Annotated in this window: 180 protein-coding genes, 4 tRNA genes and 4 pseudogenes (1 of these 188 running past the window's edge); 99 read left to right on the top strand and 89 right to left on the bottom strand. The window is 53.8% G+C overall.

Annotated elements, in window-relative coordinates; genetic code table 11:
- Nucleotides 1–568, bottom strand: partial view of an HD domain-containing protein gene (locus ACR0DT_RS12880; RefSeq protein WP_480711141.1) — the 5' portion only. 23 nt of this gene lie to the left of the window's left edge; only the first 568 of its 591 coding nucleotides appear in the window; the start codon lies at nucleotides 566–568; the stop codon falls past the left edge of the window.
- Between the two features lie 101 nt (nucleotides 569–669).
- Between ACR0DT_RS12880 and ACR0DT_RS12885 the strand changes: the two genes are divergently transcribed.
- Nucleotides 670–1,494: a LysR family transcriptional regulator gene (locus ACR0DT_RS12885; protein ID WP_480711142.1), complete on the top strand. Its 825-nt coding sequence runs from the start codon at nucleotides 670–672 to the stop codon at nucleotides 1,492–1,494.
- Here ACR0DT_RS12885 and lptF read toward each other — a convergent pair.
- A complete protein-coding gene (lptF, locus tag ACR0DT_RS12890; protein ID WP_480711143.1) occupies nucleotides 1,491–2,630 on the bottom strand; it encodes an LPS export ABC transporter permease LptF in 1,140 nt (379 codons plus the stop codon). The two genes, ACR0DT_RS12885 and lptF, sit on opposite strands and share 4 nt — an antisense overlap.
- Nucleotides 2,631–2,931: 301 nt before the next feature.
- Between lptF and ACR0DT_RS12895 the strand changes: the two genes are divergently transcribed.
- A complete protein-coding gene (locus tag ACR0DT_RS12895; protein ID WP_480711144.1) occupies nucleotides 2,932–3,366 on the top strand; it encodes a hypothetical protein in 435 nt (144 codons plus the stop codon).
- A gap of 955 nt (nucleotides 3,367–4,321) precedes the next feature.
- A complete protein-coding gene (locus ACR0DT_RS12900; RefSeq protein WP_480711145.1) occupies nucleotides 4,322–4,915 on the top strand; it encodes a hypothetical protein in 594 nt (197 codons plus the stop codon).
- 103 nt (nucleotides 4,916–5,018) lie between these two features.
- On the opposite strand, the gene ACR0DT_RS12905 is transcribed toward ACR0DT_RS12900, so the two are convergent.
- Nucleotides 5,019–5,162, bottom strand: coding sequence for a hypothetical protein (locus ACR0DT_RS12905; protein ID WP_480711146.1), 144 nt, complete (start codon nucleotides 5,160–5,162; stop codon nucleotides 5,019–5,021).
- A 595-nt stretch (nucleotides 5,163–5,757) separates the two neighbouring features.
- Here ACR0DT_RS12905 and ACR0DT_RS12910 point away from each other — a divergent pair.
- Nucleotides 5,758–6,174: a nuclear transport factor 2 family protein gene (locus ACR0DT_RS12910; RefSeq protein ID WP_480711147.1), complete on the top strand. Its 417-nt coding sequence runs from the start codon at nucleotides 5,758–5,760 to the stop codon at nucleotides 6,172–6,174.
- Nucleotides 6,175–7,448: 1,274 nt separating this feature from the next.
- Complete coding sequence (locus ACR0DT_RS12915) at nucleotides 7,449–7,871, top strand: hypothetical protein (protein ID WP_480711148.1); 423 nt, start codon at nucleotides 7,449–7,451, stop codon at nucleotides 7,869–7,871.
- A gap of 377 nt (nucleotides 7,872–8,248) precedes the next feature.
- Here ACR0DT_RS12915 and ACR0DT_RS12920 read toward each other — a convergent pair whose 3' ends face one another.
- Entirely contained in the window at nucleotides 8,249–8,467 is a 219-nt protein-coding gene (locus tag ACR0DT_RS12920) for a GDCCVxC domain-containing (seleno)protein (RefSeq protein WP_237217120.1), read from the bottom strand.
- A gap of 4 nt (nucleotides 8,468–8,471) precedes the next feature.
- Entirely contained in the window at nucleotides 8,472–8,795 is a 324-nt protein-coding gene (locus ACR0DT_RS12925) for a hypothetical protein (protein ID WP_170720304.1), read from the bottom strand.
- 98 nt (nucleotides 8,796–8,893) lie between these two features.
- Here ACR0DT_RS12925 and ACR0DT_RS12930 point away from each other — a divergent pair, with 98 nt between their 5' ends.
- The 3 genes from ACR0DT_RS12930 (at nucleotide 8,894) to ACR0DT_RS12940 (ending at nucleotide 11,079) form a co-directional block, all read left to right on the top strand.
- Nucleotides 8,894–9,283, top strand: coding sequence for a MerR family transcriptional regulator (locus ACR0DT_RS12930; RefSeq protein WP_170637988.1), 390 nt, complete (start codon nucleotides 8,894–8,896; stop codon nucleotides 9,281–9,283).
- A 503-nt stretch (nucleotides 9,284–9,786) separates the two neighbouring features.
- Entirely contained in the window at nucleotides 9,787–9,993 is a 207-nt protein-coding gene (locus tag ACR0DT_RS12935) for a cold-shock protein (RefSeq protein WP_170430361.1), read from the top strand.
- Between the two features lie 72 nt (nucleotides 9,994–10,065).
- Nucleotides 10,066–11,079 (top strand): fatty acid desaturase, encoded by a 1,014-nt coding sequence (locus ACR0DT_RS12940; RefSeq protein WP_170674489.1) that lies wholly within the window; start codon nucleotides 10,066–10,068, stop codon nucleotides 11,077–11,079.
- On the opposite strand, the gene ACR0DT_RS12945 is transcribed toward ACR0DT_RS12940, so the two are convergent.
- The 10 genes from ACR0DT_RS12945 to ACR0DT_RS12990 form a co-directional block, all read right to left on the bottom strand.
- A complete protein-coding gene (locus ACR0DT_RS12945) occupies nucleotides 11,071–11,319 on the bottom strand; it encodes a ParB N-terminal domain-containing protein (protein ID WP_480711149.1) in 249 nt (82 codons plus the stop codon). The two genes, ACR0DT_RS12940 and ACR0DT_RS12945, sit on opposite strands and share 9 nt — an antisense overlap.
- 74 nt (nucleotides 11,320–11,393) lie before the next feature.
- Nucleotides 11,394–12,083, bottom strand: a complete 690-nt coding sequence (locus tag ACR0DT_RS12950; protein ID WP_170485440.1) for a hypothetical protein — start codon at nucleotides 12,081–12,083, stop codon at nucleotides 11,394–11,396.
- A 1,639-nt stretch (nucleotides 12,084–13,722) separates the two neighbouring features.
- Nucleotides 13,723–14,355, bottom strand: a complete 633-nt coding sequence (locus tag ACR0DT_RS12955; RefSeq protein WP_480711150.1) for a tyrosine-type recombinase/integrase — start codon at nucleotides 14,353–14,355, stop codon at nucleotides 13,723–13,725.
- Nucleotides 14,356–14,912: 557 nt separating this feature from the next.
- Nucleotides 14,913–15,485 carry a hypothetical protein gene (locus ACR0DT_RS12960; protein WP_170720314.1) on the bottom strand — a complete coding sequence of 191 codons (573 nt, stop codon included), beginning with the start codon at nucleotides 15,483–15,485 and terminating at the stop codon, nucleotides 14,913–14,915.
- A 375-nt stretch (nucleotides 15,486–15,860) separates the two neighbouring features.
- Nucleotides 15,861–16,982, bottom strand: a complete 1,122-nt coding sequence (locus ACR0DT_RS12965; RefSeq protein ID WP_480711151.1) for an alanine/ornithine racemase family PLP-dependent enzyme — start codon at nucleotides 16,980–16,982, stop codon at nucleotides 15,861–15,863.
- Nucleotides 16,979–18,178, bottom strand: a complete 1,200-nt coding sequence (locus ACR0DT_RS12970; RefSeq protein WP_480468809.1) for an N-acetyltransferase DgcN family protein — start codon at nucleotides 18,176–18,178, stop codon at nucleotides 16,979–16,981. Before ACR0DT_RS12970 ends, ACR0DT_RS12965 begins: the two co-directional genes overlap by 4 nt.
- A 92-nt stretch (nucleotides 18,179–18,270) precedes the next feature.
- Complete coding sequence (locus tag ACR0DT_RS12975; RefSeq protein WP_480711152.1) at nucleotides 18,271–19,125, bottom strand: hypothetical protein; 855 nt, start codon at nucleotides 19,123–19,125, stop codon at nucleotides 18,271–18,273.
- A complete protein-coding gene (locus ACR0DT_RS12980) occupies nucleotides 19,115–19,468 on the bottom strand; it encodes a hypothetical protein (RefSeq protein ID WP_480711153.1) in 354 nt (117 codons plus the stop codon). Before ACR0DT_RS12980 ends, ACR0DT_RS12975 begins: the two co-directional genes overlap by 11 nt.
- Nucleotides 19,469–19,471: 3 nt before the next feature.
- Nucleotides 19,472–19,780 carry a hypothetical protein gene (locus ACR0DT_RS12985; protein ID WP_170720327.1) on the bottom strand — a complete coding sequence of 103 codons (309 nt, stop codon included), beginning with the start codon at nucleotides 19,778–19,780 and terminating at the stop codon, nucleotides 19,472–19,474.
- Between the two features lie 446 nt (nucleotides 19,781–20,226).
- The gene (locus tag ACR0DT_RS12990; RefSeq protein ID WP_170545368.1) at nucleotides 20,227–20,979 is read right to left on the bottom strand and encodes a Crp/Fnr family transcriptional regulator; all 753 of its coding nucleotides are present in this window, start codon (nucleotides 20,977–20,979) and stop codon (nucleotides 20,227–20,229) included.
- A gap of 135 nt (nucleotides 20,980–21,114) precedes the next feature.
- Here ACR0DT_RS12990 and ACR0DT_RS12995 point away from each other — a divergent pair, with 135 nt between their 5' ends.
- Nucleotides 21,115–21,348: a hypothetical protein gene (locus ACR0DT_RS12995; RefSeq protein ID WP_170619842.1), complete on the top strand. Its 234-nt coding sequence runs from the start codon at nucleotides 21,115–21,117 to the stop codon at nucleotides 21,346–21,348.
- A gap of 786 nt (nucleotides 21,349–22,134) precedes the next feature.
- Here the strand turns inward: ACR0DT_RS12995 and ACR0DT_RS13000 are convergent.
- The 3 genes from ACR0DT_RS13000 to ACR0DT_RS13010 all read right to left on the bottom strand — a co-directional run bounded on the left by ACR0DT_RS13000 (nucleotide 22,135) and on the right by ACR0DT_RS13010 (nucleotide 24,110).
- Nucleotides 22,135–23,223 (bottom strand): DUF2652 domain-containing protein, encoded by a 1,089-nt coding sequence (locus ACR0DT_RS13000; RefSeq protein ID WP_480711154.1) that lies wholly within the window; start codon nucleotides 23,221–23,223, stop codon nucleotides 22,135–22,137.
- A 340-nt stretch (nucleotides 23,224–23,563) separates the two neighbouring features.
- Nucleotides 23,564–23,782, bottom strand: coding sequence for a GDCCVxC domain-containing (seleno)protein (locus ACR0DT_RS13005; protein ID WP_237212724.1), 219 nt, complete (start codon nucleotides 23,780–23,782; stop codon nucleotides 23,564–23,566).
- 4 nt (nucleotides 23,783–23,786) lie between these two features.
- Nucleotides 23,787–24,110, bottom strand: coding sequence for a hypothetical protein (locus ACR0DT_RS13010; RefSeq protein WP_170765477.1), 324 nt, complete (start codon nucleotides 24,108–24,110; stop codon nucleotides 23,787–23,789).
- A gap of 99 nt (nucleotides 24,111–24,209) precedes the next feature.
- On the opposite strand from ACR0DT_RS13010, the gene ACR0DT_RS13015 reads away from it, so the two are divergent.
- Together ACR0DT_RS13015 and ACR0DT_RS13020 are read left to right on the top strand one after the other, a co-directional pair.
- The gene (locus tag ACR0DT_RS13015) at nucleotides 24,210–24,608 is read left to right on the top strand and encodes a MerR family transcriptional regulator (RefSeq protein ID WP_480711155.1); all 399 of its coding nucleotides are present in this window, start codon (nucleotides 24,210–24,212) and stop codon (nucleotides 24,606–24,608) included.
- 114 nt (nucleotides 24,609–24,722) lie between these two features.
- Nucleotides 24,723–25,085 carry a YybH family protein gene (locus ACR0DT_RS13020; protein ID WP_480711156.1) on the top strand — a complete coding sequence of 121 codons (363 nt, stop codon included), beginning with the start codon at nucleotides 24,723–24,725 and terminating at the stop codon, nucleotides 25,083–25,085.
- Nucleotides 25,086–25,183: 98 nt separating this feature from the next.
- Here ACR0DT_RS13020 and ACR0DT_RS13025 read toward each other — a convergent pair whose 3' ends face one another.
- Nucleotides 25,184–26,260: a DUF2652 domain-containing protein gene (locus ACR0DT_RS13025; protein ID WP_480711157.1), complete on the bottom strand. Its 1,077-nt coding sequence runs from the start codon at nucleotides 26,258–26,260 to the stop codon at nucleotides 25,184–25,186.
- Nucleotides 26,261–26,474: 214 nt separating this feature from the next.
- Between ACR0DT_RS13025 and ACR0DT_RS13030 the strand changes: the two genes are divergently transcribed.
- The 3 genes from ACR0DT_RS13030 to ACR0DT_RS13040 all read left to right on the top strand — a co-directional run bounded on the left by ACR0DT_RS13030 (nucleotide 26,475) and on the right by ACR0DT_RS13040 (nucleotide 32,678).
- Nucleotides 26,475–28,205, top strand: a complete 1,731-nt coding sequence (locus tag ACR0DT_RS13030; protein WP_480711158.1) for a tetratricopeptide repeat protein — start codon at nucleotides 26,475–26,477, stop codon at nucleotides 28,203–28,205.
- 267 nt (nucleotides 28,206–28,472) lie between these two features.
- Entirely contained in the window at nucleotides 28,473–31,073 is a 2,601-nt protein-coding gene (locus ACR0DT_RS13035) for a response regulator (protein ID WP_480711159.1), read from the top strand.
- Nucleotides 31,074–31,076: 3 nt separating this feature from the next.
- Nucleotides 31,077–32,678, top strand: a complete 1,602-nt coding sequence (locus tag ACR0DT_RS13040; RefSeq protein ID WP_480711160.1) for an adenylate/guanylate cyclase domain-containing protein — start codon at nucleotides 31,077–31,079, stop codon at nucleotides 32,676–32,678.
- 11 nt (nucleotides 32,679–32,689) lie between these two features.
- Here the strand turns inward: ACR0DT_RS13040 and ACR0DT_RS13045 are convergent, their stop codons facing one another.
- The gene (locus ACR0DT_RS13045; RefSeq protein ID WP_480711161.1) at nucleotides 32,690–33,058 is read right to left on the bottom strand and encodes a response regulator; all 369 of its coding nucleotides are present in this window, start codon (nucleotides 33,056–33,058) and stop codon (nucleotides 32,690–32,692) included.
- An 807-nt stretch (nucleotides 33,059–33,865) separates the two neighbouring features.
- On the opposite strand from ACR0DT_RS13045, the gene ACR0DT_RS13050 reads away from it, so the two are divergent.
- The 4 genes from ACR0DT_RS13050 to ACR0DT_RS13065 all read left to right on the top strand — a co-directional run bounded on the left by ACR0DT_RS13050 (nucleotide 33,866) and on the right by ACR0DT_RS13065 (nucleotide 37,951).
- On the top strand, nucleotides 33,866–34,486 hold the full coding sequence (locus ACR0DT_RS13050; RefSeq protein WP_480711162.1) for a hypothetical protein: 621 nt from the start codon (nucleotides 33,866–33,868) through the stop codon (nucleotides 34,484–34,486).
- A 169-nt stretch (nucleotides 34,487–34,655) separates the two neighbouring features.
- The gene (locus tag ACR0DT_RS13055) at nucleotides 34,656–34,850 is read left to right on the top strand and encodes a hypothetical protein (protein WP_237216012.1); all 195 of its coding nucleotides are present in this window, start codon (nucleotides 34,656–34,658) and stop codon (nucleotides 34,848–34,850) included.
- Nucleotides 34,850–35,941, top strand: coding sequence for a site-specific integrase (locus ACR0DT_RS13060; RefSeq protein WP_480711163.1), 1,092 nt, complete (start codon nucleotides 34,850–34,852; stop codon nucleotides 35,939–35,941). Before ACR0DT_RS13055 ends, ACR0DT_RS13060 begins: the two co-directional genes overlap by 1 nt.
- Before the next feature lie 297 nt (nucleotides 35,942–36,238).
- The gene (locus ACR0DT_RS13065) at nucleotides 36,239–37,951 is read left to right on the top strand and encodes an AIPR family protein (RefSeq protein WP_480711164.1); all 1,713 of its coding nucleotides are present in this window, start codon (nucleotides 36,239–36,241) and stop codon (nucleotides 37,949–37,951) included.
- A 711-nt stretch (nucleotides 37,952–38,662) separates the two neighbouring features.
- On the opposite strand, the gene ACR0DT_RS13070 is transcribed toward ACR0DT_RS13065, so the two are convergent.
- From ACR0DT_RS13070 to ACR0DT_RS13110, 9 genes are all read right to left on the bottom strand, one after another.
- Nucleotides 38,663–39,688, bottom strand: coding sequence for a hypothetical protein (locus ACR0DT_RS13070; protein WP_480711165.1), 1,026 nt, complete (start codon nucleotides 39,686–39,688; stop codon nucleotides 38,663–38,665).
- A 217-nt stretch (nucleotides 39,689–39,905) separates the two neighbouring features.
- Nucleotides 39,906–43,007, bottom strand: a complete 3,102-nt coding sequence (locus ACR0DT_RS13075) for an HsdR family type I site-specific deoxyribonuclease (RefSeq protein WP_480711166.1) — start codon at nucleotides 43,005–43,007, stop codon at nucleotides 39,906–39,908.
- Complete coding sequence (locus ACR0DT_RS13080) at nucleotides 43,000–44,121, bottom strand: AAA family ATPase (protein ID WP_480711167.1); 1,122 nt, start codon at nucleotides 44,119–44,121, stop codon at nucleotides 43,000–43,002. The genes ACR0DT_RS13075 and ACR0DT_RS13080 overlap by 8 nt, the downstream gene beginning before the upstream one ends.
- 54 nt (nucleotides 44,122–44,175) lie before the next feature.
- Nucleotides 44,176–45,387 carry a restriction endonuclease subunit S gene (locus ACR0DT_RS13085; RefSeq protein ID WP_480711168.1) on the bottom strand — a complete coding sequence of 404 codons (1,212 nt, stop codon included), beginning with the start codon at nucleotides 45,385–45,387 and terminating at the stop codon, nucleotides 44,176–44,178.
- Entirely contained in the window at nucleotides 45,384–46,928 is a 1,545-nt protein-coding gene (locus ACR0DT_RS13090) for a type I restriction-modification system subunit M (protein WP_480711169.1), read from the bottom strand. Before ACR0DT_RS13090 ends, ACR0DT_RS13085 begins: the two co-directional genes overlap by 4 nt.
- Nucleotides 46,925–47,119, bottom strand: a complete 195-nt coding sequence (gene mads1, locus ACR0DT_RS13095) for a methylation-associated defense system helix-turn-helix domain-containing protein MAD1 (RefSeq protein ID WP_480711170.1) — start codon at nucleotides 47,117–47,119, stop codon at nucleotides 46,925–46,927. Before mads1 ends, ACR0DT_RS13090 begins: the two co-directional genes overlap by 4 nt.
- A 225-nt stretch (nucleotides 47,120–47,344) precedes the next feature.
- Nucleotides 47,345–48,421: a tyrosine-type recombinase/integrase gene (locus tag ACR0DT_RS13100; RefSeq protein WP_480711171.1), complete on the bottom strand. Its 1,077-nt coding sequence runs from the start codon at nucleotides 48,419–48,421 to the stop codon at nucleotides 47,345–47,347.
- Entirely contained in the window at nucleotides 48,381–48,902 is a 522-nt protein-coding gene (locus tag ACR0DT_RS13105) for a helix-turn-helix domain-containing protein (RefSeq protein WP_480711172.1), read from the bottom strand. Before ACR0DT_RS13105 ends, ACR0DT_RS13100 begins: the two co-directional genes overlap by 41 nt.
- 10 nt (nucleotides 48,903–48,912) lie before the next feature.
- Nucleotides 48,913–49,161, bottom strand: coding sequence for a helix-turn-helix transcriptional regulator (locus ACR0DT_RS13110; RefSeq protein ID WP_480711173.1), 249 nt, complete (start codon nucleotides 49,159–49,161; stop codon nucleotides 48,913–48,915).
- Nucleotides 49,162–49,286: 125 nt separating this feature from the next.
- Between ACR0DT_RS13110 and ACR0DT_RS13115 the strand changes: the two genes are divergently transcribed.
- A complete protein-coding gene (locus tag ACR0DT_RS13115) occupies nucleotides 49,287–49,844 on the top strand; it encodes a hypothetical protein (protein WP_480711174.1) in 558 nt (185 codons plus the stop codon).
- Between the two features lie 12 nt (nucleotides 49,845–49,856).
- Entirely contained in the window at nucleotides 49,857–51,035 is a 1,179-nt protein-coding gene (locus ACR0DT_RS13120; RefSeq protein WP_480711175.1) for a tyrosine-type recombinase/integrase, read from the top strand.
- Between the two features lie 66 nt (nucleotides 51,036–51,101).
- Here the strand turns inward: ACR0DT_RS13120 and ACR0DT_RS13125 are convergent.
- From ACR0DT_RS13125 to ACR0DT_RS13150, 6 genes are all read right to left on the bottom strand, one after another.
- Nucleotides 51,102–51,176, bottom strand: a tRNA-Phe gene (locus ACR0DT_RS13125).
- Nucleotides 51,177–51,255: 79 nt separating this feature from the next.
- Nucleotides 51,256–51,438 carry a DNA gyrase inhibitor YacG gene (locus ACR0DT_RS13130; RefSeq protein ID WP_480711176.1) on the bottom strand — a complete coding sequence of 61 codons (183 nt, stop codon included), beginning with the start codon at nucleotides 51,436–51,438 and terminating at the stop codon, nucleotides 51,256–51,258.
- On the bottom strand, nucleotides 51,435–52,457 hold the full coding sequence (locus ACR0DT_RS13135) for a ribonuclease E/G (protein WP_480711177.1): 1,023 nt from the start codon (nucleotides 52,455–52,457) through the stop codon (nucleotides 51,435–51,437). The genes ACR0DT_RS13130 and ACR0DT_RS13135 overlap by 4 nt, the downstream gene beginning before the upstream one ends.
- A complete protein-coding gene (locus ACR0DT_RS13140) occupies nucleotides 52,454–53,032 on the bottom strand; it encodes a Maf family protein (RefSeq protein ID WP_480711178.1) in 579 nt (192 codons plus the stop codon). Before ACR0DT_RS13140 ends, ACR0DT_RS13135 begins: the two co-directional genes overlap by 4 nt.
- Before the next feature lie 11 nt (nucleotides 53,033–53,043).
- Nucleotides 53,044–53,262 (bottom strand): translation initiation factor IF-1, encoded by a 219-nt coding sequence (gene infA, locus ACR0DT_RS13145; RefSeq protein ID WP_005978431.1) that lies wholly within the window; start codon nucleotides 53,260–53,262, stop codon nucleotides 53,044–53,046.
- 91 nt (nucleotides 53,263–53,353) lie between these two features.
- A complete protein-coding gene (locus ACR0DT_RS13150) occupies nucleotides 53,354–54,229 on the bottom strand; it encodes a carbon-nitrogen hydrolase family protein (RefSeq protein ID WP_480711179.1) in 876 nt (291 codons plus the stop codon).
- Nucleotides 54,230–54,376: 147 nt separating this feature from the next.
- On the opposite strand from ACR0DT_RS13150, the gene ACR0DT_RS13155 reads away from it, so the two are divergent.
- Nucleotides 54,377–54,586, top strand: coding sequence for a hypothetical protein (locus ACR0DT_RS13155; RefSeq protein WP_480711180.1), 210 nt, complete (start codon nucleotides 54,377–54,379; stop codon nucleotides 54,584–54,586).
- A 20-nt stretch (nucleotides 54,587–54,606) separates the two neighbouring features.
- On the opposite strand, the gene ACR0DT_RS13160 is transcribed toward ACR0DT_RS13155, so the two are convergent.
- The 9 genes from ACR0DT_RS13160 to ACR0DT_RS13200 form a co-directional block, all read right to left on the bottom strand.
- Nucleotides 54,607–55,206, bottom strand: coding sequence for a GNAT family N-acetyltransferase (locus tag ACR0DT_RS13160; RefSeq protein ID WP_480711181.1), 600 nt, complete (start codon nucleotides 55,204–55,206; stop codon nucleotides 54,607–54,609).
- Entirely contained in the window at nucleotides 55,199–55,597 is a 399-nt protein-coding gene (locus tag ACR0DT_RS13165; protein WP_480711182.1) for a ketosteroid isomerase-related protein, read from the bottom strand. Before ACR0DT_RS13165 ends, ACR0DT_RS13160 begins: the two co-directional genes overlap by 8 nt.
- A gap of 2 nt (nucleotides 55,598–55,599) precedes the next feature.
- Nucleotides 55,600–56,052: an arsenate-mycothiol transferase ArsC gene (locus ACR0DT_RS13170; RefSeq protein ID WP_480711183.1), complete on the bottom strand. Its 453-nt coding sequence runs from the start codon at nucleotides 56,050–56,052 to the stop codon at nucleotides 55,600–55,602.
- Between the two features lie 3 nt (nucleotides 56,053–56,055).
- Nucleotides 56,056–56,535: a UPF0262 family protein gene (locus ACR0DT_RS13175; RefSeq protein ID WP_480711184.1), complete on the bottom strand. Its 480-nt coding sequence runs from the start codon at nucleotides 56,533–56,535 to the stop codon at nucleotides 56,056–56,058.
- Between the two features lie 97 nt (nucleotides 56,536–56,632).
- Nucleotides 56,633–57,934, bottom strand: a complete 1,302-nt coding sequence (hisD, locus tag ACR0DT_RS13180; protein ID WP_480711185.1) for a histidinol dehydrogenase — start codon at nucleotides 57,932–57,934, stop codon at nucleotides 56,633–56,635.
- Between the two features lie 60 nt (nucleotides 57,935–57,994).
- Nucleotides 57,995–58,513 carry a GNAT family N-acetyltransferase gene (locus tag ACR0DT_RS13185; protein ID WP_480711186.1) on the bottom strand — a complete coding sequence of 173 codons (519 nt, stop codon included), beginning with the start codon at nucleotides 58,511–58,513 and terminating at the stop codon, nucleotides 57,995–57,997.
- Nucleotides 58,514–58,990: a DUF2948 family protein gene (locus ACR0DT_RS13190; protein ID WP_480711187.1), complete on the bottom strand. Its 477-nt coding sequence runs from the start codon at nucleotides 58,988–58,990 to the stop codon at nucleotides 58,514–58,516.
- Complete coding sequence (gene murA, locus ACR0DT_RS13195; RefSeq protein ID WP_480711188.1) at nucleotides 58,987–60,255, bottom strand: UDP-N-acetylglucosamine 1-carboxyvinyltransferase; 1,269 nt, start codon at nucleotides 60,253–60,255, stop codon at nucleotides 58,987–58,989. Before murA ends, ACR0DT_RS13190 begins: the two co-directional genes overlap by 4 nt.
- Before the next feature lie 6 nt (nucleotides 60,256–60,261).
- On the bottom strand, nucleotides 60,262–60,417 hold the full coding sequence (locus ACR0DT_RS13200) for a hypothetical protein (RefSeq protein WP_480711189.1): 156 nt from the start codon (nucleotides 60,415–60,417) through the stop codon (nucleotides 60,262–60,264).
- Between the two features lie 83 nt (nucleotides 60,418–60,500).
- Here ACR0DT_RS13200 and ACR0DT_RS13205 point away from each other — a divergent pair.
- Nucleotides 60,501–60,575, top strand: a tRNA-Thr gene (locus ACR0DT_RS13205).
- 296 nt (nucleotides 60,576–60,871) lie between these two features.
- Complete coding sequence (locus tag ACR0DT_RS13210; RefSeq protein ID WP_480711190.1) at nucleotides 60,872–61,792, top strand: CPBP family intramembrane glutamic endopeptidase; 921 nt, start codon at nucleotides 60,872–60,874, stop codon at nucleotides 61,790–61,792.
- A 251-nt stretch (nucleotides 61,793–62,043) separates the two neighbouring features.
- Here ACR0DT_RS13210 and ACR0DT_RS13215 read toward each other — a convergent pair whose 3' ends face one another.
- On the bottom strand, nucleotides 62,044–62,736 hold the full coding sequence (locus tag ACR0DT_RS13215; RefSeq protein WP_480711191.1) for a Crp/Fnr family transcriptional regulator: 693 nt from the start codon (nucleotides 62,734–62,736) through the stop codon (nucleotides 62,044–62,046).
- 178 nt (nucleotides 62,737–62,914) lie between these two features.
- Here ACR0DT_RS13215 and hemA point away from each other — a divergent pair, with 178 nt between their 5' ends.
- Nucleotides 62,915–64,138, top strand: a complete 1,224-nt coding sequence (hemA, locus tag ACR0DT_RS13220) for a 5-aminolevulinate synthase (RefSeq protein ID WP_480711192.1) — start codon at nucleotides 62,915–62,917, stop codon at nucleotides 64,136–64,138.
- 56 nt (nucleotides 64,139–64,194) lie between these two features.
- Here hemA and ACR0DT_RS13225 read toward each other — a convergent pair whose 3' ends face one another.
- The 7 genes from ACR0DT_RS13225 to ACR0DT_RS13255 all read right to left on the bottom strand — a co-directional run bounded on the left by ACR0DT_RS13225 (nucleotide 64,195) and on the right by ACR0DT_RS13255 (nucleotide 70,852).
- Nucleotides 64,195–64,443: a cytochrome C oxidase subunit IV family protein gene (locus ACR0DT_RS13225; protein ID WP_480711193.1), complete on the bottom strand. Its 249-nt coding sequence runs from the start codon at nucleotides 64,441–64,443 to the stop codon at nucleotides 64,195–64,197.
- Nucleotides 64,444–64,448: 5 nt separating this feature from the next.
- Complete coding sequence (locus ACR0DT_RS13230) at nucleotides 64,449–64,997, bottom strand: cytochrome c oxidase subunit 3 (RefSeq protein WP_480711194.1); 549 nt, start codon at nucleotides 64,995–64,997, stop codon at nucleotides 64,449–64,451.
- Nucleotides 64,994–66,916, bottom strand: coding sequence for a nitric oxide reductase activation protein NorD (locus ACR0DT_RS13235; RefSeq protein WP_480711195.1), 1,923 nt, complete (start codon nucleotides 66,914–66,916; stop codon nucleotides 64,994–64,996). Before ACR0DT_RS13235 ends, ACR0DT_RS13230 begins: the two co-directional genes overlap by 4 nt.
- Nucleotides 66,917–66,925: 9 nt before the next feature.
- Entirely contained in the window at nucleotides 66,926–67,735 is an 810-nt protein-coding gene (locus ACR0DT_RS13240; RefSeq protein ID WP_480711196.1) for an AAA family ATPase, read from the bottom strand.
- Between the two features lie 5 nt (nucleotides 67,736–67,740).
- Entirely contained in the window at nucleotides 67,741–69,108 is a 1,368-nt protein-coding gene (locus ACR0DT_RS13245; protein WP_480711197.1) for a cbb3-type cytochrome c oxidase subunit I, read from the bottom strand.
- A 16-nt stretch (nucleotides 69,109–69,124) separates the two neighbouring features.
- Nucleotides 69,125–69,574, bottom strand: a complete 450-nt coding sequence (locus ACR0DT_RS13250) for a c-type cytochrome (RefSeq protein WP_170350172.1) — start codon at nucleotides 69,572–69,574, stop codon at nucleotides 69,125–69,127.
- A gap of 99 nt (nucleotides 69,575–69,673) precedes the next feature.
- Complete coding sequence (locus tag ACR0DT_RS13255; RefSeq protein ID WP_480711198.1) at nucleotides 69,674–70,852, bottom strand: NnrS family protein; 1,179 nt, start codon at nucleotides 70,850–70,852, stop codon at nucleotides 69,674–69,676.
- A gap of 234 nt (nucleotides 70,853–71,086) precedes the next feature.
- Here ACR0DT_RS13255 and ACR0DT_RS13260 point away from each other — a divergent pair, with 234 nt between their 5' ends.
- From ACR0DT_RS13260 to ACR0DT_RS13360, 21 genes are all read left to right on the top strand, one after another.
- Nucleotides 71,087–72,763, top strand: coding sequence for a cytochrome D1 domain-containing protein (locus ACR0DT_RS13260; RefSeq protein WP_480711199.1), 1,677 nt, complete (start codon nucleotides 71,087–71,089; stop codon nucleotides 72,761–72,763).
- A 124-nt stretch (nucleotides 72,764–72,887) separates the two neighbouring features.
- Nucleotides 72,888–74,675, top strand: a complete 1,788-nt coding sequence (locus ACR0DT_RS13265) for a NapC/NirT family cytochrome c (RefSeq protein WP_480711200.1) — start codon at nucleotides 72,888–72,890, stop codon at nucleotides 74,673–74,675.
- 54 nt (nucleotides 74,676–74,729) lie between these two features.
- Complete coding sequence (locus tag ACR0DT_RS13270) at nucleotides 74,730–75,131, top strand: cupredoxin domain-containing protein (protein ID WP_480711201.1); 402 nt, start codon at nucleotides 74,730–74,732, stop codon at nucleotides 75,129–75,131.
- Between the two features lie 190 nt (nucleotides 75,132–75,321).
- The gene (gene cobA, locus ACR0DT_RS13275; RefSeq protein WP_480711202.1) at nucleotides 75,322–76,083 is read left to right on the top strand and encodes a uroporphyrinogen-III C-methyltransferase; all 762 of its coding nucleotides are present in this window, start codon (nucleotides 75,322–75,324) and stop codon (nucleotides 76,081–76,083) included.
- Entirely contained in the window at nucleotides 76,076–76,447 is a 372-nt protein-coding gene (locus tag ACR0DT_RS13280; RefSeq protein ID WP_480711203.1) for a c-type cytochrome, read from the top strand. The genes cobA and ACR0DT_RS13280 overlap by 8 nt, the downstream gene beginning before the upstream one ends.
- Nucleotides 76,444–77,589, top strand: coding sequence for a cytochrome D1 domain-containing protein (locus tag ACR0DT_RS13285; protein ID WP_480711204.1), 1,146 nt, complete (start codon nucleotides 76,444–76,446; stop codon nucleotides 77,587–77,589). The genes ACR0DT_RS13280 and ACR0DT_RS13285 overlap by 4 nt, the downstream gene beginning before the upstream one ends.
- Before the next feature lie 4 nt (nucleotides 77,590–77,593).
- Nucleotides 77,594–78,583: a siroheme decarboxylase subunit beta gene (gene ahbB / locus ACR0DT_RS13290; protein ID WP_480711205.1), complete on the top strand. Its 990-nt coding sequence runs from the start codon at nucleotides 77,594–77,596 to the stop codon at nucleotides 78,581–78,583.
- On the top strand, nucleotides 78,580–79,029 hold the full coding sequence (locus ACR0DT_RS13295; protein ID WP_480711206.1) for an Lrp/AsnC family transcriptional regulator: 450 nt from the start codon (nucleotides 78,580–78,582) through the stop codon (nucleotides 79,027–79,029). Before ahbB (ACR0DT_RS13290) ends, ACR0DT_RS13295 begins: the two co-directional genes overlap by 4 nt.
- Nucleotides 79,026–79,508 (top strand): siroheme decarboxylase subunit beta, encoded by a 483-nt coding sequence (ahbB, locus tag ACR0DT_RS13300; protein WP_480711207.1) that lies wholly within the window; start codon nucleotides 79,026–79,028, stop codon nucleotides 79,506–79,508. The genes ACR0DT_RS13295 and ahbB (ACR0DT_RS13300) overlap by 4 nt, the downstream gene beginning before the upstream one ends.
- A 3-nt stretch (nucleotides 79,509–79,511) precedes the next feature.
- Nucleotides 79,512–80,726, top strand: coding sequence for a heme d1 biosynthesis radical SAM protein NirJ (gene nirJ / locus ACR0DT_RS13305; RefSeq protein WP_480711208.1), 1,215 nt, complete (start codon nucleotides 79,512–79,514; stop codon nucleotides 80,724–80,726).
- Nucleotides 80,701–82,254, top strand: a complete 1,554-nt coding sequence (locus tag ACR0DT_RS13310; protein WP_480711209.1) for a cytochrome D1 domain-containing protein — start codon at nucleotides 80,701–80,703, stop codon at nucleotides 82,252–82,254. The genes nirJ and ACR0DT_RS13310 overlap by 26 nt, the downstream gene beginning before the upstream one ends.
- Nucleotides 82,211–82,474 carry a hypothetical protein gene (locus ACR0DT_RS13315; RefSeq protein WP_480711210.1) on the top strand — a complete coding sequence of 88 codons (264 nt, stop codon included), beginning with the start codon at nucleotides 82,211–82,213 and terminating at the stop codon, nucleotides 82,472–82,474. The genes ACR0DT_RS13310 and ACR0DT_RS13315 overlap by 44 nt, the downstream gene beginning before the upstream one ends.
- Nucleotides 82,475–82,564: 90 nt before the next feature.
- Nucleotides 82,565–83,029 carry a DUF2946 family protein gene (locus tag ACR0DT_RS13320; protein ID WP_480711211.1) on the top strand — a complete coding sequence of 155 codons (465 nt, stop codon included), beginning with the start codon at nucleotides 82,565–82,567 and terminating at the stop codon, nucleotides 83,027–83,029.
- A 44-nt stretch (nucleotides 83,030–83,073) separates the two neighbouring features.
- Nucleotides 83,074–85,197 carry a 4Fe-4S binding protein gene (locus ACR0DT_RS13325; protein WP_480711300.1) on the top strand — a complete coding sequence of 708 codons (2,124 nt, stop codon included), beginning with the start codon at nucleotides 83,074–83,076 and terminating at the stop codon, nucleotides 85,195–85,197.
- 16 nt (nucleotides 85,198–85,213) lie between these two features.
- On the top strand, nucleotides 85,214–87,121 hold the full coding sequence (nosZ, locus tag ACR0DT_RS13330; protein ID WP_480711212.1) for a TAT-dependent nitrous-oxide reductase: 1,908 nt from the start codon (nucleotides 85,214–85,216) through the stop codon (nucleotides 87,119–87,121).
- A 3-nt stretch (nucleotides 87,122–87,124) separates the two neighbouring features.
- Complete coding sequence (locus ACR0DT_RS13335) at nucleotides 87,125–88,381, top strand: nitrous oxide reductase family maturation protein NosD (RefSeq protein ID WP_480711213.1); 1,257 nt, start codon at nucleotides 87,125–87,127, stop codon at nucleotides 88,379–88,381.
- On the top strand, nucleotides 88,371–89,264 hold the full coding sequence (locus ACR0DT_RS13340; RefSeq protein WP_480711214.1) for an ABC transporter ATP-binding protein: 894 nt from the start codon (nucleotides 88,371–88,373) through the stop codon (nucleotides 89,262–89,264). The genes ACR0DT_RS13335 and ACR0DT_RS13340 overlap by 11 nt, the downstream gene beginning before the upstream one ends.
- On the top strand, nucleotides 89,261–90,082 hold the full coding sequence (locus tag ACR0DT_RS13345; RefSeq protein ID WP_480711215.1) for an ABC transporter permease: 822 nt from the start codon (nucleotides 89,261–89,263) through the stop codon (nucleotides 90,080–90,082). Before ACR0DT_RS13340 ends, ACR0DT_RS13345 begins: the two co-directional genes overlap by 4 nt.
- Nucleotides 90,079–90,594: a nitrous oxide reductase accessory protein NosL gene (locus ACR0DT_RS13350; protein WP_480711216.1), complete on the top strand. Its 516-nt coding sequence runs from the start codon at nucleotides 90,079–90,081 to the stop codon at nucleotides 90,592–90,594. The genes ACR0DT_RS13345 and ACR0DT_RS13350 overlap by 4 nt, the downstream gene beginning before the upstream one ends.
- Complete coding sequence (locus ACR0DT_RS13355) at nucleotides 90,591–91,493, top strand: FAD:protein FMN transferase (RefSeq protein WP_480711217.1); 903 nt, start codon at nucleotides 90,591–90,593, stop codon at nucleotides 91,491–91,493. The genes ACR0DT_RS13350 and ACR0DT_RS13355 overlap by 4 nt, the downstream gene beginning before the upstream one ends.
- A 702-nt stretch (nucleotides 91,494–92,195) precedes the next feature.
- On the top strand, nucleotides 92,196–93,143 hold the full coding sequence (locus tag ACR0DT_RS13360) for a DMT family transporter (protein WP_480711301.1): 948 nt from the start codon (nucleotides 92,196–92,198) through the stop codon (nucleotides 93,141–93,143).
- Between the two features lie 153 nt (nucleotides 93,144–93,296).
- Here ACR0DT_RS13360 and ACR0DT_RS13365 read toward each other — a convergent pair whose 3' ends face one another.
- From ACR0DT_RS13365 to ACR0DT_RS13380, 4 genes are all read right to left on the bottom strand, one after another.
- Nucleotides 93,297–94,334: an adenylate/guanylate cyclase domain-containing protein gene (locus tag ACR0DT_RS13365; protein WP_480711218.1), complete on the bottom strand. Its 1,038-nt coding sequence runs from the start codon at nucleotides 94,332–94,334 to the stop codon at nucleotides 93,297–93,299.
- The gene (locus ACR0DT_RS13370; RefSeq protein ID WP_480711219.1) at nucleotides 94,331–94,708 is read right to left on the bottom strand and encodes a response regulator; all 378 of its coding nucleotides are present in this window, start codon (nucleotides 94,706–94,708) and stop codon (nucleotides 94,331–94,333) included. The genes ACR0DT_RS13365 and ACR0DT_RS13370 overlap by 4 nt, the downstream gene beginning before the upstream one ends.
- Entirely contained in the window at nucleotides 94,705–97,875 is a 3,171-nt protein-coding gene (locus tag ACR0DT_RS13375; RefSeq protein ID WP_480711220.1) for a response regulator, read from the bottom strand. Before ACR0DT_RS13375 ends, ACR0DT_RS13370 begins: the two co-directional genes overlap by 4 nt.
- A gap of 83 nt (nucleotides 97,876–97,958) precedes the next feature.
- Entirely contained in the window at nucleotides 97,959–99,062 is a 1,104-nt protein-coding gene (locus ACR0DT_RS13380) for a branched-chain amino acid ABC transporter substrate-binding protein (protein WP_480711221.1), read from the bottom strand.
- A 368-nt stretch (nucleotides 99,063–99,430) separates the two neighbouring features.
- On the opposite strand from ACR0DT_RS13380, the pseudogene ACR0DT_RS13385 reads away from it, so the two are divergent.
- Nucleotides 99,431–99,562: pseudogene (locus ACR0DT_RS13385) on the top strand (recombinase family protein); the annotation flags it as partial.
- Nucleotides 99,563–99,633: 71 nt separating this feature from the next.
- Here ACR0DT_RS13385 and ACR0DT_RS13390 read toward each other — a convergent pair.
- Nucleotides 99,634–100,338, bottom strand: a complete 705-nt coding sequence (locus ACR0DT_RS13390) for a helix-turn-helix transcriptional regulator (RefSeq protein ID WP_480711222.1) — start codon at nucleotides 100,336–100,338, stop codon at nucleotides 99,634–99,636.
- A gap of 105 nt (nucleotides 100,339–100,443) precedes the next feature.
- Between ACR0DT_RS13390 and ACR0DT_RS13395 the strand changes: the two genes are divergently transcribed.
- From ACR0DT_RS13395 to ACR0DT_RS13410, 4 genes are read left to right on the top strand one after another with little or no spacing between them, the layout of a single operon-like run.
- Nucleotides 100,444–100,881 (top strand): VOC family protein, encoded by a 438-nt coding sequence (locus ACR0DT_RS13395; RefSeq protein WP_480711223.1) that lies wholly within the window; start codon nucleotides 100,444–100,446, stop codon nucleotides 100,879–100,881.
- Nucleotides 100,882–100,921: 40 nt separating this feature from the next.
- Nucleotides 100,922–101,278 (top strand): VOC family protein, encoded by a 357-nt coding sequence (locus ACR0DT_RS13400; RefSeq protein ID WP_480711224.1) that lies wholly within the window; start codon nucleotides 100,922–100,924, stop codon nucleotides 101,276–101,278.
- A 56-nt stretch (nucleotides 101,279–101,334) separates the two neighbouring features.
- Entirely contained in the window at nucleotides 101,335–101,946 is a 612-nt protein-coding gene (locus ACR0DT_RS13405; RefSeq protein ID WP_480711302.1) for an NAD(P)-dependent oxidoreductase, read from the top strand.
- Complete coding sequence (locus ACR0DT_RS13410; protein ID WP_480711225.1) at nucleotides 101,943–102,419, top strand: GNAT family N-acetyltransferase; 477 nt, start codon at nucleotides 101,943–101,945, stop codon at nucleotides 102,417–102,419. The genes ACR0DT_RS13405 and ACR0DT_RS13410 overlap by 4 nt, the downstream gene beginning before the upstream one ends.
- Nucleotides 102,420–102,738: 319 nt before the next feature.
- On the opposite strand, the gene ACR0DT_RS13415 is transcribed toward ACR0DT_RS13410, so the two are convergent.
- Nucleotides 102,739–103,491 carry an SDR family oxidoreductase gene (locus tag ACR0DT_RS13415; protein WP_480711226.1) on the bottom strand — a complete coding sequence of 251 codons (753 nt, stop codon included), beginning with the start codon at nucleotides 103,489–103,491 and terminating at the stop codon, nucleotides 102,739–102,741.
- A gap of 275 nt (nucleotides 103,492–103,766) precedes the next feature.
- Here ACR0DT_RS13415 and ACR0DT_RS13420 point away from each other — a divergent pair, with 275 nt between their 5' ends.
- From ACR0DT_RS13420 to ACR0DT_RS13430, 3 genes are read left to right on the top strand one after another with little or no spacing between them, the layout of a single operon-like run.
- On the top strand, nucleotides 103,767–104,198 hold the full coding sequence (locus tag ACR0DT_RS13420) for a carboxymuconolactone decarboxylase family protein (RefSeq protein WP_480711227.1): 432 nt from the start codon (nucleotides 103,767–103,769) through the stop codon (nucleotides 104,196–104,198).
- Nucleotides 104,182–105,084 carry an RNA polymerase sigma factor SigJ gene (gene sigJ, locus ACR0DT_RS13425; protein WP_480711228.1) on the top strand — a complete coding sequence of 301 codons (903 nt, stop codon included), beginning with the start codon at nucleotides 104,182–104,184 and terminating at the stop codon, nucleotides 105,082–105,084. Before ACR0DT_RS13420 ends, sigJ begins: the two co-directional genes overlap by 17 nt.
- A 22-nt stretch (nucleotides 105,085–105,106) precedes the next feature.
- Nucleotides 105,107–105,583, top strand: coding sequence for a RidA family protein (locus ACR0DT_RS13430; RefSeq protein ID WP_480711229.1), 477 nt, complete (start codon nucleotides 105,107–105,109; stop codon nucleotides 105,581–105,583).
- 247 nt (nucleotides 105,584–105,830) lie between these two features.
- Here ACR0DT_RS13430 and ACR0DT_RS13435 read toward each other — a convergent pair whose 3' ends face one another.
- From ACR0DT_RS13435 to ACR0DT_RS13445, 3 genes are all read right to left on the bottom strand, one after another.
- Nucleotides 105,831–106,457: a LysE family translocator gene (locus tag ACR0DT_RS13435; protein ID WP_480711230.1), complete on the bottom strand. Its 627-nt coding sequence runs from the start codon at nucleotides 106,455–106,457 to the stop codon at nucleotides 105,831–105,833.
- 323 nt (nucleotides 106,458–106,780) lie between these two features.
- Entirely contained in the window at nucleotides 106,781–107,191 is a 411-nt protein-coding gene (locus ACR0DT_RS13440; RefSeq protein ID WP_480711231.1) for a DUF4345 domain-containing protein, read from the bottom strand.
- Nucleotides 107,192–107,327: 136 nt separating this feature from the next.
- Nucleotides 107,328–108,185 carry a LysR family transcriptional regulator gene (locus ACR0DT_RS13445; RefSeq protein ID WP_480711232.1) on the bottom strand — a complete coding sequence of 286 codons (858 nt, stop codon included), beginning with the start codon at nucleotides 108,183–108,185 and terminating at the stop codon, nucleotides 107,328–107,330.
- Nucleotides 108,186–108,692: 507 nt separating this feature from the next.
- On the opposite strand from ACR0DT_RS13445, the gene ACR0DT_RS13450 reads away from it, so the two are divergent.
- Together ACR0DT_RS13450 and ACR0DT_RS13455 are read left to right on the top strand one after the other, a co-directional pair.
- The gene (locus ACR0DT_RS13450; RefSeq protein ID WP_480711233.1) at nucleotides 108,693–109,682 is read left to right on the top strand and encodes a cyclase family protein; all 990 of its coding nucleotides are present in this window, start codon (nucleotides 108,693–108,695) and stop codon (nucleotides 109,680–109,682) included.
- A gap of 135 nt (nucleotides 109,683–109,817) precedes the next feature.
- Nucleotides 109,818–110,144, top strand: a complete 327-nt coding sequence (locus ACR0DT_RS13455) for an antibiotic biosynthesis monooxygenase family protein (RefSeq protein ID WP_480711234.1) — start codon at nucleotides 109,818–109,820, stop codon at nucleotides 110,142–110,144.
- Nucleotides 110,145–110,371: 227 nt separating this feature from the next.
- On the opposite strand, the gene ACR0DT_RS13460 is transcribed toward ACR0DT_RS13455, so the two are convergent.
- Nucleotides 110,372–111,247, bottom strand: coding sequence for a LysR family transcriptional regulator (locus tag ACR0DT_RS13460; RefSeq protein ID WP_480711303.1), 876 nt, complete (start codon nucleotides 111,245–111,247; stop codon nucleotides 110,372–110,374).
- 117 nt (nucleotides 111,248–111,364) lie between these two features.
- On the opposite strand from ACR0DT_RS13460, the gene ACR0DT_RS13465 reads away from it, so the two are divergent.
- Together ACR0DT_RS13465 and ACR0DT_RS13470 are read left to right on the top strand one after the other, a co-directional pair.
- Nucleotides 111,365–111,790, top strand: coding sequence for a DoxX family protein (locus ACR0DT_RS13465; protein ID WP_480711235.1), 426 nt, complete (start codon nucleotides 111,365–111,367; stop codon nucleotides 111,788–111,790).
- 49 nt (nucleotides 111,791–111,839) lie between these two features.
- Nucleotides 111,840–112,751 carry a LysR family transcriptional regulator gene (locus ACR0DT_RS13470; protein ID WP_480711236.1) on the top strand — a complete coding sequence of 304 codons (912 nt, stop codon included), beginning with the start codon at nucleotides 111,840–111,842 and terminating at the stop codon, nucleotides 112,749–112,751.
- Here ACR0DT_RS13470 and ACR0DT_RS13475 read toward each other — a convergent pair.
- Nucleotides 112,735–113,488 (bottom strand): annotated as a pseudogene (locus ACR0DT_RS13475) (IS5 family transposase). The gene ACR0DT_RS13470 and the pseudogene ACR0DT_RS13475 overlap by 17 nt on opposite strands.
- Nucleotides 113,489–113,723: 235 nt before the next feature.
- Between ACR0DT_RS13475 and ACR0DT_RS13480 the strand changes: the two are divergent.
- Nucleotides 113,724–114,578, top strand: coding sequence for an arylamine N-acetyltransferase family protein (locus ACR0DT_RS13480; RefSeq protein ID WP_480711237.1), 855 nt, complete (start codon nucleotides 113,724–113,726; stop codon nucleotides 114,576–114,578).
- A 61-nt stretch (nucleotides 114,579–114,639) separates the two neighbouring features.
- Nucleotides 114,640–115,818 carry an ABC transporter substrate-binding protein gene (locus tag ACR0DT_RS13485; protein ID WP_480711238.1) on the top strand — a complete coding sequence of 393 codons (1,179 nt, stop codon included), beginning with the start codon at nucleotides 114,640–114,642 and terminating at the stop codon, nucleotides 115,816–115,818.
- Nucleotides 115,819–115,871: 53 nt separating this feature from the next.
- Here ACR0DT_RS13485 and ACR0DT_RS13490 read toward each other — a convergent pair whose 3' ends face one another.
- The 3 genes from ACR0DT_RS13490 to ACR0DT_RS13500 form a co-directional block, all read right to left on the bottom strand.
- Nucleotides 115,872–116,468, bottom strand: coding sequence for an MSMEG_1061 family FMN-dependent PPOX-type flavoprotein (locus ACR0DT_RS13490; RefSeq protein WP_480711239.1), 597 nt, complete (start codon nucleotides 116,466–116,468; stop codon nucleotides 115,872–115,874).
- Nucleotides 116,469–116,571: 103 nt separating this feature from the next.
- Nucleotides 116,572–116,982, bottom strand: coding sequence for a hypothetical protein (locus ACR0DT_RS13495; protein ID WP_480711240.1), 411 nt, complete (start codon nucleotides 116,980–116,982; stop codon nucleotides 116,572–116,574).
- 171 nt (nucleotides 116,983–117,153) lie between these two features.
- A complete protein-coding gene (locus ACR0DT_RS13500) occupies nucleotides 117,154–117,777 on the bottom strand; it encodes a glutathione S-transferase family protein (protein ID WP_480711241.1) in 624 nt (207 codons plus the stop codon).
- Nucleotides 117,778–118,523: 746 nt separating this feature from the next.
- Between ACR0DT_RS13500 and ACR0DT_RS13505 the strand changes: the two genes are divergently transcribed.
- On the top strand, nucleotides 118,524–119,570 hold the full coding sequence (locus ACR0DT_RS13505; RefSeq protein ID WP_480711242.1) for a hypothetical protein: 1,047 nt from the start codon (nucleotides 118,524–118,526) through the stop codon (nucleotides 119,568–119,570).
- 77 nt (nucleotides 119,571–119,647) lie between these two features.
- On the opposite strand, the pseudogene ACR0DT_RS13510 reads toward ACR0DT_RS13505, so the two are convergent.
- Nucleotides 119,648–120,401 (bottom strand): annotated as a pseudogene (locus ACR0DT_RS13510) (IS5 family transposase).
- Between the two features lie 124 nt (nucleotides 120,402–120,525).
- Nucleotides 120,526–121,071: a hypothetical protein gene (locus tag ACR0DT_RS13515; protein ID WP_480711243.1), complete on the bottom strand. Its 546-nt coding sequence runs from the start codon at nucleotides 121,069–121,071 to the stop codon at nucleotides 120,526–120,528.
- 737 nt (nucleotides 121,072–121,808) lie between these two features.
- Here ACR0DT_RS13515 and ACR0DT_RS13520 point away from each other — a divergent pair.
- Nucleotides 121,809–123,194, top strand: coding sequence for an MATE family efflux transporter (locus tag ACR0DT_RS13520; protein ID WP_480711244.1), 1,386 nt, complete (start codon nucleotides 121,809–121,811; stop codon nucleotides 123,192–123,194).
- 563 nt (nucleotides 123,195–123,757) lie between these two features.
- On the opposite strand, the gene ACR0DT_RS13525 is transcribed toward ACR0DT_RS13520, so the two are convergent.
- From ACR0DT_RS13525 to ACR0DT_RS13535, 3 genes are all read right to left on the bottom strand, one after another.
- Nucleotides 123,758–125,299 carry a YfjI family protein gene (locus tag ACR0DT_RS13525; RefSeq protein ID WP_480711245.1) on the bottom strand — a complete coding sequence of 514 codons (1,542 nt, stop codon included), beginning with the start codon at nucleotides 125,297–125,299 and terminating at the stop codon, nucleotides 123,758–123,760.
- A 322-nt stretch (nucleotides 125,300–125,621) separates the two neighbouring features.
- Nucleotides 125,622–126,938: a DUF6538 domain-containing protein gene (locus ACR0DT_RS13530; protein ID WP_480711246.1), complete on the bottom strand. Its 1,317-nt coding sequence runs from the start codon at nucleotides 126,936–126,938 to the stop codon at nucleotides 125,622–125,624.
- Nucleotides 126,939–127,088: 150 nt separating this feature from the next.
- A tRNA-Ser gene (locus tag ACR0DT_RS13535) sits at nucleotides 127,089–127,178 on the bottom strand.
- 474 nt (nucleotides 127,179–127,652) lie between these two features.
- On the opposite strand from ACR0DT_RS13535, the gene ACR0DT_RS13540 reads away from it, so the two are divergent.
- Entirely contained in the window at nucleotides 127,653–128,546 is an 894-nt protein-coding gene (locus ACR0DT_RS13540; protein WP_480711247.1) for a FecR family protein, read from the top strand.
- Between the two features lie 106 nt (nucleotides 128,547–128,652).
- On the top strand, nucleotides 128,653–130,887 hold the full coding sequence (locus ACR0DT_RS13545) for a CHASE2 domain-containing protein (RefSeq protein ID WP_480711248.1): 2,235 nt from the start codon (nucleotides 128,653–128,655) through the stop codon (nucleotides 130,885–130,887).
- Nucleotides 130,888–130,895: 8 nt separating this feature from the next.
- Here the strand turns inward: ACR0DT_RS13545 and ACR0DT_RS13550 are convergent, their stop codons facing one another.
- From ACR0DT_RS13550 to ACR0DT_RS13560, 3 genes are all read right to left on the bottom strand, one after another.
- Entirely contained in the window at nucleotides 130,896–134,036 is a 3,141-nt protein-coding gene (locus ACR0DT_RS13550) for an ATP-binding protein (RefSeq protein WP_480711249.1), read from the bottom strand.
- Nucleotides 134,037–134,198: 162 nt separating this feature from the next.
- A complete protein-coding gene (locus ACR0DT_RS13555; protein WP_480711250.1) occupies nucleotides 134,199–134,969 on the bottom strand; it encodes a pyridoxine 5'-phosphate synthase in 771 nt (256 codons plus the stop codon).
- 9 nt (nucleotides 134,970–134,978) lie between these two features.
- Nucleotides 134,979–135,629: a pyridoxamine 5'-phosphate oxidase family protein gene (locus ACR0DT_RS13560; RefSeq protein ID WP_480711251.1), complete on the bottom strand. Its 651-nt coding sequence runs from the start codon at nucleotides 135,627–135,629 to the stop codon at nucleotides 134,979–134,981.
- 60 nt (nucleotides 135,630–135,689) lie between these two features.
- Between ACR0DT_RS13560 and pdxR the strand changes: the two genes are divergently transcribed.
- From pdxR to ACR0DT_RS13580, 4 genes are all read left to right on the top strand, one after another.
- Nucleotides 135,690–137,123 carry a MocR-like pyridoxine biosynthesis transcription factor PdxR gene (pdxR, locus tag ACR0DT_RS13565; protein WP_480711252.1) on the top strand — a complete coding sequence of 478 codons (1,434 nt, stop codon included), beginning with the start codon at nucleotides 135,690–135,692 and terminating at the stop codon, nucleotides 137,121–137,123.
- A 134-nt stretch (nucleotides 137,124–137,257) separates the two neighbouring features.
- Entirely contained in the window at nucleotides 137,258–139,180 is a 1,923-nt protein-coding gene (locus tag ACR0DT_RS13570; protein ID WP_480711253.1) for a DUF3604 domain-containing protein, read from the top strand.
- 158 nt (nucleotides 139,181–139,338) lie between these two features.
- Nucleotides 139,339–140,160: a peptidyl-prolyl cis-trans isomerase gene (locus ACR0DT_RS13575; RefSeq protein ID WP_480711254.1), complete on the top strand. Its 822-nt coding sequence runs from the start codon at nucleotides 139,339–139,341 to the stop codon at nucleotides 140,158–140,160.
- A complete protein-coding gene (locus ACR0DT_RS13580; protein ID WP_480711255.1) occupies nucleotides 140,157–141,158 on the top strand; it encodes a HupE/UreJ family protein in 1,002 nt (333 codons plus the stop codon). Before ACR0DT_RS13575 ends, ACR0DT_RS13580 begins: the two co-directional genes overlap by 4 nt.
- Before the next feature lie 230 nt (nucleotides 141,159–141,388).
- Here ACR0DT_RS13580 and ACR0DT_RS13585 read toward each other — a convergent pair whose 3' ends face one another.
- The 4 genes from ACR0DT_RS13585 to ACR0DT_RS13600 all read right to left on the bottom strand — a co-directional run bounded on the left by ACR0DT_RS13585 (nucleotide 141,389) and on the right by ACR0DT_RS13600 (nucleotide 145,522).
- Nucleotides 141,389–142,366: a 2-dehydropantoate 2-reductase gene (locus ACR0DT_RS13585; protein WP_480711256.1), complete on the bottom strand. Its 978-nt coding sequence runs from the start codon at nucleotides 142,364–142,366 to the stop codon at nucleotides 141,389–141,391.
- Between the two features lie 4 nt (nucleotides 142,367–142,370).
- The gene (locus tag ACR0DT_RS13590; protein WP_480711257.1) at nucleotides 142,371–143,906 is read right to left on the bottom strand and encodes an acyl--CoA ligase; all 1,536 of its coding nucleotides are present in this window, start codon (nucleotides 143,904–143,906) and stop codon (nucleotides 142,371–142,373) included.
- A gap of 57 nt (nucleotides 143,907–143,963) precedes the next feature.
- A complete protein-coding gene (locus ACR0DT_RS13595; protein WP_480711258.1) occupies nucleotides 143,964–144,647 on the bottom strand; it encodes a fumarylacetoacetate hydrolase family protein in 684 nt (227 codons plus the stop codon).
- 194 nt (nucleotides 144,648–144,841) lie between these two features.
- Entirely contained in the window at nucleotides 144,842–145,522 is a 681-nt protein-coding gene (locus ACR0DT_RS13600) for a FadR/GntR family transcriptional regulator (protein ID WP_480711259.1), read from the bottom strand.
- Nucleotides 145,523–145,663: 141 nt separating this feature from the next.
- Between ACR0DT_RS13600 and ACR0DT_RS13605 the strand changes: the two genes are divergently transcribed.
- The 5 genes from ACR0DT_RS13605 to ACR0DT_RS13625 are packed head-to-tail and all read left to right on the top strand — an operon-like array spanning nucleotide 145,664 to nucleotide 150,406.
- A complete protein-coding gene (locus tag ACR0DT_RS13605) occupies nucleotides 145,664–146,578 on the top strand; it encodes a fumarylacetoacetate hydrolase family protein (RefSeq protein WP_480711260.1) in 915 nt (304 codons plus the stop codon).
- Between the two features lie 58 nt (nucleotides 146,579–146,636).
- Nucleotides 146,637–147,665, top strand: coding sequence for an ABC transporter substrate-binding protein (locus ACR0DT_RS13610; RefSeq protein ID WP_480711261.1), 1,029 nt, complete (start codon nucleotides 146,637–146,639; stop codon nucleotides 147,663–147,665).
- Nucleotides 147,662–148,471, top strand: a complete 810-nt coding sequence (locus tag ACR0DT_RS13615) for an ABC transporter ATP-binding protein (protein WP_480711262.1) — start codon at nucleotides 147,662–147,664, stop codon at nucleotides 148,469–148,471. Before ACR0DT_RS13610 ends, ACR0DT_RS13615 begins: the two co-directional genes overlap by 4 nt.
- Nucleotides 148,468–149,340 carry an ABC transporter permease gene (locus ACR0DT_RS13620; protein WP_170383463.1) on the top strand — a complete coding sequence of 291 codons (873 nt, stop codon included), beginning with the start codon at nucleotides 148,468–148,470 and terminating at the stop codon, nucleotides 149,338–149,340. Before ACR0DT_RS13615 ends, ACR0DT_RS13620 begins: the two co-directional genes overlap by 4 nt.
- Nucleotides 149,330–150,406 (top strand): Ldh family oxidoreductase, encoded by a 1,077-nt coding sequence (locus ACR0DT_RS13625; protein ID WP_480711263.1) that lies wholly within the window; start codon nucleotides 149,330–149,332, stop codon nucleotides 150,404–150,406. Before ACR0DT_RS13620 ends, ACR0DT_RS13625 begins: the two co-directional genes overlap by 11 nt.
- A 42-nt stretch (nucleotides 150,407–150,448) precedes the next feature.
- Here the strand turns inward: ACR0DT_RS13625 and ACR0DT_RS13630 are convergent, their stop codons facing one another.
- Nucleotides 150,449–151,126 (bottom strand): GntR family transcriptional regulator, encoded by a 678-nt coding sequence (locus ACR0DT_RS13630; protein ID WP_480711264.1) that lies wholly within the window; start codon nucleotides 151,124–151,126, stop codon nucleotides 150,449–150,451.
- A 9-nt stretch (nucleotides 151,127–151,135) separates the two neighbouring features.
- Nucleotides 151,136–153,955, bottom strand: a complete 2,820-nt coding sequence (locus ACR0DT_RS13635; protein ID WP_480711265.1) for an FAD-binding and (Fe-S)-binding domain-containing protein — start codon at nucleotides 153,953–153,955, stop codon at nucleotides 151,136–151,138.
- Between the two features lie 187 nt (nucleotides 153,956–154,142).
- Between ACR0DT_RS13635 and ACR0DT_RS13640 the strand changes: the two genes are divergently transcribed.
- The 4 genes from ACR0DT_RS13640 to ACR0DT_RS13655 all read left to right on the top strand — a co-directional run bounded on the left by ACR0DT_RS13640 (nucleotide 154,143) and on the right by ACR0DT_RS13655 (nucleotide 159,098).
- Entirely contained in the window at nucleotides 154,143–155,306 is a 1,164-nt protein-coding gene (locus ACR0DT_RS13640; protein ID WP_480711266.1) for a pyridoxal-phosphate-dependent aminotransferase family protein, read from the top strand.
- A 487-nt stretch (nucleotides 155,307–155,793) separates the two neighbouring features.
- A complete protein-coding gene (locus tag ACR0DT_RS13645; RefSeq protein ID WP_480711267.1) occupies nucleotides 155,794–157,056 on the top strand; it encodes a cytochrome c in 1,263 nt (420 codons plus the stop codon).
- Between the two features lie 16 nt (nucleotides 157,057–157,072).
- Entirely contained in the window at nucleotides 157,073–158,425 is a 1,353-nt protein-coding gene (gene soxC, locus ACR0DT_RS13650) for a sulfite dehydrogenase (protein WP_480711268.1), read from the top strand.
- Nucleotides 158,412–159,098 (top strand): c-type cytochrome, encoded by a 687-nt coding sequence (locus ACR0DT_RS13655; RefSeq protein WP_480711269.1) that lies wholly within the window; start codon nucleotides 158,412–158,414, stop codon nucleotides 159,096–159,098. Before soxC ends, ACR0DT_RS13655 begins: the two co-directional genes overlap by 14 nt.
- 28 nt (nucleotides 159,099–159,126) lie before the next feature.
- On the opposite strand, the pseudogene ACR0DT_RS13660 reads toward ACR0DT_RS13655, so the two are convergent.
- Both ACR0DT_RS13660 and ACR0DT_RS13665 read right to left on the bottom strand, forming a co-directional pair.
- Nucleotides 159,127–159,255: pseudogene (locus tag ACR0DT_RS13660) on the bottom strand (integrase); the annotation flags it as partial.
- Between the two features lie 906 nt (nucleotides 159,256–160,161).
- Nucleotides 160,162–160,305: a hypothetical protein gene (locus ACR0DT_RS13665; RefSeq protein ID WP_480711270.1), complete on the bottom strand. Its 144-nt coding sequence runs from the start codon at nucleotides 160,303–160,305 to the stop codon at nucleotides 160,162–160,164.
- A 143-nt stretch (nucleotides 160,306–160,448) separates the two neighbouring features.
- Between ACR0DT_RS13665 and ACR0DT_RS13670 the strand changes: the two genes are divergently transcribed.
- The 5 genes from ACR0DT_RS13670 to ACR0DT_RS13690 all read left to right on the top strand — a co-directional run bounded on the left by ACR0DT_RS13670 (nucleotide 160,449) and on the right by ACR0DT_RS13690 (nucleotide 166,509).
- Nucleotides 160,449–161,996 carry a hypothetical protein gene (locus tag ACR0DT_RS13670; protein ID WP_480711271.1) on the top strand — a complete coding sequence of 516 codons (1,548 nt, stop codon included), beginning with the start codon at nucleotides 160,449–160,451 and terminating at the stop codon, nucleotides 161,994–161,996.
- A 525-nt stretch (nucleotides 161,997–162,521) separates the two neighbouring features.
- Entirely contained in the window at nucleotides 162,522–163,400 is an 879-nt protein-coding gene (locus ACR0DT_RS13675; RefSeq protein ID WP_480711272.1) for a hypothetical protein, read from the top strand.
- A complete protein-coding gene (locus ACR0DT_RS13680; RefSeq protein WP_480711273.1) occupies nucleotides 163,397–164,173 on the top strand; it encodes a hypothetical protein in 777 nt (258 codons plus the stop codon). The genes ACR0DT_RS13675 and ACR0DT_RS13680 overlap by 4 nt, the downstream gene beginning before the upstream one ends.
- A 272-nt stretch (nucleotides 164,174–164,445) precedes the next feature.
- Complete coding sequence (locus ACR0DT_RS13685) at nucleotides 164,446–165,792, top strand: mechanosensitive ion channel family protein (protein WP_480711274.1); 1,347 nt, start codon at nucleotides 164,446–164,448, stop codon at nucleotides 165,790–165,792.
- A gap of 138 nt (nucleotides 165,793–165,930) precedes the next feature.
- A complete protein-coding gene (locus ACR0DT_RS13690) occupies nucleotides 165,931–166,509 on the top strand; it encodes a hypothetical protein (protein ID WP_480711275.1) in 579 nt (192 codons plus the stop codon).
- A 162-nt stretch (nucleotides 166,510–166,671) separates the two neighbouring features.
- On the opposite strand, the gene ACR0DT_RS13695 is transcribed toward ACR0DT_RS13690, so the two are convergent.
- Nucleotides 166,672–167,106, bottom strand: coding sequence for a hypothetical protein (locus tag ACR0DT_RS13695; protein WP_480711276.1), 435 nt, complete (start codon nucleotides 167,104–167,106; stop codon nucleotides 166,672–166,674).
- A 390-nt stretch (nucleotides 167,107–167,496) separates the two neighbouring features.
- On the opposite strand from ACR0DT_RS13695, the gene ACR0DT_RS13700 reads away from it, so the two are divergent.
- From ACR0DT_RS13700 to ACR0DT_RS13735, 8 genes are all read left to right on the top strand, one after another.
- Nucleotides 167,497–168,438, top strand: a complete 942-nt coding sequence (locus ACR0DT_RS13700) for an AraC family transcriptional regulator (protein WP_480711277.1) — start codon at nucleotides 167,497–167,499, stop codon at nucleotides 168,436–168,438.
- A gap of 270 nt (nucleotides 168,439–168,708) precedes the next feature.
- Nucleotides 168,709–169,542 carry a hypothetical protein gene (locus ACR0DT_RS13705; protein ID WP_480711278.1) on the top strand — a complete coding sequence of 278 codons (834 nt, stop codon included), beginning with the start codon at nucleotides 168,709–168,711 and terminating at the stop codon, nucleotides 169,540–169,542.
- A 31-nt stretch (nucleotides 169,543–169,573) separates the two neighbouring features.
- Entirely contained in the window at nucleotides 169,574–169,792 is a 219-nt protein-coding gene (locus ACR0DT_RS13710; RefSeq protein WP_480711279.1) for a hypothetical protein, read from the top strand.
- Between the two features lie 11 nt (nucleotides 169,793–169,803).
- Nucleotides 169,804–171,297, top strand: a complete 1,494-nt coding sequence (locus tag ACR0DT_RS13715) for an amidohydrolase (RefSeq protein WP_480711304.1) — start codon at nucleotides 169,804–169,806, stop codon at nucleotides 171,295–171,297.
- Nucleotides 171,298–171,340: 43 nt separating this feature from the next.
- Nucleotides 171,341–171,898: a hypothetical protein gene (locus ACR0DT_RS13720; RefSeq protein WP_480711280.1), complete on the top strand. Its 558-nt coding sequence runs from the start codon at nucleotides 171,341–171,343 to the stop codon at nucleotides 171,896–171,898.
- Nucleotides 171,899–172,112: 214 nt separating this feature from the next.
- Nucleotides 172,113–172,811, top strand: a complete 699-nt coding sequence (locus tag ACR0DT_RS13725; protein ID WP_480711281.1) for a GAP family protein — start codon at nucleotides 172,113–172,115, stop codon at nucleotides 172,809–172,811.
- 165 nt (nucleotides 172,812–172,976) lie between these two features.
- Nucleotides 172,977–173,933, top strand: a complete 957-nt coding sequence (locus tag ACR0DT_RS13730) for an autotransporter domain-containing protein (protein ID WP_480711282.1) — start codon at nucleotides 172,977–172,979, stop codon at nucleotides 173,931–173,933.
- A gap of 229 nt (nucleotides 173,934–174,162) precedes the next feature.
- The gene (locus ACR0DT_RS13735) at nucleotides 174,163–174,678 is read left to right on the top strand and encodes a hypothetical protein (protein WP_480711283.1); all 516 of its coding nucleotides are present in this window, start codon (nucleotides 174,163–174,165) and stop codon (nucleotides 174,676–174,678) included.
- 65 nt (nucleotides 174,679–174,743) lie between these two features.
- Here the strand turns inward: ACR0DT_RS13735 and ACR0DT_RS13740 are convergent, their stop codons facing one another.
- From ACR0DT_RS13740 to ACR0DT_RS13750, 3 genes are all read right to left on the bottom strand, one after another.
- Nucleotides 174,744–175,745, bottom strand: a complete 1,002-nt coding sequence (locus tag ACR0DT_RS13740; protein WP_480711284.1) for an AraC family transcriptional regulator — start codon at nucleotides 175,743–175,745, stop codon at nucleotides 174,744–174,746.
- A 393-nt stretch (nucleotides 175,746–176,138) separates the two neighbouring features.
- Nucleotides 176,139–176,930, bottom strand: coding sequence for a DUF3299 domain-containing protein (locus tag ACR0DT_RS13745; RefSeq protein WP_480711285.1), 792 nt, complete (start codon nucleotides 176,928–176,930; stop codon nucleotides 176,139–176,141).
- A gap of 89 nt (nucleotides 176,931–177,019) precedes the next feature.
- Nucleotides 177,020–178,768 (bottom strand): amidohydrolase, encoded by a 1,749-nt coding sequence (locus ACR0DT_RS13750; RefSeq protein WP_480711286.1) that lies wholly within the window; start codon nucleotides 178,766–178,768, stop codon nucleotides 177,020–177,022.
- Nucleotides 178,769–179,797: 1,029 nt separating this feature from the next.
- On the opposite strand from ACR0DT_RS13750, the gene ACR0DT_RS13755 reads away from it, so the two are divergent.
- The 6 genes from ACR0DT_RS13755 to ACR0DT_RS13780 all read left to right on the top strand — a co-directional run bounded on the left by ACR0DT_RS13755 (nucleotide 179,798) and on the right by ACR0DT_RS13780 (nucleotide 186,898).
- Complete coding sequence (locus ACR0DT_RS13755) at nucleotides 179,798–180,631, top strand: hypothetical protein (RefSeq protein WP_480711287.1); 834 nt, start codon at nucleotides 179,798–179,800, stop codon at nucleotides 180,629–180,631.
- Between the two features lie 180 nt (nucleotides 180,632–180,811).
- Nucleotides 180,812–181,018, top strand: coding sequence for a helix-turn-helix domain-containing protein (locus ACR0DT_RS13760; RefSeq protein ID WP_170782160.1), 207 nt, complete (start codon nucleotides 180,812–180,814; stop codon nucleotides 181,016–181,018).
- A gap of 166 nt (nucleotides 181,019–181,184) precedes the next feature.
- Nucleotides 181,185–182,882, top strand: a complete 1,698-nt coding sequence (locus ACR0DT_RS13765; protein ID WP_480711288.1) for a tyrosine-type recombinase/integrase — start codon at nucleotides 181,185–181,187, stop codon at nucleotides 182,880–182,882.
- Nucleotides 182,882–183,925, top strand: coding sequence for a tyrosine-type recombinase/integrase (locus ACR0DT_RS13770; protein ID WP_480711289.1), 1,044 nt, complete (start codon nucleotides 182,882–182,884; stop codon nucleotides 183,923–183,925). The genes ACR0DT_RS13765 and ACR0DT_RS13770 overlap by 1 nt, the downstream gene beginning before the upstream one ends.
- Complete coding sequence (locus ACR0DT_RS13775; protein ID WP_480711290.1) at nucleotides 183,922–185,562, top strand: recombinase family protein; 1,641 nt, start codon at nucleotides 183,922–183,924, stop codon at nucleotides 185,560–185,562. Before ACR0DT_RS13770 ends, ACR0DT_RS13775 begins: the two co-directional genes overlap by 4 nt.
- A 181-nt stretch (nucleotides 185,563–185,743) precedes the next feature.
- Nucleotides 185,744–186,898, top strand: a complete 1,155-nt coding sequence (locus ACR0DT_RS13780; RefSeq protein ID WP_480711291.1) for a tyrosine-type recombinase/integrase — start codon at nucleotides 185,744–185,746, stop codon at nucleotides 186,896–186,898.
- A gap of 127 nt (nucleotides 186,899–187,025) precedes the next feature.
- On the opposite strand, the gene ACR0DT_RS13785 is transcribed toward ACR0DT_RS13780, so the two are convergent.
- Nucleotides 187,026–188,270: a pentapeptide repeat-containing protein gene (locus ACR0DT_RS13785; RefSeq protein ID WP_480711292.1), complete on the bottom strand. Its 1,245-nt coding sequence runs from the start codon at nucleotides 188,268–188,270 to the stop codon at nucleotides 187,026–187,028.
- 129 nt (nucleotides 188,271–188,399) lie between these two features.
- Between ACR0DT_RS13785 and ACR0DT_RS13790 the strand changes: the two genes are divergently transcribed.
- From ACR0DT_RS13790 to ACR0DT_RS13805, 4 genes are all read left to right on the top strand, one after another.
- A complete protein-coding gene (locus ACR0DT_RS13790; RefSeq protein ID WP_480711293.1) occupies nucleotides 188,400–189,233 on the top strand; it encodes a hypothetical protein in 834 nt (277 codons plus the stop codon).
- A 120-nt stretch (nucleotides 189,234–189,353) separates the two neighbouring features.
- Complete coding sequence (locus ACR0DT_RS13795) at nucleotides 189,354–189,563, top strand: helix-turn-helix transcriptional regulator (protein WP_480711294.1); 210 nt, start codon at nucleotides 189,354–189,356, stop codon at nucleotides 189,561–189,563.
- Nucleotides 189,553–189,861 (top strand): hypothetical protein, encoded by a 309-nt coding sequence (locus ACR0DT_RS13800; RefSeq protein WP_480711295.1) that lies wholly within the window; start codon nucleotides 189,553–189,555, stop codon nucleotides 189,859–189,861. The genes ACR0DT_RS13795 and ACR0DT_RS13800 overlap by 11 nt, the downstream gene beginning before the upstream one ends.
- Complete coding sequence (locus ACR0DT_RS13805) at nucleotides 189,858–191,999, top strand: hypothetical protein (RefSeq protein WP_480711296.1); 2,142 nt, start codon at nucleotides 189,858–189,860, stop codon at nucleotides 191,997–191,999. Before ACR0DT_RS13800 ends, ACR0DT_RS13805 begins: the two co-directional genes overlap by 4 nt.
- Nucleotides 192,000–192,189: 190 nt before the next feature.
- Here the strand turns inward: ACR0DT_RS13805 and ACR0DT_RS13810 are convergent, their stop codons facing one another.
- Both ACR0DT_RS13810 and ACR0DT_RS13815 read right to left on the bottom strand, forming a co-directional pair.
- Nucleotides 192,190–193,239, bottom strand: coding sequence for an AlbA family DNA-binding domain-containing protein (locus ACR0DT_RS13810; protein WP_480711297.1), 1,050 nt, complete (start codon nucleotides 193,237–193,239; stop codon nucleotides 192,190–192,192).
- A 314-nt stretch (nucleotides 193,240–193,553) separates the two neighbouring features.
- Nucleotides 193,554–193,630 (bottom strand) — tRNA-Met (locus ACR0DT_RS13815).
- Between the last annotated feature and the right edge of the window lie 13 nt (nucleotides 193,631–193,643).

Here is a 193,643-nt window from a genome sequence, read left to right on the forward strand (position 1 = left end):
GTTCCATATGCCCCTCGCCCTTGTTCAAAACACGGCGCAACATGGGCTCGAAGAACTCCAGCGGTTTGGTCGGGTAACCCGGGTCGAACGCTTTTTGATCGTATTCATGGCAGAAATAGCGGCAGTCCTCCCAATAGGGGCTGTCGCGATACTTGTCGCGGGCGTTGCGGTCCCCGCCAAGGTGGTGGTTGTAGTAATAGCCCTGAAACACGCAATGATGTTTCAAAATCCAATAGGTCTTTTCACTGACATAGGGCTTCATCATCGCCGCTGACAGCTCACCATGGTTATAGGGCGAAAGGATATCGCCAGTGTCGTGGATCAGCGCGGCGACCACGATTTCCTCGTCCGCGCCGTCCTCGTAAGCGCGCGTCGCAGCTTGCAGGCTATGCTGGTAGCGGTTTACCGGGTAAGGCGTCCAGTCCTCGTCCAGCGACCGGATTGCGTCGAGAATACGGTCGGGCAAGGCGGCGTTATATGCTTCTTCATATTCCATAACGGCGTCCCAATCGGCCTTGGTGGCCTCTTCGAAACTGGTCCAGGTGGGTTTGTGGCTTTTGTCCAGCATGGCGCGGTCCTTTGGCTGATCTGCAGGGGGCAGATTAGCGCAACTCAGGCGCTCAAAAAAATGAATTGATTTTATCAATCCGATGAAAAAATACTTTCATCATGCAACTCAAAGCAATCGAGACCTTTCTATGCGTGGCCGAGACCGGAGGCTTTCATGCCGCCGCCCGCAAGCTGAACGTGACCCAGACCGCCGTCAGCGCCCGCGTTCGGTTGATCGAAGAGGAAACCGGAAAAGCGCTGTTCACCCGTGGCGCGGGGGGAACCAGCTTGACCGAGTTTGGGCGACAATTCCGGCCTTATGCCGAGCAGATGCTTTCGCTTTGGTCCTTTGCCGCGCGCGATCTGCCCGCGCAAACTCAGAACCGAGTAGCCCTGCGCCTTGGCGCACAGCTGAGCATCTGGGACCCGCTGCTGGTCGATCTGGCAGTTCAGTTTGAACAACGCCTTGGGCAACTTCTGCTTACGTTGAACTATGATCACGATCTGAACATGGTCGATGCAGTTGCCACCCATGTTCTAGACGCCGCGCTGACCCACGAAGCGCCCAACGACCCCCGCGTACAGTCACACGAGTTGAACCCCGAGCGATTATTGCTGGTCGAAACCCCGAACACGGGCGATGCGGTTTTCGTCAATCTGGAATTGGGCGAGGTCTATCAGGACCACGTACGCTCGGCTGCGCGGCAAGCAGCGGGACAAACAGTATTTCTGGGCAATTGCCTGATGGCTCTGCGCTATGTCCTTCGGCGCGGCGGGACAGGGTATTTCCCGGAATACGTCATCAGAGATCACCTGTTCCGCGGTCAGTTGACCCCTGTAGCCGGGGCCATGGATCTGCTGCTGCCGTTGTATTTGGTAACGCGCAGCGACGGCACAATCAGTGACGACATCCTAACCTGCCTGACCGACTTGCGCGCGCCCTAGGCCGATGACATCGCGCCCGTCGCACCTTTGTCGCGCTTGCGCATTAGCGGCCGCCCGGCGAACAACAAGAACAGTCCTGCAACTGCGATGCCGATAGCCGCTGGTAGATACAACAAAAACCACAGCTTCGGCTCAGCGATTACGACAGGCGACACAAAGCCCCGCACCCCTTCAAGCACAACCAGAATTGAAAACGCTCCCAGGATCTGCGGCCACAGACCAAATCGCGAAAAACTGCCCAGCATAAGCGTGGCATACCCGGCCAGAGCCACCGCGACGCAAATAGCAACCCAAGAAAAGCGCTGATGCAACTCGTCGACCAACTCTCCTGCGGTAAAGCCTTCTGTGGCGCTAATGGCGTCACGATCCCGCAAAAGCTCGATTGTCGGAATAGCTTCGAGGCTCCGTTCAGCAGTGACATCCGAATTCGTCAACGCAGAAATGTCGTATGAGGCGTCTTCGAACAGCGTCGAAGATAAGGTTCTATCTTGCTTGTTCAGTCGCAATGCAATTCCGTCCAACATCACCAGGTGAATGCCGGTTTCATTACTGACCAGATAAGCCGTTTTCGATGAATAGCTGACCGGATTCTGCTGATCCCTCCCGTCCGACACGAATACCTCGGACAGCGTACCGTCCAGATCAATCTCGCCGATATAAACCGTAACACCTCGGGCCGGGTGCAGAAATTCGCCCTCATTCAGCAATTGGGCCGTGACGTCCCCCGCCACTTCGGCTTGGCGTTGCTCCAGTTGTTCAACGGAGGCAGGGCGCAAAAAGACACTTATCACAGCCATCATCAACCCGGATATCAACCCGAACAGGAATACAGCGCGTGCCAGCCGCCACGGACTGGACCCGGTGGCCAACATCACTGTCATCTCGCTTTCGCGGCTCAGGCGGTTGGTGGCATAGACAGCGGCGGCGAACACCGCCATCGGCATTACCGTGCGGATCAGCGTCGGCAGGGTCAATGCCGAGAATTCCAGAAACACCATGGCGGACTGTCCGCCACTGATGACCCGGTCAAACAGGCTAACGGATCGGGTGATCCAGAACACACCGACCAGAACCAGGGTGAAAAAGCCGAACAGAATCAGCAATTGCCGCAGGAAATATCCATCAAAACGCGACATGGGTCCTCTTATGCGTGTCCTTGGTAGGCCGGACATTATGTTATTCCGCCGCCATAGGAAACCGGGATCGGCCATTTGTCACCATGTCCCGATCAGCGAAAACCCCGGCGATACTGTACTTGCCTAGTTCCAATGTCGCAAAGAGGTCGCTTAGCCTACGCTATACCCCCCCTTTAACTCGGCTACGAGTGTGTCCTCGTTGCCGCCCCGCGCGCCTGTGCATCAACGCTGTCTACCGACCTTCCGATTTTCCTGCTACAGGTGAAAAAAATCAAAAGACTACCTTTGAGCAGACGAGCAGATGAGAGGCTTAATCGCAGCGTTGGCAGCGCTCATTTCGATGAGCGCGCCATTGGCGTCGAAAGAAATACAGGTTGTCAATGATCCGGGCGGGCGGATTCTGGATCGTAAGGTCCAAATTGAAATCGCCAACAGGACCAATGCGCGTATTCAGATCGTCGGGGACTACTGTAACTCCAGCTGCACCATGCTTTTGGGCGCAGATGATGTATGCGTGTCATCTCAAACGCTATTCGGGTTCCATGGCCCTTACCGGGTGAACCGGACCAAGATGACCGCCGAGGAATTCGACAAACAAAGTGCCTCTCTTTCCAATTATTACCCGCACCAGATCAGAAACTGGTTCATGTCCGAGGCACGATATGCCGGTCCGGATGAATATCTGTACATATCCGGCGCATATCTAATCAGCCTTGGTGTTCAAGAGTGCGTGTAGGACCTCTGCCGATTGCTTCCCCGTCCGCCACATAAGGCACAAGGTGTCCAACGTCCTTTCGAAGATCACGTTAGACAAACAACCGCTCAGCGTTTAGCCGGGCCTGTCTCATGCCTTGATTAGCAGACAATGGCGCTGGGTTGGTTAACGGATGGTAAGCGGCAGTTGCAGGGGAGTTGCTCAAAGGCTTGGCTCGGGTGGAAGCGCCTAACCCTGACGGAGTAGGTGGCAAATCAGCAAAGTCTGCTACGTCAACGCCTTTGATACAGCAGAGAATCTAAGGATAATTCTGGATTGCGGGTGGTGCGGGAGGAGCGGGTACCACTGCGGCAGCAATAACGGGCCGAGAGAATGCGAAAATCTGAATTGAAGAACTCAACCCGCCTTACGTGCGGGTGAACTTCACGTCCTACCCTTGGCAAAATGCCCACCGGATCGCGCAGCGGGCAGGCAAACTGGCACAAAACTATTCGAAGGGCTGGCACTGTGAATACTGTGGGAACCTCATGCCTGAGTGGAAGCGGATCGACGCCAAGTTTTGCAAAGAAGGCTGCCGCAAGGTGGCTGCGCGTAAACGATGATAAAACGAACACTTTCTGCGGTTCTCGATTGTGTCGGCATTGTGAGTTTCTTAGATTAGTTGAGTAAACTAAGAATATAGAAGATGCCCTGCCGCGTTTAACGGGCATACGGAGCAATTTGACACGTGTCATCAGACAATAGTTCATTTGGCCCCGACCGCACTGGAATCGGAGTGCAGTCCACGCTTATTCCACGGAGACCGCCACCTAAAAGGAAATTCCCCGTTGGGTTACTTTTGATCTGGGGAGCACTAGTTCTGTTAGTGATATTTGGCAAACCTTACTTAATGGCCAACCAGACACATGGGAAAGCAGGACCAAAGTACACCAGCGGCGACCTAACATGGCAGAGCATAGATCCGACGTGGTCAATCATGTTCGACGAGTATGCGCTGGACATGAAAGTTAACCCCGAACGGATCAGAGGGTCAGATAAAGTTGCCTTCACTGTTACTGGAGAGTTGCTTCGTTCACTTTGTGGCTCTGTTCTGACAAAGTTGCCAGACCCGCCTATTGGGGTCACTCGCGGCGACATTTACCGCCTGGGATTTAGGTTCTTTGACGTAGAAGACGGTGCATCAACCGATATATTTCCAGTGCAAGTCCAAAATGGTTCATGTCGCGCCTTTGATAAACAAAAGATTTTCGACTGGAGTTACCCAGGACCGCTGACTGGCTGGTCGCCCATTCAGTATGGGAAATCTGGAGACGAGGTAACTTTTACCTTTGGTCGACGAGGTGAAACCAAAGTTCCCTTTGAACAGTTTGATTTCAAACTTGCTTGCGATGCGCTTTTCAAGGAGTCTTTTGATAAAGTGCGAAAAATGCTTAATGAAACAAGAACGATTAACGTTCGCGTCGTTAAAGGTCTTGTCTCAGGTATAGCTTGGGTCGGGCGCTACAAAGTGCAACGTTTTCAGGTCATCGACAATTCCTGCTTTCCCGAAGGTGAGGTCATCGAAGGATAAGTATCGTTGACGACGACTAAAGTAGGGCGAAAGAGACAATCCTTTCCTCAATGCGGGATAGCCGGACCTTTCACGCACCTTGGTAGAAGTGAGCTAAAAGCGCTTACTCTGTTGCAGCGGGCTCGGTTTCCGTATCAGCAACCGGTGCGGTTTCTTCGCTAGCCCCATCCTCGCCGCCTGACCTCATCATGAAGATAGCCAAGACAACAACAATCGCGGCAGCAATTATCATGTAGTTCCGGTTCATATCTTTTCTCCCAAAGCGGCGGGCAGAACGAACAGCGACTGTCGTCTATGATTTCAAGCAGTACTCTGCATTTCAGGTGCCGCGTTAGAAAGCTGTTCGTATTGATCGACTGCCGACAGATATTCGTCAAGTATCTTGCCCTCATTCGTATCCGGTTGAGATTCTCACAAGTATTCAATCTCCCGGAGTGCGAAATGGTACTCGGACTGGGTGCGAACAATGGTCATGGCAATACCTCAAAGAAGAAATCAATACGGGACTCCATACCGGAGTTTGCGCGATTCTGGCAGGTGCACGGTTAGGAGGTGCTTGAAGTACAGGCAGCTTCTGTCAGCTCGGTCTAAGACCTTTCTTGTACCACCATTTTCTAGCGGGAAATAATGGCCCCCACCCAAGCTAAACTCGTCACTTTTGTACAATTGGATACCAAAACCACAAAGTGCATTCTGGTGCGGTCGGATCAAAGCCAGTTGACGCCCGTGTATAATGGGTGCGTTCCACTGCAAGAATTACTGCAAAGAGTTTGGGAAATACAGGTGCGCACCGTGGCTTTACGCCCAGCCAAGTCAACTGGATTTGAATAGGAGAGATTAATATGGCAACCGAACAAAACAACAAAGCAATTCTTAGCGAAGCATATCAGCTATGGCATGAAACCAAAGGTGGCAGCGTTCAACACTGGTTGGACATCTCTTCAGAAAACATATCTTTCGGATCGCTCGCCCAAGGCGTTGCTCCGGTTCGTTTCACCGCTCCGCGCAACAACAAAAAGGAGATGCTTGGTTATCTCAGGGATCTAACCAATGAGTGGGAAATGATACACTATACGGTCGATCACTATATTGCGGAGGGGGACTTTGTCATTGCTGTGGGCAGTACTGCTTGGACCAACAAAGCTACTGGCAAGATTGCAGACACTCGCAAAGTTGACGTCACCAGATTTCGCGACGGAAAAATGGTTGAGTTCTTCGAGTATTACGACACAGCCGCCTTAATAGATGCGGCAAGTTAAAGTCAGGTCTCAAAATTGGGCGCGCCAACTTCAAGCGCGCCCAGACCACGGGGAGAATAATGAAAAAACTGCGCTCTGAAATACGCTTGAGCGCGAACTCATCTATGTCTTCAGTATTGCCGGATCAGGTGAAGTCGTCAGTGAAGTGCGTCACAATCATGGATTGCACTTGGCTTTAAACTGGCTTGCGTGATATCCGGGCCTCTTTTTTTGAGGAGACCCGATATGAGCGACTTTTCCGCACACGAAGCACTGCACACCGCAAGCGTTCTTATGGGCTGCTATGGATTGTGAATTGGTGGCTAATTGACCTACGGGCGTTCAGAGCAGCGCTGATCCGGCACCGAACAACTGGGTCACAGCTACACATGGGAGTCGCGCGCAACGCTGACGGGACGTGCTTCAAGTGGTTTGATATTCGGTCATTTCCGAAGGAGCCACCTTTGGTGGTAGAGCATGGGTAATCAGGCTTTAAGCAATAACAGAAAGAATACGTCCCAATTCGCAGATGACTCTTTGTTTCATAAGGTTACATAGCCCGCGCTACTGAATTGTGTTCCCTGCTAGCAGCGCAGGATTCATCTCAGCGTTTATTCGCCTGACCTGGCGGTTTCGGTTGTGGTCACAACCACGTTTTGGCGGCTCGATACCGTATTTGTTTAGCCACTGAATCCTAGTTTTGACCTAATGCATTATAATATATGAAAAACAATTTGTTTCTAAAGTGGAAACAATGTACTTTGCTTCTTGTTCCCTTGATTTCACGCCGTGTGAGCTTCTTGCGTTAAAAGAATGCCACTCACCCCCTAGAGAGAGGGGCTGGCCAAGACCCCCCTAGTCCAGCCCCTCGCCCGCCCTCACTCTCTGTCATTTGTGAAACGGCGGGATACGCCCATGAGGCCTCTGTGGGCGTGGTTTCATTGTACCACACTTCCCAAATTAGTTCTTGGCACCCTATATCTCTGTGCGGCAGGACTGCGTTATCGGCGATTAGTTCGACAGGCCGATCCGAGAGGACGCAGTAAGACTACTGGGCTACGTGAACGTCTTAAACGACACTAGGTACAGACACCCGAGAGGCCGCCCCTTGAATGGGCAGGTTTCTGCGTTGGAGGAATGGCTGCTATGAGCCCTTAGTTGAAATTGCTGCGAGTTGTCGGAACGACCGCTTAAACCATTAGCAATACTGATGAACAATTAGGTTGTCCAATCGAAGGCAGAGAGCCTCTTGTTTTCCCATTGCGCGTTTTTTGATGTTTTGTTTAGGTATGCGAATGAAACAACTCTTCGCTGCGTGCCTCACTGTTGGAACATCACTGACGCTTTCTGTAGCAGTTGCAGAACCCGTTGATTTGACAGGACTTACCTGCTTACAGCAGCGAGCACTTGGACCCGTCACGTGGGATTTCTACGGCGATGTAGCCATTCGCGAGTACGTAGCAGGTGAAGGTAAGCCGGTACGTTTCGAGCGTATCGGGGAAGGGTCATACCAACGCATCCGAAACCTTGATGGAGAAATCTCTTCATATTGGTACTTCTTTGACGATGGTGACGGTGTTCACATCAGGCTTTTTGCAAGCCCAGGAATGGCTGCAGAAGCCGAAAATCGTAATGCGCCTTGGCAACGAGCAACCATCCCTTTTCACGCGGAATGCGTGCCTCTATGGGAACGAAATGAACCGCCTGTTGAACAGTAGGCCGCTTGCGGATGAAAAAGCCGCTGAATATTGCCCATAATCCGGTCCGAAACCGTCCAATTCGCCATTTCCTCCGAAAATCGACCCTTTTGGCAGCTTTACATTCAAGGCAATGATCGCCAAAGCGGACACTCGTCGGCACAGAGGGAATGTCAGCACAGTCCGCGTAGCAGTCGTTCATTGAATTTGGCCGAATGACCGCACTGAGCCCAACCTGTACCCTGGATTTTATTGCTGCATGCGCTTGCAGCAGTAACGACACTGCAACTGCCGAATACCTTGTGCGGCCAAGCAGCGGAAAAAACTGTCATTCATGCAAATAGCAGCGATGCTCGCGGGGGCGGCTCACAGTTCGCTCAACAAAACCGTCCTTCACTTCATCCGCAACAGCTATCGCCTAGCTGAATTGGTGGACACGGGACCGTGGCATATGAACAGTAAACACAACAGTCGCCTTCCAACGGCTTCAAAACTGTTTTGCACGACTTGCATTCATAGAACCACTGGCAAGCATCCGTTGGCATTTGCTCGGTTTCACTGTGGCCGCACTTCGGGCAAATCAGGGTGCTTTCTAGGACTACAGTTTGTTTTGTCATAGTCTCACATCTGCATGATCAGGTAATCGTTAATCCATGCCTCGTTAAACACAACGACCCAACCCACGCCGGTGATTAGAGTCGTTCCTGCAAGCCACCATTTCAACGTCGGCAAGGAACCGCGCCGATAAGATACCATCCATGATATCACGACGAGCGCCGTTGACATCGTCAGCACATAGTAACTCGCTGCGGCAACCTTCCCAAAGATTGCCAACCAACCGCCACCCAGCCCCAGTAACATCATCGTCATGGGCAAAACGCAGCAAGTCGCGACGCCAAGCGCTGATAGCGATCCCAAATAGCTGAGGCTAAGGTACTTCTGCATTCTGTTTCCCTGATGGACTACGTCGCGCGGAGTTGTAGAGACAACAACCTCTCGTTTAACTTCTGTAGCCACTACAGGATCAAGACAGGAAATCGCACATGTTTGCGATTGGGGAGGCATCCCGGCAAAGCGGTGTCGGAATTGATACTATCCGCTACTACGAACGCGAAGGGATCGTGCCGAAACCAGAAAGGGCATCGAATAATCGACGCATGTACTCCGCGCACGATGTTGGACGGCTTCGTTTTCTAAGGAAGTGCCGAGACATGGGTTTTTCGCTTGCCGATGCAAAGGTGCTTCTCAACCTATCCGAAGGTGATAGCGAGGATTGCCAATCCGTTAAGGAACTGGCCGAGCTTCATATCTCCAATGTGCGTATGAAGATAATCGAACTTAAGCGATTGGAGGCCGCCCTGAATGAACTTACGGCCAACTGTAACATCGGGAACGTTTCTTGCCCGATGCTTGCGCAGATACGGACCTACTAATGGCACTTTGAGGCTCGCAGTCGCCCTATGCCAACGCAGCATGACCCAAGATTCGGGCCGCGCAGAATCTACCGTTCGTTAGAGAGGTCAACTCGTTGATTTAGCAATGTTTCAATCACTCAATGAACATTTGTGCCTTGCCGCGGTGTTCTTGAAGCACGCGGCGATTTCGGACAGTGAGCCCTACCTGCCGTGCCTGAGCAATCAATTTGCTGCATACGCATTCGGCAGGTTTTATCGGAAGCCGACCTCTGATTTCCGAACCACAGAGCAATGGTTCTGCTTATCTTTGTCCCAAATTGGGCTGGGCAGACTTAGATCTTCTGTTGCTTTCCGTTGTATCAAGGCTTGTATCGTGTGTACTCGAAGTCCATATACACAGGGCTTACGTTTTTCTTTTTCGACCTGCTGTCTCCCAAACTCGGCGTTCAGTCTTTCGATTCAGACCGACCACGCCGAGTCGCCGCAATAATGCGGGCGGCAAGTATTAGGAGACTTCCACCATGGCAAATGGCACAGTAAAATGGTTCAACTCGACCAAAGGTTTTGGCTTTATCGAACCTGAAGATGGCAAGCGCGATGTGTTCGTGCATATCTCAGCACTTGAGCGTTCCGGCATCAGCGAATTGAAGGACGGCCAGAAGGTCACTTTTGACGTCGAAGCTGGCCGTGACGGGCGCGACAGCGCCGCCAATCTGGCACTGGCCTGACCTTTTACGGGCACCCTTATGGGGTGCACGTTTGCACAATGGGCTGCTAAAAGCCCTTGGAGAACAAGTCAGTTGCAACAGCAGGAATTGACCCGGGCGCTCGCGCAATACCGTGTGCCCGATACGAAGCGTAGCGTTATTGAACTGACAATCACTGTCATCCCCTTTTTCGCGCTATGGGGCGCAGCGTGGTTTGCGCTATCCCTTAGTATCTGGGTCACTGTTCTATTGGCCATCCTGAACGCCGCATTTCTGGTGCGTATCTTCATCATCATGCATGATTGTGGTCACGGATCTTTCTTTAGAAGCCGCACCGTTTGCAATTGGACCGGCCGGGTTCTGGGTGTTCTCGCCCTGACACCCTATGACGTCTGGCGGCAAAGCCATGCGATTCACCATGCCTCAACCGGTAACCTTGATCGGCGTGGTATGGGTGACATTCCTACATTGACCATTGAGGAATACCTGAAACGGAATTGGTTCGGGCGTGCCGCTTACAGGTTAATCCGGAACCCCTTCTTCCTGTTCTGTATAGTACCGGTCTACACGTTCTTTTTTCAAAATCGCTTGCCCTTTGGTTTCATGCGGTCAGGCTGGCTGAATTGGGCAAGTGCAATGGGAACAAACGCCGCGATTGCGGTGGTCCTGGCTCTGATTTTTTGGACCGGAGGCCTGGATGTACTGGTTTTTGTATTCCTTCCAACCATGATCGTCGCCGCATCGATTGGTATTTGGCTATTCTATATTCAACACCAGTTTGAACACACGACTTGGGAGCGGGAAGAAGTGTGGAATCTTCAGAACGCCGCATTCTATGGAAGTTCTCACTACGCCCTGCCAGGCATCCTGCGGTGGTTCTCTGCCAATATCGGTGTGCACCATGTTCACCACCTTGCCAGCCGCATACCGTTTTATCGGCTAAACGAGGTTTTGCGTGACCATTCCGAGTTGGAAAATTGCCAGCGTATTACTCTATATGAGAGCCTTCATTGCGCACGATTGCATCTTTGGGATGAAGAAAGTCAGCGCCTGCTGACGTTTTCTCAGGCTTTGTCGAACGCCAATCCCAACAAGAGTTTAGTGTAATCTGGCGCGCACCAAAAAGGCGTCGACAGTATCACCGCCGAGGGCGCGAATGGCCTCTAGTCGGTGAAGGCCTTCAATCAGCACGAACCGCTTGTTGTCCGCGCGTATCTGGATCGGGGTCTTCTGGCCGTTTTCCAGGATATCTTCGGCCAGTGTCAGGACTTTTTGTTGATCAAGCGTTTTCGCCCGTTTTACAGGGACATAGATCAGGTCGAGCGGATATGGTCTTTTCTCCAACATAAGCTACGTAGGTAACCTTTCGTGCATTTGTTCCGGTTCAGAGTTCGCTACAAAAGCGGGGGCTGGAACGTACGTCATAGAACCGAACGAACAGCATCGCGCAGTTCCTGATGCATAATCCAAGTTGCTGGCTCATCGACACTTTCGATGTGAGAAAATGCCAGGACCTGAGCGGCGCCATCATTCTGTACCGATCCGGCTTCGGGTAGGTCTAGTTCCAGGTATTCTGCGATCAATAGTCCGATTTTCTTGAAAACTTTGATGGAGGCCTCGCGCGATTTGTAACCGGCTGCCTGAGACAAGTGACCAATGGTCAGACCGTCCTTGCCTGCGATTGTAAGTGCTTTGAGCATTGTGACCTGCGCAGGGGTCAGCCTGATTTGTCGCAGTGCCTCGGCATATTCTCTTTCGCTGGGAACGAGGGTGCCGGAATTTCCCTCCAAACGGCGTTGACCGCTACGTTTCCTGTCTCGTTCACCGAGAATTTCTTTTAATGCTTCGATGGCCAATGCTGGTGTTTCACCGACTGCATCAGCAATCATTGTCTGCGTTTTAGCCGGTGGCTTAGGGAATGCGCGCGCAACGCTGTTACCGCTCAGGATGCCAGCCTTAATCAAGTACTTTCCAAATTCTTCTTCAATCACTCCTGCTACGTCAGCGTTCCGCGGCTCACGAACACTGCGGTCCTGAAATGCTCTTTGTTCCAGACCACGAGCTGACATCTTTGAACCGGGAAGGGTTACTTGAGGGGCATTTTTGCGCATCAGAGAAACACCACCACAATTATGGCCGCAACAAACACCAATAACGCGATAAACATCTTCGCTCTGTAGGACCAGCGATGCGCCCTTTCGGCCTTGAGCATTTTGCCCAGGTTTTCGTCAATCGAGTTATGGTTCACGGCTTGGTCCTTCCGGATTTGTCAGGCGATATTGATTTCCAGCAACCTATTTTCACGGCAAATTTTCGGCGCACTTATCGTTCTGTCGTGTGAACGGCCGATTGCATTCCCAACCATCACCTCTTCGATTCAAATGAGCGTTGGAAGGGATAAGGATCGCAACGCACCTGTCCTGGTTTGAGCGAAAGCCACGTTCACATTTCCATCCAGAGTAGGTTTCAGGTGCAAGGTATGCATGCTGTGGAATTGCCACCGGTTCGCAACCGCTCTCCGTTTCTCTGAAACCTCTGAGGCACACCCAACCATCCGCGCTGTTTTTGTCAGTCAGGCGGCCGTTGCTCGGGACACTAATCGCAACACAATCCTGGTCTTCCTTACGAAATCCCCAGTCACAGTGTACTTCCTGTGCGCCAAACCGGGTTTCGACGTACCCATTTTGAGGCGCAATCAATTCTTCGCATTTTTCTCCGACTCGTCGGAAGAGCCGATTGCACTCCCATCGATCTCCAGTCGATGCAAGATATGCGTTTTTAGGAACTGCTATTTCCTCACAAAGATCTCCAACACGCTGGAATCCATGGTTGCATTCCCAAACTGGACCATAGGAACTGCCGGTCAAATGCGCATTTTGAGGTGCGTTTGCTCTTTGACACGATCCGTTCTTGTTTTCGAAACCTTCGTCACAAACCGATCCGTCGGCATTGCCTGCGACTTGGGCAGGAAGCTGCGTTCCTGAGAGCAACACCAAGAGTGTCGGGATCAGGCAAAGAACGCGGCGCAAAAACACGATGAATGACTGAATGAAGCGGAGCCTGAGACCTGATCTATCGGGCATCAAGCACGCAATTTATGAGCCATGTGCTGTTCATACGGCGCCTTCTTTAATTGGTCACCCGATGACTGGGGCTTGTCAGGTGACAGTTGCGAATGCTTGCGAGGAACGAGCTCATAGCGAAGACCCCAGCGAAACCCGTTCCTATGCTGGGGCACATGCTACAGTTATTCTGAAGGCCATTGGATCATCGAAGCCGGCAGCATCGCGGCGACGAGTAACTTTCACCAATGCACTTTTGTGGTCCTTAGCCAGAATAGAGTCAAGGAAGTTTCCCTTGTCGCAATGCAAGTACCGCCAGGGCAGGTAGTTTTTGAAACTGCCGGTGACCAAGATCCTTGGTGAACTACCGAAAGAAATTGTCTGGCCTGAGTGCGGCGAAAGAGGAGTATGTGATCAAGGCTTCCCCGTGACTATGAATGACTGGCCTGATAACATTGGCTGCAACGCAGCGATTTTCGCGCCGCTTCTGCACAAGTACTCGCAGCGTGATCAAATGGCCGCTCGGTCCCGCACCCTGTAAATTGCGCCTGAGCCGAGAAAACTGTGCTGCGAGCGTACGCAACAAGATTTTGACACTTCCGCTCAGGGCACGCTACGTCCCACTCCTGCGTAAAAGAACTAGAACCACTATGGATTGGCGACCGACAGCGCCGCTCGCCAAACTGTCTCAGATGTCTATGCGCTCTGCAATGCTTAGCGCGTCTTCCAATTCAACGCCCAGGTATCGCACGGTGCTATCGACCTTTGTGTGCCCAAGCAGAAGTTGGACCGCGCGGAGATTTCCTGTCTTGCGGTAGATCTCAGCTACTTTGGTTCGGCGAAGCGAATGCGTGCCATATCCGCTCGGTTCCAATCCGATTGCGGTCACCCAGTCTCGAACCAGCCTGCCATACTGGCGCGTCGAGATGTGTGGTCGATCATGGAATCGGCTTGGAAACATGAACCGGCTAGCAAACATTTCCGGTGATTTTACCCATACCAATACAGTTTCTCGCGTGTTTTCCGTCAGTTCGAATTGAACAGATTGCTTGGTTTTGCTCTGGATCACCGAAACACGCTCACGGACGCGATCGTCTTTGACAAGATCGGTCACAGCGAGTTTGACCAGATCGCAGCCGCGTAGCTTGCTATCAATCGCGACGTTGAACATTGTGAGATCACGCAGATTTCCAGAAAGTTCGAGCCGGGCACGGATCGCCCAGACCTGTTTTGGGAGTAGCGGTCGTTTCTGACCGATGATCCGCCCCTTGTTCCAAGCTCTGGGTTTTGGGGTGACTGCAGGTAGTTGGACTCTTGGCATATTTTGCACTCCGATCCACCCTCCGCACCCAAGCAACAGCACCGCGCTGACCACCGAATAGTACAAGCGGCGTGAATGCCTGCTGTCCGATTATGAATACTGGCATGGTTTAAGTGTGTGCATTAGGCGGCTTGAGCCCATATCACTACGCATAAGAACGGTTCGAGTCCAAACCGCGCGTACGCTTCGTCTTCAGCACCGATTACCGATCGGGTTCCACGTTAAAAGGCCCGGGTCAGCACCAATAAGATAAAATGAGATATGATCAGAAAAGCTGGTAAGACCGGCGTCAGGTTATCAGCGACGCCGAGCTAACCCAGGGCTTACTGATACGCCATTTCGCCACGCGCTCAACCCCTTGCAGCGTCGACAAATCCGCTCTCCGAACCCTTCGCTCCAGAATGGCGTTCTGCAACGAAGACACGGGCGTTCTTGCGGCACGTCATTGTGGGCGCGAGCCATGATCGTATCTGCTTCGTTGTCGGAGTCTTCCATCAGTTCTTAGCCTCGATTTCTGTTTTGGTTTATACAGCGACTGGAAAAGAAAGTTCCGAGCCCTAAGCCTTGAGATTGAAGGAGCTGCCTGGTTCAGACTGTCCGATGGGACGGCCTGTAATCCGAGGGGTTTTAATAGGACGAACTGGCATTCCTTCGTTCTCAGCAGCTTGGACAGCGAAAGCATACCGAGAACCGCTTGCGCATCCTCGTGGTATGGCTCGTTGATCTGATGATCCGTCGTCTGCCTCAGAAATGAGCGACTCCGAGTAGAGGTGCCGAAGTTGAGTCTCAGACACACCATCCGCTTCCATGATCAGTTGCACCATCGGATCGGCCAAAAGTTGGTCGAGCAAGAATTGTGACAACTCTTTCGCAGACAATTTATCTATTGCGCGTGCTCTGTCCAAATCAGCAAGAGAAACGGTCAAGGTTCGCGCCAGACCGGGGTGAGATTTCCGTGGATGCAGAGAGATTAGCACTGATGCTTTCCAGGCTTCTGGATCCAAATAATCTGGTGGTGCGGAAAGCTCAGTTTCTATGTCGTATTCGCCCGCCGGGAGTAATTCGTCAAAGCCAGGGAAAGTAAACGGCCTGGAAAAGACTGCGATTGTCTTGCTGGTTATCTGGTTCAATTGGGTAGTTCTCCTTTGCTGATAGCGCTCGGAGATGCAGACAAAAACAAGCCACCCTCTCCCGGCAGGGTATTATGAACTTTGAGGTTTCGGCTTTGGTTTTTCGGGGACGGTGTCAGGCGCTTCAGACGTAACTTCTTTTTTCGGCGCGTCCGCATCGTTTTCCTTCAGTGCGGCAGCCGCTCTGGTCGTCAAGTCCTTGAAAGACATCATTTTGATCCTTTGATTGTCCGCACCACCCACGAGCCCAGATGGGGTGTGAAAAGTGAATGCGGATACCACCAATATAGGTATTGGTGGCCCAATTTACTACGTAAAGCCGTAGAATAAGACGGGTGGCTGAAGCAGAACCGAGGCGGCGGCAACCCTGGCGCGCTACTTTCGCTTCGAATATGGGCGATCAGTGTTCGCTGCGGTGCAGTCAACCAATGCGCCATCACCATGGAAGACTTTTGCTACATCGGGTGCAGCCATGCCGCGCGAGAGCGCGCTATAGTTCAATTTCAGCTTCACCTCGCCACCAGGGCGAAGCAGACAACTGGTGTTTTCAACAACGATATGATCACTGGTGGCTCCGACGAACGTGACGCCAGCAGGGAATATTAGACCCGCCGCATCGGTGTCCTGGAGTCCAATCGCAAGGATCGACCGAGTATTCGAAGGACTGTCTAAAGTCACACACTGCATTGAAGGTATAGGATAATTCATTTGCAAGGGATTTGGATTTGATTTGGCTTTCGTTTCGACCACTTCCGCCCAAAGCGTAAAAGCATCTGTGTAAAGCCCGCCGATCGCGTGCCCCGATACGGGATCGGTACCCAACAGGATAGCCTCACCCAGACGCAGGTTGTTGATCTTTCCGGTCGCACCCTTGCCAAGCGCCCATGGCAAACTGGCGGAGCCGCCGCCTGACACTGTTTCAAGAGCGGGTCCAAACGCGCGCTCGGTGTCGATGGCAAGCGACGAAAGCAATGCCATTGCTTCTGCAGAGGGTGCCACATGACCCAGACAGGCAAAATTTGCGCCAATCCCCTTCAGAGAAATACCTTCCATTCTAAGAATTTGAAACACAGTGCTTTCAAGGTGTTCAGGCGGGATTCCTTCCCGCATATCCCCCATTTCCACCATCAGGATAATGTTGTGAGTAATGTTCTTTCCCAGCGCACTCATGGCCAGGCTTGCGATAATGTCCATCTCTGTGTTGAAGCTTACATCGCAGTAATCAACAACTTGCGCGACCTGGCTCAGCATGGGTGTTCGGATCAAGGATATGGAGCACGAGATTCCAGCATCGCGCATACGCATGATATTGCTGATCCGCGCGTCCGCCAGCCCTGTCGCGCCGCCTTCAAGCATAGCATTCGCAATCTTAGGGTGACCGCACACGGCTTTTGTCACGCCTGTAACCGTAATTCCACGGGGTCTAAGGCGATCGACAAGGAACCGTGTGTTGTAAAGAATTTTGCTCAGATCAATGTCGATACGCAGCTTGCTCATTCAATCGTCGTTACAGGTACGTGCTGCAAACGCGGAAAGGCAGAAAGAACCATGTTCACCAAGTTTGATGAAGGACGGTTCAGAGCGTCAGTGACCGGGAGGTACAATTTGCAGTTATAATCTGTGATGGCCTTTGAAATCTCAACATCATTCATTCCTTCATGGTTGATCGTCATGCCAATTACCTCTGTGTTCGCAAAAGCCTCGATCAGGGTGATTTCATCGCAAGGGTCGGGCATAGTCATGTTGGGGAAATCACATCGACGTTTTCGTTTAGGCGCGTGTTGAAGAATAACTGCATGTGGCTGACTGCCTCGCAGAATGAATGCTGATGTGCAAAAGGCCGGATGGCTTAGCGCGCCCTGGCCCTCGATCACTATGACATCCGGGTGTTCATCTTCAGATGCTGCAACAACAGCGCGCTCAAGCTCGCCACAGCAAAATTGCGGCGGCACCGAATCCATCGCGACACCATACTTGGCGCCCTGCATCAATCCTGTCTGGCCGGTACCGACCAAAACTGTTTTGATCCCATGCGCGTTAAGGGCACATGTCAGGATTGTCGCGGTTGTACGCTTTCCAATTGCACAATCGGTGCCGAACACCGCGATGCGGATCGCCTGGACGTCTCCAATACTGCCATCTAACAGGCGCAGGTCGGGATTGGGCCGCGGCTTGCGAATGTCGCGTATCGTGACATCGTGAATTTTGGCAAATCCGGCGAGCTCTTTATCATCACTAAGAAATTCATGCAGTCCACTCACGATGTTCATTCCGAGCGTTATCGCATCCACAACAACTTCGCGATCCTCAAGGGACATTCTGCCGCTGGCCGGCGCCATTCCGTAAATAAAAGTGTCGGGGATCGTAGCTTCATTAGCGACGGCGGCATCAAGATCATCGAAGATGGGAACCTGATTTGCGAAATTATCAAGCACTTTGCCACTGTCACAACCGCCATACGTGCTGTCGATCACCGAAAGAACGCGATAGGCCTGTGAATGTCGAACCAGACCATTAGCCGTCTTGCCATCGATCTTTGCGAAGTTTCCTTCGCAATACACAATTGCAGTCGGTGTATCTGTCACGAGTGTCTTGCGGTGAAGCTCTGGAAAAACTGCTTGTTCAGGCGCCAGCTTTTGCGCATCGCTGGCAATGAACTGCTTGGCATCCGACGCAATGGGTACGGGTTTCATATTTGTTCCTTTTTAGAGTGTGAAACGCGCGTCCTTGGTAAGGACGGGCAAAAATTGTGAAGTTTGGGAAAGTGGGCTTTCTGTCTGAATTCTCACTGGTTCAGAACACACAGCCCTTCTGATCGATGATAGTTTTTGTGGCATTGCCACCCATTGCCGGATCGGTCGATATGGGCATTTGCCGGTAGCTCGATTGCATTGCAGCGATCACCGGACGCCTCGTAGCCACGTTCGCATTTCCATCCAACTCCATGGATCGCGTCATCGTAGAAAGCATTTTCAGGCACAAACACGGCATCGCACCGTCCGTCGCGCTCAAAATACCCACGCTCGCACGTCCAGGGACGCCCGCTGGTTGATGCGTTCAGAAAACCGTTTTCCGGCACCGCTACTGCCACGCATGCTTCTCCGTCTTTTTCGTAGCCACGGTTGCAACGCCATGCAGATCCATAAGTGCTATTCGTCAGGTAAGCATTATCCGGCACCACGATTTTCTGGCAGCTATCGTCTACTCTTGTGTATCCACGCAGGCACCGCCACCTCTCACCTGATGGATCGAGATATCCACCTTCAGGCACAATCACTTCAGTGCATGAGGTGCCGCCAACTTCAACAAAGCCGTGCATACATGCCCACCCTGAGCCGTAGGTTCTGTTTGTGGGGTAGGCATTTCCCGGCACGACAATGGCAACGCATTCTTCGCCTTCCAACCGATAGGACAAATCGCATTCCCAACCGTCGCCATATTTTTTGGGATGCGCATTATCCGGGATCGAATTTGTTTCGGCCGATGCGGGATTTGATGAGATAAAGGAGCCCGCCAAGCAGCTGAAAACGCCAACAAACAGCGCCGTCATAAAGTGAGAGTAAAACCAGTGCTGATTTTTTCGATTTGTCCTGGTGCAAACGGCGTTGTCCGAATGTTGAGTGATTGAGTTACGATCCATCCAGGTTCAGCCCCTCAATGCAGGCCTGTGCCAGATCTTTGTTGGGGGTTTGGGATCCCGGTACCGTTGCCCAGCCGGCTGCCATAACGGCATCCTTTCGCTTGAAAGAAGAAGCTTCTTTGATCGTTGTTATTTTTTCGGCGCGTTGGGTGTCAGTTCTCGCCATGTCGACGCAGATCGGAACCAACGCAGCGATTACATTGTCGCGGGACACGGCGTTGGCCATCTTGTCCGCGTTACTGCCGGTCATCCATCCACCCCAAGAAAATCCAACTACGCCTACGAAAACCCCTCCGATCAGGGCGCCGTAGATTCCGGGTTTAAGCCATTCGGGCGTGTTCATAATCTATTCCTCCTGCGGGGAAAGCGCCGCATCGCTGTCATTGTTAGATGTAGCCAAGGTCTGGTCGTGCTTGAGCGCCAGTTCAAAATCTTCTGGGTCAATTGGGCGCATTTCTGTGCGGCCTGGCTTGCTGTCCTTGCCCTGAACGGTCAGGTAGGTTCCGGTTCTTCGATATGCTTCGAAACTCAGGCCCTGTAGTAGTTCTTCTTCAACAACTACTTCATACTTGCCTGCAGGAAGTTCATCCGGGTAGCCGGACAAAGAGAACGGATTTGAAAACGTCACCAAAGAACTGGACGATCTCGTGCTCACCTTGGTCCTCCATATAGTTTGTTGGATCTTCCCCGCGCAGTCTGCCGCGGTACACGCTCGTAAGCGCCGCGGTAGTACTGGCGTTGTAATTTAGAATAATGTGCAAATGGCAGACGCGCGCTGATCGATGTTAGTCTGCGGCCAATGACCTGAGATTTTATTGGAATCTCAAATGCATTTGGTGCCCGAGGATCAGGTACTGCCAAAAATTGACTAACCTGCGTCAGTGCAACGATGTTTGGATTCCGGCAACGTGATGTGTGTTGGCGGGATATTTGCTGGCGTGTTCTTAACGAGTATTTGAGAAGCGCAGGAAATCCAGTACCGCAATCGGACTGTATTTATCTTGCGCTTCTTTTTCAGTGAAATCCCAAATCTGCCGAAGCGACTTCCGTCTCTAACCAGGCAACTATCGTCAAAATCCCGGCATCGCCGAAGGGGTGAACCTATTGTTTCAACAGTGGCCCGACCTGATCCAGATAAGTGGGGTCAAAACCGGCCAACGTCACCAGTCCGTCATAATCATCAAATGCCACTTGCCCGGATTGAAAAGTAACCAGCCCCTTCTCCCGCAGTTGCCGTAGGACACGATTAACATGTACAGCACTCAGTCCCAGCGCATCGGCAAGATGGTATTGTGTCAGTGGGCAGGTATATCCCATCTTGGTTGCCATCCCGACCTGAGTCAGCCTCACACCAAGTTCCAAAAGAAAATGCGCCATGCGCTCACTCGCATCTCGCCGTCCTATGTTGACCAGGTGCTCAACCACCATCGCTTCATCTCTAGAGACCGCCCAAAGGATTGCTGTCGCCAGCCGGGGCGTTTGCGCAAATGCTTCCAGGAGATCATCCACTACTACCTCAATGGCTTGGATTTCCATGATTGGTTCTATGCTGTGATCCGAGGTGTGCAGCAGAACGCTCCGCAAGCCCAGAAAGTCACCCGGTACTTGGAAGTCGACGATCTGACGCGAACCGTCTGTCTGGGTTTTGTAGGAACAAACCCAGCCCGAGGACAGAACGTAGGCAGCCTGCTCTGATTGCCCTTGATGCACAAGGTCACGTCCCGCTTCAAAGGTCCTGCGACGCTTGTGCAGGCGCGCTAATACCGCAAGTTCAACCTCAGTCAGAGAGACGAAGTTTGAGAGCTTTCGGGTGAGGGGGCTGTTATTGATAGTGGGCAAATATTCTTCCTTCATCAATGAGCCGTCCGCAAAACTATACCACGCAAAGACTGCTTTCGATCAGTTAAGTATACTGCAATCCATGCCAGAATGGTGCAATTCATCGTGGCGCTTCCTTGCTTGGACGCCTGTCAAAAAAGGACGTCTACCATGGCCGACCGGCAAGACTACTCAGGAATAGCCGCACTCTCAATCTGTGAAGCGCTTTTGCTTGCAATTAAAGATCGTGAGCTCCTCCCCGAACATGAGATTGTGGGAGTTCTGCGTGACGCAGCCGCTGCCCACGAAGCAGCGGTTGGCAACAAGGAAGAAAAGGATATGCACCAGGCCGCCGCTGTTCTGATAAACCAGATCATTGCTTCCGGCTATCGCGTTCGGCAGTAACGTTAATTTCTGTGTCAGAAAAACAAGATTACACTCGTCAAAAAAGCATAACAACAAATAGAAGTACTATTGGTGCCTCGTTCCCGATCAATTCAAACACGAAGCAAGAACCGAAGTTCCAATCTCTGCAATATCTCGACTTAATGAAAAATTCCACGACCGCGACTTACTCCCTCTTCCCCGCCGACCTGCATGAGCCACAACGAGAATTTGCTTACTGGCTGAAGGCCCGCATGGCCTGTCCTGCTGCACTGCCTGCGACAACGCAAACGTTGGCTTTGTTCGGCGTCTAAGTTGCTGATCCTATGTGCAGCGAAACTACAGTTTGATAGTATCGCATCATCATAGCTTTGAATGACCGGTCTGGCGACAACAGCTGCAACGCAGCGATGAATGTGCTGCTACAGCAAATCAATGCTGCGTCAGCAATTGCCGCAATCGCACAAGTCCGGTTTGTCCCGCAGAGCCGTCATTCAGGCCTGGTGCAGCAAATGACTGTCTCGAGCTCATTTTGACTGATGCTGCGCGACGCACGTACGGGCGCGAACCACGTATTGCCGCCATTGGTTATGGTTAGCACGGCCCATTGCCGGCAGGTCGCAATGCTGCGACCGAAGCGCGCATTGCCGCGAGGTTCGCGTGAAAGCCATTGCGGCCATCTAAAAGGCTCCAAGCCCATTCTGGCTTGAGGCGAACAACCCCGAACGTAAAGGTCCCACCTTCTTCGATGCATCGTATGATGCCCTCAGCTCATTTAGCGGCGGAGTCGCCCTTAAATACCCATCTTTACTGTTCCTGACTCTTTTGACGAGCCTCCAATGCCATCTCGTCGAGAATACCGAAAGCCACTGGATAAAAATTCTCGAATAATTCGATCACCGCTGTTTCCTCCTCGGGATGATGTATTCCCTCGGCATCAGTAAGCCGCCCCATTCGAAACACGATCTCGGTGCCTTCATCTACAGGGACTAACTCATAGGTCTCCAAATTAGTAAGACCCTCAATAGACGAATTGTGCAGAATATCAGTCACATAATCGAATGGATGCCAGTCGACGATCAGCATCTGAAAGTGAGCGGCTTCATGAATGCAGTGCAAACGAACGCCGGCCGAAGTGCGCGATGCATCCCCTTCCCGATAGGCATCTTTCAACATCATCCAGCGCATCTTGAGCCGCGGATCTGTGAGCATTTCCCAAACCACTACCGGTGGCGCGTTTAGTGTGTGCCGGGTTGTGAACACGGCATCCTCGTCGGTAACGCGGACGGGTCCGGCGACTTCCCGGTATCGTTGCCAGGCCGCAGCAAGGTCGTAGACCCGCATCGGCACGTCGCCAAAGTGCTCGAACTGAGCGCTGTATTGCATGAGGTCAGACTCGATGCCCATTGCCCGGAACGCGTCTTCCGAGAACAGGGCGTAGCTGAGGATACCAGTATCCTCCTTCACATCGGTCTTCGCCATACGATGCACGAGTATGACGTCAGCACCGGAAATATCCTTCATCGGTCCGATCGACAGTTCTTCGAATTTTCCGTGATGCGAAAGGATCTTTAGATCGAGATCGGCTACGTTGCGACACGCGTTGCAGGGGCAAGTCGTGTTTTGCACAATGTTCCGACGGCGTTCGGCGAACGCCCGATAAAGGCTTTCACATATATTGAGGAAGGTTTCGCCAGAAGGGAATGGCCCACTCGAATAAGCGAGAACGGCGTCACCCTCGAGGCCCCGCAACTTCATTGGGTCCTTCAATTCCATCACAATTGCCTCCAGCAAAGAATGGATGATCGGGTTGGCGTGTTCCAACTCTGACCGGGTCAAGTATCCAGTGTAACCGGTGATATCGGCGATGAGCAGATAGCCTGACTGAATAGACATTGTCACAAAGACCCCAATTTCGTGTGTCAATAGATATGGTAGACAACGAATTTGTTCCGGGCAACGTAGTTCAGGAACAGAAACTGAATGCCCGGAAATGGCGCCAGATCGGCATTAGTTATTGGTATTTTATCATCTTCTTCGGGCTCGCATCTGCCGTCCGAGACGGCGCAGCATCTGGGTTATCGCTGAAGAATGGGTAATCAATGGTGGCCCATATTTGTCACTGAACGTGCCAATAGATTTTTGCAAGTGCAGCCCTCTATTCGGACATTCGCCGCCGGTGCGATATTTTGAAGCGGATGAACTCACTCATCGCGCAACAAACCTGCCATTTAACTCAACCGCAACAACTATCTCCCATTTGAATTGGCGGGCACGGAACGGTGGCATAGGAGCAGTATACGCAGCAGTCGCCCTCGAGTGGCTTCAATACTGTCTCGCACGCCTTGCACTTATAGAACCACTGGCAGGCGTTTGTCGGCATTTCCTCTGTCTCGGCATGTCCGCATTTGGGACACGTCAATGTGCTTTCAAGCACCACGTTTTGTTCCGTCATTGTCTCACATCTGCATAATCAGATAATCGTTGATCCGAGCCTCATTGAACACAATGACCCATGCCAGTCCGGTCATTGCTGTGCTTCCGGCAAGCCACCATTTCAACCGCCCAATTGATCCGCGTCGGTGCGATACCGACCAAGACAACGCGACCAGCGCAGTCGATATTGTCAGCACATAAAAACTTACTGTCGCAATTTTCCCGAATATTGCCAGCCAACTGCCGCCCAACCCGAGCAACATCATGGCCATGGGTAGAACACAGCAGGTCGCCACGCCAAGCGCTGAAACCGATCCTAAATAACTGAGGCCAAGGTATTTCTGCATCCTTCTTCTCCACTGGTCTTCACGGCACGGCTTTGCAGTGATGACCCAAACGGTGTATAAATCCTGTAGCTACTACAGGATCAAGCAGGACAATTTCATATGATTGCGATTGGAGAGGCTTCCCGGCAAAGTGGAGTCGGTATTGAAACCATCCGCTATTATGAACGCGAAAGAGTTGTGCCAAAACCCGAGCGTGCCTCCAACAATCGCCGTCTCTACTCACAACGCGATGTTGGAAGGTTGCGTTTTTTGAGAAAGTGCCGGGATTTAGGGTTCCCACTTGCAGACGCGAAGACGCTGCTTGACCTGTCAGAAGGCAGCAGTGCAGACTGCCTAACCGTGAAGGAGATGGCAGAGCGTCATGTCTCCAATGTACGCCGTAAGATCAAGGAGTTGACAGTTCTGGAAGCGGCGTTGAATGAACTTACTGCTAACTGCGATGTCGGAAACATATCCTGCCCAATGCTCTCCCAACTGAGGACAACAGATAGCCACTAAGGCCTCGGTCCGGACTTGCGGCGATGCGGCGCCCAAGGTTGAACCCCAAAGATGAACATCAACCCGAGCTCCTGTGATAACCTGAGGGCACCAGCCAAAACTCGGGAGTAAACAATGTCGGATATTGGTACTGTAAAAGCACTCGACGCGGCTATCATCCAGGGGATCAATGCAAAGGACGCAAGTCAGGCGACGGCACCCTATGCTGAAGACGGCGCGGCCATGCCGCCGGGAGCGCCGATCATGACGGGTCACGCAGCCATTCGGGATTATTGGCAGGCAGCCATTGACGGTGGCCTGAGCGATGTTGTAGCCAATCTGACCGACGCCCATATCGGCGGAGATTGTGCCATTACCACCGGAACCCTGACGGGCTCAATGGGAGGGCAAAAACTTACTGGGAAGTACGTTCTCTACTTCCGCAAAGGCGAAGACGGCTGGAAGGTTCAGCGCGACATCTGGAACTTCGACGCCTAAAGTTTGCGGAGTGGTCCAACGGTCAAATCCGCTGTTTCGTGCCGTAATCCACTTCGTGGGCCAGACAGACCTGTCGCCCGACTTCAGGCCGCACGGTGCTATTTGGATTGGCTGAGTTGGTCATTCATGTCTGCAAAAGACACCGCCCAGAATTCCGCCAAAAACGCGGAACATTCCTGTTCGGAAATCTCCGAACGCGTGCCATCGGCATCCGTTGCCATACCCATTGTGTAGCGCAGATCGGTGCCTGTATCTGTTTCTGTCAGATGATAAGTCTCGGGAAAGCTGATATCGGGGCGCGCAGGGTCCAGAATGCGGGTGGAGAAATACTCAAAGGGCTCCCAATCCGTGACCCGATAAAAGAACTGGGCCATTGCATGCGCGCAATGATAGCCTGACCCCGGGCCAAGACGTCCCAAAGGGTTCTCCATCTTGATGTCGCTGACGCTGTTCATCCATTTCAGCTTGTGTTCAGGAGCGACGAGGGCCTCCCACACCAGGCCCATTGGCGCATCGAAATGGTAGCGCAGGGTCCACACGCCATCTTCTTCTTCGAGAAAATCGCGCGGGCGATCAGCGCGCATCTTTTCCCATGATTTAGCCAGATCGTAGACCTTCATTCCGACTTCACCAAAATGTTCTATTTCCTGGGAAAACGGCTCCATTATATCGCTAATATCCATGGCTTTTGCGGCCGCTGCGCTAAACAGGGCATAGCTGCGAATGCCCGTGCGCTCGGCAACATCCGTCTTGGTCAATCTGTGAACAAGAATGACATCGGCGCCGGAGATGTCTTTGGCTGGCCCCAGTTGCATTTCATCGAACTGACCGTGATGGGCGATGATCTTGAGATCCAGACCGCCGACATTGGCGCATGCCCGACACGGACATGTCGTGTTGGCGATTATATCCTGCCGTCTGAGGGTGAACGCGTTGTAGAGATTTTCGCAAATGGTCAGAAATGTCTCTCCTGACGGGAAATCCTTTCGTGTCGAATAGGCCAGAACGGCATCGCCATCGGTTTTCCAGAAGTGCAGCGGGTCTCCGACCTGCTCAAGCAGAACGCTAAGAAGGGATTGCAGAATGGGATTGGCATGATCCATTTCCGAAGATGTCAGAAACTGAGTGTAGCCGGTAATGTCGGCAATCAGCAGGTAACCTGTGTGCGTTGTCATTTGGCAGCCCCCCCGGTCCAAAGATCGCATACGCTCACCATAGATGAAAACATACTTAAACAACAAACTTGGTCGGTTGGGCGAAGTGGTCCCGATCTTCAGCCGCTGTCATCGAACCCTTGGCGTTCGCAGCCGAAATTGGAGCGGAGGCATTAACGTTTTATCCAAAACTACTGAAGTTTCTTCTACGCTTGCCGTCAGCTATGCTTCATCTATGTCAAAGACCTCTGAACGACGGCTGGCCGCAATTCTGGCTGCGGATGTGGCAAACTATTCCAAACTTATGGGGGAGGATGAAGCTGCCACATTGACCACCTTGCGCCTTTTTCGAAACGACATTCTTACTCCAGCCGTTCGTAAGTATGAAGGCAGAGTGGTAAAAAGCATGGGGGACGGCTGGTTGGTTGAATTCCCCAGCGTGGTCAGTGGGATCAAGTGCGCGATCGCTATCCAAAACGATCTGACCGATAGTCCTCAGTTCAAGTTGAGGATGGGATTGCACAGCGGAGATGTCAGTTTTGCTGATGAAGATGTTTATGGCGACGGCGTCAACGTTGCCGCACGTCTTCAAGATCTTGCCGAACCCGGATCGCTGGTGATCTCCGAAACTGCGCGGCGCAGCATTGATGCCAGGCTTTCGGATCACTTCACTTGTCTGGGTTCCCAGAAACTCAAAAACATTGCAGAGCCTTTGGTCGTCTACGGTTGGGGAATATCTGCATCAGCCATCCAGAGGTACCTTTTTGCGGTGCCGGAACGACCTTCGATTGCGGTTCTGGCCTTTGACAATTTATCCGACGACGCGGATCAAACCTTTTTTGCCGAAGGTATCGCCGAAGATGTGATTTCCGCGCTGTCCCGGTTTCACTGGTTCTTCGTGATCTCTCGAAATACGAGCTTTTCCTACCAAGGCCGCGCCGTCGGGACAGAGCAAATCGCTCGCGATCTGGGCGTGCAATACGTTCTTGAGGGCAGCGTTCGAAGGGGCGGCAACAGAGTTCGCGTCTCGGTAAAACTGATCGACGCCATTGCAAACCATTACGTCTGGACCGATCGATTTGACGGCGTGATTGAAGACATCTTCGATCTGCAGGACGAGATAACGCAGAAAATTGTAGGCGCAGTCGCACCTGAATACCTGACTGCAGAAATGCAACGCGCAAGGCGCAAGGTGGGCCCGCGGATGGATGCCTGGGAATTGTCTGCGCGCGCCCATTGGCATATCTCGCAGTTCACAAAAGCAGACGTAGCCGAAGCCCAGAACCTGCTCATGAAAGCGGTCGAGTTGGACTCGCAAAGCTCGTTCGGGCTGGCAGATTTGTCATTTACGCATCTGATGCAATGCGTGAACGGCTGGAGTGATGATCCTGACGCTTCCAAGACCGAGGCGGTAAGTCTGGCGCAGCAGGCGGTTTCGATGAACGGCCGCGATGCGTATGCGATGGCCTTACTTGGTGCGGCGGATTTGTTTTCAGGCCATCATCAGGACGCCATAAAGAAGTTGCGGGACGCTATCGCCCTAAACCCCAACGACCCCCATGCCTATGCATTGCTTGCCAGATCTCAGGTTTACCTGGGCGACGGCAAGGAAGCCCTCGTTAACATCATGGCCGCGATCAGGCTCAGCCCGCGCGATCCTTTGATGGCTTTGTGGTATTCCATTCGCTCACTCTGCGGGTTTGTGGCAGGGCGGCATGAAGAAGCCATCGCGTGGGCCGAGGCGTCCATCCGGGTCCAGCCAAACCGCGGCAGCTCTTATCTTGATCTTGCCGTGAACAATGCCATTTGCGGCAAGCTGGATGAGGCGAGGCAAGCTGTTCTCGATCTAAAGCGTCTTGACCCCGGGGCCTCTCTTCAGTTGGCAGAGCGCACACATCCCTTCGCACGATTGGAAGATCGCGAACGCTATCAACAGGGTTTGCGCTCAGCCGGGTTGAACCGGTGAACGCGGGCCGATCCTGCCAATCTCATGGTTTTGGCTGCGCTGCCGGGCGCAAAAGATGGAACGACCCAGCCCGCCGTCCCGCGTTTTACATTGGCCTCACGGGACCCGGCAGAATGGCGGCTCTGTCAACATCAATCCAAAGGCACACACAGACGGGCCGAAACAGCCTTGTTTTGCTTCTGCATTTCTATTCAACTGCAAAGACGTCGGGAAACCTGAAAACAGAGTTTCACCGATGTGCTGGTCTCGCCAGATGGAGAGCGCGAAATGAACCAATCCGACGATCACCGTGTGTCAAAATCAGTTGAAACGAACCGGGCGCTGGACCGAATCGTCGATGCCATAAACACAATTCCGGAAGGTTTTGCCCTCTACGATTCCGATGATCGTTTGGTTCTGGCGAACGAGACATATCGCAAGATGCTATATCCGGGACATGAAGACTTGGTCAAACCGGGGATGACCTTCGAACAGGTCGTTCGCAAAGCACTGTCGCTCAACGTGATTGCAGATGCGGTGGGACGTGAAGATGAATGGTTGGCGCAACGGCTGAAACGCCACGACAACCCCCACGGCACCCAGATGCAAAGCCGGACGTCCGGGGGGTGGATCAAGATCAGCGAGCGCAAGACCTGTGATAACGGAACAGTCGCGATCTACAGCGATGTCACCGAGCTTAAGAAGGTCGAAGCACGTAATGCCGAGCTTGCCCAGATCCCCGAGGAAAACCCCAATCCGGTGATGTGTATCAGCAGTGACGGAAAGCTGCTTTTTGCGAACAAGGCCAGCAATCCCATGCTGGATGCGTTGGGCCTGAAAGTCGGGGCGGATGTCACCGAGGACTGGTTGGCCCTTGTCAGGAAAGGACTGAAGGAAGAAAAGCGGCAGGACTTTGAATGTCACGCCGATGGCATGGTCTACGCACTACTGCTCTGGCCGGTGCCGGACGCCCGGCACGTAAACCTCTACGGGCGGGACGTTACGCAGCTTAAGGAGGCGGAAAAGCGGATGCGCGAATTGGCGCGTATTCCCGAAGAGAACCCCAACCCGGTTTTGCGCATCACCGATCAGGGCAAGCTTGTCTATGCCAACAGGGCAAGCAAGCCTTTGATCAAAGCACTGCAGCTGAAAGTTGGCGACCGTGTGGGAACAGGTTGGCGCAAACGTGTCGCCAAGGGTTTGCACGAAGATCAACGGCAGGATTTCGAGTATGAGGCCGGTGGTCTGATCTATGCCCTGTTGCTCTGGCCGGTACCGGAAGGCGGCTATGCGAATATTTACGGCCGCGATATTACCACCCAGAAGCAAGTTGAAAGCGAACTGCGCGTAGCGAAGGATATCGCAGAAACGGCCAACAAAACCAAAAGCACGTTCCTCGCCAATATGAGTCACGAGCTGCGCACGCCGCTGAACGCGATCATTGGATACAGCGAACTGATGCTCGAGGATTCCATCGACCAGAATGACGAGGCAAACCTGAGCGATCTCCGGAAAATTCAATCTGCCGGGAAACACCTGCTTGCGTTGATCAATGACATTCTGGACCTGTCCAAGATCGAAGCCGGCAAGATGGAATTCAATCTGGAATCGTTCGACGTATTTCAGATGATCAACGACGTCGGAACAACCGTGCGACCGCTGGCCGAAAAGAACAACAACACTCTGGAGATTGTGTGCGCCGAGAACATCGGGAATATGGTCTGCGATCTAACCAAGGTGAGGCAGGCATTGCTCAACCTGTTATCCAACGCCTGCAAGTTCACCGAAAACGCGACAATCACACTGTCCGTTCTACGAACCAAGCAACAAGATCAGCTGGAAATTTCAGTCGCCGATCAGGGCATTGGCATGTCGCCCGAGCAAGTCGACAAGGTGTTCGACGCGTTCACTCAGGCGGATTCCTCTACCACCCGCAACTTTGGCGGCACCGGTCTGGGGCTGTCGATCACCAAGGTCTTCTGCGAACAGCTGGGCGGCAACATTCACTGCGCCAGCACTCTTGGCGAAGGGTCAACCTTCACCATTCACCTTCCGAGTATATGTAGAGATCCGTCTACAGACCTGCTGCGAGAAAAAGGGGATTCTGGGGACGATCCGGACAGCGATTCAGACGCCCCATTGGTTCTGCTGGTCGATGACGACCCGACGGTGCATGATCTTTTGGGACGGCGGCTGCGCAAGGAAGGATACCGTGTTCTTGCCTCAACCAAGGGTGACGAAGCATTGGAACTGGCGCGCAAATTCAGGCCTGACGCCATCACGCTGGACGTGTTCATGCCCGAGATCGACGGCTGGGCGGTGTTGTCCAAGTTGAAAGACGACCCTGATCTGGCAGATATCCCGGTGATCATGCTGACATTCGCACAAGACCGCACGCGCGGGTTGTCGCTGGGTGCCAGCGAATATCTGGGAAAACCCATCGACACGGTCACACTGCTGAACGCGCTGAAAGAGCATTGTCCGCCCCGACCGGCGCCCCGCGCCCTTGTTGTGGAAGACGAGGCTGCAACCCGCGAAATGATCTGTCGGGTTCTGGGCAAGGAAGGCTGGCAGATCGAGCAGACCGTCAACGGGCTAGACGCCCTTCAACATCTTTCTGCATCCGTTCCGGACGTCATTTTGCTGGATCTGATGATGCCCGAGATGGACGGGTTTGAATTTCTGGCGGGGATGAGGAAGAACCCGGACTGGAAGGACATACCCGTCATTGTTGTCACCGCGAAGACCCTGTCCAATGATGACCGCGCGCGGCTTAGTGGCTCGGTCGAGACGCTGATCAGCAAGGACGGTGACGAAATTGAAACCATCCTCGCCCAGTTGAACGACATTCTGGTCAAGCACCGGCCTGCCTCTTCAGGGGACACATAAGTTGTGAGTGACAGCCCCGAAAACGAAGCACAAAACGCACAGGCCGTGTGGCTGGCCAATTTGCGTCAAAACCTCATCTCTCCAGTTAGCGCCATTGTCGGGTTTTGCGAGATGCTTCAAAGCGAATCCGGGCGGCTGAATCTGGATGAAGTAACTTCGGATCTGGACCGGATTTTCCAGGCGACGACGGAACTGAGCGCCTTGGTGGATCAGCTTCTGCACCCTGAGATGGCGATGAAGCTGACGGTCAGCGGCGATGAGGGCGTGAAGCGGCTGCGTCACGACCTGCGCACTCCGATGAATGCGATCAAAGGCTACAGCGAGATGATGCTGGAGGATCTGGAGGACCTAAACGCAGAACATCTGGAGCCGGACCTGCTGGGGCTTTTGGACCACACCGACACCTTGCTACAACGTATCGACACGCTCGCGGGTTTGGCCGGTAATGGCCTCAAAATCTCTGACACACCGCGCGAAACGGTCGCGATGTTTGCCAATCTGGTCCAGAGCATGCAGCCCCTGCCTTCAATCGCCGATGCATCTGGATCAACCGGCGACATCCTTGTCGTCGATGATGCAGCGGCCAACCGGGACTTGCTGGCCCGCCGGTTAAAGCGGGACGGGCATCGCGTCTGGACTGCCGACGGCGGCTATTCCGCTCTGGAGAAAATGTCCCGACAGCCTTTCGATCTGGTTCTGCTCGATCTGATGATGCCGGATATCAACGGCTTCGACGTTCTGGCCCGGTTGAAACAGGATGACGCCCTTCATGATATCCCCGTCATTATGATTTCAGCCCTGGATGAGGTCGAAAGCGTTGCGCGTTGCATCGAGGCTGGTGCCGAGGATTACCTGCCCAAACCCTTCAACCCGATCCTGTTACAAGCCCGGATCAGCGCCGCGCTGGACAAAAACCGCTGGCGAAAGCGCGAACGCCAGTACCTTGAGATGATGGAAGCGGAAAAGCAAAAGTACAAAGACCTTCTGCTCAGTATTCTGCCGCAACAAATCGTGGCGCGCCTTAATGACGGCGAGGCTACAATCGCCGACCGCCACAACGACGTCACCGTGCTCTTTTCCGATATCGTCGGCTTCACCGAGATGTCGGCCAGGCTGGCCCCGGCACAGGTGGTTTCCTATCTGAACCGGATTTTCTCGGGGTTCGACAAAACGGCGACGGAACTTGGCGTTGAAAAGATAAAGACGATTGGCGATGCGTATATGGTTGCCGCCGGGGTGCCGGATGGTCGCGCAGATCATGCCGAAGTGATCGTCGAGATGGCGCTTCGGATGCTCGATCAGGTCGAGGCGCTGAACCTTGAAACGGACCACCCGATGCATATCAGGGTCGGTGTGCATACCGGGCCGGTGGTTGCTGGTATCATCGGATCGCACCGTTTCCTTTACGATGTCTGGGGGGACACCGTTAATTTCGCCAGCCGTCTTGAATCAACCGGTGCGTCGGGCCGGGTGCAGGTTTCCGAAGCCACCGCCAGACAGGTCGAACATCGCTTTGACATCTCTGAACCTGTCGAAACAAGGGTGAAAGGCAAGGGGCAGGTCAGAACCTACTATGTCACCCGACGCAAAACGGCCACGGATTGAGCGGTTCTTCCTCAGGTCGCACGCAGAAGTTTCCCCATCTTTTCCAGCAAACGGCTAAGGTCAACGGGTTTTGTATCGAAGTCGTCGCAACCTGCTTCCAGCGCCTTTTCCCGATCACTGGCCATCGCGTGCGCGGTCAGGGCCACCACCGGGATCGACGCCGTCCCGGGCGCTGCCTTGATACGCCGTGTCGCTTCCCACCCGTCAATTTCGGGCAGGCTCATATCCATCAAAATGATGTCGGGACTTTCATCGCCAGCCATGGACACGCCTTCCAGCCCGTCCTTCGCGACGACAACATGAAACCCTTTGCGTTCCAACCGGCGCGACAGCATATCGCTGTTCATTTCATTGTCTTCCACCAACAGAACTTTCGTCAAACCCCCCCCTTGCGCCTCCACGCATTATGAACACCAATTGGCTCAAGAAGCTTCGAAACTTATGCTCGAAGGCCGTGCTCTGCCACCGGATCGTGCAAACCTGCTGGTCGGTGCATTCTTTCATCAATTACATACCACGCAATGAGTAATTGGCCGACTTAGGTCGACCCACCCCCTTTTGCCAATGATGGGTATGATCCGTAGCAATTTGTTGAGCGGCGGTTCGCTTTGTGAACTGCTGGGAGGTTAAATGACTGCTCTGCGATAAAGAGACCCTCAAATATGCGCCTGCGGAGAACGTCAGCTTCCCGCCTTTGGTGCAGGAGATTGAGGTCGCGATGCGCAGATTGCAGAAGTTGGGGTCCACGACGTGAATTCACGCTATGTACCGCATAGCGGTCACTCAGACAGATCGCAGCGAACGACCGCACCGACCCCAAAGCAGTCGTATACAAGACCATGAAAACCCAGTGCTATTGGAAAACTATTACAAACCCGGCGGCCCCGAATGACAGATCGGCGCCTTCGTCGCTCACTCAACAACCATCGCTACCACGAGAGCCTCGTGATTCTGACACCAGTGGACGTCTATCATGGCCGCGGTGCGAAAATCCTGAAGGTAAGAGAGGAGATCAAGACGCAGACAATCCGATAACGGCAGTTGCAGAGCCAAGCCGCTGCCACCTAAACTTCAACAAAAACCGAACTAGAGCCTCCCTTACGATACAGCCTGTGTTCTCCAAAATACTCTGACGACGGGCAAAAGGTGTATTGACATAGCCTAAGTGCGCAACGCACATTTAGACTATGAAGTCTGGTCATCTGATAAAAGTCATATCGAATGCGCTTGGTATCGATCAAGCGACAGTTCACTTTGTTGCAAGGAAGCTCCGTGAAGCAGGCTTTCTGACGACAGGAGCTCGTGGCGTGAACGCACCGGATATGACAACGCGTGATGCAGCGAGGCTTACGCTTGCGCTAATGACAGGCGCTCCGCCAAACCGTATAGTCGATACTTTTGAGATTTACCGACAATTCCGGAATGATGAGTTCGAGCATATAGAATCTGCAAAGGTCATTCAGCGTCTCGATTTCAAGCGAGAAAACACTGCGGAAGACTTCCTTGTCTACTTATTTGATTTCGTGTCGTCGCATCGGTCAAATTCTGAATCTGACATATTACTCAATGGATTAGAATTTAACGTCCATGAGAAACCAGCTTATGTGATTTTCAAAAACGCCGGATTAGAAATATATTTTACAGCGGTTCATCTTTCCGAAATGAAAATAAACGAATTCGAAGACGACCCGACCGTGTGGTCAAATTCAGGGCCTGCCGGATTGTTTGAAATGGAAGGCATGCATGTCATGCGCCAGATCTCGCTTGGAGAGATAGAGGCTATTGCATCAGAGTTTGGGACTGAGTGATGCCTCACGCAATCAAAAAAAAACCAACCGGAAATAACAGCGTCAATTGATCCTCGGGGTAAATTGACCCCAAACGGACCTCCTGGTCAACGTCATGGACCAACGAGCGTCTTGGGAGGCACTAGCAGTGGCTAACGCTAGTCTCACTATCAACGTTAATGAAAAACGCATGCTGAAACAGTCTGAGGCGGCGGTTTATACTGGGCTACCTCCAAAGCTCTTCAAAACAACGTGCCCCGTCCAGCCAATTGAAATGCGGCCCGGCACAGTTCTTTGGGACAAGCGCGATCTGGACAATTGGATTGATGCAATGAAGGAAGGAGCCGAGATGGCAACGCAGGACGTCATTCTTGGCAAGTTGTAATGACACGTGTCAGGGTTAGAGGTTTCAAGATATTCGATGATCGGCACGGGAAACCGCGCTGCTATCATCGCGCCACGGGTCACAAGATCGACCTGGAAAAGACTCCATTAGGATCGGCTGAGTTTTTTGCGGAATGCGCCCGCATTGCTGCCATTGCCGAGGCGAGGAAGGCGCAAGCTCCTAAGCCAGGAACCCTTGGCGGGCTGGTCAATGCCTATTTCCAGACTGAACACTATGGCAATCTGTCGGACGCCACCAAGCGCGACTATCGCAAGTGCGCTGACTTTCTGTACCCAATCCGGGACACGCCTGTTTCCGCAATCACGACGCCCCTCGTTTCGGGCATCCATGACAAAGCGGCGGACAAGATTGGCTGGCGGCGAGCAAACATGGTCCGCACCTTCCTGAGTCAAGTTTTTCGCTACGCCATTCCGCGCGGTCTGATCGACCGGGATTATGCGGCAGGTGTCATTCCCAAGCCGCGCCCAAAAAATCGGCCCTATGCCAACCGGCCTTGGACGGTGGAGGAACGCGCAGTTGTGCTGGATCGAGCCGCCCCGCACGTTCGAGTGGCGGTGGCGCTGATTATGAATACCGGCCTTGATCCGTCCGATGCGCTCACGCTGACCCGTCGCCTGATAGACGGCGACACGATTTGGGGCGTCAGGGGCAAGACGGGCCAGGAAGTTGCCGTTCCAATCGGTCCGACGCTGCAGGCGGCTCTGGATGCTGCGCCCAAGCACGACGCCGTGACCATCCTTGCCTCATCAAACAGAAAACCTTGGACTTACAACGGCTTTTCGACGGTCTGGTACCGCTTCAAGAAAAAGCTGGAAGCTGAGGGCGTTGTGCAACCTGGCCTGACACTCAAGGGGCTGCGGCATACCGTGGCCACGACACTGCGCGAGGCAGGGCTTGAGGAACGCCAGATTGCGGACCTGCTGGGGCAAAAGACCCCATCTATGGCCCGTCACTATTCCCGGTCCGCCAACCTCGCGGACCGCAACCGGATCACGATGGAAGCACTAGAAAAGGAGAACGAACGCAGATCGAGAGTTGTCAAACCCTTCAAGAAAACTGTCAAACCATGAAAGGCTCAAAATTGAATATTGAGAAAAATCAATCGCTTGAATGGTGCCCGGGGGCGGATTCTAGCTCTCTAAATTTCAACCACTTACAGGGCGAGTTTTCAAGCTTTACGTCGATCTTACGTCTTTTTAGCCAAACAGTGATCCTCAACCTTTTGGGTGACGTAAAGCCAATAACAGTCACTATTCTACGTTTCCCTTTCCCACATTTTTGTCGCATGACTCTGCTCGCCTCACCACTTGCATCTCAAGGCGATCGCTATCAGTGTTTTTCTACACATAATTGCAGAGACACACACTATGAACCCAGTTGTTCAAGCTCAACTAAAAGCTTTCTCACAATCCAACACTAGCGTGAACCTTCCTGAATCAGAGTTATTTGAAGTCTTTTCGATCTATTCAGTTTCCAATGGGCTTTTAACCGACAACGTTGATCCGTTCAAAGCACACCTACAAGGCGACGAGTTTGGTCTAGATGGTGTCACAATCTTAGTTCAGGGTGAACTCTGCACTAACTCGGATGAGGCGGTTGAAGCACTATCTTCCGGCAAGAACCACTCGGTCGAGTTTGGTTTTTTTCAAGCAAAGACAAGCGAAAAAGCAGATTACGGAGATATGTCCAAGTTTTTCGATGGGGTGTTTTCATTTTTTGATGGAAGCTTTCTCGAACCTTCGGACCAATTGTCGGATCTCATTGCAGCAAAGGACGTCATCTATGAAGCCGCTTTGAAGAGAAACCCAACTTTGAATCTCTTTTACGTCACAACCGGGACGGGATTGGTCAGCGACCAAATACAAAAGTTAGTAGACGCAAATTTGGCTCGATTTAGAGACTTAAATATTTTTGATGCTGTCGAGTTCAAGTTGGTAGGCGCGAAAGATCTTCAAGCTGGTTATCGCTCTGCTACAAATTCAAACTCTGAACGAGTAGAAATAACCAAACCTATTACATTGCCAGCTCACCCAAGCGTTCAGCAGGCCTTTTTGGGATACGTCGCGGCGGATCAATTAGTAAAGTTAGCGACTGTGAAACATTCCGAGGATTCGCAGCCAAGAATAAATAGGGCGGTTTTCTTCGACAACGTTCGAGACTTCAATGACAAGTCAGAAATCAACCAGGGCATCCTAGAAGAATTGCAGAACGGAGAGAAGCACTCGTTCGTCTTCAAGAATAATGGTGTCACCGTCGTGGCAAAAAACGTGGGTCGACAAGGCGACAGCTTTGACCTTGAGGACTACCAAATTGTAAATGGCTGCCAGACCAGCAATATCTTGTTCCAAGCTGGAAACCATGCTGACGGAGTACACGTACCTTTTAGGCTGATAGTGAGTGACGACCCGGAATTCGTTTCAACTGTGATCGTCGGTACCAATCGCCAAAATGAAGTCAAAGAAGATCAGTTTTGGGCTTTGACTCCGTTCATGAAGGACTTGGAGGAGTTCTGCAGAGAACAACCGGATGATCAGCGAGTTTTTATTGAGCGCCGAGAAAACCAATACAGAACAGAGACTGTTGAGAGGACGCGAGTATTCAAGCCCAACGAACTGATCAAGTCAGTTGCGGCAATGTTCATGTTCCAGCCACATCGAGCGGCACGTGACTACCGTGGCATAAGAAAAGAATACTCAAGCATGTTGTTCCAACCAGATCACAGCGTCCGCCTATATCACGCAGCGGCCTTTGCGAGCTTTAAACTCGATTTTGCGATTCGTAACCGCCGCGTAGATCGATCGTGGGGAATTTATAAATACTACGTTCTGTTCATGCTTGGAAAAGAGAACGCAAAAACTGACAAAGTCTTCTCATCTGCGAGAAAAAGGCAAGACCAAGTGGCACAGAGTATCATCGATATCGCCGCTGATGAGGAATCCTTGGTCAGCAAATTTACCAATGCGGCGGTTGTCCTGGATAAGTTAGTGGCCGAGGCTAAGCTTGATACTCGGGAAAAAGTTCGGGACTACATTCGATCCGAAAGTGTTGCTAATGCTTTTTCTAAGGAACTAAACCTCTAGAACACGGTGTGCCTAAAGCATCCCACTTTCGTATAGCTGGTAGCGCCCAGGGATTGCCTGGGCGGTTACCGCACCTAACCTGGGGATCGAAGCTGTTCGCTTTCAGTTTTTCCGCTACGACAATCTGGCCTGCCAGCATTTACTTGGCGAAATTGCGTTTCATCAAAAACAGAAAGCAATTTCCGGTTTTTTTTAGTTTGAACTAGATCACTAGTTCAGCGTAAGGGGCCAAAAACTCAAATGCCCTTAAGGCATTGATTTAAATATACTAAATTCCCGTGTTACGTCTTTTTTCTTTCGAAGATTACAGGACGCCTTGTAACGCCCTGATTTTAATAATTAATTCCAGTTGTGCTTTACGTCATTCTTACGTCTTTTTTCGACTCTTACACACTCATAAGTCATTGATTTTTATTGGTAATTTTTGTTGTGGTGCCCGGGGGCGGAATCGAACCACCGACACGAGGATTTTCAATTATCGGCTCAGAAAGAGCCAATCAATCGATAGCAGCCACAAAGTGTTAATTTTGCTGATTTTAATTTGCGTGGAGGGTCTTCTGCGCTTCCGAACAAGGCCGGACAATTCCAGAACATTCCGAAAATGTTTACACACAATTTACACATAATGTTGGCAAATCTTCTCATAATGTCCCCAAGGCATTCCAGGGAGAACGTAAAACTGTGCTAGACAACCGCAAGCGGACCAATGCTTCAGTCTCTACAAGTTTTCACCGAGCGACCTGACAGGCAAGGACACAAATCCTTGCTGCGAAAAAGGTGCTTCTGCTTTTTCCTGACACGATGCATCGACTTGCGGTTCAATGTGCCAATATCTTTCGCATGCGTATCGAGTTCTGAGAATATGTCCGGCAAAAGCTCAACTACGGTTCGCGAAACATCCAGCGTCTTGTGCAGGCATTCAACCAAGTCTGGAGTACCATAAAAATCATGTCGACCGACAGAAAACTCCCTCTTTAGATGGCGTGTTCCCCAAGCGTCATAAGTCGAAGTAGCCTTTGTCGTGGTAGCAAAGAGGTCACCAACATTAGGATGAAGGAATTCACATAAGACGTCATATGCGACCCGACAACCGGGAGCTCGTTTATTCAACTTGTCGATATGATTCAGTATTTGTCCAGCAGAAACATCGAGATAGTTTTCCTTGGGCTTATATGCCAGCTCTCGATTTTTGGATTTCGAAAAATCAGATTGGGCGAGCTTATGCCAATCCACGCGAGTGCCAAAAAGGCTTTTTCCGATCATTTCTCCGATCTTGGTCTCGTAAAGAACTTCGTGAAAACCCTTGTCCTTTGCTGCCTCGCGCCATGGCTCTGCGAGTTTTGAGCGAACGCTTTCAGCTAGTGCCGCCCTTTCGATCAAACCACGGATAAGAGACAGCGGAACTAAGCCGTAGCCTTCATCAATCGATTGAAGCGCGATTTTGGCATGCTCGAAGCAAGCCAATCGAGTAACGCAGCAGAAGGCGATGATTTGTTGGGCATAAATTGATTGGTTATAAATGGAAGCTCGTACTGCGGCATTGGAGTGACCATCCGGTGTGCCGGGTTTGCCCGAACTAAACCAGGCAGCCATACTGTTGGCTACGGGAACTGCTTGGGCTTGGCTAACCATACGGAAGACGTGCTCACCGCTGAAATCCTCAGGCACCCGAGCAACGAGTAACTCTAAGGGTCGTATAATAGTATTCCAATCAATCCGGACTTCACGCTCGGGCATGCTGCACATTTAACGTTCCATATCAGCCACTTAAGCGAGCCGTTCGGAGCTCTCTTGGCAAACATTTTCTATCTACTTGCATTGGAGGCAGTCAAGGCAATGGTTGGATGCCATTTCGCAAAAACTTCAGCCGACATTCCCCAAGTAGAATGACGGCTTCTCTGAACGTTCCCTAGGCGTTCTTGAGTATTCCAAATACGTATTGATGAACGACGCACTAAACCTGCCCGCCAACACCTTTAAACTTGTCGACAAAGGCCACAATTTTTTCGAAGACGGTTGTCTTCTTGGTCCGAAACTGCGGATTTAGTGGGCTCATTTTGGGGAGTATGGCATTGAGGTCAGCACCGTTTTCACTTGCAAATTCGCGTTTTATAGAAAAAGAAATATAGCGCTTTGCCGCATCAGAATTTAGATCTTCCGACCTTATAAGCTCTTCTACCTCTTTGCGTTGCTCTTCCTGAGCGAAAGAAAAAAATGCATCGATCACGCCTGCCTTATCATCAATCTGATCAAGATCAGTCTGGTTTATAAAGTCCACAATCAGGCTCTCTTTGGCTCGATTTCCAAGGCTACCGCGAATGACGCGGCGAGCATCATCAATCAGATCCCCTTTGCTCTTCACTTTTTTGTTTTTCTCAAAGATGAGCTCGAGGATGTAGTCGAGGTTGATTTCCTGCGATTTCAGAAGGTCCACTTCGAAAACGACATCATCCCACTCAATTTTGGTTTGTTCCTGCTCAGCCGAAGACTGTTCCCGGCGCAGCCAATCGCGAATGTCGTTATATGTTGATCTATAGTCTTGAACTGCTCGGTCTGAAGGCAGTTCTACCGCCTCCAGGTCGCGAAGGTCCTCGTCGCTCAAGTAATGCTTTTGCTTGAACTCCTCAACGGCAGCGTGATCTGTTAAATCCAGCCCCTGATAGGCTTTCAATGCAGAAAACTCGTCGTAGTTCCTGAGCACATTCTCAACTCTCAGATACTCACCAAAGAGCTTCGCGAACTCTTTTTTGTCTGCTTCTTTGACAATCTCGTCCGGCTTAGGAAAGCGCTCGGTCAGCTCCTTCACAACATCAATGAACCCGCGTCGCGCCGCACCGGTTTCCTGATCAACAAAACCATTCATGTACTCGTCGTAGCTCTTCTCAAGCACGACGTTCTTTGTGTTCTTGTCACCGAACAGCGTAATCGCATCAACGGTCGCTTGCTCAAGGTCCCTGAACGCCACGATATTGCCGAACGTTTTGGTCGCATCGTAGATCCGATTGGTTCTGGAGAACGCTTGCATCAAGCCATGAAAGCGAAGATTTTTGTCGACAAACAAGGTGTTAAGCGTTGGCGCATCAAAGCCTGTAAGGAACATACCGACGACAATCAGTAAGTCGATTTCCTTCGAGCGAACCCGGCTGGCAAGATCGCGGTAGTAGTTTTGAAAACCACTGCTATCGACACTAAAATTCGTTTTAAAAAAAGAATTGTAGTCTTTGACTGCGGCACTCAGGAACTCCTTAGCGCTGCTATTCATCGCTGACACATCGAAGCTCTCGTCCTGAATGTCACCGATCGCATCTTGCTGTTCGTTGGCCGCAAACGAGAAGATCGTGGCGATCTTCAGCGGCTTTTCACTGCCCGCCTGCAGAGCGTTCAAGGTTTCATAGTAGAGCTTCGCGGCATCCACACTGCTGACAGCAAACATGGCATTGAACCCACTGCTGCCTGCTTGCATCCGGTGGGTTTTTTGGCGGAAGTTGTTCAGAATATACTGAGAGACTTCCCGAATACGTTCTAGATGAAGTAGCGCTTGCTTGTTTTCAGCCGCGCTGAGCTTCTTTTCGTCTTGCTCAGTCTCGATGGCTTTGAACCGGGGACGCACATCATTGTAGTCGACCTTGAACTTCAGAACCTTTTCGTCGCGAATGGCATCGGTGATCACATAAGAATGCAGCTCGCGCCCAAACACCCCCGCGGTCGTTTCAGCCCCTAGCGCATTCTCAGGAAAGATCGGCGTTCCGGTAAAGCCAAACTGGTAAAATCGTTTGAACTTTTTCTTCAGATTCTTCTGTGCCTCGCCAAACTGGCTGCGATGACATTCATCGAAAATGAAGACCACCTGCTGGTCATATACCGGCAGGTCACCCTCTGACTTCATCAGGTTGTTCAGCTTTTGGATCGTTGTGACGATGATTTTGTTATCGTCCTTGCCTAAGTTGCGCTTCAATCCAGCCGTGCTGTCGGAACCGTTGACACTGTCAGGGGAAAACCTCTGGTATTCCTTCATGGTCTGGTAATCGAGGTCCTTGCGGTCCACAACGAAGAAGACTTTATCGATGAAATCCAGCTCGGTTGCCAACCGTGCCGCCTTGAAACTCGTCAACGTTTTGCCGGAACCTGTGGTGTGCCAGATGAAACCACCGCCCTCAGGCTTCCTCCAGTTTTTGGCTTCATATGAGCTTTTGATCTTCCAAAGGATGCGTTCAGTCGCTGCAATCTGGTAAGGCCGCATGATCAGCAAAGTGTCGCTGACATCGAAAACGGAATACTGCAACAGAACGTTCAGCAGCGTACGCTTCTGAAGGAAAGTTGCGGTGAAATCCTTGAGATCTTTGATCAGCTCATTGTCGGACTTCGCCCAATTCATGGTGAAGTCGAAGCTGTTCTTGTTACGCTTGGTCGTGTTGGCGAAATACCGGGTGTCGGTGCCGTTTGAAATCACGAAGAGCTGCAGAAACTTGAACAGGGAATGCTCGCTATTGAAGCTTTCCTTGCTGTAGCGGTGAATCTGATTGAAGGCCTCCCGGATCGCCACGCCGCGCTTTTTCAGCTCGATCTGAACCAATGGCAAACCGTTGACCAGGATCGTCACGTCATAGCGATTGGCGTGCGTACCGACCTGCTCGAACTGCTTGATAACCTGCAGCTTATTGCGAGCCATGTTCTTCTTGTCGAAGAGGTAAATGTTCTGGATACGCCCGTCATCAAAGACGAAATCGTGGATGTAGTCGTCGTGGATTTTGCGGGTTTTGTCGACGATGTTGTCGCTTGGCTTGTCGAGGTAGGTCTCGACAAAACGCTTCCATTCATCATCTGAAAACGTGACGTTGTTCAGCTGTTCCAGCTGCACCCGGACATTGGCAAGCATGGAATCTGGAGTCGTTAGAGCAGGCAGGAACTCATAGCCTTGATTGACCAAATCCTGCACCAATTCGCGTTCCAGATCATCTTCGCTCTGGTAGCGATCAGCGGCGTCCCACTCCTTGGTGTACTTGTCGAGGACGATGAAATTCTTCGTTTCCGCGATGGTTTTCGTCTGATCAACCATTTTTCGCCTCTTCCTTGACGAGCATCCGATATCGCTCAGCGAACTCGTACTTTTTGTTGGCTGTCTCACTGAGGAGGTATCCTAGGACCCGCTTGTCGTCCTTTGAAAGCTGCGGCTGTTCGTCTCCAGCGTGCTTTGAATGGCTCGAAATATCTACAATGCGCTTCAAGTAGGCGTCGCTAGTCCCTTCTGCCGTTCGAGGCAGCAGGTCCGCCCAGTCCTCGTACCCCATGAAGGTCGAGGTCTTCTCCAGAATGTTTCGCAGAAGGTTGTAGTGGTATTTCTCAAAGCCATCACCGTCAGAAGCAGTCTTAAGCTTCTCGATCAAATGCAGATGGTACGAGAACGGGCTGTCGTTGTTCCAACGGTCCAAAGAAAACGTGCCATCCTCATGCTGCGACAACTGATACTTGAAGCCATTTTTCAGCGCATTGAAAAGGACGTTGAAAAATAGCGGATTGTGGGTCGTGATGATGAATTTGGGGCCGTCTTGCGGCGCATCCTTGATCAGCGTCGCCAGGGTCTGTGCCAATTCTATAAGATGGTTGTCGTCAAGCGAGCTGACAGGGTCGTCAATGAAAACATACTCGAGCTTGTCGAACTGATTGGTGCTTCGATCTCCAATCTCAGGAACACTTAGGACCGAAACCACCTCTTCGATAAGCGTGTAGAAGATGCTCCAGATGAAGTTGCTTTCCTCACCTTTTGAAATCTTGATGCCTGTCGTGGCTTCGTCATCTCCGGTCGTGATGGAGAATGAGACCAAAGGATAGGTCTTCTCACCGGCCTTCTGCCCGTCTTTTTCCAAGAAGACGGGCGTCAGGTTTTTGTTGGTATAGTGCTGGAAGTTCGCAATGACCTCATTGCCCTTGCCTTGCTCCCCCAGAATCCAGTCAGTGAAAGTGTTCGGCTGGATCATCAACTTGGGTTCACCATCACCCAACAGGTCATTATCCCAGAAGAACAAGTCTTCCGTAAAAGCGTTGTAATACAGCACTTTTTCGCGAGACGGTTCGACGTCCTCCCCTTCTTCGGGCTTGGGCGCAATCAGGTCTTTCATAGCACGGGAAAGACGAGTTTTGCCGGTGCCGTTAAAGGCATAGATCAGCTGCACCTTTTTGTTGGCATCCCGCAACTGCTTTGCAATGTCTTCGAGGGTCTGGCCCATTTATGCGGCCTCCTCAGTTTTAGGGAAGCTAAAGAGCAAGTCGCGATAGTATTCGTATTGCAACTGACGAAGCTCGATTTCACCCGGCAGTGCATCTCCCAGCGAAGCGATCACAGCATCGAATCTGTCTAGGGTCGCAATGATGCGGGCCTGCTTTCCTTCCTCTTTGGGGATGGGGACAGGATACTTCTGAAACATCGGCATCCGCAAAGAAGTCACAGAAGCATGAACTGACGTCTGCCTTAGATAGTGTCCGAAATTTTTTCGGATATAGTGGAACAGGTACTTTGAAAGTACGCGACTATCCGTAACGACTATTCGATACGCGCGTTGGTGCAGCGCGTACTTTCCCGACATATAGTGGAATACCTTTCCGACACCGACGCCGTCCCCTGCCGTAATGATTGCTGTTTCATCAAATTCGAATTCATCAATTGCCCGCGGTTCTTGCGATCTCACAAAAAATGGGTACCTCCCGTTGGGTACTGCCTCATTAGTGTTCTTACTACCGGTTCCAATGGATGCAATTTCGCCCAATGTCGTCCATTCGGCATCATCTCCACCGAAGCTCAGTAGCTCACGGCTGTAGAATTCGTATTGCTTTCTTCTATTTTCGAGCTCGACTGTCAGCTCAGCTGTCAACTCGGCTGTCAGCTCGGTGAAGCTATCCAAAATCCGAACAATCTCCGCTTGGATCGCAAGCGATCTATCTGGATCGTCGGGGCACGGGACTGGGATAGTCGCCTGGCCCAGTCCTCTTGCGTTTATGGAAGAAATCTTTCCGGAGGAAATGCTAGATCTAATTTGCTGCTTAAAAGCAGTGGTCCTGAAAAAATATGAAACGTACTTTGCATCAAGCCAGCTACGGTACGAAAAACATGCGTCGTGTATGACAACCTCTTCCTTTCCTAGCCAGGCTGTCCCATTGCCGATGTCTTCAATAGTTTCGCCAGCGGCGACGATTACGACGTCGCCAGGACGCGCTACTCTAAGTTTCAATGCTAACTCTGAATCAACGTATGACTTGGCGTCATCAGCCCAAACGCCATAGTGCGTATACATCTCGCCGTAGTGGATGCAGGGGGTCCCTTTATCCAACATGTCTTTCTTTACAAATCTCTTCCCTCGTTGAAATTCGCCTACCCCATCGAGGCGGTTCCATTCCACTACAGCCCCATTCAGTAGTTTTTTCAGAAAGTCCTGAGCGCTCATGCCTCGATCTCCGCGACAAGGGCGTCAATATCTGCTCGCAGCTGGACAATCTTGGCGACAGTGGTTTCTAGGTCGGCATTCAGCTTGGCAATTTCGACAACTTCGCGGGTGTCCTTGGGCTCTACATAGGTGCTAACCGATAGGTTGTAGTCTTTCTCGGCAATCGTATCGTAGGAGACGGTTTCAGCCACATGAGGCATGTTCTCTTTGCTGTCAAACATCCTCATGATCTCGGTAATATGCCGGTCTTCCATGATGTTGATGTTCACACCTTTGCGGAAGAATTCCTCACCCGTCGCGTCGATGAACTGAACGGCTGTGTCTGTCTTGTTCTTGGCCAGCACCAGGATGTTCACCGCGATCGTCGTGCCGAAAAACAGATTTGGCGCAAGGGCAATCACCGTTTCGACGAAGTTGTTGTCGACCAGATACTTACGGATCTTTTGCTCTGCGCCACCGCGATAGAAGATACCGGGGAAGCAAACGATCGCAGCCCGCCCCTTGGCCGACAAGTAGTGCAGTGAATGAAGAACAAAGGCAAAATCCGCCTTCGACTTCGGGGCCAAAACCCCAGCGGGCGCAAAACGATCATCGTTGATCAGAGTCGGGTCATCCGCGCCCTTCCATTTCACCGAATAGGGCGGGTTCGACACGATGGCGTCAAAGGGCTTGTCATCCTGGAAGTGCGGGTCCTCGAGCGTGTTGCCATACTGAATGTTGAACTTGTCATAGTTGATGTTGTGCAGGAACATGTTCATGCGGGCGAGGTTGTAAGTCGTGTAGTTGATTTCCTGCCCGAAGAAGCCGTCTTCGATGATGTGTTTCTCAAATTCCTCCTTGGCCTGCAAAAGCAGTGACCCAGACCCCGCCGCCGGATCGTAGATCTTGTTGACGCTGGTCTGCTTGTGCATGGCCAGTTTGGCGATGAGTTTGGACACGTGGGTCGGTGTGAAGAATTCACCGCCGGATTTGCCCGCGTTGGCGGCGTAGTTCGATATCAAGAACTCATAGGCATCGCCGAACAAGTCGCCTTCGTTGTCGTCGAACTTCAACGGCAGGCCAGCTACGCCTTTAAGGACCTCAGCCAGTCTTTCGTTCTTCTGTTTAACCGTGCTGCCCAGGCGGTTGCTGGTGGTGTCGAAATCGGCAAAGAGACCATTGATGTCCTGCTCGGACGGGTAGCCACTGGCCGAAGCCTCGATCGCTGAAAAGATCTCGGCAAGATCAGTGTTCAGGCTGTCGTTCTTGCTCGCGGTTTTCACCACGTTTTGAAAGAGTTGGCTGGGATATATGAAGTAGCCCTTGGTTTTGACTGCCTCGACTTTGGCTTCATCGGGGATGTCTGCGTCGGCCATGCCCGCATAGTTGATGCTATCATCGCCACCTTCGATGTAGTTGGTGAAGTTCTCGCTGATGAAGCGATAGAACAACGCACCCAGGACGAACTGCTTGAAGTCCCAGCCGTCCACTGCGCCTCGCACTTTGTTGGCGATTTGCCAAATTTGGCGGTGCAATGCTTCAACCTGCTGCTGACCTGTCATTTTTGCTTCCCTTCTTGTTTTTGTTCCTGCTCAGTAATCCAGCGATCGATCTCGCTTCTGCGAAACCGCCATGCGCTTCCCACCTTGAACCCGGGAACCTTGCCCTCAGATGCGAACCGATATGCTGTTTTTTCAGCGATTTTGAGGTACTCAGCGAGCTCTTTCACGGTCAAAATGTCTTCGTTGGGCATTTCGAAAATGTCCTATCTGGGGAGCATGAGTTGAAGCTAGTTGAAACCAAGGGAAACGACAATCTCTCGTTTGATCTCGAGAAAGCATGTATTCGCAATCGATGGCGCTTCATGGGCGGTCGCGCCGAGCGAGGAGGGCTGAATTACCCGGTATGGAAGCGGCCTCACCGGCCTCGTGTAGGCGGCGCCGCCTTGACTAATAGTCCTGAAAGCCACTTGCTTTGCTCAAGCTTTCGACTGATCAAACTTGTCCAACAAGAGTTCGAGTTTGGCTTCCAAGTCCTTACTTTTTCCCACATTGCGTATCAGTTCCCGTTGCCTCGCCAATGGTATCTGTCCATAGCTTGACAGAGTCGTGACGACGCTTTCATGACCGAGGTTCTGGCTGAACGCTTTGAACTCTTCCGGCGTCCGGCATGTGAGGTACGCGTACTCGACGACGGTGTTTCGTACACGGTGAGGGGTGAAGTAGGGCAAGCCAGCTTCGTCAAACGCACGCTTGAAAATTTGTCGAATAGGCTGGGAATTGGACCACACTTGGCGTTTGACGCCATCCACAATCGGTCCCTTTTGGGGATCGATCCGTTGCCGTGATTGGGGAAAAAGGGGATCGTCAGGCTGCCATCGGAGTTCATCACGCAGATATGCGACCCATGAGAACAGAACGCCTTCTATCTCGGGCCCAAGCGGTAAAAGCACAGACTCGATCAGCTTGCTGTTCTTGGTGCGGACCGTTCTTGGGTCTTGAACGATCATCTGCCGGTTGATGTCGACATGGCCAAGTCGCAATGAGGCAGCTGCATTGTCCCGAATGCCGGTCATCATGAGAAGGGCGAATACGGCACGATCACGCTTCTCCAAAATGGTTTTCGAAGGCATCGATGCTAAGACGCGTTTCAATTGATCCATAGTCGGTGAGGGCTTGGTAGGCGGAGATGTTGCCGCACGTATGTCCTTTTCGGAGAGGTTGAAGTAGGCGATGGCGTTGGTGTCGATCTTCGACTTGAATCCGGGCTGCACTGACAGCCATCGGAAGAAACGTTGCACCGCTTTCAACGTAGAAAGAACGGTCGAGTTTCCGAGGCGTTGACTTTCATCGGCAGGGGCGGAAAGCGCCGCCCTGAAACCTTTCGCCTGATCGCGATTGAAGCGTCCGAAGTCGCAATAGCCGGTATATTCCTCGAAGCGCAGGATCGCTTTTTCAACCCCGCGCACGGTCGCTTCGGACTTTTGATCCGCTTCGCGTAGGAATTCAGCATAATCACGCTTGATCCGTTCGTTGTCTGCGTTGAATTCGTCCATTTTCATCATGCTCCATTGTGTCACTATCCAAGAGGGGAATGCTGCTCCCCTTTAGGCTTGGGGTCCGCCTCTGGAGTGGTCCGAACGACACCGTGTATTCTCGCAGTCGCGAAGCGCTCCCGGCACGGTAGATTTTCCCGCCGCATGTGCAGCAAGCCCCGGCCAGCCGAACCGTTTTCGCGTTGAGATCGGCAATGTAGACGGAGCCCAGGATTGGAAGGCGGGGCGCTCGACACGCAAGGCAGTACATTTGATCAGGGTCGCAGTTTTGCTTCCCACGTTTGACGCGGGCATCGAGATATCTGCGAAGTTCAGCGCCGTGGACCAAGGTTGGCTTCTGGCCATCAATTGAAGCCAACCCATTTCTGAGCCATCGGCGAACCGTGTGCACATGAACTTCGAGAAGAGCCGCGACTTCAGGCACCGAGTAGGTACGCCTGATACGGACACGCCTGCGGTCCGGGTTCTTGGTTCCCGACATCTTGCTGGCCCTAGTCGCCCGTCCGGATTTCCCGACCGCCGGTTCCGGCGAGACGAGGCGCGGCGGAGACCCAAGACTGCAAGTCTTCAAGGAAGTAGAAAGCGCGCCCGCCCAGAAGAACGTACTGGGGGCCTTGGCCCTTCATTGCCCAATCGGCAAGCGTCTTGGGAGAGTAGCCAAGATAGCGGGCTGCATTCTTACGGTCCATCCGTCCGTCCGGATGGATGAATACACGCTGGGTGTCTGCATCGATTTTCATGGTTTGCTTCCTTGCTCAACAGCTTTCTTAGGTCAGTACGGAGAAAGAAGAGCAAGACATGTATTGAAACTCAATACATAACGTGCAAAATGGATCATAACAGAACGTTTCGACACGAGGACATCATGGCAATAAAGGTTTCCAAAGGCTCTGGATCAAAGTTGGGCAGGACTGAAACCGTCTCGATTCGGCTCGATCCGCGACTCAACTACTTGTGTGAATTGGCAGCCAGATCGCAGCGCCGAACCAAATCCTCGTTTATCGAGTCCATGCTTGCGGAGCAGATTCAAACGCTTGTAATTAACAAGTGGAGAGAAGTCCCCTATGGCGAGCCTGACACATTTGGCTCTATGGCAGACATCCTTTGGCACGTGAGGGACAGCCAGCGCCTGGTGTCATTGGCCCTCATAGCCCCTGAACTAATGACGTTTGAAGAGCAACATGTTTGGGCGTTGATCGAGGAGAATGGTTTTTTTTGGCGTGGGCGCTGGGAGAAGGAGAAGTGGAAGTACAGTACAAATCTCGACAAAATCATTCGCGAACGCGTTGATGAATGTTGGGAAGATATCCTCGCGGTGGCTGCTGGCGAAAAGAGTTCAGGTATTCTGCCCGCGCTATCACAAAACTCTGCGAAGCCGGAGCCAGAAGAGCCGAATGACGCTGATTCCGAAATTCCATTCTAAGAGGGCGGCATCATGGCTATCAGGTTCTCAAAACTGACACGTCCTGCAATACGCTCTTTGAAGACAGGCGAGGCTATTACCGAACATGGGATCACGTTTCGCCGGGATGCCAACGGCGACGGAGTTTATTCGGTCAACGTCATGGTCGACCGCCGGCGCATCCATCGCGTTATCGGTCGGGAGTCCGAAGGCGTGACTAGGCAGCAGGCAGAAGACTTCATTGCCCAAGTCCGCACCGATGCACGTCGTCAGCGTCTGGAGTTGCCCGAAGGGCGCAAGACGCCACTGAGTTTTGAAGAGGCGGCAGACCGTTATGTACAAAGGCTTCGGGACAGCGACGGAAAGAACATCCGTATCAAAGAGCGTCAACTAACACAGCACCTAGTCCCGTTTCTTGTAACCAAGCCCTTAAGTGCCATCGAGTCCTTTGATGTTGAACGCTACAAGAAGGCCCGCCGCTCTGCGGGCGCAGCAAAGGCGACCGTAAATCGGGAATTGGCTACGCTTTCCCACCTGCTGAACCAAGCAGTCGAATGGAAATGGATCAAGAGCAAATCAGTCAAGATTGTTCGCTTCAAAGAAGACAACCAAAGAATAGTGTATCTGACCGACGATCAGTGCGTAGCATTGCTGGAGGCAGCGGCATCGGATCACAATGAAAACGTCCACGCTTTCGTCATGGTCGGACTGCACACCGGGATGCGTCATGCAGAAATTCTCGCGATCCGTCGGGAAGACGTCGACGCTGAGAAACGAGTGATTTGGGTTCCGCAAGCAAAGGCAGGGTCTCGAGAGCAACCAATCACACGCGAACTTTCGGAGTATCTGGAAAGACGCATGGAGATGTTGCCTTCGGGCTGCGAATGGCTATTCCCCTCTCCGGGGAGCGCCACCGGCCACGTGCATACAATCCGCAAAGCCTTTCGCCGCTCCACTAAACGTGCTGGGCTTGATCCCGACCAGATCACTCCCCATACGCTTCGTCATACGGCAGTGACGCATTTGGTTCAGGCAGGCGTCGACCTGCCCACAGTCCAGCGCATTTCCGGTCACAAGACGTTGTCGATGGTTGCACGCTACGCGCACCAAAGTGGCTCGCACATCGAGGCTGCAATGGATCGGCTGGAAGGGCGGGTCAGCGGCACTCAGGAAGACAATGTCCGCCAGCTAAAGCCAAAAAGTTCGGCCTGATTACACACGAATTACACGTGCACTTGAGTGCATCGGGCACTTGATCACCTAAGTAATTGATTTTTATGGTGCCCGGGGGCGGAATCGAACCACCGACACGAGGATTTTCAATCCACTGCTCTACCCCTGAGCTACCCGGGCACGGAAACGATATCAATCGTTGGGTGGAGGCCTTCTATGACTTGCCAAAGGCAGTGTCCAGAGGCTTTTTAAGATTTTTTCAATGTGGACGTGATTGCTTTGTTTCACCTTCGGAAACTTCCGCATCCAGGTCCTCTTCCCGCTGCGACGGAACTGCATATGACCCGTTCAACCACTTTGCCAGATCGATGTCGGCGCAGCGTTTCGAGCAGAAAGGCCGGAACTTGGCCACCGTGTTTTCGCCACAGATTGGACAGCTCATTTCAGCACCTCTGTCAACGGAATGCGGCCTCGTTTACGTTGCAACTCGTAATGACCCAACGGGGTCCAGCCCGCCAGAGTGGTTTCGATTCCATCCGCTTTGAACGCTGCGCGCAGGACTGATTCAAAACCACGCCGGTCTTTTTTGGGCATCGGGGCCAGATCCAACGTGATTTGCCCACCAAGTCCCCGCACACGTAGCGCACGGGCCAGCGTTTTGGCGCAGGCGAAGTTCGCTTTGGTTCCAGCGGCCAAAGACGTATCAGATCCGGTATTCACGTCCACCGCGACCAATGCGCGTGTGGGCTGAATATACAGATGCCCGCCGCCCGGAAGCGGTTCGGAAATGCCCCGTACCACATCCAGCGCATCGAGCACACCTTGCGTCTCGAAGCTTCCGTCCTGTGTCACCACCTCGGCCGGATCGGTCCAGTCGCGCCAGGCCAGGACATGGGGGCCATCGCCTTCCAACAACAACTCGGGTTCGGTGCCGGGATCATTCAAAACCTGATCAGCATGGGCCAGCATGGCGCTGATATCCTCGGCAATCTCGCCCGCGTCCTCACCCAAACAGCAAGAGCGCAGAATCAGGCCGTAGGTGCTGCCGTCCATGCAACCATGCGCAATCTCAAGCAGGTGGTCGCGCTCGTCCTCGTCGCGGATGGATCTCGAGATATTCAGACCCGGCGCATTAGGCGTGACAATAGCATATCGGCTTTTGAACAGAACACGATCTGTGACCGGCAGCGCCTTGCCTGGCTCGGCATAACCTGTGACCTGCACCAGCATCATGGCACCCGGTGCCAAGCCCTTGACTTGTCGCAGGAACGCTGGACCATCGGGGGTTGTCAGGAACATGCCGCCCTGCCCTTTGACTGGGCGGTCGGCACGTGCGCGATAGATTGTACCGGGTGTGGGGGCATCCCCCGCGATCAGAAAATCGTCCAGCTTGCCATCCACCATCAAGGCGGCGGCTTCGCGATTTTCGATATGGTCCAGAACGATGGTGCGACCCTTCATGATGCCTCACGGTATAAGGGATAGCCGATGCCCTGCAAAAGGGCGGCGGTCTCAGATAGGGGCAGACCCACAATGCCGGTGAACGAGCCTGAAATCCATGGGATGAAGGCCCCAGCCGGGCCTTGAATGGCGTAAGCACCAGCCTTGCCCTGCCAATCTCCGGTGGCCAGATAGGCGTTGATTTCAACATCCGACAGGCGCTTGACCTTGACCTGAGACACCACATCGCGCTGCAACACGCGCTCCCCACGCCGCACAGCGACCGAGGTGATCACGCGGTGCCGCCGACCCGACAGGGCATGCAGGAATTCAGCCGCCTGCCCTGCGCCTTCGGGTTTGCCCAGAATGCGGCGACCTAGTGCAACGGTGGTGTCTGCGCACAGGGTGACATCATCGCTATCAGCTTGAACAGCCTGCACTTTTGACCGCGTGATACGGTTGCAGTAGGGCACCGGCAGCTCGCCTTTCAACGGCGTCTCGTCAATGTCAGGGGCGCGGATGGCATCGGGCTGCACGCCAAGCTGAGCCAGCAGGTCCAGCCGCCTTGGGCTGCCCGATCCTAAGATAAACGCCATTGCGGCAGGCGTTACTTGAAGCGATAGTTGATCCGACCCTTGGTCAGATCATAGGGGGTCATCTCGACCTGAACCTTGTCGCCGGCCAGAACACGGATGCGGTTCTTGCGCATCTTGCCTGCCGTATGTGCGATTATCTCATGGCCGTTTTCCAGCTCGACCCGAAACGTCGCATTAGGCAGGAGTTCCTTCACGACACCGGGAAATTCGAGCGTATCTTCCTTGGCCATGTTGTCTCCATCATTACGTTGCACCCGCAGAATCTACGGGGATGTGCGCTTAAATGAGCCCATTTTGGGCTTATTTCAAGGCCAGAATCACCTAAAGGCGCGATAATGTGACGGAATCGACTCGGGGGGACTGTTCCCCCCAATGGGTTCGGTTCAGCACATGGCCGTCGGCGCGGACCTCGGCAATCGCGGAAAGATCGATATCCGCATAGGTCCAGCCAGGCTGGTTCAAAGCGCCTTCGGCAAGCACCCCGGTCGGCGGAAAGCCTTTGTCAGGCGGGCCGAATATGCCGCCAGTGCCGGTATTCATGTCCACCGCCTCGGACCAATCATTGTCCCCGACCAGAGACGACATCACCGTAACACATTGATTTTCAAGCGCCCTTGACATTGCCCCGATACGAACGCGCCAATAGCCGGCCAGTGCCTCGGTACATGAGGGTACCAGGATCAAATCGGCTTCGCTTAGCGCGCGGCCCAGCAGGGGGAACTCGCTGTCATAGCAGATCAACACTCCGATCTTGCCCAATGCGGTATCGAGCAGTTTCAGAGGACCACCCGGTGCGATATCCCAGTCTTCGCGTTCGAACCGGGTCATAATCTGTTTGTCCTGATGATCCTGCCCGCCATCTGGCGCGTAAAGCGCAGCGCGGTTCACCGGTCGCCCCGGCCCGTCCACAACTGGCGCCGACGCGCCCAGAATATAGGTATTATATTCTTGTGCGAGGCGTTGATGAAGGCTCTGCGCGTCCCCCATCCGATCTGACACCGCCCGGATCGAACGCTCCAGATCGCCCGCCACTTCTGGACCGTCGAGCGTCGACAGCTCCATCGCACCGTACTCGGGGAAGACCAATAACTCCGCCCCCTGCCCCGCGGCCTGGGACACCCAGCGGTCCAGTTTGTCCTCATACTGGGCCCAGCTGTCGAGCCAGTCCAGATTGTAGGCGGCGGTGGCGACTTTCATTTCTGGTTCCTCAGATCTGATTTTGCGAGACACTAATTGAAGGTGACTCAATCTGTACAGACGCTATGTTCGTCTCCGCCTTCATCGACGGGAAAGTGAATTGGCAGGGGGCACCGGAAATGGTTCAATACGTGCGGGAGGACGGCCATGCAAACACCGGAAAGCTTCGAGAAGTTTTATTATGCTAAGGTGGGTATGGGCGAAGCCTGCGGCTGTGCAGAACGCGTGATCGACGTGTTCGAATTCAATCGGCAGGGTGGCGCGCAAGCAAAAAAGGCGATGAAATCGGATAAGCGCAACAACCGAAGCTTCAGAGGATGGGCCGTAAAATACGGTTTACTCAGCCGTAAACGTTAGGCTTGAAGCGCAGCGGTGGATTACGACGACAAATCCCGCATCCAAAACTGCAGCGGTTTCTGGGTCTCATCTTCCTCACCAATGTCCTTCCACGAGAATTGCGCGATCACACCGCGCAGCGGTTCGTATCCGCGGGCACGCCAAAACGCGTCCAGCGGGCGATAGTTTTCCGGCCGCATCGGGTGATCCGTCGGGCGCTGCACATCGCAGAAGGCACATTTGGCAAAACCCTGCGCACGCGCATGCGCCTCGCGCAGGTCAAAGAATTTGTGCCCTACGCCTTGACCTCGATAGTCAGAAAGCAACACAGATTCAGCGCAGTAGAAGATTTCAGATAGGTCCAGACCGGTTCCTTCAAAGGCGGCAGCGAAATCATCGGCGTGATCGGTCAGAGGGGCCCCGGTTGAGGCCCCGATCAGGCGATCGCCATCAAAGGCGCCGACGACAATCGCCTGGTCGCTGTCGCGATAGGACTGCAGGTACTTGCGCTCATAGTCCAAATCACCGTCATACAAGTACGGCCACGCCCGAAACACTTCGATCCGCAACCGCGCCACATCGTCCAGAGCGGCCTCTAGCGCCGCTCCGGTCAGGGGGCGGACTGCGGTGACCTCAGCCATTCGAGACCTGCTTGGTCCAGTCGGCAAGGTTATAGAAGGTGGTGACGCGGGTGATCTTGTCGTCCCTCAGATCAAAGAACGACCCGGCGGGCAGACGGTAGGTCTGACCATGCGCCTCAGGCAGGCCCTCATCGGTTTCCAGATAGGTGCCATTCACGATGAACTCTGCCGCCGCACGGGTGCCGCCTTCGGCTTCAAACACCACGATATCGGTGAGGTTCTCGCGGTAGCAGCGGTTCATGTGGTCGCAGAAGGCGGCGAATTTCTCTTTGCCAACGCGGATCTGCCCTTCGTTCACGTGATGAGCCACGTCATCGGACAGGCAGGCCAACATGCCATCGACATCGCCTGCGTTGAAAGCCTCAAAATATGTTTTGACGGTCTGGTTCATGGTCACTCCGTAGGTTCGCCCCAGCGTTCTTTCAGATGCCCAATGATCTGATCGCGGGTCTGTCGGTAGTGATGTAGCTTTTCTTCGCGATTCTCGCCCAGCCCGGTAGGGTCCATTATTGGCCAATAATCGACATCCAGGTGAAAAATCCGGGTCAGTTCCAGCGCCTTTCGCTGACTGGCGGGCGACAGGGCAACCACCAGGTCAAAGGAGCTGAGGTCATCGCCCCATTCCTGCATTTCATCAAACGAGCGCGTTCTGTGGCGGGAAAGCTCGACCCCGATCTCTTGGCAGACCGAAATGCAGAACCCGTCAATTTCGAAGTCGTTGCGCACGCCGGCAGATTGCACATATGTCCCGGTGCCATAGAACTTCTTCATGATGCCTTCGGCCATCGGTGACCGAACCGAATTGTGGTCGCAACAAAACAGAACCGACTGCGGCAGAGGCGTCACCCGTCAGCCCCCGAAGTGCAGCACGCAGATCAGCGTGAACAGGCGGCGGGCGGTGTCGGTGTCTATATCCGCTTTTCCTTCCAACCGCTCCTGCAGCACGCGGCTGCCTTCGTTGTGGATGCCGCGCCGGGCCATGTCGATGGTTTCGATCTGGCTGGGCGGCAGGGTCTTGACCGCGTTGAAATAGCTTTCGCAGATCTGGAAATAGTCTTTGACCACCTGTTTGAACGGACCCAGCGACAGATGGAACTCGGCCGCTTTTTCCTCGGCCTCGGTGGCGATATCAAAGACCAGTCGTTTTTCACGGATCGACAATTGCACATGATACGGCCCGTCCGGTACAGCGCGCCCGTCGCGATGCGGCAGGGTAAAGCTGTTATCTTCCAGCAGATCATAGATGGCGACCTTGCGCTCCTGCTCGATCTCGGGGGTCGGCGGGGGCAGGTTGCGATCATCCAGTTCGATTTGCGAAATGCGGGTCATGTCGTATGTGGTCCGTTCAACTCAGCACAGACCTATAACAATGGATTTCATTGAGCAACGCACAGAAACGCCATCTGCCGTAGGTCTTTGCGTCAATTCAGCCATTCAACTTGTTCAGACGGGCCGTGACCGACAAGCCGTGCGCCTCAAGGCTTTCGGACTGGGCCAATTGTTCCGCCGCAGGACCAATAGCGCGCAGCGCTTCAGGTGTCATCTGACTGAGCGTGGTGCGTTTGAGGAACTCCATTACACTTAAGCCGGATGAGAACCGGGCCGAACGTGCGGTGGGCAGCACGTGATTGGGTCCACCGACGTAGTCACCAATGGCCTCGGGCGTGTATTGGCCAAGGAAAATCGCCCCCGCATGGATGGTTTTATCACCCAGCGCAACCGGATCGGCGACGCAAAGCTCCAGGTGTTCTGGCGCTATGCGATTGGACAGGGCGGCGGCCTCATCCAGATCACGCACGGTGATCACCGCACCATAGTCGCGCCAGCTAGCCCCGGCGATAGCGCGCCGCTGCAGGGTTTCGAGGCGTTTTTCAACTGCCTGCGCCACAGCCTGCCCAAAGGCGGCATCATCGGTGATCAGGATCGATTGGGCACTTTCATCGTGCTCTGCCTGGCTGAGCAGGTCCAGCGCGATCCAATCGGGATCGTTGTCCTTGTCGGCAATAACCAGAATTTCGGATGGGCCCGCAATCATGTCGATGCCGACCTTGCCGAACACCCGGCGCTTGGCTGCCGCGACAAAGGCATTGCCAGGGCCGGTGATCTTGTCCACCGGAGCGATGGACGTGGTTCCATAGGCAAGTGCCGCAATCGCCTGTGCGCCGCCGATGCGATAGATTTCGTCTACACCGGAAAGCCGTGCGGCCAGCAGAACCAGTGGGTTCACCTGCCCGTCCGGCGTCGGCACCGCAATGGCCAACCGCTGGACCCCTGCCACTTTGGCTGGGATTGCGTTCATCAAAACTGAAGACGGATAGGAAGCCAGCCCACCCGGCACGTAAAGACCCGCTGCAGAAACCGCCGACCAACGCCACCCCAACGTGGCTCCAGCTGAATCGGTCCACTGATGGTCTTCGGGCATTTGCTTTTCGTGATAAGCGCGGATGCGTTCGGCGGCCAGTTCCAAAGCAGCACGGTCTGCGTCTGACACTTGCCCGACCGCCGCGTCGATTTCATCGGCCGAAAAGGCCAGTTGATCTGGCGTCAGCTCTAACCGGTCGAACTTGGCGGTCAGTTCGATCACAGCCACATCGCCCTGGCTGCGCACATCGTCGATGATCTGCGCCACGGTGGCATCCACATCCGGGCTGTCCTCGCGCTTGGCCGACAACAAGGCCTGGAAGGCGGATTCGAACTCAGGCGACGTGGTATCAAGGAAAACGGGCATGATCAGGCTCTCCGGGGCGTTTGATGGGGACATATCGCCCGGATGGGTTGGCCTCAACCCTTAGTCCGTGGGCTGCAGCGATTTGCGCATGCCGAAACACGAGACGTCGCCACGCGCACCACATTGGCCGGTGGCCTGCCAGCCGTGCCGACGGTAAAATTCCTGCGCGGTTTTCGTCGCCTCGAGCCGGGCATCATAGTGACCTGCGGCGATCAGCTCTTCCTCAAGCCGTTGTAGCAAGACCGCCCCGATGCCACGACCGGCATGATCCGGATCGACATAAAGCAGTGTGATTTCGTCATCACGCAATCCGCCCACGGCGGCAACATCCCCTGCACGCTCTGCCAGCCAGATTTGAGACCCACTCACGATCCAATTCCGGATTGATGCAGGGCCCTTGTTTTCGGTCCAATGCGCGATGGCCTGTGCCTCGCCTTGATGGTCAGCGACGCAAAGACGGGTGATTGAACGGATCAACACCCGGCTCAGGTCAAACACGTCAAAAACGGTTGCGCGGCGCAGAGACACGCCGGTCGACACCTGCGAGAACGCCTGAGAGATGCCGCGCTTGTTTTGCATCTATTCAGGGTGGTGCGGTGCCTGACCCGAGGGTGCCTTGTACGGCCGCGTCACATCCTTGAGCGTGACGTCCACTGCCTCGACCTTCAGACGAATAGCCCCATCACCGGCCAGCGTCAGCAAAACCTGACCAGCCCCGTCTTCACCTGCCTCAAAATCAACAGACATCAGGGACATCACCATTTCTTTGTCGCTGCGGTCAATGCCCTGGCTGGCCACCGACAGCACCGAATCGAACACCAGAACGGATTGAACCCGTTCAAACGGACGATCGCGGCGGGTCGCGGCATCTTTATCCTCCCACCGGAAGCGGTTCAGAAGCAGACCGAACCGACGTTGCGAGGGCTGCCACGTCATTTCAGTCACCGGAAACACCGCGTCCTGCGTAAGGGTCGAGATCACCTGCAGGTCATCTGTATCCTCGGCACCAAGATTAAGAGGGGCCTCGCGCCCGTCGTGGAAACTTGCGTCTGTCATTGGCCCTTAATCCGTTCTATTTTTGCACCCACGCCTTCCAGCTTGCGCACCACATGCTCATATCCGCGGTCCAGATGATAGACCCGACTGACCGTGGTTTCACCTTCCGCTGCCAATCCCGCCAGAATCAACGAAACCGAAGCCCGCAGATCCGTCGCCATTACCGGTGCACCCTTCAACTGATCCACGCCCGTAACCGTCGCCGTGCCGCCGTGCACTTCGATATTCGCGCCCATACGCACCAGTTCAGGCGCATGCATAAAGCGATTCTCGAAGATGCGCTCTTCCAGAACCGAGATCCCCTCGGCCGTACACATCAGCGCCATCATCTGCGCCTGCAGGTCGGTCGGGAAGCCCGGGAAAGGTTCCGTTATCACATCCACCGAGGCCACGCGCCCATTCTTGCGCGCCACTTTCAAACCCTTTTCGGTCTCGGTCACGCTAACGCCCGCAGCGTCCAGCTTGGCAGCAAAGGAATCGACCAGCGACATACGGCCGCCAAGCAATTCCACCTCGCCACCGCAGATGGCCGGGGCCAGCATATAGGTGCCCAGCTCGATGCGATCGGTCACAACCTGGTGGGTCGCGCCATGCAATCGGTCCACGCCCTGAATCTCGATTGTCGAGGTCCCCTCACCCGAAATCTGCGCGCCCATCTTGCGCAGGCATTCAACCAGATCGACGATCTCGGGTTCACGCGCGGCGTTCTTCAGAACCGTAGTGCCCTTGGCCAAAGTGGCCGCCATGACAATATTTTCAGTCGCACCGACAGAGGCAAAGCGCATCTCGTGCACCGAACCCTTCAATCCACCCGGCGCTTTAGCGTGCAAATAACCGTCTTTTAGCTCGATCTCAGCGCCCAGCGCTTCGAGCCCTTCGACGTGCAGGTCCATGGGGCGCGCGCCGATCGCACAGCCGCCGGGCAGCGATACAACCGCCTGCCCCAACCGCGCCAGCATCGGACCCAGCACCAGATTGGACGCACGCATCTTGCGCACGATTTCATAGTCCGCCGTGTGGCTGGTCAGATCATGGCTGGACATCGCGATCACCTGCCCGTCCTGCAACGACGACACCTCAGCTCCCAAAGATTGCAGCAACTGCGTCATGGTCTTGATGTCGCTCAGCCGTGGCGCATTGGTCAGCGTCAGCGGTTCTTCGCTCAGCAAGGTCGCGGGCATCAGCGTCAGACACGCGTTCTTGGCCCCCGCAATCGGTATCTGACCGTTCAGCGGCCCGTTGCCCGTTACCAGAATCGAATCCATCTGCTCTTATCCCTCGTCCTTTTCGGCTTTGTCATCCGAGCTTGCGCGCGCCTTGGCCTGTGCCTTACGCCTTGCCATATTCGCTTTCAACGCCGCCTTCAGCCGCTCTTCGCGCGCATCCCCGGATTTGCCGTGTTTTTTGGGTGTATTTCTGTCTGCCATGGTCTTTCTCTACAGGAGGTGAAAAAAACCGTCCAGAGACCCTTGCGCCCCGTTTCGTTTGCGTCTAATCACCCGCCCACAGCGCTGCTGTAGCTCAGAGGTAGAGCACTCCCTTGGTAAGGGAGAGGTCGAGAGTTCAATTCTCTCCAGCAGCACCATCTGTTTAAACGAATTGCTTGGCAGTGGGTTTCGCGATCTTGATCGCTTTCGATTTCCTGTCTGCGCAGACGAATGTTCCACCGCAACTCCACTTTCGGTAACCCCTTTCCGATTGGGGGATAACATCAATAGCCTACCGCATATTTTCGCATCTTATCCCGCCCTACTCTCAACGGATACCTCCCAAATTCTTGAGGCCTTTATAGAAAGTCGGCGGCCGAAGCCTGAATGTTGACGCAGGTAACGCACCCAACATACCGTGACACCGACTGTCAGGCTGATCTGGAGTGCCAAAATGAACCATCTTAGGCATTGGGTAGCCGAACGGCCGGTCCTCTTCACTCTCCTTCTCCTTGCGACCTACTTTACGATTTTCGCAATTCCGCCTTTGTTTTCAAGCAGCGCATTTGGCGGTAACGCATCTCATACTTTTCAGACGATCAATCTGAGACAGCTCCCTATAGAAATTTTACCCACCGTTAGCATCGTGGCCGTTCTCGTGTTGATCGGGTGGAGCAGTAGCGCGCGTCTTACATCCAGACCACATTGGAATGGTATCTGGGCACCTATTGTCTACGCTCTCTTTGCGGTGGTGCTGCTTAGTTTTGCCATAAAAATCAATTCGGCCAAAGGAGTCGACGTAAGTGGCGTCTTCCTGGCCATTCCCTGGGGTTCTTTCATTCTTTTGTTATTGCTTATTGGACTCTTCGAGGAGTGCCTGTTCAGAGGGGCGGTCTTCCATGGTTTTGAGGTGAACTACGGACCGCTCGGCGCAGCGCTGATCTCCTCAGTTCTATTCGGGTTAATGCACTTCATTAATTGGATAAGTGGCGAGGCCTTAGGATCAACCGTAGACCAAATGATTCAGGCTGGATTGTCAGGCCTACTCTACGTCGGGATCACTCTTCGGATGAATTCGATCTGGTTTGGCGTGGTGACCCACGCGCTTTGGGATGGTGTGATCAACCTGAGCGGTAAGTTAGACTCTGCAGCAGTTGTAGTGGCGTCGCAGGACACTGTGGCGGTTGAGGCGTCTTTAACCGGTGAAACCACGGCGGCCAGCGTCGGAATAATCAGTTTACTGGTAAAGTACTTTCAACCGCTTTTTGGTGTGGTCGTACTCTGGTCGTGGTGGCAGCAGTCAAAACGGTCTAGGCCCCGAGCGCAAACCCAAGAAGAAACCCGGACGGCTACTGGTCGACATCTCCGGGATTGACACATTTGCGCAAAGCCATGAGCTGTCTACCACTTCATTCTGTACACGTTTTCACCCCCGATTGCCCATCCAAAACCACTGTCTACAAAATACTATCAACGAACTGCGTTATTTGTAACTGATGAGTAAGCTGAAAAACGAGGGATGTGCTCGCAACCGACCCTCGGCATCATCAAAGGCTAAGGCTTCCACCAAATATTGAGTGTTAGTGGCAGACCTCTGGGTAAGATTCTGGCACACCGACTGACTGGTCATTTTTCCGACGGATCGGCCTCAGCGTACTCCCGCAGGCCCTCGATATCCGAGATTACGGCGTGGTTGCGGTTGATTTTCACACCGACTGTTTTCAACCGTGAAAACGCCCGGCTGAGGCTTTCAGGCTTCATCCCCAGACGCCCGGCGATGAGCATCTTGTCATAGGGTAGCTCCACATCACAGCCATCGTCTTTGGCGTCACACAGGTTCAGCAAAAATTCTGCCACCCGCTGCGCACCCGTCTGCGCTTTAAGCTGTTCCAGTTGCGCCACCAGCGAATGCAGATGCGTGAACGTAGACGCTAAAATGGAGACGCCAATCTCGGGATCTTCCTTCATCAACGACAACAGCAGCGGACTGGGGATATGCATCACCTCACAAGGTGAAACAGCCTCGGCAGAGACGGGGTATGGGACGTTTCGCAGTGCGACGGCCTCGCCAAAACTTTCGCCGCGGGTAAAGACGCTGACGACTGCCTCGGCCCCAGTCGGTGACATGCGGAACAGCTTGACCCAACCTGCCAGAACCACGTGGACGGCTTTGGCTTCTTCTTCCTGCAGGAAGATCGTTTCACCGCGATCATAGCTGCGCCAGATTGCGTGGCTCAGCAGTGTATCGACATGCTGGTTCGGTAAACTCTTGAGCAAAAGCGACTGTCGCGCGATCGCTTTTTGTGCTTCGTGCGCCACGAAGTATCCCCTTTTCCCTGGTCGATCGTCTGACCGGTACATTCTTGTTACTCAGGCTATGCCAAAGCAATACCCCGCGCGCCAGCCTTTTCCTGCGCCAACTTGACTATTGTCATGTTGCAGGCGTCGCCACGCGCTTAAATTCGGCCCAAAGCCAGTAATCCGGGGAGCCAGTATAATGGACTACGAGCGATTTTTCACCCAGAGCCTGGACGATCTGCGGGACGAAGGTAACTATCGTGTATTCATCGACCTGCAACGCCGCTGCGGATCATTCCCGAACGCGCGTCAGACCGACGGGGCGGTGCAGCGCGACGTGCGGATCTGGTGTTCGAACGACTATCTGGGCATGGGGCAACACCCGACAGTGACCGGGGCGATGCATGACGCGCTGGATCGGTGCGGTGCGGGGGCTGGTGGCACCCGCAACATCTCGGGCACCACGCATGATCACGTTCTGCTTGAGGCCGAGCTGGCCGATCTGCACGGTAAAGAGGCCGCACTTTTGTTCACCTCTGGCTATGTTTCGAACTGGGCTGCCCTTGGCACCCTAGCTGCAAAAATCCCTGGCCTAATCGTTTTCTCGGACGCGTTGAACCATGCCTCGATGATCGAAGGCATCCGCCATTCCCGTGCGCAAAAGGTGATCTGGAAGCACAACGATCTTGATGACCTTGAGGCGAAACTGGCCGCTGCCGATCCCAACGCCCCAAAGATGATCGCCTTTGAATCCGTCTATTCGATGGACGGGGATATCGCGCCGATCAAAGAGGTTTGCGATCTGGCCGACCAATACAGCGCGATGACCTATCTGGATGAGGTGCACGCCGTCGGCCTTTACGGTCCACGCGGTGGAGGTATTGCCGAACGCGAAGGGTTGATGGATCGGCTGACCGTAATTGAGGGCACGCTGGGCAAAGCCTTTGGTGTGGTCGGTGGCTATATCGCTGCCTCGGCCACACTGTGTGACTTTGTGCGCAGCTTTGCCAGCGGGTTTATCTTTACTACCGCCCTGCCCCCGTCAATTGCGGCAGGCGCTGCGGCCTCGATCCGGCATCTGAAACAGTCGAATACCGAACGCGATCAGCAAAAGGCCCGCGTGGCGCAGGTGCGTGCACTGCTGGACGCTGAGGGCATTCCGCATCTGCCCAACCCCAGCCACATCATCCCGGTGATGGTGGGTGATCCGGTGAAATGCAAATTCATCTCGGACACATTGCTTGAAGAATTCGGCATCTACATCCAGCCGATCAACTACCCCACCGTCCCCAAAGGGACCGAGCGTCTGCGGATCACCCCGTCACCGGTGCATACAGACGAAGATATCGACCATCTGGTCGGCGCTCTGTCGACTCTTTGGCAACGCTGCCAGATCGCGCGGATGCCGATGGCAGCCCAATAACAAAAGCGTTCCTTGCTTGACTAACTGCCGCCCAATTCGGGCGGCTTTTTCTGTTTTCACATTAGATAGAGGGAGAAGATCAGCACCGAAAACCCGGTTAGAACCATAGTGAACCCGCGCAGCCAGCCGGGGCTGTTAGCAAGGTCCAGATACTGCGCAAGGATCACCCGCGCCTTGAACAGCGCAAGCAACAGAATGCCCCCACCCATGATCGTGGCCGGCACAGGTACAAGGGTCAGAATCGCTGAGCCAGCGCTTAGACCCAGAAGGGCAAGCCAAGCTCGTGTCAGAGTATTGCCAACCATCGCACTCATCCCAACAGGTAGATCACCGGGAACAGCATGATCCAAACCAGATCAACCATGTGCCAGAACTGCGCGCCGGCTTCGATATAGCGGGCGTCGTCCCGCCAGGTAACCAGCAATAGGATACCAACCCCGGCCGGTACATGGGCCGCGTGAAAGCCTGTAAGCAAATAGTAGAACAGGAAAAAGGGGTGCGTTTCATAACTGATCCCCTGCGCCGCTTTATCCGCGTATTCCATACCTTTGATGATCAGGAATATCACGCCCAGCAGAGCCGCGCCGATCAAGGCCAGGCGCGCCCTCGCACGCCGGGCAGCCTGCCTCCAGCGCAACGCCTGTGCGGCCAGATACCCAGACGTGACCAGAACAGCGGTGTTGAACGCCGCCCCTGTGCGGTGCAGATGCGACTGCGCCTCGGCAAAACCTGCCGGGTCAGTCAGACGCACGCCCATGAAGGCGATCAGCCCGGCCCCGAATACCAGAAGCTCGGAAATGATCAGCACCCACATCAACAACTCGCCCGGAAGCTCGTCGATCAGAGAGGTATCGCTCATGCGCCGACCAGTTGGCGGTAGATCTGCGGCAGGGCCATCGTCAGGCGGTGCGGGTCGGGAATAACGGCAAAACCACCCTGCCCGAACATGCGCGGGAACCAGCTTTTGCCGGTTTTGTCGATGGTGACGCCAAAGACGGATTGCCCGGCCCGGCGTGCCTCGCGCACGGCCATGCAGGTGTCTTCGATGCCGTGGCGACCTTCGTAATGGTCCAGATCGTTGGGCTTGCCATCGGTGATCACCAGCAGCAGGCGCCGCTTGCGGGACTGGCCCGCCAGATCGGTCGAGCAATGCCGGATCGCCGCCCCCAGCCGCGTGTAATGCCCCGGGCGCAGTGACGCGATACGCTGTTCGACTATTCCTCCCATCGGCTCATCAAACCGCTTGCACCGCTGCACGTAGACACGCTGACGTTTCAATGAGCTGAAGGCATGGATAGAGAAATCATCACCGCATGCGTTCAAACCCCAGGCCAGCGCGGCCAGCGCCTCGCGCTCAATGTCAATCACGGCGCGACCAGTGACAGCGCTTTCGGTGGAGCGGCTGACATCCAACAGAATAGACACCGCCAGATCGCGGGCCTCGGGACGGGACTGCATCCAGACGCGTTCATTGCCTTCGCCGCTGGCATGACGGTCGGTCTCGGCGCGCACGGCGGCTTCGATATCCAACTGATCGCCGTCCAGATGGCCGCGCGTCATCACCCGACCGGGGCGCAGTGCCTCGAACTGGCGTTTGACGGCACGGATGCGGCGGGCGGTGGCCGGGTCTTTGCCGAACTCAGCCGCATCTTCGCGGATTTCCGCATCCGACAGCAGTACATTCACATGATCTGGCAGATACTGCCCGGTCCGCACGTCCCATTCGGGGTATAGGATACGGCCCGACAGTCGCTCGCGATTCACATCTTCAGGCGCCAGATCGAGATGCAGTTTCAGCTTTGTCGGCGGTGCCTTGGAAATCTGACCCAGCCCGATCTCTTCCTGATCGTCAGCGGCCTTCTTGGCATTGTCGGGGTCGTCATCATCGACCCGGCGGTTCAGGTTCAGGAACTCGGCCCAGCTGAGGATCGCTTCGAACTTGTGCAGGATCAGGCTGTCTTTACGTTCGGCCTGGTCAGATTTGCGGCGGCGGGCGCGGTGGGTTTTCTCACTCGTCTCCTCGGGCGGGCCTTCGGTATCGGGGTTTTCTACCTCGTTATGTTCGGAAAAGCCAACCGCGCGCAGCTCGGGCCACAAAGGGACTGGGCGAAAACGCTGATACCCGCGCGGGGCAGACACGCTGTCTTCCAAGGACTGCAACTGTTCTGCCCTATCAGACAGCGGCGCCGGATCGCCCAGCATGTGCCGGACCAACTCTTCCAGCGCGGCCTCGACCGGTGGCAGGTTCGGAATGTCACGTAGGTGCAACAGACCCTTGCAAAGTTCAGCGTAGAGCGGGCGTAGACCGGGCGCGTTTTCCAACGTGGCCTCGACCATCGACTGCGCTGCATTTAGCGCCTGCAGATCGGCCCGCAAGGGGTCTTCTTCGTCAATTCGGGTTCCGGCATGGGCCGATGCGGCGGCCAGCCAGACAAACAGTGCGCCATTGGCCTCGCGCGCCGGAAATACAGCCAGGCGATCTGGCAGACGCAATACCTCGCCATCGAACGAGGCGCGCGGCATCAGCTCAACCTCGGTCCCCAACCGGCGTCGCCAGCTTAGACGGTGGTGTGATACCTCGGGTGAGACCGGGCGCAATTCAACGCCCGGACTACCCCCAAGCCCCCGAAAGAGGACTGCCAGCCGCCCCGCGACCTCAGAGAGGTCGACCGCGGCTCCAACATGCACCTCAGGTGCATCGAGGCGGCTGGCAAGGGTGTGCCACAGTTTCCCGATCGTTTCTTCGGGTTCCCATGGCTCAAAATCGATCCTGACCATCGGCCGGCCTCACCCAAAGACAGCCGTGACAAGATCGAGGAGCCCGCGTTTGATATCCTCATCATCAGTCAGAGGTTCGATCATTGCGGCAAGGATGGCGCGATCCGTCGACATGCCTTGTGCGATCAGCGTCGCGGCATAGACGACCAGACGGGTGGAAACGCCTTCTTCAATGTCCTGACCCTTAAGCCCGCGCAGTTTTCCTGCGAGGCGCACCAGCGGCTTGCAGCGTTCCAGCGCCAGCCCGCTTTCCTGTGCGACGACCTCAGCCTCCATCTCGGGCGACGGAAAGTCGAATTCCAGCGAAATAAAACGCTGCCGAGTCGAGGGTTTCAGGGTTTTCAGGATATTCTGGTAGCCAGGGTTGTACGAGGCGACCAGCATGAATCCGGGCGCGGCCTCAAGCTCTTCACCGGTGCGGTCGATCGGCAAGATGCGCCGGTCGTCGGTCAGCGGGTGCAGCACGACAGTTACATCCTTGCGCGCCTCGACCACCTCATCCAGATAGCAGATCGCACCTTCACGTACCGCGCGAGTCAGTGGGCCATCGACCCAGACGGTCTCGCCACCTTTTAGCAGGTAGCGCCCGATCAGGTCGGCGGCGGCCAAATCGTCATGGCATGCAACCGTATAGAGCGGCCGGCCCAGTTTCGCGGCCATATGGGCCACAAAGCGGGTCTTGCCGCAGCCTGTCGGCCCTTTCAGCAGAACCGGCAGATCTTTGTTATAGGCGGCGGTGAACACATCGCATTCATCGCTCTGGGGCAGGTAGAAGGGGGCGTTTGCCGCCCCCGTTCCCATTTGTATGGAGCCGTCCATTTGCATCACTCCGCAGGGGTTTCAGCAGCGCCGGGTTCGATGACCTCTTTCCGGGGCACCCAGATCGAGTAGACGAACAGCAGCGCACCAAGGACCACAACCAGACCGGACCCAAAGCGCATCCAGTAGAAGATCGCGATCTGATCCTGCACGTCCATGAAGTAGTCACCGATCACGCGTTGCATGTGTGTCTGCACAGTGCCGCCAAAGGTCAGCACGAAGGTCATGAAGACCATACCGCTGGTCATCAGCCAGAACGAACCCATGTTCAGCACCTGATTGTACGGATCACGGTTTTTCAGGATCGGCATGGCGTAGCTAAAGATCGCCAGGTTGAGGCAGACATAGGCGCCGTAGAAGGCCAAGTGACCATGGGCTGCGGTGATCTGTGTACCGTGGGTGTAATAGTTCACCCCGTGCAGCGTGTGCAGGAAGCCCCAGACACCAGCGCCAAAGAAGGCGAGCGTGGCACAACCCAGCGACCATAGCAGCGCGGCCTTGTTGGGGTGGTCCCGGCGGCCTTTCCAGACCATGACGAAGGCAAAGGCCATCATCGCGAAGAACGGGATCACCTCAAGGCTCGAGAAGATCGAACCGATCCACTGCCAGTACGCAGGCGTACCGATCCAGTAGTAGTGGTGGCCTGTCCCAAGGATGCCCGAGAACAGCGCAGCGGCGACGATGACATAAAGCCATTTTTCGACGATCTCACGGTCCACACCAGTCAGCTTCAGCATCAGGTAGGCCAGGATCGAGGCCATGATCAGTTCCCACACACCTTCGACCCACAGGTGAACAACATACCACCAGTATTGCTTGTCCAAGGCCAGGTTGCCTGGGTTGTAGAAAGCAAACAGGAACAGCAGCGCCAGCCCCCACAGACCCAACAATAGGATGTTGGAAATGGCCGTCTTCTTACCCTTCAGTACGGTCATCGACACGTTGTAAAGGAAAATCAATGCCGCCACGACGATGCCCGCCTTGACCCATTTGGGTTGCTCAAGGAACTCGCGCCCCTCTTTACCCAGCAGCCAATTGCCTTCGAAGAGGTTGAAGGTATAGGTCAGCACCACGCCCAACGTTCCGACCACAAGAATGATCAGTTGCAGATAAGCTAGCTTGGGTGAGTGGATCTCACGCTCGGTCTCTTCCGGGATCAGGAAATAGGCCGCGCCAAAGAAGCCCAGGATCAGCCAGACGATCAGCGCATTGGTGTGCAGCATCCGCACAATATTGAACGGTAATAGCTCGCTCAGGAAGTTTGGCGATACATAGATCAAACCGGCCAGCAGGCCGCCAAGAACCTGTACCACGAACAGGGCCATTGCCACCGCAAAGTAGGCGTAGGCGATTTTTTGGGATTCGTATTTCATTGCTCCGTTCCCTTTCTCAGCCCGCCTCGTTGGGCGGCCAGTCCTGAGCGTCGATATTGTCCGTCCAGATCAGGAAGTTGGTCAGATCGCGGATTTCTTCGTCGCTGAGGTTGAAATTGGGCATCTGCCGACGACCGGGAATGCCGGTCGGTTGTGCCTCCATCCAGCCCTTGAGGGATTCAAAGGCCGATTCCGGGTCGTCCAGCACACCCCAACGGGTCATCACGTTACCGACCTCAGGGGCGAAATAGGCCCCTTCACCCAGAATCGTGTGACAGTTGATGCACGCGTGTTTTTCCCAGACATGTTTGCCCCGGACCACACTTTCATCGAGCTTCGCCGAGTTCTCGGAATTCACGATATACCAGTGGGAATGGGCCGACAGAGCCAGAAAGATGAGGATAAAGAACAGTGACCCGCCATAGAATATGTTGCGGGCCATGCTCTTGGTCATGACTTCTCGCATTGCGCTCTCCTTTGCGCAGTTTAGCTAGTCTGTTCAAAATGACGGGCGGGCCGCGGGGCTTCCTTAACGAAAGTCAAGACCGGGGGAAGTAAATAAAAATCAGCCCGCCCGGCCCGCGCGGGGACCTGTCAGCGCAGGCCACATGGCAATCAGATAAAGCGCGAAGGCACAGACCCACAGGCCGTCCGACAGCAGCATCGCAACCATGTAGCCCGCGTTCAGTTCAGCACCGATCCATCGCGACAGGGCAGCAACCGCCATGAGCCCATAGGCCACGACCATCGGCGTGGGCGCTATCAACGCCCGACCGCTGTGGCCCAAGGCAGCGCGGCTCATGACCGCCAGGGTCATTCCACCCACACACCCAATGCCCAATACATGCAGAGCGGCGATTTCATTGCCCAAACCCAGTACGGCCAACCCCCACAGGATCAACCCCACCGCCAACATGCCAAGCCCCAAATGCAACGCCAGAAGAATAGGATGCCGTGTCGCCCAGCGGCTGCGCCAACGGGCCATGCGCAGAATCTGCACCACCCCAAGGGCAAGCGCCACGATCCCGGCCACCGGCCCAGCGCCCAACGCCAGAACAATCAGCGGCAGGATCAAGGCGAGAACCATGCCCGCCTTGTCGAATACCGCGACCGAGACCGGCCACTCTGCCTCTGGCACACCGGCGCGCTTCATGGCGTTGCGGGTAAAGGCCGGAGTGATCCGCCCGCCTAGAATGGCGATCATCGCACATAGCGCCAGCAACCCCGCACGCAGCCCGGCTTGCAGCGTGGTTGTGAGTCCCATCCATTCCAGATGCGTCAGCAGATCCGCGACCCAGATCTGGGTCAGCAACAGCAGGAAGAACATGTTCTGCGGCTTCGGTCGGCGGATCAGCTGCGTTGCGATCTTAACCGCCAGCACTGGAACAAAGGCCAGATCGACAATTGCAACGAATACCGGCGGCAACATCCCTGAAAACCACATGGCCATCCGACCGGCCAGCCACAGCCCGGCGGCCAGAGTTATAAAGCGTGCCCGCGCCTCGGGCGCACCAGTCCAGTTCGGGACCGCGGTCAGAAAGAACCCGCCCAGCGCGGCGGTGGCATAGCCAAAGATCATCTCATGCGCGTGCCACATCGGCGGCGTCATGCCGTAATCCGGCGCCATGTATGGCACTGCCAGCCAAAGTCCCCAGATCACCCCAACGAACAGGCCATATAGTCCGGCAGACAGGAAGAAAACACGGAACCCCTCACCAAGAACGCGGGTGATAATTGTGGGCATGGCTGCTCTCCTTGACCGTTTTCCCAGACCTAGCAGCCCGCCCGCGCACGGGACTTAACAAAAATCAATCTTCGCGAAAAACATGTCTCTAAAACACAGATATTCCGGTGGATTTTTGGGTGCTTTTTTTGGACCGGACCTTGTTTTGCGCCCCCGCCGTTGACTTTCGTCAAGGAGATCCTACGAGCGATGTTTCACCCTTGGACGTGCCTCACCAGCAAATGGAGAGTGATCATGTCACTTGGAATCAGCTACAACAAAACTGGCCGCGCCTTTGGGGTCGGTTTGGCGATGCTGCTGGGCAGCGTCGCTGCGCCAACCTTCGCCGAAGAGCCAACCCTTAGCGAGGATGCGTTTGAATCCTCCAAACAACTTTATTTCGAGCAATGCGCAGGCTGTCACGGCGTTCTGCGTAAAGGTGCCACCGGGAAAAGTCTTGAACCGATTGTCGAAACCAAAAACGACGATGGCACCGTGACTGAATCCGGCACCCTGAAACTGGGTCAGGAACGCCTTGAAAAGATCATCGCCTGGGGTACCGAAGGCGGTATGAACAACTTCTCGGACATCATGACCGAGCAGGAAATCAAGGACATGGCGACTTACATCATGATGGAGCCGCCGAAACCGCCAGAAATGTCCCTGGAACAGATGCGGGCCACTCGCAAGGTCTATGTCGAAGAAGCCGACTACCCGACCGAGCCGCTGCACGGCCGCAATTGGGAAAACTTCTTTGTCGTCATCGAACGTGACGTCGGCAAGGTGGCTGTAATCGACGGTGACACCAAAGAAGTGCTGGCGCACATCCCGACGGGTTATGCGGTGCACGTATTGAAAGCCTCCGAGCACCACAAACTGGAAGAGCCGGAAAACCCGGGCCGCTTCTGGTACACCATGGGCCGCGACGGCAAGATGACCAAGATCGACTTGTGGCAGAACCCCGAGAACATGCTCGTGGCCGAGGTCAAGATCGCCTATGACGCCCGCGACGTGGCCGTATCGGGCGATGGTAAATACGTCATAGGTGGTGGTTACTGGCCGCCGCACTTTGCGATCGTTGACGCCCAGACCATGGAGCCGGTCAAAGTCGTATCAACACGTGGTGTGAACGTTGACGGGGATTATGTGGAAGAAGCCCGCGTGGCCGCTATCTACACCACCCCGAACGAGCCGACCTGGATCGTTGCGGTCAAAGAGCTAGGCCAGTTGTGGCAGGTTGACTATACCGACCTCGACAACCTGCGGATCGACAAGATCGACAGCGCCAAGTTCTTGCATGACGGGTTCTTTGACCCGACTGGCCGGTTCTTCCAGATCGCAGCAAACGCTTCGAACAAGATGGTCGTCGTCGACACCCAGACCCATAAGCTCGAAGCGATGATCGACACCGCTGCCCTACCGCACCCCGGTCCGGGTGCAAACTGGATCGACCCGAATTGTGGTCCTGTGGCCGGTACAACTCACCTTGGCGTGGGCACCGTGACAGTCTGGGGCAACGACCCGGAAGGTCACCCGGATCAGGCTTGGAAAGTCTGCTATGAGACCGAAACCGACGGCCCCGGCCTTTTTGTTCGGACCCACCCGAACTCGGACTATATCTGGGCAGACCAGACCAAGCACCCCGAGCCTGAAATTCAGCAATCGGTGCAGGTCATCTCGAAAGAGACCGGTGAGATCGTAAAAACCATCCAGATCACCGAAGATGAAGGCAGCGCTGCTGTACACTTCGAGTTCAACGCAGATGGCACCGAGGTCTGGGTTTCCAAGTGGAACCTGTCGGACTCGAAAGAGCCGAACGGTCAGATCGTGATCTTCGACGCCAAGACGCTGGAAGAGATTGGCCGCATCGAGGGACTGTTTGCTCCGACCGGCAAATTCAACGTCTACAACCGTTCGAACCACGTTACCTGACGGGTTCGCAACCAAAACCGGAAAGGGCGGGCCCCTCGCCCGCCCTTTCCTCGTTTGACCAAACAGCCAAATCAACCGGCCTGCCACGCAAGGCCAGACAAGACAGCCAAAACGGAGCCCGGATATGACTTCCGAACCGGAAAATAAGAAACCGATCTGGCGCCGGTATTTCCTGTGGGGAATGCCCGTGGCCGGTATCGCTGCGGCCTTTGTCGGCGGCATCATCTTCTGGGGCGGGTTCAACACCGCCATGGAAGCGACGAACACAAAAGAATTCTGTGTCTCGTGCCACGAGATGCGCGATTTCGTTTACGAGGAATACACCGGCACGATCCATGACGTGAACCGCTCTGGCGTAGGCGCGGTCTGTTCCGACTGCCACGTGCCCAAGGACTGGACCCACAAGATGATCCGCAAGATCAAAGCGTCCAAAGAACTGTACGGCAAGTTGGTCGGCACCATCAACACCCGCGAAAAATTCGAAGCCAAGCGCGTGCATCTGGCGATGAACGAATGGGAACGGATGAAGGCCACCGACTCGCGCGAATGCCGCAACTGCCACGATTTTGAATCGATGATGCCCGAATTCCAGAAACCCCGCGCGCGGCAGCAGCACCTGAATGCAATGGAGGTTGGTCAGACCTGTATCGACTGTCACAAGGGGATTGCGCACTCAGACGCCCGCGACCGCGCCGATGAGGACTATCTGGAAAAGCTTGAGGCGCCCAACCCTGCCTTCATTCGTGAAATTCCGCAGGAATACTTGACCAGCCTTGCGAAGATCGAAGCCAAGGAAGCAGCTGAGGCCGAGGCCGAAAAGGCCGCCAAAGCTGCCCAGCAAGAGGCTGTTCAAGCCCAGATCGCAGCGGCAGTCGACGCAGCCGTCGCTGAAGAACGCGCCAAGGCAAACGGTGAAGAAGCGGCAGCCCCAGTCGGTGGTGGTGGCAGCGATGTCGGCGGCGATGTCGACTGGAATGCCGTTGCAAGCGCAGATCTGAAACTGTTCTACCCCGGCCAGGCTTCGTTTGAGTGGGTACAGAACGGCAAGTTCCACGGCGGGGCCCGTCCGCTGACCAAGGGCGGCGATCAGTGCTCGACTTGTCACGCCAAGGAACTGGACGCGATCGGCAACAAGATCGTTGCAGGCGGTGATCTGGAACCGACCCCGATCCCTGGCAAGCGTGGTGTGATCGACGCAACCGTGCAGGCGGCACATGATGACGAGAACCTCTATATCCGTCTGCAATGGCCGGATGCGGGCCATAACCCGGCACCCTTTGTCGATGGCGGCAAAATGGACCCGGACAACCAGATCAAGGTCGCAATGATGATCACCGGCACCGGAATCGAACTGGGCGATCAGGCGGGCTGCTGGGCCTCATGCCACGCCGACAACAGCTATATGCCCTTTGATCCGGGTGCTGATGCGATTGCCGCCAATGGTGATGTCGCAGGCCGCCTGAACACTCAGGACACGGTCACCAAATACATCAGCGAAAGCCGGACCGAGGTCGAGGTCAAAGGCCGCCGCGGTAAGGCACTGGGTGGCTGGGACAAGCTTGAGGCCGAAGCGCAGATCGAGCAATACTTGGCCGACGGCACCTATCTTGACCTGATGCGCGTCTATGCTGATGGCAGTGCCACCAACGGCTATCTGCTGGAACAGCGCGTGGTCAATGACGGCGAGATCGCCGCCTCGGCCAACCTGTCTGGCGGTATGTGGACCGTGGTCTTTACCCGGCCGTTGAACTCTGACGCGCCCGGCGACGTGCCGTTGGAACCCGGTCAGACCTACACGGTGGGCTTTGCCATCCACGATGACTTTGCCGCTGCGCGGTTCCACCATGTGACGCTGAACACCAGCCTGGCGCTGGATGACGACAGCGCGGCGATCAACGTGGTGAAACAGTGACCGAAGGGGCCGGGCAATCCGGCCCTTTCCCTTTTTGGAAAGGAGATTTGGACAATGAAACCCCAACACCTTCTTCCTGCGCTGCTGCTTCTGGTTGCGCCCGCCTGGGCGGATGAGACCGCCGAGCTCTGCGCTGAGGCAGAAGAGCGCTATGAAGAGCTATTCGGTCAGCCTTCATCTGCCGTTGAAGATGCCGAAGTGGTGCTGATGTATAAATACACTTTTTGCCCGGTCGAGCTGACTGTCAAAGCGGGCACCACGGTGCGTTGGGTGAACGTAGACAAACGCACCAGTCACAGCGTTCTGTTGAAAGACGGCAGCGAACCTGAAAGCGATCGGCTGTTCCCCGAGGAAACGGTTGACCTGACCTTCCTTACCCCTGGGCCGCAGGACTATCTGTGCGGACCACATTGGGAAACTCAGAACATGATCGGAATGATTACCGTAGAACCCTGAGCCGAGACAGAAAAATACAGGCAAGTCTAAGGAGCGCGGACGCAAATTCCGCGCTCCTTAACTTTAGTCAAGGAACCTGGGCCGAGAATGCGCGACCCTTGCGACATGACACGCCCGGTTCGCCCAGCAACGTCCCTTTTTCGCAGGCAGACCCGGGCTCGGAAGACATTCAAACCAAGCGAGTTTGCACATGAGCGGTAAGGTTTTTCTGATTGGCGCTGGCCCCGGCGACCCCGAACTCATGACTCTGCGTGCCCTGCGCATGCTGCAAGAGGCCGACGTGGTGGTCTATGACCGGTTGGTCTCGGACGACATCCTTGCCCTGCATGATGAAAAGGCGCGGCTGATACCGGTCGGCAAAGCTCCCAAATGCCATACGGTGCCACAGGAACGCATCAACGAAATTCTGTTGGAAGAGGCCTGTGCCGGTCACACCGTGGCGCGGCTGAAAGGCGGCGATCCGATGATCTTTGGCCGTGGTTCGGAAGAGGCCGCGTATCTTATGGCCCATGGCATAGCGGTCGAATACGCGCCCGGCATCACTGCGGCGCAGGGGGCATCCTGTTCGACCGGTGTGCCGCTGACTCATCGCGGGCTTGCGACCTCGGTTCAATATGTCACCGGTCACCGGCAGGCAGACAAGGTGCTGGACCTCGACTGGAAACGGCTGGCCGATCCAGACTCGACGCTGGTTGTCTATATGGGCGTGGCCAATATCGGCCAGATCGCGGTGGGTTTGATGACCGAGAAACTGCCCGGATCGACACCCGTTCTTGCCGTGAGCAAAGCTACCACCTTGGATGAACGCCGCTTGGTGTCCCGGCTGGACAAGTTGGCCGCCGACGTGCGCGACGCTGCACTGGAAGCCCCAACGCTGTTCATCATCGGGCAGGTGGTTTCGTTGTATGCTGGACGCTCGGTGGCCGAATTGAAGGAACAAGCGCATGGCTAGGCTGGGTCACCGAAATGTTGCGCCCGGCAAGCCTAACATCCAACGTGGCCGGTCGCTTCCTTCACTTCTGTTGGCTAGTGCGGTTGTGATCGCCACTTCAGCGTTTGCCGCAGACACCCTGGACCCCTCCGCCCTGAAGCGACTTGTCCATCAGGATTGTGGCTCTTGCCACGGATTGTCGCTGAAAGGCGGCCTCGGACCCGATCTGCGGTCCCAGACACTGCAGCACTATGACTCGGATGTGCTGACCGGCGTCATTCTCGACGGCATCCCCGACACTGCGATGCCCCCGTGGCGACCCCTGATCACCGAGGAAGAGGCCGAATGGATCGCCCGTTATCTGCTGGAACAGGAGGCACAATGAAACAGCTTATTCTTGGCCTTGCCGCCACCCTGATGATGACCACGGCGCATGCAGAACCCACCGCCACCGGTGATCTGGGTCTGGTGATCGAACGCGCCAAGGGCTCGGTTCTGCTGGTGGATCAATCCGACCGGGCCGCGCTAGCGCGGATTGAGGGGCTGGGCGATCTGTCCCATGCCTCACTGGTTTATTCGCCAGACGAACGCTTTGCCTATGTGTTCGGGCGCGATGGCGGGCTGACTAAGGTCGATATCGTCACTCGGCAGATTGTGAACCGTGTCGTGCAGGCTGGCAACGCCATCGGCGGCGCGATCTCTGACGATGGGCAGCTGGTGGCCGTGTCGAACTATGAACCAGGCGGCGTGCGCGTCTTTGACGCCGAAACGCTTGAGATGGTCGCCGATATCCCAACTGACAGCAAAACCATCGGCCTCGTCGATGCGCCAGGTCGCCGGTTTGTATTCACCATGTGGGATACAGGCGAGACTTGGATAGCCGACTTCACCTTGGGTGATCCCGAAATCACCAAAATTACCGACATGGGCAAAAACCCCTATGACGCGCTAATCACCGCCAATGGCCGCACCTATATCACCGGCCTGTTCGGCGAGGATGGATTGACCGCGCTGGACCTCTGGGCTGAGTTCCCTGAACCGATCCGAGTTTTACCCGACTACGGGCGCGGGCAAGTGGAAATGCCGGTCTATAAGATGCCCCACCTTGAAGGCTGGGCGCTAACCGGGCGTGAGTTCGTCCTGCCCGCCGTTGGCCATCACGAAGTCCTGTGGATCGACGCCGACACGTTAACCGAAACCGGACGTACGCAGACCCACGGCCAGCCGGTCTTTGCCATGGCCCGGCCCGACGGACGGCAGGTCTGGGTGAATTTCGCCCACCCGCTGAACGACACAATTCAGGTTATCGACAGCGTCAGCAAAGAGATCATCCACGAGTTCAAACCGGGCCCTGCCGTGCTGCATTTGGAGTTCACGCCGCGCGGGCACGAAGTCTGGATCAGCGTTCGCGATGCCAACAAGGTCATGGTTTACGACACCCAAACTTTCGAAAAATTGCGTGAGATCGAAGCAGATAGCCCCTCGGGCATCTTCTTCACCGCCCGTGCGCACAGAACGGGGCTTTGAGACGATGGATCACATCACTGACCCATTCGACCGCCGCCTGCTGGACGAGTTCCAGCGCGATTTTCCCGTAACAGACCGCCCGTTTCAGATTCTGGGCACTGCACTGGGCCTGGACGAGGCCGAGGTCATCGACCGCCTGACCCGGATGCGCGCAACAGGCCGGATCACCCGCGTTGGCGCGACGATTGCGCCCGGCGCAGTTTCGGCCAGCACTCTGGCCGCCGTCGCCGCACCCGATGAGCGCTTGGAAGAGGTCGCTGCAATAATCGATGCGGAACCCGGCGTGAACCACAATTACCAGCGCGAGGATGACTGGAACCTGTGGTTTGTCGCCACCGGTCCCGACCGCGCGCATGTGAACGACACCCTGGCGCGGATCAGCCATCGCATCAGGCTGCGGGTACTGGACCTGCGACTGGTGCGCCCGTTCAACGTCGATCTCGGGTTTCGCATGTCCGGGGATACCCGCAACGTGCCCGGCCCGCGCAAAGTGGATCGCTCGGCCATGCGGGACGGCGACCGCGCCTTGCTGCAGGCGCTTAGTTCCGGTCTGCAGTTGGTCGCTGATCCTTATGCCGCGCTGGCCCATTCGTTGAACCGACCCGCGCCCGAAATTCTGGAACGGATTGAGGCGTTGCACGGCGCGGGTATCATCTCGCGCCTTGGCGTCATCGTTCGGCACCGGGCACTTGGCTGGTCTGCCAATGCCATGGTGGTCTGGGACATGCCCGCCGACCAGATCGACACCGCCGGCCCGGCGCTGGCCGCACATCCCGGCGTGACACTGTGCTACGAACGCAACCCGGTCGAGGATGTCTGGCCCTATCGCCTGTATTCCATGATCCACGCCCGTTCGCGCAGTGAAGCGCGCGAAATCCTCTCTGGGGCTACAGCCCTGCCGGAACTGGCAGGCGCGCGACACAAGGTGCTGTTTTCAACCCGCTGTTTCAAACAGACCGGCGCACTGATCCAACCGAAAGAGGCCGCCGCATGACACTGGATGCTACCGACCGCGCAATTCTGAACCGGATGCAGGACGACTTGCCTCTGAGCCCTCATCCCTATGCCGCGATTGCCACCGAACTGGGCATCCCGGAAACCGAGCTGCTGCGCCGCCTCAGCCACATGAAGGATGACCGCATCATCACCCGCTTTGGCCCGTTTTTCGACGCCGCAGCTATGGGCGGCGCGTTCTGCTTGTGCGCCATGGCCGTTCCGGCCGAAGAATTCGAAGCCGTCCTGACCAAAGTCAATGCGCACGCGGAGGTCGCCCATAATTATGAACGCACGCACCGGCTGAACATGTGGTTCGTGCTGGCCACCGAAACGCCCGAGGGGATCGAGGCCACCGCCGATGCGATTGAACAGGAAACGGGGATCGAGGTTCTCCGTTTCCCCAAATTGCAGGAATTCTTTATCGGCTTCCGGGTGGCGGCATGATCGACGCAAGAGACAGAGAGATTATCGCGGCGCTGCAAAGCGGCTTGCCCCTTGTACCCGCGCCCTATGCGCAAGTGGCTGAAGCGCTTGGGCTAGACGAAGACGCGTTGCTGTTCCGTCTGGCCGAGTTGAAATCGCGTGGCGTGATCCGCCGGATCGCCGCCGCGCCAAACCACTACAAACTGGGCATGACCTCGAACGGGATGACCGTTTGGGATGTGGATGACGACCACATTACCGAACTTGGCACCCGGATCGGGCAACTGCCCTTTGTCACCCATTGCTATGAGCGCCCCCGCGCCCTGTCCGGCTGGCCCTATAACCTGTTCGCCATGGTTCACGGTAAAGACGCGGCCGAGGTCGAAGAAAAGCGCGCCGAAATCGCTGCCATTCTGGGTGAAGCCTGTCGGGCCAAAGATATCCTCTATTCCACGCGCATCCTGAAAAAGACCGGGTTGCGCCTGAAAGCGAAAGGCTGAGACATGTTCCGCCTGACCGAATACATGCACCAACTGGTCACCCCAACTCCGGTGCGAAAACGCCGCCCCGGACCGGTTAAGCCGGTGGTGATCTGGAACCTGACGCGGCGCTGCAATCTTAAATGCCGCCATTGCTATACCGTCTCGGCGGATATTGCGTTCCCGGGTGAGCTCAGTCACGAGCAAGCCATGGTAACCCTTGAGGATCTGGGCCAGTTTAGCGTCCCGGCCCTGATCCTCTCGGGTGGGGAACCGCTGGACCGGTTCGATTTCTTCGACATTGCAAAACGCGCCCGCGATCTGGTGCCGATGCTAGCGTTGTCGACAAATGGCACACGGATTTACGACGAAACCGCCGACATGATTGCTGATGTGGGATTCAACTATGTCGGCATTTCACTGGACGGAATCGGGGCCACGAATGATTGGTTCCGTGGTGTCGAAGGAGCCTTTGCCGATGCCCTGCGCGGCGTGCGCGAATGCAAGAAACGTGGCATCAAAGTGGGCTTGCGCTTTTGCCTGACCGAAGGGACCCAACACCACCTGCCAGACTTACTGCAACTGTGCGATGACGAGGGTGTCGACAAGTTTTATCTGTCCCATCTGGTCTATGCCGGGCGTGGCGACAAAAACCGCGGCGAAGACGCCGAACACCTACGCACGCGTAAGGGTTTGGACCTGCTGCTGGACCGCGCGTGGGGGGCCGCCTCGGGTGGACGTCCACTGGATATCGTGACCGGAAACAACGACGCCGATGCGGGGTATTTCCTGAACTGGGTCCGCACGCATTTCGATGTCGAAAAAGCCGCCCATGTGCGCGAACATTTGGCCGCTTGGGGCGGAAATTCAAGCGGCCTGGGTGTGGCAAACATCGACAATCTGGGCCGCGTACACCCGGATACTTACTGGTCTGATTACACGGTTGGCAATGTGAAAACCCAATCGTTTTCCGAGCTATGGACCAGCGACGATCAGATGCTGTCTATGCTGCGCACTCGCCCGCGTCCGTTGAAAGGGCGTTGCGGGGCGTGCCAGCTGAAGGACGTCTGCGGTGGCAACACCCGTATCCGGGCCTTGCAGCTGACCGGCGATCCCTGGGCCGAAGACCCGGCCTGCTATCTGACAAATCAAGAAATCGGCGTCGAGGGCGCGGGCGAGCGCCTGCAGGTCACGCCGTTCCGGGGGAAACGCCATGATCCGGCGCATCAGTTCTTTTGACGCTTTGAAAATTGGCACGCTCTGTTCGCTGTTGCTGGCTGGCACCGCATGGGCTGATGCGCAATCGGACTATGCCGAACATTGTGCCTCGTGCCATGGCGAGAACCGTCTGGGGGGCGTAGGCCCGGCCCTGATCCCCGAAACACTGAAACGCATGCGTGGCCCGCGTGTGACCTCGGTCATCGCCGAAGGCCGCACAGCCACGCAAATGCCGGCCTTCTCGCACGAACTCGACGCGTTGCAGATCGAAGAACTGGCGGGTTGGCTGAAATCTCCGTTGGAAACAAACCCGGAGTGGGGTGAGGCCGATGTCATGGCCAGCCGCACGCTGGATGAAGATTACGCCCCGGTCGACGCCCCTGTCTGGGATAGCGACCCGATGAACATCACACTGGCGGTCGAGACCGGAGACCACCATGTCAGCGTTCTGGACGGAGACACGTTCGAAGTGCTGGATCGTTTCGAGACGCCGTTTGCTGTTCACGGCGGCCCGAAATTCAGCCCCGACGGGCGATACGTTTTCATCATGTCCCGCGATGGCTGGGTCCAGAAATATGACATCTGGGCACTGAAGCAGGTGGGCCGTGTACGCGCCGGGCTCAACAGCCGTAACATCGCCATGTCGGGCGACGGCAAGTGGGTGGCCGTGGCGAATTACCTGCCGAATTCACTGACACTGCTGTCCACCGAAGACCTCTCGGTCGCCAGGGTGATCGACATCAAAAGCAAAAAGGGCGTTCCCAGCCGTGTTTCGGCCGTCTACCAGGCCCCTCCGCGCGAAAGCTTTGTCCTTGCTCTGAAGGATGTGCCCGAGATTTGGGAGGTCTTTTACGGAGACAACCCGCCCCAATTCGGGCTGGGTCATGATTTTCGTATCGAAGGCCAGTTCAAGAACCCGAACCCCTTCCCTGTGCGCAAGATCACCACGCCGGATTATCTGGACGATTTCTTTTTCGACCAGAGCTATGAATACGTCATGGGTGCGTCCCGCGATGGCAAGGGCGGCCAGGTGATTGATCTGGTTATCGGTCAGAAAGTGGCCGATCTGGACCTACCGGGCATGCCGCATCTGGGGTCGGGCATCACGTGGAGGCATGGTGATACCACCGTCATGGCTACGCCACACCTGACCGATGGCACCGTGTCCGTGATCGACATGGATACTTGGGAAACTGTCAAGCGGATCAAGACCGAAGGGCCGGGTTTCTTCATGCGCAGCCATGAGAATTCGCCTTACGTCTGGGCCGACGTGTTCTTTGGGCCAAACAAGGATGCGATGCATGTGATCGACAAGCAGAGCCTTGAGATCGTCAAAACCCTGCGCCCTGCGCCAGGCAAAACCGTGGCCCATGTGGAATTCACCAAGGATGGCCGCCACGCGCTGGTGTCGATCTGGGAAGATGACGGCGCAGTCATCGTTTATGACGCGCAAACGCTGGAAGAGGTTCGTCGCCTGCCAATGCGCAAACCTTCGGGAAAATACAATGTCTGGAACAAGATCACCTTCTCGGAAGGCACCAGCCACTAAAGGCAAATGGCCGGTTTGGAAACTGGCCCTTTTGCTCTATCCGGCCACGGCATTGACCGTGGCCATTAACCTGTTTCTGGCGGGCCTGATTGCCAATGGCATCGGGTTCAGCGTGATTGAACCAGTGACCGCAATCCTGTGGTCGATCCCGTTGGGCATTCCTGCATCCTGGCTGGCCGGACGCTGGGTGCGCGGGTTGATGGATGAAGCGGACGGTTAGGCCGCAAAATTGCCGACACCTGACCTAAGTCAAGTATCCGTCTGAGAGAATCCTCTAAGACTCAGGAAAGACTGCCGAGTTGGATACTCCATGCCCGCCCTCAACCCTCTGCACATATCAGCTGTTTGCGCGTCCCGCGCGCTATGTGCATATGCGGGCATCTTCCTGTTGCTGTTGCAACTGCTTGGCCCGGCGCTGGCGAGTCCCGGGGAAAGCATGTGGATTGAGATCTGCTCGGAGGCAGGGGCGGTCTGGGTTGAGGTGGACCTCGAAGAAGGGACCGACGACCCAACCGCGCCCTGCCCGAAATGCGCCGACTGCGCCTTGTGCGCCGTCACATCTGCGGCGCCGCTGCCGGACCTGCCAGAACTGACGCAGGACGGATTTATTCAAGCTGAACGCTGCGAATACCGCGATCTGGTCAAGGACTACGCCGTGAAACGGCTGTGGCCTGAAACCAGAGGGCCCCCGCACGAGCCCCAAGAAACATCTGAACGCGCCCCGCGCGCGTCCATGGCGTCAATCCAAGTAACCGGAGGTGCGCCGTGGTCGTAAGTCGCGCAACCCATATCCTGCTGGCCCTTGTCCTGTCCTGCTTGATGGCGATCAGCGCCCATGCCGACAGCCTTGCCAGCTTCCTGCCCGAGATTGAGCCCGCCGAACTGGCCCCCGGTGCCGACGCCTTTGGCCCGGTGCGCGATGACGTGCCCGTTGCCCCGGTTCTGAAGAGTGGCGAAACCGTCGCCTGGGCCTTTTTGACCTCGGATTTCGTAGGCACCACCGGCTATTCCGGCAAACCCATCCATGTGGTCGCTGCCATCGACGACGATGCCGTGCTGACCGGCGTGAAACTGGTCAAACACTCGGAACCGATCGTTCTGATCGGCATCCCCAATTCCCGCATGGTCGAACTGACCGAAGGCTACACCGGCCTGGACCTGAAACATGAGGCCGCAACGGGTGGTGAGGGGCATGACCTCGACATCATTTCGGGCGCGACAGTCACGATCATGGTGATCGACGACAGCCTTGTGCGGGGCGGTATCAAGGTGGCCCGCGCGCTGGGTTTGGGTGGTCTGTCGCCATTGCAGGCTGATGGGCCGAAACGCGAAGTCGACATGGCGCAGGACGCCGTTTACGACTGGACCACTTTGTCCGGCGACGGCTCGATCCGACGACTGACGCTGGATGTCGGTCAGGTCAACGCCGCCTTTGAGGCCACCGGCGATCAACGCGCCATCAAACGCCCGGAACTGGGCGAGCCGGACGACACGTTCATCGACATGCACATGGCGCTGGTTTCAGTGCCCTCGATCGGGAAATCTCTGCTGGGAGAGGCTGAATATCAGAACCTGACCGAGTGGCTAGACGAGGGAGAACAGGCCATTCTGGTGCTGGGGCGCGGGGCTTACAGCTTCAAGGGCTCGGGCTATGTCCGCGGTGGAATCTTCGACCGGATTCAGCTGATCCAGGGCGATAGTTCCGTGCGGTTCTTTGATAAGCAGCAAGAGCGTCTTGGCAAGGTGGCCGCCTCTGATGCGCCCAGTTTCACCGAGTTGGACATCTTCAAAATCCCGACCGAAGCCGAGTTTGACCCGGCCGAGCCGTTCCGCCTGCAACTTCTCGTGCAACGGGCCGTGGGCGCGGTCGAGAAGACCTTCCTGACCTTCGATCTGGGCTACAAACTGCCCGAGCAGTACTTGCTGCCGGCGGCCGCTCCGGCAGTTGTCGACGACGCCACAGGCGAGGCCGCCGCCAAAGCCGCCCTTTGGAAGCGTATCTGGAAAGATCGCACGGTCGAGATCGCCGGTCTGGGCGTCATGCTGTTGGTACTCACGGCGACCTTCTTCTTCCAATTCCACGCCACGATGAACGCGCGTGTCTTCTACTGGTTCCGCATTGGATACCTGACCCTGACCCTGTTCTTCATCGGCTGGTACGCCAACGCACAGCTGAGCGTGGTGAACCTAATGGCGCTGGCAGGAAGCTTGCGCACCGGATTCTCATGGGATGCCTTCCTGCTGGACCCGCTGGTCTTTATCCAGTGGTTCGCAGTGGCCGCTGCCCTGCTGTTCTGGGGTCGAGGCGCCTATTGCGGCTGGCTGTGCCCGTTCGGCGCGTTGCAGGAACTGACCAACAAGATCGCCCGCGCGCTGAAGGTGCCGCAATGGACCCTGCCCTGGGGTCTGAACGAGCGCCTTTGGCCGGCGAAATACATGATCTTCCTCGTGCTATTCGGGATCAGCTTTGTCTCGATCCCGCTGGCCGAGAAATATGCCGAGGTCGAGCCGTTCAAGACCGCGATTATCCTGAAGTTCATGCGCGACTGGCCCTTCGTGGTCTTTGCGCTGGCCCTGCTGGGGATCGGGCTGTTCGTCGAACGGTTCTACTGCCGCTATCTCTGCCCGCTGGGCGGAGCGCTGGCGATCCCTGCCCGTATCCGCATGTTCGACTGGCTGCGCCGCTACAAGGATTGCGGCACCCCCTGTCAGACCTGCGCCAACGAATGCCCCGTTCAGGCGATCCACCCCACCGGTGAGATCAATCCGAACGAGTGCGTCACCTGCCTGCATTGTCAGGTGCTCTACCAGTCCGAGGACAAATGTCCCGTCGTTATCCGCCAACTGAAACGGCGGGCCAAGACAGGGTCGGTCCAGATGAAGACCCCACTCGGACAACCACCGGCGAACCATCCGAACGCCAAACCGCAAACCGTTTCCTAAAAAAGGAGGAACGATCATGTCGGAACAAGACAACAAACTGAACATCACCCGCCGCGGGATGCTGGGTGCAACCGCAACCGGCGCCGTGCTGGCCGGGACCGGTCTGGGCTCGACCCTGATGACCGCGAAACAGGCCAGCGCTGCGGCCAATGCCAATCTGCAGCCCGGTGAGCTGGATGAATACTATGGCTTCTGGTCCTCGGGTCAGACGGGTGAGTTGCGCATCCTGGGCTTCCCGTCCATGCGTGAGCTGATGCGGGTGCCGGTATTCAACCGCTGCTCGGCCACCGGTTGGGGTCAGACTAATGAATCGCTGAAGATCATGACTGACGGCCTACTGCCGGAAACTAAGGAATTCCTCGCCAAGCGTGGTATGAAAACCTATGACAACGGCGACCTGCACCACCCGCATATGTCATTCACCGACGGCACCTATGATGGCCGCTATTTGTTCATGAACGACAAGGCCAACACTCGCGTTGCCCGCGTGCGCTGTGACGTGATGAAATGCGACAAGATCACCGAGATCCCGAACGCCAAGGCGATCCACGGTCTGCGGCCGCAGAAATTCCCGCGCACCGGCTATGTCTTTGCCAATGGTGAGGATGAAACCCCGCTGGTCAACGACGGCACAGTGCTGGACGATCCATCGCAATACGTGAACATCTTCACCGCGCTGGACGGCGACACCATGGAAGTGGCATGGCAGGTGATCGTTTCGGGTAACCTCGACAACACCGACTGCGACTATCAGGGCAAATACGCCTATTCGACCTCATACAACTCGGAAATGGGTATGAACCTGGCCGAGATGACCGAGAACGAGCTGGACCACGTCGTTGTCTTCAACCTTGCCGAGATCGAAAAAGGCATCGAAGCCGGTGACTACCAAGAGCTGAAAGGCGTCAAGGTTCTGGACGGCCGTAAGGGTCAGAACAAGAAATACACCCGTTACATCCCGATCCCGAACTCGCCACACGGCATCAACACCGCACCTGACGGCAAGCACGTCTGCATCAACGGCAAGCTGTCGCCAACCGTGTCGATCATGGACGTCACCAAACTGGACGCCCTGTTCGAAAGTGATGCCGATCCGCGGTCCTGCATTGTGGGTGAGCCGCAGTTGGGTCTTGGCCCGCTTCACACTGCTTATGATGGTCAGGGCAACGCGTTCACCACGCTGTTCCTGGACAGCCAGATCGTGAAGTGGAACATCGACAAGGCTATCGAAGCTTACGGCGGTGCCGATGTGGACCCGATCATTTCTAAGGTCGACGTGCATTATCAGCCGGGCCACAACTCGACCTCCATGGGTGAAACCAAAGACGCTGATGGCAAGTGGCTGATTTCGATGAACAAGTTCTCGAAAGACCGATTCCTGAACGTGGGTCCGCTGAAGCCCGAGAACGAGCAGCTGATCGACATCTCGACCAATGAGATGAAGGTGGTTCACGACGGCCCGACCTTCGCCGAACCGCATGACTCGATCATCGTCCGCAGCGACATCGTCAACCCAGTCAATGTCTGGGATCGCGCCGATGTTACATGGGATGACGCCCGCAAACAGGCCGAGGCTGATGGCATCGATTTGGAAGAAGGCGCGGAAGAACCGATCCGGGATGGCAACAAGGTGCGGGTCTACATGACCTCGCAGGCGCCGACCTTCAGCCTTGAGAAGTTCACCGTCAAACAGGGCGACGAGGTAACAATCTATGTCACCAACCTGGATGACGTAGACGACGTGACTCATGGTTTCTGCTTGGGCAACTACGGTATCGCCTTCGAAATCGGGCCGATGGCAACCGCGTCGATCACCTTCACGGCTGACCGTCCGGGCGTACACTGGTTCTATTGCCAGTGGTTCTGCCACGCACTGCACATGGAAATGCGCGGCCGGATGTTGGTCGAACCGCAGGGAGCATAACCCATGCGTTGGCCTCTGCTCATACCGCTCCTGCTCGGCTCGCCCCTTTGGGCGGCGGACTGGGATGTGCCCAATCGGTCGGGGGCCATCAATGAAGTACTGGCTCAGGCGGCGGATGGGGACACCCTCCGCCTGAGCCCCGGTATCTATACCGAAACATTGGTTCTGGACCGGCCCGTCACCATCGACGGACTGGGCCAGGCCACCATCGACGGACAGGGCCAAGGCAGCGTCATCACCGTGACCGGACCGGGCGTGACCGTACGCGGCCTGACTGTGATCGGTTCAGGTTCCAGCCATGACGGGATCGACAGCGGCATCCAACTGACCAAGACGGCCAAGGCGCCGGTGGTCGAGGATAACGTGCTGCTGGGCAACCTCTATGGCGTTGACATTCACGGGGCCAAAGACAGCGTCGTGCGTGGCAACCGGATCGAAGGCCGTCAGGACCGGCGGATGAATGACCGCGGCAATGGCGTCTACGTCTGGAACGCGCCCGGTGCGCGGGTTGAAGACAACGATATCCGCTATGGCCGTGATGGGATCTTTGTGAACTCATCGAAGAAGAACACCTTCACCCGCAACCTGTTCCGCGACCTGCGTTTTGCCGTGCATTACATGTATGCCGACAACTCGGTCGTCAGTGACAATGTCTCGATCGGTAATGATCTTGGTTATGCGGTTATGTTCACCACCAATGTGACCGTGGCCAACAACGTTTCGATCGGAGACCGTGAGCATGGCGTAATGCTGAACTATGCCAACAAAAGCACCATCACCGGCAATGTGGTGAAAGGTGCGAAGGAAAAATGTACCTTCCTCTATAACTCGAACAAGAACGAATTCACCGACAACTGGTTCCAGGGCTGCGGCATCGGTATCCACTTTACCGCAGGCAGCGAACGCAACCGCATCGTTGGCAATTCTTTCATCGGGAACCGGACGCAGGTGAAATACGTCTCGACCAAATGGGTCGAGTGGTCCGAGGACGGGCGCGGCAACTACTGGTCCGACTTTGCCGCCTATGATGTGGATGGCAACGGTATCGCCGATGCCCCCTACCGCCCTAATGACTCGATGGACCATGTGCTGTGGACCCAACCCTCAGCCAAATTGCTGCTCGGCTCACCTGCCGTTCAGCTGGTGCGCTGGTCGCAATCCGCCTTTCCGGCCCTGCTGCCGGGCGGCGTGATGGACAGCAACCCATTGATGCAAGCCTCTGAACCCCCAGCAATGAAAAAGGTGCCTCATGACGGATAAGGCCCTGTCAATCGACAATGTCTGTAAGGACCGGGGAAAAACCCGCGTTCTTGACACTATCAACCTGTCTCTTGCCCCTGGTCAGCGGGTAGCGCTGCTGGGCCATAATGGCGCGGGCAAGTCGACACTGATCAAATCCATCCTTGGCCTGACACCGATCCATGGCGGCGCCATTCGGATCGGTGACGCCTCCCCCGGCAGCGCCAAGGCGCGGCGCGAAACGGCGTATCTGCCCGAGGCGGTATCGTTTCACCCCGCCCTGACAGGCCGTGAGCAGCTGACCCTGTTCGCGAAGCTGTCGGGGACCAAGGCCGATGTACCCGGCCTGCTGAACCGCGTCGGCCTTGGCGAGGCGCTGGACCGCCGGATCGGAACGTATTCCAAGGGGATGCGCCAACGTCTGGGTCTGGCGCAGGTTCTACTGGGCCAGCCGAAAGTGGCGCTGCTGGACGAGCCGACCTCGGGGCTGGACCCGATTTCGCGGCAAGACCTTTACACCATCATTGACGAGTTGGCCGCCCAAGGCACCGCCGTTCTGATCGCATCCCACGCCCTGACCGAGGTTGAGGCCCGCACCGACCGCATCGCCATCATGCGCAAAGGTCGGATGGTGGCTGATGACACACTGACGAACCTGTCAGCTCTGGCTGGTTTGCCGATCCGCCTGCGCGTGCGCGCCAGCACCAACCCCGAGGCTCTGGCCATGGCACTGGGTGGCAAACGGATCAACGGCGCGTCCGTTGAACTGCTCTGTTCGCCCGATGACAAGATGGAGGCTCTGCGCCGGATCGCCGGAATGGGCGACGCCGTGGCGGACGTGGAAATGACCCCGCCCAAGCTGGAAGACCTCTATCGCCACTACGCTCAGGAGCAGATGCAATGACCCGCTTCCTTGCTATCACCCGCACCGAAATGCTGATCCTGCGCCGCAACCGCTGGCTGCTGGTGGCGACGCTGATCATGGTGCTGTTCGCCTTGGCGCTGACCTTTGCGGGCAGCGCGCCCACCGGCACGCTGGGCGTCGACATGTTGACAGTTTCGGTCGCGTCGATGACCACGCTGTCGGTCTACCTCGCCCCCCTGCTGGCCTTGATGATCGCTTTTGATGCCATAGCAGGTGACGTGGACCGGGGCAGCCTGTCGCTGTTGCTGTCCTACCCGGCAGGGCGCGGGGAAATCCTGTTGGGCAAATTCACCGCCCATCTGGCCGCTCTGGCCTTTGCCATGACTGTCGGCTTTGGCACCGCTGGCGCGGTCGCCGCATGGTTCGGCGGTGCAGGATCGGACAGCCTGATGGCGCTGGCGCGCCTCATCCTCACATCCATCCTGCTGGGCGCCGTGTTTCTGGCGCTGGGTTACCTGCTGTCTGCCCTGGCTAGGGGCGCCACCGCAGCAGCAGGTTTGTCGGCCGGGCTCTGGCTGGTGTTTGTCGTCCTTTTTGATCTGGGCTTGTTGGGAGCCGTCGTCATGGACAAGGGCGGCACCTTCACTCAATCCGTCTTTCCGTGGGTGATGGTAGCCAACCCGGCCGACGCATTCCGCTTGTGGAACATCGCCGCAACTGAAGGCGTCGCAATGGCGTCCGGCATGACCGGTGCGGCACAAGCGTTGCCGACTTGGGCCGCGCCTGCCTCCTTGCTGATCTGGCCGGTGCTGGGCTTTGTCCTCGCCCGCGCCGCCTTCCGGAGGGTCGAGCCATGAAGCGCATCTACCTGATCGCTCTGGTCGTTCTGACCGCCTGCAAGGAAGAGGTCGCCGTTGCCCCTGATCCTGTCGATCTGACCCCCGATGCACTCAGCTTTTTCTGCCAGATGAACATAGCCGAACATGGCGGTCCTAAAGGCCAGATTCACTTGGAAGGCTACCCCACACCCTTGTTCTTTGCCCAGGTGAGGGACATGGTGGCCTACCTCAAAAGTCCCGAGCGTGATGCTCCCATTACTGCCGTATATGTCAGCGACATGGGCGTCGCACCCAACTGGCAACAGCCGGGCATTTCCAACTGGATCGCCGCCGATGGCGCAACCTTTGTGGTTGGGGCCAATGTCGCCGGCGGCATGGGCGCGCGCGAAGTCGTGCCGTTTGCAGACCCCGTCGCCGCAGAAACCTTTATCGGCCAGTACGGTGGCGATCTGCTGCCCCTATCCGACATCCCCGACACCGAGGTTCTCGGCCCCGTTGATCTGGACCTGAAACTGGAGACCCCCACATGACTCCTCTCTCCCGCCGTCGGTTTCTGACTATGTCCGCCGCCTGCGCCGCCTTCCCCGCCGGTGCAAAAACCGCCCCGGCAGCCTATTGGCGCGGGGTCGCGCTGGGGGCGCAGGCCAGTTTACGGCTTGAGGGGCTGACCGACGCCCAAGCCGCACCAATCATCGCGTCGGTCGAGGCCGAGGTGAACCGGCTTGAGAACATATTTAGCCTGTATCGCCCACAATCCGAACTCAGCCGCCTGAACCGCGACGGCCACTTGACGGCCCCCGCCCCCGAGCTGCTGAACGTCCTCAGTCTGTGCTCGGCCCTATACAAATCCACAGACGGCGTTTTCGACCCCTCGATTCAGCCGCTCTGGTCCGCGCTGGCCAATGGTGCCACTGCGGATGATGTCGACTCAGCCCGGAAATCTATTGGCTGGTCCCGTATTTTGGTTCAGGCCGACATGATCCGCCTGCCCCAACCCGGCATTTCAGCACTGACCTTGAACGGTATCGCACAGGGAGCCATCACCGATCGTATCGCAGCTTTGCTGGTCGCACATGATTTACGCGATGTACTGGTAAACATGGGGGAAATCGCTGCCCGCGGGCTTCGCGGAGATGGGCAAAACTGGCAGGTCGGTCTGGCCGGACCGGGCAGAAAGGTTCTCAAATCCATCGAATTGCGGGATCGCGCTGTCGCGACCTCAGACCCGGGCGGCCTCATGCTGAGTAATGACCATGGTCACATCCTGAACCCACGGCTCGAAACCGCGCCAAAACACGTTGTGTCAGTATCAGCCCCTAGCGCCGCCATCGCCGATGGTCTGTCCACAGCACTTTGTGCGTTGCCTGAAACGCGAATTGACGAGGCGATCGCATGGTTCCCAGAGGCGAGCATCGAAATGTTCGTCTGACCGAAGCACCCGACGTCGCTGGGCCGAATGAGCCACGCGATTGGCATTTCGGAAGTCCAAAACTACAATTGCGCCCGACGACTTACTACGCAAGCCATTGATTTTACTTTATCTACAAGCCGGGTTAATGGCGGAGACGAAGAGAGTCTAGGCAAAAGGACAATATTAATTAAATTACATATAAAACAATTGCTTAAGAAGCCTTTGGTCATTTGCTATCGAAGAAGCTATGCGGGATTTAATGCGGGATTGATTAGGAAGCTAAGTCCGAACACTTGGGACCAAATAAACAGGCGACGTTCAAACGGCATGCTTCCGATGCAAACTGACAATAGTCATCGTTATAGGATTTTCTTGACGCACCTTCGCTACTGAAAGCTGCTAATATGGTTCCTCTCGCGATGCTGTCTGATCGATTGCTGCAATTCGCCCGATAAGGTTCGTATGCGCCACACAGTACAACTTCGCTACGGTTGCATTGATAGTTGTTTTTAGCGGCTGCTACGCGCAGGAAGCAGAGTTTAGTAGACGGCCCTTAGCTGCCCTTTGGCCCGGCCACCTGATGCGGCTGTGCGGCCTTTCAGAGGAGACATTCGCCGCGAGCGCTATATCCAATTCAACCCGAACTCGTGGATTGTGGGACTTTTGCCTGTGGTCGTATTGAGAACAGACACGCATTTGGCGACATCTCTAAATGAAACGATGACCTCTGCTGAACCCATACCTCAATCTCCGGATCGCACCCTTGTCGGTGTTGCGCTGATGCTGGGGTTTTGCCTAACCGCTCCTTTGCTGGACGTGTCTGCGAAACTCGCGTCGACCAGCGTGCCGGTTGGGCAGATTACAGCTGCTCGGTTTGTGGTGCAATGCGCGCTAATGGCGCCTTTCATCTGGATAATGGGACTGTCGGTGCGCGTGGCGAAAGATCAGTTGATGGTTCTGGTTTTCCGCTCATTGCTGCTGGTGTTCGCAACATTTTGCTTCATTGCCGCAATCCGGGTGATGCCCCTTGCCGATGCGCTGGCAATCGTGTTCGTTGCCCCTTTCATCGTCTTGTTGGTCGGCAAGTTCTATCTTGGAGAAGCCGTCGGCCCGCGTCGCGTTGGCGCGGCGCTTGTGGGGTTTGTCGGGGTGTTGTTCGTCATCCAGCCCAGTTTCGCAGCTTTCGGCGCGGTTGCCATTATTCCGCTTGGCACGGCAGTTGCCTTCGCTTTCTACATTCTTTTGACCCGGGGGTTGTCGCGTCGGGTGCACCCTGTGACCCTGCAATTCCACACCGGCCTGATCGCCAGCCTGTTTTGCATTCCAGCACTAATTGTTGCGCAAGGTTCCGGCTCTGATTTGTTTGATCCCGTTTGGCCGACAGACATCGCGTTGTTGTGGCTTTTGGGCGCTGGCTTTTTCGCGACGGTGAGCCACATGATGATGACCTATGCGCTGTCTTTTGCGCCTTCTGTCACGCTGGCGCCGCTGCAGTATTTTGAACTGCCGGTGGCGACCTTGTTCGGCTATCTTGTCTTCAACGACTTCCCGAACACGCTTAGTCTGCTTGGCATTGCGATCATCATCAGTGCGGGGCTGTATATGATACATCGCGAAAGGGTGGCGGCCAGACAGTTGGTCGCCGTGCGTGCCGTACCTCCAATCTAAGGTTACACGCCCGGCCCTAACCAGTCTTTCATGAATCTCCTGGCCAAAGGCTGGTTTGATCCCATATCAACCGATGCTGCGGCAGAGGTGAATGTCGAGTTGCGCAGGAAGCGAACGCTGCCAACTCTCTCTGACTGTCCAAATCGGACACCCTCAGTTGCACTGGACCAATTCGAGTGTTCCCTTTCCTTTCAATTCCACTTGTCCCAGCGATTTGCCCCGAAAACTGCCCTGAATCAGACGCCAAACGGAGGCGCTGACAAGGACGTTAGAGGCTTCAGCTTCTGATACAATTCGGGATGCGACATTCACCGTGTCGCCCCAAAGATCGAACACAAACTGCTTGCGGCCTATAACACCGGCGACCACAGGCCCGATGTGAATTCCAACACGCAGATCCCACGACGCTCTGAGGTTTTTTACTGCTGAAATCATCTCGAACCCTGCGCGTACGCTAGCGTCAGCCGGGTTTTCAACATAGTGCAGCAAACCTGCGGTTGCCATGTATGCATCACCTATGGTCTTGATTTTTTCTAGCCCATGACGGGCGGTGATTTGCTCACAGGTATTCACCATTTCCTGTAAATGAGACACTACCTCTTCCGGCGCATGTCTGTCGCAATACTGGGTAAACCCGACCACGTCGCAAAACAAAACCACCACATCTTCGAAACGTCGCGGTCGCACCGTGTTGGTCGATTTCAATTCGTGAACGGCAGCGTTTGGAAGCGTCGCGTGAAGCAATTCGTCCACACGATTTTTTTCAATTTCAATCTGCCGAAGATACGATTCCTGCTGATCCCTCAGGCGTTTTTTTTCAAGGCTGGCAGAAATCCTGGCCCTCAGAATCGCCGCATTGAAGGGCTTAGGCAAGTGGTCTTCTGCCCCAAGTTCGATGCAGCGAACTACACTTTCCACTTCGTCGACCGCCGAGATCATTATGACGGGTATGTCCCGCAATGCCATGTCCGACTTCATGCCTTCCAGTGTTTCAAAACCGTTCATGCCTGGCATCATGATATCCAGAAGGACCAAATCGAAAGATGCTTGGGATAGCATTTCCAAAGCTTCATACCCGTCGCGAGCTTCAACAAGGTTGGAATACCCTTCGCGCTTAAGGCGTCGTGTCAGCGTGTACCGATTGTCCTCATTGTCATCGACAACAAGAATTGCTGCTTCATCAAGGCTCATGTCACGGGCCCGCCGGTCAGGATCGAACTTATCTTCTGTTGGAGAAGGTCAAAATCAATTGGCTTCGATACATAATCGTCGCAACCGGCGTCCAATGCCCGGTCCCGATCACCGGCCATAGCAAAGGCTGAAAGAGCTATAACGGGAATGTTTGCAGTTTCTGGTGCCGCTTTAAGCTGTCGCGTCGCCTCCCAACCGTCCATAACAGGAAGATTCAAGTCCATCAGAACAAGTACAGGGGTTTCGATGCGCGCCATTTCTATTCCGGCTGCACCGTCTGTGGCGACCAAGACCTCATACCCTTTTCTGCGCAAACGTCGTGTTAGCATGAAGATGTTGTCGTCGTTATCTTCGACGTAAAGAATTTTGGTCATGGCCGAATTTCCTCACCGGTCATACGCTTTACGAAACCGCCAACTTCCGCCAGCAGCGTGTCACAGCTCGTTGAGTTTTTTTCAAGAATGCTTTCGACGCCATCAGTCAGTCGCCGACGGTCTTCGTTCGTCAGATCTGCAGCCGTTATCACGATCACCGGAATGCTCTGGCTATTGGGCAGTTTGCGAAGCTCCTCCAGAAATTCGAAGCCGTCCATTTCCGGCATCATCAAATCCAACAAGATCAAGTCCGGTGTTTCATCGTTGACAAAACTTAGAGCGATGCGCCCATTTTCGCCTTCGGTGACGCGCCACCCTTCGTTTACCAAGCAACCACGCAACCAGCTGCGTGTGGCCTCATCATCTTCAACGAGAAGGACCAACGGCGCTCCTTCTTTGGGACGGAAGCGGTTCAGGGATTCCCTGAGTTTTTCCCGGTCCAGTGGCTTGACCAAATATTCCGAGGCACCAAGTCCGTAACCCTTGCGAGCTTCGTCCAGCATTGTCAGCATGATAACTGGTATGTCAGCTAAGGCCTCGTCCCCCTTGAGTTCCGCAAGTACGTCCCAGCCGTTAGGCGGAGGCATCAAAACATCAAGTGTGATAACTGACGGTCGAATTTTACGTGCCAGTTTCAGAGCTTCTTTGCCATCGGCAGCCGTAACAACATCGAAACCTTCCTTGGCCAGGAAAACACGCATTAATTCTCGCGTGGTGTCGTCATCATCAACCACGAGGACCGTGCCTGAATATGGACTTAACTGATCTTTCAAGGGTGGCTTGAGATCTCTGTCAGGAGTGTAGGCTGAGGATTGTCCTTCGATCCGGAATGGCAACGTGACCGTGAATGTCGTGCCTTCGCCAACTGCGCTTTCAACTGTTATTTCACCCCCCATCATTTGGCATAGACGCTTGCTTATGGAGAGTCCTAGACCGGTGCCGCCGTATTTACGTGTTGTTGAACTATCCGCTTGAGAAAAGTCCTCGAATAGTTTCCCGATCTGATCTTGTGTCAGCCCGATCCCTGTATCGGATACATCCAGCACCAGCCAGGGAATGTCATCGATCACGGACTCGGCTGCGTGGACAGTAATTTTGCCGTTTTCCGTGAATTTGCAGGCATTGCTCAGCAAGTTCAGGAAAACCTGCCGGACCCGCGTCATGTCGGCGAACATTTTTTTCGGCTCATCCGGGTAGTGGGCTTCCACCACGTTGCCGTTTTTTTCCGCAAGCCCCTTCGTTGTCGCGACTGTGTCTTGCAGCAAAGCAACCAAGTCGAATTCTTCAAGGTTGAGATCGAGCTTGCCCGCTTCGATTTTCGAAAGATCAAGGATCTCGTTGATCAATTCTAGAAGGTGCTTTCCCGCCCGCGAAATCCGCTGCAGAGGTTCGATGAAGTCGTCTTGCCCCAGATCTTCGGCATCTTCTTCCAGCATTTCGGTGATACCGATCACTGCATTTAGGGGCGTTCGCAATTCGTGGCTCATGTTGGCCAGGAACTGACTCTTTGCCCGGTTGGCTTCTTCAGCATCCCGTTCGCGCTGCTTAAGCTCAGTAATATCAGTGTACACTGCAACCGTACCGCCATCGCTGGTCTTGCGCTCGTTGATCATTATCCAACGGCCGTCGCGCCGTTGCTGCACCAGTGCCTCCTTGGGGTTTCTGTGCGAAGCGATGCGCTCTTCGACCCACTCGTCAATTCTGTCCTGCGCATCGACAATCAACCCGACTTTGGCGGAGCTGCGGATTATCGTTTCGAACGACATTCCGGGCTCTATGGAAACTTCAACCTCCGGATAGAGCAGTTCTTTGTATCTGTTATTGCAGAGAACCAGATTCTCGTTTGCATCATAGAATGCGAAACCGTCCGAAGAATTTTCAATCGCATCAACCAACCTTCGACGCGCCACCTCGATTTCACGCAAGTTGTTATCCTCGATTTCAATCGCCGTATCCCGAAATACCGATAGTGCCTCGGCCATGTGAGCGATTTCGTCATTGCCGGTGGTGGCTGGAAGCGGGGCGCGCAAATTTCCACTTGCGATCGCCAACATGCTGTCGCTAAGCCCAGTTAGCCGTGCGATCAAGTTACGCCCGACATAAAGCCATACGATTAGCGTAGAACTGACCAAACTCAGCACCACGACGGCGATCATGACATATGTGCTGACTTGCTGAACCGATCCAGCCTCGGCATTCGCGCTGGCAATGTCGTCTCTTGCATGTGCAAGCAGGTCGTCCACAGCCTGCGTCAATTGTTGAGACAGCGCGGCATTTTGGGCAATCAAAGCCTTGCCTCTGACAATCAGGTCAAGCTCCTCCGCGCGCGCTTGCAAAACGCTTTTGTCGCCGAATGCAAGCTCTTCGAATTCTTTCACTCTGGGCAGCAAAAATCGGCGCTGAAAAATCGGCAATTCGCCAGACAGCCTGTTAAGCGCCTCCAATGATTTTTCCAGGGGGAACGCGATCAAGTCCACGTCTGCACGGGAAAGGGCCGATGCCGCAAGTATCAGGTTGTCATTGATTGCAGATACTTCCACCTGGAACTTTTGCAGCGGCAAAGCTTCGGCGACACTGCGCGTAAGTTCATTCATTGCCGCCTCGCGCTCGTCTTCGGTCAAGTCAGGATTATCAATGGCGCTTCGCAACTGAGACAGTTTGGCGTCCATGACCGAAATGCCCGGAGTAAGCGCCCGCTGCGCCCCTTTGTTTGTGATTGACAGGCGGGCGAGGATTTCGCTCTTTCGATCCGTCACGGCCAATCTGTCGCCTACCAGAATGTCGAGCGCCGAAAGGTTGTCTCCAAGGCGAGTGACCACTGCTTCAATTTCTTCAAGGTTGGAAGCATCGGTTTCCCGAGTTATCAAATCCGCAACCATTTTATTGAGGTTGCCTACGCCGTCGCTGATCGAACCGGTCAGTTCTGTACGCTGAGCATCGGTGGACACAGCCAACAGTGCCGGTGCAGCAGCCATGATCCGATCAGCTTCTCGGGAAAGCTCCAAGGATCCAAGCGCAGCCGGCACACGTTGCTGCGTAATATGATCCATGACGTTTCCGATGGCCAGGAACGAATATACTGCGGCCGCAGCAGCAAGCACCGAAAAGGCGCTAATCCCAAAAAATGCAATGAGAAGACGCCATCGTACCCCTAAACCGTCAAACATGCAGGCACCCGAACGGTTGGCCAGTCACCTCAAATTGTTCATTGCGTGGTAGCCAAATAATATTATCCCCCAATTAAATAGCACTATTGCAGAGGCACGTACTCCCCTCCTTTCCAAGTGTACCAAGAGAAACCCGGGTCTGTGATATCGCCATTCTCGTCAAACCGAAGCGTCCCCAAAACGGTGTCGAACTCATTTTCTCTCAGAGAGGCGATTACGGTGTCCAGTTCGAGTGTCCCGGCTTTTTCAACCGCTTGCGCCCAAACTTCGACAGCGGCGTAAGCATAGAGTGTATACCCGTCCGGCTCGATGCCACCATCTCGGAACTCTTCGACCAGAGCTGCATTTTTGGGATCGTAGCGGGGGTCCGGAAAAAAGGTGAACATGGTTCCCTCACCGGCATCACCAGTGATCAGCCAATAATCCGCGGTTGAAAGGGAGTCACCGGATACGAACTGGAGGTCATCCCCCTGATCCCTGGCTTCACGTAGAATTAGACCCGCTTCGGCGGGATATCCGCCCACGAAAAGTATGTCAGTCTCAGCAGCTCGGATACGATCAACGAGGGGAGAATAGTCAACCTCGCCCGTTGCAAAACCTTCGAACATCACCTCGGTCAAGCCGAGCGCATTAATGTGTTTCTTGGTTTCCTCGGCAAGTCCTTGGCCATAAGCCCCGCCATCATGCAAAATGGATATGCGTTTCTCGGGCCAATGTTCGGCCATGTAGTCGCCGACTACCGCGCCCTGCCGGTCATCGCGACCACAGATACGAAATATTCCTGGCCCACCCTCATCCGTTAGCTTGGTATTTGTGGCAGACGGCGAAATCATCAATATTCCTGCTTCGTCATAGATTTTGGACGCCGGTATCGATGCGCCAGACGACCAATGACCAACAACGAAGACCACATCATCACTCACGAATTTTTTGGCGACAGCAACCGCCTGATCTGGGTCTGCCGCATCGTCTCCAAGAACAAGCCGAACCTGTTCTCCCAAAACCCCGCCGTTTTCGTTTATTTTTCGAAGTGCAAAGTCGGCACCAATTCGATACTGTTCTCCACCCCAGGCATATTGCCCGGAAAGAGGAGCCCCTGAACCGATACGGATTTCCGCGTTCGCATGGCCGACAAATGCTAGGGCCGACATACCTAAAGCGGTGACGAGAGTGTGAAACAATTCCATCTTGTCCCTCCCAATCCAGCTGCCTCGGCACTTTGCCAGTGCCCATTGGTAGGCCAGGTCACTATACAATTTTGTGGACTTACCAACAACTGATCGGTGAGGAAGGAGTAAATGCGTCAATGTAATCAATTGATTACTTCTCAGGAATCTATTTTAGCATGTGAAATCCATGTGAGTCTCAATCATAAAGCAAGCAGTATTAGTTCACGTTTATGCGATAGTCTGCTTTGACATCGAATGAGGACGTACGACGAGTATTCACCAGCGTCGGCTTTGTTGCGCAAAAATTACCTTTGCAGACTCCGCAGCGAACTTCCCCTTCCCGCCCGTGTGTCGGATTCAAACGTCTGCTTCGGTCTGCGACCAACCTGCTGGGCAGCGTCGCTGAATTTGAACGGGAGATTATGCTCGAGCGTCAGCGTGAGGGTATCGCTAAGGTTAAAGCCGCGGGGAGGTACACAGGTCGCAAACCAACAGCTCAAGCCAAGGCCGGCGAGGTAACCTGCTGTTGTTTTAAAAGCGTGTTGTTGCGCGGCAGCCTTCCGATAACAATCGTTAGGCAACTCCCGTTTCATGCTGTCTGTTCATAACGCTTCCGTTCCGCGTCCATCGCGCTACGCAACTCTTCGCGAAGGAGGTCCATTCGCCCCGGGATACTGTCCTCAAGCACATCCGCCTCAATGATCCTTTCTGTCCGAAAGTAGCGAAACCCCTCGCGCAACTCACACCAGCCGGCGATTATGCGGCTCGTATCTCGGTATCCAAGCATTATGGGCCAGATCACCCTACGGGTCTTCTGGCCTGAATTATCCGAATAGGTCAGGGCAATCTTTTTCCGGCGCCGAATGGCCAGACGAATGGCCGCTGCACCAAGCACTTCATCCGGTTGGTCGACCGGCGCGACGCTGACGACCGGTTCAAGAAATGACGTCCGGTACTTGTCAGGTGCGACGGCTTCCAGCTTTGAAATCAGTTTTTCGGCGGCCAATGCTAGCTCTGGCTCGCCCCGGGTTTGCACCCACAAAACACCGAGCGTCACAGCCTCGATCTCATCCGGGGTCAACATCAGCGGTGGCATATGAAAGCCAGGCTCCAAGACGTAGCCGACCCCGGCCTCGCCGTTGATTGGCACGCCCTGGCCGATCAACGCAGCAACATCGCGATAAACCGTGCGCTTGGTAACGCCCAATTCTTTACCAATGGACTGGGCAGAGATCGGCCCTTTGGCACGTCTCAGGATCTCGATGATTTCAAATAGCCTGTCGCCACGTCTCAATTGATTTCCTTTCAATGCAATAGACCATACTGACAGGATGCTGACAACACGCTGTCAGCATAGTCGCGGTAAAAGCAGGAAAGACACCATCAAGGAGAACAGATCATGAGACGATTAATTGCTTTAGCGCTCGCCACTGTCCTGCCCACAGCACTCGCCGCCGAAGAGGTAATACCTACAGACCCTGAGCCGATCATGGCCATGGGAGCCTATGTCCCGACCGATGACATGAAGGGTTCTGAGGCCTTCTACCGCGCCCTATTCGACAGCACCCCCGCAATCGGACTACCGGATTTCGTGGCCTTCAACGTGGCTGGTGGCTGGTTCGCAATCGTGTCACGGGACAAGTACGCACCGGGGTCCGAGGCAGGTTCGGGCGCGGTTCCCTACCTACAATCCGCCGATCTGGAAGTCTTGCACGCCCGCGCCACCACCGCCGGTGTGACCGCGCCGGAGATTATCGAAGAGCCGGGCATTCACCTGCTCAAGATCACGGACCCCAACGGTCAGCTAATCGAGTTCTTCAGACTGACCGGTCAGTGATGCTCACAATACTCAGCGCAATCTCAAAGGAAATCGCACCATGCAGATGAACTATTTCGTCGTCGGCACCAACGACATGGCCGCCGCAACGCGCTTCTATGACCAGCTTTTTGGTCAATCGGGCGTGGAGCGTGTCTCGCCCACCGGCAGAATGACATACTGGCTCGGACCTGACTTTGCCTTTGCAGCCGCTATCCCGTTCGACGAGAACCCCGCCACGAATGGCAACGGAACCATGGTCGGCTTCAGCGTCGGGTCGGCTGAAGAGGTCGAAAGGCTGTACGCATTGGCCATCGAGCTTGGTGGCACGAGCGAAGGTGAACCGAACCAACGTGGACCGCGCTTCTCGGCCTACGTCAGGGATCTGGACAGTAACAAGATTTGCCTTTCCGCCTGAGGCAGATCGCAAACGCACTTTCCAATTGAAAAGAGAAGACTTTGAAACTCGTTCTTTTGGGCGCGAATGGGCGGACAGGCAAGCTTGTGCTCGAAGCTTTGCTCGCAAAAGATATATACGTCACAGCAGTCGTTCGTTCTGCAGACAAAGCACCCGATCTCAAACATAAAAGACTACAAGTGATGGAAGGTGATCCCTGTAACCCTTTGTTCCTCACATCATTGTTTCGCGCCCATGACGCAGTTATTTCGGCATTGGGCGGTCGGCTGCCTTCGAAAGTCGCGACATCGGTATATTACCGATCTGCGGGCGCCATCGTCGAAGCTGCGTCGTTGACGGGCCTCAAACGAGTTCTGGTGACCTCGACGGCCTTGCTATCTCCAGACCAAACGCTGCTGGGAAAGCCCCTTCGTTTCGTTCTGCCGAACGTTGTGCGCAGCGCCTTTCGCATGGAGGATATCTTAAAATGCTCTGGCCTAGACTGGACCTCAGCCCGCGCGGGTTTCCTCAATGATGCCAGCGTGGCGGCATACCGTGCCGAAAGAGATGCTCTCCCCGAAAAAGGAACAGCAGTTTCCCGGTTGGCACTTGCACAATTTCTGGTCGATGCCATCTCGGACTCTGAGACCCAAGGGGCGGCATACGGTGTGTCGCAAATTAGCACATGACAAAAATCGCCTTTACGCGTCTACCCGAGATCGCGGTCGAGGATATTGCGGAGCATATGTCCGATCCAGCTCTGGCTCCGCACATGCCGTTGCTCCAGGGCAACTGGGATCAGCGGCGCACAGCTGACTTCGTGGCAATGAAGGAAGCCAAGTGGGCGCAGGACGGGTTGGGCCACTGGGCAATTCTGGCGGACGGCGCTTATGTGGGATGGGGCGGCTTTCAACGCGAGGGTCCTGACTGGGACTTCGGCCTCGTGCTGAAACCCTCGACCTTCGGGTTGGGGATGAGGATAACCGCTCAATCACTAGAGTTCGCGCGGTGCGATGTGCGTATTCCGTCCGTGACTTTCCTTCTTCCGCCAACCCGAACAAAGTTGGGTGCGCTGAAGCGCCTAGGCGCGCAGATCGAGGGTGACGTGACGATCAATGGGGCTCTCTTCCGAAAGTACCGCCTTGTGACCAGCGCACCTTAGGTCTGGCCCAAAGGTGGTGAGATGGCACAGACCCCGCAGAGGCGTGACCTACTCAATCGAAATACGCTCTTAACGCAACAAAGCACTTGGGCGCCGAATTCGAGGATGCTTTGGCCGTCGCAGAACCGATTGAAATCCAACCAGCCGGGACGCTTTCAAGGACGGCCCCTAGCGAATATTGAATACTCTCGCAGTTCCGGTGCTGCGACCCTCTTTCCTGACATTTGCTGCGAGTACGGTTTCTTGAATTCTATAGACTGACAAATCGCTGCATCAGGGCGGACACTGATTCAGTCGAACCAATGTCCGCTCTTTGCCTTCAGAACTTGCTGATGGAGTTGCCCCCATCGACAAGCATCGCACTTCCGGTAACAAATGAGGCGTCGTCCGACAGAAGAAACTGAGCTGCGGCGGCGACTTCGGAGGGTTCAGCCATGCGCTTGAGCGCATGAAGCCCCCTGACAACCTCATGGAAAGAGGCGTCTTCACCTGCCATAGGGGTCATCGTTCCACCGGGTAGAAGTGCATTGACTCTGATGTCCTCCGAGCCATGCTCAGCCGCCAGCACTTGTGTCATGCCGATCAAGCCTGCCTTCGCAGCAGCGTAGGCTCCCATTCCAGGAAGACCAATAGTGTGGCCGACAAATGACGACGTAAACACAATAGAACCACCACCTCTCTTGCGCAGCGCTGGAACCTGAAACTTTGCAGCAAAAAAACCACTGTTCAGGTTAACAGCTATCACTTTGTGCCAGTTGTCACTTCCCATATCTGGAATAGAACCCATGTCGCCAGTGGTGCCGGCGTTGTTGAATGCTCCGTCTAAGCCACCAAAACTCTTTTCCGACAATTCAACGAGCGCATAAGCGTAAGCCTCGTCCGTGACATCGCCCGCAAGCGAAACAGCGTTGCCGTTGCCTTGCCGTATCTGCCCAACAATCTCATCCAGTTGAGCTTTACGACGCGCGCCCAGAACAACGTTTGCTCCGCTTTTGGCAAAGAGAAAAGCTGCAGCAGCGCCGATCCCGCTGCTGGCACCAGTGATGATGATGGTCTTGTTTTCGAGTTTCATTGCCATGCCTTTCCTTATTTGCATGACACTCCACTAAGGTGGCGACGAACTGTTCTTCGACCCGTTTCATGCGCATGCCCAACTGGCAGAATTGAAAGCGCAAGATTCGGGTCGGCCCGATGACAGAAAGACTTACGCTTTATTGCCACAAGTGAGCTGTACGCAAAAAATCATTTAAGAACAGCGCCCTAAGAAAATTCACTGATGGGCGCGTCACAAAACCTGACCGACAATCGTCACTAGTGCATAGGATAGTCAAACAAAGGAAAGTGACGATGAGTACTTCAAACGCAACTCAATACGAACAGACGATCCCCGACGTACTCCAGACGATGGGCAGCGTGCATCAGGTGCTGGACTACCATGGCCTTGATCTGAAAGTCCGCCACCTCGTTCAACTTCGGGCATCTCAGATTAATCGCTGTGGTTTCTGCATCAAAATGCACACGAAAGAGGCTCGGCAAAACGGCGAGACCACCGAGCGTCTGGACAGGGTGATTGCTTGGGACCAGGTGAGTGATTTCACCGACGCAGAGAAAGCGGCGCTGGAATGGACAGAGGCTTTGACGAGCCTGCACTTGAAATCAGACCTTGCGGCCATGCGCGCACGTTTGAGCAGGCATTTTTCCGATGCTGAAATCGGCGCGCTGACTGCCGAAGTTGCCATGATCAATCTGTGGAACCGGATAAATGTATCAAAGCACTGAACTCACAAAGTCGGAACTTGATGCTTTCGAAGGCATGCGCCCAAGGTTGTCGGGCCTCGCTTACAGAATTCTGGGGTCTCTAAGCGATGCTCAGGATGCGGTACAAGACACGTTTCTCAAATGGGCGGGCACGAACCGTGCAGCGATTGAGAATCCAAATGGTTGGCTTGTCACCGCTTGCACTCGGCGCTGCCTTGACATGCGACGCTCGGGCGACCGGGCACGCATGGACTACGTGGGCGCCTGGTTGCCGGAACCGATACAGGTTTCCAGCGAGAATGATGCAGAGAAGGAAGCGGAGTTAACATCCAGTCTTTCGATGGCATTCCTGATGATGCTTGAACGGCTCACCCCAAAGGAGCGTGCGGCATTCCTGCTCCACGACATTTTTGAGATGTCTCATGCTGCTGTCGCGGAAACGCTCGACACCTCGGAAGCCAGTAGCAGAAAGTTGGTATCTCGGGCGCGCGGGAATGTAGGTCGTGCGGTTACACGTCACAAAGCATCCCCAGAGCTGCAGATGGCTTTCCTGTCGGCGTTTAAAACGGCCGTGACGGAGGGTCGGATCGATGATCTGTCCCGGATGCTGGCGGCAGATGCTCGTCTGAGCGCAGACGGCGGCGGCAAGGTCCCGGCAATACTCGAAGCGATCGAAGGTGCCGTCCCACTCTGCAACTTCGTCTCCTCCAAGCTGCACCGATACTGGGACGATCACGAATGGGTGCTTGTCAATCTAAACGGCATGCACGGTGTCTTGATAAAACACGGGGAAACGACAACGGCGGCGCTCTCTTTTGCGTTCAACGACGAGGAGAAGGTTCAGGAAATCTTCATCGTCCGAAACCCAGACAAACTCACCCATCTCGACGTGGTTCATATCCACTGATCCGCAAAATCGGAGACTATTCATGCGAAACGTTGTCCAAGCCATTGGAGCTATTACGATGTTCACACTTTCAACCAACCCGGGTTTGGCCGGTGAAATTCAAACCATCAATCCGTCGGCGCTCTATGATCCTGCGCCAAACGGATACAGTCACGCGATGGTATCAAACGGTCTTGTTTTCATTGCGGGTCAAGGCGGTGAGAACCAGAAAGGCAATCTCGCGCCTGATTTCGAGACGCAGGTCGCCCAAGCCTACCAGAACCTTGCCACAGCGCTTGCGGCTGCTGATGCAGGTCCCGAGCAAGTGGTCAAACTCACCACCTACGTCGTTGACCACGATCAGACGAAATTGGCGGTGTTAACACGTCAACTCAAGTCGGTCTTCGGAGATCATCTGCCGACGCAGACGTTAGTGCCAGTACCAAGACTTGCCCTCGACGGAATGCTCTTCGAGGTCGATGCCATTGCCGTTCGGGATTCTGGCAACGTTCAGCGCTGACTTGTCCAGCCGCAATTGAAAATGTTGGGAGGCACATGTGCGGGTGCCTTCCTGATCAACCAGGCAAGAGAGATTGCCAATGGCGGCTTGGATTTACTCCGTCCGCCCAGAACACATTTGTGCCGAAGGTACGCTGACAGAAGTCATACTCTGCTTAAAATTGCATCCTAAGCTTTTCTGTGAGGAACGCAGCGTGTCGTGCAAGACTGACCCAAACGTCAGGCAATTCTGACTTTGGGCCTCACGATTAACGCTCTTGCATCGCCAGTCGAACGCCTAGTGCGCAATAGATGCTGCCGACAACTTTGCCTTGCCATTTAAGAACAGTTGGGTTGCGGCGCAGAAAGTTGCCAAGTCCACCAGCCGCGACCGAACAAACAATGGTGCTGAAAAACCCAATCAAAGCAAACACGACACCCAAAACGGTAAGTTGAAGTATTACGTTGCCTTTTTCCGGTGCGACGAACTGAGGTAAAAACGCCAAGAAGAACAAAGCCGTCTTGGGATTCAAAACCTCCGCCAAAATAGCTTGCTGAAATGCTTGTGGGGCGGTGATCTTCACTCGGCCCTGCCCCAGATCAACTGGCGCTTTCTCAAGGATCGCTTTCAAGCCGAGGTACACGAGATAACCCGCGCCGATATACTTGACGATTGTAAACAGTGTAGCAGATGCTGCGATTATCGCGGAAATGCCGACCACGGCCATAATCGTATGCAGGAAATCACCGGCAGTAATACCGGCCCCCGTTGCAATGCCAACCTTGGTGCCAGACGTTGTTGCTCGCGCGACGGTCAAAAGGGTTGCAGGTCCGGGTATGAAAACAAAGCCCAGAACAATCAGTGAATAAGTCATTAAAACCGTAGGGTCGATCATGCTGCATTCTCCATAGTAGCTTTGCCAAGAACCCAAAAGGCTCAGCGCTTTTCCAATAGGGCGAGTTAACTCAAGATATGCTCAAGTGGCGGGCATCATTCGATTTCCCGCAAAATGATCTTCTACTATTTGCTCATTGAAAGAACACGGGAATTGTTACCCTACAACGGGGGGCCCATCTTTTCGCTGCTTCTAAAATGCAGGAGCAGTATAGTTTTTACATCACTTTGAAAGGTAGTGAAAAACAGAATAATGCGCATCGACAGCCAACTCCGGCACAATCTTAAAATGACTTTCCGGTTTCAGGCACCTTGCAAAGCACCTTACAAACTAACTTGTCTCGCCTCAGTCCGCAAACTAAGTGACACTAGCGCAATAATTCCAACCGATAACTCCAATAGTGTGACAACGAGCAATCCGGCAACCGGCGCACCATCGATTAGTAAACTCCAAACTCGCCCTACTCCAAAGGACGTATAGATTAACGCCGTTAACGCCGTTGCGTAGTTACGCCAACGAGAAATCTTCAGCGTTGCCAGCACAAATAGGCCGGAGAATAGCAAAAATGCCCCAGGAGCTCGGATTTCACTTAACAGGTTTGGGTTAGTCCCAAGGTCAACGCCATTCTTTGTGTGTAGAACGTCAGGGGCGAATAACATTGTTCCTCCTGCACCGACTATCATAGCGCCAGCGACCAACAAAAAGGCGGATTCAGCAATAGGTCTCTTTTTCATATCAAACTCCGTTCAATTCAGCAGGTGGTGGGTCCGTCATTGACGATATAGCTGCTCCACCAATCTTTGCTGAACACACGTAGAGGTTTGAAATATATGCGAAAAGAAATAAAATCGCGCATAGGGTGCGCATTTTTTAAACACCGGAAGAATGCAACTTAGCCAACTGAATAAACGCTTGGACTTTCGCCGTACGATGCATGTCCACGTGCGTGACCAGCCAAGTCGCCTCATGCCAATCTTCCTTCGGCTCAACAAGTTGCTTGAGGGAAGCCTCCTCGGCGCGGAGAGATGGAAGAAAACCAGCACCTAACCCACTTCGCACAGCAGCCCAGAGCACCGGCAGTCTGTTGCTTCGGAAACCAACTGCCCGACTTGGAACGTTGGCAGCTAGCCATTCAAAATAAGGAGACTCAGGCGCATGAATTGTTGGCCCCACTAAGCAGTTGTCTGGCAGCTGATTTAGGTCTTCCGGCCAGTCTGTTTCTTGCTGAGCAAAAAGGCCCATCCTAATTTTCACAAAAGGTATCACCACGTTGTCTGGGTGCTGGGGCTTTGGGCCAATGCGCAGAGCAATGTCGGCCTCGCCATATTCCAAGCGCAGTTTTTGGTCGGATCCAACAACTTCAATTTTCATTCCTGGATTGGCAGCCTGGAATGACTTTATGACCGGGAGTATTAGCGGTGCTAGATCATCCACCAACGTGATTTTTAGCGTCCCTTCCAGCCTTTTCCCCTGAGCATTGGCCCGCAATGCAAGCTCGTTGAAGTGAGCTTCGGTAGCATCCGCCATATTTAGGAGTTCTTGTGCCAATGGCGTTGCGGTGAACCCGTTGGGGTGCCTAAGAAACAGTTTTGCACCCAGTTGCTTTTCTAGTGCATCAATGTGCCTGACCACGGTTGCTCTATGCAAACCTAGCGCTTCTGCAGCAGCACTTACTGTGCCCAATCGAGCCACAAAAGCGGCGGTTCGAATGTCATTCCAGTTTTTCATCAAGTTTCTCTTGCCTTAGCAGACAATTGCAGGGTTGTTGTTTTGTTTTCACTTTGCGGCCCCGGCACTTCAGAAGAGTCGCAAGCGGTCCTTTGGCACCCGAAGTTTGGTTCGAGCAAAAGAGGTAAATTATGCAGCCTGAGTTTTGGAAATTGCAATGCACTATGTGGCATCGTTCAGGCGTATCGTTTCCCACTCTTGACTTGATAGCATGCGATGCCCGCTTTTTAAAAAAGTGGTGTCTTGAAGCGACTTTGGACTATGCCACTGGGCTCTGGTTCATAGTTCTCGGCGTCCACCCTCATAGGCCAACAATTTGGCGATGATCAATTTCCGCGCAGGCGCTGCGCGTCACAGAGCCTCGTTTGCAGTTTTTTTACTGCCATATCTCCGGAGCACTAGGGTGCACAACTTGGATGGCTTTGAGGGAAACTGGGCGCGGATCATTGATCCAATAGTGCAACTCGGATCAATCAAAGCAACCACCAGACTAATAAGGAAAACCAAATGTCAAGACGATCGAAAACTGCTGCTCTGTCAACGGTTGCTTGCCTACTAGTGCCGGTAATGGCAACGGCAGGAGAACTGAAATTCTATGATCTTACACAACCTATTCCTACCTTCGAACCTCTTGCCAGCGACCCGTTGAAGCCTGATCTGTCGAAACCGGTAGGAGATAGCAAACCAATTGCAGGCTTCTATCACCAGGCAATTTTGTACCCTGCTGATATTTGGCCCACCAATGAAGGTGAGTTCCTTTCGGCAGCCATACTTATTCAAGAACACAATGGTACGAGCTTTAACAGCCCAAACCACTATTTGAACAACAGTGACAGCCTATCAAAAGGCAGTATTGCAAATGATCAGAGGCGCGCCACAGAGGAGTTAACAGCTGAAGACCTAACCGGCAAAGTGGTCATGATAGATGTCTCTGATCGCGTGGCAGCGGAACTGCAGAAAAACGATGGGCTCCCGCACCTTGACAAGTCGATTACTGATTTCTCTGACACTTCGCAAGCGACCGTGCGTGCAGCGGACATCGACAATGTTGCCGATCAAATTGTAGACGGCGCTTGGGTCGTGGCCAATCTTGGCTGGGGACAATTCTACGGAATGGGCGGCGAAGATTGGGAAGCGGCGGGGTACGTCAACGGTCTCAACCATCCTGGCTTCACAGAAGAAGCGCTCGATCGACTCATCGAGATTATGGATGAAAAAGGTGTCCGCATATCAGGCATCGCTACTGACAGTCTGAGTGGAGACTCCGGCGATGGAGTCCGCGGGTCGTCCGACGACTGGTCAGACTCTTGGCCCGCGCATGTCAAGCTATACCAACGTGATATCTTACTGGTTGAGAACCTTGCAAATGTAGACGAACTTTCAGCAGCCTCTAAGAAAGGTGACTGTTCGCTCATCGTCGGCGCCTTGAACCATGTTGGCGGGACAGGCGGCCCTGCTCGAGTTTTTGGCGTCTGCGACGGTGACAAAAACGGTTAACCCCTACTCCATAATGGATTGCCCGATCAGAAAAATAGTCGTGCGGTCCTCAGCCTAGCTGATCAACGACACTCATGTGTCACTAATTCCGAACCACTATAAATCTCGCTTCTCAAGCGTAAGTTAGGAGAATGTATGTCTCAGAAAGCGGTAGAGCTCGCGGAAATAAAGCTCAAAGATGGTATTAGGGTCGAAGACCTAATGGCGGCATCTCAGAGACTACAGGTAGAGTTTCTGGATATGATGAAGGGCTTTATCAAGCGTGAACTTTTGCAACTAAATGAAAGGGAATACGCTGACCTTGTATATTGGGAAAGCCAAGAAGATGCTCAAGCGGCTTTCAATTTGTTCACTGGATCTCCTGCCTGCCTTGAGTTCTTGGCCTTGATGGAATTTGATGAAAGTGACCCAGCTGCCGGTGTTTCACTTTATAGGTCTATAGAGTCTTACGGCACCGTTTGATCCGCTGTGCCAAGTCACTCCACATAAAAGCTGAGATATCCGTCGCTCGTTTCGAGCGGCGGTTTTCTATGCCAGAGAGCTTCACCAAAGCTCTGGTCTTATTTGTTTTGGACAGTACTTACTCATTAAATTTGAACGACTTTTTACAAACGCAGAAAGCAATCCGTTCGAAACAGTTTACAGTTACTGTGGATGCTTTGGCTGAAAGTAGCACAGGAACTTAACTTTCACTTTGACTGCCTTTTCATCTCATTCTTTAGGTAATCTACAAAGACTCGGACTTTGGGAGGTAATAATTTTGAACTGCTGTAGAGCACTGAAATATCCAGCGTACTATTGATTGCGTCGGGCAAAATTTGCACCAGATCACCACTCTCAATGTCATCCTCCACAGAATAGAGAGGGCATTTTGCGATGCCCCCACCAGCAAGCGCATACTGTCTCGCTGCCTCCGCGCTATTCACGGATATCTGCTCAGGAAAACGTAGAAGAATGGTGTCACCCCCTACATTAAAAGTCCAAGTTCCGTTGTCGCGAAAATTAGTATCTATAACGCACTTGTGCTCTTTGAGATCTGATGGATGATTGAGTTTTGGAGCACCAGATAGATAACCAGGAGAGGCGCAAAGCACTACTGAAGTCGAAGCTATCTTGCTAGCAATCAAGCCTGAGTCTGCTAGGCGCCCAATTCTAATCGCTAGATCAAAGCCCTCTTCTACTATCCCTGCATAATGATCACTGAGACTTAAATTTACCAAAATGTGGGGATATCGTCTCTGAAACTCAACAAAATGCGGCATCAAGCACTTTTCGGTGAAGGTCGTAGGTGCGCTAATACGTAATCGGCCCGACGGAGACTCATTGTCTGGATGCACCAAAGCCTCAAGTTCATCAACGCTTGCCACTAAGGAGACGCACCCTTCGTAGTAAGTAGTACCCGCCTCAGTTAAACTCACTGCTCGTGTTGTTCGATGCAGCAAGCGAACACCTAAATGCTCCTCCAACTTGGCAACTTGCTTTGACACAAGTTTGCTCGACAGGTTCAAACGTGCTGCGGCCTCCTTGAATGAACCAGTAGCCACTACGTTCACGAAGCACCTCATGGCCTGCAGTGTGTCCACGATTACCTCCAAAAAACCGGTACTGAAACGCCCAAAGTAGCCATTATCTCAGTCGGTGACGAGTGCTAGTTCGTCAGTTGCACAAGCAAGGAGACAGGCATGATAGACAAGGACTTGGCACCGTATGCGGCGTTACTTCTTCGGGTCACATTGGGGGTCCTATTTCTAGCTCACGCGGCAACTAAAATATTAGTTATTACTCCAGAAGGTACGGCTCTATTTTTTATTAGCATCGGACTACCGGGCCCCTTAGCATACGTTGTAATAACTGCCGAGATAATCGGTGGCATAGCTCTGGTGCTTGGCTACCATTCTCGGATCGCAGCGATGGCTTTGCTTCCCATACTCTTTGGTGCAATCTTGTTCGCTCACGGTGCAAATGGATGGCTTTTTTCAAATCCTCACGGAGGTTGGGAGTATCCTGCTTTTTGGGCAGCTGCGCTGGTTGTGCACGCAATGACCGGAGAGGGGGTTTTTTCGATCCGGTCTTGTAAGTTGAAGTTCTCTCTGAACCGAGCGAGCTAGTCACCCGACTTTGCTTAGCTGACTACTCTTAAAATTCAGGGTAAAGCCTATGAACAGTGCATCCGCAATAAGTCACTGGAACGAAATTCGAACCGCTGCAAGTGTAGCCAAACTTGGCACGGTCAGTGCCGCATCTTCACAGTTAAATGTCCATAGAGCCACGATAACTCGCCACATTGATAGTTTGGAGACGTCATTGGGGGTTCGGTTGTTTTTGCGGCACCGTAGCGGGTACACAGCGACCAAGATAGGACAAGAATTACTTCGCATCGCCGAAACCACAAGCATGCAAGTTGAGCGCGTCAAGAGAATGGTTGAAAGTGAAATAGCTGGGCATTTGGGTACCATTACTATTTCCACTGTCGAAACACTAAGTCCGCTTTTGCTGCAGCTTATCGGTGACTTAAAAGCAAATCACTCCGGTTTGAGTATTTCCATCATCTTGACTGACGAAATTCTTAAGTTGGAAAGAGGCGAAGCGGATGCAGTGCTGAGGATAGGTCCCAAGCCAACTGATCCGGACAATGTTGTGATTTTCGTAAGAAAACTAGAAGTCGGTTTCTTTGCACCTTTATCTATGGGATCTGATTGGGGAATAGAAGACTTGCCTGATGGTTGTGTTGCGGGTGCTTCAGATAATGCACCGTCTGTTCCCTACTTGAACTGGCTCGAAGAAAATATTCCCTCAAAGTCAATCGGGATGCGTAGCAGCAGTATTCCAGTCCTTTGGGACTTAGTGCGAACTGGAAAGGCCGTTGGTTTTTTACCACGTGAATTGGCAGACCCGGCTCTCTTGACTGAAGTTTTTGCAACACAAGATTCTTGGCAGGAGGACATTTGGTTTGTGACGCATGTGGATATGCACCGATCCACACAAATTCAAGAAGTCGTCAGACTGCTAAAGTCGAGATTGCGCGAAAACGGGTTCACCCTCGGCTCAGGACTCACAGCCAATAGATGACGGTTGTAGCAAGGGCTATTGCGGAGAGGAAAACCTTAGGGCACCTGTCGTATCGGGTTGCCACGCGGTGCCAATCCTTGAGCCTCCCGAACATGGTCTCAATGCCGTTTCGCCGTTTGTACCGTCGATTGTCGCACTTCACCTTCGTCTTGCGTTGTTTTCGACCGGGGATGCACGCACGTATCCCTTTGTCTTTCAGCGCTTCTCTGAGCCAATCGGCGTCGTATCCAGGATCCTCAAGGAGCCATTCCACCTCGGGCAAGATGTTCAGCAAGGCACACGCGCAGATGTAGCCGCTGACCTGACCGGCGGTAACAAACATGTTGAGTAGCGGCCCTGGCTGTCGCAGATGGCGTGCAGCTTGGTGTTCAAGCCACCTTTGGTTCGGCCAATCAGGCGGCCACGCCCCTCTTTTTCGCTGCCATGCTGGTCGCTGTTCGAAAGGCCTTGAGATAAGTCGCGTCAATCATCACGGTCTTCTGTTCGCCGCGCTCGGCAGCCAGACCAGCCATCATCCAGGCAAAGACAAACTTGTCGTTCCATCGTTTCCAACGGTTGCAGCGCGTCTAGCGGGCCATATTCCTTGGGCCACCCAGCCAGCGTAAGCCATTGCGATTAATGAAGACAATTCCGCTCAATACCCGCCGATCATCGGCGCGCGGCTTGCCTTGGGATTGCGGGAAGTAAGGCTTCAGACGCGCCATCTGCGCGTCGGTCAGCCAGAAGAGATCAGACATGTTCACCGCTCGTTTTGCGAACCGTGAAGCACGCAGCAAGGCCGAAATCAATGGGTCCTGACCCTAGTTGCTCCAGTCTGATTAGCTTGAACATGCATGTCGATTTTACGCGCATCAGATGCGCAAGTGTGCGCCTTTTCCTCACTTTGCTGCATACAAATATGGTCATTCATCAAGCCGCAAAAAACGAGCTTGCAGTGCCTATCATGCTTTTGCGTAGATCGAGAGAATGACCATGACAACCGTAGACCTGGAACTTTATTTCAACAGAATCGGCTTTACTGGGGACCCTTTGCCAAACCTTGAGGTGTTAGAAGCGCTGCAGCTAATGCACCTCCAGAGCATTCCGTTCGAGAATGTAGATCCGTTTCTAGGAATACCCGTTTTTCTATCTCCCATGGCGCTGCAGCGAAAGCTCATTGAGAATAAGAGAGGAGGCTACTGTTTTGAACACAACTTACTTCTTAAGAACATTTTAGAACAGATTGGTTTTTCTGTCTCCGGGCTTGCCGCGAGAGTACGATGGCAAGTCGAAGCAGGCACAGTCACTCCCGCTTCGCATATGATGCTCAAAGTGGAAGTAAACGAAGTAGATTACCTCGTAGATGCCGGCTTTGGGGGCCAGGTTCCAACACTGCCCCTAAAAATTATCCCCAACCTCATTCAAGCTACACCTCATGGAGATTTTCGTATTGTCGTCGAAAACAATTACTTTGTGCTCCAGGCAAAAGTCATTGATTCGTGGCTGCCGGTATATTCATTTGACTACTCCGAACGTTACCAATCTGACTATGAGGTGATTAACTATTACCTATGTAATTCTTACGACTCCCATTTTGTACGCAACTTAATGATTGCTTTGCCTGCAGAGGGTCATCGAAAATCGCTTAGAACCAACATGGTTGGCCCGCGAGGTCGAAGTCGGTCAGAAAACTCTATCGTCGGTACTTTCAGAAAGTCTAGCGCGAACGAACCCTCAATTTCACGCGACCTTAATAGCGCCTTTGACGTCATTAAGGCGTTGGAAACTGAGTTTAGTTTGCCAAACTTAAGCTCAAGGAGACTTGCCACCAAATTGGGGGCTTCGTGATTTTCTAGAACTCACTGGGGCGCAATAGATTCGATATATATTGGGGCTTTGTCGGGACAACATGCGTGAGCTGTTGGAAGGTGAAACACTGACCCGTTTTAGATCGTTTCAGACACGTGTAAGGATTCAAGAATTGGTCAATAGGCGCGGTGCTATTAAGTTGATTGGAGTTGCTGCTGGAAGTTTGCTAGCGGCTCCTGCGCTATCAACCCCAAAAAAGATAAAGGTAGGGGCACTTCGTCTTACTACTCACTCGGGAAGCTTTGTGGCTTTGGAGCGCGGCCATTTCGCTGAATTGGGTTTGGACGTAGAACTGGTTTTTTTTCAATCTGCGTCCTCAGTTGCCTGTGCCGTCGCGAAGGGGGCTATAGACTTTGCTGTCTCTGCAATAACAGGGGCAATGTTGTCGCAAGGGGCCGTTGGGAAAATAAAACTAATAGGAGGTGTACTCTCGGAAGAACCGGGGATTGAGGGGCAAAAGGTACTAGTGTCAAACGCCACCTATAATTCAGGCGTAAAATCTTTAGATGCACTACACAAGAGAACATTTGCCGTTACACACATTGGCTCATCCTTTCACTTTGTAGGATCAAGACTGGCAGAACTCAAAAGCCTTGAGCTTAGTTTTCTGCCCCTTCGGGAGCTACGAATAATCGAAGGAGCAATGAGGGGCGGAAGTATCGAAGCTTGGAGCATGATACCCAGTGTTGCTCAACCACTTTTAGCATCCGGCGTCGCTCGATCCATAGGTAGTGTCGCGGATATTCTACCAGATTATCAAGTCACAGTGCTTTTTACCTCTCCCAGGGAAGTTGAGAACGACGTTGGCAGAACTAAGGCTTTCATAAGAGCGTTCTCTGTAGGAATTCGCGATTATACAAGTGCACTGATTGAGCATCGAGAAGAGAAGGAGGAAATCGTTGATATTATTCGACAATACGTCTACCCAGGTCAGCCTAAAGAACGTGCATCAAAGAATATTGAAACGAGCGCAATGCGCTTGAACCTGAATGCAACGCTTAATTTGAAATCAGTCGAGGAACAGCTGAACTGGCTGCGCCGTGAACGGTTAGTTAGCCCGGACCTTACAATGGATGAACTAATTGCCTCGTCTGTAGTAAACTCTAGTTCTGAGCCAGTGCACAAGCTTGAGCCAATGAAGCACGAGAATGCCTCAAAGCTTGGCAATACGTATGAAGTTCCCTCAGAATTCAGGCGCGAACTGCCAAAATTTACATAGATGAGCCGATCTCTAACCATCGAGAACACTAAAAAGACCCTTGTACAGATCGTCTATTCAGGAGTGTCACTATCACGATTGCCTGTGTGTGCCTGCTCATTCGAAACCACGCCCATCTGAGAATGATCTCTAACCATGTCATACAATTGAGCGACTGGGCGATCTAAGGGCCAAGTGTCCGGTTGCCATAACCCGCTCCGAAGAGGAGCCTTACCGCAATGTAAAAAGATTTCCTCAGCAAATATACGCATCACAGTTTTAGGCATTCGCCCCTTAAAAGCGAACTTGCCGCATAAACTTGTAGCGTCACTTATTTCAGCGGTACCGTTGACGCGGAGTGTTTCCATAACCGATGGGATCATGAAAAGGATAGCAACTTTCGGGTGGGCCAATATATTTAACAAGCCGTCAATTCGTCTGTTTCCTAGGCGATCTGGAATCAGGAGTGTAGTTTCAGATTCGACTTCCACGAATCCAGCAGGATCCCCCTTAGGTGAGATATCGAGGTTCGTCCCGTCGGAAGTCGCCAAGACAAGGAAGGGCGCATGATTGATAAACTTCAGACAATGGTTATCAAAACGCGAGATCACCTTTGCTTTGGCATGTAGCGATGCTTCACCATATATTTCTCTGAGCTTCTGTGGCGTCATTTTGCCCCCCCCCTTAAACTCTGAAGTAACTGAAAGTATTCTTCCACCTTAGTTTAGGTCGATAAGGCTTCTGACCATCCAATCTTACTATGCACAAACTCAATTAACTTTTTTGGATACTGAGGCCATTCAACTGCAGGTGGGCCATGTACCCTACGCAGGTTAGATATGCACCGGTTATTAGAAACATAACTGCCGTAAAATGAAGTGCCCCGTTGTTCAATTTTGGAGCTCTTGTAGTTTGGCCGGGAAACACTATTAGTGCAGCTCCTTTTACTACTGCTGCGAGCGCAACCAACGACACAACAGTTTCCTGCAAAGTCGCCCATTCAAAGTGACAAGCAAGGCCAATACCACCGACGATGAAGTGTGAGGCACCTGACAAATTAACCAAGATAGGGTCTGCGGTTGTCTGCCCTAAAAGCATTTTTAGGTAGAAGTCTTGAGATAAATAGAATCCAGCTCCAGTCAGCAACAAATAGGGCCCAACAACAGATGCTATGAATTCAGTCATTCTTGAGTTCACCGATTGCCTGGTTTCCAAATTTAGGCTTAACACCAGCAACTTGCTGCGTCCGACCTTATTTATTCCGCAGTAACTTCCGAGTAAGATCTTTACGAAACAACTAGCTTAGGTAAGAAATTGTCATTTTTGCAATTTTCTCGCGAAATCGAAACCGATAGCTCAAATTTCCATCCCAGCTAGCACTGCTGGTCGCGAACATACACTGTCATACCAAAGACTAAGGTTTTCGTAGTCTCGCAATGTAAGATCAATGCTCGGATCCTCAAACCGAGCCACCCAAGGGAACATTGAAACATCAGCTATTGAGTATCTTGGGCCTGCGAAGTAGGCGGTCACAGACAATCTGTTGTCCATTACCGCGTACAAACGTTCAACTTCCTCGCGGTACCTGTCCAATGCATAAGGAACCATTTCGCGAGCGTGGCTAAAGAAATGGTGATACTGCCCAAACATTGGCCCGACGTTCGCAAGTTGAAACATTAGCCATTGCATGACTTGAGATTTTTCTTTCGAGTTAATTGGAAGCAATGGGCTTTCCGTTTTTTCGGCGAGGTACAATAATATAGCGCCAGATTCGAAGACTACGTGCTTACTGCCTCCTGGGCCATTCTTATCAACCAAAACGGGAATCTTTGAGTTTGGGTTTAAGGCCACAAATTTTTCATCGAATTGATTACCTTTAATTATATCAACGACGATAGTTTGGTAATCTAAACCGATTTCCTCTAGCATTATTGCGACCTTACGGCCGTTTGGAGTACCGTGAGTGTATAATTCAATCATTTTCAGAATCCCAAAGCCCCTTGCGCTACTTCTCGATACCAAACCGCTATTATCCCGACGTGCTATACACCAAAATTTGACACGTTAGGCTGAACACACTTAGGGCAGCGTGGTTTCAACATACGAACAGATACAAATATAATCAGTACTTTCTTCCGCAGCCAACTATGAGAATCTGCGCATATGCTGCTGAAATTTGCGACACTGGATTAGCAGCCAAGGTTTAGTTCGGAACAACCTATGTTGGTTTTTATTTGCAGCCTCAATATCCGCCTCTTCACTTATTCGGCCAATTTCAACGTCAATACTTCTGGTCAAGAATTCAGGCTTATCAGTCGAATTAGAACGGGGGAGATAATTGGTAGCTAAATTTCAACAAATCTGAAAAGCTATACTATGAAACTGCCAGCATATTTTCAGCCAAAAAAATGAGTGATCTGAGAAAAGCGACCATACCAAAACGCATCCTGTGCTTGGACGGGAGCACCCCACTGATCAAATCGAAAAATTTCCACAAATATGCCGCTTCGAGTTCAACTCAATGGATCTCAAGCGAGCATGGGATGAGCATCCGCGCCCCTTTCGAAATCTGGGTCTGCCGCAGACATTGCTCCTGCATCCGGGTGGTTTGAAGACCCATCATTAGAAAAGAATATTGTGGTGCATGAGATGCGCCAGGACAGCTTCAATGTTGGGTCGTGTCAAACGATTTCAGGAGCAAAAATGAAGTTACCAAGTGAGGCAGCATGCTTACAGAAACGGCAATAAACAAGTTTACTGGATCAATAGGGAACAAGGTTTTTCTTATCTTAGCCAACATCTCGTACCCGTACTCCCTTTATTTCTTCTTTGTTCACCTGTCAGATTCCAAAGACGGCTCCTGGGTTGCTGTTCTGGCGGCATTGTGTGCTTTCCTAGCGGCAATATTAGTTCCTGCCTTAGGATTGTTGGTCGTGTGGGCAGCAGGAAAGAATATTGAGCGCAACCGAGGTGCTCTGTCTCTGCGCAGGTTTGCCTACTTTTCGGTTGCAACCCCTCCCTTGTATACGGCGACCGGTGTAGTCTTGTTCACGATTGAAGTCCCTGGTCGTGACATAGTTGTATGGTCAGTTGGATGGCTCGTTGTACTAATATTTCTTCTCGGTACGCGATCTGGATCAACTCAGAAAAAAAACGACGAGAAAGGTATTCCCCCTGAATGGCTTAGGTGGGGACATGGTATCGCCGCAGCGCTTTTACTGATCGGCTTTGTTTTTCTCCACTTGGCAAACCATTCAGTTTCTCTGATTGGCACTGAAACACACGCAAATCTTCAAAGCTATCTAAGGTTGTGGTATCGATCCAGACTAGTGGAACCTGTACTTGTTCTTCTTGTCCTATGGTTGGTTATTTCCGGGATCTGGTTGGCCCGATTTCGGACGATTAGCTTTGTTGACTGGTGGGGCACGGTCCAAACAGCAAGCGGCGCTTACCTTGGAGCTTTTTTGTTTAGCCACCTGACCGCAGCGCTAATTATGGCCCGAATGAAATTCGGCATCGACACCAATTGGGTGTGGGCATCTGGATCGCCAGTTGGCCTTTTAGGCGATCCTTGGAACGTCCGGCTAATACCACACTATCTATTGGCTGTGGCAGCTGTGATCACACACGCCGCGTGTGGACTACGTATAGTTCTCCTAAGTCATGGAATTTCAACCGAGAAAACTAAGTTGGTGACACTTGTTGTCGTAGCCTGCGGACTTACGCTTTCGGGCATTTTGACTTCCGCACTGTTAGGACTGCGACTTATCTGACGCATTAACAGGTTGCCGTTCGGATTTTTTTCCCAAAGGCAGCCACCTACCCCATACATGTAAGCTCGGCTCAGGACTCACAGCCAATAGATGACGGTTGTAGCAAGGGCTATTGCGGAGAGGAAAACCTTAGGGCACCTGTCGTATCGGGTTGCCACGCGGTGCCAATCCTTGAACCTCCCGAACATGGTCTCAATGCCGTTTCGCCGTTTGTACCGTCGATTGTCGCACTTCACCTTCGTCTTGCGTTGTTTTCGACCGGGGATGCACGCACGTATCCCTTTGTCTTTCAGCGCTTCTCTGAGCCAATCGGCGTCGTATCCAGGATCCTCAAGGAGCCATTCCACCTCGGGCAAGATGTTCAGCAAGGCACACGCGCAGATGTAGCCGCTGACCTGACCGGCGGTAACAAACATGTTGAGTAGCGGCCCTGGCTGTCGCAGATGGCGTGCAGCTTGGTGTTCAAGCCACCTTTGGTTCGGCCAATCAGGCGGCCACGCCCCTCTTTTTCGCTGCCATGTTGGTCGCTGTTCGAAAGGCCTTGAGATAGGTCGCGTCAATCATCACGGTCTTCTGTTCGCCGCGCTCGGCAGCCAGACCAGCCATCATCCAGGCAAAGACAAACTTGTCGTTCCATCGTTTCCAACGGTTGCAACGCGTCTAGCGGGCCATATTCCTTGGGCCACCCAGCCAGCGTAAGCCATTGCGATTAATGAAGAAAATTCCGCTCAATACCCGCCGATCATCGGCGCGCGGCTTGCCTTGGGATTGCGGGAAGTAAGGCTTCAGACGCGCCATCTGCGCGTCGGTCAGCCGGAAGAGATCAGACATGTTCACCGCTCGTTTTGCGAACCGTGAAGCACGCAGCAAGGCCGAAATCAATGGGTCCTGACCTTAGGGAGATTTAGGCCGTTCGACCATGCCACCAATGTATTGACTACCGTTAGCGAAATAGCTAGCTCGCAGTGTCGCCAAGAGACTTGGCTATTTTTTGCATTGTTTGGATATTGCAATAAGTTGCATATCCCAGAGATCGTTTTATTCCAGGCAAAATAGCAGCGCCGTTCATTGCAAAGCTAATCTCAATCAACCCAGCTTCACCAAACGCATTTCTAACAATTTCTCGAGCTTCCGGCTCATCTTGCCGAAGCCCTATCACCCAATCTGTTAGTCGCGCAACTGCGGCAATTTCGGCTGTCAATTCTGAGTAGTCCGCGACAAGAAGCTTTTGCACATTCGATGTTTTGATGCCGGCGTATTGCGCCAAACGGATCTCAGCCTCGACACAAGTTCCACAATCGGCTGCAATTGCACCTCGCAATCGCGCTGCGTGATAAGCTAACGGAGGAACATTCTTATTTGGATCGAGAAAACTGAAAATCTTATTGTATCGCGATAGCAATCCGAAGTCTATTTCCGCGATGTGGTGGACATAGGCGAAATCAACACCAATTCGGCGTTCAGCACGCCCTATAAAGTATCGGGCTAAGTTCGTTAACATCAGGAGTTTCCTTTTCCTCGGTTTCTGCTTTTTGTTGGGTCGCACAGGGTTGCTAAAAGAGGCGCGTCAGTCAGTGCTCCATGAGGCAAGTCCTGCGCAAAGCTAAAGTTCCTTTCCTTCCCACTCTTTCTAGTCACTCAATTTTGTCCGGCAGCGATGGGATGAATGATTGTTGTTAAACTTGGTCGACCTTGGTTCAACTAGAGACCAGCTTAACGTAGGGAATACTGCGCTGGGTTTGGCAACTATTAGACCAAGCAGCCGTCCACCAAGAAGCTACCTGCTTTCGTGTCATGCGACTTTTGAAGTTTTTCACCTGGCAGCTCCCGATCACGTTGATAGAGGACAGTTTCAATGTGTGGAGCTAGTTAGAGCGATTGTGGCATTGTTGACAGTGATAGAAACGCGCAGAAGGTGCGCTTATTTGCTGCTACTACGGTCGAAATCTGGAACTCGGATTAATTCGCCACAGAAAGTGAAACAAGTCAGCTGACCCAAGCAGCCGCGACGTAACGACTAAGCACCTACCTACGGTCAAATACTACGCACGATCGATCCAAAGTTGCCAATAAAATCAATATTGAGAAGCTGGTGCACCCGCAGTTCTCATTCGATTAACTGTCCTATTTTACTTAGATCGCACAGCTACAAAATCGCGCACCCCTAGCGCGTTTTACAGCCTTTTTAGCGATGTCGCGCAATCGAATATTAGGAGGAAACCAACCAGGCGGCTTCGAATGAAAATTGATCAAGTGATTCTACCCGAACCGACTTTGCTCCGGCGAGCGACAATGGAAGCTCGGAATATCGTGTCTTTGGCTGTTCCTATTATTATCGGAATGGTTTCCGGAGTACTCATGGTGATGATCGATACGGCGATGATTGCACCGTTGGGCGCAGATGTGGTCGCAGCTGCTGCCTTGACGACAAGCGCCTTTATTTTCATCAATTCTGCCTTGATTGGTTTTACGTCGGTGATCGGCGTGAACATAGCTCAAGCTGTGGGCGGTGAAGACGACAATGCGGCACGGATCGCAATAATAACAGGCGCAATCGTTACAATTGGAATTGGGCTAACCTTAGCGCTGGCGATGCTTTTCGCAAAACCTCTCTTCGCAAGAACTTCTCCCTCCGAAATAGTATTGGAGCTTCTTTGGCCGTACTGGATTATCCTCGCCACAGCAATGGTTCCACATGCACTTCTTATGCTGTTGCGTGGAGTTTATAACGCGATCGACCGATCGTGGTATGCGCTCGGCTTCACGCTTCTGGGAGTGTTGATTAATGTCCCGCTAAACGAGATTTTTATTTTTGGGGCAGTCGGTTTCGAGGGAGCTGGGCTTGCTGGGGCGGGAATTGCGAGTGCCATATCAAAGTGCATCGCGCTTGTGGCTATTCTCGCCCATTTTCAGTTTTCAGACACACTAAAAATCTACCGTAGTTGTTTCAAGTTTTCTCGCAAGGACATAAAAAAACTACTGGTTCAAGGAACCCCCGTTGCCATTGGTAGCGTCGGCGAGGGTGGCGCATATTCTGCTACAGGAATGTTGGTCGCTACGCTGGGCACTACCGCTCTGGCGGCCCACCAAGTCGTACACTCGGTAGGCGTTGTATTCTATATGGTCCCAATTGGCCTTATGATCGCGGTTTCGATCCGAACCGGCTACGCTGTAGGCTCCAAGCAAGTTGAGCGCTTAATTCCGCTCTGGGTTGCTGGGCTTTCAGTTGTTTTCTTTTGGTCAGCTTTGACATTGTTGTTCGTCCGTAAATATAGCGAACAGATAGGGATGTCACTTAGTCCAGACGAGAGTGTTTTACATTTGGTTGGCCCTATGTTTTTGGCGATGGTATTCATCCAATTTGCCGACGGACTCCAGTCGATTTCGCTCGGAGCGTTGCGAGGACTGTCGGACAATTTGATCCCCAATCTTATTACAGTTTCGATCTACTGGGGTGGTGCCTTGCCAATAGCTTATGTGTGCGGAGTAACTTTAGGTTTTGGCGCGTTCGGTGTGCTCGTTGGGTATGGAGCAGGAGTCATAATCACAACCATAGTACTGCAATTTAGGCTAGTTCTAATTGCTCGCAGAAACCGTGCTGAAGTTGATCGGAGAGTGTTCTGAGACCAGTATTTAATCTCTGAAAGTGAAGATCACGGCTAACAATTCCTCGAACACCAAAACTAGTTTCGACAATTGACTCTGCCCCTTTTCCAGACTGCTGGGGCGCAGAAAACTAGCAGCAAGAATTGGGGCGGGACAATAACAACCCCAACCCAAATCTAGCTAGTTCGAAACCTGAACGCCTACGGACACAGCGCGGCGCAAACAAACCCACGTTACATCCCCCGAGAAGGACCCAAACCGCTAAGCCCACTCTTGGGTGTTCTTTCATCACCCTCCTAAACGCCTCCATCTCAGCTTCTTCCCTGGTAAACCCCTGGTCAAATTCTAGTATTGCCGCTCTCTCCTCGAATGCGTGAAGTGCAACCGGGTTTAGAGCCATGTACTTTGCGACAAGCGACATTTGCGACTGGCGCTGCAATGGCCCTTGGTTGCAGGCACTGTAACGGGCTGTTGAGTTTGTTAGCGCGGGTTTTGGAGAATAGAGTTCATTTTGAGTTGGACCGGGTACAGGCAATACACGCGGATCCAAAACATCTTCATCAAGGTCAAAACTGAACAGCTTACTCATAGTGGCACAGCCCCCATGCTTCACGGGTCTCATGCCCATTGATCACAGTTCCGACCGGCAATTCACAAATGTGCCGATGCTCTGCCAGAATGCACAGCAGGCGTTTTATAGTTTTAGTATCCCTAATCGCACTTGGTCCAAATCTTACGATCGTTCTCTTGTCGAAAGGCTCGACTGGATACCGCGCCTTTAGCCAATCAAGCAGTTCCTGTGCCAGTTCCAAAGATTTATCGACTGGACCTGCATCTAAGAGCCGCTGAGCTTCTGCAATGTACCAAGAAGCGAGTTTGATACCGCATGCAATGTCCCGAATGGACAAGGACTCTGCGTCTGGATCTGAAAAAACCGCCAGAACACCGGCAATTCGTACTGCTTGTTCGGCTGCCTTGGATGCAAATCCAGTTATGTGCGACAGAGTTTCATTTGGAAGTTGTTGGGCTTCAACTTTGTTTGCAAATCGTATCAAGAGTGCCTTCGCATCAGGATCTAAAGGCAAAACTCTCGGCTCAAGCTCCAAGTGATTTGCTCCGGTATCTTTGGATCGGCGCAGTAGTGAAGCCAGCTGATTGTGGTATTTGGAAAGCTTACTTTCAGCCAAACGCCGTTTTTCTAGATAGTCATCGGAAATGACAATGAGCCGTTTGCCAATTCGGCTTTGGGGCCAAGCGATGAGCATGCGAGAAAGAAGCCCCTGATCTCGTAGAACATCGTTTCGCAAGACACTTTCCGCGATACCTGGTTGAATCATCAAATGAAGAGCTCCGCGCCTGCGCCGATATGTGACTTGCGGGGAACCGGCTCTGGTGCGGTTTAGGGGTGCTGCGTCCCAGAGTTTTGATAACCCGGCTGCGGTCTTGAGCTGATTGTCCTTGCCCATACCGTGTCCGCCAAAGAACTGGCCACCTTCGTCGGCGAAGATACCAATCGAGGGATCGCCGTCTTCGAAATGGCGAAGAACGCCTTCAAACGTAATATCGGGCAGTAGCTTTCGAGGTACGACAGGTGGAACAGGCGATTGAGGGGCGGCGTTTTCGACGACGCAACCTTCCTCTGTCTGCGCCTTCAGCGCTTGTCGTTTCATGTTTTCGTATATGGACAACTCGAATTCGTATGCTCTTCGAGCGTCTTCGTAGGCCGGGGCTTGAGCTTCTTCCCAGTCCTGAATCGGCTTGGATGCGAGTTTATCACAAGACGATTTTCTTTCCCCCGAGGATGCAATGGTAAGCAGAAATAGACTCAAAGGAGCTGAACCAGCCAAGGTTTCTACGTCACGGATATGCTGCGTCGCAAGTGACGCCATCGCCAAAACCGACTGGAACGCAATTTCAATTGGCGCATCAGTTAGGAATGCTATTGCCTCAGTAGCTTCCCGCAATGCACCAAGATCATCGACGGGCAGAGCTAATCCTAGGTCTCTTTGGCGCAGAAGGGGTTCCGGTGCTTCGTTGTTCGGGTGGGTTTTTGCGGCAGACGCAAATTGGTTTGAAACAAAGGTTTCAGACACAGCTTCGCCCTTGCCTATTTTCATAGACATTTTTTGAATCCTTCAATTTTAAGCGTAGTTCGATGTGCGAATTACGTCAGCGCCCGCTGGCCACTGTGGGTAATTGCTTTCGCCCAGACGTAAGTTCATTCAAGGCATAGACAAAGCTTGAAGAACGATGCGCATCCAATGGAGAAACTGGACAGAAAGTCAGCAAGTCGTTAATCGCAAGATTAATCGACTTCTGAGTTTTCTGGTCTGAATGAGTTCTTTCGTTGCAAGTGGTGTCATGAATGACCTCCGTGTATGTATGCAACAATCAAATAATAGCAGATTTTATTGATAATTTGTTACAGCACGGTTCGTTGCCATTCTAAAATGCGATCATTGCCAACGCTTCTTTTCGCATCTTTAAACCTCCACCAGTTCCATAGACTGGCCGGGCATATTTGTGCCCCAAGATATCCGCACGCACTCGATCATCGACCCCTGCACTCAACAGTGCATCTTCAACATAGTGCCTCAAACTATATACCGTGTGCTGCGGTGTTTCTTTCAAACCGTTCGTTTCCAGATACTTGTTGGCAACTCCAGACCAGGCGTTAGCCTTATGAGCGTATCTTTTGATACCACCTCGGTGGACGATGCGCGTTGCAGCTGCCAAGGATATTCCCAAAAGTGGAATATCACGCGCAGAGTGTCGTTGTTTGAGTTCACGTCCGTGAGCGGCCACGCGAATGAACGGGATTTCGCATTCGAGACAAAAGTCTTCTAATGGACAAGACAGTACCTCCGAGGGGCGCAATCCTGTATTGACAAGCACCAATAGCGTATCTGCGGCTTCAGCATTCAGCCCTTTAAACGCGCCGGTCTCCAATAGCTTTGTGTTAACCCACTCCTTTGAAAATGGAGGCCGGGAAATCACGGGATCCACTGATTTGTCAAAGCGCAACCGAGCAAAAGGGTTTTCAAGTGAGTGGTGACCCTTCAGTTCACACCATTCACGAAAAACCTGAGAGAGGTGGCCAAAATCTTTGTTCGCCGTCTCCGCTCGCGTTTCCCCTGATTGAACTCGCCTCGACCACCATTCGCGAAACGACAACGCATCCTCGCGGGTGATCTTATCGATGCCAGTAGCCTTTCTTTTGGGAACTGCTCTTTCGAAATTCGAGACAGCTCGCTCTCGAGGTAACCACCAAAGATGTCGCTGTTGATCCGACTTGCGCATATGTCGTGTCTTTGTGAGTTCAGCGTATTCTTGGAGAACCTTGCGCAATGGGGGCAGAGCAACATTTACGCTGCCTAGAAGCGCCTCAACAACTTCTGGCGGCTGGCGCGAACACGCTGTTCCCGCTGCCGCCATTAAGCGCGGCAGATTCTCATCAAAGGTTCTCTTTAACAATACATCGCACGGAACATAGTCAAAACCATGCGCTTCTGAGATCTGTTTGGCTGCTTGGTATTTCTCGTATGCCAGAGCTTCCTCGCCCAATGCCAAGAATTGCCACTCCGCTCTTTTTAGTTCTTCGAGCTCAAAAGCTTTGCGCTTGGCCACACTCAAATCCGCTGTTCGAAGTGCTTGCCTGATCTGCTTTACTGGCTGCCCACTCTTGCCCAGTACTTTGCCAAAGAGATGCTTTGGGACATTCATTACGAAATAATAGCGGCCTCGATCCAATGTGACGCCCATAGCAGTGCACTCCTTCAAATTCCGCATTTATGCGGGAATCTATGCGGGATTTCATGCGGGAAACACTGGCAGGCGCTGGTTAAAGAAACCTTACGCGCTTGAAAATAATGCGTTTTTTCCGGAAGAATGCCCATGATATGAGCAGTTTAATGGCGGAGACGAAGGGATTCGAACCCTCGAGACCCTTCCGGGCCTACTCCCTTAGCAGGGGAGCGCCTTCGACCACTCGGCCACGTCTCCGCTGGCCGGTATATCCTTGCCTGTCACCCGGATACAAGACGATTTTCTGCACCTCGTTCACTTTTCTCATTTTCATCGCAAACACACCCGCAATCAGCGAGAAATCCCCCCATAAAGGAGCGGTAACACTAAATGGACAGGTGCGAAGATTTCCTTCAACCAGTCCGCGCTGGAGAGCTCCGAACAGAAAACTTGCCAGATATGCAGACTATAAGGCATATTTGTATGGATTTATTAATGTACAATTCAATAATATGAATTCATTGAGGCACAAACCGAGCGGTGGGCGCGACGCGCTCAGCACCTATCTGTGGGGGAAGGACGTTAGGTTTGGCTTGGTTGAAATTGTTACTCGTTGCTTGTTGTGTTTTGCTTCTGCCGTCACAGGCCTTGGCCAATATAGGAAAAGTCATCGGCGTCGAGCAAGGCGCCAACATAACGCGCGCGGGAAAATCGCAGCCATTGCGCGCAGGAATGGATGTTGCATCCGGTGATTCCATATCCACGGATGGCAGCGGCCTTGTTCAGCTAATTTTCCTTGACGAAACCAAGATCGCGATTGGCCCGAATGCCCGTATGACGCTAGATGTGACAATGCTGCGCGGTAACAAAAAAGCCAAAAACTTTGCGGTTCAGGCCCTGGGCGGCAGTTTTCGCTTTATCTCGGGTAAAAGCAAAAAACGGGCCTACTCGATCCAGACATCCACTGCGACCATGGCCGTACGCGGCACGACCTTCGATCTATGGGTCGTTCCTGGTACGCAAAGCGCCATGCTTGTACTGCAAGGCCGGGTAGAGATTTGCGGTCAGAGCGGTAATTGCCAAGAGAGCGGGCGCAGATGCAGCCTTCTTGCGACCACACAGAGTGGAAAAATCGGGCGCCCAGCCAATGAGGAAAGTTATGAACAGGCAGTGCAAGACGGATTTCCCTTTGTCCAGTCGCAGGAACAACTGCTGCTTCCTTTGCAAGCGAATGTGACGGGTTGCGGGAAAGATGCCCTGACCCCTTTACCGCAAAGGTCAGAGACGCGCGCATCCGCACCGGACAGGGCTGAACAGGGTGAGGTTCAAAGCTCTGCGGCTGAACGTGAAACCAAATCTTCGTCGCCGCCGGGTAACAACAGCGGCAACGTTGGCAGCGGCAATGGTGGTAGCGTGGGTGGTAGCACCGGCAACGGCAACGGTAGCGGCGGCAATATCGGAAACGGCAGCGGCAGCGGTGATGGCAGTGGCGGTTCGATCGGGGGCGGCTCAGGCAGCGGCGGGCCGGGCAGCGGCGGCACGATCGGTGGTGGCGGAACAGGGGGATTTGGCGGCGGAGCCGGCAGTGGCACCACTGGCGGTAACGGCGGCAATAGCGGAGGTTGAGGTCACTGACGCCCCGCTACATGACATCAGTTCGGTTGATGTCGTGGCGACGTGCGCTCTTCAGGCGTAGGCCCATCCGGGCTGACCACGACACTCGGAGGCAAACGTGATCGGAAAGCCCAAGGAACGAACAGGGCGACGGCGGGCCTTTCAGCTAGTCGGACTGGGCCTGATCCTGTTCGGGTGCTTCATCCGAGCTCTCGATCCATATCCGGTGCGGATGACGCGGCTGATCTATTTTGACATTTTGCAACGCATCTCACCGCGCGAATACAACCCGGATTTGCCGGTCCGCGTGGTGGATATCGACGAACAATCGTTGGCGAACTGGGGTCAATGGCCCTGGCCACGGACTCTGCTCGCGCAGATGGTCAAGAACCTGGGCGAATACGGCGCCGCCACAATCGCCTTTGACATGCTGTTTGTTGAACCCGACAGGTTCTCACCCGCACGGCTTCTACAAGAACCCTCCCTCTCAGGGGTTCTGTCGGTCGAGCGTCACGCCGAGAAGCTGGACCATGACGTTCTGTTTGGAATGGAAATCGCCAATTGGCCAGTCGTACTGGGCGCTGCTGCCCGGGTATCCAGCGACGGCAGGCACGTCACGCCTTTGGCCGGTATCATCGAAATAGGTGAATCGCCGACCTCGGGGCTAGTCAACGTGCCACATTGGACCCCTCCTGCCCCACCGTTGGACCGAGCGGCAGCTGGGATCGGAGGGGTCAATGTCTCGCCCCTTGGCGGTATGGGCATCGTGCGTCGTGTACCCGTCCTGTGGGGCGGGCCAGACGGTGCGCTGCCGGGTCTGGCGACAGAGGCGCTGCGCGTTGCCTTGGACGAGCCCATCATCATTGCCGAAGGCATGCCGGACGAGGCCGGCATCATGCTGGCGGTCGAGGTCGGCCAGTTTCGCCTGCCGACCACCGAAAATGGCGAGGTCTGGGTCAGGTACCGGCGTGACAATCCGGATCTGTATCTATCAGCCGACGAGGTCATGCAGCCACAGGACAATCCTGATCTGCGCGCCGAAATCGAAGGCCGGATCATTCTGGTCGGCACATCGGCTGCCGGATTGTTCGACATGCACCAGACTCCCCTAGGCGAATCCATTCCCGGCGTGTCGATCCATGCACAGATTCTAGAACAGGTCCTGACCGGTGAAATGCTAAGCCGGTCGGACGTGACAGCAGCCCTAGAGCTGCTGTCCTTTGTCATTCTTGGAGTCGTGGTTACAGCTGTCATGGCGCGATTTGGTGCGGTCGCCTCATTCGTTGCGGGCGGCGTGTCGGCGGCGGTTGTGCTTGGCATCAGTTGGATGGCCTTTCAGAACCAGTTAATCCTGTTCGATGTCACCTTCCCTCTGATGGGGGGGATGGCTAATTTTGGCCTGCTGGCGGGCTATCTCTTTATCTCGACCGAACGCGAGAAACGTGTGATCCGGCAGATCTTCTCCCACTATGTCGCGCCCGAGATACTGGACGAAATGGAGGGATCCGGGCATCGGCTTCAATTGGGCGGCGAGACGCAGGAAATCACTGTCATGTTCTCGGATATTCGTGGCTTTACGCCTTTGTCCGAGTCAGTCTCGGCCACCGATCTTGTCACTTTGCTGAACCAATTGTTTTCTCAGATTGGCGACCAGATATTACAGGAACGGGGTACCATCGACAAATTCATCGGCGATGCGGTGATGGCCTTTTGGAACGCGCCCCTGCCGGTCGAAAACCACCCATGCCGCGCTGCAAATGCGGCGCTGTTGATGCGGCAGGCACTGGTTGAATTCAACGCCTCGGATGTCATGAAGGGCCGACCACCGATTGCGCTGGCAACAGGTTGCGCCACCGGCCGGGCCTGCGTTGGCAATATCGGCTCAAAGCGCCGGTTCAACTATACAGTGATCGGGGATGTGGTGAATGTTGCGGCACGGATCGAACAAAGCTGCCGCCATGTCGACTACGACATTGTGGTGTCCAGTTCGGTTTATGAGAAAACCCGGCACGAGATGGCAATGCTTGAGGCTGGGTATGTCGATCTTAAGGGTAGAACCGACCTAGAGCCCGTCTTCGTACTGGTGGGTAATCAGGACGTGCTGGAAACGCCCGCCTTTCAGAAACTGGAATCAACACACCAAAGGCTGGTCGCTGCCATTCGGGACCGTCAACCGCAAGATCACGTCGAAGAGATATGCGAGGATTGCGTCGCACAGGCCCACCATATCGAGCCCGGTTTGATGAGGTTCTACTATGCGCTATCCGGCAGGGCGGCAGATTTCCGGTCGGACTACCAGTCCAATCAATTGATCTTCAGCCACCGGGGGCAGGCCAGAAAACCATCAGCCTGAGGTCCAAGCTATGCCAACTCTGCCAGTGCCGCGTCGATGCGGGTCAGCATCGGAGAACGCCCAGCAGATTCGACGATGACACGGGCCCTGCTCAGGTGTTCGATGGCCTGCGTCTTCTTTTTCTTAGCCTTGTACAGCAACCCCATAATCATGTCGCAGCGCGCAATATAGTGACCCTTTGGGTCGAACTGAGGGTTCTTGCGTACTTGTTCGATCATAGCGATCAGGCGCTTTTTCCCAAATAACATAACCCAGAATATCGAACGGAAATTTCGAAACAGGACGCCCAATGAGCCCCCGCCCTCACCGGTTAGAATGGCAAGATACATCTCGCACAGAAACAGGCGGGCCCAGTCGGCAGATATCTGTGTGCCCTCGTCCGTGCGTTTCTGGATGGCCCATTCGATCTGCCGCAACCCAGCCGTGATCTTACCATTCAGCGCAAAAGCAACCCCCAGCATAGTCGCGGGGCCAAAGGTAAATAGGGTCCACCCCTTTTCGTCACAAGCCTTGATGTGGTTCTGAACCACCTCGGTCGCCCCCGGCTTTTCCATTGGCACCATGGCCCCAACTCTGGCAGCCTCGGCGATGGCTAGCTCAAACTCGACCTTTGACGCCTTGCGCGCCTTCTCGGCCATCTCGAGCGCCAGTTCGTGATCATCGGTGACCATCGCGATCAGCGCCTTCATTGCCGTTCCATAGCCCAGCGCGCGTGGATCATTGTTGGATGTACCCAGCGCGATCATACGATCCGACGCGGCATGCGCCAGTGCCACCCGCCCCCTGGTGAGCTCATTCCAGCCAACAGTGGCCAGATAGAAATTGTGGATATAGGCGTCGTCGATTTGTTCCAGCACGGCCTCGACATCACGTTTTCGCGCCTCGAAACGATCATTGTCGATCGGCGCGTGGTAGATCGAGACCGACAACTCATTCACCATTGCATAGGCTTTGGACGCCGGGTCTTTCAGTCGGCGGGCCATGTCAGTCAGCTCCTGCTGAACCCAATGCGCTTCGTGATACTTACCGTTGCAGACCAGACAAGAGACATAGTGGTGCAGGAACAAGGCGTGATCCTGACTGTCTCCGGCCTTTTGCAGAATCGGACGCACGGTACCGGCCAGTTCGATGATCTTATTGACCCGCAGCGAGATGTTGGAGCACAGCGCGAAACTAGCCATGAACCCGGCGAATTCCGCGTCCGTGGCGCAACTTGGGTCGCTTTGGTACAGATCAAGCGCGGCCACAAAATACCGATTGGCCTCGTCCAGGGAATAGACACCCAGACATTTGTCACCAGCCATCGCGCTGTAGCGAAACGCCTGATCTGCCCGATCCGTCTGCCCAAAGTGGAAGGCAAGCACCTCGGCCGCCTCGTGCAAACGGTTGGCATTACGCACCACCAATGCCTCGGCGATAGCACGGTGCAGGTCGGACCGGCGCGTCAGGACCAGACTCTGATAAACCGCATCCCGCAGCAGCACATGTTTGAAGATGTAATCGGACGAGTTTGGCTCGCGGTACAGCACGTCCTGCGTCTGAAGCCGCTGCAGGGCAGCACCGGTTGTTTCGGTGATCTGGGACAAGAGACCGGGGTCAAAGCGGCGGCCAATCACTGCTGCGGCCTGCAGCAAGGCGCGATCTTCGGGGGCCAAACGTTCTATCCTGGCCGTCAGCAAACTGCGCATTGTAACAGGCAATCCACTTTCGCCGATATCCGCATCGATATGGGCGCGACCACCCTCGACGCGCAAAACTCCCTGATCCAGCAGAAAGCTCAGGATTTCCTCGCCAAACAACGGGTTACCTCCGGCACGGTCAGTCAGCCACTGTGCCAGACCGTCGGGCAGAACATCAACCCCAAGGCGGTGCTGCGCTAGGGTGGCAAGGTCTTCGACCCTCAGCGGACGCAACGCCAAGGTTGTCACCCCGGTCTTTCCTTGCCAATCCGGTATGTATTCGGGCCGCCGTGTCTGGATAATCAACAAATTCGACAGGCCCGTGGTGTCGATCACATTCGCCAGCAGGTCTTTCGACGCACTATCAATCCAATGGCCGTCTTCGATCAGCAGAATGACCCTATCCCGCGCACATTTCTGTTGCAGCAGATCCGTCAGCAGCTCACGAACACGCAAGCCGATCAGAACACCGTCGAGCCCGTCCAAAGCCCCCTCAGGCGGAGCAAGCCCCAACAGGTTCATCATCAGCCCAAGGTTCTGCTGCGTTAACAGTCCGGATTTCTTCAGCCCTGCCTCAAGCTTGGCCCGAACCCTCAGCGAGTTGTCTACATCGGTGATGAGAAATGAGCTTCGTATGATTTCCAAGAATGGTAGAAACGGAACCTGCTGGCCGTCGTTAAAGCAGTTCCCTGTCAGAACTGAGACCTCACCAGCAGGCAACCGGTGAAGAAACTCGAACACAAGCCTCGTTTTGCCCAGCCCTGGCTCGGCAACCAAATCAATCACGGAACGGGTGGATTTTGCCTGTTCCAACGCTGCCGATATCGTGCTTAGTTCTTCTGTCCGACCCACATAGCTGCTTAACCCCTGTGCCATAGATGCGTCGAACCGGGTTGCGTCGGGGTGAACAGCCTGCAGCCGCCACAGTGTTTGCGGTGCGGACAGGCCTTTGATCTGTTGTTCGCCGAAAAATCCGAGTTCAGTCACCCACTCGACCAAGCCCCGCGTGGTGTCGCAGATCAGGGTGCCGCCGGACGGGGCAAGGTTTTCAAGCCGCGCGGCCAGGTTAACCGTGCTGCCCACGGCAGTAGTCGGGCCGCTTTCGCCTTGAACTGTTGCCATCAGAACCGTGCCAGAACTGATCCCCACGCGCACTTTCGGGCGCACACCAAAACGCGTCTCAATATCCTCTGCGGATGCTTCAAAAGCCGCATGGATGGCCATGGCTGCCCGGCAGGCCCGCAGCGCCGTATCTTCGGCCGCGTCGGGGATGCCAAACAGCGCCATGATGCTGTCACCTGCAAAATCACGCACCGTGCCACCATGAGCTTCGACCGCCTGGACCAGCGTGTCGTAGGTCAGCCGAACAAAGGCCAGCGCCTGTTCTTCCCCAAGCGCTGCGACAATCGCGGTATAGCCGACCATATCGGCAAACAGCACCGAGACCTGGCGCCGTTGCTCGCTATCCACTTGCTCTCGCTTAGGTTTATCCGCAATTTCCCCCATACCCGCAAAGCTGTACTACAGCACAATCAGCCTCGCCAGTATCTGCAGACGAATTGACGCAAAGGCTCACGCAAATTGCAGTGAAAATGTCACGCCAGAGATCAGGCACAGCCGCACTTGGGTTTATCAGACAATTTCCACTTTTTGAGCGTCGGATTGACGGATGGAACAAGAGCCAAGATACCGGCGAACGGTTTCGGTCATTCCAAAGGTCAGGGCATCGCAGAACAAGGCGTGGCCGATGGACACCTCGGCAATGGCAGGAACATGCGCGATCAGTTTGCGTGTGCCACTGACCGTCAGATCATGCCCCGCATTGACCTTGAGTCCCTCCGCCGCAGCCGCTGTCGCGGTGGCGGCCAGACGGTCTAGCTCCTGCGCCTCGGCGTCGGGGTCATCATAAGACCCACCAAACGGACCGGTGTAAAGCTCGACCCGATCTGTCCCAGTCTTGGCTGCGAAGGTCATGTGTGCTGCCTCTGGATCGCTGAACAAGGACACGCGGTGACCGTTCGCCTTGAGGTCGGCAACGACAACCGCCAGCATCGCGCCCTGCGCCTGAAAATCCCAGCCGTGGTCACTTGTCGCCTGCCCCGGCGCATCCGGCACCAACGTGACCTGATCCGCGCGCACCTGCTGCACCAGCGACAGAAACCGTGCATCCGGGTATCCTTCGACGTTCAGCTCCCGGTCAGGGAATTCTGCGTCAAGCAAGGCGCGCAGACCCCGCACATCATCGGGGCGGGTGTGGCGCTGGTCCGGTCGAGGGTGCACCGTCACCCCCGCCGCGCCCGCATTCAAGGCAATCCGGGCCAAATCCAGAATATTCGGCCAGGGGTGTTCACGCCGATTGCGCAGAAGGGCAGCAACGTTCAGATTTACCGAGAGGTCCGTCATCGCCCCGCCCTACAGTCGAAAGGTTTGCACATGTTCGGGCACCGACACGCCGTCGATGTTTCGGGGGTCAGGAATCGGATCGCCAACCGAAGTATGGACGGGAATAACTCCGGCCCAGATGGGCAGGTTATAATCCTCTTCCTCGTCATTGGGTCCGCCGATGCGGACCTTGGCGCTGCCTTCCGAGATGTCCATCCCCAACACCATGGTCGCCTTCAGATCCTGCACGTGATCGGGCCGCAAGCTTTCATAGCGTCCGGGGAACAAGCCGTTCACGAACCGAGCCAGCTTGTCGAGCTTTTCCGCAGGGTCTTCGACCTTGACTGCCGTGCCAAACAACGTGACCGACCGCGAGTTGACCGAGTGATGCATTCCGGAGCGGGCTAGGACAAATCCATCGAGGATCGCGACCGACAAACAAACTTGCGCGTCACGTGAATTGCGCAACGCGCGGCTGGCGGAAGAGCCATGCCAATAGATGCGATTGCCCTCTCGCCATTGCAACGTCGGAGTGACAAAGGGCTTGCCGTCAATCACATAACCCACGCTGCACATGGGTTGCGCATCCAGAATGTTGTTGATGGTGGTGCGATCAAAATGACCCCGCTCGTGCGACCGGCGCAGGCGGGATCTGTCGGTGATGTTCAGAGTCTCATTCATTTTCTTAGCTCGGGTTTGTTCTTGCTATACCCGTAGTGCCCGGATATTGGATATTTTCAAATGTCCAATTCTAAAACTTTTTCTAAGGCCAATTTGAACCGCGACCTCTTTGCGATCTCGTTGGATTCATCGCTAAAGATGTCGCTTCAAACGCAACTGCTTGAGGCGTTGCGCAGCATCATTTCGACGTCCCCTTACCTTGTCGGGGTACGGTTGCCAGCCAGTCGCACCTTGGCGTCTGAGTTGTCGATCTCCAGAACAACGGTTCAAGCGGTCTATGACCAGATGATCAGCGAAGGGTATCTGGTCACGCGGCAAGGCAGCGGCACCTATGTGGCCAACGAGATCACCCACCTGTCACAGCCGCAGCCCGTCCCCCACCCGGCTGGTCCAACGATCCAGAAGTGGCGACCCTTTCAAACCGGTCTGCCGGATCAAGCCTTGCTGCCGCACAGACAATGGGCCCGCCATCTAGAGCGTGCCTGGCGCGACCCTGCGCCCGAGCTTTTGGCGCGACAGGATCCGTTTGGCTGGCACCCCCTGCGCGCGGCCATCTCGGACCACCTTGCCGCGTGGCGGCACCTGCCCTGTGATCCGGGGCAGGTTGTAATCACCTCGGGTGCGCGCGAGGCATTCGAGGTAATTTTTCAAGGGCTGCTTGGCGCAGGTAAACAGGTCGCGATCGAAGACCCCTGCTGGCCGAAACTGCACACGATCCTGACGGACACCGGCAATAGTGCGCGCCCAGTGCGTATCGATCAGGACGGTCTGGATGCGGCGCGCTTGCCGAATGGGGCCAATGCCACAATCGTCACGCCCTCGCGGCACTATCCAACCGGGGTCAGCCTGCCCCTGCCCCGCCGGGTCGCTTTGCTGGATTGGGCCAGACAGACCGGCGCGGTGGTGATCGAGGACGACTATGACAGCGAATTCCGCTATCGGGGGCAACCTTTACCATCGCTGTCGGGGTTGGATGGCCTGAACAACACAATCTACCTTGGCAGTTTTTCAAAACTCGTAAGCCCAGCGCTGAGGATCGGGTATATGGTCGTGCCGAAGCGTTTTTTAAACAGCACACAGGCCTATCTGGACCGTGTGGGCGCGCGCGCTTCGCTGATCCCACAACCCGCCTTGGCGACATTTATGAACAGCGGCGAATTTGCAATGCATCTACGGCGCATGCGGCGCGTTTACGCGCGACGTCAGAACCATCTTCTTAATGCGCTCGCCCCTGTATCTGATTTGCTGAACCTGCAACCCGACTCGTCGGGTATGCATCTTTGCGTTGCACTACAAACGACCCTTGCAAGCCGGATGTCCGACGTTGAAATCAGCCGCCGGGCCGAGGAAAATGGGCTACGGATCAGTGCACTATCGAACCAATGCGTTTTGCCGAAAAAAATGCAAGGCCTTCTATTGGGATACGCGGCGTTTGACGAAGATACGCTCTCAGGTTCAGCCAGGCAGTTGGTCGATATCCTGCGCTCAGGCTGATCTACGGGTCTCTCGGTGAAAGGCGCACAAAGCCAATCATATAAGAACGAAACAAAGTAATATCATAACAACTGAATATTTATGTATGTTTTTTTAAACTTGGAAACATTGTGTCTGTGAATGGGGAGGTTCACATGCTTCGACTGTCTGTATGCCTACTTACTTTGGCCTCGGTTCCGACAAGTGCCTTTGCCGATGCGGTTCCTTCCAAGGAAGCCGCCGAGGGAACCTTTGCCGAGCGCCCCTTCTCACCCTATGCCAACCGCACCTTCCCCGAGCGCCCCCTTTGGGGCGACACCCATTTGCATACGGGGCTGTCGCTGGATGCGGGCGCATTCGGCAACACGCTGCTGCCGGACGACGCGTGGCGATTTGCTAAAGGCGAGCAGGTGATTTCCTCGACCGGGCAACCGGTCAGGCTGGCCAGACCGCTAGATTGGATGGTTCTGACCGATCATACAGACCTGATGGGCTTTGCCCCCGATTTGCAGGCGGGTAAACCGGGCGTGATTTCGGACCCGAAGGGGTTGGAATGGTACGAAGGTTATAAGGCCGGTGGCGAAGAAGCCGGGAAAACAGCCTTTGATATCATCACAAACTTCTCTCAGATGACGCTGCCCGAAATTCTGCTGGAATCGTATAGTCCGGGGGCCGACGCCTTTGCGTTCACCTGGGAACATATCGTCCTGGCCGCGGAACGGCACAACGATCCCGGTAAATTCACAGCGTTTATCGGATTCGAATGGACCTCGGTGCCCAAGGGTTTCAATCTGCACCGAAACGTCATGCTGCGCGACGGACCGATCCGCGCACTGCAGGTTGTCCCGCCGGTGACACAACCGCCCTACGGCAATACCAACCCCAAGGCTCTTTATACGTGGCTGGAAGAATACGAAGCCGAGACCGGTGGCCGAGCGGTGGCTTTTGCCCATAATGGCAACCTGTCAAACGGGTGGATGTTCCCCACCGAAGACACGTATCACGGTGGCAAGGTTGACGAAGAATACGTCCAGAACCGAGCCAGGTGGGAACCGCATTACGAAGTCACGCAAATAAAGGGGGATGGCGAAGCACACCCATACCTCAGCCCGGATGACCCTTTTGCCGACTATGAGAACTGGGACGTTGGCAACCTCGATATCACCGAGCTGAAAACTGAGGACATGCTAGCCGGTGAGTATGCGCGCGAAGCCCTCAAACGCGGCCTGATGCTTGAAGAAAAGTTCGGCGTGAATCCCTATAAATTCGGGATGGGCGGCGCGACCGACAGCCATACCTCGCTGGCAACTGCTGAAGAAGACAACTTCTTTGGCAAATCCGTCAGTGTGGAACCCTCAGCTACGCGGATACAGCATCCTTTTATTGCCAATGACCTTGGCGAGATACCAGGGGATTTGCTTGTTGCCTCAGGCTACACGGCCGTTTGGGCTACCGAGAACACACGCTCGGCTATCTTCGACGCGTTCAAGCGCCGCGAAACCTATGCGACCACCGGCCCCCGGATCGGTCTGCGTGTCTTTGGCGGATGGGCCTTTGATGAGGGGGATCTTGAGACGCGCTTTCTTGCGGATGTCGGTTACACAAAAGGCGTCCCGATGGGTGGCGACCTGCGCCCGCGCGAAGGAGATGGCGCACCGAATTTTCTGATCGGCGCCCTGCGCGACCCGATCGGTGCAAATCTGGATCGGGTACAGGTTGTCAAAGGCTGGTTGGATGCCGACGGAGCGTTGCAGGAAAAGGTCTATAACGTCGCCTGGTCCGATGACCGGACACCGGATGCGGACGGCAACCTGCCCGAGGTCGGCAATACCGTGGATGTGGAAACCGCAAGCTGGAGCAACACAATCGGCGCGTCTGAGTTGATCACAGTTTGGTCCGACCCGGATTTCGATCCGAATGAACGGGCCTTTTACTATGTTAGGGTTCTTGAAATCCCGACCCCCCGCTGGGTGTTGTACGACAAGCTGCGGTTTGGCACTGATCTGCCCGAAAACACACAGTTGATCCATCAGGAACGCGCCTATTCCTCGCCGATCTGGTATACTCCCGGCGAATAACGGCCCTTTGCCCAAAACCCGCCCGGGCGGGGGTTTCTACCTTCGAAAACCCGGCACAGTGTTGGAATATAAGATAAATGTGCCGCCACCGTGTTTGACTTTTCAAGGGACTCGCCTCTACGATTGAGGCGGGTCCAGACGTGTCTTCGGAACTGTATATGCGTATTTTGAAAGAACCCCTGTTCCACTTCATTTTGATTGGAGCCGCCATCTTTGGATGGTTTGCCATAGTTGGCCCAAAGGACGAAAGCGTTGAGCTGGGCGAGGCAATCGTAATTGACGATGGTGACATCGCACTTTTAGTCACACGCTTTGAAACCACGTGGAAGCGACCGCCTCAGAACGACGAGCTGCAGGCCCTGATCGACGCCTTGGTGCGCGAAGAAGTAATGGTGCGAGAAGCCCGCAAACTGGGACTGGATCGCGGGGATCAGGTGATCCGGGCAAGGTTAGCACAAAAGATGGACTTCCTGTCGGATGCGATTGCCGCCTCGGTAGACCCTGAAGATTCAGTTCTTGAGGCTTACGTGGCGGCGAATCCGGCGCGTTTCACAAAACCTGCTCAGATGGCATTCGATCAGGTATACCTCGGTGATCAGCCGGGATCAGAGGAAGTTCAAACTGCTCTTGCATCGCTAAAGGCAGGCGCGGATTGGTTAGAGACCGGTGTTCAATCCCTGATGCCGAAATCTATGCCACCGTCAGCACCAACCGCTGTGGACGCCACATTTGGCCCGGGATTTTCGGCTGCGCTTGACCCTCTGGAAACCGGCATTTGGACAGGCCCGGTCGCATCGGGATACGGGGTGCATCTGGTCCGGGTTACCGATACACAACCCGAGTATCTCCCGCCTCTTTCGGACATTCGTGATGCGGTTTTGATAGCGTGGCGCAGGGACACCGCCGAGGAACTGGCGCAGGCGCAATACGAAAGTCTGGCCGCGCAATACAGGATTGAAAAACCGGGGCCCGTTGAATGAGGGTCCTCGTTTGCTTGATGATGGCGTTCTGGCTGGCCTGCGCCCCAAAGCACAGCGATGCCCACGCGCTTGACCCGGGTTATCTGGACCTTCGACAAATGGCATCGGGCACCTGGCAAGTGCTTTGGCGCATTCCGGATGTAAACGGTCAACCCATGCGGATCGACGCGATCCTGCCTGAAGTCTGCAGCCCGCTACAGGGGCCAAAGCCAATCTTTGACTCAGTCGCCTGGGTAACCTCGTGGGTCACCGAATGCGAGACCGAGATTGCAGGCCACACCGTCACGATCAAGGGGCTTGAACGGCAAAATAACGACGTCCTTTTGCGCGTTCAGCCGATGGACGCGGCGATTGCAACGTTGCGGTTTACACCTAATGAACCGACCCAAACCCTGCCCGAAGATCCAACAATATGGTCCGTGTTCGTCAGCTATTTCTGGCTTGGATTTGAACATATTTTGGAAGGCTGGGACCACCTTCTGTTTGTCTTTGCCTTGTTCATTCTGGTGCGCGATCCATGGCGGTTGGTTGGAGCGGTGACAGCGTTTACAGTCGCTCACTCAGTCACCTTGGCACTGGCGACACTGGGTTTTCTACGCGTCCCAGCCGCCCCAGTCGAGGCGGTGATCGCCCTGTCAATTCTGTTCCTGGCGCTGGAAATTCTCAAACACAAGGACGGGCAGATAAGGCTGTCCGAGCAATACCCCTGGATTGTCTGCTTTAGTTTCGGGCTGCTACACGGGCTAGGTTTCGCAGGCGCCCTGTCTGAAATCGGCTTGCCCACTCAGGATATTCCGGCTGCGCTTCTTGCCTTTAACCTTGGGGTTGAGGCTGGTCAGCTCGCCTTTATAGCGGGTTTGTCGTTGGTGATTTACCTGTGGCGTCAAATAACACGCTTTGATCCATCAAGACTGGATGGAATTACCAGACCGGTCACTGGCTATGCCATTGGATGCATTTCCGTATATTGGCTGGTCGAACGTGTCAGTGGATTTTAAATCCGGGCAGCAGCAATAGGTTCGTGTGCCATCTATTGGGAACGAAGACCTGTTGAAGCGATTGCGGTGGAGCTAAGCGGTCAGTTTTTCGAAGTGACGCATATAACTCGCAAGCGTAAACTCACTTTAGTAGGATGCCTGCGAAAACGGGACCTAATCAAAACCATGCAACAAAGCCTATACCTCTACTTGCTTCAAGTTGATCTCTTCTGGCGTGTCCGCAAAGGCAATCAATAAAGACCCGCGACCTTTGCTCGCAGCTTTATTAGAGACGCCACAGTATCGATCGTGGGCGATGCGACCCCAGTCAGCTGCCCTAGTTCCTGCACTGAAGTGACCAAAGCATCAATTTCCATTGGTCGGTTCAACTCCAAGTCCTGCCACATAGAGGTCTTGTGTGCGCCAACAGAGGCTCCACCATCAATCCGTTTTTCAACATCAATAGGAAATTTTACACCCAGCTTCTCAGCGATTTCTTGCGCCTCAAGCATCATTCCGCGTGCCACAGAGCGTGTGCCCTGGTCGGTACACAGGACATCAAGCGTTGAATGCGTAAGTGCAGAAATCGGGTTAAACGACAAATTACCCCACAGTTTCAGCCAAATTTCATCCCGTATTCTTGGTCTTACGGGCGCACGCAACCCAGCGGCAGACAACGCAACCGAAAGCTTGGCAGCACGGTCTGACTTAGTGCCATCTGGCTCGCCCAATGAAAAACGATTGCCTTCGACATGCTTAATCGATCCCGGGGCAATAACTTCTGCGGCTGGGTAAACGACACATCCGAGCACTCGATCCGGCCCGAAACCGTTCCATTGCATGTTACCCGGGTCCACAGACGCTAGCTTCGTCCCCTCATAGGGACCACCCAGTTTATGGAAGTACCACCAGGGCACCCCGTTCACTCCACTCACTACTGTCGTCTCGTCCGCAATCAGTGGCTGCATTGAGTCTACGACTGCTGGAACTGAGTGTGCTTTTAGTGTGATGAAAACATAATCTTGCGGGCCAAGGTCGGCTGCATTGTCCGAGGCGCGAACTGACACGTTTATCGGATCCCGCCCATCCTCAAGAAGAGTTAGCCCTTTTTCTTGCATTGCGGCTAGATGAGGGCCACGCGCGACTACACTGACGTCCACGTCTGACTGGGCAAGCTTCGCGGCAACGTAACCTCCGATTGCTCCGGCACCAAAGATACAAACTTTCATGTGTCTAAGCCTCTGCCAGTCCCAGTTTAGCGGCCAGCCCGATCCTTTGTATTTTACCTGTCGCGCCTTTTGGAATTTCTTCCAGAATAACAACGGTCGTGGGCACCTTGAATTTGGCGAGCCGATCACTGACGAATTCCCGAACGTCCTGACCTGCGATCGCCGCGCCTTCCGAGAGTACCACCGCCGCCGCTATGTCTTCACCCAGTTTGCCATGGGGAACGGCAAAACAAACCGCCTGAGCAACGTCCGGGTGGCTCAGTAGCACGGCGTCAACTTCGAGCGGGCTAATTTTTTCCCCACCTCGATTGATAAGCTCTTTGAGACGCCCGGTCAGTCGTAAATAGTTTTCGTTGTCGAATGACCCTTGGTCCCCGGTGCGAAACCAAAGTTTTCCATCCGCTTCAAAGAAATTGTCGGCATTTGCCTGCGGGTTGCTCTCGTATCCCGGAGTCACGTTCGGACCACTTATGACGATTTCGCCGACGTCCTGTGAAGCGATCAATACATTTTCCGTCTCGTCTGCAATTCCGACTTCTGGACCTGCGGCTATTCCAACGGAACCGGGCTTTTGCAGCTGGGGAGGAAGCGGGTTGCAACACATTTGATGTGCGGCCTCAGTCATGCCGTAGGCTTCGATGACGGGCGCTTTAAATGTCGCCACCAATTCTTCCATTACCGGGCCAGGCAATGAAGCAGAGGAAGACCGAAGAAAGCGCAATCGCGATTGATCAATGATTGTTTGGTTTCGGGCAGCTCGAGTCAGAATAGCTTGGTGCATCGTCGGAACTGCCGTGTACCATGTCGGGTCGACCTCAGCGACTTGAGAGAAAAAGCTGAGAGCGTTGAAACCTTGGGCGCAGCTAATTTGAGATCCAGCGCTTAAAGAAGCGGCGACAGCCGCGATCAGCCCATGGATATGAAACAGCGGCATAATGCTCAAACAACGGTCGTCGATTGTCAGTTTCAAAGACGACGCCACGTTTCGTGCGGATGCGTAGATATTAGCCTGAGTCAGAGGGACGATCTTAGGGCGCGACGTTGTTCCTGAGGTGTGGAGTATTAGGGCGACATCATCTTCACCCGGCTTGGTTGTATCAGCAACGCCAATTGGGTCGCTGGGCAATATAGAAAACTGCCCCGCTGGAAGGAGGCTTTCGTGAGAAGCCCTCAATATTGCGATGCCAAGATCCCTCGCCGCTTGCGCGGCGGGACCATCTTCGTATTCATTTACAAGAAGGGCCTTGGCCTTCAGATCCCTGAGATAAAAAAGGTATTCTTCGTAGGTATATGCAGGGTTCAGAGGTGCCGTCGTAGCAACTTGGGCGACGGAAATGAATGCCGTCGCCATCTCTGGGCCGTTGGGCAACACAATTGCCACCCGGTCGCCGCGACCTACTCCGATTTGATGGAGATCTATTTTAACCTTTGCGCAAAGCTCGCGAAGCCCACGGTAGCTCAGCCAAGATCGCCCTGGGGCACCGATAGCATTCGAAGTGCCAGAATGGGGTGCAATCAATTCAGCGATTAAGTGGGACATCCGGGATCCGTTTACAAAAGCATTGTCCTAATTAGCGGAGAGCGATGGAAGGTGTGGCTACGTTACATTGACGGTTAGGCTACCCAGTTTGTCGACCGCCAAAACCATAACATCTCCGCGGCTGACCGGGCCAACGCCCGAAGGTGTTCCCGAAAGGATAACGTCTCCGGCAGCAAGTTCAAAATAATCGCTGAGGTACGAGATCATCTCAGGGACTTTCCAGATCATCTGGTTCAAGTCGCCTTCTTGACGGATCTCACCATTCACCGTCAGAGTAATTGGACCTTTGTCGAGATGCCCAACTTCTGACACCTTGTGAATTGGTCCACATGGTGCAGAGCGCTCAAACGCCTTGCCGATTTCCCACGGGCGACCCATTTTTTTCATCTGCCCTTGCAGGTCACGGCGGGTCATATCAAGCGAAAGCCCGTACCCAAAGACATGATCCAAGGCATCGTCTACTGAAATATTCGTGCCGCCAGACTTGAGCGCGACATACATTTCAGCTTCGTGATGCACATCGGAACTGTGCGGGGGATAAGGAAACTCCCCTGAAGGATCGAGATTATTTGGGTTCTTTTGAAAGAAAAACGGGGGTTCCCGGTTCGGGTCATGGCCCATTTCAATTGCGTGCGCCGCGTAGTTTCGCCCAATGCAATAAACGCGACGGACAGGAAATGTTCCGCCCCCCGCTACGGGTATTACATGCACCTGTGGCGCGGGAATGACATGATCGGACATCGCTTTCCTCCTGAGCGTTTGATTGCCAAAGATCGGAATTCCAAACGGTCAGACACCCTCCGATCGATACCACGCCAGATACGTTCAGACGTGGCCGCTTACCAAGTCATCGCTAAAATTCGCGCTGTTTTGCAAGACCCATGGCTTCAATCCACCCCGACCATTTCCCGAATTGGTTGGGCATTGGTGCTGCTTCAGTCGTCGGACTGGATGCTCGTAGGCAATACACGCGAATAAACCGATTTCAGGTGATCCACCATGGCACTGGCCGCAAGCTCGCAGTCGCCCTTTGCTATGGCAGACACGATCACATCATGCTCACGAAAACTGGAATAATCGTCTGCAGGCTTTAGAGTCTCGCGTGGCTGCCCCCAAACAATAGATCTGCGGACCGAATTCAAAGTCTCAAAAAAGTACAAAAAGAGCTGATTGCGAGTAGAACGGGCAATAGCGTAGTGCAAATTGTTGTCCCAAGCTTCGTAAGTGCGCCAATCCTCTGCGGTACGACATTTATCCGCGCAAAGCCTCATTTGCTCACGATCTGAACGAGTTGAGTGAATTGCTGCCAAACGACTAAGCTGCGGTTCGATCGTAAATCGTACCGTCACAACTTGTTCAGGTTTTATTTGATCGCCCAAATAGGTAACGTCGGTGAGGTTCAGAACTGGCCGGGAACCTACGAAAGTTCCCCGACCCACATGGCGCCAGATAAGCCCCTGCGCCTCTAGCTCTGCTAACGCTCTTCGCAATTGGTTGCGAGTCGTCCCAAGCTTTGAACACAGTTCGCGTTCAGGCGGGAGCCTGTCGTTATGCCGGAATCCGGCGCTGTTAATCAGGTCGCGTACACGTTGCACGAGTTCTGTTGGTTCACTCATTTCCCCACCCAATTCGGTGATTGGTTGATTGATTGAAACGCCAAGTCGGAAAAAACTCAAGGGCAAGAGAAAAGCTAGAAACGAGTCGCAAGACCAAGTCAGCGACCAGGGCTTGACATCAGCACGAGGGAGGAGTGCCGAGTGCGGTTAGCAACTGTTTCCGTAGAGGGTCACGCCGTTTGCGTGGCAATACTTACCGATGGCAGCAGGTTAGACGTTTCGCGCGCAGCGCAATTGCGTGGCAAAACGCTGGACGCCAGTTCAATGCAGCAGCTGATTGCAGGCGGCCAAGCGACGCTTGAGGTTTTGAAAACCCTCGTGTCATCGGCTGAAGCCGGCGAATTAAAAGACGCATTGGCCCCAACTGATGCGCCATTCTTGGCTCCTATTCCTGCTCCGCGTAAAAACGTGTTCTGCGTCGGGCGCAACTATGCTGAACACATCGCCGAGGGTGATCGGGCGCAAAAGCAAAAAGTTGGAGTGACAGAGCATCCGGTGTTTTTCACAAAGCCGCCGACGTCTATTGTGGCACCCGAAGCGGACATTCTGATTTTCCCAACGGTCTCGCAGGCTGTCGACTATGAGGTCGAACTGGCAATTGTGGTCGGAAAACCTGGGCGCAACATAGCTAAAGCGGACGCATACGACCACATTTTCGGCTATACAATCCTAAACGACGTCACCGCCCGTGATATTCAGCGCCGTCATGGTGGTCAATATTTTAAAGGCAAAGGGTTGGATGGGTCATGCCCATTGGGTCCGTGCATAGTAACTGCTGATTCAATCGGCGATCCGCACTCTTTAACAATTGGCTTAACGGTTAACGGCGAACAGCGCCAAAACGGAACCACGTCGGACATGATCTTCGACATTCCAACGCTGATCGCATCCCTATCAGAAGGCCTGACCCTGGAACCGGGTGACGTAATCGCAACTGGCACGCCGTCAGGTGTCGGATACGCAATGGACCCACCACAGTTTCTGAAAGACGGGGACATCGTGGTTTGTGAAATTTCAGAAATCGGCGCGCTCAAGAATACCGTGCACGCTGTGTAAATGGCTCCTGCATAGCTGAATCTGCGGGTTGCCAATCATGCAAGGGAGGAAGACTAAAATGATGAATAGAAGGACTTTCACAGCGTCCTTGCTTTCGGCCGTTCCGGTAGCAGGCGCACTAGGAACAATGGGGTTTGCGCAGGACTTGCGTAAAATTACCTTCGTGCAGCCAAGCCCTTCAGCAATCAATTCATTTCCGGTTTTTGTCGCCATTGGAGAAGGTTACTTCGCGGATGAAGGTTTGGATGTGACCGTCGAGGCGATCAACGGCTCAGGGGCCGTGCTTCAGGCATTATCCGCCGGACAGGCGCATTTCGGCCGCCCTGGACCTGGCCCCTTGATTGCCGCACGGTCGCGCGATGTGGATGCCGTACACATCTACAACGTTGCGGCACGCAGCAACTTCGGCATCGCCGTACCCGAAGACTCTGACATCCAAAACGTTGAAGGGTTACGGGGCAAAGTCATCGGGACAGGTACTGCCGATGGCGCAGAAGTGGGCTTTGCACGCAATGTGATGACCGGAGCAGGTATGAAAGAGGGTGAGGATTTCACCTTCCTGACCGTCGGCGACGGGGGCCCGGCAACCGCAGCATTCCTGAATGGTGAAATCGACGCATACTCCGCTTCGACAGCCGATACAGCAATTCTGAACCAACGCGGAATGAAGGTGCGTGATATCACGCCTGCGGAATTCGGGCGTTTCTTCGGAAACGGCATCGCCACAATGGCGGACACAATCGCCAACGATCGCGAATTGGTCGAAGCCTGGAGCCGCGCATTCGCACGAGGTCATGCCTTTGCACTCGATGATGCCAACCGCGAAGCTGTGCTGAAGCATCTGGCGGACGGCAATCCTCAGGAAGGCGAAGACATAGAATTCCAGTCAGCGCTATTCGATGCCGTACGATCGAAAACCATAGCAGCGGATCCAAGCAATGGTCTGGGATGGTACCCCGCCGAAGTTTGGCAGGAATGGCAAGACGCACTTGTTGCAGGGGGCGAAATCCCAGGACCGCTGGATGACCTAAGCGCAGCCTGGACCAATGAATTTGCAGCCATCGGCAACGAGGCCGCCAGCAAATGAACGCTGTAGTCACACATGAGTTTTCCGGCGCGCCCTTGGGCACGCCGGTCTACGAACTGACCCATGTAAGCAAGACCTATGCGCGCAATCTTGTGGTCGCTCTTGAGGACATTAACCTGACGCTTCGGAAAGGAAGCTTCACATCTGTCATTGGGTCCAGCGGGTGCGGCAAGTCAACTCTGCTCAAGATCATGGCGGGTCTGATCCCGCCCACCAAAGGACGTGTGATCCTTCAGGGACAACCAGTGACGGGGACTCGCCGGGACATTGGCATGATGTTCCAGCAGGCAACACTATTTCCGTGGAAAACAGCAGTGGAAAACATCGTTTTGCCGATCGAGATTCGCGACGGCAAAGCGGCGGCCAAAAAAGCTATGGGCAAAGCTCACGAACTATTGGACATCGTGGGTTTGCAAGGTTTCGAAAACGTATATCCGAACGAATTGTCCGGCGGCATGGCGCAGCGCGCCTCGATCTGCCGTATGCTGATCACTGAACCAGCCGTGCTTTTGATGGACGAACCGTTCAGCGCGCTCGACGAGTTGTCGCGCGATATGATGAACATGGAATTGCAGCGGATTTGCCGGGAACAGGATGCGACTGCTTTTCTTGTAACGCACTCCATTCAGGAAGCTGTTATTTTGTCTGACGAAATCGTCGTTTTGAAGCCGCGTCCGGGCAGGATTGCCGAAATTGTTAAAGTCGAACTGCCGCGTCCACGCACGCTCGACATGATGACGACACCCAAATTCGGCGCTATCGTAGACTACATTCGCAGCCTCCTGGATAAGGGAGAAGAAATGTGAGCGAAGTTCAGAATTACTCACCTTCCGTAAAAGACGCTGCCCCCTCAGAAGACACTGTATGGGAGCAGAAGGTTCACTTTATCGACTCGGTTCCTCGCTGGCTGGCGATGACCTTTGTCTTCGTGGTTTTTGTCGGAACTTGGCAAATTGTGACCAGCCTTAGGCTGGTCTCTCCGATCATTCTACCGACGCCGATGGAAACCCTCAAAGATATGATCTTCGTGGGGCAAAACCTTTTGACCGGTGGCTACATGCTTGGGGCGCTGTGGATCACCATCAAAGAAGTCATCTATGGGTTTGCGCTGGCAATCGCGATCGGATTTTCGCTGGGCGTTCTGGTTGGGGAAACGGCCTTTGGCGAAAAGGCCGTGATGCCCTACTTAGTGTCTATAGATACGATGCCAAAAGTCGCGTTCGCTCCTCTCTTCGTGGCTTGGTTGGGCTTTGGCATTGAATCCAAGGTGGCACTTGCCGCCTTTATCGCAACATTTCCGATTGTCGTTGGTACTGCAGCCGGACTTCACGCCGCCGACGAAAACGCGCGCATGTTGTTCAAGACGATGGGCGCCAGCCGGATGCAGACATTGATCAAGATGAAGCTGCCAACCGGTCTGCCGCAGATATTCACCGGACTTAAGATCGGAGCAGTCGGGGTTATGGCGGGGGCGATTACAGGAGAGTTCCTGGGCGGCGGGAAGGGATTTGGTGAGCTGATCCGTGTTGCAGCCTCGCAGCTCAATACACCTCGAGTGTTCTCATTGATCCTGTATCTCAGCCTCGTCGGTCTGGCTGTGTTTGCGACAGTGGTTTGGACACAGCGTAAACTAGTGTTCTGGCACAAAGAGCAGGTTGGCAGAGATGACTTCTGAGCCGGTAAAAATAAACTGCCAGACCTTGCGTGAATTTGTGGCGAGCGCACTCGAAACTCGGGGTGTACCTAAAGAAGATGCGGACAAGGTGGCCTCGCTGATGGTCGAGGCCGACATTTATGGATACGGCACTCACGGGGTCTTTCGCTTGCGGCAGTATCTGGCCAGGCTGGCAGGGGGTGGGAGTAATGCCACGCCAAACGTCACCGTCATACATCAGACTGTCGCGACCGCGTTGATTGATGGTGATGACGGTCTTGGTCATCTGGCGATGTCAGCGGCGCGGGATCTTGCAATAAAAAAGTCCAAAGAGGCCGGCATTGGATGGGTCGGTGTTCGGCGCGGCAACCATGCAGGACCACTCGCACTTTATGTGCGTCCACAAGCTGAGGCAGGAATGCTTGGCATGGCTGCGGCGGTGGGCAGTGCAAACCACGTCCCGCCTTACGGTGGAAGCGACTTGCTTCTTGGCACCAATCCCATCGCTTTTTCTGCCCCTGCAAAAGGGCCCGACCCGTTTGTGTTTGATATGGCGACGACAGTTGCCGCGATGGGCAAGATCAAGACTCTGTTACAGCAAGGCAAGCCGATGCCTGAAGGGTGGATGGTCGGGCGCGATGGCAATCCGTTGACGGACCCTGCCCGCAAATCAGAAGGGTTTCTTTTACCAATCGGCGGCCCGAAAGGTTTCGGTCTTTCCGTAGCCATAGGGTTAATGGCCGGAGTCTTGAACGGCGCTGCCTTCGGCTCTGACGTGGCAAACTTCACCTCAGACACGACGTCATCCACAAACACAGGGCAATTTGTAATGGCGCTTGATCCGGCGGCGTTTGGGATGGAAAAAGACTTTGCTTCGAATGCAGCCCGTGTCTTTTCCGAAATGCGCGCATCCGCCCCCCTGCCCGGTCATGACCCTGTACGCTTGCCCGGAGACGGCAAAACGGCCGCCGCTGAGGCCCGTCGCAGAGACGGCGTGAGGCTTAACCCTGCTCTTTGCCGAGACCTCAACAAACTTGCCCTGGACTGTGGGCTGACACCCCCATTTCCTGGTCTCAGCACTGAATAGCGACCGATCCTAGAAAAGTTGGTAAGCGCTTTGGAGCAGAACTTAGCCGAGCGACTCGTCCTCGGCCTCAAGCGCTTTCACAAGGGCCGAAAGTTTGTTCATCATGTGTAGCTTCATGGTTTTGCCAAGCCCATCTGCATCGCGAGCCTTAAGCAGCTTCATCATGGCTTCATGTTCGTCAATTGCCTGCGCCCATCGTTCTTCCGACAAATTGGCCATAAACCGTGCGCGGCGGACCCGCCCGGCCAATAGCTTGTGGTGGCTTTCAAGGATGTCGTTTCCCGCACCACCTATCAGTGTCTGATGAATGTCCTGATTGGCCTTAAAATATGCCTGTCGATCACGTGACTTATAGGCTTTCAGCATGTCCTTGTGGCGGCTCTCGATCTGTTGAATTTCCGCAGTGTCCATGCGCTGACACGCCAGCTCTCCTGCCAATTGCTCAAGCGTTGCAAGCACTGGAAACGTATTCTCCAGTTCCTCGCGCGTAACACTTGCGACGCGAGCCCCCCGGTTGGCCTGAAGTACCACAAAGCCTTCTGATGCAAGCACCTTTAGAGCTTCTCGCAATGGTGTTCTTGAAACACCCAACGAGTCGCAAAGTTGTTTCTCGGGCACTTTTTCTCCCGGCTTCAGAACATCTTCGACAACCAGGTTGCGCAGCCTTTCTACCAGTTCTTCATGAAGGGTCGGACGATTAATGCTATCCGTCAGGTTCATATCCACATCCTAATTTTCCAGGACCATATCCAGTAGGCGCGCGACGTGCATTGCTTGGCGCTGCGTACCTTCGGCAATTTGGTGGCGGCATGAAGTTCCGTCTGCCACGATGATTGCATCCGAAGACGCCGCCTCCAAAGCTGGAAATAAGTCGAGGCTTGCCATCTTGAGCGAGATATCGATGGTGTCGGGCGCGTATCCGAAGGCCCCGGCCATGCCGCAACAACTGCTTTCAATCAAGTGAACCTCTGCCTCAGGAATACGCTTCAGGAGGTTAAGCATCGGCGTGACAGCATTGTGGGCTTTCTGGTGGCAGTGTCCGTGCACATGGATCGGACGATCCATCGGCTTCATAGGCAAATCCGGCTGGCTGACCAGGAATTCCTCAAAGGTGTGAGTGGCGGTCGACAACAACTCTGCTTCCGGCCCCGGGCAAAGACCTAAATACTCATCCCGGAAAGTGAGGATCGAGGACGGTTCAAGCCCGACTACCGGCACCCCTTGTGCAACTGCCTCTCGTGTCGCGGCAATCACGCGCTGTGCCTCGTTGCGCGCTTCCTCCACGCTGCCCACAGCCAAAAGAGTGCGCCCGCAATCCAGCGGCCTTCCACTATGGTCATCCCGTGCTACAGCAACCCGAAGCCCCAGCGCACGCAGAACCCGGACCGCGGCGCGTAGATTGTCAGGCTCGAAATACCGGTTGAAGACATCTGCAAAGAGTACAACCTGCGGATCTGCATCCTGAGCCTCGGCATCACTGAACGGGTCAGAAGACCACACTGGAAGGTCCCGTCGCGCCGAAATCCCAGTCGGTTTTTCCAGTAGTTTGCGCAAGGGGAAAATTTTGTTCCGGGCATTCATAAGCCACGCAACTTTTGCAGCTTTTGGCGCATATCGAGGCAAATAGGCGACCAATTTGTCCGCCATTGTCAGTCCGTCTCTTTTACGCTTCGCTGACAGGACTTCGATCTTCATTCGTGCCATGTCGACACCCGTCGGACATTCACGAGCGCAAGCTTTGCAGGACACGCAGTATTTCATAGTGTCCATCATTGCATCTGACGTTAAACCGCCCGGCATCTGCCCGCTGATGGCAAACCGCAAAGTATTTGCCCGCCCCCGGGTAGCATCGCGCTCGTTTCTGGTAGCTCGGAAAGAAGGACACATAACGCCGCCCTTCAGCTTGCGGCACGCACCATTGTTGTTGCACATCTCAACGGCACCCTGAAACCCTCCTCCGGCACCTGGCCAAGCGGTCCAGTCGAACGACGTTTCGAATTCAGGAACCGAGTATTCTGGGCCATATCGGAATAGGCGGCGATCATCCATGGCAGGCGCGTGCACGATCTTCTCAGGATTGAGCACACCGTTGGGATCAAACCGGTTCTTGACCTCTTCAAAAGCGGAAACGATACGCTGGCCAAACATCTTTTCATGAAACTCTGATCGCACGATCCCATCGCCGTGTTCGCCGGAATGAGAGCCTTTGTATCTCTTGACCAGATCAAATGTTTCTTCGGCGATCGCCCTCATTGTTCGGACATCTTTGTCCTGCCGCATGTTCAGTACAGGACGCACATGCAGACATCCAACCGAGGCATGCGCGTACCAAGTTCCCTTTGTGCCGTGTCGCGCAAAAATTTCGGTTAGGCCAGCGGTGTAATCGGCGAGGTCGGGCAGCGGAACAGCGCAATCTTCGACAAAAGAGATTGGTTTGCCTGCCTCCTTCATCGACATCATGACATTCAACCCGGATTTTCGGTACTCGGCGATGGCACTCTGTAATGAGTTGTCCGTAACAGAGACAACGCCGCCCCACCGGTTTTCCACCCCGCTGAAAGCAAACCCGAGATCTCCCATCAGCTGCGAGAGGTCGACCAGCTTTGCAGCATTGGCCTCGGCGCTGCCCTCGGCGAATTCCACCAGTAACAGGGCTTCGGGATTGCCTTCTACAAATGCCTCAATCGTGTCGCGAAACAATGGGATTTCACGCCCTAAGGCGATCATGGTGTCGTCGATCAACTCTACCGCCTGCGGGTTCAGCGTCACGAGGTGCTGCGTGGCCTCCATTGCAGCACGGAACGTCGGGAAATGACATATACCGGTGACTTTCTCGCCCGGTAAGGAAGCAAGGCTTAGTTCCAACTCTGTGAAATAGGCTAACGTGCCTTCTGATCCTACCAGCAAATGAGACATGTTGACGTCATTACCGACAAGCGCGTCGATATTATAACCGCCCACACGACGTAGGACTTTGGGAAACTGGGCATCGATTTCAGCAGCCTCTCGACGTCCCAATGCACGCATGTCGGCAACAAGGTTCCCGTAGCGACCAGACCCAGCTGTGTCAGCGCTGAACCGCGCTTCCATGCCATCAGCCAAGATTGCCTTTATTGCACGGACATTGTCGCGCATGATCCCGTATCGCAGTGATTTTCCGCCTGACGAGTTGTTGGCTGCCATCCCTCCTATCGTGCAGCGAGACGCCGTCGAGGGATCGACAGGAAACCACAGACCATGCTGTTTCAAAGCGCGGTTCAGCTCGTCCAGAACAACACCGGGCTGAACGCGAGCAATTCGGTTCTCAACGTCTACGTCCAGAATCCGATTCAAGTATTTTGTGTTGTCCAGAACAACACCCTGATTGACCGTTTGCCCGCATTGCGACGTGCCGCCGCCGCGAGGAAGAACCGAACATCCTTCGTCCCGCGCAAAGGATATCACGGCCTGAACGTCTTCTGTGGATCGGGGAACCACCACGGCGTCCGGTGTCATCTGATAGATTGAGGCATCGGTGGAGTATCGAGCAAGCGATGCCGGATCAGTCATCACGTCGCCTTGGACATCAGATGATAGCCTTCGGTGCAACGGACCATTCTCAAGCATCGGTTTCGCCTTCTCTGTAAGCCCAACGAGAGGCCTCACTTCACTGTTGACTGAATAATGAATTCATAATTAACTTTTGCCAATAGGCAATTGCGCCACTCTCATGGCGCCAGCGGAAGGATCAGTTCAGATGCGCCAGGCGGGTAGGCACTTTTTGCAAATTCCAGGACCAAGTGCCGTGCCGGAGCGCATTCTGAGAGCCATTGGCATGCAGACTATCGATCACCGGGGTCCTGATTTTGCGGAAGTGGGGAATAAGGCCCTCAATGGGATGAAAACCATTTTCAAGACAAAGCAGAACGTCTTTATCTACCCCTCATCCGGCACTGGCGCATGGGAAGCGGCGCTTGCAAACACGGTATCGCCAGGAGAAAAAGTGCTCATGTTCGAGACCGGGCATTTCGCATTTATGTGGAACAACCTGGCCAGAAAAATTGGGCTGCAGCCAGAGCTTATCGAAGGGGATTGGCGCGGCGGTGCGGACCCCAATCAGATTGAAGATCGTCTGCGCAAGGACAGTCGGCATGAGATTAAGGCGGTTTGCGTCGTCCATAATGAAACTTCTACCGGGTCAGTCTCCCCTATTGCGGAAGTACGCCGAGCAATAGACGCAGTGCGGCACCCTGCGCTTCTGATCGTTGACTCCATCTCCGGCCTTGGATCGATCGACTTTAGGTTTGATGACTGGGGTGTCGATGTCTGTGTCTCTGGCTCGCAAAAAGGGCTGATGCTACCGCCAGGTCTGAGCTTCAACGCCGTGAGTGATCGTGCGCTGGAACAGTCAAAATCCGTGACTATGCCGCGAAGCTATTGGGATTGGCGGGATATGGTTGAGCCGAACCAGAAAGGGTTCTTCCCCTATACTCCCGGCACCAACCTTCTCTATGGATTAAATGAAGCCATTGATATGTTGCACGAGGAAGGGCTGGAGAATGTGTTCGCTCGGCATACCCGGCACGGAGCCGCGACTCGAGCGGCCGTTCAAGCATGGGATCTCGAAGTGTTGTGTGCTCGCCAAGGTCAAGAGTCGGGCGTACTGACTGCTGTTAAAGTCCCCGAAGGGCACTCTGCCGACGCCTTTCGTGCAACGGCGCTGGAGCACTATGATATCTCACTTGGAAATGGTCTGTCCAAAGTCTCCGACCAGGTGTTCCGAATAGGTCATTTGGGCGACTTCAACGACCTGATGTTGATGGCCACACTCTCCGGAGTAGAAATGGGGCTAGCCAAAAGTGGCATGCCTCATAATACAGGTGGCACTCAGGCTGCCTTGGAGTATCTCAAGGCTGCGTAGCGCTGAACAAAATCTTCCATAACGTTACTAGGTCTGCGGGCATTTGGTACAAGTGCATAACTGACCTTGGAGTTTTTGGGACTTCTGAAAACCCGCACGAAAAAGCAACTCATGCTGTAACTAATGTCCGCTTTGGGCCGTTCGTTAATTTTTGCATAGGCCGCTATCTGCTATTGTCCTTTTTCCGGATATCTATCCTTACAACGGTTTTGCTAGTCCTTTGGCCGTAGCTATTTTTGGTGGCCGTTCATCTGAAACGTTGTGACCAAACCCGCCCAATCCAAGCCCTCAACACATACCCACCGTCGCCCAAATATTTAGCCACGTATGACTTGGAATACAGGGTTCAGACACAGCCAACTCCAAACCTAAACAGTCAACCGGCAGCCAATTAATCCACGTACCGAGACAGATATGTGTAGATGTGGTAATGCTTTAGCATCGTCCTGATACCCTTGAGATCGAATTGATTGGTCGGGAAGCAACTATGGCGCGTTTGTTCAAAGTTATTCTTGGAATTGTCATCTGCGCAGTGGCATTGCTCATTCTTTTCTTGTGGCTGTGGGCTGTACCCAGTGTCGAGAACCGCCCGATCGCGACCGATGCCGAAACCATCGCGCGGGGGAAATATCTGACCGCCGCAGGCGATTGCACGTCTTGCCACACCACCGAGGGCGGCGCTGCGTTCGCAGGCGGACTTAAGCTTGATACCCCGTTCGGTGGAATTTATTCCGCCAATATTACCCCGTCCGCAGAGGGCATCAAAGGCATGAGCTCAGCCGAGTTCTACCAAGTCCTCGCTTACGGCTCTTACAAGACCTTTCAGCCACTCTATCCTGCAATGCCCTATCCCTCATACCACTTGGTGACACGCCAAGATTCCGATGCGATGCTTGCGTATCTGATGACCCAGAAGCCGGTCGACCAAAGCGTTCCAAAAAACGAATTGAGCTTTCCCTTCAACATTCGGCAGCTTGTGCTTTTTTGGAATGTATTCTTTGCCGCGCGAGGGACATTCGAACCCGACAACTCCCGAGATGCGGTTTGGAACCGCGGTGCCTATCTGGTTGAAGGGCTGGGCCATTGCGGTGCCTGCCACACACCACATAACGCCTTTGGCGCTGCCGAGCATAGCCGGGCGTTGGCCGGGGCACCGCTTGCAGATTATGAAGCACCCGATATTCGGCCAGAGGCCCTGAAACAACGTGGCTGGACTGCAGAATATCTGACCGAATTCTTTAAAACAGGAAAAGGGCCCAAAGGAACTGCATTCAAAGAAATGTATCTGGTGGTGAAGAATTCATTGTCGCAGTTGACCGATGAAGACCGGATCGCCATGGCAACCTATCTTCTGGATCTGCGGTCCGCCCCAAGGGGTAATGACACCGTCACTTTGGCCGCATTGGATGGCGAGACTCCAGCTTCCTTTCCCGAGGGGCGGACATTGTATTTGAACAATTGTTCGATGTGCCATGGCCCGCGCGGCAAGGGCGTGAAAGATGGGGCGCCGCCATTGGCAGGTAATTCTACGCTCGCACAGGTTGAGGGCCGCAACATGCTTTACGCAATCGTTAACGGCTTTCCCGATCCGAGGTCCGTACCTAATTCCAGCCCGATGCCTGCTTTCAAGGATCGTATGACACCGACGCAGATCGCGGAGTTGGCCAATTTTCTACGGCACGCTTTTGCGGCTGAATCACCAGCCCTGCCCAAGTTTACCGAAACCGACATTGAAGCAATTCTGAAATAGGTGGCGCCGGGCCAGAATGGAAAAGGTGGAATTTGACATGTGCGAAGATCATGACAAAGAGCCAAAAAGCGATACCGGCGTGACACGGCGCAGCGTGCTGACGGGTGGTGTCGGTGTGGCTACTGGCACAGCGGCCACATTGGTTGCCGGGCTTGGAGCCGAGGGCGCTGCGGCTGGTCCTTTGCAACGCCCGTGGGCGACCGAACTGGGCGATCCGGTTGGTACAAGTCCCTATGGCCACCCGTCCTCCTTCGAAAAGACAGTAATCCGTCGCCCGACCCCATCCGAGTATGCACCAAAGGGCTACGTTCCGCCAATGAACGAGTCCTCCTGGACCGGCACGCCGCTACAGGATTTGCGCGGGATCATCACCCCCAACGGGCTGTTCTATGAACGATCCCACGGTGGTTACGCCGACATGGATCCGGCCAAGCACAAAGTGGTTATTCACGGGCTTGTCGATCGCAACCTTGAACTCAGCATGGAGGATCTGCGTCGTTTTCCCACTGTCACCACGTTCAGATTTCTTGAATGTTCCGGCAACAGCGATCTGATCTGGGGCAAAGCAACCTATGGCGGGCAGGAAACGTCTCCATTTTTGACCGCGCAGGATATTCACGGCCTCCTCAGTTGCGCAGAATGGACCGGCGTGCGGCTGTCCGACCTTTTGCGTGAGGCAGGCGCGGACACAGCAAGGGCCAAGTGGCTAATCGTCGAAGGCGCAGACTCTGGAGCTTTGGCGCGCAGCTTGCCGATGGCACGAGCTTTGCATGATTGCATCCTGGCCTTTGCACAAAACGGTGAAATGCTACGCCCGGAACAGGGGTACCCGGTTCGGTTGCTGGTTCCGGGTTGCGAAGGCAACCTGAACATCAAATGGGTGCAGCGGATAGAGGTGACTGACCAACCCCTGTTTGCCACGTTTGAGACCGCTCAGTACACCGATCTGCAAAAGTCCGGTAAGGCCTGGATATCTTCGCTGGTGATGGAGGCCAAATCGATCATCACCTTCCCGTCGAGCGGTCAATCTTTGCCGGAAAAAGGGTTCTACCAGATCCGAGGCATCGCTTGGTCTGGGCGCGGGAAGATTTCACATGTGGATGTGTCATTGGATGGCGGGCGCAACTGGACCGAAGCGCGACTGACGGAGCCGGTGATGTCAAAATGTCTGACTGAATTCACCCTGCCTTGGAGATGGGACGGCAGTGAGACACTTTTAATGAGCCGGGCAACAGACGAAACTGGCTATACGCAGCCTTTCGTTCAGCAACTTGTCGAAGCACGCGGAAAGTTCTCATCCTACCACAACAACGGCATCCAGACGTGGCGGATCGAAAGCAATGGCGAGGTGTATAATGCGACGGGTTAACCTGGTTTTCTTTGCCATTCTGCCACTGTTAGCCTCTGGATCGGCAGTTGCACAAACAGGCGATTGCGGCAATCGCCCCCTGTGTCTGGGCCAGACAATCTCCGAGGCAGATCTGACGGCTTGGTCCCTTAACGTTTTCCCCGATGGAACCGGGCTTCCCGATGGAATGGGCAGCGCTGAAGAGGGTCGTCAAATATACAGGGACAAATGCTCGGCCTGCCATGGCGAGAAAGGCGTAGGGGTGAAGGTTTTGCTGGATCGCGGTGCATTTCCCACCCTTGTCGGTTCGACGCCGCCTTTGACCGACACAGAACAACAGCCTGCGCAAACTGTGGGCAGCTATTGGCCGTATGCCACAACTTTCTTTGATTACGTCCGCCGTGCCATGCCCTTTGCTACGGCCCATTCACTAAGCAATGACGAAGTCTATGCCGTCACCGCGCATGTCCTGGTGTTGAACGACATCCTGCCTGCGGGAGCAAGCCTGGATCGAGAAAGTATGATGCAGGTGACAATGCCCAACGTCGATGGATTCATTTGCGATGCCCGTCCAGACGTGTTTGCCCCCCGCTGTATGTCGAATTGTGCAGTACCCGACGATTCTGAGGTATTGATCGGATCAGGCGAGAACTATGGCAAACCAGTGCCGATAACGGATTGCATGGTTCGGTAGAGGTCGCCAAGATGGCCCGAAGACTTGGTTTTTTGACAGCTTCAACTATAGCTGTCGTGTCGCCAAACTCAACGCTGAGATACCGAACTGTGCTGTCCATATTTGTATGACCGAGCAAGATTTGCACTGCGCGCAGATTCTCCGTCTTCTTGCAAATCTAGTTGAGCTTGTTTCACTGCAATGAATGAGTACTACACGCGGTCGCCACTTTAGCCGTCTGTACGACGCATTCGCCGTTGTTGGCGCACTTTCCAACCGCTAAATACCGACAGAAGCAAATGTTATTCAACAGGCGATCTCAGTCATAATTGGCATTGTTTTCGATGGGACAATCTTCCTTATGAGCCACGTTTATCCTCTTAGAAGTATCACAAACTGCTGGGCACAGGCTCATCAGGGGTTATCTTGAGGGTCAGATGCAAGGCCTACAGCGCATATGTTGTCTGCTTGCGTCATTCGCTTTACGCCCTGCGTGCTTCCAGTGGCTACGCGCCGAATGCAGAAAGCCCCGCGAGTTGCGAGGGTAAATGTATGATATACTGTGCTAAAGTTGGTTGCGGGAGCAGGATTTGGCCTTTGCCGAACGTCAACGAAACTCCTTTTCTAGGGAAGCCCATCGGAGCGGTCTTTTGCTACATTATGACAAAACTGTTTTCAGCAAATGACCGCTGTGACCGTTATAACTCGCGATTATGAAACCGGATCAAATTTTTGCGACAAGTCCATAGAGGCGACTGGTCTCACAGCGGAAGATCTTACTCGGCGGCTGAGAGGTCAGGAATAGTTGCGGTTACTATTTCCGAAGCTTCAATCCTATAGATTTAAGGCGCAAGTTCGCTCTAAGTTTGGCAAATAAAAATTTAAACCGTAACCCAAACTGGGTCCGCTGCTATGTTAGCACCTTTTGGACACTCAACAGAAATAACTTGATCAGTAAGAGGTGCCGTTTGACTTCGGCACTTCTGGTACAGCTGAGGAATCAACAAAAAGCTTTTCACCTCTCTAAGTTCGAACTTAATGGGATGAGCGTGGAGTCCCTGTGTCTAAGCCAGTAGACCGGTATTTACACCCCTCCAAGAATTGCCGAAGCCCCGCTAATCAACTGATGCAGAGTTTCTTGCTCTAAGTCAGCGTTGTGAACTTTTGAAACAAACGTCACGAACACCGCAAGCGTGACAATTCCCGTAATCATCCATCGGTGTGTCATCAGTGGCCTCCTTCAATCCAACTTACACATCTTCTTTGGCTCAAAGATGGGATTGAGAAGAGATTGACGGTAGGAAATTACATGTTGCTATACAGTAGTTGTTGGTAACACACTTTGCTTCGTGAAAGTGCAGGGGAATAGTCGTGGCGGAAAATGTCGATAAGGCGGATATTCTCAAACAACTGGAACGCATCACAACGTCCAAGAATTTCCCATGCAGTACCCGAACAAAGACGCTCCTAGAACACCTTGTTCATCGAGAACTTGAAGGTCGCGGTGACGAGTTGCGGGGTACCGCATTGGCAATGGATGTTTTTGGAAGAGGCGCTGAATTTGATCCAAATGCTGATCCGGTCGTCAGAATTGAGGCCGTCAAACTGCGAAAGGCATTGGACTATTATTATTTGACAACAGGGAACAACGACCCGGTTTCAATATCTGTTCCTAAGGGACAGTACCGCCCACTTTTTGAAATAAACACCCAAAAAGCCGAACAACAAAAGTCGTCTGTAGTGCTCCATGAAGGATGGCCTGTTCTTGGGATCTCTTCCTTTGACGGTTCAGATACGTCTCGAGCGAGGCTTTTCCGAGAGGGCTTTCCTGAAGAGCTAGCCCTAGAACTTGCGCGTTTCGCTCATATCCGTATCTTAACCGGGTATTCCGACAAGCATCCAGATGGTTTTCAGGCAGAAGCCTTACCCTCTTGCGACTATTTTTTGAATGGTTCCGTCAGGGACGATCAGGTCAACCTGCGCTTGATTGTGCAACTAAGACGAACCGTTGACGACACTATTTTATGGGCCGACCGGCGTGATATTAATCCAGACGCCTCTAATCCTTTCAAAGCCCAAGAAGAAATTGCAAAACAATGCGCGACAAAGCTGGTTGATGCTTACGGGGTTGTCGCAGCCGACGCCGCGGATCATGTGGCAAGCCATTCGCGGGCCGGGGGTAGTACCTATCAAGCTCTGTTGGCTTTTCATGCCCACGTTCGCACTTCTAGATCGGGCAGCTTGCAGCAAATGATGGATCTGGCGCGTTCAGCTATTCAAAACGACAATGCAAGCGGACTGGCTCACGCTCTCATGGCTTTGGGGCATGTTGAGGAAGTGGCTCTTGGCCAAAAACGCCTGTGCGACGTGCTAGAACAGGGGCAAACTCATGCTGAGAAAGCATTGACTCTTGACCCTCAATGCCAAGAGGCTTTGTTCGCAGCCGCGATATACGCGCTATTGGTCAGAGACACTCACAGGTTCAATCGTTTGATCAACGCAGCAATTCAAGCCAATCCCAACAGTGCATTGCTGATTGCGTTGGCCGGCGCTTGGATTGCGCTGGTTGGTGATATCAAGCTAGGCGGGAAAATGGTGAGGCAGGCTTTGGACATCAATCCATTGTTGCCAATCTGGACAAATATCACTCTTTGCTTGGAGGATGTTCAGGGAGGAGACTACGCAAAGGCCTCAGAAAAAGTGCGCCGGATTGATGCGCGTGAACACGCAGGCGACTGGTTGTTGATCGCTGCTATTCACGGAATGGCCGGTAAGACAAAACTGGCAAGGAGTGCATTGTCGAACTTCCCTACTTCACAGTTTTCTCTGGAAGAGTATCTTGATGATCTTCCATATGCATCTGGTGTGGTGGAGTTGCTAAGAGAAGGCACAAAACGTGTGCGTTCTGTCGAGACTTGATCTTTCTTCAGCGACTTTGCAACCAAACAATCGCAGCCCAAACTCCAACTGTTGTCTAATACCTACGCGCGCAATGATTTCTTCACCAACAAACTATCGGCTCGGGATGAAAACCGCTCTGTGAGAATGCGCTCGACGGGAAAACCTTCATAGGTAAAGCCGATCACATCACGCGACCATGATGCATTCGCCATACTTCAAAACCAACTCAACTCGATGTCCAGCGCAATGGTATCTTGAAGCTAAGCCGAGAGGCGAGAACACTTGTGCGTCAATTGCCGCTACACGAGTGCGCTTGAAGACAGACGTATGTTCAGTCACTTGCATAAGGCTACTGGAGTTCCGCATTCATGTTAGCAAGCAATGGCCGTTACCTAGCGTGGAGAGATCGCTCCGATCTCTACGATGCTTTTCCATATTTCAACAATTCCAAACGTTTGTTAGATTTTAAATTTCCTCGACTGAACGATGGTTCCAGTCTATCTGTTTAGTTAATATTTCACAGGTGCGATCGGACGTCTTCAATTGTTAAATTCGATCATGTTTGCCAAAGTGAAGCGATCCCTTCTGATCGCATTTTTCATATTTTTGCTGTTTGGCATTCTTGTCGCTTGTGAGCGCGACAGACCCAAGCCTACAAGCGAGTTGAACCCTAAAGTGTTGCTGGCGGCCGCCGAAAATGGTGAAGGCATTGATCCTTCCAAATACAAAGGTGACATCGAACTCCTCCTTCCGAGCAAAGTACCCATCGGCGAAGAGTCGTTTAACATCTCGTTTTACGCGGGGCTGAGTCCAGCAACTGAAACCCGTTTGCAAGCGAATGTTGTGGCTGACCTAAGGACGATCCAAGCACGGTTCCCAGAACTGGCGTCAGGGGTCTATGAGGATAGTTGTTCGCGGGAAGTCTCAGTAAAAGTTCTCGAAACAGAAGCCATTGAAGATCACGTTGAACTACGTGGAACAATGTTTGTACGATTTTTTTCCTGTGATCAGAACGCCTCGGGCGGAGAGCGTGGCAATCCTTGGTTGACGCAAGAAATTGACGCCAAGGCTAAGGTGGAAGCCTTCGTCGAAGACCAGTGCGTACGCTTCTCCGTGGCTGAGCTTGACCTCGACCCGCGTGGGTTCACTGGCGCTGTAGCAAGACTTTTCGGTGTCATTGATGGAGCGCGCACCGAAATACTGGAACAAGCAGAGATTTATTTTGATGGCAATCCAGTTTGTCTGACAGTACCGGATGAACTCAAGCCAGTGTCACCGCAGGCCACGCTCGTCAGAGCGCTCGAAATCGGCGAAGGTGGCATCGGCGCTGAAATTCAAGGATTGATCGACACAGACGCGACGACGCTTGTCAAATTACTCAGCGTCATGGAATTGAGCGACATTATTGAGGGGCAACTATGAGACACGCATATTTCGCGATGTTTCTGATCGGCGGCGTCGGCCTCGTATCCCCTTCGACGGCACAAGTCGCGGAGTTCGACATAGAGGATACGCTGGTCGTCGGCACAACAGAAATTGACTACGGTCTCAACGTAGTTTTGATGGCGGCCTCTCCAACACGTGTAAGTATTGAGGCCGTGCTTGACTTTAGTGATTTGCAGGCACGCCTGCCCGAACTGCTTGCCGAAGCGCCCATTTTGGATTCCTGTGGAAGCCGAACCGATCTCAGCGAGTTTGTAGTTGAGGCACAAGGTGAAGTAGTTTCGCTTAGTGGAAAACTTGATACACAATTCTTCGAATGCTCTGAAACAAGAGAAAACATCTTTGCGCGCGGTGAACCGACGGACAGGTGGATTTTCGATTTTTCAGCTTCAGCTACTGCTCGGTTTAGCAATAAGTGCGTAACCTACGAGCTGGTAGACGCAGTAGTTAAACCCCTCGAGCAATTACGGGACATTGACGGTTTTGCGGAAGATGTCGAAGCGCTGCGCACTATCCTACTGGAAGTTGCAGGGCGTTTTTTAAGTGAACGACCTTTTTGCCCCGCTTTCCCGAAGGAGTTTGAACCCTTGGACCCAGTATACGAGTCTGGCGGTCCACGCGAAATTGGTGATGGTGGTCTGGGAGCATATCTCAAAGGATCGGTTGATACCAGCACTACGACGATCATTGGAATATTACGAGTGTTACAAGAGGAAGGAGTTATTCCAGGCCCTCCGCAACTAAGGCCTTGAGCTTTTTTGATGGCACAGCTTGGTGATACCAAAAAGAACCCAACCCTGATTGAATTGCAACCAATCAAGGAAACTGCGTTCAAACTATTGTTCCGAGTACAATTCGAGGCGACTCTGTCGACTTGGCGGACGTAGACCAAAGCACTGGCCACCGACTGCTAACCACTTGATTTATAGTGATGAACTACGCGCGCAGCCCAAAGGATGGCTCAAAGCAACAGTATCTCTTGCAACAGTCACAGCATTGTGTGCCACAATAGTCGGAAACTTGAGTGAGTGTATATATGGTTCATTACGGCCTCAGGACAGCCACAAATAACCCTGTCTCAACTAGAATTGCGGTGTGGTCTGCTTTCGTATTTTTGTTGGTGTATTGCTGCGCGGCCGGGGCACAACAACTGGCTCAACCTGACGCTTATGAAAACTCGATTGCTATCGCGAGCACAGCAAACGTGGACGAAGCCGTCCTTTCTAGGCATGTGGTGGCACTGGGTGCCGAGGATCTTGCGGAAATTGCAGATATTTGGCAGCGCCGTGTCCAAACCAACCTCGCAAGTATCGCCGAAGGTTTAACACTTCTGGAAACTGTAGCGGATGACCAAGTTCCTGATCTAGTTGAACAAATAAAGGCCATAAACCAAAAAAACATTGGCGACCTTCAGAACTATATGATTGTGGTTAACGCTTTGGAACGCAAAGGCGGTCCGGAAGAAGAACTGAAAAGGCACGAAGGTTTTATTAGAGGGTTTATCGGTGAGCTTTTGCTTTCATACCAATGGTTGGCAATTGCTCATTTGTCTTGGGACTGGGTGCGGTCTGGCAGGGGCGGGCTCAGGGCTTTAAGCGGGCTTTTCCAAGCCTCAGCAATTCTGCTTGCTGCTCTGCTGCTTGGCGGGATTCTGAAAAGAATATCGAGCAGTTGGTTTCGTGGCCGAGACAACGAAATCGCGGCAGTGGTAGTTCCGAACGTTATTCGCTGGAGCATCTTGGTTCTTGGTCTTTTTCTCGCTTTATGGGGGCTCGGCGTAAATCTCGGCGTCACAACAGCGATAATCGGTGGTCTTGGGTTCCTGATTGCATTCATGCTGCAGAACTTGTTTCAAAGCGTGATTGGCGGCTTTCTGCTCCAAGCAACGAACCCTTACTCAAAGGGTGATATTATTTCTATCAATCAAACAATTGGTACGGTCATAGATGTAAACATTATTTCAACTAAACTGAGGACATTCGACAATCGTTTGGTGCAGATTCCTAACCAGTCCATTTGGCAAGGATCGATGGAGAACCTCACCAAGTACCGAGTACGACGCGTCGATCTGGTTTTCGGAATTGGATACAAGGATGATATTGAACGCGCCAAATCGACCCTCGCAGAGATGGTGGGAGACGACAAACGTTGCCTTAAGAACCCGGAAACACGGATATTTGTTGGCGAACTTGGGCCCTCTTCAGTAAACATTTGCTGCAGACCGTGGGTGCGTACCGACGACTATTGGGACGTACTGTGGGATCTGACTGAGATTGGGAAAACGCGCTTGCAGAAAGAAGGAATCAATATCGCGTTTCCGCAGATGGACGTGCATGTACACACCAAAGATAAGGCTTCTTCTGACAGCTGAAACGCTGCGTCTGTATTTTGGCGAAAATGACTATTGGAAGAGAGTCCAACTCTTCAATCAGTCAAAAAACTCAATTTCCATCGAGACCGTTCGACGTCTTGACCCATGATACGCAGGTCGGGTTATGTTGAAAGCCTTATGAACATAGCCACGACAAGAACATCGTTGATGTTTGTTAACCCTTTTTCGGGAGATGGCAATTTTCAACTGCCTTCAGATCGGATTGGTGAAATGCCAACTTCTAAGTCAAAAAGCCAAACCCCGAAGTTGGCATCGACAATCACAATGGGGCTGATGGGGGCAAGCCTGTTTCTTTTGTTCTTGTCGCGCGATCTTCCCGACGGTTTGCAAGATGAATGGGCAAACGAGAATTTGGGGCTTGTCGCACGCTACGTTTTCGCAATGATGATGGGCGGTGCGTTGATGGGCTATCTGTTCGCTTTTATGTTCGGACATGCTGGATTAAGCGGGTGGATATTGGCTCTCCTGGGCGGGCTCTTGTCAACTTTAGTAGCCGGAGCCTGCGGGAGCATACTTGGGTTGCTACCCGATCTGCTTGCAGATGGATGGCAAGCTAAAGACTTGGTGTCCATACTGTTTGGGTTTCTGGTTTTGCCTATTGCTGCAGTTGAAAAACTTGGATCATCTTTGATTTGGCTAGTGACTATCGCTGCCGCACATGTTTGGTCCAAGTATGAGCGCGCGAGGGTTAGGTGATATTGCTAAGCAAAACCGCTGTGCCTTGATGTTTTTCCGTGACTGAGTACGCAGCGACACTCGTTCGATTGGACGGTAGTCGCCAAACAGGAAATATCGTCTCGATGACTGAATTTCCTGCCGGGCGAACAACCTCTATTGTCTTGCCCTGAGCTCAATCTCTCAATTCCTGAGAGTATGCTCAAATTCTGGACGGCCAAGACTTCTGACAATCATATTCTCCCCTTTGACCTGACTAAGGGCGTCGACCAAAATGGAATCCTTTTTTTCGCTGGCATCCAGCAAATAGTCCGTTACCTGGGGCAGAATTTTGTTCCAGCTTGGGCAAGCCAATGCAAACTGTGCAAAGAAGTTAGCTATAAACTTAAACAGCCGCTCTGGACTTGTTTCCCTGGATTCTCGAGCTGCCCAAAGTGAGACTTCCCACATTGCGTTCTCAAACGCGACCTGCGCTTTGTTTAAACCCATATAATCAATCCAAACCTTGTTTTTGCGGACAAGGTCCAGTTCCGAGGCCTTCAATACAAGATTGTGAGCGGCCGCAGTGGTTGAAGGGTATTGGTCCCTCAGAATTTGTAGAAGTTCGAATTGAGACATCTTTCGCTCCGGTTTCTGTTTTCACGAAACTGAAATGAGAACGAGTGACCGTGCCGAGCAGGTTTCATACTGTAGTGCTGCTGTAGATTACAGCTCACAAACCGCAGACCACTGACAGCTTAATGTTATGTCCAGACAAGAAGCGATTTGACCAATGGGTATTGTGTTTCAAATTGTCACTAAATTGTTTCCGGCACAGGCGGTTTTAGATGAACGGCGGGTCGTACTTTGACGAAATAGTTCACTGCTCGCCTAATCCGGCCATGGGCCGGGCGGTGCTGAGAATATAATGACCGATTGGAGCGATTTTTCAAAAAGTTGAATTTGGCAATCTTTGGACTCGCGGTAGAGGCGGGATATTGTCTATATTTGACGTGAGGTGCCTAACGGATGAGAACAAACAACTGGATCGTGGATCAGGAGTTTTCTTTTCTTCAGGAAACTGACGCAGCAATGACCGGTTGGAACATTGAAGCCGTCCAACTCCAACCCGGAGTAACACACTCCAAGTTGCAGATCGTTCGCGTAGCGGACCTTCAAATCATACTCAACGAAGAATCGCATCCTTGCCACGTAAGCTGGACCCATGACGGCGAAACAACAAGCTTTGCATTCTATCGCCCGAATAGCGGAAACGAGATTTGGTGTGGCTTACCTGTAGAAGCGGACGATGTGTTGATTACGTCCTCCGGTCGCGACCATGCAAGCCTGACACCAGCTGGCCTTAGTTCGATTTTTGTGACCTTTGAGACCAACCTGCTAGACCGCTACGGAGTCCATGAACTTTGTCGAATTGACACGGCGCAGAATACGACAAACGGAATTGCAAAGCTTGGGACGACTGGACGGCGTTTACGAAAGTTACTGTTCAGCTTATTTGACCAACCGCATCTTTGGGATCAATGTTCACCCGATGATCTCCAAGATCACATCATGTTTTCGCTAGGTGACATGCTTTGTAGAAACAGCGAGAAGTCAAAGGATTTCGCGAACCTGAAAAGCGCCGCCACATGGAAGACTGTTGCACGAGCTTTGGAAGCCATAAGCAGTTCCCAGCAGTTCTTGAGTTCTCGACAGCTTGCCGATGCGATTTGCGTTAGTCCTAGACTGTTATACCTGTCTTTCCAACAAGAGCTTGGAGTTTCCCCGGCAAAATTTATACGCTTTCGAAGGCTTCAGAACGCCCGGTTCGAATTGGCGATGAGCAACAGTCAGAGCACTTTGATCAAGCAAGTGGCAAGCAAACATGGGTTTCGCGATTTTGGGCGCTTCTCTGAGTATTATAAACGACAATATGGCGAGTTGCCGAGCGACACACTGAGAAAGCAGTAAGATATTGGACGGCTATTCCGCTCTAGGTTTTCAACTGGTTCTCCACTTCGTTACGCGCCCAAAACCACGGTCACAACTGGAAGAGGAAATTGAGCGAGATTTGCACAATTTGCGTATCCAATCCGTTCGATATCTTGAAAGCGACACGGCATAGTTAAACGAAAATGAATGTTAATACCTGATAGAGGACTTGTGCGCTGGCGGATCGCATTGCAGCCTTGAGACAGAAGACTTTTGGTAAATCAGTGTTCTAGGGACGGGGAATTGAAGATGAAAAAGAAATTGTCACATCTCGTTATTGGTGCGCTGACATACAGCTTTCTGCCTGCGATGGTTCAAGCTCAAGACGCCGGCTGCGATGCAGCATGCGAAGCTGCCCGTAAAGCCGCCAACCCCCTCGCTGACATTCGCGCAATCATGACCGACAACACGGTGGCATTCAGAACGGGCACGGATGAGGAAGACAGCTATAATTTCCAGATTCAACCAGTCTACGCAGTTCCACTTGACGGCGCCAACCTGGTGATAAGGGGCATTATCCCAATACAGGGAATTGCACCGGGTGCAGTTCTACCGCCCGGCATAGGTGAACCTACCCAAAACTCCGATCTCGAATGGGGTATAGGTGATTCAACGGTGCAGGCGTTCTACGCGCCGACACCTTCGGGCAATATTTCTCTCGGCTATGGACTACAAGTATCTTTACCAACCCACACCGATGACGCGCTTCAAGGCGCGGGATGGGGCGCGGGCCCGGCCTTCGTGATATTTGGCCAGTCAGGAGATTTGTCCTGGGGTGGTGTTCTTGCTCATATGTGGGGAGAGAGCGGCTTCAATACGACTATACTACAGCCGATCCTGATCTACGGCCTTGGTGGAGGTTGGTATTTCGGATATAACAATGTGATATCATATAATTGGAATGCTTCTAACAATGATGAGGCCTGGTTAGTACCACTAGGCCTAACTGTCGGCAAAACTATTATAACCAACGAAGAAAAGGGTACGGCACTGGACCTGAGCGCTGGTTACTACGATGTTACCCAGTCTCCCACAGGCGGGCCAAACAGACAGTTCAAGTTCGGCATCTCATTTTTCTTCTGAATGAAAATGCACAACGGGGAACAAGTACGTTATGCGCAACACAGTACTTTTAGCCGCGGCCGCGAGTCTTCTCGCTACTGCAATTCACGCACAAACCGGACGAGAGAATCCAACCGCCGACTACGCACTGATAAACGGATCAGTTTACACCATGGACGGTGCCAGCACAATCGCCGAGGCCATCGGCATCGAAGATGGAAAGATCGTTTATGTGGGTAATGCCGAAGGTCTTCCAAATGTCATTGGTTAGGAACGGAAGTTATCGACCTAGGCGGGGCTATGGTGCTGCCAGGGTTCGTGGATGGCCATATACACGCCGCTGCGGGTGGGCTGATCATGTTGGGCGTTGATCTACAGACCGACGATAAGGACGAACTGTTCGCGCGTATCCGAAAGGAGGTAGAGACCAATGACGACGAGCTGATCCTTGGCTTTGGGGTCCGATTTAACCCTTGGACGGATGGCAACCCAACAGCTGCAATGCTGGACGAAATTGAATCCGAGCGGCCTATGTTCTTCTGGGCAATTGACGGGCATGCAGCTTGGGTAAACTCCAAGGCTCTGGAAATGGCTGGGGTCAATAAGGACACGCCCGACACTGTTCCGGGTTTTGCATTCTTTGAACGTGATGACGACGGTAACCCCACTGGCTGGATCGTCGAGGTCCCGGCTCAGTTGCAAGTTCTGTCTGCGCTTCTCGATATTAATCCGGAATTTATTGCCGAAGGCGTAGAAATGTGGATGGGCCGTTTTGCATCCGCAGGCATCACGGCCGTCCATGATCATGGTATTCAGGGCCTTGGGCAGAACGAAGGCTTCCAGATGTTGCAGGCCTTTGAGCAAGAGGGAAAACTGCCAATTCGCGTAGTTGGGTCTTATTACTGGAATGATGGGTCGATTGACCCTTTGCCAGGCACGATGGAGTTACGCGAGAACTACAACTCCGACCTCGTGCGGGCAAAATACCTAAAGATCAACATCGACGGCGGTGACGACAAGTGGACCGCGCTTATGATCGATCCATATGTCGACGAACCAGACAGAGTTCCAGAACCCATAATCCCCTACGACGTTGTAGAAGATGCAGTGGTGCGTGCAGACGCCGCGGGGATTGACGTGACTTGCCATTGTTTCGGCGACCTTTCGGTGCGCAAGCTTCTGGATGCCATTGAGACAGCTATAGAGATCAACCCGCCGCGCGAACGCAGCCACAAGATCACACACGGCGTTTATGTTCATCCCGATGACTATGCGCGTTTTGGACAACTAGGGGTCACATACGACTCATCTGGCGCTTGGATGAGCTTGGACCCACTGATGCAATCCATCGCGCTGGCCCGTGTGGGCGAGGAACGACGGGACAAGGCATTCCCAGCAACAAGTGTAATGGCCGCGGGCGGATCCTTTTCGCTGGGTTCTGACTGGCCCGTATCTGGTTATGTTTCCGAGTATCGGCCGCTTTCGGCCATCGAAGCGGCTGTTCTCCGACAGCTCGATGGACGCAAGGATGTCCCCCCACTCGGCGGTGAAGAAGCAAGACTGACCGTAGATCAAGCGCTCTACGCCCACACGATAAATGCAGCACGTGGTATGGGCATGGGCGATGAGATCGGCAGTCTGGAAGTAGGCAAACGGGCCGATCTGGTCGTGTTGGCCGAAAACCTCTTTGAGATTGACCCAAATGACATCTCAGAGGTCGAAGTCCTCTACACCATAATGGACGGCAATGTAACGTGGGATCACGCGAAGCAGTAACGGGTCCCTTCTACGATATACCAACTCCGAAAGGAGAACTGTTATGAGATTTGCTCGTAGAGCTCTGCTCACCGCCGGATTGATGGTTGGCATGGCTGGACAGTCGATTGCATGCGGTAACCCAATGCAATGGGCAATGCTTTTTGAACGCCACCCGGAAGCGAAGATAGCCTTCACGGCAGATCTGGCAGCGCGGACATCGGGTCTAGTCCAAGCGAGACCATATATCAAAAGACCCGGTGTATCGTATCACGCGTGGTCCGTTAGGTCCCGGAACAGACTCGCCCAAGAAATGGCGCCGTCGATTTCTGCCAATTTGCAGGAGGGTGAGACACTCACTGTCCTGCTTGCAATCGAAGTTGCAGCCATTCGCTTTCACAGTGGTGATCGCGCACCCGAAATTCTGGCGGCCTCTGAGCTCAAGACGATTTCGGACTACGACATTACCACGACAGTGAATGTCTTGCATTCAGGTTGGCGGCACGACCTCACTTTCGATGCGATGGTTGAAAACGAACTCTTGGTAATTTCACAATCTCGATCTGGTGAAACTCTGTCCGGGGTATTTGGAGACGTGGCGAATGCTTCGTTCAAGCCCTGAAATTTGTAACAATTGGCTTGGTGTCTTTAGGTTGATTTTCTGCAAAAGAGAGTTTCGGATCGCGGCATCTTATGGACACCGACACGACCTGCATAATTCAATGGAGAGCCTCAGCGGTGAGAAGAATCGTTCGCTTTTGGCTCCTTTGAAAGCTAAGCAGAGGGCGTAACTGGATGTCCAAGAAATCAAATGATGTGACTGTGGGGCTCAGGGAATGAGCGGTATTTGGGCAGTGGGAATACCTATTTTGTTGGTTGACGTCGTCAGCCCTGTCCTACTCGCCGCAACCGCTTTTGCTCTTACAGGGAACCGTCCGATTGCAAAATGCTGCGCGCTTCTCCTAGGCCATACCATTGCCTACTTTGTGATGGGAATTTTGATCGTCTACGGACTTGCGGAACTACTAAATCCGCTAGTTGATTTTATCGTCAAAGGGTTCGTGGACCCGACGCGCATCAATTTCCTAATTGGCTTTTTTCTCGGTTTGGTTTTGCTGGGTTTCGCTGTGAGGATGAGCACAGGTGCCGAAATGGAAAAACAATCCACCAGATCTGAATTAAATGAGCAGAAAGAAGGTGTGCTTCCATCATTCATGATGGGGATAACACTTTGTGTCGTAGGTATGCCATTTGCCGTACCTTACTTCGGCTTCATCAATGAGATGTTTCGATTTAACGTGCAATCCAAACCCCTAGGCTTGCTGATCTACAACCTCCTGTATGCGCTTCCGTTCGTTCTGATTCCGCTCGCGTATGCTCTTATGGGAAAGTCAGTCGTGGAAAAACTGAAAGCGCTAAATCGGTTTATCAGCACCACTGCGTCTTGGCTTGTCCCGCTTTTGTTTGGCATCCTGGGATTGGCGTTCATAGTTGATGCAGTCAAATATTTTCTGACAGGGTCTGGTCTAGTTTGATGTCAAAATTGCTACTAGGAAATCTCCATTTGTTTCATAGTCGCTTTTTGAATGTCGAGACATCACTCGTGAATAGATGCAGCCTTATCGCTCCGATCAAGGCATTCATTGCCGACGATGCAACTCGTGCATACACATTCTAAAAGGAGCGCATGGAAGTGTGAAGTGCGCCAAGTATTTGATCAGCTGGTAAAGACCGCGACCCAAACTTGTTTGTTAATTGGGATTTTAGGTTATGCACCTGCTTCGAAAGCGCAAACTGTTGATCCGGATGCGTCTGAGGCAGCCGCACGTGCGGCGCTCTCGGTTTTAAGTATTGCCGCAACGCCAAATGAGACACTGTCTTCTTTTTCCTTTTTAAGGGCATCAGGCGACACAAACAGTCTGCGATCAACTCAGCTCCGGAGTGGTTTTCGTCCTCTTGAAAACGGTTTCTATCTTGAAGGGCTCGTGGCTTACCAAGTTTACAACCCAGTCATCTTCTTCCCTGAAATCTCACCCACCGTTGACGTGGACGTGACTTGGGCGAGTGTTGCAGCAACCCTCGGAATAGGCTGGGAATTTCCTTTGGGCAATGGCTGGCACATTCGCCCTATCGGTCACTTATCGCTCGGCCACGTGACAGCAGATGCTTCGATCATAGATTTTCCAATTTTTCCTGTCAGTTCAGGATCAACTGAACCAATTGATGGCGATTTGAATGCGCTAGGCGTCGGAGCATCTGTCGGAGTCTATCGGGAAGCCGGATATGGATCCTGGCAGGCTGAATACCGATTACGCCAAACATTTCTTGAATTTCATCCAATTGACGAACCACAAGCTGGGGACGCCAAAGCAAATTCCAATCAAACAACATTTTTTTCGCGCCATCGCTACCCGTTGAAAAATGTGAAATTCTTCAATCTGTCGACCCAGCTCGTGCTGGATGCCGGCGTGGTGTATTACCACGGAGATGCCGCTGACGTTCTCAATACGGATTGGCTGGCAACCGCAGGCGTTGGTGTCGAGTTTGACACAAGTCGAATTGGTGTCCCTGCGGTCAAAGCTGGGCGAATAATGCTGAACGGTGTTGTTGCAGAAAACTTTGACGGGTTTTCTATAGGTCTTGGTCTCAGTTTTTAGTGCTGCAAGCAAAGAGTATCTGGCCAAAATCCTAAATCATGGTTGGGAAGAATCTACAGTAGCCAAGCCTCGGTCACTCATGAATTTGAACAGTTTCGCTTCCCTTTGGCCGAAAAAAGAAAACTTTTGGCGGAAGTTCAAACGAGTGAATCGACAATCCCACCCAATATTGAATGACAAATCAAACAAGATGTTTGCAAGTTACAGAGATAGAATTGGAGCGTCAGTCATGAAGACCGAAGCAGTCAGTGCCGTCGAAGTAATCAACATGCATTTGAACCGACATTACGAAGCCGATAAACGGGCAGATGCAGTTGTCGAAATGCTGCTGGAAAATGAAATCTCAAGCGCAGATTTCTGGCCTTTATTACGGGGTTTATGGGGTGGGTTCGAAAAAATTGACCACACCATGTTTGTTCACGCAATGGACGCAGAAAAGCGGAAGTCACGTTGGGTTCCAACAGCAGAGTGGTATCAGCTTCCCAAAGAAGTCTCCGTTTATCGTGGTCAAAGTTTGGGAAAAGAAGTTGGATTGTCTTGGACCACAAACTTTGGTTTGGCAGTGGACTATGCCATTGGATGTAATGGATTGTCGGCGAAAACGCCGATTATTCTTGAAACCAGAGTCCCCAGAAGGGCGGTCGCAATGGTTCTTGATAAAGGCAAGAAAAACGAGCTTGTATTGTGGAAAGCGCCTCGGATTGCAGATTGCGTAGTCACCCAAGTTTCTACCGTAGCGCACTAATATTACAGTGACGTATCTCAGGAGAGGTTAAACAGTTCACGCGGAAGTTAGAGCGTTGAGTGGACTCAGCTTTGGCTTTGAAATTCACGCGGAGTTAGACCCGTCCAACGCTTGAATGCAGTGGAGAATGCAGGCTGGTCGGCAAAATCTAGGTAGAATGCAACTTCTCCTATGCCGAACCCGTCCTTCAGATACGTTTTCGCAAGATCGCACCTGATGTTTTTTACAATGTCACGAAAACTAAGGCCTTCCTCATTGAGGCGCCGCGAAAGCGAACGCGTGCTGAGCCCTAGGTTTGTCGCAACCTCTTGTACGCTCAAAATTCGTCCCGGGAGTTCGTTCAATATCTGAACTTCAACCTTACTGCTTATCCCAGATGAGTGCACGACACGTGCTCTCAAAAGGCTATTCCCGTAGTCGGTCAGATGGTTTCTGAGTGCCGGGTCATAGCTTGGGACTGGGAGATCGAGCGACGCAAGCGATAGGATGATTTCATTTTCATTGGAGCCAAAGGATATCGTGCAGCCCGCCACCTTTTTCATTGCGGATGCTGAAGACTTAACTGAATGTTTGAACCGAACTTCCAGAGGGTGGAGTTGAGTATTCGTAACAATGCGCATCAATGAAATTGTCGAGAACAAGAGAAACTCGGTACGTCGATGATACCTGCTGAGCTCACCATCAACAACTTGCATCCTCAACGATGCGTGCTTTGCTGACTCGACAAGACTGTATTCAATGCTCTCATCGACTAAAGCACCGTAAAGTGAAGCATTTACGATAGCTTCTTTGAGATTTTGTGAATACTTCGAGATATACCAAACTATGTCGCGAGGTGTGTTAAATGCCAAACCGGCTATTGTAGCGAAGGCCCGATCTCTTACCTGATCACAAGCCAAACGAATAAATTGACCCTCCTTAAATGGGTCAATCTCTCTGGTGGACTCTTTCAAGTCGGCTCGCGTCAAACCTGAGTTTTTTAAGACTTCCTCAAATTCACTTATTTCTTCCACACGCTCCGCGAGCATTTGGGCAAAATGTCGTAACCAAGTGTTGTCGACACCCATCTGTCTATTCCCAAAAATACGCGGTAGATTTGATGCTGGATGATCCTAAATTGATAGCCAACGAAGTGCTATCTGTCACTTTGTAAAGTTCTAAAAATCATCTGTTTTGATAGAACATTTGCAACGAACTTAAGGTAAGCTGTGGACTCCCTCACTCCCCGATGTTTCCGGTTCATATTCATAACGAAGTCTGGCCAGTATATCATGCATCATGAAGTTAGAAAAACTTTCCAAATTAGTCAGTTAGAAAGAATAATCATTAAGTAGGCGTCTACATTCACGGTGCTTGCAACCCACTATTCCACAAAGAGGCCAGCGGAGTGCGCCGACACTTTCACAACCCCAAAATTGTTACCTAACGTCCTAAGCCTAGGACGAATGAGCGTCTCGAGATCAATAGGTGAATACCTCAACAAAACTCGCGTTAAGTTTGTAAGCGGATTCCACGTTTGACTGGCCGTCGTAGAATACAACGTCGCTAACCCTGCTTTCAGCTAACAGTTCCCCTTCGATCCAAAATGCTTCGAAAATCGACTTAAATTCAACGCCACTGGGGTAATCAACATGAATGATCTGGTTCGGCGGCTGCGAAGGTGTGTGAACGCAAGATCCAGCGACCGGGACAAATAGGAACTCAGTGACAACTCGTCCACTGAGTGTAAGCGGCACTATGTACCCAGGCAGCTTGATCGCCGTACCCAGCTTTTCTAAGTTTGGCCCGCGCCCGATTGAGTTGTTATGCGCAATGATCTTTCGACGCTCATGCATCAGCTTTTCTACGTCGACATCATACGCCGCCAGAACACCAGTGGCTGCGTTATATTCTCTGATAAAATCAGGATCAGAGCGCGTAGCGGTTCCGGACGTTCGCCAACGAACTTGCATTCTCATTGCGTTCAACAACGGATTCGGTAGGGTTTCAAATGGAGTTTCCAGTGACTTCAGGGTTGGCTTCAAATCAAGCCAGCTATCAGCTACTTGTTTCTGAATAGATTTATCCAGCGCAGTGGAGTTTGAAGCGTCAGAAAAGTCATGCGCTCGCCGAGACATGTCGAAACGCTTCGCCCCTGAAGGAGAGGTTTGAGCGGCAGGTTCTGGCGAACCTTGGGCAACTTCCACCTGAGCAGCATTCACATCTGCGAACGCACATACAAAAACTATCAGAGCGGCCAGATTGCTTGTCATTTCAGAGCTCTAAAGTTTCCCATTTTGGCGCGTTACCGCCCGGTTAATCGCGCTGGCCTACTCTACAGACGCACGCCACTCGCCGCGTTTCAAAGACCATCTTCATGTGTGAATACTCCGCCCTTCATCGTGGCTACTATCTTCACATCCGCGATGTCAGAAGGAAGCACTGAGAAAAGGTCATCTTCTAGAATAACCAGGTCAGCATACTTGCCAAACTCCAAGCTTCCGATCTTGTCCTCCATCCTCGCTTCATATGCACCACCCAGCGTCGCGGCGTATATACATTGGTCGAGCGTGAGAGCCTGATACACCGGCGGGAAGATACGATCATCGTCCGGATTAGACGGATCGCGCCGTGTAACGGCTGCTTCGCATAGGGTTAATACACCCATGAGGCTAGGGTCGGTGCTGGGAACGTCTGCGCCTATACTGACCGGCGCGCCCGCGTCCATCAAAGTACGGATGCGTTGAAATTCGGTAACGGTCCTCTCCAAGCCCATGATTTCCAAGGCACCGTCAAGCCCACCGCTCCAAGTCGTGCCCCAAATCGGAGTGATATTAGACAGGATATTGTGCTGAATGATGCGATCAATATCATCAGGATGCGCAAAAGCTAAGTGTTGAAGCGAATTGCGGGCTTCGGTGTATCCGGCGTTCTTAGCGTTGACAAAAGTGTCAACGGTTTCGCGAACGGTTTTTGAGCCATCTACATGCACAGAGACGTCAAGTCCGGCAGCATTTGCTTTGAGGACGACTTCATCGGTAAGGGCAGCCGATACACCTCGCACCGCCGTTTTTTCGGGCAGGTCCAGCCACGGCTCAAGCATGACGGATGCATGGCTTGTGTGAACCCCTTCCGGGTGTATCTTAATTCCAAGCACGCGAACGTCATCGTTGTCGAATGAAGACTTCAGCTCCAAAGTATTGGCAACCGCGTCGTCCGCATCGAAATCGTCGCCTTTGACAAGGGTCATCATCAAGGTACGAAGCTTGAGTGTGCCTTCGTCAGCTTGTGCTTGCAGGATGTCCAGCGCCACTCGGGTGTCATCGTAGTGTTTCGCCTGAGACTTGATATTTGGTGTTACCAATCCTTGGTTGATGTAGGTGGTGTAGCCAAATTTCGCGGCCAAATCATAAAGCTCTGTTTGGCTCTCTGGGATCATCGTATCCGGCTGCCATGCACCAGATTCCACATAGGCCCCCATCCACGCAAATTCTTTCGCGTAGCCCGTTGGGTTACCCTCGCCATCTCTTACAAAATAGATCAAACCCGGAACTGGGTCGGGGGTGTCTTTGTTCACGCCTCCCATTTCCATAGCTTTGGTGTTCAGCCATGCGTCATGAATGGTGTAATCTTGCAGGAACACGGGTCTGTCAGGAACGATTGCATCCAAATCGGCAGCCGTGAACTCACCGCCCATCAGAGTCGCATTCCATCCAATGCCACGGATAAACTCCTCGTCGGGATTGGCGTCCGCATACTCTTTAATTAACTTGAGATAGTCCTCTTTGGATTGACCAGAGCCCAATTGGACACCCAATTGCGTCCACCCGGATGCAACAAGGTGTTCGTGGCCGCTGACAAAGCCCGGCAGAACCGTTTGTCCTTGAAGATCGATGACCGTTGTTTCTTCTCCAATCAGGGATTGGACTCCATCATCGGAACCAACGTAGAAGATTTGCGTTCCCATAATAGCAACTGCTTCAGCCTCAGGCCGTGATGCATCCATAGTGTAGATGTTGCCATTCAATAAGACTGTATCAGCGGTTTGGGCTACAGAGTTTGTGGCGAAAGAGGTCAATAGACCGACTGCTATCATCATCCACTTCATCATTCGCAATCCCAACCCGAAGAAAAGACTAATTAAAGCATGAAACATAATGTCTGCATGTCAAATAAATTTTTTTTTTGCCTCACTCCTTGTCAGAGGGCTCAGCAGCCAGACGGTCAAAAGGTCACTGACACAGAGCGAAATGGCCGATTTTCTCAACCAACTCAGCGAACGACTAAAATTCAGATGGTGTTGGAGTAAACGAGTCACACGGATGTCGCGACCAAATGGAAATTTCACAAAGGTTGCAGGACACAAGCATCCCTAAATGTGCAGAGGGCAGCAGAGGCTTTCAGTTCTGAGACCTCCAACTGTCCAGACAATATCCGGCCCCCGCTCCTTCCCCCCGGTCTTGCGGGAGAAGGCCCTTCGCCTTCAGGTTCGTATCCGCGCGATGCCTTTTGTCGGAGGCCAGCCGCTTCCCCGCAGGCTTCTCTCCTGCCCCGCTCTGACCGCGCACGGTCTCGGCGGTCCCCGGTCCGACGAGTGTCTGAAGACATACGTCGACCGGTGGGTTCCGTAGTCGCGTTTCTGCACCGGGCCAGAAGGAGCCGCGTCGGTGCGGGATGGGGTAGTCCCCGAACCATAGTTCACAATTGGTGGCCGGTCGTGAACACACCGTGGTCACCGCTTTTTTTGATCGTTTGCCAGGGAAAGCGGCAAGAATAAACCGGACGCAACGGAGACGGGGAGACCCATCCCGGCCCGGAACGTCCGATTTTGCGCTCTTGCTGACTAAGTGTATTGATCTGCTTTTTTGGGGGATCTTTGTGTTTCGCGCGGCCGTAAGTTGTACAAACCTTAGCTGACCCGAAGCGCCGCAGCCCACCAATAGCGCAGGCGGTTCGGGTCAGCGGCTCGACACAGACCCGGGACTAAATAGTTCTCTTTCCGTTCTCTTATTTGTGTGCAACTTTTGGAGCGGTTGCCTCGTCTCAACTAGCACGATTTCTCAGCAATCAGTGTTGCCGTGATGTGCGTCGGCTATTGGACGTGTGACCCGACTACGGAGTGTACCAAACGGAGAATAACATGAGCGCTAACGCGGACAGCGGTCTGAACGGCAAACGAGACGTTGCAGATACCGAAGGTGACTATTCCGTCTACCCGCACATGGATGGGATCAAGTGCTCGATGTCATGGAAGCTCGACAGTTATGGAGAACGCGGCGCTCTTTCCGAGGACATGATCGGGGGCTTGTGCGAGCAGTTTGATCTGCCAACTACGCTCACACGCGAACTTTCTGTACTTCTTGGGAACTGCCTCAATAACGATGACGACATCGCGATCAATCTGACTGAGGTCCGTCGCTCGCAAGCGATTGAACGAGGTCAAAAGTACCTCAAGCAACTGTTGAGGAAAGCCAAACAGAGTTCCATTGCTCCACAAGAACTCCGGAACGCGTTAGGCTCGCTTTCGACTTATTTCGCTTCTACGCCAGAAGACGCAGACCTTCTTCCCCAAGTCCTCGACAAGCTTGAGACCGCAACGACACTTACTCAGGATGTCATAGATGACATTCGGCACATCCTTGTGACCCCCGGCGCAGTTGCAGAGATGTCGCCCCGAGACAAGCGGTTCTCGCGCGACAAACGCCGTCAGTACATCGTCGAGAGCTGCTGTTACATCTGGAAAGATGCCGGTCGCCCTCTGACCTATACAACATACTCAGACGGGCGCCCCGGAGGACAACGGCAAGGTCCGCTCGTCAACTTTATCCAGGCTGTCGTGAAGATGATCACCGAGCCGGGGCAAATCCTGAGCGGTGAGACGATCCGCGTGGATATAGACGATTTTCGCGGCAAGCTTGAGCGTGAAGACAAAGAGCGTTGGGCGTCGCCGGAATTGGCCAATCAATACACTTAGAATGAGCAAGCCCGCGTTGTCATGGTCATGGCATGACACGCGTTCCTGCCATACCCCCTTCTGACGACCACGCGCACCGGCAGGTTGAGACAGCGATTGACCAGTTGGTCCGATTGTTGGCTGCCCAGGCAGTACGGGAACTAGGCCGGAACGCCTCTGACCAAAAGGAGGCGCATCAGGATGCCACAGATCAATGCCAAGAAGAGCCGACCCCGCAAGCTTTTGACGGTGAAGGACGTCGCTGAACTGGACAATTGCTCCGAGAAGACGGTGCGCCGTGCGATTGCGGCAGGCCTGCTTGAGGTTATTCGGGTGGGCCCCGGCGGACGCCTCATCCGCATTGATCCGGCAGCTCATGCCGCCTACCGGCAGACACATTGCTGGTAGGAACTCGCGTCTATTAATGTTCATTTTTATCAACGGCTTAAAGAGTTCTCGGGAAGAGGGCCTGCCCGTAAGTTGCGGACTTTTTGTGCTACGCTTCTCCCGAATCGGACCTCCTGTCCTCACCTGTCCACCCGAGACCTGACATGTCCATAGGAACGTAAACCCGATGACTAGCCAGAGCCCCGTTCCATTGACGCTGGCCTTCGTCAAAGCCGACACACCGATGTTTGCCGAGCTCATCGACCAACTGCGCTCCGATAGCTCTCTGACAGATGGACGCCGCCGAGATATGATCTCCGGCCTGAACCGTACATCCAAAGCTCTTAGACTACCTCCTGAGGATGTACCCTGCGACAGCCGCTGGTTGCAGCCCCGTTTGGCCAATGTCTCACCGGCTGCGCTTGGTCTGACACCAAAGAGCTGGCAAAATGCGGTCAGTGATGCAAAGGCTGCGCTCGCGCATTTCGGGCTGGTAGAACGCCGCTTCAACCGGATTGATGATCTGTCTCCAGATTGGCACGCGCTCTGGGCAGCTGTTCTGGCGTCCGGTGACAAGACATTGCAACCCGCACTCTGCCGCTTCGTGCATTATCTGAACCGGCAGGGCGTCAAACCTGCCAATGTGTGTAAAGAGCATGCTCAGGCCTATCGAGTAGCGCTTGAGCATAACGAGATCAGCAAATCTCCTGAGGTTGCATATCGTGCCGCTATCAACGGCTGGAACCTGGCGGTCCGACGAATTGCGGAATGGCCCAGGGTCAACCTGCCTCTGGAAACGCGTCAGAAAGTCATCACTTTTCCGGTGACCGTGTTTCCAGCGCCATTCCAAACTGCTCTTGCAAAGCTGATACATCGTCTGTCCAATCCAGACCCCTTGGCAGATGACGGTCAGAACAGGGCCCTCCGACCCGCGACTCTGTCCCAATACCAAAGACAGTTGGTTCGGTTTGCCTCCGAACTCGTTCACTCTGGTATCCCGATCGCGGAGATTGGCGGATTGGACGTCCTGATCAATCCAACGATGGCTGAAAGGGGTTTGCGCCAGATGTTATCGCGCACCAACAACCAGACCACAAAGATGATCAGCGAGATCTCCGCGCTGCTCCGCAACTTGGCCCGGATACTCAATGCACCCGATGACACCCGGGACGCGCTGTCGGGGCTTGCCGCGCGCCTGGCCGTCAAACCTCAGAATGGCATGACCCAAAAAAACCGAAGCCGGCTGCGGGTGTTGCAGGAGGACCGACATCAGCAGCGCCTGCTGCTTCTGCCTGAACGGATTTTCGCGCGACCACGCGGCACGTCTAAGCCGTATGGCTGGGCTCTGGGACGCGAAGATGCGCTCGCCATCGCCATCTTGCTGGTCTGCCCAGTTCGCGTGAAGAACCTGGCTGACATCCACCTGGAACGCCACCTGCACCGTCCCGGTGATGGCCGAGCCTACCTGGTTCTGGAAGACGGCGAGACAAAAAATGAGCGACCTGTCGAGTTCGAGGTCCCGCGTGATGTATTGCGCATGATCGACGGACATCTCAAATCTCGCTGTCCGGAGCTCTGCCCCGCGGGAACGCCTTGGCTTTTTCCCCGCCGGGATGGTCAGCATTCCGTTGATCCCAGTGTTCTGTCGACACGCATCTCCAAACGGATCCGGAAAGAAACGGGGTTGGAGATGAACGCCCACCTATTTCGGCATTTCGCGGTGATGAACTGGCTCGACGCCAATCCCGGCGGCTACGAGGTTGCGCGCCGGTTGCTCGGGCATTCGGAGGTCAGCCACACCATCAACATGTATTCCGGTCTTGAGGCACGGTCGGCAACACGTGCCTTTGCTGACCTGATAGACGCTAAGAAAGGGCGTAGCTGATGAGCCTTGTTCTGCCTCTGTCTGGTTGGCCCGCGCAAGACCGGGATATGTGGCTCAACCTTCAGACAGAAGGTGGCCCGCTTGACGATTGCGGCGCGCTCTCACACCTACGTGCGACCTCGTTGAAGACTTTGGAGTTGCGCTATGCCCGGTGGCTGCAATGGCTGATTAACAGCGATGCGGAGGCGATCAGACTGCCTCCGGCGCGACGCGCGACCCTGCCGCGCCTTTCCGCTTGGCTTCAGGACCTCTCACACACCCGGCCGATGACCCGGTTAATGTTTATTGATGGCGTATTGCGTATCCTATCCGCAGCGGACCCGACGCAGGACTGGTCTGGTCAACGAAAGCTAAAAACGGGATTGAAGCGCGCAGCAGGTCGGGGTGATCGGGATCGCAAACTTGAGCGTGTGTTGTCCAGCGAGGTTCTATTCCGTGCAGGGCTGAATCTGGCGACGGGTCATGCAGAAGCGGCGCCAACACCGCTACGCAGTATGATGTGCCTGCGGGATGGCACCATGATAGCGATGTTGGCCTTGATGCCGATGCGGCGACGCGCCTTCGCGGGCCTTCGGATTGGCACATCCCTGTATGTCGCAGCAGACACGATGACCGTCGCGCTCCCCGGGGATCTCACCAAATCAGGGCATCCCTGGGAAGCTGATGTTCCCCAGAGCGTTGAGCCGCTCTTGCGCCGTTATATCAACGAAGCCCGTCCCTTTTTTATGGAGCGTGGCCAACAGCATCACAATGTCCTGTGGGTTGGCCGGTCTGGCACTCCTTTGAAGAAAGACGCGCTGAGCCCCCGGATCGCGGAGCAGACACTGAAGCTGACGGGTCGCCGTATTCCACCGCATTTCTTTCGGGATGCTGCCGCGACAACCCTGGCCCGCTCCTCTCCGGAACACGCCAAGCTGATCCGACCAATTCTTGCGCATACGAGCTTCGGAACCGCCGAGCGCCACTACATCCACGCCCAGACAATTGAAGCGGGCCGCGACTATGCGGATCTGATCAACCAGAAGAGAAAGGCCCGGCGATGACCCGAGTTGCAATCTATGCCCGTTTCTCCAGCCACATGCAGAGAGACGCATCCATCGATGACCAAATGCGACTGTGCCGGGAACGTGCTGAGCGGGAAAGTTGGACTGTTATTGACGCCTATTCTGATCGTGCGGTCTCCGGCGCCTCCATGTTGCGCCCCGGTCTGCAAGCGCTGTTCCATGCAACACAGGAAGGACAGGTTGATCTGATTTTGGCGGAAGCGCTGGACCGCTTGAGCCGAGACCAGGCAGACATCGCCGCGATCTTCAAACGGTTAAGCTTTGCAGGAGTTGGCATAGTGACACTGGCTGAGGGCGAGATCAGCGAATTGCACGTAGGTCTCAAAGGCACCATGAACCAACTGTTCCTCAAAGACCTGGCCGACAAAACCCGGCGTGGTCTTCGCGGGCGGGTCGAGCTTGGCCGTTCCGGCGGCGGCAACAGCTACGGATACGACGTCGTCCGGCGTCTTGGGCCCGACGACCAACCCGTCACGGGGGAACGAATGATCAACGCAGCGGAAGCTGAGATTATCCGGCGGGTGCTTCAAGAGTTCTCCGAGGGGCATTCTCCCAAAGCCATTGCGCGCCGCCTGAACGCCGAAGGTGTTCCCGGTCCTCGTGGCAAGTTATGGCGTGACACTGCCATTCGAGGGCACCGAGTGCGTGGGACGGGCCTTCTCAACAATGAGCTTTATATCGGCCGCCTGGTTTGGAACCGGCTGCGCTACATCAAGGACCCGGAGACCGGCAGACGTGTTTCCCGTCTCAACGATCCGTCCAAATGGATCATCGCGGAGGTCCCTGAGCTGCGGATTGTCGGGGATGAACTTTGGGAGGCGGTCAAGCAGCGGCAAGGCGAGATCGAGGCTGATCCCCGCGTCAAAGCCATCAAGGAGACCAAGTTTTGGGAGAAGCGTCGCAAGAAGCACCTTCTGACAGGTCTTGCATTCTGCGGCACCTGCGGAGGACCACTCTCCACTGTCGGGCGCGACTATCTCGCCTGCTCTGCCGCTCGCAAACTCGGTACTTGTTCCCATAAGCAATCCATTCGCCGCAATGTTCTGGAGGACGCCGTTCTGGATTTGCTTCGTCAGCGTCTGATGCAGCCCGACGCAGTGGCCGCTTTCATCAAGTCCTTCAACGAAGCCGCCAACGCAGAAGCAGGCACAGCGGAGGTAACCCGGACCCGTCTGCAATCCGAGCGGGACAAAGCTGCGCGCAAACTGAATGGGTTTTATGACGCAATCGCTGAGGGCATTCGCACCCCCGGACTTCAAGCGAGGCTCGAAGAGCTCGAAGCGCAGATTGCCGATCTGGACACAAAACTCTCCGAACCCGCACCGCCCCCGGTGCGACTGCACCCAAATCTGTCCGAACTTTATCGCACCAAGGTCGCAGATCTGGCGCAGGCACTATCGGACTCGGCGATCCGCACCGGGGCATTGGAGATCATCCGGGGCCTTATCGAACGTGTCACGGTCGAGCACACCAACGAGGGCGTTCAGATCGAGTTGGAGGGTGCCCTGGCAGCAATGATTGGGCTGGCCCAGAACGACAAAAGCCGCCTTGCGGCGGCTGGTTCGGTAAAAGTGGTTGCGGGAGTAGGATTTGAACCTACGACCTTCAGGTTATGAGCCTCATGGCTGTATAATTGACGTAGTTTGCTGAATTTATTTCTTTGTCTATTTTTCAATATGTTAATCGGAATTTGTTCAATCTCACGATACCTACAGATTGTCCAAATTTGCTCCCTACTGTAGCACCAGTGTAGCACCGCCAACTTTTGGTAGCACCAAGGCAATTCAAGGAAACACCGTGGCCAGTCACCGTTTGAACTTCACCAAAGCCGCCCTTCTAAAAGCACCTGCCGCAAAGAAAGGTTCGCGGGACTACTATTACGACGAACGGGAAGCGGGCCTCCTATTGGCCGTAACGGCGGCAGGATCGAAGAGCTTTTACCTCTACAAACGGATTGAAGGGCGTCCAGAACGGCTACTTCTGGGTAAGTTTCCAGACATGACCGTGGAACAAGCCCGCAAGTCAGCGGCAAGAGCCAAAGGCGGCATTGCGTCAGGTGCAAACCCTCAGAAAGACAAAAAGGCCGTTCGAGATGAAATGACCTTTGAGGCGCTTTTCGCAGAATACATGGACAAGTACTCCAAAGTTCACAAGAAATCTTGGCAGTATGACGAACGGGAAGTGAACAAGTATCTGTCCCATTGGTTTCGCCGCAAGATTTCCAGCATTGACCGAGCCGAAGTAGAAAGGCTTCACGCAAAGATCGGCAAGGAAAACGGACTCTATCAGGCCAATCGTTTGCTTGAACGCATTCGCTCGATCTTCAACAAGGCGATTGAATGGGGCTGGAAGGGCGTGAACCCTGCCATTGGCATCAAGAAGTTTCGGGAACAAAGCCGCGACAGGTTCTTGCAACCCGACGAACTGCCACGGTTCTTTGAGGCGCTGGCGAATGAACCAAATGAGGCCGCACGGGATTTCTTCATGATTTCGCTGCTGACGGGCGCTCGAAAGTCAAACACGTTGGCGATGATGTGGAAAGATATAAACTTCCAAGCGGCCACATGGCGGATCGAAGAAACCAAGAACGCCGACCCGTTGACGGTTCACCTACCCCAACAGGCAATCGAACTGCTGATTGAGCGGAAACTTAAATCGGAAAGCCCCTATGTGTTCGAAGGCTCAGGCAAGAACGGCCATCTTGCTGATCCCAAAAAGGCTTGGAGCCGTATTTTGAAAGACGCTGGAATCGAAAACCTGCGCATTCACGATCTACGCCGCACCTTGGGCAGCTATCAGGCGGCGACGGGTGCCAATGGATACATCATTGGTAAGTCACTTGGGCATCGGTCGCAGCAATCCACTGCGATTTATGCGCGCTTGAACCTTGATCCAGTCAGAGAGAGTGTGGATAAGGCGACAGAGTTGATGTTTTCTACTTTGGTTGAATGAAATTATGAAAGCACCTAGACCGGCTTTTTTATTGAATCAGCAAAAATCAACAATTTGAAGGTCTTCAAAAACCTTTCATCCAGCAGCCTGAAAAGAGTATCCAGTTTTTTCACGCCTGTGAGTGTAGTTAGTTGCTATAAGGCCAATAATTCATATTCAAACCATCCCTGAACCCTTCAATAAACCAACCAGTAGCCATGTCGGACGCGTCAAATGGTGACCAGTATCTATAGAACGCTCCTTTCAAACTCTCAATTTCCGTCAAATCACGCTCAGAAAGAGCACGATCAGTCTGATCCAGCTTCAATTGTGTTGCCCACCTATCAATCAGCCCCCGGTCGACTTCCCGTTCTGAACTGATTGGAAAAACTGTGTCCTTTGTTGCGAAAATATGGTCGTAGCCCTCGCTGAAGTCGAAGTGTCCAAGACCGGACAAGTCGGCTCCCGCAAACGTCGCGCCTGACATGCGTCCCTTCTCGACGTACCACGTCCAGTGCACTCCACCCTCTGGGCTAGAAACATATTTGGCGAAATTGAAATTAGCGCCTCTGATATCAACACTTCTTATTTCTGTCCCGCTTAAGTCGCATCCATAAAATACGGCTCCTTGAAAATTCGCGTTAATCATCCGAGCTCCTCGAAGCCTAGATCCCGCGAAATTCACGCCACGAAAAAATCCCGTCTCAAAATTCACATTTTCTAAATTGCAGTTCCGTAAATCGATCCGAAGCTGCATATCGTATCTCTGAGCCACGTCCAGCAGATTGCCAATCGTTGTTATAGCTTGTTGAACGTCCGAACGCAGGCGGTAGTTTTCATCGCTAGCGTCAGTTGGTGCCACACCAGACAGAAAGCACTTTGCTCTAATGTATGCAGCTAGCATCCTCACAACTCTTGGAGCTACATCCTCTCGCTCAAGCACAAATGCTTCTAAGCGATCCATACCCCTTGCTTGCGCTAATTGGTCGTCGCTCCAAACATTGTTGACTACTTCTTCCCCGTCCTTTTGTGTTATTCTGCTGACTTGATAACGCGCGCCTAAATCATTGAGCGCCGCGTTGAACTTCTCATTGAAAAGCGCTTCCCGCCCTGTGTCCGCTTGGCGAGACGCAATTACCGAACGCCAGATCAGCAAAGGAAACCCAGCCAAAGCTACCAAAGCGGCCCCATTGATCTTGAGTTCCTCAGGATTCCCACCAGATGAGAGCACACTTGCTGCGACTTTAATAAGCAAAGCGCAGCTAATGGCTATCCAAAGAATAGCTACCCCGGTCAGTAACACTGAAATAATCGGCCCAAGCGCTCTACAATTTTTAAGCTTAAACGGCCATTCAATAGCCAGCCAATTGGTTATTTCGTTTCTTTCGCTCAAACTGTTCGTTCCACAACTGGTTCTGGAAAAACTGACAGCACTGTCAGCACTGTCAGCACTGTCTCTAGCTTTCTTCGCCCGAATGCAAGACAAGGAAACGCTGCACACCCATGATTCTAAAGAGCTAAAATGTTGCCCACTTCGAACACCTCGACCCAGTATGAGTTATTGGCCGCGTCGTGCCCCTCGCTTGCCTTTGATCTGTCAGAGGACACAGAGGACCAGTTTGACCTGATCATTCCTCACGTTGTTGTTGGTGGGTTTTCGCGCTCCTTTGGCCTGCCAATCGAAAGCGGGCGGGCGATCCTGCTAGAGGCGGTAGAGGCCTATATCTCCGGCGTGATTGACCACTTTGAGCAGCGCTCAGAGAAGCAGGACAATACAGCGCTGACCAAAGTGGCATCAAAAGCCGAACAACTTGAAGAAGCTTTGTTGGAACTAAAGGAACACCCAAACCTAGAGGCCCAGTTAGAAGATCGAATAAGAAAGTTTCATGCACTGGCCACAAACAGGGACGGACTGTCCCTACCTACCCTGATCGGCACAAATCGGAACATCTTTCAATTTTTCCGCGATATTCTGATCGATCTACAAGCTTGCTCAGAGGACACTCGCAACTTCAAACCTAAGCGGGCCGATTACAACAATTGGTTCGAAATTGAAGGCGGTCCCACCGGGCAAGAACAGTTTCACCTCGACACAGCGGAATGGAAGCGTCGCAGTCAAGCCCGCAAACTTGGCTCGGACCACCCTTTGCAGCGTTTCTTACTTTCGATCCTTCCGCACTGGCGAACCCATTTGGAACTTCCTTTCACCGAAGGAATGTATTTCAAAGAGGTGCAAGAAAACCTTTCGCCAACTATTTCATTGCTGCACCCGATAGTCGTTCGGATTGATTCGGAGATTACATCCCAACGGGTCGCAAGCACTATCCGCAAGCTACGCGAAAGCGGTCAATTGTAGGACCATCGTAAAACCGGGGCAGGTTTTTCGCCCAATTCTTACGATTGGGATTGTTGGCATTTGCTGAAAGATTCTGGCTACTTCTCTCATCACTCGAAGTTTGAAACGGAGTGATGAACAATGAGTATTCAAAGCCAAAACACCTTGCTCAAACCCGAGCAAGTCGCAGAACGTCTCGGCGTGTCCACAACCACTCTTGCCACATGGCGCTGCACCAAGCGCTACCCGCTGGCTTATGTCAAAGTTGGCCGCTTGGTCCGCTATCGCGCCGGAGACGTGGACGCGTTTGAGATCGCGCGTCTTCAGGAGGTTGTTGCAAATGACTGGTAACTGGAAACCCATCGAATTTGCCGCAATCGCGGAACTGGCCCGGATCAATTTGCGCAGCCTACTGGCTGAATGGTTGCCCGATGGCCGGATCATCGGGCGCGAGTGGGTGGCGCTGAACCCCACCCGTGCAGATCGCTCGCGGGGCTCGTTTCGGATCAATCTCGACAGTGGGCTTTGGGCGGACTTCGCCACGGATGACAAAGGCGGCGATGCCATCAGCCTCTTTGCCTATCTGATCGGGGTACAGCAGGGACAGGCCGCACGTGCTCTTGCACGGCGGCTGGGGGTGTCGGCATGAACGCTCTGATCGATCTTCGCCACCCGTCAGCCGGTTTGGCTGACACTCAGCATGTCTACCGCAACAAAACGGGTGCGCCTGTGTTGGTTGCCAATCGCTATGAAGGCAACGGTAAGGGCAAGTTCTTCCTGCCTTATGATGTGACCAAAGAGACGTGGAAAGCGCCGCAATCCCGTCCGATCTATCAACTGGACCGGATCGCCCAGGCAAACCCCAATCAGCCGGTGATCTGGGTTGAGGGCGAGAAGTGCGCCGATGCGCTGACCGCCCTTGGCTATCTGGCATCTACCAGCTTTGGCGGCAGCAAGGCGCTGGCAAAAACGGACCTCTCCCCGCTGGCGGGTCGTACAGTCTTCATCTGGCCTGATCACGATGAACCGGGGCAGAGCTATGCAGCTAAACTGGCAGAAGACCTCGTAACGTTACATAGGGCAACGCCGCTGAGCCTGCCAATCACCGACGCGCTGATTCAAGCGCATGACCCAGCGGGTCTGATCACTATACCTATACATAGGGGCTGGGACGTGGCCGATGCCATTGCCGCAGGTTGGGGGCGTGGTGAGATAGATACCCTGATCAACAGCGTGGCGTGTGATCTGCCGGATGCAACCGCCGCTTACCTGACGAATAGGGTTGCGACTGCTGCGAACGACCCGCATCCCCCTACGTATCGTAGGGATAGCCCCGACCCTTATATGATACCTATACGTAGTGGCGCGGACGCACCTATACGTAAGGACGACGGTGCGCCACTCGTGGATGGGCTCGAACTTTGGAACACCCCGCAGGGTGAGCCCTATGTAACGATACGGGCCAAAGGTCACTTTGAACACTGGCCCATCGGATCATCGACCTTCCGCAACTATCTGGCCTATGCCCATTACAAGGCCGAGGGCAAAGCGCCTTCTAATGCGGCGCTGGATGACAAACGCCGGATGCTGGAAGGGGTAGCCCGGTTCGAGGGCGAGACCTACCCCGTGTTCAGCCGCATCGCCTCAATCGGACGCACAGTCTATCTCGACCTCGGAAACACCGACTGGCAGGCTGTGGCGATCACCTCTGAGGGTTGGCAAGTGGTCAGCCACCCACCCGCACGGTTTCGGCGCTCACCGGCCATGCAAGCGTTGCCCGTACCGGAACGGCATGAACACGGAATCGACCTGTTGCGTGACTTCCTGAACGTGGACAGCGAGGATGATTTCCGCATGTTGGTGGCGTGGGTTCTGGGATGTTTCCACCCCAAAGGCCCCTACCCCATTCTGATCCTGTCAGGCGAACAGGGCAGCGCCAAAAGCACCACCGCGCAAACCCTGCGTGATCTAATCGACCCTGCCAGCCCAAGCACCCGCAGCACACCCAATTCTGAGCAGGATTTGGTAATTGCCGCGATGCACAATCATGTTCTGAGTTTTGATAATCTCTCGACCATCCGTCCAATGATGGCAGATGCTTTCTGCCGGATTGCCACAGGCGGAGGGTTTGGCACGCGCAAGCTGCACACCGACAGCGACGAGGTTCTGTTCAATGCCACCCGGCCTTGCCTGCTCAACGGTATTCCTGATCTGGCGGCGCGGCCTGATCTGGCAGATCGTGCCATTGGCATTCACCTGCCGGTCATTCCTCCCGGCAAGCGCAAAACCTTGGGCGCGTTTAATCGCGACTTCGCCAAAGCCAAGCCCTACATTCTGGGTGCGCTTCTGGACGCGGTATCCTGCGCATTGGGTCAGATTGACTCTGTGAGCCTCTTAGAAGCCCCTAGGATGGCGGATTTTGCTAAATGGGTGGTTGCTGCCGAAGATTCCCTTGGGTGGACTCAGGGCGCGTTTCTGGACTCCTACGCGTCCAATCGCGCCAAAAGCGATCAAGCCGCCGTTGAGGCCAGCCCCGTGGCGCTGGCAATTCTGTCGCTGATGGAGGGGCGTCAGCATTGGAGCGGCACAGCAACAGAGTTGAAGCAAACCTTGCGGGATCGCTTCCCGGCGATGACAGAGGACAGCCAAAGCTTTCCCCGGTCTGAGGCGCGGTTTGGTGCAGCGTTGCGCAGGGTTCAGCCTGTGTTGCGGCGTCAGGGGGTGAACATTGCGTTCAGCCGGGAAGGCAAAGCAGGCATACGGGTGATTGAACTGATCAATCGGTGAGAAATCAGGCCCCAACAAAGGATTAAGCGCTCGACCTAAACAGTCGGGCGCATGTTCGTTTGTGCTTTGTCCGAGAGCTTTGCTTGTCCGCTGCACGGGATGGAATGCCGCCGTTGACAATTTTTGTTTGAATGCCAGCCACTCAATTTTTTCATCAGTAGATAAATGTTAGCGCGGGTCTTTTCCGTTTTCACAGAACACCGGCCTCGTCGCATTTCCCGATCAGGAAAGATTTGCTCAGTTTCACGGTCATAGTCGATTGAGGGCAGTTTTGCGCTCCGTAGAAAAACGTCAGATCAAGATCATTGATTGGATTTTTTGCGGAGAAGTCGCGTTTATTTATCGATCCACCAAAACGCCAGTCCTCGTGCCTAGCTGGATCAAACATAGCCCGTATGTCAATTGACTGTTTAGGCGCTTTGAGATTCACAATTACCTCAAAGGGATGTTCACCCATGGTCATATGGTCGCCCGGGTGGATCAGCGTATCCGCCGATGCCGAGCAGAACGAAAATGTTTTTTCAGGATCTATCCGCCAATGAAATCCATGCGAGCTGTGGTGCAATCTAGGATACCATCCAAACAGTCGTATATAAGGAGCAACTGCGGAAACCGCTGAAATGTTCCGCATTGATATTACCAGAACTAACCTCAGAAGGCAGCTGTAGTGATCGGGTTGGTTTGTAAATTGATGATCGACCCGGAGTGTGAGTTCTAACTCCGCAGAGCGTTCTGCGAGAATTGCTTGCCGAACCAAAGTGTCATCCATCGGAGTAGTTCCTGCGATCGTACGAAGAAAGTACTTTTGGTGATCCGGCGCGTACGACATCACCGGCTTGTTTCTGGCCTGCGGTATCTTGATCAGCAAATAGCCGGAGTTTGTGTCATCGGCACACTTGAGCGTACGGAATTTCAAGTCTGTTAGGGTCGGTCTTATCACAGTGCTGCAAGCGGCTCTGATTTGCTTTACGAACTTATCTATGTCTGCGATCGGTTTCAGCTCAACCGCAACATCTTCACGACTTTGCTGCTTGGTCCGAACTCCCCAGACGAGGACACCACCATCCGCGTTTGCAAACGCAGATAGCTCCTTGCCGAGATTCCGTTTATCTTCTTTGCCAAGGATTGCCTTGGTGGCGTCAGACTTCTCTTTGAACTCTAACCAAAAATCTTCCGACGTGCCGATAAGAGACGCAAGGCTGTGTTCATCAGCTTCGAACAAATACTCTAAGTGATCCAATTATATACCCGGTCAAATAAGTGAGGTTTAGATTCCCAACTTTCATCAAACACCCGCCCGACGCAAGCTAACCAAACATTCAACGGCTGCGGCCATCCCGGTCCTTTTCGGCTGACGGTGCTGACAGCACTGGCGGTGAAGGCGAGTTGTTATTTTGGTGGAGAGATTCGGCTTCACGAAGCATCAGAATGGGTTCGCTAGGATAGCTGTAGTTTGCTCTCTGCTGTAGCACCGCTGTAGCACCAGTCGCTAAGGCATTAAACGCAGAAAGCGCCCGTTGGGGCTCTAAGTACTTGATATCTTACTGGAAAGATTGGTTGCGGGAGTAGGATTTGAACCTACGACCTTCAGGTTATGAGCCTGACGAGCTACCGGGCTGCTCCATCCCGCGACACTTTTGGTGG

Source organism: Ruegeria sp. BI11, from assembly GCF_056538005.1.

Coding starts and splice junctions, on each gene's coding strand:
- ACR0DT_RS12885 (WP_480711142.1), top strand. CDS start 670: ATGCAACTCAAAGCAATCGAGACCTTTCTATGCGTGGCCGAGACCGGA.
- lptF (WP_480711143.1), bottom strand. CDS start 2,630: ATGTCGCGTTTTGATGGATATTTCCTGCGGCAATTGCTGATTCTGTTC.
- ACR0DT_RS12895 (WP_480711144.1), top strand. CDS start 2,932: ATGAGAGGCTTAATCGCAGCGTTGGCAGCGCTCATTTCGATGAGCGCG.
- ACR0DT_RS12900 (WP_480711145.1), top strand. CDS start 4,322: ATGTTCGACGAGTATGCGCTGGACATGAAAGTTAACCCCGAACGGATC.
- ACR0DT_RS12905 (WP_480711146.1), bottom strand. CDS start 5,162: ATGAACCGGAACTACATGATAATTGCTGCCGCGATTGTTGTTGTCTTG.
- ACR0DT_RS12910 (WP_480711147.1), top strand. CDS start 5,758: ATGGCAACCGAACAAAACAACAAAGCAATTCTTAGCGAAGCATATCAG.
- ACR0DT_RS12915 (WP_480711148.1), top strand. CDS start 7,449: ATGAAACAACTCTTCGCTGCGTGCCTCACTGTTGGAACATCACTGACG.
- ACR0DT_RS12920 (WP_237217120.1), bottom strand. CDS start 8,467: ATGACAAAACAAACTGTAGTCCTAGAAAGCACCCTGATTTGCCCGAAG.
- ACR0DT_RS12925 (WP_170720304.1), bottom strand. CDS start 8,795: ATGCAGAAGTACCTTAGCCTCAGCTATTTGGGATCGCTATCAGCGCTT.
- ACR0DT_RS12930 (WP_170637988.1), top strand. CDS start 8,894: ATGTTTGCGATTGGGGAGGCATCCCGGCAAAGCGGTGTCGGAATTGAT.
- ACR0DT_RS12935 (WP_170430361.1), top strand. CDS start 9,787: ATGGCAAATGGCACAGTAAAATGGTTCAACTCGACCAAAGGTTTTGGC.
- ACR0DT_RS12945 (WP_480711149.1), bottom strand. CDS start 11,319: ATGTTGGAGAAAAGACCATATCCGCTCGACCTGATCTATGTCCCTGTA.
- ACR0DT_RS12950 (WP_170485440.1), bottom strand. CDS start 12,083: ATGCGCAAAAATGCCCCTCAAGTAACCCTTCCCGGTTCAAAGATGTCA.
- ACR0DT_RS12955 (WP_480711150.1), bottom strand. CDS start 14,355: ATGCCAAGAGTCCAACTACCTGCAGTCACCCCAAAACCCAGAGCTTGG.
- ACR0DT_RS12965 (WP_480711151.1), bottom strand. CDS start 16,982: ATGAGCAAGCTGCGTATCGACATTGATCTGAGCAAAATTCTTTACAAC.
- ACR0DT_RS12970 (WP_480468809.1), bottom strand. CDS start 18,178: ATGAAACCCGTACCCATTGCGTCGGATGCCAAGCAGTTCATTGCCAGC.
- ACR0DT_RS12975 (WP_480711152.1), bottom strand. CDS start 19,125: ATGGATCGTAACTCAATCACTCAACATTCGGACAACGCCGTTTGCACC.
- ACR0DT_RS12980 (WP_480711153.1), bottom strand. CDS start 19,468: ATGAACACGCCCGAATGGCTTAAACCCGGAATCTACGGCGCCCTGATC.
- ACR0DT_RS12990 (WP_170545368.1), bottom strand. CDS start 20,979: ATGAAGGAAGAATATTTGCCCACTATCAATAACAGCCCCCTCACCCGA.
- ACR0DT_RS12995 (WP_170619842.1), top strand. CDS start 21,115: ATGGCCGACCGGCAAGACTACTCAGGAATAGCCGCACTCTCAATCTGT.
- ACR0DT_RS13000 (WP_480711154.1), bottom strand. CDS start 23,223: ATGTCTATTCAGTCAGGCTATCTGCTCATCGCCGATATCACCGGTTAC.
- ACR0DT_RS13005 (WP_237212724.1), bottom strand. CDS start 23,782: ATGACGGAACAAAACGTGGTGCTTGAAAGCACATTGACGTGTCCCAAA.
- ACR0DT_RS13010 (WP_170765477.1), bottom strand. CDS start 24,110: ATGCAGAAATACCTTGGCCTCAGTTATTTAGGATCGGTTTCAGCGCTT.
- ACR0DT_RS13015 (WP_480711155.1), top strand. CDS start 24,210: ATGATTGCGATTGGAGAGGCTTCCCGGCAAAGTGGAGTCGGTATTGAA.
- ACR0DT_RS13020 (WP_480711156.1), top strand. CDS start 24,723: ATGTCGGATATTGGTACTGTAAAAGCACTCGACGCGGCTATCATCCAG.
- ACR0DT_RS13025 (WP_480711157.1), bottom strand. CDS start 26,260: ATGACAACGCACACAGGTTACCTGCTGATTGCCGACATTACCGGCTAC.
- ACR0DT_RS13030 (WP_480711158.1), top strand. CDS start 26,475: ATGTCAAAGACCTCTGAACGACGGCTGGCCGCAATTCTGGCTGCGGAT.
- ACR0DT_RS13035 (WP_480711159.1), top strand. CDS start 28,473: ATGAACCAATCCGACGATCACCGTGTGTCAAAATCAGTTGAAACGAAC.
- ACR0DT_RS13050 (WP_480711162.1), top strand. CDS start 33,866: ATGAAGTCTGGTCATCTGATAAAAGTCATATCGAATGCGCTTGGTATC.
- ACR0DT_RS13055 (WP_237216012.1), top strand. CDS start 34,656: ATGCTGAAACAGTCTGAGGCGGCGGTTTATACTGGGCTACCTCCAAAG.
- ACR0DT_RS13060 (WP_480711163.1), top strand. CDS start 34,850: ATGACACGTGTCAGGGTTAGAGGTTTCAAGATATTCGATGATCGGCAC.
- ACR0DT_RS13065 (WP_480711164.1), top strand. CDS start 36,239: ATGAACCCAGTTGTTCAAGCTCAACTAAAAGCTTTCTCACAATCCAAC.
- ACR0DT_RS13070 (WP_480711165.1), bottom strand. CDS start 39,688: ATGCCCGAGCGTGAAGTCCGGATTGATTGGAATACTATTATACGACCC.
- ACR0DT_RS13075 (WP_480711166.1), bottom strand. CDS start 43,007: ATGGTTGATCAGACGAAAACCATCGCGGAAACGAAGAATTTCATCGTC.
- ACR0DT_RS13085 (WP_480711168.1), bottom strand. CDS start 45,387: ATGAGCGCTCAGGACTTTCTGAAAAAACTACTGAATGGGGCTGTAGTG.
- ACR0DT_RS13090 (WP_480711169.1), bottom strand. CDS start 46,928: ATGACAGGTCAGCAGCAGGTTGAAGCATTGCACCGCCAAATTTGGCAA.
- mads1 (WP_480711170.1), bottom strand. CDS start 47,119: ATGCCCAACGAAGACATTTTGACCGTGAAAGAGCTCGCTGAGTACCTC.
- ACR0DT_RS13100 (WP_480711171.1), bottom strand. CDS start 48,421: ATGGACGAATTCAACGCAGACAACGAACGGATCAAGCGTGATTATGCT.
- ACR0DT_RS13105 (WP_480711172.1), bottom strand. CDS start 48,902: ATGTCGGGAACCAAGAACCCGGACCGCAGGCGTGTCCGTATCAGGCGT.
- ACR0DT_RS13110 (WP_480711173.1), bottom strand. CDS start 49,161: ATGAAAATCGATGCAGACACCCAGCGTGTATTCATCCATCCGGACGGA.
- ACR0DT_RS13115 (WP_480711174.1), top strand. CDS start 49,287: ATGGCAATAAAGGTTTCCAAAGGCTCTGGATCAAAGTTGGGCAGGACT.
- ACR0DT_RS13120 (WP_480711175.1), top strand. CDS start 49,857: ATGGCTATCAGGTTCTCAAAACTGACACGTCCTGCAATACGCTCTTTG.
- ACR0DT_RS13130 (WP_480711176.1), bottom strand. CDS start 51,438: ATGAGCTGTCCAATCTGTGGCGAAAACACGGTGGCCAAGTTCCGGCCT.
- ACR0DT_RS13135 (WP_480711177.1), bottom strand. CDS start 52,457: ATGAAGGGTCGCACCATCGTTCTGGACCATATCGAAAATCGCGAAGCC.
- ACR0DT_RS13140 (WP_480711178.1), bottom strand. CDS start 53,032: ATGGCGTTTATCTTAGGATCGGGCAGCCCAAGGCGGCTGGACCTGCTG.
- infA (WP_005978431.1), bottom strand. CDS start 53,262: ATGGCCAAGGAAGATACGCTCGAATTTCCCGGTGTCGTGAAGGAACTC.
- ACR0DT_RS13150 (WP_480711179.1), bottom strand. CDS start 54,229: ATGAAAGTCGCCACCGCCGCCTACAATCTGGACTGGCTCGACAGCTGG.
- ACR0DT_RS13155 (WP_480711180.1), top strand. CDS start 54,377: ATGCAAACACCGGAAAGCTTCGAGAAGTTTTATTATGCTAAGGTGGGT.
- ACR0DT_RS13160 (WP_480711181.1), bottom strand. CDS start 55,206: ATGGCTGAGGTCACCGCAGTCCGCCCCCTGACCGGAGCGGCGCTAGAG.
- ACR0DT_RS13165 (WP_480711182.1), bottom strand. CDS start 55,597: ATGAACCAGACCGTCAAAACATATTTTGAGGCTTTCAACGCAGGCGAT.
- ACR0DT_RS13175 (WP_480711184.1), bottom strand. CDS start 56,535: ATGACCCGCATTTCGCAAATCGAACTGGATGATCGCAACCTGCCCCCG.
- hisD (WP_480711185.1), bottom strand. CDS start 57,934: ATGCCCGTTTTCCTTGATACCACGTCGCCTGAGTTCGAATCCGCCTTC.
- ACR0DT_RS13185 (WP_480711186.1), bottom strand. CDS start 58,513: ATGCAAAACAAGCGCGGCATCTCTCAGGCGTTCTCGCAGGTGTCGACC.
- ACR0DT_RS13190 (WP_480711187.1), bottom strand. CDS start 58,990: ATGACAGACGCAAGTTTCCACGACGGGCGCGAGGCCCCTCTTAATCTT.
- murA (WP_480711188.1), bottom strand. CDS start 60,255: ATGGATTCGATTCTGGTAACGGGCAACGGGCCGCTGAACGGTCAGATA.
- ACR0DT_RS13200 (WP_480711189.1), bottom strand. CDS start 60,417: ATGGCAGACAGAAATACACCCAAAAAACACGGCAAATCCGGGGATGCG.
- ACR0DT_RS13210 (WP_480711190.1), top strand. CDS start 60,872: ATGAACCATCTTAGGCATTGGGTAGCCGAACGGCCGGTCCTCTTCACT.
- hemA (WP_480711192.1), top strand. CDS start 62,915: ATGGACTACGAGCGATTTTTCACCCAGAGCCTGGACGATCTGCGGGAC.
- ACR0DT_RS13225 (WP_480711193.1), bottom strand. CDS start 64,443: ATGGTTGGCAATACTCTGACACGAGCTTGGCTTGCCCTTCTGGGTCTA.
- ACR0DT_RS13230 (WP_480711194.1), bottom strand. CDS start 64,997: ATGAGCGATACCTCTCTGATCGACGAGCTTCCGGGCGAGTTGTTGATG.
- ACR0DT_RS13235 (WP_480711195.1), bottom strand. CDS start 66,916: ATGGTCAGGATCGATTTTGAGCCATGGGAACCCGAAGAAACGATCGGG.
- ACR0DT_RS13240 (WP_480711196.1), bottom strand. CDS start 67,735: ATGGACGGCTCCATACAAATGGGAACGGGGGCGGCAAACGCCCCCTTC.
- ACR0DT_RS13245 (WP_480711197.1), bottom strand. CDS start 69,108: ATGAAATACGAATCCCAAAAAATCGCCTACGCCTACTTTGCGGTGGCA.
- ACR0DT_RS13250 (WP_170350172.1), bottom strand. CDS start 69,574: ATGCGAGAAGTCATGACCAAGAGCATGGCCCGCAACATATTCTATGGC.
- ACR0DT_RS13255 (WP_480711198.1), bottom strand. CDS start 70,852: ATGCCCACAATTATCACCCGCGTTCTTGGTGAGGGGTTCCGTGTTTTC.
- ACR0DT_RS13260 (WP_480711199.1), top strand. CDS start 71,087: ATGTCACTTGGAATCAGCTACAACAAAACTGGCCGCGCCTTTGGGGTC.
- ACR0DT_RS13265 (WP_480711200.1), top strand. CDS start 72,888: ATGACTTCCGAACCGGAAAATAAGAAACCGATCTGGCGCCGGTATTTC.
- ACR0DT_RS13270 (WP_480711201.1), top strand. CDS start 74,730: ATGAAACCCCAACACCTTCTTCCTGCGCTGCTGCTTCTGGTTGCGCCC.
- cobA (WP_480711202.1), top strand. CDS start 75,322: ATGAGCGGTAAGGTTTTTCTGATTGGCGCTGGCCCCGGCGACCCCGAA.
- ACR0DT_RS13280 (WP_480711203.1), top strand. CDS start 76,076: ATGGCTAGGCTGGGTCACCGAAATGTTGCGCCCGGCAAGCCTAACATC.
- ACR0DT_RS13285 (WP_480711204.1), top strand. CDS start 76,444: ATGAAACAGCTTATTCTTGGCCTTGCCGCCACCCTGATGATGACCACG.
- ahbB (WP_480711205.1), top strand. CDS start 77,594: ATGGATCACATCACTGACCCATTCGACCGCCGCCTGCTGGACGAGTTC.
- ACR0DT_RS13295 (WP_480711206.1), top strand. CDS start 78,580: ATGACACTGGATGCTACCGACCGCGCAATTCTGAACCGGATGCAGGAC.
- ahbB (WP_480711207.1), top strand. CDS start 79,026: ATGATCGACGCAAGAGACAGAGAGATTATCGCGGCGCTGCAAAGCGGC.
- nirJ (WP_480711208.1), top strand. CDS start 79,512: ATGTTCCGCCTGACCGAATACATGCACCAACTGGTCACCCCAACTCCG.
- ACR0DT_RS13310 (WP_480711209.1), top strand. CDS start 80,701: ATGATCCGGCGCATCAGTTCTTTTGACGCTTTGAAAATTGGCACGCTC.
- ACR0DT_RS13315 (WP_480711210.1), top strand. CDS start 82,211: ATGTCTGGAACAAGATCACCTTCTCGGAAGGCACCAGCCACTAAAGGC.
- ACR0DT_RS13320 (WP_480711211.1), top strand. CDS start 82,565: ATGCCCGCCCTCAACCCTCTGCACATATCAGCTGTTTGCGCGTCCCGC.
- ACR0DT_RS13325 (WP_480711300.1), top strand. CDS start 83,074: ATGGCGATCAGCGCCCATGCCGACAGCCTTGCCAGCTTCCTGCCCGAG.
- nosZ (WP_480711212.1), top strand. CDS start 85,214: ATGTCGGAACAAGACAACAAACTGAACATCACCCGCCGCGGGATGCTG.
- ACR0DT_RS13335 (WP_480711213.1), top strand. CDS start 87,125: ATGCGTTGGCCTCTGCTCATACCGCTCCTGCTCGGCTCGCCCCTTTGG.
- ACR0DT_RS13340 (WP_480711214.1), top strand. CDS start 88,371: ATGACGGATAAGGCCCTGTCAATCGACAATGTCTGTAAGGACCGGGGA.
- ACR0DT_RS13345 (WP_480711215.1), top strand. CDS start 89,261: ATGACCCGCTTCCTTGCTATCACCCGCACCGAAATGCTGATCCTGCGC.
- ACR0DT_RS13350 (WP_480711216.1), top strand. CDS start 90,079: ATGAAGCGCATCTACCTGATCGCTCTGGTCGTTCTGACCGCCTGCAAG.
- ACR0DT_RS13355 (WP_480711217.1), top strand. CDS start 90,591: ATGACTCCTCTCTCCCGCCGTCGGTTTCTGACTATGTCCGCCGCCTGC.
- ACR0DT_RS13360 (WP_480711301.1), top strand. CDS start 92,196: ATGACCTCTGCTGAACCCATACCTCAATCTCCGGATCGCACCCTTGTC.
- ACR0DT_RS13365 (WP_480711218.1), bottom strand. CDS start 94,334: ATGAGCCTTGATGAAGCAGCAATTCTTGTTGTCGATGACAATGAGGAC.
- ACR0DT_RS13370 (WP_480711219.1), bottom strand. CDS start 94,708: ATGACCAAAATTCTTTACGTCGAAGATAACGACGACAACATCTTCATG.
- ACR0DT_RS13375 (WP_480711220.1), bottom strand. CDS start 97,875: ATGTTTGACGGTTTAGGGGTACGATGGCGTCTTCTCATTGCATTTTTT.
- ACR0DT_RS13380 (WP_480711221.1), bottom strand. CDS start 99,062: ATGGAATTGTTTCACACTCTCGTCACCGCTTTAGGTATGTCGGCCCTA.
- ACR0DT_RS13395 (WP_480711223.1), top strand. CDS start 100,444: ATGAGACGATTAATTGCTTTAGCGCTCGCCACTGTCCTGCCCACAGCA.
- ACR0DT_RS13400 (WP_480711224.1), top strand. CDS start 100,922: ATGCAGATGAACTATTTCGTCGTCGGCACCAACGACATGGCCGCCGCA.
- ACR0DT_RS13410 (WP_480711225.1), top strand. CDS start 101,943: ATGACAAAAATCGCCTTTACGCGTCTACCCGAGATCGCGGTCGAGGAT.
- ACR0DT_RS13415 (WP_480711226.1), bottom strand. CDS start 103,491: ATGAAACTCGAAAACAAGACCATCATCATCACTGGTGCCAGCAGCGGG.
- ACR0DT_RS13420 (WP_480711227.1), top strand. CDS start 103,767: ATGAGTACTTCAAACGCAACTCAATACGAACAGACGATCCCCGACGTA.
- sigJ (WP_480711228.1), top strand. CDS start 104,182: ATGTATCAAAGCACTGAACTCACAAAGTCGGAACTTGATGCTTTCGAA.
- ACR0DT_RS13430 (WP_480711229.1), top strand. CDS start 105,107: ATGCGAAACGTTGTCCAAGCCATTGGAGCTATTACGATGTTCACACTT.
- ACR0DT_RS13435 (WP_480711230.1), bottom strand. CDS start 106,457: ATGATCGACCCTACGGTTTTAATGACTTATTCACTGATTGTTCTGGGC.
- ACR0DT_RS13440 (WP_480711231.1), bottom strand. CDS start 107,191: ATGAAAAAGAGACCTATTGCTGAATCCGCCTTTTTGTTGGTCGCTGGC.
- ACR0DT_RS13445 (WP_480711232.1), bottom strand. CDS start 108,185: ATGAAAAACTGGAATGACATTCGAACCGCCGCTTTTGTGGCTCGATTG.
- ACR0DT_RS13450 (WP_480711233.1), top strand. CDS start 108,693: ATGTCAAGACGATCGAAAACTGCTGCTCTGTCAACGGTTGCTTGCCTA.
- ACR0DT_RS13455 (WP_480711234.1), top strand. CDS start 109,818: ATGTCTCAGAAAGCGGTAGAGCTCGCGGAAATAAAGCTCAAAGATGGT.
- ACR0DT_RS13460 (WP_480711303.1), bottom strand. CDS start 111,247: ATGAGGTGCTTCGTGAACGTAGTGGCTACTGGTTCATTCAAGGAGGCC.
- ACR0DT_RS13465 (WP_480711235.1), top strand. CDS start 111,365: ATGATAGACAAGGACTTGGCACCGTATGCGGCGTTACTTCTTCGGGTC.
- ACR0DT_RS13470 (WP_480711236.1), top strand. CDS start 111,840: ATGAACAGTGCATCCGCAATAAGTCACTGGAACGAAATTCGAACCGCT.
- ACR0DT_RS13480 (WP_480711237.1), top strand. CDS start 113,724: ATGACAACCGTAGACCTGGAACTTTATTTCAACAGAATCGGCTTTACT.
- ACR0DT_RS13485 (WP_480711238.1), top strand. CDS start 114,640: ATGCGTGAGCTGTTGGAAGGTGAAACACTGACCCGTTTTAGATCGTTT.
- ACR0DT_RS13490 (WP_480711239.1), bottom strand. CDS start 116,468: ATGACGCCACAGAAGCTCAGAGAAATATATGGTGAAGCATCGCTACAT.
- ACR0DT_RS13495 (WP_480711240.1), bottom strand. CDS start 116,982: ATGACTGAATTCATAGCATCTGTTGTTGGGCCCTATTTGTTGCTGACT.
- ACR0DT_RS13500 (WP_480711241.1), bottom strand. CDS start 117,777: ATGATTGAATTATACACTCACGGTACTCCAAACGGCCGTAAGGTCGCA.
- ACR0DT_RS13505 (WP_480711242.1), top strand. CDS start 118,524: ATGCTTACAGAAACGGCAATAAACAAGTTTACTGGATCAATAGGGAAC.
- ACR0DT_RS13515 (WP_480711243.1), bottom strand. CDS start 121,071: ATGTTAACGAACTTAGCCCGATACTTTATAGGGCGTGCTGAACGCCGA.
- ACR0DT_RS13520 (WP_480711244.1), top strand. CDS start 121,809: ATGAAAATTGATCAAGTGATTCTACCCGAACCGACTTTGCTCCGGCGA.
- ACR0DT_RS13525 (WP_480711245.1), bottom strand. CDS start 125,299: ATGTCTATGAAAATAGGCAAGGGCGAAGCTGTGTCTGAAACCTTTGTT.
- ACR0DT_RS13530 (WP_480711246.1), bottom strand. CDS start 126,938: ATGGGCGTCACATTGGATCGAGGCCGCTATTATTTCGTAATGAATGTC.
- ACR0DT_RS13540 (WP_480711247.1), top strand. CDS start 127,653: ATGGATGTTGCATCCGGTGATTCCATATCCACGGATGGCAGCGGCCTT.
- ACR0DT_RS13555 (WP_480711250.1), bottom strand. CDS start 134,969: ATGACGGACCTCTCGGTAAATCTGAACGTTGCTGCCCTTCTGCGCAAT.
- ACR0DT_RS13560 (WP_480711251.1), bottom strand. CDS start 135,629: ATGAATGAGACTCTGAACATCACCGACAGATCCCGCCTGCGCCGGTCG.
- pdxR (WP_480711252.1), top strand. CDS start 135,690: ATGTCCAATTCTAAAACTTTTTCTAAGGCCAATTTGAACCGCGACCTC.
- ACR0DT_RS13570 (WP_480711253.1), top strand. CDS start 137,258: ATGCTTCGACTGTCTGTATGCCTACTTACTTTGGCCTCGGTTCCGACA.
- ACR0DT_RS13575 (WP_480711254.1), top strand. CDS start 139,339: ATGCGTATTTTGAAAGAACCCCTGTTCCACTTCATTTTGATTGGAGCC.
- ACR0DT_RS13580 (WP_480711255.1), top strand. CDS start 140,157: ATGAGGGTCCTCGTTTGCTTGATGATGGCGTTCTGGCTGGCCTGCGCC.
- ACR0DT_RS13585 (WP_480711256.1), bottom strand. CDS start 142,366: ATGAAAGTTTGTATCTTTGGTGCCGGAGCAATCGGAGGTTACGTTGCC.
- ACR0DT_RS13590 (WP_480711257.1), bottom strand. CDS start 143,906: ATGTCCCACTTAATCGCTGAATTGATTGCACCCCATTCTGGCACTTCG.
- ACR0DT_RS13595 (WP_480711258.1), bottom strand. CDS start 144,647: ATGTCCGATCATGTCATTCCCGCGCCACAGGTGCATGTAATACCCGTA.
- ACR0DT_RS13600 (WP_480711259.1), bottom strand. CDS start 145,522: ATGAGTGAACCAACAGAACTCGTGCAACGTGTACGCGACCTGATTAAC.
- ACR0DT_RS13610 (WP_480711261.1), top strand. CDS start 146,637: ATGATGAATAGAAGGACTTTCACAGCGTCCTTGCTTTCGGCCGTTCCG.
- ACR0DT_RS13615 (WP_480711262.1), top strand. CDS start 147,662: ATGAACGCTGTAGTCACACATGAGTTTTCCGGCGCGCCCTTGGGCACG.
- ACR0DT_RS13625 (WP_480711263.1), top strand. CDS start 149,330: ATGACTTCTGAGCCGGTAAAAATAAACTGCCAGACCTTGCGTGAATTT.
- ACR0DT_RS13630 (WP_480711264.1), bottom strand. CDS start 151,126: ATGAACCTGACGGATAGCATTAATCGTCCGACCCTTCATGAAGAACTG.
- ACR0DT_RS13635 (WP_480711265.1), bottom strand. CDS start 153,955: ATGACTGATCCGGCATCGCTTGCTCGATACTCCACCGATGCCTCAATC.
- ACR0DT_RS13640 (WP_480711266.1), top strand. CDS start 154,143: ATGCGCCAGGCGGGTAGGCACTTTTTGCAAATTCCAGGACCAAGTGCC.
- ACR0DT_RS13645 (WP_480711267.1), top strand. CDS start 155,794: ATGGCGCGTTTGTTCAAAGTTATTCTTGGAATTGTCATCTGCGCAGTG.
- soxC (WP_480711268.1), top strand. CDS start 157,073: ATGGAAAAGGTGGAATTTGACATGTGCGAAGATCATGACAAAGAGCCA.
- ACR0DT_RS13655 (WP_480711269.1), top strand. CDS start 158,412: ATGCGACGGGTTAACCTGGTTTTCTTTGCCATTCTGCCACTGTTAGCC.
- ACR0DT_RS13665 (WP_480711270.1), bottom strand. CDS start 160,305: ATGACACACCGATGGATGATTACGGGAATTGTCACGCTTGCGGTGTTC.
- ACR0DT_RS13680 (WP_480711273.1), top strand. CDS start 163,397: ATGAGACACGCATATTTCGCGATGTTTCTGATCGGCGGCGTCGGCCTC.
- ACR0DT_RS13690 (WP_480711275.1), top strand. CDS start 165,931: ATGAACATAGCCACGACAAGAACATCGTTGATGTTTGTTAACCCTTTT.
- ACR0DT_RS13695 (WP_480711276.1), bottom strand. CDS start 167,106: ATGTCTCAATTCGAACTTCTACAAATTCTGAGGGACCAATACCCTTCA.
- ACR0DT_RS13700 (WP_480711277.1), top strand. CDS start 167,497: ATGAGAACAAACAACTGGATCGTGGATCAGGAGTTTTCTTTTCTTCAG.
- ACR0DT_RS13705 (WP_480711278.1), top strand. CDS start 168,709: ATGAAAAAGAAATTGTCACATCTCGTTATTGGTGCGCTGACATACAGC.
- ACR0DT_RS13710 (WP_480711279.1), top strand. CDS start 169,574: ATGCGCAACACAGTACTTTTAGCCGCGGCCGCGAGTCTTCTCGCTACT.
- ACR0DT_RS13720 (WP_480711280.1), top strand. CDS start 171,341: ATGAGATTTGCTCGTAGAGCTCTGCTCACCGCCGGATTGATGGTTGGC.
- ACR0DT_RS13725 (WP_480711281.1), top strand. CDS start 172,113: ATGAGCGGTATTTGGGCAGTGGGAATACCTATTTTGTTGGTTGACGTC.
- ACR0DT_RS13735 (WP_480711283.1), top strand. CDS start 174,163: ATGAAGACCGAAGCAGTCAGTGCCGTCGAAGTAATCAACATGCATTTG.
- ACR0DT_RS13740 (WP_480711284.1), bottom strand. CDS start 175,745: ATGGGTGTCGACAACACTTGGTTACGACATTTTGCCCAAATGCTCGCG.
- ACR0DT_RS13745 (WP_480711285.1), bottom strand. CDS start 176,930: ATGACAAGCAATCTGGCCGCTCTGATAGTTTTTGTATGTGCGTTCGCA.
- ACR0DT_RS13750 (WP_480711286.1), bottom strand. CDS start 178,768: ATGATGAAGTGGATGATGATAGCAGTCGGTCTATTGACCTCTTTCGCC.
- ACR0DT_RS13755 (WP_480711287.1), top strand. CDS start 179,798: ATGAGCGCTAACGCGGACAGCGGTCTGAACGGCAAACGAGACGTTGCA.
- ACR0DT_RS13760 (WP_170782160.1), top strand. CDS start 180,812: ATGCCACAGATCAATGCCAAGAAGAGCCGACCCCGCAAGCTTTTGACG.
- ACR0DT_RS13765 (WP_480711288.1), top strand. CDS start 181,185: ATGACTAGCCAGAGCCCCGTTCCATTGACGCTGGCCTTCGTCAAAGCC.
- ACR0DT_RS13770 (WP_480711289.1), top strand. CDS start 182,882: ATGAGCCTTGTTCTGCCTCTGTCTGGTTGGCCCGCGCAAGACCGGGAT.
- ACR0DT_RS13775 (WP_480711290.1), top strand. CDS start 183,922: ATGACCCGAGTTGCAATCTATGCCCGTTTCTCCAGCCACATGCAGAGA.
- ACR0DT_RS13790 (WP_480711293.1), top strand. CDS start 188,400: ATGTTGCCCACTTCGAACACCTCGACCCAGTATGAGTTATTGGCCGCG.
- ACR0DT_RS13795 (WP_480711294.1), top strand. CDS start 189,354: ATGAGTATTCAAAGCCAAAACACCTTGCTCAAACCCGAGCAAGTCGCA.
- ACR0DT_RS13800 (WP_480711295.1), top strand. CDS start 189,553: ATGACTGGTAACTGGAAACCCATCGAATTTGCCGCAATCGCGGAACTG.
- ACR0DT_RS13805 (WP_480711296.1), top strand. CDS start 189,858: ATGAACGCTCTGATCGATCTTCGCCACCCGTCAGCCGGTTTGGCTGAC.